The sequence below is a fragment of the Heliomarina baculiformis genome, from assembly GCF_019966545.1.
GTDB lineage: Bacteria > Pseudomonadota > Alphaproteobacteria > Rhodobacterales > Rhodobacteraceae > Heliomarina > Heliomarina baculiformis.
In genome coordinates this window covers 115,343-343,993 of record NZ_JAIMIC010000005.1, presented here as the reverse complement: position 1 = coordinate 343,993, position 228,651 = coordinate 115,343, and the positions used below count along the sequence as shown (strand labels likewise).

Here is a 228,651-nt window from a genome sequence, read left to right as displayed (position 1 = left end):
GGCGTGGCGGCCCGGCCGGGCTGCGAAGATGGCGCGGATGATCGATCAGGTCCTCGCGCTGTTTCCCTTTGAGCCGCAATATATGGAAGCGGCGGGGATGGATTGCGATTTCGTGGGACACCCGGTGGTGGCCGAACCGCAGGCTACGGATGAGGAAATCGCGGAATTCCGTCAGGAGATGGGTCTTAAAGAGGGACGTTGGTTGCTTGTTTTGCCCGGCTCGCGTCGGTCCGAGGTGACCCGGTTGTCCGGTGTGTTCGGTGAGGCGCTGAAGGCGTTCATCGCGCGACATCCGGACATGCGTGTCGTTCTGCCTGCAGCGCGACCGGTTGCGGGGCTTGTCGCGGAACTGACGGCCGACTGGCCCGGAAACCCCGTGGTCATCGATCCGCGCCAGCTTGACCTTGAGACGGCGGCACGACGAAAGCGCGCGGCCTTTCGGGGCGCGACGATGGCGCTTGCAGCGTCGGGCACGGTGTCACTGGAACTGGCTGCCGCCGACACGCCAATGGTTATCGCTTATGACATGAGCTGGGCAAGTCGCCGGATCATTCAGCGGATGCTGCGTGTCGACACGGTGACATTGGTCAACCTCGTGGCAGAAAGCCGGACGGTGCCGGAATTCATCGGTGCGGCATGTCAGCCTTCAATGATTGCCGATGGCCTTGAGGATGTTTTCAACGCGCCGGACGCACAGCGCGAGGCGATGGCACTGACCATGGAGCGGTTGGGCAAAGAAGGTGAAGCCCCCGGTCTGCGTGCAGCCAAGGCTGTTCTGGCGCGGTTATAGCGCCCGGGTGCCGGGTGTTGCCGGTCTTGGCAAGGCGAGATAAATACTGTCGCACCATTCGCCGTTGATACGGATCGTGCCCCTTGCTTCGTGGGTTTTGCGAAATCCCATGCGGTTCAACAGGCTGAGACTAGCTGAGTTGCGCGGGTCCACGTCCGCGGTGATCTTTTCGAGTGACATCTGCTGGAAGAAATGCGGGATGAGCGCTGAGAGCGCTTCGGCCATCAAACCTTTCCCCCAGAAGCGGGGGTGAAGCAGAAATCCAAGCTCAGGCGCGTCCCAGATACCGGCCTTGCCGATCACCGTGCCCTTGTGATCCAACACGAATTCAAGGGTTTGACCCGGCAGGCCAGCAAGGGAGTTGCGTACCCAGGTTTCGGTTTCGGCAAGCTCCGGGTGCGGATCACTGAAGTAACGCATGGCCTGCGGGTTGGAAAATACTTTATGCAGGGCAGGCGCGTCTCTGGCCTCAAGCGGCCGAAGTATCAGTCGATGGGTGCGTATCCGCTCAGTAGCCACGCCAGATCCAGCCGCCGCCGAAAATTCGGCTGCCGCCTGTCTCGTAGAATACGCAGGCCTGTCCTGGAGATACGCCTTCTTCGGGGGAGAGCAGTTCGACCTCGGCCGTTGTATCGCTGAGCGGGCGCAGGATCGCTTCGCGCGGGGGGCGTGTCGAGCGTACCTTGACCGAGACCTGCCATTCCTTGCGGGACGTGAATGGTTCATCACCCAGCCAGTTGATTTCGCGAACCGGCACGGTCCGCGTGGCCAGCATGGCCTTTGGACCCACAACTACCTGGCATTTGTCCACGTCAAGCCGCACCACGTAAAGCGGATCGGTCAGACCCCCTATGCCCAAGCCCCGGCGCTGGCCGATGGTGTAGTGAATGACCCCGTTATGGGTGCCAAGCACGTTGCCTTCGGTATCGACGATATCGCCGGGTTGGCCTGCTCCGGGACGCAATTTCTCGATGACCGAAGCATAATCGCCATTTGGCACAAAGCAGATGTCCTGACTGTCCGGCTTGTCAGCAACCGACAGACCGTATTCCGCCGCCAGTGCGCGCGTCGCATCCTTGGAGGGCAGGTGGCCCAGCGGGAAGCGAAGGAAATCGAGCTGTTCAGGCGTGGTAGAGAACAGGAAATAAGACTGGTCGCGGCTGGCGTCTGCCGCCGAGTGCAACTCGGCGCCGTTATCGCCCAGCTTGCGCTGGATATAGTGGCCGGTGGCCATGCAATCGGCTTCGAGTTCCTTGGCCGTTTTCAGAAGATCCTTGAATTTCACTCGCTCGTTGCAACGAATGCAGGGCACAGGCGTTGCGCCCCCGAGGTAACTGTCGGCGAATTCGTCGATGACGGCGTCTTTAAAGATATTCTCGTAATCGAGAACATAATGCGGAAAGCCTCGTTCCTCGGCGACACGACGAGCATCGTGTATGTCGATCCCGGCACAGCATGCACCCTTCTTGGCGAGAGCTGCGCCATGATCGTAAAGCTGGAGCGTAACGCCCACCACGTCGTATCCCTGATCCGCGAGCAGAGCGGCAACAACGGAACTGTCCACGCCGCCGGACATTGCCACCACGACCCGCGTTTCAGACGGGGGCTTGGCAAAACCCAGAGAGTTCAGCGGTTGAGTGTTGTCGAGCGCCATTGGATTGCTTTCAGATATGCGGACAGGATTGGCAGAATATAGGAAAATCCTACACACTCACAAGGGCGGGTTTCATCGCTCGTTAAGTGTGATCCGGCAAATTCGGCATCCGATGAACAAGGACAAGCCGATGTTTCTGAAGAAAGTTGTTGGTCCGCGGGCGGTAACGCTCCCGGACGGGACTGTTATGACCCGTGCGGATTTGCCGCCTGCAACCACGCGCCGATGGGTCGCTTCGCGCAAGGCTGCTGTCGTTCGGGGCGTGATTTACGGTTTGATATCTCAGGAAGATGCTTTGAAAACATATGCTTTGAGCGAAGAGGAATTCATTGGCTGGGTATCTGCGGTGGCCGAACATGGGGAGCAAGCGTTAAAAGCGACGGCGTTGAAAAAATTCAGACAACCCTAGGTGATCCCGTTAATGTGAGTAAAAGTAACCTGTGATTAACTATTTCCGTTATAGTTAATATTGGAGAGGCAAATAACGACATAGGCGGAGATTAAGATCATGCGAGTACTGTTGGTCGAAGATGACCCTACAACTTCCAAAAGCATAGAATTGATGCTCACGCATGCGAATCTTAATGTCTACGCCACAGATCTTGGCGAGGAGGGTATCGACCTTGCCAAACTGTATGACTACGATCTCATTCTACTCGACCTGAACCTGCCCGACATGAATGGCCATGAGGTCCTGCGCCAGTTGCGCATGTCACGGATCGAAACGCCGACTCTTATCCTGTCCGGCGCCGACGATACGGAAAACAAGATCAAGGGGTTTGGGTTTGGCGCTGATGACTACCTTACCAAGCCTTTTCATCGCGAAGAGCTTGTCGCGAGAATTCACGCAATTATCCGTCGGTCGAAAGGACATTCGCAGTCGGTAATTCATACTGGGAAAATTTCGGTAAATCTGGACGCTAAAACCGTCGATGTAGACGGTGAACCTGTTCATCTGACCGGTAAAGAATATCAGATGCTCGAGCTGCTGAGTTTGAGAAAAGGAACGACTCTGACAAAAGAGATGTTCTTGAATCATCTTTATGGCGGGATGGACGAGCCTGAATTGAAAATCATCGACGTTTTCATTTGCAAGTTAAGGAAGAAATTAAGCAAGGCGACGGGCGGGGAAAATTACATCGAAACCGTCTGGGGCCGAGGCTATGTTCTGCGCGACCCTCAAACCGACCGCGCGGGCAACACGCGGCTGGCGGTGGGCGCGTAATCTCCGAAGCTTTCCAGGCGCGGTTGTTTTCTCACATGGACAAGAGCATCTGGACCTGAGCACGGACGAACCCTATCACTTGTGGCGAACAAGTGCGGGGTGAAAGCGGTGAATTCTGAAATCGATGTGGATAAGCTGAGCCCGGAGCAGGCGGCCGAAGAACTGGCGCGGCTGGCCGAGATACTCGGTGCCGCTAATCAGGCGTATCACGCCGATGATGCGCCGACGATTTCGGATGCCGAGTATGACCGCCTGAAGCGCCGCAATGCCGAGATCGAAGAACGCTTTGCTGATCTCAAACTCGATGAAAGCCCGACAGATCAGGTTGGCGCACGCCCTTCCGAGGGATTCTCAAAAGTCGTTCACGCCGTACGGATGCTGTCGCTTGGCAATGCCTTCGATGAAGAGGATGTCGTAGCTTTCGACGCAAGCGTTCGCAAGTATTTGAACATCCAACCCGGCCAAGCGCTTACTTATACGGCTGAACCAAAGATCGACGGTCTTTCCTTGTCGTTGCGCTATGAGGGCGGTCGGTTGGTTCAGGCGGCAACGCGCGGGGACGGAGCGGTTGGTGAATACGTGACGGCAAACGCGGTGACCATCAATGACATCCCGACCGAACTAAAAAATGCACCGGACATCCTTGAGGTTCGGGGAGAAGTCTACATGTCGCATGAGGATTTCGCGGCATTGAATGACAGGCAGGCGGCAGCTGGCGAAAAAACTTTTGCAAATCCGCGTAATGCTGCCGCCGGTTCCCTGAGGCAACTGGACTCCAATATCACGCGCAAGCGCCCGCTCAGATTCTTTGCCTATGCCTGGGGTGAGGTTTCGGAGCCGCTGGGGGCCACTCAATTCGAGGCGGTAAAGAAACTTAAGGATTTTGGCTTTTCGGTAAATCCATTGACCGAACTTTGCGATGGACCGTCGGAGATGCTGTCTCATTACGCTTCCATCGAAGAGCAACGTGCCACCTTGGGCTATGATATCGACGGGGTGGTCTACAAGGTTAATGATCTTGCACTTCAGCACCGGTTGGGTTTCCGATCGACGACCCCCCGTTGGGCGATTGCCCATAAATTTCCGGCTGAGCTTGCTTGGACCTATCTGGAAGCCATCGACATTCAGGTCGGCCGAACCGGAGCGCTAAGTCCGGTTGCCCGGCTTGCGCCGGTAACCGTTGGTGGCGTTGTCGTTTCGAATGCGACATTGCACAATGAAGATTACATAGCCGGACGCGATGCCAAGGGCGGCGATATTCGTGGCGGCAAAGATATTCGCGTCGGCGACTGGGTGCAGATTTACCGCGCGGGCGATGTCATCCCGAAAGTCGCGGATGTGGATGTATCCAAGCGCCCGGCAGATGCCGAACCGTTCGAGTTTCCGCATTCATGCCCCGAATGCGGCTCCGAAGCCATTCGCGAAGAGGGCGACGCGGTACGACGTTGCACCGGCGGGATGATTTGTCCGGCGCAAATTGTTGAAAAACTGAAGCATTTCGTTTCGAGAGGGGCTTTTGATATCGACGGGCTTGGCTCGAAACAGGTTGAACAGTTCTATCTCGACGGATGGATCAAGGAACCGGCCGATATTTTCTTGCTGCGGGCACGGTATGGTTCAGGAATTCAGCAATTGAAAAACAAGGACGGCTGGGGAGAGAAATCTGCCACTAACCTGTTTGATGCGATTGACGAAAAACGGAAAATCCCGCTCGCACGCGTGATCTTTGCCCTTGGTATCCGGCACCTCGGAGAGGCGGCTTCGAACCTTTTTGCCAGACATTTCCTGACTTGGGACGCTTTTGTGGAGGCGGTTCGAGATGCTGCGCCGCTCGAAGGACCGGCTTGGGAGGAGATACTGGGGATAGACGGCGTCGGGACGGTCATGGCGACCTCGCTGGTTACGACTTTTGCGCAGGATCACGAAAGGGAATCGATTGAACGCCTTGTTGCGCAACTCGACATTCAAGCGGCGGAACGTCCCGATGTGTCTGGCAGCCCGGTCGCGGGCAAGACGGTGGTTTTCACGGGAACATTGGAAAAAATGACCCGTCAAGAAGCAAAGGCCCGAGCGGAAGCGCTTGGCGCGAAAGTGGCCGGTTCGGTCAGCGCAAAAACTGATATGCTTGTCGCGGGGCCCGGAGCCGGATCAAAAGCCAAGAAAGCTGAGGAACTTTCTATCGAGGTTCTGGACGAAGACGCATGGTTGCAGCTGATCGGTGACGGATGAAGGGACGTCCCGAAAAACTCTTTCCCCTGTTCGCTGGGTTGGGAACGCTGGATGGAATTGGACCGAAGACTGCTAGTCTTCTTTCACAGATCAATTTAGAGACGCCGCGTGACCTGTTGTTTTCGCTACCTTATTCTTTGATTGATCGACGGAGGCGAACGACGATACGGGGCGTCAATTTCCCGGATGTCGTCACCGTGGAGGTGACGATCGGATCACACAAGCCGCCGCGAACGAGATCGGGCGCTTATCGTATCGACGTAACGGATGCGGAAACCGAATTCCAGCTGGTCTACTTCCACGCCAAAAGCGATTTCCTGAACCGTATCGCCCCGGTTGGAGCGCACAGGCTGGTTTCCGGTCGTATTGAGGTTTTCGACGGGATTGCCCAGATGGTGCATCCTCATCACCTTTTGGCAGTGGAAGACGCAAACCAGATTCCGGAATTCGAGCCCGTTTATCATCTGACGCAGGGCGTTTCCCAGAAGGTGATGTTCAAGGCGGCCAATTCCGCTTTGGAGCGGCTGCCGGAGCTTACGGAATGGATTGACGCGGCGCAGAAAAAGAAAGCGGACTGGCCGGATTGGGCCGAGGCGGTACAGCGCGCGCATCATCCCGAGAGCCTTGAAGCGATAAGCCCGGATACGCCCGACCGGGAGAGGCTGGCCTACGACGAATTGTTCGCGCACCAGCTGACGCTCGCACTGGCACGCCGTCGGGAGCGGCGCGGGAAGGGAGCGAGAAGTACCGGAACGGGCGAATTGCAGCGCAAGGTGCTGGCAAGTTTGCCCTATCGACCCACGGGTGCCCAAATGCGGGCGGTTGCCGAGATTACCGAAGATATGGACTTGCCGCAGCGGATGAACCGTTTGCTGCAAGGTGATGTAGGCGCAGGAAAAACGCTCGTCGCTTTCATGGCGATGCTCATCGCTGTCGAGGCTGGTGGACAGGGCGTGATGATGGCGCCGACCGAAATTCTAGCGCGTCAGCATCTGGAAGGTCTGCGTCCGCTGGCGGAAGAAGCGGGCGTGGTGCTCGAAATCCTGACGGGACGCGACAAAGGCGCTGAGCGCCGCCAGAAGCTTGCCGCGTTGGCGGAAGGGAAGATCCAGATCCTTGTCGGAACGCATGCCGTATTTCAACCCGACGTCCATTTTCGTGATCTGCGCCTTGCAATCGTGGACGAACAGCACCGGTTTGGCGTCAGGCAACGTATGGAGCTTGGGGCAAAGGGCGAGAAAGCCGATGTGCTTGTCATGACCGCTACGCCCATTCCCCGCAGCCTTGCGCTGGCTCAGTACGGCGACATGGACGTTTCAATTCTGGATGAAAAGCCGCCGGGGCGAAAGCCGATCAAGACAGCGGTCGTCAATACAGAACGGATGGGCGAGGTTGTGGGACATCTTCAGCGGGCCATTCAGGAAGGGCGGCAATGCTATTGGGTGTGTCCGCTGGTCGATGAATCCGAGTTGGTCGATCTGACCGCCGCCGAGGAGCGTTTCAAGCGCTTGCGCGCCGTGCTGGGTGACGAGAATGTGGGTCTGGTTCACGGTCAGATGCCACCTGCCGAAAAAGATGCCGCCATGCGCGATTTTCAGGACGGGAAGACCAAGGTTCTTGTCGCGACGACGGTCATCGAGGTTGGTGTCAACGTGCCGAATGCGTCGATCATGGTGATTGAACGGGCTGAAATTTTTGGTCTGGCGCAGTTGCATCAGCTGAGAGGGAGGGTTGGTCGCGGTGAAGCGGAGTCGACCTGTCTCCTCTTATATCAACCGCCCCTGTCTGAAACCGGTCGACGGCGGCTTGATGTTCTGCGCTCGACCGAAGACGGTTTCGTGATCGCGGAAACCGACCTTGAGATGCGGGGCGCGGGCGACATGATCGGAACGGCGCAATCCGGTCTGCCGAGGTTTCGAATCGCGGATCTAGAGCGTCAGGCTGGCCTTATGGCCATCGCGCAAAGTGATGCCCGGACACTTTTGGAAACGGATCCAGGACTGGAAAGCGAGCGCGGGCAGGCGGCCCGTGTTCTTTTATGGCTTATGAAGCAGGATGAAGCTGTCCGTTTGATTTCAGTAGGTTAGCACGAATATTCTTATAAAGTTCACAAATGTTCCCATAAAGTTCTTTACTTTTGGCTCTTCGAATGAGAACAAAAGGTCAACGCTAGGTTAAATCCTGTTGAAGATCGGAGCTACGCAATGCTGAACGAATTCAAGTCCACCCTGTCCCGCAGCCGTCACACGCTGATCACCGACGTGGTCGGGGCGTCTGCGCTTGTCGTTATGCTGGTCGTCGGTCTCCACCTGCCTACGCTTATCTGAGCGGATTCTGCCTGCGCTCTCATGCGGCGTGTACGCGGCCAAGTCTTCCTGTACTGGCTGAATCGGAAATCTGCCTGTCCCTTCCGAGTACATCGCTGATCCCACGTGAGAATCGCATTACCTGCCGCCGCCATCCGCCCGGGATGTGCGGCGGTTTTTTTATGTTCAAGGGGGTCGGATCAGGCGCAGTAGGCTTGTTCAGCCTGTGCTGCCGCTTCGGCCGCTGCGTCAAGCGCAAGAAGGATCGACGCGTGTCGGTTCTTGTACTCACGCGCCGGCAGCAGCACCTCGAGACCGTCAAAGGGGGCATATGGCGCAGGACCGTCTGTCTTGAGCATAGCGCGGAGCTGGTCGCGGGCGGTTTCGATCTGTTCCCGTGTCGTGCCCACGATTGCGGCGCCGACAACCGAAGCCGAAGCCTGCCCAAGCGCGCAAGCCTTCACGTCCTGTCCGAACTTGGTAACCTTGCCCTGATCCATGCAAAGATCGACAGTCACGGTAGAGCCGCAAAGCGGCGAGCGCTTTTTGACACTGGCGTCCGGCGCATCAAGTCGTTCGGAATGCGGAATGTCAGCGGCTAGCGACAGTATCCTGGCAGAGTAGAGTTTGATCAGGTCGGTTTCGCCGGACATGGCTTTTCCTTCTTGGCTGTCCCCCATACATAGGCAGCGAAATCACCAATGCAAAAGGTTTTTGCCCATGCCCTTTGATCCAAACTCGCTCACCTATGATGAAAAAGGGTTGATTCCAGCGATCGCTCAGGATCCGGACGGCGAAATCCTGATGATGGCCTGGATGAATGCGGAGTCCGTTGCGGCGACGCTTGAAACCGGACGCGTTACATACTGGTCGCGGTCCCGGCAATCCTTTTGGATCAAGGGCGAAACCTCGGGCCACACGCAAGAACTTATTGAAATGCGGGTCGATTGCGACCGTGATTGCCTTTTGTTGATCGTGCGGCAGACGGGTCCGGCATGTCACACAAATCGGCGCAGTTGTTTCTACACGGCCGTTCGCGGCGGTGAAGAAGTCGAGCTGATGAAACCGGAAAGTTAAAGCCCGATCATTTCGCGTATGCCTGCCGGTGTCACGCCTTCTGACCGGTATTTTGAAAGCGCACGCGCATCATCGCGTTTGGCCAGACGTTTACCGTTCTCGTCGCGGATCAGAGAATGGTGGTGGTAGACGGGCGTCGGCAAACCCATAAGGTGCTGTAGTAATACATGGATTTTTGTGGCCTCGAAGAGGTCGAGGCCACGGGTCACATGAGTGATGTCCTGTGCGGAGTCATCTACGGTCACCGCCAGGTGGTAGGAGGTCAGCATGTCGCGGCGCGCCACCACGATATCGCCAACTTCGGTTACAAGTTCGGCGCCAGCGAATTGTATCGTTTCGCAATGCGTTGCGCCGGTCTCTTCGAACTCGAAAGTTGTTGGATGAGAGAGAGCCTGCAGGGCAAGCCGCATGTTCAACCGAAGATTTGCAGCCTTTGGCCTTGGTCCGGTTGGCGCATGAACCGGCCGGCAGGTGCCGGGATAAACGGGACCGTCCGGGCCAATGGATAAAATACCTTCCTGCGGCGCGGATATTGCATCCTGAATGTCACGGCGGCTACAGGTGCAGGGATAAAGCAGTCCTCGGTCCCAGAGATCGTCGAGAGCTTTGTCATAGGTAGCGAGTCGGTCGGACTGTCGCAGAACGGGCAGGGGCCATTCGAGCCCCAGCCAGTGCAGGTCATCATAGATTTGCTGTTCCCATTCAGGACGGGCGCGTGACCTGTCTATGTCTTCGATCCGCAGAAGGAACGTGCCGGAAAGTTCCTTTGCGAGGTCATAAGCGATAATTGCGGAATAGGCATGACCCAGATGAAGCGGGCCGGTCGGCGAAGGCGCAAAACGGCACCGCATAAGGGTTAGTCGCGGCGGGAAAAGTTGCGCAGCTTCCGATCCTGCCGGGCCTGATAGATCAAAATCCACGCGAGAACGATAAACATCGGATGGGTCAACCCGCCCGAAAAGATGATCGCCGGGATCCAGATGATGAAAACGATTATCGCAACGAACAGGCGTCCGGTCAGAAGGATCGACAGTGGCGGGAGGAAAAGTGCGAGAACATAGTTCATGAAGTTGCCGTCATTTCTGCATTTTCGAATTGGGAGAGCCAGTTCTGCCAGTCGGCCTTGGCCCGGTCCGTGTATGCCTTGTATCGGTCCTTGCGCCCGCGACGCCCGCCCCTGAGTCCATCGACTGGGGGGAACAGGCCAAAGTTGACGTTCATCGGCTGAAAGGTTTTTGCATCCGCACCGCCGGTGATGTGTGTAATCAAGGCGCCCATGGCGGTTGTGGGAGCCGGAGTTTTGACAGGACGTCCAAGGATCTCGCCTGCAGCCATGCGGCCTGCAAGCAGACCCATCGCAGCGCTTTCGACGTAACCTTCGACGCCCGTGATCTGACCGGCAAAGCGAAGATTGGGCTTTGACTTCAGGCGCATCTGGGAATCGAGCAGGGTCGGCGAGTTCAGGAAAGTGTTCCGGTGGATGCCGCCAAGTCGTGCGAAGCTTGCATTCTCTAACCCCGGAATCATCCGGAAAACATCAGTTTGCGCGCCATACTTCATCTTAGTCTGGAACCCGACGATGTTGTAAAGCGTGCCGAGCGCATTGTCGCGACGGAGCTGCACCACCGCGTGGGCTTTGACGTCGGGCTGATGCGGATTGGTGAGGCCTACGGGTTTCATCGGCCCGTGGCGCAGCGTTTCGCGGCCGCGTTCGGCCATCACCTCGATCGGCAGGCACCCGTCGAAATATCCGGCTGTCTCGCCTTCGTGGAATTCGGCCTTGTCAGCCGCCACCAAGGCGTCGATGAACGCCTCATACTGCTGGCGGTCCATGGGGCAGTTCAGGTAGGCGGTACGTTCCTCTTCGGTTTCGCCCTTGTCATAGCGCGACTGCATCCATGCGCGGGACATATCGATGCTTTCGAAATAGACGATAGGGGCGATGGCGTCGAAAAATGCCAGCGCCTCGGACCCTGTTTCGGACTGGATCGCTCGGCCAAGCGACGTAGATGTCAGCGGGCCGGTTGCAAAAATCCAGTTGCCGCTGTCGGGCAGGGAAGCGATTTCTTCGTAGCTGACGGAAATGCGCGGATGTGACATCAGGGTTTGAGTCACTGTCTCGGCAAAAGGGTCGCGGTCAACCGCCAAGGCGCCACCGGCGGGCAGACGGTGTTTGTCAGCGGTTGACATGATCAGGCCATTCGCCGCGCGCATTTCCCAGTGCAGCAGGCCGACCGCATTCTGTTCACTGTCATCCGAGCGGAAGGAATTGGAGCATACCATTTCCCCCAGGTTGCCGGTCTTGTGCGCAAAGGTTTCGACTTTGGGTCGCATTTCGTGGATGACGACATCAACGCCCATTTCGGCCGCCTGCCATGCAGCTTCGGACCCGGCCATGCCGCCGCCAACGATATGTAAGATCTTGCTCATGCGATGCCATGTAAGGCAGCAGGTACGTCAGAGCAATGGGGATGGCAAAAAGGTTATCCCTGGGGTCGCCGTGTCGGAACTGTCAACCGGAAAGACCCGGTCTGGAGGGACCGTCAGACGGTGGCGACCCGTAAAGGAATAAACAATTAACTTGTTCTCTTTTGCCATAAACCTTCCGAAATGGAAAGCTTATAGATGGAAACAATTGCCCGAAATGGCAGAAACTATTGGTTCCAAGAGGGGGGGCGCTTTTCCAGAAACGCAGCAATACCTTGTTCCGTGTCGGGATTGAGCATGTTTTCCACCATGACATTGCCTGTGAATTCATAGGCCTGCGATACAGACATCTGAATTTGCTCGTAGAAAGCTCTTTTCCCGATTTTGACGGCTGTTCCCAGTTTGGACGCAATTATTCCGGCCAGTTCATCTGTTTCATCGGCAAGTCGATCAAGAGGCACGGATTTATTGATCAGCCCTGCAGATTCTGCCGCATCGGCATTGAGAAAAGTGCCTGTGCTCAGCAACTCGAAAGCTTTCTTACGCGATATGTTGCGTGACAGCGCGACCATCGGTGTCGAGCAGAAAAGCCCAATATTCACGCCATTTACGCCGAACTTTGTATCTTGTGCTGCAATTGCCATGTCGCAGGTCGCAACAAGCTGGCATCCCGCCGCGGTTGCAATTCCATGAACCTGTGCGATGACGGGCTGGGGTAGGGTCGGTATTGTTTGCATGACCCGAGAGCAGCGTTCAAATAGATCCTTGAAATAGGCCGCCCCCCCGTCCTCGGACTGACGGCCTGCGGTCATTTCCTTGAGGTCGTGACCCGCGCAAAAGGCCTTGCCCGCGCCCGACAGAATGACAGCTCGAATGGATTTGTCTTCCCTCAACTCGTCGAGCGTATATTGAAGCGCTGCGAGCATTTCATCCGACAATGCGTTCAGACGCTCGGGCGCGTTCATCCGCAGGTGCGCGACCGCATCGATATCGTTACGTTCAAGAATTGCCATCTTGCCCTCTCCCCTTGTTCTGGCCAACTCTAGCTCGAAGCGAGGGAGAGGAAAAGAATGGCGCTGATCTTGAACAAGACGGAAGTGATGGAATTTCTGGATGAGGTCTTCCCTCAGGTCCGTAACAGTTTTTTTATCGATGAACTCGAAGAGAAATCGATCAAGATGCGTCTTCTGGTGAATGACTCTCACCTTCGGCCCGGCGGCACGGTTTCGGGGCCGTCCATGTTCAGTCTTGCAGACGTATCGGTCTATGCCATGGTGCTTGGCATGATCGGGCGGCAGGCGCTGACCGTCACAACCAACTGCTCTATCGATTTCATGCGGAAACCTAAGGCAGGAAAGGATCTGATTGCCACGGGAAAGTTGCTCAAACTCGGCAGGTTGCTGGCGGTAGGTGATGTATTGCTACAATCGGAGGGTGAAGAGGAAGTCGTTGCGCGGGCTACGCTGACTTACGCAATACCGTTGAAATAAAAAAAGGGCCGGGAGCATGTCCCGGCCAGTTCCGTTTTGAGCCAAAACGGGGAGATCATACCTGGTAGAAGCGCTTTCGCTGTTCTTTCAGCGCTTGGGACTCGGTGATGCCGATATCCTCCAGAAGATGTTTGTCCAAATGTTTGAGTTGCTGTCGGGTTCGGCTGCGACGGTCCCATTCGGTAACGACACTGGCTGCACGAATGAACACTGCTGCGATCAGCGGAAGGCGGTCCGCTGTGCTGAGCATGTACAGGTTATCTGCCGGTATCGTTCGTGCCATGGGATATTCCTTTCGAATTGTATTGACACAATCTAAATTGTAAGTAGTTATTTTGGTACAAAGGGTTCTGAGCCCTGTCCAAGGAAGAATTGTATTGAGTACAATTAAAGCCGAAAAGCTGCCGGCTAAGGGTCCGAAATACCTGTCCGTCGCCGATATAATCGCTGAATCGATACGGTCTGGGGATCTGGCCGCTGATAGCAAACTGCCGCCTGTGCGCGATCTCGCCTATCAGCTGGGCATCACGCCCGGGACAGTTGCGAGGGCGTACACGGTGCTGACGAATAAGGGACTTTTGCGGGCCGAAGTGGGACGCGGTACATTTGTTGCGCGCAACGACCAGCCTGAAATGCCTGACGATGGCGTTCCATTCGGACAAAACAGTCCTGTTTCGCCTATTGAGATTGATGTCGTGCCTCACGGCAATCATGGTACAATTGCTGAAAGCTGGCCCGTCAGCCTGTTTTCTCCGGGGCTTCCTAATCTTGGGCAGGCCGGGATCATTCGGAAACTTTTGGCCGAAGTGGCGCAGGATCCACCCTCTGGCCTGATGCACTACCCTTCCCACGCGTCTTCCGAGCAGGCCCGGATAGCCGTTTTGAACTGGCTGGATAATGTCAGGCTGGGACGTGTCGATGAGAATGACATCGTCCTGGCAAACGGCGGACAGAACGCAATTCTGATCATCCTACAGTCGATCCTGCGTGGGCCTCGGCCAAGTGTGCTTGTCGAAGAGCTGTCTTATCCCGGGTTTCGGCGAGCGGCTGATCTCTTGCGAGCACCCGTCGTTCCCGTGACAATGGACAAGGACGGATTGATCCCCGAGGCTTTGGAGGAAACGGCCAGAACGCATGGCGCACAAGTTATCTGCACCTCGCCAGACGTACAGAACCCCACCGGTATATTCACGCCAATTGAGCGGCGCGAAGCGATTGTTGAGGTTGCGCGCAGGTTGGATCTCCAGATTGTGGAGGATGCGTGCTATCAATCGTCGGGCATACCCGTACCAAGCTATCGCATGCTGGCGCCTGAACGCGGCTGGTATTTGTCCTCGCTATCAAAAACAATCACGCCTGGATTGCGAGTGGGTTATGCCGTAGCGCCCGAGGCTCAGTCGGCGAACCTGCGCCGTGCTGCGGACCACAGCTTTTTTGGACTTTCCGCTCCGCTTGTCGATCTGACCGCCAAACTTCTCGTACATCCCGAAACGATTGCACTTGAAGGCAAGGTTCGCAATGTTTTCGATCAGTACATTCGCTCAGCAGTTAACCATCTTGGCATTTACGAGCTTACATGGCGAGAGTCGGTCCCTTTCCTGTGGTTGGGGCTGCCAAAAGGATGGCGCGCTGCCTCGTTCTGTCAGGCTGCCGAGGCGCAAGGGGTTCAGATAAGATCGGCTGAGGAATTCGTTGCACGTGAAGCGCGGGCACCGCATGCAGTTCGAATTGCTGTCAACGCGATGATCCCGTTGGCTATCTTTGATGAAGCGATGTTAAGGCTGCGTCGGCTGCTGGACAATCCTCCGGAGCGGATCAGTGTGTAATTTGTGGGGTATTTTGATACCTATTTTTTAAGAGTCTGATTTTCCTGCATTTTATGGTGATTGCTGTGCTTGACTGACGTGCAATAGCTTATTAAACCCCGTCCATCGAATTCAGGCGCACGCCTCGAGTGTGCGCCCTTCATGTCAAACGGGACAAAGCTGATGAAAACTTTTTCTGCCACCCCAGCAGAGATCGACAAGAAGTGGATCCTCATCGATGCCGAAGGCGTCGTGCTGGGCCGTCTTGCATCGATCGTCGCCTCGCGTCTGCGTGGCAAGCACAAGGCAACTTTCACGCCGCATATGGACATGGGTGACAATGTCATCGTGATCAACGCGGACAAGATCCAGATGACCGGCAAGAAGCGCGAAGAGCACTTCTATTGGCACACCGGCCACCCCGGTGGGATCAAATCGCGTACCAAGCAGCAGATTCTCGACGGTGCTCACCCTGAGCGTGTCGTGTTCCAGGCTGTGAAGCGCATGCTTCCCGGCAACCGTCTGTCGCGTCAGCAAATGACCAACCTGCGCATCTATGCAGGTGGCGATCACCCTCACGAGGCGCAAAGCCCCGAAGTTCTGGATGTCAAATCCATGAACAAGAAAAACACCCGGAGCTGAATGAATGGCTGACCAGATCAATTCCCTCGAAGACCTCAAGGACGTCGTGACCGAGAATGTCGGCGCCGTTCAAGGGACCGAAACTGACCTTGCGCCGCGCGAACCCGTTCGCGACGAGCTGGGCCGTGCGTATGCCACCGGCAAACGTAAAGACGCCGTTGCGCGCGTCTGGATCAAGCCGGGCTCCGGCAAGGTGACCGTCAACGGTAAAGCGATCAACGAATACTTCGCTCGTCCCGTTCTGCAGATGATCCTTCGCCAGCCCTTCACCGTTTCGGGCACCGAAGATCAGTTCGACGTTGTTGCGACGGTAAAAGGCGGTGGCCTTTCGGGTCAGGCGGGCGCGGTCAAGCACGGTGTTTCCAAAGCACTGCAGCTGTACGATCCCTCGCTGCGTGGCGCACTGAAAGCCGCTGGCTTCCTGACCCGCGACAGCCGTGTTGTCGAACGTAAGAAGTACGGTAAGGCCAAAGCGCGTAAGAGCTTCCAGTTCTCCAAGCGCTAATACGACCCTACAAAAACGGAGAAAGGCCGCTCGTTGGAGCGGCCTTTTTTGCGTTTGTGAGGAGCAACTCTGATAACGGCGAAATGGTGTTAGCTCCTTATCTGAATTGAGTTTTTTCCTGTCTGATTGGTGTCGAAATTGCCCAAATCGGGTGGACTGTCACATCGAAAAAGCTAAATATTTCGCGTGTATAGAGTGCAAAGGGTGCTCGGTGACAACTTAGGGTGTAAACATGTTAAGAATTCTATCGACCGCAGGCGTGATTGCTATGCTTGCGGTTTCCTCCAGTGCTGCGACGCTGAAATATGAAACCGAACTGAGAGGGGCGAGCGTTGCGCCCGAAGCGGTTTCTACTGATGCACGCGGCAAGGCAAAGCTCAAGCTCAAGACCAAGAAGGAAATGATCAAGCTGAAGGTCCGTGTCCGAAATCTTGACTTGGATGATCTGCTTGACGATCCAGACCTTGGGCCAATTCAATTGTACGCAGGTGAGGCGGGCGAAGTCGGCGAAGTGATTGCACCGTTCTCGCTTGACGACTTCCGTTACAAAGAGACCAAGAAGGGTTTCAAACTTAAGATAAAAAAGATCGCTTTCGATGATATCAGCGTGGCTAGCGGGATGAGCTTTGACGATTTCGCGACGCTCGCGGCAGTTGGCGGTGTCTATGTTGATGTCGATACAAACGCGAATGAAAGTGGCGAATTGCGGGGGCAGTTCAACGGCAGCTCTAAGCCAATTTCGGCGGACCGGGTTCAGCCTGCGCCTGTGCCGCTGCCGGCGACCGGTTTGATGTTGATTGGGGGCCTCGGACTCTTGGTCGCTCGCCGTAAAACCAAAACAGCCTGAGCTGTCTCTTCTCGAAATCTGACGAAAGTGGCCGTGTTCGCAAGACATGGCCATTTTTTGATGTGTCGTCGCAGCATTGCTTGTGACGTAGAGACCAAGCGTGTAACTCCGTAGCAGATCGAAATATTCTGGCAGGTTTTTGGTGAAAACAGTAATTCTAGCCGGGGGGTTCGGGACGCGAATTAGCGAAGAATCCCATTTGCGGCCTAAACCCATGATTGAAGTCGGCGGCCGTCCGATGCTTTGGCATATCATGAAGCTGTACGGGGTTCACGGCATCACGGAATTCGTCGTATGCTGCGGCTATAAGGGCTATATGATCAAGGAGTATTTTGCCAATTACTTCCTTCATATGTCCGATGTGACCTTCGATCTGTCCAATAACAGCATGGAAGTGCACAATCAGAGCGCCGAGCCATGGAAGATTACTCTGGTAGATACAGGGGAAGCGACAATGACCGGCGGGCGTATCAAGCGCATTCGCGATTATGTCGATGGCACATTCTGTCTGACGTATGGGGACGGGGTGAGCGATGTCGACATAACCGGGCTTGTTGATTTCCATAAATCCGAAGGCTGCGAAGCGACGTTGACCGCAATTCTTCCCGCCGGGCGCTTTGGCGCATTGGGAATTGAAGGTAATCGCGTGACCCGCTTTCAGGAAAAGCCGAAAGGTGACAACCGCTGGGTGAATGGCGGTTTCATGGTTTGTGAGCCGTCGGTATTTGATCGGATCGAAGGGGATGATACGGTTTTCGAAACCGGGCCGTTGGAGGAGTTGGCGGATGACCGCCAGCTCGGTCTATGGAAACACGATGGGTTTTGGATGGCGATGGACACGATGCGTGACAAGGCCATGCTTGAGGAGATGTGGGCCTCCGGTTCTGCTCCGTGGCACACGTGGAAGTAAAATCGATGGCAGGATTCTGGCAGGGTAAATCGGTGTTGGTAACCGGTCATACTGGTTTCAAGGGAAGCTGGTTATCCCTTTGGTTGTCGGAGCTTGGCGCCAAGGTTTCAGGTATCGCTTTAGATCCTGAAACGGATCCGTCACTATTTGAACAATTGCATCTGGCCGACCGCGTGAACCACAAAATAGGCGATATTCGCAGTTATGAAACGGTTCGCCAGACGGTCATTGAGGCTGAACCGGACCTTCTCTTTCATCTGGCTGCCCAGCCGCTCGTTCTTGCGTCTTACGAAGACCCCCTGACCAACTGGGATACGAATGTAATGGGGACGGCGCATGTTTTGCAAGCGCTGCGTGAGGTTGCAAAACCCTGCGCCGCAGTAATGATCACCACCGATAAAGTGTATGAAAATCGCGAATGGATCTATCCATATCGCGAAGAAGATCGGCTTGGTGGCCACGATCCTTACAGTGCCAGTAAAGCGGCTTGTGAGTTGCTGATTGCAAGTTGGCGGAAATCCTTCTTTGGGGATCTAAAAGTACGTGTCGCTACGGCTCGGGCTGGTAATGTGATTGGCGGGGGGGATTGGGCCGCGAACAGAATTCTGCCCGACCTTGCTCGGGCGCTGTCTGAGGGGAAAACCCTAACGGTCCGAAACCCTGGATCATCCAGACCTTGGCAACACGTTCTGGAGCCGCTGTCCGGGTACATGCTGCTTGCCGAAGCGTTGTATGAAGGTGTCAAACTCTCCGACAGCTATAATTTCGGGCCGGAGTCGAGCGATGTACGCCCGGTGAGGGAATTGGTGAATACGGCTCTCGGTTCGTGGCCTGGAAACTGGGAAGATGCATCCCAATCAGGAGCCCCTCACGAAGCCGGACTTTTGAGCCTTGGAATTGAAAGAGCGCGCGACGAACTTGGTTATGCGCCACGCTGGAATTTCGAGAGGAGTGTTCGGGAAACCATGCTATGGTACAAAGCCGCTTCTGAGGGTCGCGATGTTCTACCGGTAACCTTAGCGCAAATCCGTGACTTCGAGATGTCAGGATGAAGTTCATTCCTCTCTCATTGTCAGGCGCTTATGAGGTACAGTTAGAACCGCGATCGGACGAGCGAGGGTTTTTTGCCCGCATGTATTGCGACGATGAGTTTGCTGCAAATGGTCTCAACACGAACTGGGCGCAGATCAACACGTCGCATAGCGTCGAGGTGGGAACTTTGCGGGGGATGCACTTTCAGCGGTCTCCGCATCGAGAAGTGAAGCTGGTACGATGCCTGCGTGGAACTGTTGCTGACGTTATAGTAGATTTGCGTTCAGAATCCGATACTTACGGCAAACATGTAACCATCGAATTGAGCGGTGATCTGCGAAATGCAATTTATATTCCTGAAGGTTTCGCCCACGGTTTCCAAACGTTGAAGTCGAATTCAGAGCTCCAGTATTTTCATTCCTCGCCTTACACTCCTTCATCGGAAGGTGGGGTTAATCCTCTAGATCCTGCGCTTGCAATTGACTGGCCGCTAGAGCCGCGCAATCTGTCTGAGCGCGATACCACACTTCCTAGATTAAAGGACGTACCTCCGCTGTGACCAATGAATGCCGCCACTGTAAGAGAGAGCTTACGCTCAAGTTTCTCGATCTCGGTCACGCACCGCCGTCGAACGCTTATTTGACCGATGAGGATTTATCCCGACCGGAGGTAACCTTTCCGTTGCGGCTCTGGGTTTGCTCATCGTGCCGGCTTGTACAGACGGAAGATTTTGCTGAAGCTGATCAATTGTTTACTGAGGACTACGCATATTTTTCCTCGACCTCGAAGAGCTGGCTGGCGCATGCGGCGGAATATGTCGACATGATAGTGGAACGTCTGTCCTTGAATTCCGAAAGTCATGTCATCGAGGTGGCGTCCAATGATGGCTACCTCCTGAAAAACTTCTTGGAGAGAGACATTCCCTGTCTGGGTGTTGAGCCCACAAAAAGCACAGCTGAAGCTGCCGAAGCGCTCGGAATTTCTGTGCTCCAAGAATTCTTTGGCGAGGAAATGGCAAAGGCACTGCCGCAAGCCGACTTGATCCTTGGTAATAATGTCTACGCGCATGTGCCTGATATTAATGATTTTACCTTGGGTCTTGCTGCTGCCTTGAAACCGCAAGGCGTGGTTACGCTGGAATTTCCGCATCTGATGCGATTGGTTGAATTCAACCAGTTCGACACAGTTTATCACGAACACTTTTCCTATCTGTCGCTGCTCAGCGTAACCAAGATCATGGCTTCTGCCGGCCTGAGAGTTTTCGACGTCGAAGAGCTGCCGACCCATGGGGGATCGCTGAGAGTTTACGCTTGCCTCGAGCAAGCCGATCATGCGTCCCGGTCCAGTGTCGCAGAACTACTGGCGGAGGAGCGTCGGCGCGGTATGGAGGAAGATAATTTTTATTCCGAGTTTCAGTCGAAGGCCGAAAGCGTCCGAAATGAGTTTCTGCGGTTCCTGCTAGACGCGCGTCGCGATGGGAAATCTGTGGCGGCATATGGCGCGGCGGCAAAAGGCAATACCCTGGCGAATTTCGCGGGAATAAAACCCGATCTTATCCCTTTTGTATGTGACGCAGCAGCGTCGAAGCAGGGCAAGTACTTGCCTGGAAGCCACATTCCAATTCGACCGCCTTCCGTGCTTGACTTGGAAAGGCCGGACTATCTTGTCGTATTTCCTTGGAACATCATGCCCGAAGTCAGAACCCAGCTTACTGAACTCTCGGGACTTGGCACGAAATTTGTCACTGCTGTACCAAGGATGAAAATCTCATGAGCCGCATTGCCTATACGCGTCCTTCAATAACCGATCTCGAAGTTGAATATGCGACGGACGCGGCCCGAAATGGGTGGGGGGCAAAGTGCTACGACTATATTCACCGGTTCGAGGCGGGGTTTCGCGAGTATCTGGGAGTAGATTACGCGATTGCCACCTCCAGCTGCACGGGCGCCATGCATATGGGGCTTGCGGCGCTTGGCGTATCCAGCGGTGACGAAGTAATCCTTGCCGACACGAACTGGATCGCCACTGCTGCGCCTATTGTGCATTTGGGCGCCACTCCGGTCTTTGTGGATGTGGATCCCGTATCCTGGTGCATCGATCCGGATAAAGTGGTCGCCGCCATCACGCCGAAAACGAAGGCAATTGTGGCTACTCATATCTACGGTAACCTTTGCGATATGGCAGCGTTGCAGGATATTGCGGAACGCCATGGACTAACGTTGATCGAGGACGCTGCGGAGGCATTGGGATCGCAATATCGGGGTCAGAGAGCAGGCTCCATGGGAAGATTTGGTACGTTTTCCTTCCACGGTACCAAGACGATGACTACGGGCGAAGGCGGGATGTTCGTTACCAGCGACCCAGGTCTATACGAAACAGTCCTTACGCTAAGCAACCACGGGCGGTCGCGGCACCAGACGAGACAGTTCTGGCCGGACATGGTTGGGTTCAAATACAAGATTTCGAACCTTCAGGCGGCCATTGGCTGTGCTCAAGTGGAACGGGCGGAAGAGCTTGCCTCGCGCAAGCGGGAGATTCTTGCCGCCTACAAGCAACGTCTCTTGCCAAGCAATAGTATCGCGATGAACCCCGAACCAGACCACGTGGTTAACGGAGCCTGGATGCCGACAATTGTCTTTGACAAGAAGACCGGCGTCACCAGAGACAAGGCAATTGCAGCGTTTCAATCGGCAGATATCGACGCACGCGTGTTCTTTAGCCCATTGTCCGAATTGGATTTCTTCGAAAACCGCTTTGCGACCCCAGTAGCCGAAGACATAGCAGAACGTGCGCTCAACCTGCCAAGCTATCATGATATGACCGATGACGACATTGACCGGGTGTGCGCGGTGATCCGAGGTCTTTTGGATGGATGAACGCCGTTTCGTTGTCTGGGGCAGCTCGGGACACGCCCGCGTTCTGCGAGATATGCTTGGACCAAACGACAGAATCGTTGGGTTGATCGATAATGATCGAAATGCTCGGACGATTCAGAACGGCGTTTCTCTTGTAGTTGGCATTAAAGGTTTCAGAGCTTTAATGGAGGAGTTTCGGGCAGAAAGTCTTAGCGGTCTGGTCGCGATCGGTGGAGGACGCGGCGCTGATCGGTTGGAGATCCTTGATCTTTTCGTGGCAAGCGGGCTCGAGACGCCCGAACTGATCCATCCCTTGGCATATTGTGCACCGTCTTCGACCGTCGGCAAAGGATCGCATGTAATGGCGCAGTCTGTGCTGGCCGCTGACGCACGGATCGGGCGTGGCGTAATTATCAATCACGGTGCAGTTGTCGACCACGAATGCATCCTTGCTGATGGCGTACATATTGCGCCCGGAGCAACGCTATGTGGTTGCGTGCATGTCGGCGAAAATGCGTTCATCGGGGCGGGAGCAACAGTGCTGCCGCGGCTTCACATCGGGGCAGGCTCTGTGGTAGGCGCAGGGGCGACAGTTACCTGCGACGTTCCAGAAAATACCGTCGTTACAGGCATCCCGGCACGACCGGTTTCAACGTGAAAAGAGAGAATTGACATGGATCCGATCAAGGAATTCGAGCAGGAACGGCAAGAGATCATCCGCGAGCTTGGTAAGGATCAGGATATCGCCGCCGCTTCCAATGAATGGATGCGGCTGGTTAATGCCAAGAAATATTCTTACACCTTCACCTCGCTTGGTCGTCCGATCATCCAGTACCCACAGGACATGGTCGCGATGCAGGAACTGATCTGGCAGATAAAGCCCGATCTCATCATCGAAACCGGTATTGCCCATGGGGGCTCTCTTATCATGTCTGCGGCCGCTCTTGCGATGCTCGACATGTGTGAAGCAATTGAAGCCGGTAAGAACATCGATCCATCGAAATCCGAACGGAAAGTTTTGGGAGTCGATATCGATATCCGAGCGCATAACAAGGCCGCTATCGAAGCGCATCCGATGGCCAGTCGTATTGAGATGATCCAGGGATCAAGCGTCGACAGCGAGATCATCGAAAAAGTCAAAATGATCGCAGGCAGGTATAAGCGTGTTCTAGTCTGCCTTGATAGCAATCACACACATGCACATGTGCTTGCGGAGCTTGAAGCTTATGCGCCGCTTGTTAGCAAAGACAGCTATTGCGTGGTTTTCGATACGGTCATTGAGGATCTTCCCGCAGATATGTTCGGCGATCGACCCTGGGCTCCCGGAGATAATCCGAAAACGGCGTTACACGCATATCTGAAGTCGCATCCTGAATTCGAAATTGACAAAAGCATCGACCATAAGTTGCTTGTTTCCGTGGCGCCAGATGGTTTTCTGAAACGCATCGGATAAAGGATATGCGCGTCAGCATCATTATCCCTACGCGTGAGCGTGCATTTTATCTCCGCCATTGTCTGCAGACAGTGCTGGACATTGATGATGACGATATCGAGATCATCGTCAGCAATAATGCGAGCACTGACGACACAGAAGAAGTTCTGGCCGAGATAAACGATCCGCGTCTCAAGGTTATCAACACCGGCACGCGTATCTCGATGCGGCAGAATTTCGAATTTTCACTGTCACATGCGACGGGCGATTACGTTATCTATATTGGAGACGATGACGCGTTTATTCCCCAACAGTTCTCGGTATTCAGGGAAGTTGTTGAACATTTTCAACCGGACTCGCTGAGCTGGTCTATCCCTACTTTTGGTTGGGTGACCGACAACTACTCGGGCAAGAACGGCGGCGTTCGGTTTGAAAAGAAGTTCCTTTTCGGTGCGCTCGAGCAAATTGATATGAAGTTAATGAAATCCAAACTGCTGCAGGCGGATTACGAGGATTTCCGTGCGCCGACGATTTACCACGGGGCGGCGTCCCGTGCTTTCATGGAAAAAAATCGCGCGCCCAACGGCGTTTTCTTCAACGGGACCAGTCCGGATCTTTATTTTACTGATCTTGCAATATTTCAGAATGCCCGGCACTTTGACCTGCGGCATCCGATTACGATAAGCGGCAAGAGCGCCGCCAGTACCGGCGCGGCCCACAATTCAAAGTCCATAAAGAAAGATGCCAGCAATCCGGCTGCAAGATTTGCCGCCGAAAATAATGCTGATCAAATGCGCGATGTAGCTGACTTCGGAACCAGCGTACGGGGTGCATTCTTTCAGGTCATGGAAACGGTTCGGCATATTCTGGAAGTCGAAGAGAAGCCCGACTATGGGGCTTGGTTTCGATTTGTACTGGCCGACCATAAAGGTCATGGGGTGGACGAACAGCAGGATGTTATTCAGCGTCTTCGTGAATATGCGGCCTTGAAGGGCGAAAGCGAAACCCTCGAGAAGTTGATTTCCGAAGGTGTTTCGAATGTCAGCCGAAAGCGTCTGGCTGCCCGCTGGGAAAAGGCGAAATCAAAGCTGCAAAGTTTTCGGATCAAAACCGAGTTGGAGGGTGAAAACACCGTTCTTACTGCGGCGAGGGTCGCCGATATTGTCCTTGGGAATGACTATTTCGCCACGGCTCAGAATGATCGGGATCGCTTGTGGAAAGAGGCCGTGAAACGGTCGAAACCGTTTCCGCGACAATTCTAGGTCCTCAGATACCAATCGTCGAAACGGGACACCTCGGGATAAACGTGGGTGTATCCCTTGGACTTGAGCAACTCCTGAATTTGTTCCCGCTGTGGTTCGAAGTTGTGTTCAACTGTCATGACGCGAAACGACCACCGGTCGAAATCAAGGGCATTCAGAATGTCGAATTCACTGCCTTCGGTATCGATCGAGATGTAGTCAATTTCTCCCGGTGCGTCGTGGCTTTCCAGAAGGTCGTTCAATGAGACCGTTTCGACCGTATAACTGTGTCCGCGCATCTTGCGGGAGGTTTTAACAAAGGTCGAAATGGACGAATTGATTGCGCTGGCGGTCTCGGTGAACTGAACTTCGTGCCCGCTTTCCTTCCAGACACAGCGTGTATCTATCTCAGCTTTGCGGTTTTGCCTCAGCGCGCTGTGCCAACCCTGCGCAGGTTCTGCGAGAATGCCGGACCAGCCAAACTCCTGCTCCATCAGGAGGGAATTCGAGAGTTCGACACCGTTGGTCGCTCCGAATTCGACAAAGAAGCCGTTCTTTTTGAAATCGAGCGCTGAAAGCGCGAATAGGTCCTGGCGCACTTGAGAATGCGATCGGTCCAGCATGTCGAGGCAGGCGCTGCGTGCAGTGTTGGGCAGGCATTTCAGGAATTGCAGGTCGTGATAGGCTCGCTCGCGATCCTTGAGCTCCCTCAGTCTGGAGCGGCGGATTAGGGTCGTGTCAGATAGTATTGGAGACAATGCAGCGGGCCTTCAAAAATACTGGGTGTTTCGCTGGATTTTATGATTTGCGCTGATACGGCGCAAGGCGGTTCAACCGTCTGGGTCGATCAAACCAAGACCTCGGAGGTAAACACCAATACCGGTTTCAAGGAGCTCATCAGCTGGAAACGGACTTTGAGTACCCGGAGAGTTGCGTGCAAATAGTTCGACGACGCCGTGGCTCAACGCCCAGATATGGGCCGAAAACATTGCCGCAGGAGGGCGTTTTTCCGGCGGAATCTTTTTGCTTAGATCGGTCGCGGCCCGTTCAAGCACCGATCGCGCCTTTTGAGAAATGACAGCGAGTTCTGGTGTCCGGTTTACCGAGATTCCGCTTTCGAACATCGCGATGTAATGCCCGGGATATTTTCGCGCGAAAGCCAGATAGGCGCGACCGGTGGCTTCGAACGCGGACAATGCTGAAGGCTGGCCCTTGTCATAGGCATATTGCATTAGTTCAGCGAAGATTTCGTATCCCTGTCGCGCCGCTTCTGCGATGAGATCTTCGCGCCCCTCGAAATGGCGATAGACGGCTGCAGGTGTTACGCCAGCCTGTTTGGCCGCTTCGGAAAGGGTGAATCCGGTCGGGCCTTTCTCCCGGATCAACTCAAGTGCGGAGTCGACGAGAGCCTGGCGCAGATTGCCGTGATGGTATCCGCGTTTAGGCATCCCAGATTTCCGGTGAACCGCAGATGTTATCGTCGATCTTTCCGATGGCTTTTTTGTCCTTGCCTGCATAGTCCACGCCATGCAGGACCGTACGAATTGCATTTAACCGGGCACGGCGCTTGTCGTCGGAACGGATGACTGTCCACGGGGTTATTTGGTTATGTGTGCGGTCAAGGGTTTCAGCAATCGCAGCTGAATACTCGTCCCATTTCCGAAGCCCTTCGACATCGATCTTGCTGAGTTTCCATTGCTTTAATGGATCCGATTCACGTTTCAGAAACCGCCGCAATTGCTCGGCTCGACCCACGTTCAGCCAGAATTTGAAAAGGTGAATGCCATCGCCGGCCAAAGCCGCTTCCAAGGGAGTTACCTGACGAAAAAACCGCTCCCGTTCTTCGTCTGTACAAAAGCCAAATACCTTTTCAACGACGCCGCGGTTGTACCAGCTTCTGTCGTAGAAACACATTTCACCGCTGGTTGGCAGATGAGAGATGTATCGCTGAAAATACCATTGGCCTTGTTCCGCTTCACTCGGTTTAGGAAGAGCAACAACACGGGCCGTGCGGGGATTAAGGTTTTCGCGAAACCTTTTGATCGTACCACCTTTACCAGCCGCATCGCGACCCTCGAAAAGAATGGCGATGCGTTGCCCGCTGCTTTGCATCGAAGCCTGCATCTTGGCGAGTTCGATTTGAAGTTTATCAAGATCTTTCTCGTAAGTCTTTCGGGACATCCGCTCGGAATGGGGATAGGCGGGATTGAGGATCTCATCCTTGTCGGCGCGTTTGATAGCCTTCCGAACCTCGTCGGGGGCTTCGTCGCTCAGAAATGCGCTGATCGCACCGTCAAAAGGCAGATCCATGATGGAGAATCCTTCTCGCTGTGGTCTGTGCAATATGGAATGTTAAAAGGCTTAACGCAAACCCGTGCATGACGTGCTGCGGCTTTCCAGGCTGGGAGCGAAGTACCTCAGGAATTTCCTATGTCGTTGATGTCGAACGGTGTCGACTGGTAGATCTGATTGATCCAGTTCCCGTAGAGCAGATGCGCATGGCTACGCCATCTGTTTTTAGGCGGCTGAGATGGATCATCGTCCGGGTAATAGTTAACGGGAACGTTGATCGCCGTGCCGGTTTCGACATCGCGGTCGTATTCCTGTTTCAACGTGTCCCGATCATATTCGAAATGATTGAATATATAGATCGCGCGATGGGCAGGATCCTCGACAAGACAGGGTCCGACTTCGTCGCTGCCCAAGAGCGTCGTCAGACCATCGACGGCAGCGATTTCATCCTGTTTCATCTCTGTCCAACGGCTGACAGGAATGATGAAATCGTCCGAGAAACCTCGGAGGTAGGGCGAGGCAGGCGCGAGGTTTCTATGCCGGAAACACCCGAATGCTTTGTGCTCGAGGATGTGTTTTTTGACGCCGTGCATATAGTTGATCATCGCCATCCCCCCCCAGCAGACGCCAAAGGTTGAATGCACGTTCGTCTGCGTCCAGTCAAAAACCTGCGTGATTTCGTCCCAATAGGTCACGTCCCCGAAATCGAGATGTTCGATCGGCGCGCCAGTGATGATCAAGCCATCAAACTTTTCGTCCCGGACATCGCTGAACGGGCGATAAAAGCTCTCCATATGCTCGGCCGCCGTGTTCCTGGTCTGATGTTCGCTCATCCGGATCAGGGACAGTTCGATCTGAAGCGGCGTCGCACCGATCAACCGGGCGAACTGGTTTTCCGTTTGGATCTTTTTGGGCATCAGGTTCAGGAGACCGATCCGAAGTGGTCGAATGTCCTGGCGGGCCGCCTGATCTTCGTCCATCACCATGACGCCCTCGCGGGTAAGTACGTCATAGGCGGGCAGACTGGCCGGGATTTTGATAGGCATATCGAAACTTTCGGATTTGGTGCGGCGATTAGATATGGGAGGGTTTTGCAATTGCCAAGACGCTAGCAAAACAGCTTTGCCCGGATGTTAATCCTTCGCCTCTATGGCTGCGGCGATCAGGTTCTCAAAATCCTGCTCGGTTTTGACCTGAGACACCTGATCGGCAGTCACAGTTACACCCCATTTTGCCATCACTTCATAGCGGGGCTGCCGGTGTGCCAAGGCCTTGGAATATGTCCACCTGATGAATGCATCGGGGTCGACCTCGTCAGGCGCGGCACTCTTTTCCCGTAGGTACTCTTCCCAAACCGAGGACAGAAACTCGGGTTGATAAGCCATCGGCTTGGGCGCTTTGTCGAAACGACGTATCAGCTCTTGGGTGTGAGCCTCGTCGCCTTTGATCCAGACCATCAGTGTCTGGCGGTTGAGTTCCTTGAGAATCAGATCGTTCGGGTCTTCGGCATCGACCCACTCGCAGATCGACCCGCCCGTATCGCAGATGAAATGCGGGTAGTTGTAAAGCCGACCGGCGCGTTCGATAAAATATTGGGTATCCATGAGCGCATGGATTTCCGACTGCCTGAACTGTTCCTGCCTTCTGCGATATTCATCCATCTCGAGCCCGCCTTTTGATGGATCGCCTGGCTTGCCAAGATAGGCGGAGACTGGTTTGAGATTTTCAAAGGTCAGGTTCGAACCGATGTAGATCGAATCCGAGAGCAGCATTTCCTTCAGGAAAGGCACCTTCATCGCTTCGGCTTTGGCGTTGTCAGCGATGTATTCGCCCATATAGCGCGTACCGATGCGGTAATCGATGGAGTAGTGAAACCAGTCTCCGGCGCTGCGCAGCATGTTCGACAGGAATGTCTTGCCGAGACCCGACATTCCGAAGAACAAGACACGTTTATGCGCCGCCGCGCGCCATTCGCTGGCTGTTGAGTACAGCATGGGTGACCCGATCCATTGTTTTGCCCTAGCTACTTAGGCGCGCCGGTGGGGTCAATCTTGAGCATGCGGGGAAGTTTCAATGTCTTGTTTAGGATAAGAAGGCCAAGCGCTAGAATCGCAAAACCGACATAGGCGCTGGGGCGCAGCTCTTCGCCAAGAACGATCGCACCCAGAACGATTGCGATGGGCGGCACGATCAGGGTGACTAGCATAAGGTTGCCGCTGCCCGCCATCCCAAGGATGCGATAGTAGAGAAGAAAAGCCCCAGCAGTCCCAAGGAGTGAGTAGTATGCGATGGCACCCCATGTGATGGGCATCAGCGAGAACTGAATCGGGCCATCGAAAATCAAGGCAAGAGGCAGCAGAACCAATGTTGAACCCGTCAACATCCCGGCGGCGGCTATTTGAGGGGGCAGGTGGCTCAGTCTCGCGCGGGCCCAGCAGCTTGCCAGACCGTAGCTGAGCGTTGCGCCGAGTACGGCCAACTGTGCGATGGAACGCAAATCAAAGCTGGCCAGAGACTCGATCCCGAGGGCAAAGGCGACCCCGATGAATCCGAGTAGTACGCCGATCACTCGATTTGCCGTAAGTCTTTCGTCCGCGAAAAAAATCGCCGCTAGAATGATGCCAAAGATAGCGGTGGTACCATTAAGGATCGATGCTAGGCCGGTCTCGATATGCAACTGACCCCAGGCCAAAAGCGCGAATGGGATGACATTATTCACTACGCCCATGACCAGAAAGGCCCACCACGTTCGAAGGTCACGCGGTAATGGCAAGCGCATGACAAAGACGACGCCCCAAAGCACAAGCATTGCCCAGCCTACGCGGTGAAGCACGAGCGTAAACACCGGAATTTCGTTGAGGGCGAGGCGTATGGAGAGGAAACTTGCGCCCCAGATCAGCCCGAGAAGGGCCATTTCCGCCCACGCACGTCCGGATATGTTCTTTTGCTCTATCATGCCCGTATCTGGCAGCAGAGCGACATATCAGGCGACCCGATTCCTGCGGGTTTCGTTCAGGATGTTCATGTAATTGGCGCCAAAGATCATTGCTGCACCGACAAGAACCCAGATATCGAGCGCCTCGTTGTAGAAAACCATTCCGACGATCGCGATCGTCGGCAGTCGCGCAAAGTCGAAAGGAATCACAACCGACGCCGGCGCGATGGACAGCGCATTTGTCAGGCAGAAATGCGCGGTGAGGCCACCGATTGCGATAACGATGACCATGGGAAGTTCGGCAAGGCCCGGTAGAGCAATCTCGCCATCATAGCCTGCCGCGACCAGTCCCATGACTAATTGCATCGCGGTCAGCCAAAGCATGATGCTTCCGGTCGTTTCGGTTCGAGTCAGACGCTTGGTCACGATGTTTGTCGTCGCAAAGAAAAGTGCGGCGGCGGCGGCGGCCAGAACACCTGGGTTGATCGTTTCCGGGCTGGGCCGCGCCACGACGAGAATTCCGAGAAACCCTACGAGGGCACACAGGCTGCGCATGCGTGTCAGTCTCTCGCCAAGCACCAGCGGCGACAGGACCAAGACCCAGAGCGGTGATGTGAACTCGAGTGCAAAAACCTGTGCAAGCGGAATGGCTGTTACCGCGAATAGCCACAGGTTCTGACCGGAAAAATGGGCGAGGTTCCGGATAAGGTGAGTCCCAAGCTTGTCCCGCTTGACCACGTGCCAGTTGGAAGTTGCTGTTAATACTAGGCAAACGACGATTAAGCCAATTAGGCTGCGATACATCATGATCTCGAATGTATCGAGCGCGTAAGCCACTTCGCGTCCGGCCACCGCCATTGAGGAAAAAGATACGATGGCGCCGATCATCCAAAGAGCGGCTTTGGTGGTACTGCTCATCGTATCTTTCCGGTCATTTCCTGTTTTGGTGGATCGATATCGAGCGGCTCACTCCCACTCGATCGTTCCGGGCGGTTTCGAGGTGATATCGTAGGTGCAGCGGTTTATGCCCTTTACCTCGTTGATGATACGAGTGGCCGTTTCACCAAGAAATTCATGACTGAAGGGATAATAATCCGCTGTCATGCCATCGACAGAAGTCACGGCTCGCAGTGCGCAAGCGTAATCATAGGTGCGCCCGTCGCCCATGACGCCGACGGTACGTACCGGCAGAATCGCTACGAACGCCTGCCAGATTTCGTCATACAGACCATGCTTTCGGATCTGGTCTATATAGACAGCGTCCGCCTTTCGCAGAATTTCCAACTTGTCGCGCGTGATTTCTCCGGGGCAACGGATCGCGAGACCGGGACCGGGGAAGGGATGGCGGCCGATAAAGCTGGTGGGGAGCCCCAACTCGCGGCCCAGTTCGCGAACTTCGTCCTTGAACAGTTCCCGCAGCGGTTCGACCAGTTTGAGCCCCATCTTTTCGGGCAGGCCGCCCACGTTGTGATGGCTTTTGATCGTAACCGAGGGGCCGCCAGAGAATGAAACGGATTCAATGACATCAGGATAAAGCGTACCCTGAGCCAGGTAACCCGCGCCTTCGATTTGGTCCGCGTATTTCTGGAAAACATCGATAAAGAGTTTGCCGATGATCTTGCGCTTGGTTTCCGGGTCGGACACGCCCTCCAGTTCACCTAGGAAAAGGTCCTGTTCCTGCGCGTGTATCACCTTGAGGTTCATGTGATCGCGGAACATGCCGACAACCTCGTCGGCTTCATTCAGACGCAGCAACCCATGATCGACAAAAACGCAGGTCAACTGCTCGCCAATGGCTTCGTGGATCAGAGCTGCAGCTACAGAGCTGTCTACGCCTCCCGACAAGGCGCAAATAACGTGTGAATCACCGACCTGCGCCCTGATCTTCTTGACCATTTCTTCGCGATAGGCGTCCATCGTCCAGTCACCTGAGAATCCAGCGTCGCGGACGAAGTTTTCGTAGATCGTCTTGCCGTTCGGCGTGTGGTGAACCTCGGGGTGGAATTGCACCGCGTAGAAGCGTCTTTCGAGATCGGCGGTAATTGCAAATGGGGCGCCGGGAGAAGTGCCATAAACCGCGAAGCCAGGAGCGATTTCACTCACATGGTCGCCATGACTCATCCAGACCTGTTCGCGTTCTTCCAGGAACCACCCAGCAAGAATATCGATTCTTTCTTCTGTAGGCTTTACGTAGGCGCGTCCGAACTCTGCGGTGTGACTTTCACCGGCTTCGACCTTGCCGCCAAGATCCTGCATCATGACTTGCTGACCGTAACAGATCCCAAGGATCGGCACCCCAAGATCGTAGACGGATTTCGGGGGGCGTGGCGAACCTTCGCGAACCACCGAGTCGGGACCCCCGGAAAAAATCACGGCTTTAGGTGCGAGTTCCTTGAGGAAGGCATCCGTGACATTCTGATACGGGTGGATTTCGCAATAGACATTCAGTTCGCGCAGGCGTCGCGCGATCAGCTGCGTCACCTGGCTGCCAAAGTCGATGATGAGAAGGCGTTCATGGGAAATCTGGCTCATGTTTGCTGATTAGGCGGCGCGGGGAGGAGAGGCAAGAGGCTTGCATAACCAACCCGGATTTCCTGTGCAGGCAGACCTTGGCAATGAAAGCCCTGCTTTACGATCATTTTGACTTGCTTCTGAATGCGAATGTCGCTTTTTCACTTCAAGCGACGCAATTCTGATCAGTTCTCTTAGTGGGCTACGGTATGGAAGCGTTCAAATTTCTTCATGGCGGAGGCCCGGCAAATGACAGAAGCAAGCGCAAGACGCAGAGGACGCGGCGGTGGCGGCGCGGCGCGCCGGGCAGAAAGAACTGCTGTTGTGATCGAAACCGCCAAGTACATCGAGCGGAATATTCCTAACTTCGAGATACTGTCCGAGGAAGCCCTTGAGGTGATCGAGACCAACGCTGAGACCGTTTTGGCGGAAATCGGCGTCAATTTTGTGAATAACCCGGCAGCTTTGGATCGTTGGCGCGATGCCGGTGCCGAAGTTGAAGGCGAAAGGGTGCGTATCCCGCGTGGTTTGGCGCGCAAACTGATATCGACCGCACCGTCCCAATTCACGCAACATGCGCGCAACAGCGAGAAAAGCGTTGTGATTGGCGGCAAGAATCTGGTGTGCGCGCCGGTCTACGGTCCTCCTTTTGTTCGCGACGCCAACGGCGGGCGCCGTTATGCGACGATGGATGATTTCCGGAAATTCGTGAAGCTTGGACACATGTCCAAATGGCTGCACCATTCCGGCGGTACGGTTTGCGAGCCTACCGACGTACCTGTGAACAAACGCCATCTGGATATGATCCATGCGCATATGACCCTGACGGACAAGCCGTTCATGGGCTCTGTCACCGATCCCAGCAGAGCGCAGGATTCCGTGGACATGTGCGGTATTCTGTTCGGTCAGGATTTCGTCCAAGAAAACACCGTGATGACTTCCTTGATCAACGTGAACTCTCCGTTGACCTTCGATGACGTCATGATGGGCGCGATGGAGGTCTACGCGGCGAATAACCAAGCCTGCATCCTGTCACCGTTCATCGTAGGCGGTGCCATGGCGCCAGTTTCGGTCGCCGGGACCCTGACGCAGGTTCTGGCCGAGGTTTTGGCGGGGGTTGCCTATAACCAGTTGGTTCGCCCGGGGGCTCCGGTTATCTTTGGCGCTTTCGTGACCTCAATCGATATGAATTCCGGTGCGCCGACCTTTGGAACACCGGAAGCTTCGCAGATTTTGTATGGCGCTGGCCAACTTGCGCGGCGTCTCAACCTCCCGTTCCGTTCGGGTGGCGGTCTTTGCGCATCCAAGCTGCCAGATGCTCAGGCTGCATATGAAACCGCGCATACGCTTAACGCGGCGTTGCTTGGCGGCGTCAACTTCATGCTCCATGCCTGTGGGTGGCTCGAAGGTGGTCTGGTATCCAGCTACGAAAAGTTCGTCATGGATGCCGATCAATTGGGCGTCCTTCATAAACTGGCTCAGGGTGTTAATGTAACTGAGGACGATCAGGCGATGGGGGCCATTGCAGAAGTCGGACCCGGCGGTCATTACCTCGGATGTGCTCATACACAGGCCAACTTCAAGACGGCGTTCTGGCGGACGAACCTGCTGGACTACAGGCCATTCGAAACTTGGCAGGAACAAGGCGCTCCGGATACGCAGGCACTCGCAACTGCTCGAGTTGCGCACCTTTTGGATACCTATCAGCAACCGTCACTGGACCCTGCGATTGAAGAAGCATTGAACAGTTACATCGCTGAAAAGAAAAGCAGTATGCCCGACGCATTCATGTAACCGTCAGTTGCGTTTGGATTTCGGCCCCGTTAACAGCCGGGCCGAAATCATTCCTGAGAAGCGTCGCTTCGACTGCACGACATCAACCGCGCTTCTCCCATTATCGCGATCAGAAAATCGATATGTTTCGGCAGCGAATACCCGGCGTCATCCAACCGCCGCTGGTCATCGAGGATCCTTTCCGCCTCAATCAACTGTATCAACACTGACGAGGCACGCGGTAAGGTATGATATCCCAATAATCGTTTGAGATGACGATCTCGATTGTATTCCTGTGCCCCCAAACGAGCGGCACGGACAAGTAGTCGCGGCCGGTGAAGCTGCTTTAGCATGCTTAGAATGTCTTGCATTCAAGTTCCTCCTGAGTCGATCGCGTACTTTGCGAGGAACCATTTCTTGCATGAGTTCAGTTGGTGTTGCTGAAAAGGTCAGTTGTGCGCACGGAGGTTTCACCGTTGTTTATGAAACAGTTACTCTAATGAGGTCATCCAATGTATTAACTAACATGTAACCATTTCCACCCAGAGTTGTGGTTAACAATCCGTGAAAACTCGCGAGCAATTACCATGATCTCAGGAACCGGGATATGACTAAGGACTTTCCCGAATTATCGCTCCCGCGATGGGTTCCGGATTATGCGGCACGATATCTCCAACATACAGAGAATGGGAAATCGATCCGGGATATTGCACGAGAGGAAGGCTGCCATGCTTCGACAATTCTTCGCCAGATACGGAGAACGGAGAGTCGCCGAGATGATCCTCTTGTGGATTCAGCCCTGTCATTGCTTGCGAGCACATACTGTTGCTCGGCGCCGGTCGCATCGACCGCTGGTGAATGGTGCGGATCAAGAACGAGGAATACGATCAAAATGCAAGCCAATCCAGTCAGTGCCACGAGTTTGCCAGATACGCGCAAACTACAAACAGAAGCGGTTCGTATCTTACGTCGCCTATGCGAAAGCGGTGCCGTTCTTGCGGTGGCGGAGAATATGGAAAAAGCGGTGGTCGTCCGAGATGATGACAGCGGCTCAAGTACGCGGACAGCTGTGGTGGATAATGGAATTGCTCAGGCCATGGCACTCAAGGACTGGATTGCGTGCGCTGCCCCAGGTCGGATCAGCCGATACTATATCACCGCCACAGGAAGGACAGCATTAAGCCAGATGTTGGCAGAGCAGGAAAACAGGGTACGGAGTGCGAGGGAGCTCGGTTTCCAGGACGAGCAACGACCATTTTCATATCGCGGGAGCCAATGGGACGAAACAGACGAAGAGGACAGCACCGGCCAACGACCCAAACGGGTTCGATACAATATGACGGAAAGCCCGCTTGTGGCGCTTGCGAGACGGCGGGACAGGAATGGAAAGCCATTCTTGAACGACAGTTTAGTGCGGGCAGGGGAAAGACTTCGTGAAGATTTTGAACTGGCTCAGATGGGACCAAAGCTGGGGCAGAACTGGGATAGTTTTCTTACCGGTGGCGCGAAGTCAGAGCTGATGGATAGTGGTGAGAGCTCAATGAGTACTGCATTGGCGCGCGAGCGCGTGGTTAAGGCGCTTTCCGATCTGGGTCCTGGACTGAGTGACGTCGCACTGCGTTGCTGCTGCTATCTGGAAGGCTTGGAAACAGCGGAGAAACGGCTTGGTTGGTCGGCAAGGTCGGGGAAGATCGTGCTACGGATCGCATTACAGAGACTACGTCGGCATTATGAAACGCAAAGCGGTCCGGATCAGATGATTGGGTAAGGCTATAAGGCAATCTTGCGCACCTTTCCGATATTGATTAGGTGAGATTATGGCTTTTACAATTCGTCAACTTACCTATTTCAAGGCACTGGCCGAGCAGCGCAACTTTGGTCGGGCTGCCGAGGCGTGCAATATTTCTCAACCTGCGCTCTCGGTTCAGATCAAGGCGCTCGAAAGCGAAATGGGCGGGGAGCTGGTCGAAAGGCGGGCTCGCGATGTTTTCTTGACACCTCTGGGCCGCGAAGTTCTCGCGTTAAGTCTGGAAGTTCTCGGAGCTACCGAGCAGTTGGAACGTATGTCCCGGGAGCGGAGCGGAAGCCGCCGATCCTTGTCGCTCGGTCTAATACCGACCATCGCGCCTTATTTGCTCCCCGGCGTGCTCGCCGCCTTGCGGGCGGGAGATCTTTCTTTGGCAGTTCAGGTTCGCGAAACTCGTACAGAACAACTTTTGATGTCTTTAATTGCGGGGGAGCTCGACGTTGCCGTTGTTGCTTTGCCGGTTGAAACGAGTGGGTTGATCGAAACGCCGCTGTTCCAAGACAGGTTCTTGCTAGCCGGTTCCCAGGCGCGGCTCTCACGTTTTGAAACAGACAGCCCTATGCTTAAACCGGAAACACTGGAGCCGTCTCAGCTGATGTTGTTGGAAGACGGTCATTGTCTGACGGATCAAGCGCTCGAAGTTTGCGGTAAGGATCGAAATAGCGCCGGGATCAACATGGGTGCTTCCTCCCTTGGCACCTTGTCCCGACTGGTCGCGGCAGGGTTTGGTTACACGTTAATGCCGGAACTTGCAGCGCGGGATGAATGTATCGCTGCGCCCGGCCTTTGCCTGCGGCGTTTCCCCGAAGATGAACCTTCTCGCACGATAGGACTCGTTCGTAGAGATTCGATGCCGGTAGACAGCTGGTTCGATGAACTCGCGGAACTTATTCGCGCCGAAGGAAATAAAATCGTCAACTCAAGCCGGCAATCGGAAAACGCGAGAATGGCAGTTTAGCCCTTTTCTGCTGCTTTAACGGCGGCAGTGGCCTTTTTCTTAACTTTCTCGACTTCAAGCTTAAATGCATTGATTGATTTTATCGTGTCTTCGATGTCTTTTTTGTTGGGAGACTTGTCAATTTCCTTGAACTGCTTCTTCTGCGCGTTCTGGAAATCATTGTTAAGTTTCGACAGGCTCGCAAGCATGGCGTCACCCTTGTCCATGTCAGTTCTCGCGAACTCAACATTGATCTTCGAGTCTTTTATTGCTTCTTCAAATGCGTTCATTGCGCTCCTATGAAGCGCTTTCGCATCCTTTGCCCCTTTCTTTCGGCCCGCATCTTCAAGAATTTTGGGAAGCACTGCAGGCGCGTTTTTCCCTGCTTCCTTCTTGATGATGACTTCCATGGTTTTTTCCTCTTTCGAGGCATAGAATAGCTCGGGCAATTTGAGCGTGCCGTAAATTGCGTTGATCTGCTCTAGCATCTTCATGTGATGCTGAGCATCACTCATTGCCGATTTTATATTCTTTTTTGCGGCTTCGGGTTCTTTGCTTTGTTTGACGCTTTTAGCGACAGCACCATACTGCTTCTTCAGATCTTCACAGTGTTTCATGGCACTGTCGGAATAGTTTTTAAGGGCTTTGACCCGGTCTTTATGCGCTGTCGTTGCTTTGACCCAACTTTTGTAAGCGGTCGAGAAATCTGGATCTTTCAACAGACTAGACAGTTTGTCGGCCTTGGCGCCGTTCTGCTGAGCTTTCTTGATGGCCTTGCGAACCAGTGTTTCCTCATCCCAAGCCTTGTTGAGATCCGCGATCAACTGTTTCTTTAGCTTTTCGCCCTCGGAAGGTTTAAGGGATTTCGTGCTTTGCTGGATTTTCTTGAAGCTCTTCTGGAAATCGTCCCATTCCTTGGCCATCAGTCGCCCTTCCATACAAAAATCGTCGCGCCCCGGCGACCAGATTACAGAATTTCCGCCATGCTCCTAGCATCTTTGTCTTAAAGTGACTGTGAAACAGGTCACTTATCGATTGTTGACCGCCGTGGGCACTGGCACTTCAAGCGATGGGGGACTATGTTGCAGTGAGATATTGGACTGAAACCCGAAGGAATTCGTTCCGTGCGCGATCTCAAGATACCTGCCCAGCGTCACCCGGAAAAAGCGCGTCGTCCCGATAACGCTCAGCCAAAGAAACCCAGCTGGATTCGTGTGAAGGCACCCGGCGGGAAGGGCTATGCGGATACCGCTCGAATCATGCGTGAAAACAAGCTGGTAACGGTTTGCGAAGAAGCGGGTTGCCCGAATGTCGGGGAATGCTGGTCGCAGGGCCATGCCACGATGATGATTATGGGCGAGGTCTGCACAAGAGCTTGTACCTTCTGCAACATCGCCACTGGCAAGCCGCCGGAAGATCTTGATGCGTTCGAGCCGGGCAGGGTCGCTCATGCCGTTGAGAAACTTGGGTTGAACCACGTCGTGATAACCTCGGTTGACCGTGACGACATCGAGGACGGCGGGGCAGAACATTTTGCCCAAACGATACGCGCTGTACGTCATCGCAGCCCGTCAACCACGATAGAAATTTTGACGCCTGACTTCATTCGTTGCGATGCGTCCGCGCTTGAAAAGGTCGTCGAAGCCCGACCAGATGTGTTCAATCACAATCTGGAAACTGTGCCGGGCCTGTACCCAGAGGTGCGGCCAGGCGCCCGCTACTTTCATTCACTGCGTTTGTTGCAGCGGGTCAAAGAACTGGACCCATCAATGTTTACCAAATCTGGTATCATGGTCGGCTTGGGGGAAGAAAAACAGGCTGTCATGCAGGTCATGGACGATATGCGCGCCGCGGATATCGATTTCTTGACGATCGGTCAGTACCTTCAACCTACGCCCAAACACCATGGCATTGATCGTTTCGTGACACCTGAAGAGTTCTCCGCATATGAAAAGGCGGCGATCGGCAAAGGATTTCTCATGGTGTCTGCGACGCCGCTGACGCGATCCAGCTACCATGCCGGCGAGGACTTTGCGCGACTGCGTGCGGCCCGAGAGGTTAAACTCGGACTAGCCTGAGGCCCGTTCGATGTTTCAGGGGATTGCCTTGATGTAAGCTGCAATCGCGGCGCGGTCCTCTTGTGAAAGTTGAGAGGTGTTCGCAATTACAGCCGCCATTTCGCCGCCGGCGCTGTCGTAGTCCGGGGTGAAACCGGTTTCGAGGTAATAGGCGATGTCGTCGGCTCCCCAATTTAGCTGGCCGGGCGCGAGACCGGGAATGCGCCCTTCGCCGGATGGATTTTCCGCGCCCTCGAGCCAGCGCGTATCATCCAACGCGCCGAAAATGTTCCGTGGTGTGTGACATTCTCCGCAGTGGCCAAGTGCCTCGACCAGGTAACGGCCTCGCTCCATTTGCTCGCCTTCGACCGAGACAATCCAGTCATCCGTCAAAAATAGGCGTTTCCATAAGCCGACAGAGCGACGTATCGTGACTGGAAACGGCAATTCATGAGGCTGGCTCTGGGTTTCAGATGAGGGCAGTGTGTCCAGAAAGGCCTTCAGGTCAACTACATCCTGCAAGGACATCTTAGTGTAATTCGCATATGGAAACGACGGATAATAATGGCTGCCAACCGGCGATAGCCCCCGGATAAGTGCGTTGGCCAGATCCAGATTCGACCAGCCGCCGATGCCATTCGCCGATGGTGAAATATTCGGAGAGATAAAAGTCCCGAACGGGCTGTTGATACGGTAGCCGCCTGCGAGCACCAGCTTTTCTTCGCCTTTGCTGTTTGGCGCCGCATGGCATGAAGAACACCCTCCGGCCCAGAATACATTCTCTCCTCGTGCCGGATCGCCGGTAAGTCCCGCGACGGCGTCAGCATTCAAGGGTTCAGTTCGGGATAGGAACCATGCGACTGCAGCAGCGATAACTGCAAAAAATACGAAGAAACGAAGCAATTTTCGCATGGTAACCTCTTACAGGAATGCCCGGGCAATCTGATTGCTGCTCGGGCAAAGTTTTTATTGATGCGGGTGTTCAGTCTTTCTGGCGATATAATTCATGGCAGCCGCCACACGCTTTGCCTACAGGTTGCATAGCTCCGCGCAATTCTTCGATTCCCGAGCCAGCGGCCGATTCCATTGCGGCAGTCGCGTCCACCAGTTCCTTGGCATGATCCATGACCTTGCTGTCAGCTTCCCAAATTGCGGGCAGGGCATCTGTTTCATCTCCAAGCGCATCGCGTCCGCTGCCCGGAATCCACATAGCCATCTGGTTCATCGAAGCGAGTGTGTGGAGATTCGTTGCTGCAGCTTGCGCAGATTCCGCATCATATTCGACTGCGCCTTTGGCCATCCCGCCAAGCAGACCAAGGTTGAAAGCGTATAGTTCCATAAGAGATTGACGGGCTTCAGCGGCTTTTTCTGCTGCTTCGTCAGCGTGAAGGACGCTTGAGGAAGCAATCATCGTTGCACCTGCAATACCGGCAATAAGAAAGTTTTTGAAAGTCATTCGGGGTCTCCTAAGCTTGATCACCTTGCGGGAGTATACACGCTTGTTCCGACGTTGAAATTGCACAGTCCTGTCAACGGGGTGCATTAACAACGCCCACCCAGTAAATCGACGTTATATGCGTTTTCTGAAATGTGACGGTAAGCTTGAGCTGCTTCCGGTATGGCCACCAAATAGGCGTTTGATCGCGAAACTTGAGTGACAAGTCGCTGAATAGTAGGGCTTTCACGTGAGTTACGGTCACGAGTTCTCGCGAAAGTGTGAAGGGAGCACCACAAGCGAGTTGGTCCTCATGACAATCATCATCCTGGCGTAAAGCTACTCGGTGAAGCGGACCTTACCGATATAAGGCAAATTCCTGTTCCGTTGAGCAAAGTCGATACCGTATCCGACGACGAACTCATCCGGTATTTCGAATCCGATCCAGTCGGCACGAAAATCAACCTCCCGACGGCTGGGCTTATCCAGGAGTGCGATAGATCTCAAATGCGCCGGTTTGCGGCTTTTGAGCAGGGCGATCACATGGTTGAGCGTGTGGCCGGTGTCAACGATATCCTCGACCACGAGTACATCGCGTCCTTCGATCGCGGCTCGCAAGTCTTTCAGGATGCGAACTTCCCGACTCGATTCCATCCCGTCGCCATATGAAGAGGCTTCGAGAAAGTCGACTTCAATGGGCAGATCGAGTTCCCGAACAAGGTCAGCAATAAAGATGAAGCTGCCGCGCAAGAGGCCGACAACAACAAGCTTATCCGTATTTCGGAACTCCCGGCGGATATCCCGGCAGAGGGATTCGATTCGAGCGGCGATGGCCTTGGCAGAGATCAACTCGTCGATGACATATGTCTTGTCCGGCATCGGTTTTTCCTTCGTGGTTCTGAACAATCTGCCAAAATGGTCCAGACTGTCATGCCAAATGAATTGGTTGCCAGCAACGTCGATTGAAAATTTGCAATTGTTACGGAATTGTGGCGTTGTTGCTGTATAAATGCCGTAATTGAACTAACTTTTTAACGCTATCCTTCAAAAGGTCAGATTCGTGACGCAAATCGCTGCAAACAATCTTGGTATCGATCCTTGGCGAGCCGTACTTGCCAGCGCTCCGGTACATGGTGCTGTACTTCAGCATGGCTCAGCTGAGATCACTGAACGGGCTTCGCGCGTAGCAGCACTTTCGGAAACTTCGCCAGATCATTCGGCTACCAAAAAGGTGTTAGCGATATCTCGGCCCACTCCCTTGGAGCGCACCGAAAACAACCGGCAAGCGCTTCGTGAAGCAGGCCGTGAAGAAGATGGTTACACGTTCAGCGACAAAGCTCTGGCACGTGACCTTGCGCTTTCCATTGACGGCCATATGCCGCTGCTGATGTTGCTTAGCGGAATGCGCGATTTTGCCGTCAAGCCACTTCTTCCGACGCCCACGGCCAGTCAGTGGCAAACAAAAGACAACGGCACCGAAGGCACTGTTTCGCCTGTTGGTCGTTTGGATCTACTCACCTGATTGTAACCTGATTTACCGCGACTGACTGATGCTTGGGTTGATCTTGGGCCTGTTTCATAGGAGAGACGGGAAAGTTCCGGAATACAGATCAAAGATAACATGCCCAGCCACGCCGAGACACGATTTCTCCCATATTCCAGCCAGCAGATGTACGATCTGGTCGCTGATGTGGGCCAGTACCCCGAGTTTCTACCTTGGTGCGCGGCTGCGCGTATCCGCGAAACGATACCAAAAGACGAAGCCACGATTCTTGAGGCCGACCTTGTTATCAGCTTCAAGGTCTTCCGCGAGAAGTTCGGAAGCCGCGTGACGTTGTGGCACGACAAGCGAAAGATCGATACGGAATATTTGGACGGGCCTTTTCGGTATCTCAAATCCGAGTGGCGGTTTGAAGACGTCGAGGGCGGTTGCAACGTTCACTTCAACGTGGATTTCGAGTTCAAGAACGCGATCCTGCAACGCGTCATTGGGCTCGTTTTCAACGAAGCCATGCAAAGGATCGTGCGCGCTTTCGAAAATCGCGCTGACGCCTTGTATGGGTGATATCGGCAGCTTTTGGCGCGTAAACCTTTAGTAATATCTGTGGTTCTAACGCTTCTTCGCTAGAGCGAGTTCTGTAAGTCGAGAATAGCTTTTTGCAGCAGTTCCAACGCATGATCTCGGGCTGCTTCTCTTACATTCGTTCGCCCCAATGCGCCAAACTCGACCGTTTCTGTGGAAGTCGTGTGGCCATCGACGGCCAGCCCAAAGCAGACGCGGCCCTCTGGTTTGTGCTCGGAGCCTCCAGGCCCGGCGATACCTGTGATTGATACGGATAGTTGTGCTTGAGAGGCTCTCAAAGCGCCGTCTGCCATTTCCCGCGCGACTTCTTGCGAGACCGCGCCGAATTGTTCGATTGTACTACCGCTAACTTGGAGCATATCCGCTTTGGCAGCATTCGAATACGTCACAAAACCCCGGTCGAATACCTCCGACGATCCGGGAAGATCTGTCAAGGCGGCCGCAACCAAACCGCCGGTACAGCTTTCCGCAGTAGCGATCATGATGTTTGACCGCCGCGCCAACTTTAGAACCTCCGCTGCGCTCATACACCGATCACTCCGTGTGCCAGACCAGCCAAAATTACAACACCTATGGCAGCGAGGATCCCGGCGATGACATCATCAAGCATGACGCCGAGAGGGTCATGGCGTCGGTCCGCCCAGCCAACCGGGCCCGGCTTCCAAATGTCGAAGAGACGGAACAACAGAAACGCGGCGATCCAGCCGGGCCACAAGGCCATGATCGGGATACCCATGGAACTGGCCGAGTAGGACAGCGGTAGCAGCGCGATCGCCTGTCCGACGAGTTCATCAATCACAACCTCTGAAGGGTCTGCATTATCCTGCGCCTCTGTGATCTGACGGGTCGCCCATAGTCCAATAACAAAAGATATGAGAATGCAGGCCAAAATGAGCGGAAAGCCACCAATCATGTGAAGAAGCCAGACCAACAAGAGAGTGAAAGCCGAGCCCCAAGTCCCGGGTGCGGGTTTCAGGTATCCAACACCAAAGACGGTGCCTATTGTTTGCGCAAGCTTGTTCATTTTGCCACCAGTGTTGCCGTTGCCATCGCGGCGATGCCTTCACCTCGACCTGTAAAGCCAAGCTGTTCCGACGTTGTCGCCTTGACCGACACGACATCTAGCGAAGTGTCCATGATCCGCGCCAGCGCATTGCGCATATCTTCGGCATGCGGGCCGATCTTTGGCTGCTCGCAGATAAGCGTGCAGTCAACGTTTCCTATTGCCCAGCCCAATTTGCCAGCAAGCTCAACCGCATGGCGAAGGAAAATGTCGCTGGAGGCACCTTTCCATTGCGGGTCACTTGGCGGGAAATGTTGGCCGATGTCGCCTTTCGCGAGCGCGCCATAGATCGCATCGGTAATGGCATGCATGCCAACATCAGCGTCCGAATGGCCCTGCAAGGAACGGTCGTGAGGAACACGCACACCACACAAGGTTACATGATCGCCGGGACCGAACCGATGTACGTCAAATCCGTTTCCTAACCTGACCATCCGCTGTGCTCCCAATATTCTTGCCGCTTTTTCGAAATCCTCCGGCATCGTCACTTTCAGATTGTCATCGTCGCCAGCAACTATCGCCACGTCGATATTTTCTGCCCGCGCCACGGTGACGTCATCCGGTGCCGTGCCATCGCCATGTGACTTATGCGCTTCGAGAATTCTGCAAAAGGAAAATCCCTGCGGCGTTTGCGCGCGATAAAGATCAGTTCGGTCTCGGGTCCCAGACACCAAACCCTCTTGCCCCGTCCAGAGGGCGTCAATGACTGGCAGGGCAGGCGCAGCACCTTCGTGCGTTTCGAGCGCATAGATAACACGGTCTATCAGCACGGATGACACACAAGGCCGGGCGGCATCGTGGATAAGCACCTTGTCAGGTTCAAAGGAGGTCAGTGCCTCAAGCCCGTTCCTGACCGAGATTGAACGCTCCGAACCACCCATTGCGACGATATATCCGGCATTTCTGTACCGTTCCGCCTTTTCGGTCTCTCCAGGGCTCAAGACCAATGCAATTCGGTCAATTTTAGGGTTCGCGTCAAACGCCTTCAAAGTGTGATCCAAAACCGATATCCCGGCGATCATCTGCCATTGCTTTGCGACTGAACCGCCAGCTCGCGTTCCGCGACCAGCGGCGACGATAAGAGCGGCAATGCGCATGAGATAACTCCGGATTTCCAAGAATATTCGTCAGACTATATGGTGTTTATGTCGGGATGCCACACGGCGCAATTGCCCGACGTCTTTTGATTAAAAAATAGGCGAACACGGAGCCGATCTCACTAAGATCGAGCGGTTTCGTTGTTCAACTGCAGTGATCTCGATAGAAACGGTCCAAGTGCACAAGGTTTAGGCATGTGACGTTCAAACTCGCAAATAAAACGCTTTCTTCTCCGGTCCTTCTGGCGCCTATGGCTGGAATCACCGACCGACCGTTCCGTGATTTGGTTACGAAATTCGGGGCCGGGATGGTGGTCAGTGAAATGGTGGCAAGCCAGGAAATGGTTCAATCCAAACCCGGTGTTCGCGAACGCGCCGAGCTGAGCGCGGACATCGAAAACACCGCTGTGCAACTTGCAGGTCGTGAGACCTATTGGATGGCAGAAGCTGCTCGGCAGGTGGCTGGTTTCGGCGCTAAAGTGATCGATATCAATATGGGCTGTCCCGCCAAGAAGGTTACCAGCGGTGAATCCGGTTCGGCATTGATGAAAACCCCGGACCATGCATTGCGGTTGATCGAAGCCGTCGTCGAAGCGGTGGATGTCCCCGTGACTTTAAAGACCCGACTTGGTTGGGATTCAAGTTCCCTGAACGCGGCGCATATTGCCAAACGGGCGCAGGATGCCGGCGTTGCCATGATCACGATACATGGCAGAACGAGGTGCCAGTTCTACAAGGGTACAGCCGACTGGACCGCTATACGTGACGTTGTGAATGCAGTGGATGTGCCTGTTGTTGCGAATGGAGATATCGTCGATTTCGGTTCAGCCAGAACGGCCTTGGCGAAATCCGGCGCGGATGGTGTGATGATCGGGAGGGGGGCGCAGGGCCGACCTTGGGTTCTGGCCGAAGTTACACATGCGCTTGGTAAGACCGCCGGCCCCGTGATTCCGACGGGAACAGATTTGGTCGATCTCGTTTCGGATCACTACCAATCCATGATGGGTTTCTACGGTCGCACCCTCGGTGTTCGCGTGGCAAGAAAGCATCTCGGCTGGTATATGGACCACGCTGGAACACGCACCGATCTGCGGCGAATGGTTCTGACCGAGCAGGATCCGGAGAGTGTCGTGAACTTGCTGGGCGATGCTCTGACAACACCAGCCAAGGTAGCTGCATGATACCGGAAAATGCGATCTGGGCCTCCTTGCCGGTGCCTGCCTTTGTTATCGATCAGAACAACAATATCCAGGATGTAAACAGCGCCGGAGAGGGGTTTCTTAACGCCTCGTCCAAAACCGTGACGGGGCAGTCAGTTTGGAGCCAGATAAGGGTTGATACCCCGATTGAAGAGGCGTTTGACAAGGCGCGTGATAAGAGCACCGCTCTTTTCGTGAATGATGTCGATGTAGGCTGCGGAAGCCGGGCGCCACTTCAATGTGCGCTGCAAATTGCGCCGCTGATTGGGCAAGAAGGGTGTATGATACTTATGATCACCCCGCGGGAACTTGCAGGACGGATGACACAAAGCCATTCGGTAAAGTCCGCCGCGCAATCGGCAATCGGGATGGCTGAGATGCTCGCGCATGAAATAAAGAACCCCTTGGCAGGCATTACCGGAGCTGCGCAGCTGCTCAGCATGAACTTGTCTTCGGAAGATCTTGAACTCACAGATCTTATCGTCGCAGAAAGCCGCAGGATCGTGAAACTGCTCGAGCAAGTTGAGCAGTTCGGCAATCTAAGCGAACCTGACCGAAAGCCGGTCAATATCCACGACGTTCTGGACCGTGCACGACGTTCCGCATTGCTCGGGTTCGGTGCGCATATGAAGATCATAGAAGATTACGATCCGTCCTTGCCGCTGGCCTATGGCGATCCGGATCAATTGCTGCAGGTTGTTCTGAACCTCCTGAAAAACGCGTCTGAAGCCGCCGATCCCAAAGGTGGGACTATCAGGATCCACTCTTATTTCGAGCACTCCTTTCGATTGCGGCGTAGCGATGGAAGCGGACAGTCGCTGCCGCTTCAGGTGGAAATTATCGATGATGGGCCCGGATTGCCGGAAAAGATCAAAGACGACGTCTTCGATCCTTTCGTATCCGGGCGCGAAAACGGCACCGGACTCGGTCTGGCGCTCGTCAGCAAAATCATATCGGACCACAATGGCTGGATCTCGGTGACGTCAGTCCCGGGACGCACTGTGTTCCGTCTTTCTCTCCCGCGCGTGCCGCGGGGAGCGTCAAACTAGGAGAGTAACCAATGGATGGCACAGTACTGGTAGCCGACGATGACCGCACGATCCGTACGGTTCTTACTCAGGCACTGACGCGGGCGGGATGCAAGGTCCACGCCACCAGTTCACTGACGACGCTTATGCGTTGGGTAGGCGAAGGCAAAGGCGACGTTGTTATTTCCGATGTGGTCATGCCCGACGGCAACGGTTTGGAAATGCTCCCCAAGATCGCGATAGACCGTCCCGGTCTGCCGGTAATTGTCATCTCCGCGCAGAATACGATTATGACAGCGATTCAGGCTGCCGAAGCGGAAGCATACGATTACCTGCCAAAGCCGTTCGACCTTCCTGACCTGATGAAACGGACGGCGCGCGCGCTTGAGCTCAAGAGGCATTCGGGTAGCAGCGCCATTCAAGCGCCGGAAGATGATCGGCCGGACGACCTGCCGTTGGTGGGACGTACAAAGGTAATGCAAGCCTTGTACCGGCTGGTCGCGCGCGTAATGAATACGGATCTACCGGTTCTCATCTCTGGTGAAAGCGGCACCGGAAAATCGCTTATCGCGCGGGCGATACATGATTTCTCGGATCGTCGCACTCTGCCGTTCATCACGATAACGGGCGCGGACCTGCAGGATATCGAGGGGCCGGCCCGTGTGCTCGCACGGGTCAAGGGCGGGACACTTCTGATCGACGAGATCGCCGATATAGACGATGAAATTCAGGCGCGGATCGTGCGTATGATGGATGCGCCGGGCGACCACCTTCCAAGGTTCATGGCAACCAGTCAGAACAACCTTAATTCTGCGATGGAAGCCGGTCAGGTACGTCAGGATCTTTATTATCGGTTGAGTGGGGCGACGATTCACGTGCCAAGTCTTCGCGAGCGTGTCGATGACGTTCCTTTGCTCGCTCAACATTTTCTCGCGCGCGCCGAACGGGAAGGTGCGCAGAAACGCTGGCTTTCGGCCGAATCCGAAGAATTGTTCCGCGCTTACAGCTGGCCGGGTAACGTGCGACAGCTTGAAAATGCGATTCGCCGACTGGTTCTGACAAGCCGCTCTGATGAGATTGCCCGGCAGGAAGTTGAACAGGTTCTCGGAAGCCAACCGGAAATGGAACCTGTGCTTGGTGGAGGAGATACCGAAAAACTGGCTTCCTCGGTTGCACGGCACCTCCGTCGTTATTTTGACCTGCACGGAAATATGCTTCCACCTCCGGGGCTTTACACGCGGATCCTAAAGGAAGTTGAGACGCCTCTGATCGAGATTGCTCTGGAGGCGACTGGCGGAAATCAGGCGAAATGTGCCGATTTGCTTGGCATCAACCGCAATACCCTGCGAAAGAAAATATCTGATTTAGATATACAGGTGACACGGCGCCGCAAATTGATGTAAAATCGTCACAGAAGCGTGGCATCCCGGTATATGCGCCGGGCGAGACTACGACATTTGGCGGTTCGTTGCGAAAGCGACACATCAGGTGAGGGCAGCGGGTGGTATCCCGGTCACAAAGATCTCCTTTAATGGCGCTCAACAGATGGCGTCGGACCAAGCGTGCCCAGAACATTGCCACGCTGGGCCTTGTTGTTCTTGGCCCGCTTCTTGCGTTTGTAACTTCGCTATCATTGGGGTCGATCGATCGCGGGCCGACGAATGATGCGCTGCGCGCGATTCTGCTGGCGGACCTCATCTATATTCTGGTCGTGGCCGCGCTTGTCCTTGGCCAGGTTGGGCGCATCATCGCAGCCCGTCGGGCAAAATCCGCGGGGTCGCGCCTTCATCTGAGATTGATCGGGGTGTTTGCGCTTCTCGCTCTGATTCCCACGGTTACTGTTGCTGTCTTTGCCGCGTTGACGATCAACATGGGGCTGGAAGGCTGGTTTTCCGACCGCGTGAGCCGCGTTGTCGGTTCGTCGCTTGCTGCCGCCCAAGCCTATGAGGAAGAGCAACGCGAAGATCTTCAACAGGACGCGCAGGCCTTGGGGCGCTTCCTGGATAACAGCCGCCGTCTGACAGTTTTCATGAGTGATGCGGAACTGCGACAGGTCCTAAGTCAGGCGCAGCCGCAGATTCAAAGGGGTCTGAAAGAGGCCTATGTCGTCGATGGAACCGGCGAAATACGTTCCCGGGGCGAAGGTTCGTATCTATTCAATTTCGAACAACCGACGGAAGAAGACATTCAGCAGGCGCGGGATACCGGGCTCAAGATTATTCAGGACTGGGACAACAACGAATTCCGGGCGCTCGTACGGTTGAACGGTTTTGTCGACCGTTTCCTCTATGTCAGCAGGGACGTCGACGGGCAGATTCTCAATTTATTGGATGAGACCAAGGAAACGATCAGGCTATATCAGCAACTCGAAAGCGAACGCGGCCGCGTGGTTTTCGAGTTCGGCGTCCTTTACCTTGGCTTTGCGGTCATCCTTATTCTTGCGGCCATTTGGCTTGGCCTATGGTTTGCAGAACGGCTTTCTCGCCCGGTCGGTCGTCTTACTATGGCAGCTCAACAGGTTGGGGCAGGGGATCTCGATATTCGCGTGATCGAAGACGAAAGCGATGACGAGATTGGAATGCTTGGCCGCTACTTCAATCAGATGACACGGCAGTTGAAAGGTCAGCGCGATACGCTTCTCGATAACAACCGGCAGATCGAACGGCGGAGAAGGCTGTTCGATTCAGTCCTATCCTCGGTGACTTCCGGTGTGGTTGGTCTGGACCCTGAGGGCCGAGTTACTTTTGTGAACCGGTCCGCAGAAAGGCTACTGGCATGGTCCGGTGAAGAACAGCTCGTCGCTCTCTCGGTCGGTGTGCCCGAATTTGGCGAGCTCTTTGATGCCCTCATCCAAAGCGGCCAGGAGGTCGTTCAGGGCGAGGTCAAAGTTTCGCGCGGCGGCCGCCTTGAAAACCTCCTTGTTCGCATGTCTACGCGGCGCAAGGATGATGGCAGCCTCGAAGGCTACGTGGTCGCGTTTGACGATGTAACGGATCTGGTGAGCGCCCAGAGGATGGCAGCCTGGGGCGACGTTGCCCGGCGCATTGCACATGAAATCAAAAATCCGCTGACGCCCATCCAACTGTCTGCCGAGCGCATTAAACGCAAGTTCTCGCCGCTGGTCGGGGACGATAGTGAGCGGCTCGAAGCGATGACGGACGTTATCGTTCGGCAGACTGGCGATTTGCGCCGCATCGTCGATGAATTCTCAAAATTCGCAAGGATGCCCGAACCGGAACGCAGGGCCGAGGATTTGACCGCCCTCGTCAGAGATGCAGTGTTGCTTCAGCATACAGGGCAACCAGACGTCAAGATCGACGCTGATCTTCCGTCGCAGCCTCTGATGGCGGAGATAGATTCTACGATGCTGTCGCAGGCGTTGACTAATCTTATCAAGAACGCGGGCGAAGCAATTGAAACCCGTATCGAAAAAATGGGTTCAGAAGGCATCGAGCCTGAGATACGGGTTGCGTTGTCTCAGGATGACCGCGGGATAGAAATTTCGGTGGCTGACAATGGTATTGGCTTGCCGGAGGACCGGGCCAAGCTCTTCGAACCCTACGTGACGACCCGGGATGCCGGGACCGGCCTTGGGTTGCCAATCGTCAAGAAGATCATCGAGGAGCACGGCGGCACACTTGCCTTGCAAGATGCCCCGGTTTTCGAGGGCCAGAACCATTACGGAGCAATGGCCGTTATCAGGCTGCCCAAGGGGGTAGTTGGAAATGAGGCGAATTCACCCGGTGCGCCGGGTGGGGCGGTAAATTAGAAAAAGAAGCAGGAATGACATGACAGATATTCTGATTGTTGACGACGAGCGCGATATTCGCGAACTGGTGTCGGATATTCTAGAAGACGAAGGATACGTGACGCGTCTGGCAGGCAACTCCGACGACTGTATGAACGCGATCAATACAGAACCGCCCGCACTTCTCATCCTCGATATCTGGCTGAAAGACAGCCGCATGGACGGGATCGATATTCTCAAGACCGTCAAACGGGACAATCCGGACGTGCCCGTGGTAATCATCTCCGGGCACGGCAATATCGAAATTGCGGTCGCCGCCATCAAGCAGGGCGCTTACGACTTTATCGAAAAGCCTTTCAACATCGATCAGTTGATGGTCGTCATCCGTCGGGCAATGGAAGCCTCGCGTCTCCGGCGCGAAAACAGTTCGCTGAAACGTCGCGAAGTGACCAACGCCGAAATGATCGGTCAAAGCGCGGCTTTCCGGACATTGATCAGCCAGTTGGACAAGGTCACAAAATCGAACGGGCGGGTGATGTTGACCGGTCCTGCCGGGGCGGGCAAGGAAATCGCCGCACGGTACGTTCACGCGCAATCAAACCGCGCGAACGGCCCGTTTGTCACGGTTAACTGTGCAGGCGTTGAACCTGATCGCGTGGAGGAAGTTCTTTTCGGTCGCGAGACGCCCGAGCGCGGCATCGAACCCGGCTTGCTCGAGGAAGCGCACGGCGGGGTGGTATATTTCGACGAAGTTAGCGACATGCCTGTTGGGACTCAGTCAAAGATCCTTCGGGTTCTGGTAGAACAACAGTTTCAGCGCGTGGGCGGCTCGGACAAGGTGCGCGTAGACCTTCGCGTGATTTCGAGCACGAACAAGGATCTGGAAGCCGAAATTCAGGCGGGCCGGTTCCGGCAGGAATTGTATCATCGTCTGAATGTTGTTCCGATAGCGGTCCCTTCACTGGCAGAGCGACGCGAAGACATCCCTGTATTGGCTGAGCACTTTATTGCAAATTGCAACGCGACACAGGGCTTGCCGTTACGACCTCTGACTGAAGAGTCGGTTGCGCTAATGCAGACGATGACGTGGCCGGGCAATGTGCGGCAGCTCAAAAACCTGATTGAACGCGTCTTGATCCTCGGCGAAGGCAGTGGTCCGATCGAAGCGCGCGAGCTGCCCAGCGAAGAGGAAAAAGGTGATGACGAAGGGCGCGTTGTGCTTTCAGGCTCTCTCGCCACCCTGCCATTGCGTGAAGCGAGGGAAGCTTTCGAACGTGAATATCTACTGACTCAGATTAACCGGTTCGGTGGAAACATCAGTCGAACCGCGTCGTTCGTTGGCATGGAACGGAGTGCGTTACACAGAAAACTGAAGTCGCTGGGCGTGGTCACGTCGAACAAGTCCGGGGCGCGTTTCGCTCACGTCGATGAAAACAGTGTTGAGGCTGCTGAATAGCAGCCTCACCTATTCCTGCCGAGAGGATATGGGCGTGACGATCTGAAACTGATCGTCATTGTACCGGATCATGCAACTGGCCTCGGTCAAGGCGGGCAGGCTCCTTGTGGCAGCCGGAGGTGTAGCATTCTGAACCGCCTGCGAGCAGCGGGGAATGCTGACCTGCTGGTAGCCCTTCCGTTGCATACATTGATCCAGAACTCGTTGCCGAAGTCCTGCGTTCACATCGACTGTATAGATATCACCACGCACCCAATAGCCAGGCCGTGTGTAACAACTGCCTGCCGAGTTGCAGTAACTTCTGGACGGAATGAATATCGGCGGATCACGCCGGATCTGATTGGCAACCGGGGCATCGCGAAGGGCGGAAACCTCGCAATTCGTGTGATCCGTATCCAACCGTGAAACGGCCACGCCCGGTTGGTAATACATTGAAACAGGACCGCATCCCGATAACACTGCACAGGCAGCTACCACTTTGAGCACATTCTTCATGTGTCTATAATGCCTCTCAAATTCATGTGTGACAATTGAATTGACCGTGTTTGGACCTTCTGTCATGCAAAGGTTTCTGTGACTGACCGGGCCAAAGGGCGATAGGGTATGAAAGTCATCATATGCGGGGCAGGGCAGGTTGGCTGGCAGATTGCGCGCCACCTCTCGGGCGAGCGCAACGATGTTACCGTTGTAGACAATAACCCGGATCTGGTCCGAAGAGCGACCGACACGCTTGATGTTCAGGGCATCGCAGGCTTTGCTAGCTACCCGGATGTCCTTGAACGGGCAGGGGCGCGGGATGCCGACATGATTATTGCGGCAACTCACTCTGACGAAGTCAACATGGTGACCTGCCAGGTTGCTCATTCGGTGTTTTCAATAAACCGAAAGATCGCTCGGCTTCGGGCGCAATCCTATCTCACAGCCATCTATTCCGATCTATACCGGCGGGACCACCTGCCCATTGATGTCGTGATTTCGCCGGAACGCGAAGTCGCGGCCGCCGCGATGCAACGACTGTCAGCACCGGCTGCGTTTGATACCGAAACCTTTATGGACGGAAAGGCGCAGCTTCTCGGGATTTCGATTCAGGAGGATTGCCCGGTCGTCAACACACCGCTGCGTCAGTTGACCGACCTTTTCTCAACCCTGCGCGCCATTGTCGTCGGCATTCGCCGTGACAAGCGGCTCTTTGCACCCGAGCCGAATGATCAGCTGTTTGTGGGGGATGAATGCTATGTCTTCGCCCAGGTAGACGATGTCTCTCGTACTCTGGAAGTGTTCGGCAAGAGTCAGAAGAAACAAGATCGTATCGTGATTGTAGGAGGCGGTAACGTCGGGCTTACTGTCGCGCGTGCGATGGAGGACAGGCAAGGTCGCGTACGCGCCAAGATGATTGAGAAGAACCGCGCAAATGCTGAACGCGCGGCCGAATCCTTGGAACGGACTATCGTTTTGCACGGCGATGGCATGGACCGGGCATTGCTAAGCGAAGCCGGGATCTCGAGGGCCGATGCTATGTTGGCCATTACCGACGACGACCGAACCAACATGCTTGCTGCTGTGCGCGCCAAAGCCGAAGGGTGTCCGTTCGTCATCGCATTGATCAACGACCCCACTCTTGTGCCATTGATGGGACCATTGGGTATTGATGCGTATATCAACCCGCGGGCCACGACGGTTAGCTCAATCCTCAGACATATTCGGCATGGCCGCGTGCGGCAGGTCTATTCCATCGGAGATGCCGAAGCCGAGGTCATCGAAGCCGAGGTCATGTCAACCTCTCCCATGGCTGGTCAGGCGATCCGGGACATCGATTTCCCGGAGGGCGTTCTATTGGGGGCCGTTTTGCGTGATGGCGAGTTGCGTCGCCCGACTGGCAATCTCCGCATCGAGGCGGGAGATGTCGTTTCGATTTTCGCCATGACCGCGGACGTGCCCGAAGTCGAGAGACTGCTTCAGGTCTCAATCGACTTCTTCTAGACGATGCGCACCCAGGCCGCCCCGAACGTTCTGTTGCGTCTGCCTCTATTCCTGCTGATCTGGGGAATCGCAGCCATTGCAATGTTCATCCCTGCCTCGCACGCGGTCGTGATGGACAATCATCCCGCATCGCGATCCTTCTTCTACGCGGGGCTACTTGGTCTGATTGCAGTCACTTTGATCGGTCTGGCCGTAGGCGGGAAAGAATCCCGTCACAGCCCGATTAGCCAGTTGTTGTCCTTGCTTGCGACTTTTGTACTGCTCCCGATCTATCTGGCAGTTCCGATGCATGATGCCCTCGGAACGGTAAGCTTCCTCGACGCCTACATGGACATGGTCAGTGCGCTGACGACGACGGGCGCGGAAATGTTCAACAGCCCCTTTGACCGTCTACCGTTTTCCGTTCATCTCTGGCGTGCCGAAGTCGGCTGGCTCGGAGGGCTACTTATGTGGATCGCGGCATCGGCGATCCTTGCTCCGCTCAGCCTTGGCGGATTCGAAGTGACTGCCCAAGGGGAGCCCGGCCGAGGTATCGGCCAGCGCGAGGTTTTGAGAGCAGAGCCCCGGCAACGTCTCGTAAGGGTGACACTGACCCTCGCCCCGATTTACGCTGGTTTGACGGCAGCCATATGGATTTTGTTGCTCACCTTGGGGGAAAGGTCACTGCCAGCCCTGTGTCACGCAATGTCCATAATGGCGACATCGGGTATTTCGCCGGTCGGTGGCATGGAAGGTGCACAGGCTGGCATCGCGGGCGAAATGATCCTTTTTCTGTTCATGTTCTTTGCTCTGTCGCGATTGACCTTTTCGGCTGATACGGTGCTTCGAGGATATGCCCGTCTGGACCGTGACCCGGAATTTCGTGTAGGCATGTTGATCGTGTTGGTCGTGCCGGTTCTGCTGTTTCTGCGTCACTGGTGGGGGGCGTTCGACAGCAACGCGGGGGAAGATACGGTCTCGGCTCTTGCCGCGTTCTGGGGCGCAATGTTCACCGTCATGAGTTACCTCACGACTACAGGGTTTGAATCGGCGAACTGGGAAGGTGCAAGAGCGTGGTCCGGACTTCCAACCCCGGGCTTGATTCTCATGGGGCTGGCCTTGGTCGGTGGCGGTGTCGCGACGACAGCTGGCGGCGTCAAACTGCTTAGAGTTTATGCACTCTATCTCAACGGTCTTCGCGAAATGGAACGTCTCGTTCACCCTCATTCAATCAGTCGCGAAAGGGGAAGCAGCAAGCGCATCCAGAAGGACGGCGCCTTCATTGCGTGGATTTTCTTCATGCTCTTTGCTTTGTCCTTCTCACTGATTCTCGTGATTTTGGCGGGGCTCGGGGTCGAATTTGAACAGGCTTTGGTGCTCAGCATCGCAACGCTTTCGACCACAGGTCCCTTGATTCAAAGTGCATCAGACGTGCCGATCAGCCTTATCAACTTGAATAACGGTGCAAAAGGCGTGCTTTGTGCGGCGATGGTCCTAGGTCGATTGGAAACGCTGGCAATCGTGGCGCTCCTGACCCCGGATTTGTGGCGCCGCTGAGCGCGACTTCGTAAGCAACTGACTTTTTGGGTGGAAACTCCCTTCGGCACCCTTCATAATTGAGCGAACGACGGGCGGGCCGATACGCAGCGCGCGATAAGAACAAGGGCGAGATTAACTTAATGGCTTCGGACAGACAGAACCTTCAGGATGCATTTCTGAACCACGTTCGCAAAACCAAGGTGCCAGTGACGATTTTTCTGATCAATGGCGTAAAACTTCAGGGGGTTATCACTTGGTTTGACAACTTCTGTGTCCTGCTGCGCCGGGATGGACAGTCGCAACTCGTCTATAAACATGCGATTTCAACCATCATGCCGGCCCAGCCGATCAGTCTTTACGAGGGCGAAGACGCCTCTTGATGGAGCATGATCGTGTCAGTACCCGTGCGTGGGTATTGCACCCGGATATAAAGTCCGATCCCGATCGCAGAGAGGCTCAACCTGCTCTCGACGAAGCCGTAGGTTTGGCCGTTGCACTTCCCGATCTCGAAGTTATCGGCAGCGAAGTTGTGCCTTTGCCAAAGGCGCACGCTGGTCTGCTGTTCGGTTCCGGAAAGATTGAAGAGCTGCGCCTGCGGTTCAGTGAAAACGAGATTGAACTGGTTCTAATCGACGGACCCGTCACGCCAGTCCAACAGCGCAATCTTGAGCGAAAGTGGAAGGTGAAAATTCTTGATCGCACAGGATTGATCCTTGAGATTTTTTCCGATCGAGCAAGAACACGTGAAGGCGTTCTGCAAGTTGAAATGGCGGCGCTCAGCTATCAACGAACGCGGCTGGTGCGAGCGTGGACGCACCTCGAACGTCAGCGTGGTGGGCTGGGGTTTGTCGGCGGACCGGGGGAAACTCAGATCGAAGCTGACCGTCGTGCCATCGATACTCAGATGGTGCGCCTGAAGAGACAACTGGACAAAGTCGTAAAGACACGCAGTCTACACCGGGCAGCGCGTGCAAAGGTGCCATACCCGATTGTTGCGCTGGTCGGTTACACAAACGCCGGAAAGTCGACGCTTTTCAATCACTTGACCGGCGCCAGTGTCATGGCCAAGGACATGCTTTTCGCAACGCTTGATCCGACGATGCGTAGGGTCGTGCTATCGAATGGCCTTGAAGTCATTTTGTCGGACACGGTTGGGTTTATCTCCGATCTGCCGACGGAACTGGTCGCGGCCTTCCGGGCGACGCTCGAAGAAGTCCTCGGCGCTGATCTCATCGTACATGTACGCGATATTGCGCATCCGGGCAGCGAAGAGCAGGCAAGGGACGTTCTGTCCATCTTGTCCACTCTTGGCGTCAGTTCTGAGCGGCCTTTGCTCGAGGTGTGGAACAAGATCGATCAGTTTGACGGCGATGAAAGAGACGCTTTGAGAGCGCGCGCCGCACGTGATGAAAAAATCTTTGCTGTTTCGGCGCTGACCGGGGAAGGCATCTCCGACCTTCTGGATCAGATCGCCGATCAGTTACAGAACGCCAGAACCGAAACTGTGTTGCATCTCAACTTTGAGGATGGACGTCGCCGGGCGTGGCTGTTTGAGCAAGACGTGGTTCAAGAAGAATCACAGACCGAGAACGGGTTCGAAATTCGGGTTCTGTGGTCGGATGTGCAAAAGGCCAGATACGACGCTCTTTGATCGGCGTTGGTTAAAACGATCTGCCTTACTGGCGGAGCAATGCCTCAAAGCCCAGCCATGAGAAACCGAGAGAAAAAGCTTTAAAAAGCGGTGCATCTTTGGAGCACAAAACTCTGCGTCGCTGCTGATCTTATCTGCTCATCGCGCCTGACTTAGCGGACGCAATTTGGTGTCCAAACATTTACGCATGGTCAGCAATAGCTTCGCCCCGGGCCATGATCGGAGCTTAGGCGACGCTTTGTCATGGTAACTAAGCTCAACGCAGATGTCCGTTCTCTAAACGCGTATCGTGGCCATAGAAATGTCTCACTGCTCAATGTCATCCTTGTACCGTGAGACGTTATCCAGCTCGACACCGTTCAGGTGGATCGACAGGAACGGCGCTTCTGAACTGAAGCGGCAGCCTTAGTCCTTGCTCAGAAAGGCGGCGAAGCCTTTGCAATATTCGACATACGGTTCGCATCCAACGCCGGGAGTAACGCGGATTTTCGCATGCTCGATGCTCAGGGAGGTTCCTCTGTCGCCAAAACGCTGGGTGATCTGGCTTGCCTCTTGGACCTGCCAATCGAAAACCTAGAGGAGACTATAGTTGCTATTCCAACATCAGGTCAGAACGTGGGCAGTCGGGACTTCTCTACCAAATGGCTTAAGCCTTTGTAATAGGGAACCCGGCTTACGGCCATTCTTCTCCTCACTCGGGAAGGGTTGCGCATCAAAGCCAAAGGCAGAGTGTTCCACAAAGACGGAATGCTCTTCGACAATCTATTTGCCTAGGGCGGTCCAGCCGTCAGCGTATCTTGAGCTGACGCCTCAGGATAGCTTACCGACCACGGGTTTCTGAGCACATACGCTCTCGGTTACGCCGCAGTGGCAAGTATAGGCGCTTGCACCTTGTTCTCTCTCCTGCCAGTTTTCGCCGGAAGTTTCATTCGTTGGGAAGTAACCTTTCATGTCCAAGCTGATCTATGTCCTGAACGGCCCGAACCTCAACCTGTTGGGTAAACGTCAGCCCGAAATCTATGGGACTGAAACGCTTGCTGACGTCGAACAGAATTGCAAAAGTCTTTTAGCGGATAATTACGAGATTTTCATCGGGCAGTCGAACCACGAAGGCCAGCTTATCGATTGGATACATGAGGCCAGGGACAAGGCCTGCGGTATCGTTATCAACCCGGCTGCGTTTACCCATACCTCCGTGGCAATTCTCGACGCGTTAAACGCGTTCGAAGGCCCGGTGATCGAGGTCCACATTTCTAATGTTCATAAGCGTGAAAGTTTCCGGCATCATTCCTACGTGTCGCTTCGCGCCGATGGTGTGATTGCCGGATTGGGGACCGAGGGCTACGAGGCAGCCCTGCGCAGGATCATTAGTTTAACAAGATCGTAACTCGGCCGCACTCATCCCGGCGCAAACGGACTTGCCTGGCAAGACAACCCTTGCCGAACAATTCAGCAAGTCGCCGTCTTAGGCGCCCCAGCTGCGAACGGTACCACAGTCCATGTGGACAAAGTTGGACCGCGAATAACGGCCAACCCCGCCAGCCCGACAGGCCAGAGCGGCTTTTGCCATTTGGTTCACCGAACGCGACGCAAGACGCAGATCAGCGGCCTGACCTTTCATGTGGAGAGAATTTTTCGCAACGCCGCGCGACCGCGACCGCAACATGGCGTTCGTCTGGGGACTGCGGTAGCCCGACAGCAACATGTAGGGTTCGTTCACATCGAGAAGATTATGCGCTGCTGCGATGATGTCCACGGTCCGCAGGTCCATTCCGACGGTCTGATCGTTGCGCCAGTCACGCATGAAGTGGTTGATTTCGCGGCATGCATCTTTGATGTAGTCGCCGTCGATCCAGTACACCATATCCATACGTTCACCGGTGCGGCCCGAATACATCCGAACCCGGCGAATATCGCCGCCGCCACGAAGGAATCCCGCCGCTTTGGAGTAGGTTGGTGCTGCTACTAGAGTGGTTGCCGCGAACGCGCCGAGCAAGGCACGTCGGGTCAACCCCGATTGGTTTTCCTCAGTCATTTTACTGCTATGTCCCGTACGTTAGTCTGCCTGTGCACGATGTTACGTGCCTGTTTAAGTCATCCACCCCAGATGATGAGTGATTTATTGCACAGGTGTTCTTATCCGCCAACTCCGGAATAACGCGAAGTTTATACAGAGATGGTTTTCGGCGAATTCTTGCCCATGCCGCCTTTTGTTTGGAACCTGTTGGATAAATGATGCACTGCTGCACCGCCGGACCGAGATTTTAATGACCTGTTGAGAATGTGAATAGACAATTACCGGATGCTTTTGTCCTGTCATGTGCGGGAAACGATGCTAATTGAGACCTACAAGATATTGAGGACTATGAGAATGATCACTACTTGCCCTGCTAAATCATGTGGCGGCTTCGCGGTTCTTGCCGGTGCGGTCGCACTGTCGCTTGGTTTGCTGGTATCGCCCGTTAATGCTCAAGTTACAGCGTTCAAGCAGGCGGTAGCAGAAGCAGCTTATGATCAGTCCACGATCGCAAGTTTCTACCGTGAAGCGAATTATGCGCCGCTTTGGACTGGCGAGGGTGATGTCTTTGTTGAGCGTCGATCGGCTCTTTTCCAAGCGCTGACCAGCGTAGAAAACCATGGTCTGCCAGCCAGTCGCTACGACGTTGCGGGGCTTGTGCAGCAGATGAAAGATGCCCGAACCACCCGCGACATCGGTCTCGTCGAAGTGGCGTTGACCAACATGTTCCTTAAGTATGCGCGCGATGTTCAGACAGGCATTCTTGTTCCGTCGCGGATCGACAGCGGCATCGTGCGCCAAGTTCAGTACCGGGATCCCAAAACTCTGCTCGCGACCTTCTCCAATACGCAGCCCCGCGCCTTTTTGAATTCGCTGCCCCCCTCGACTGCAGAATACCGCAACCTTATGAAAGCGAAGATCCAGCTTGAAAGTGTGATCGCGGAAGGGTCCTGGGGTGCTAAGGTTTCCGCCGGCAAACTCGAACCCGGCGATCGTGGTCCTCAGGTCGTGGCCCTCCGCAATCGGCTGATTGCCATGGGGTATATGGAGCGCACCGCTTCAATGTCCTACGATGCCAAGCTTCAGCAAGCTGTCATCGTCTTTCAGTCAGCGCATGGACTTGCAGAAGACGGGGTGGCCGGTGCCGGAACCCTTGATGAAATCAATACCTCTGCCGAAGCACGTCTTCAGTCGGTCCTTGTCGCTCTGGAGCGTGAACGATGGACCAACATGGAACGTGGCGAGCGTCATGTACTGGTCAACCTCACCGACTTCTCAGCAAAAATCGTCGACCAAGGCGAAGTTGTGTTCAAAACAAAATCCGTAATCGGGCAGAATTCGAGCGATCGTCGCAGCCCGGAGTTTTCGGATGTGATGGAGCACATGATCGTCAACCCAAGCTGGCACGTCCCGCGGTCGATAATGACCAAGGAATACCTGCCTCAACTGCAGAAGAACCCGAACGCTGCTAGGCATCTCATTATCACCGACCGGCGCGGTCAGCGCGTCAATCGCGAAGCGATGGACTTCACCCAGTTCACAGCACGCAACTTCCCGTTTGATATGCGGCAGCCGCCGAGCAACAGCAACGCACTGGGGCTCGTGAAGTTTATGTTTCCCAATAGGTACAACATCTATCTCCATGATACGCCTCAGAAAAGCCTGTTCAAGCGCGAGACACGCGCGTTCTCTCATGGCTGTATCCGCCTAGCCGATCCGTTCGATTTCGCCTATGCTCTTCTGTCGCTTCAGGAAGACGACCCAAGAGGCTATTTTCAAAACGTTCTTCGCTCAGGAACCGAAACCAAAATCAATCTGGAAAAGCCTCTTCCGGTTCATTTGATCTATAGAACGGCAGTCATCTCCGACAAAGGTCGTGTGGAGTTTCGTCGGGATGTCTATGGGCGGGACGCGCGGATATGGGACGCGCTGAGCGAGGCGGGGGTAGCCTTGTCTTCTGTTCAGGGATAATGAACGGACCTGATTGCATCTGCAAAAAGGTCCGCAAATGTACACGGTCCAAGAAATCGCAGCGTCGCTCGGGGTTAATGCCGCAGGCGACGTCTCCCTCAAGGTAAAAGGCGCCGCAGAACCGGCTCTCGCAACCACCGATGACCTCGCTATGGCGATGTCTCCCGCATATGCGGAGCAGTTGAGTAAAGGTAGCGCTCGCGCGGCGGTGCTGTGGGAAGGGGCGGATTGGCAAGGACTTGGTCTAGACGCCGCCATCTTGGTCAGTCGACCGCGAATGGCGATGGCAGGGATCACGCGGATGCTGGATCCGGGACAGGGATTTCCGCCGGGTATTCATCCGACCGCCGTCGTAGATGAAACTGCTGAACTGGGCCGCGACGTAAACGTAGGTGCTTTCACGGTCATCGGTCCGCGGGTCGTCATCGGTGATGGCTCGGTTATTGGCCCTCAGTGCTTTATCGGGGCTGACACCAAGCTGGGGCGGAACGCTTTTCTTCGGGAAATGGTCAGCATCGGAGCGCGGGCCCAGATCGGCTCGGATTTCATCGCGCAACCGGGCGTCCGGATTGGCGGGGACGGTTTTTCATTTGTTACCCCCGAAATCTCTGGCGTCGAAAACGCTCGCAAATCACTTGGCGATCAAGGTGACGCACAACCCCAAGCTTGGCAGCGAATCCACTCACTAGGATCCGTAACCATTGGTGACAATGTCGAAATCGGGTCGAACTCGACTGTTGACAACGGGACGGTCCGAAACACAGAGATCGGTTCAGGCACCAAGCTCGATAGCCTTGTTCAGGTGGGGCACAATGTTCGTATAGGCCGCGACTGTCTGCTCTGTGCACAAGCGGGCGTCGCCGGTTCGGTGATCATCGGCGACAACGTCGTTCTTGGGGGCCAGAGCGGCGTCGCGGATAATATCACAGTGGGCGACAGAGTCGTTGCGGCTGGTGGAACCAAGCTCTTGTCCAACGTACCTGCCGGACGTGTGATGATGGGTTACCCAGCCGTAAAAATGGAAAGCTTTACAGAGCTTTACAAGGCACAGCGACGGCTGCCGCGGTTTCTTTCCGACCTTGCGGAACTTAAAAAGGCGGTTTTCAAAAGCGAGTCGAGCAAGTAAGTCAGCTAGGGATACATCAAGCCAGGAGCTCTCTTATGAGTATTCAGGATAGAGTCATCGAGATCATTGCGGAACAAGCCGTACTGGAACCCTCCGACGTTACGCCCGACAGTACACTCGAAGATCTTGGTATCGATAGTCTTGGTCTGGTCGAATGCATTTTCGCGATCGAGGAAGAATTCGATATTTCGGTTCCCTTCAACGCGAATGAACCGACAAAAAGCGATTTCGATATTTCCAACGTGAAATCCATCGTCAATGGCATCAAAGAATTGATGGTCGAAAAGACGTGACCCAAGGCGAAATGATCCCATGAAACGCGTGGTCATAACTGGCGCGGGTACGATCAATGCGCTTGGTCATTCCGTAGCCGAAACCATGCAGGCTATGAAAGACGGTCATTGCGGGATCGGGCCGTTGGATTTCAGAGACGTTGATCGCCTGTCGATCAAGATCGGCGGGCAGGTTATCGGGTTTGAGACCGAAGGGCTATTCAATCGCCAGCAGATGGCCCTTTATGACCGTTTCACGCAGTTTACGCTGATGGCAGCGAAAGAGGCCATTGATCAGGCTGGCATTGTCTTTTCTGGCGAACTTGCGGCCAGATCCGGGGTCGTTCTTGGGACTGCAGGTGGCGGCGTCAGCACCTGGGACGATAATTATCGTAGCGTTTACGAAGACGGCAAGAACAGGGTTCACCCATTTGTCGTACCGAAACTGATGAACAACGCAGCGGCAAGCCATGTATCGATGGAGTACAACCTGAAGGGGCCAAGCTTTACCGTGTCGACCGCCTGTGCGTCTTCAAACCATGCCATGGCCCAGGCTTTTACGATGGTGCAGTCAGGCATGGCACCCGCAATGGTTACGGGTGGTTCGGAATCCATGCTTTGCTTTGGTGGCGTCAAAGCTTGGGAAGGTCTTCGCGTCATGTCCAAAGACGCATGCAGGCCTTTCAGCCTCGGGCGCAACGGCATGGTGCAGGGCGAGGGCGCTGGCATCTTCGTCTTCGAGGAGTTTGAGCACGCCAAGAAACGTGGTGCGGAAATCCTGTGCGAAGTGATCGGATACGCGATGTCATCCGATGCTTCCGACATTGTCATGCCATCCAAGCAAGGGGCGGAACGTGCGATTGCCGGGGCCCTGCGCAACGCAAAGCTCAACTCCGACGAAGTGGGCTATATCAATGCCCACGGCACTGGTACCGCTGCGAATGACAAGACGGAATGTGCTGCGGTTGCGGGCGTTTTTGGGCCTCACGCTGACCGTCTGATGATCTCGTCGACCAAATCCATGCATGGCCATCTGATCGGCGGCACCGGTGCCGTCGAACTGCTGGCCTGCATCATGGCTGTCCGCGATGGCGTCATTGCGCCAACTATTGGGTACGAAGAGCCCGATCCCGAATGTGCGCTGGATGTCGTTCCGAACGAAGCGCGAGACGCAGACGTTTCCGTGGCCCTCAGCAATGCTTTCGCGTTTGGCGGTCTGAACGCCGTATTGGCAATTCGCAGGATATAAAAAATGGGCGCGCCGTTCGGCGCGCCCATTCGTGTCTACGATCCAGGGCGTTTACTGGGAAACCACGTCTACCGCATCATAACCGGCGGTAAAGCCTTTCAGAGACATTTCCAGTTCGACCACCTGATCCGGTGCAGGCGCCGGGCGCAGCGAAATTTTCGCGGTGCTGCCACGGCGGAACGCATCGACATCGGCCTGAGTCAGGCCGATTTGCGCAACGCACCCGATCGGATTGCAGAAGGAATAGTTGTACCGCTTACCCGGGTTGCTATCGACGGCAATGGTCAGCTGCGCCGGGAGCAGGGTTTCCAGCGGTACGATGACTGTCGCACCGGCGACGGCTTGCGACCCATTGCTGATCCGAAAAAGTGAAAACTCGGCCACTGGATTGCCGTTGTCATCTTCGAGGATCTGCAAGAGCGAACAGGGGTCCTTGTCCGCTTCGATTTTGATGCAGGCGAGCTCGAAGTCGTCGAAAGTCTCCTTTGAATAGCGCTGGCCCAGCTCGGGTTCGCCGGTCACCGTTTGCCCAAGGTCAAGCTGAGCTTCGCCAGACGTGGCGGGGCTTGTTCCGGTTTCGGATTGGGCTGGCTCTTCTTGCGCTTGCTCTGTCGGTGTCGTGGTCGTTTCACTCTGTTGCGCCCAAAGCGGCGTCGCGACGAGCGCCGTCATGGTAACAAGGGTGAGAGAAGAGAGATTTTTGAACATGGTGAACCTGTGTTTAAACTGCCTGACTGCCATTAGCATGTCTTCGCGCCACTGTCAGGGCCATAGGTCGCGCAAATGCCGCATTTCGGCTCTAGACTGGCGGGAGGTTCTAGGCTGACCCTCAAAAGAAATAAGGAGACCCGAAAGGATCTCCTTACTATTTGTGCTCCCCGTCGGACTGGCCGACTTAGTTATTGTCGGAACGTTACGAGAAGGCTTTGTTCCGGTCAACAGCCCAAGCTAAAAAACTATGTGATGCAGGGCCGTGTTACGATCACATGGCCCCATATGCTAAAAACCGGGCTTATGTCTTCCCAAAGGGGCTTTATGCCTTCTCCTGACAATCGCTCCGTGTGCTAACTCAAACAATTTCCGCTATCGCCCTAAGGAGTTAACTCTGTATGTTCCTGTGAAACGTGACGCGCATCAGAGACGGTGACTACCAATGGCAGAACAGATTTTCGTGGGCGGCGGCGGGATCGACTACGCCGAGCATCAAGGATTGGCGCTCAAATACGCCAACCGCCACGGGCTCGTGGCCGGGGCGACAGGAACTGGCAAGACGGTCACTTTGCAAATTCTGGCGGAAGGCTTCAGTGCCAAAGGAGTTCCCGTATTCCTCTCAGATGTAAAGGGGGACCTGTCCGGTCTCTCCAAGCCAGGATCCGCCGAAAGCAAGCTACACAAAGCTTTCATCAAACGAGCCGAAACGATTGGCTTTCAGGAATTTGGCTACAACGCCGTGCCGGTCACGTTCTGGGACCTCTATGGAGAAATGGGACATCCAGTCAGAACGACTGTCGCTGAAATGGGGCCTTTGTTGCTGGCCCGGCTGCTCGATCTGACCGAGGCGCAGGAGGGTATTCTGAACATCGCGTTCCGGGTGGCCGACGAAGACGGCCTGCCGCTGCTCGATCTTAAGGACCTTCAGGCGCTTCTGGTCTGGATCGGAGAAAACCGGGACAAACTTTCGCTGCGTTATGGGAATGTCTCCGTTTCGTCGATTGGCGCCATTCAACGTCGCCTGCTCGTGCTCGAAAACCAGGGCGGCACGAAACTCTTCGGCGAACCGGCTCTTGAACTGTCCGACCTTATGCGCTGCGACGCGTCGGGCAGGGGGATCGTAAATATCCTCGCCGCTGACAAACTGATGGCCGCCCCGGGCCTCTATGCCACCTTTCTCCTTTGGCTACTAAGCGAATTGTTCGAGGAATTGCCCGAAGTCGGCGACCCGGACAAACCCAAGCTGGTCTTTTTCTTCGACGAAGCGCACCTGTTGTTCGATGGAGCCCCAAAGGCGCTCGTCGACAAGGTGGAGCAGGTTGCCCGCCTGATCCGCTCCAAAGGCGTCGGAGTTTATTTCGTCACTCAAAGTCCTGCCGATATTCCGGAGGATATTCTTGGCCAACTTGGAAACCGCATTCAGCACGCCCTCCGGGCTTTCACGGCGCGCGACCAAAAGAACCTTCGCCTCGCAGCGGAAACCTATCGGTCAAATCCACGCTTCTCCACCGAGCAAGCTATTCGCGAAGTTGGTGTCGGCGAAGCCGTAACATCCATGCTCATGGACAAGGGCGTTCCCGGAATAGTCGAACGCACTTTGATCCGGCCACCGGGGTCTCAACTCGGTCCGATCAGCGACAGGGAACGCCGCGAAATACTTGCCGCTTCGGACATGGCGGGCAAATACGACACAACGCTCGACCGTCGGTCAGCTTTTGAAATGCTGGCTGCTCGCTCGGAAAAAGCGGCACAAGCCGCCGAGGAAGCCGAGCAGAAGGCAGAACAGGCCGAGCCCGCCGTCCGCGAATACAACGCCGGTCGCCGGTATAGCGGCACGCGAGTGACGCGATCCACGTCGCGCCGCAGCGGTGGGGATACCTTCGGATCCGCGATGACCGAGGCCGTCATCAAGGAACTCAAAGGGTCAACCGGTCGACGGATCGTACGTGGGATACTGGGTGGCTTGTTCAGGGGCCGTTAAGGGACATTAACGTCACGCCAGAAACTGGCCGGATCGTATGGAAGCTGCCCGACATAACCCTGAAACCGCTCGACAAGGTTGACGTTGTAATCTGAAAATATCTCGGCCGGTAGTTGGCCACCGGCGACGTTGCGCATCAGTTTCCCCTCCGGCGGTCCAACCCAGACCGCGGTGACGATTCCTTGGTCGGTGAAGCCGACAAACCACGCGTCGCGATTTTCCTGGCTCGTGCCTGTCTTGCCATAAGCCCGTCCGCCTTCGAACTGTGCGGTATCACCCGTCGCGCCGTCCGCCGTAACACCGGCCAAAAGCTGTTTCATCCGTTCTGCGGTGACCAGTGTCATCACGCGTTCGGGGGCCGTTGAATCGCGGTAAAGCACCTTGCCATACTGCCCCAACACCGCGCGTAGCACATGTGGTTCGTAGTGCTCTCCGCCATTGGACACTGCAAGATAAGCACCTGCGTTTCGGGCAAGGGTCGTTTCGGCAGCGCCCAGAACAATTGCCGATCCCGGCATCCGCGTTTGTGTAATCCCGATCCGCTCTGCCACCTCTGCCACGGCGTCGAACCCGACTTGTTCGGCAAGCCACATGGTGCAGACATTCCGGCTCTGGCTAATGCAATCACGCAATGGGATGTCCCCGACATAGCGCCGGTCCACGTTTCGGGGAACGAAATTAGCCTCGATGTCATCCGGGTTGTCTTTCAGCGTCGCATCGGGCCCCCAGCCAGATTCTATCGCGGCCACGTAAGTCGCGATCTTGGCTGTCGACGCGGCCTGACGCTCTGCCTGCAAAGCGAGGTTCCAGTTCGAGGCGCGGTAATCAAGCCCGCCGAGCATCGCCAGAACGCGACCTTTGCTGTCGACGGAAATCAGCCCGGCACGGGCGACTCCCTGATTGCGATAACCTTGTATATCCCGGGCAACCACACGCCGCGCCTGCTCCTGCGCAATTGGATCGATTGTCGTGATCGCGAAATGGAGCCCGTCGGGCAGAGACTCTGCAAGGTCGCGCAACTCTCGCATGACCTGATCTTCCAGATACCGGTCGCGACGGGGCAAACGCCCGATAGATCGGGGCAGGGCGGCGGCAAGTTTCACCGCCTCGGCATTATCGACAAAGCCTTCGGTCTCCATGCGCCGCAGGACGAGTTCGGCGCGTTGGGTCGAGGACTTCGGATTGTTGATAGGGTTATACAAGCTCGGTGCATTGATCATGCCGACAAGTATAGCCGCCTGGGCGACGTTCAGCCGTTCGGGCGCTATGTTGAAATAGGCATAGGCCGCGTCTCGCAACCCAAATATCGGCACTCCGTTCAACCGTCCGAAGTTCACCCGACTCAGGTAAAGGCGCAATATATCCTTTTTCTTGTAAGAAAGACTGATCCGGGTTGCGAAGAACAATTCGGCGTACTTACGCAGCGCACTGGGGGATGCCCCGTTCAGCGTGTTCTTCGCCAACTGCATCTCAAGCGTCGAACCACCCCGATTGCCGCCACTAAGCACGGCTTTACCGAAGCTTAGGAAATCGATGCCGAAATGTTGATAGAACCTGCGGTCTTCGGTTGCGATCAGGGCGTTGGCGACGCTGTCGGGTACTTCGTCAGGACGCAAGGTCGATCCGCAAATGCAAGAAATGAACTGCAATTGATCATCGGTCTTGCGGAAATTCACCAGCGGCTGCGTCAGAGCGGCTTTGAATACGCGTTTTTCCACGGGGAAGAGCACGAACAACCACCCGAGGATCAAAGCAAATACGACCGTCGCGATACCAACCCGGAAAAGCCGCTTCAGGCTTCGCCAGAAACCTGAGCGCCGTTCTTCCGGGGTAATCGACTGGATCGGACTTTCAGGCTCAGAAGACAATAAACAACTCTGACTGGACGGGCGACATCCTCCTGATTGACGTGTTTCCCGCGTAAATGTCAAACGGGTGCCGCGCCCGGCACTGATCCCCTATTTTTCGGGGATCAGTCCTCTTGGGCTAAATCGTAGGACCAGCAACAGAACCAGTCCCATCGTAAACAGCCGCATATGCGCTGCGCTCCCCATCAGGTGAGACTTGAGCGCAGAGCCTTCCGCCATTCCCGAAGTGATGGTCTGCATCAGGTAGACACCGATCGGTTCGACTTCTACCCACAGAAACCAGATCAGGAAACCGCCGAGTACGGCGCCAAAGTTGTTGCCCGATCCACCGACGATCACCATGACCCAGACCAGAAAGGTAAAGCGGAGCGGTTGGTATGTGCCGGGCGTTAGCTGCCCGTCCAGCGTTGTCAGCATGGCACCGGCAAGCCCGCAGACGGCACTGCCAAGCACAAAGATTTGCAGATGCCTACGGGTCACGTCCTTGCCCATTGCTTCGGCCGCGACTTCGTTGTCGCGGATAGCCCGCATCATACGGCCCCAAGGGCTCTTCAGAGCCATCTGCGCCATCCACAGGATAACCAGCAGGACGACAAGAAACAGCCCGGCGTAGGCCAGTTTGACGTAAAGCGTCGATGCTTCGACCGGGTCCAGCCCCCAATTGGCCGCGCTGGATACAAAGTCAGGATCGTTTTGCAGATCGATCTCGTAAGGCACGGGCCGTGGAATGCCGACCACGTTCTTCACACCCCGGCTCAGCCAATCCTCGTTCTTCAGCACGGCGATGATGATCTCGGCGATGCCCAGCGTCGCAATTGCAAGGTAATCTGACCGCAGGCCAAGCGCCGTCTTGCCAATAAGCCAGGCGACACCTCCGGCCAGTAAACCGCCAATGGGCCAAGAGAGGATAACAGGAAGCCCTAACCCGCCGAGGTAGCCGGACAGGGCAGGGTTCACGCTCTCAACGGCATCGACGCCCGGGTCCAGAACGCCACGAAAAATGAAAAATCCCCCGACAAGGATCGCAATTATGCCCACCGCCCGCAGCGGACCCTTCTTGACGCGGGAATAGACAAGGACCGCGCCAATGATCGTGGCAGCCCCAAGTGCGAGCCCGAGGAGCACACGCACCCCGCCGGCCTGCCAGGCATCCGGGTCAGGGGGCATGGAAACGAGAACAGCCGCCAGCCCGCCAAGCGCAACGAAACCCATCACGCCGACATTGAAAAGGCCGGCAAAGCCCCATTGCAGATTGACACCAATTGCCATGATGGCAGACACCAGACCCATGTTGAGGATCAGCAGCGCGGTGTTCCAGCTTTGCATGAAACCGGCAATGGCGATCAGCACGGCGACCACCAGGAAAAGCAGGGTGTTCTTGACGGGTTCGCTCATACCGATTTCCCCTTGAACAGGCCGGTTGGTTTGAAAAGCAGCACGATCAACAAGATGACAAAGGACACGGCGAACTTGTAATCGGTGCTCAGAAGCTGCACCAAACCGTCCGGTTCCAGCCCTTCGGGCATCAGGTAACCAAGTACCTTTTTCCAAGCATAGGTGATCGTGACTTCTGAAAAGGCGATCACAAAACCGCCGGCGATCGCCCCCACCGGGCTGCCGAGGCCGCCGACGATGGCAGCGGCAAAGATCGGCAAGAGAAGCTGGAAATAGGTGAACGGTTTGAATGACTTGTCCAGCCCATAAAGCACCCCTGCCACGGTCGTCAGGGCAGCGATGATCAGCCATGTATAGGTTACCACCCGTTCTGGATTGATCCCAGACAGCAGCGCAAGATCTTCGTTGTCTGAATAGGCCCGCATCGATTTCCCGGTCCGCGTCTTGTTAAGAAACCAGAAAAGCGCGACGACCACCACGACAGCGGTAATGACGGTGATCCCCTGCGACGTGCGCAAGGCCAGCCCTTCGTCCAGCCCTGACCATGCCTTGAAATCCCGGGCCGAAATGATGAACCGTTCTCCATCGGCAAAGTTCTGATCGTCAGGACCGATGATGAAACGCACGATCCCGTTCATGATGAACATCACGCCAAGGGAAACAATGACAAGGATCACCGGTTTCGCTTTTTGCTGCCTGTAGAACCGATAGACGACCCGGTCAGTCACCACCAGCAACACCATGGTCCCCAGGATCCCGAAAGGCAGCGCCAAAAGCGCTGTTGGCAGGACGCCAAAACTGATCCCCTGCGCCTGCATCCACCATGTCACAAGGATGGTGACCATGGCGCCAAAGGCCATCGTATCCCCATGGGCAAAATTTGAGAACCGGAGAATACCGTAGATCAGAGTCACCCCCAGCGCCCCAAGCGCCAGCTGACTTCCATAGGCGATACCGGGGATCAACACGTAGTTGGAAAGGGCGACGAACGCGTTCAGAAAATCCATGTCAGCACCCGTTTCCCTTGATCAACCGATCTTTTTCATGCGATTCCAATACGGGCTTCGCCACAGCGTGAACGATCTCGATTTTCATATCCGTATCACCCGCCCAGAAAACTTTTACGGACTTCCGGATCATCCAGCAGATCGCGGCCCGTACCGCTATAGGCATTGCGCCCCTGCACCAGGACAAATCCCTTGTCCGCGATCTCCAGCGCCTGACGCGCGTTCTGTTCGACCATCAGAATGGGAATACCGGTTCGCGCAACCTCGATGATCCTGTCAAAAAGCTCATCCATCACGATGGGGCTGACACCGGCGGTCGGTTCATCCAGCATCAAAACCTTCGGCTTCGTCATCAAAGCACGCCCGACGGCGACCTGCTGTCGCTGCCCACCCGATAGTTCCCCGGCCGGTTGGCGACGTTTCTCCTTGAGGATCGGGAAAAGATCATACACCTGCGCCATCGTCTCGCGAAAATCGTCGCGGCGTATGAATGCGCCCATCTCGAGGTTCTCCTCGACCGTCATCGAGGTGAATATATTGTTGGTCTGCGGCACGAACCCCATGCCCTGAACCACACGATCTTGCGGGCTGAGATCGCTAATATCCTGCCCGTCCAGCCGGACCGATCCCTTGCGCAGATCAAGCATGCCGAACACGGCTTTCATCGCCGTCGATTTCCCCGCGCCATTAGGCCCGACAATCACGGCAATCTCGCCTTGATTCACGGCGATAGTACAGTCGTGAAGAATATCGGGGCCCTTGCCATACCCGCCGGTCATCGCATCGCCGATCAGAAAGGCACCTCCGGTTTCAGACGGGCGGGCCTTACCGCTCTTACGATGCACGATTTCACCCCCGCCCTGCGGGTTGGCGATAGAGCGGTCCTTGTTTCCACGATCGTCCTGATAAGGATTACCGGCCACCGGCATACCCCCTTTTCCTTTTGCCGAAAATACTCCGGGGGGAGGTCATCGCCTCGGCGATGGCCCGGGGGGCTGGCCCCCCGTCTGCCGAGGCAAAATCTGCGCACACGCGATAGATGGTTTCCCGCTTCATCACGCGCCAACCTTGTTCTTGTTCTTCAGTCCGGTTCCCAGATAGGCTTCGATGACCTGCTCATTCGCCTTGATCTCATCCAGGGTGCCCTCTGCCAGCACCCGGCCTTCTGCCATGCAGATCACCGGATCGCAAAGACGTCCGATAAAATCCATATCATGTTCGATGACGACAAAGGTGTATCCGCGTTCATTGTTCAGTCGCAGAATTGCGTCGCCAATGGTATTGAGCAGCGTCCGGTTCACACCTGCGCCAACTTCGTCGAGAAAGACGATCCGCGCGTCGACCATCATCGTGCGTCCCAATTCCAGCAGTTTTTTCTGACCACCGGAAATCTGGCCGGCTTTCTGCTCGGCGAGGTGTTCGATTGTCAGGAACTCCAGTACCTCATCCGCTTTAGCCGCCAGCGCGCGTTCTTCATTTGCAATGCGCTTGCGCCCGAACCAGGTGTTCCAAAGCGACTCTCCCGACTGTCCTCCGGGCACCATCATGAGGTTCTCGCGACAGCTCATCGACGAAAATTCATGCGCAATCTGGAAGGTGCGCAACAGACCCATGTGGAATAAATCGTGCGGCGGCAGGCCGGTGATGTCTTCACCCCCCATCGTCACCTTGCCCGATGTCGGCGTCAGCACGCCTGCAATCACGTTGAAGAGGGTGGTTTTCCCGGCCCCGTTCGGACCGATCAGCCCAGTGATCGAGCCTTCCGCGATGGTCAGCGAGGCACCGTCGACCGCGTGAAAGCCCCCAAAATGCTTGTGCACGTCTTCTACGACGATCATTGGACCCCCCGAACCGCTTTGCCGCGGTCCCGTTGTTAGCGAACCGCTCTCTGGCGGTTCTTTTGTTAATTGGGTAACCCGGCCGAAGCCGGCCGGGCGCCAGTGTCACGTCACTTGATCAGCGGAATTTCACGGTAGTGTTCTCGCCACCCTGAACTTCGATCTCGCGATAGCTGCCCGCGCTCTCGCCCGGTCCAATCAGTTCGACAGCCGATGCACCGACGTAATCAACGTCACCGCCCTCTGCGATGATCTTAAGACCCTTGGCGAGATCGCCGGGATAGATTTTCTCGCCGGGCGCGTTTGCGACTTCCATGATCTTCGGACCATACTCTGCCGGATCGGTCGAACCTGCCGCCTGCATGGCGAACATGAACAGGGCCGCAGCGTCGTAGCTTTCCGGTGTATAGGGCGAGGTCGCGTCGAAATCATCGCCCGCCATGGATTTCAGCTTTTCGATCCCTTCGCCGCCCGAACCGGCAATCTGGCCGAATGAGCCATCAAGATCAGAACCAACGTTCTTGGGCAGGCTGTCACCGATCATACCGCCGGGCAGGCCAAATGTATCAAATGCACCCGAGTCGAGCGACGAGCGGATGATGCCCAGACCGCCCTGATCGAGGTAGCCGGCAACCACAAGGATGTCTCCCCCAGCCGAGGCAAGCGCGCCGACTTCAGCCGAGTAGTCAGCCTTGCCGTCTTCATGCGCGGTGACGATTGTTACTTCGCCGCCAGCCTTTTTGAACTCGCTCTCGATCGCGTCGGCCAGACCCTTGCCATAGTCGTTGTTGGTATAGGTAAGCGCGATGGACTCGATGCCGCGATCCATGAGGATTTCGGCCATGACCTGACCTTCACGCGCATCCGAGGGGGCCGTGCGGAAGAACAGATCGTTGTCTTCGACGGTCGACAGGCCCGGAGACGTTGCCGAAGGTGAGATCATGACCATGCCGTTCGGAATGGCCACGTTCTGCAGAACGGCGCCGGTCACACCGGAGCAGTCCGCACCGATCAGGGCGCTGATACCGTCGGCCAGCAGACGTTCGGCGTTGGACGTTGCCAGACCGTTGTCGATACAACCGGAATCAGCCCGCATCGGTGTGACCGTCGAACCGTCCATAAAGGCGCCGCTGTCGGAAACTTCCTTCATCGCAAGTTCGGCACCCTTGGCCATCGGTTCTGCCAGCGATTCAATCGGACCGGTAAAGCCGACCAGAATGCCGATCTTCACGTCTTCAGCGTATACGCCGCTCGCCGTCAGAATCGAGGCAGCGCTCGCCAAAAGCAGCTTTTTCATATTTAACTCCCTTGTTGGAACATGATGTTCACGAAAGACCCTAGGCAAGGCGAAATAAAAAGAAAAGTCTCTTGGCGCAGCGTCATCCGAAACGATTTGTTCCGGGATGCATGACCTTGCAAATGCGGATCAAAACAGCAATTAGCGCCACGATATTCTCAGATCGACAAGCGGGCCGCGTGGCTGCCACGTTCGCGGTAAGGCGTTGTATCGTAATGCGCACGGTAGCATTTGGAGAAATGCGACGGCGATGCAAAGCCACAGGCAAGCGCCACGTTGATCACACTCATATCCGTCTGCATCAACAAGTTGCGTGCCTTCTGTAGCCGTAACTCCATGTAATAGCGTTTGGGTGAGCGGTTCAGATAGCGTCGGAACAGCCGCTCAAGCTGACGTGTCGACATGCCGACTTCCTTGGCCAGCAGGGATGGGCTGATCGGTTCCTCGATATTGGCTTCCATCATCTGGATGACCTGGCTCAGTTTCGGATGGCGCACACCGATCCGCGTCGGCACCGAAAGACGCTGGGTATCCTGATCGGTCCGTATCGAGGAATAAATCAACTGATCGGCAACGGCATTGGCGAGATCCTCGCCGTGTTCGTCCGCAATAAGTTTTAGCATTAAGTCGATCGAAGATGTGCCGCCTGCCGTGGTCATCCGGTTGCCATCGATGACAAATACCGACTTGGTCAGGTTCACCTCGTCGAACTCCTCGGCAAAGCTGTCGGCGTTCTCCCAGTGAATCGTGGCCCGTTTCGAATCCAGCAAACCCGCCTTAGCAAGCGAAAAGGCGGCTGTGCACAGCCCGCCGACCATGCTGCCACGGCGCGACTCGCGCCGAATCCACCCAAGCAGACGTTTGGTTGTGGCGGCTTGAATATCCATACCACCGCACAGCAGGATCACCGCATCGCGTGTTAGATCGCCAAGATCGCCATCGACGTTGAACTCTGTATTCGACGAACTTTTGACCGGTCCGCCGGTCTCGCTTAAAAGCGTCCAGGTATAAAGCGGCTTGTCGGCCATCCTGTTGGCAATACGCAAACTTTCAATCGCTGAGGCAAAGCTCAGCATGGAAAATTTCTCCAGCAGCACGAATACAAACTGGCGGGGTTCGGTGTTCTCTGAGAGCACCTCGACAACTTGACGTTGTTCTTGCATGGCGCGGGTCCTTTGTTCGCTAGCGTCCGCTTGCCCAACAGCGACGAAACATCACAATGGGCAGAGCATAAAGCCAACGTCAAGAGGACGAAATTCATATATGGCCACCGGAGGTGTGGTTTTGTATATAGCCCGCCTAAGGATTGAGATGGGAGACCCGGATCATGGGCGATTGGCATAAAACGAACTGGCGCGCGAAACCGCGGGTACAGATGCCCGATTATACCGACGCGGCCGCGCTGTCCGCAACCGAGACCCAGCTTTCTAAATATCCACCGCTGGTCTTTGCCGGTGAAGCACGCCGTCTCAAGGCGCAGCTTGGCGAAGCTGCCAAAGGCAACGCATTTCTATTGCAGGGCGGCGATTGCGCCGAAAGCTTTGAACAATTCAGCGCGGACGGCATCCGCGACACGTTCAAGGTCATGCTGCAGATGGCAATGGTACTGACATACGGAGCCAAGGTGCCGGTGATCAAGCTCGGCCGCATGGCAGGCCAGTTCGCCAAACCGCGCAGCGCGCCGACTGAACAGGTGGATGGCGTCGAACTTCCAAGCTATCGCGGCGACATCATCAACGATCTCGCATTCACGGCAGAGAGCCGGATTCCCGATCCGCGCCGGATGCTGCAGGCCTATACCCAGGCTGCGGCGACCCTGAATCTCTTGCGCGCTTTTTCGACCGGTGGTTATGCCGACGTTCATCAGGTCCATTCCTGGACGCTTGGCTTTACCGAAGGGCGCAAGGCTGAGCGCTATCGCGAGATGGCGAACCGCATCACCGACACGCTCGATTTCATGAAAGCCGCTGGCGTCAATCAGGATACGGCGCACACCCTGCAATCGGTGGACTTCTACACCAGCCACGAAGGTCTGCTGCTGGAATACGAAGAGGCGCTGACCCGGCTCGATTCTACCTCTGGCAACTGGCTTGCAGGTTCGGGCCATATGCTCTGGATCGGTGACCGCACCCGTCAGCCTGACGGCGCACACGTGGAATTTCTGCGCGGCGTGTTGAACCCCATCGGTCTCAAATGCGGCCCGAGCATGACCAGCGAAGACCTCAAGCTGCTCCTCGCCAAGCTGAACCCTAACAACGAAGCGGGCCGTCTGACGCTGATTTCCCGCTTTGGTGCCGGGAAGGTTTCCGAGCATCTTCCGCGTCTGATCAAGACCGTGAAAGAAGTCGGAGCGAATGTTGTCTGGGTCTGCGACCCGATGCACGGCAACACGGTCAAATCGTCAAGCGGCTATAAGACGCGGCCGTTCGAATCCGTTCTGAGCGAAGTGCGAGAGTTCTTTTCTGTTCATGCCAGCGAAAACACCGTTCCGGGTGGGGTGCATTTTGAAATGACCGGTCAGGACGTGACCGAATGCACCGGCGGGGTCCATGCGGTTACCGACGAAAACCTTCAGGATCGCTATCACACGGCCTGCGATCCACGCCTGAATGCAAGCCAGTCGCTTGAGCTGGCATTCCTTGTGGCGGAAGAGCTGACAAATCTTCGCAACAGCCGGCTCAAGCAAGCCGTAGGCTGATCAGACAAAGGCGCGGAACGCTGGTTTCGCGCCTTTTCTCATTCACTCACCAACCGAAAACGTGACAGTCGTTTCGCTCTGTCGCTTCTTGGAATCACTTACCGTGAAACGCATCGCGTGCTGGCCAACCGGCAAAAGCGCGCCCGGCACGCTAACTCTCGAACCTTCAATATCGCCCTGCTTCAGCATCTTACGCGTGACATCCAGCCAGTTGTCACCAAGCCGATAGGCGATCCGGAATGTCGCCATGTCCACTGGTGCAGCGTCGCGCGGTGTAATGTCGATCTCAAAATTCAAAGGCGAGTTCAGCCGGTATCCAACAGGCGCTTTTACATCGATGTACGGACCTTCTTCAGTGACCATCTCCAGGTCACGCAACTTGTTTTGCGGCACCTCGAGATACAATTTTATCTGGTCATCAGTCAGCAGAGAGAATTCGCTGTAGTCGATCTTTGGGTAAAAGATGCCAACCATCACGCTGGTCAAGGCGACCAACGCAAGAATCCACAGCATTGCTATTTGCTTGGACATGCGACGATGATTCCAAATTCCTCCATCGTTGACAGGTTAACAGCTAGCGCCGCTGTGACGACTCTTTATTGACGTAACGTAAAGCTACACGTCACTTGTGATGTGTTTGTTTGGTTCTGCTGTCCGTCTTGACCAAACGCAGATAGGGAATCCGGCCTTTCATCGGCTCGGCAGGTTCGTTGAAACCGGGATTGGGTTTGGGCTCTGACCCGTTCCCATAGGAGTTTGAATTTTTCGCTGACAAATTGTCTTTTGAAACAGACGTGGCGGCTGGCTCGATGCCCGATGGCTCAACATGCGAAACCGCGCGAAAATTCGTGCCTGTTACGTCAAAGCGGATCGTATCCGAAACGTCGGTGGCATCGGAGACCATAACGCCAAGCGCGCGGCTGACGTCGCCGTAATCACTCATCAATGGCAAAAGGATCATCTGCGCGGAAAAAGTCGGCCCGCCAAAGCGATCTTCGCTGTGCAGCGTCAGATCGACGATAGACGGTGTATCGAAAACCTGCTCAAGCGCGGCGCCGACATTCGGACGGGAACGCGATGTGAACAGTGCCGACATGGGCATGCCGCGCACCTCCATCCCGATCAATTGTGTCAAATGTTGGCCGGCTAGTCGGAACCGCGCAATGCCCGGCGCGATTCTTTCGATGATAAACGCATATTCCAGCAGGTTCTCAAGGCCACGCGGATCGATCTGCGTCCGTCTCGGGATGCTGTTTCCGTCCCGAAGCGCCGTCCAATAAGCTTCGGCCTGGCGCAGGGCAGGCGCGCTTTTTACGCTCCGAAACCGTTGGAAGTTAATCACTTTGTCAGAGTTGCTCCGCTTTGCATTCTGGTCGGAAATCACAGGCCTCATCTCCAGGGACGGAGGTGTGGGTGCCACCTGAGAGGTCTGAGAGCACAACACACCGATTAATAATGAAGTAATAGTTACTAGAACCTTAACATGCCACACATATGCTACATTTTGGACATATTCCTTGCCGCTTGGTTAACAGACCGTGCTCTGGACCCGGGGCTCAAGAGCCGGTCTTCGGGGTTGTGCAAGAGGGCCCTATGGCTTTAGGTCACGGAAACTTTTGACATAGCGCCCGGAGGAACATGGCCAAGTCTTTGCATTCGATGACCGGGTTTTCCTCAGCACGGGGAGAGATGGCGCCATTCAGCTGGGCGTGGGAGCTGCGCAGCGTCAATGCCAAGGGATTAAGCCTTAACCTGAGGATACCGGACTGGCTGGAAGGGCTCGAAGCCGGCCTGCGCACAGAGCTTGGCAAGGTACTCACGCGCGGTTCGGTGACGCTGAGTCTGCGGATCGGCAGGGACGAGGAAAAAACCGCGCTGGTCCTTAACAAAAGCGCAATGAACAACGTGCTGGACGCTCTCGTCACTCTCGAAAACGAAGCGTTGGAGCGTGGCGTCACGCTCGCTCCCTCCCGCGCCAGTGACCTTCTGGCCCTGCGCGGTGTCATGGAAACGGGGGCAGGGGATCGTGATCCGGCTCCGCTGGTGGCAAAGCTCAAGCAGGACTTTCCGTCTTTGCTCGACGGTTTCCTAGACATGCGCCGCAACGAAGGGGCGCAGCTTGTTTCGGTTCTCTCGGCTCAACTCGACGAAATCGAAAAACTCACAGCCCGGGCATCGCAACTGGCCGGGGAAAGGCGCGAAGCGGTTGCCCGCGCTCTTTCCGAGAACCTCGCGCGTGTCATGGAACATGCCCGCGAGGCCGATCCCGACAGGGTTGCGCAGGAATTGGCCTTGATCGCGGTCAAGGCCGATGTGACGGAAGAAATCGACAGGCTGGGCGCGCACATAAAAGCAAGCCGGGATCTGATTGCCGCGGGCGGACCTGTGGGGCGTAAACTCGATTTCCTGACGCAGGAATTCAATCGCGAGGTCAATACCATCTGTTCAAAGTCGCAGTCAGTGGATCTGACCACCGTCGGTCTCGACATGAAAGCGGTGATTGACCAGCTGCGCGAGCAAGTCCAGAACGTCGAATAAATCATAAGGAAGATTTGCGTCATGGCGGACCGTCGCGGCCTCTTGATCATTCTCAGCTCACCCTCGGGGGCGGGCAAATCAACGCTGGCCCGGCGTATGCGTGACTGGGATCCCGGAATCGCATTCTCGGTCAGCTCGACGACCCGCGCCCCGCGCCCCGGCGAAGTTGACGGCAAGGATTACCATTTCGTCACTGAACCCGAGTTCAAGGCGCAGGTGTCCAGTGGCGACATGCTGGAACACGCCCATGTCTTCGGAAACTTTTACGGCTCGCCTCGTGGCCCGGTTCAGCACGCCATCGATCAGGGTCGCGATGTGCTCTTTGACATCGACTGGCAGGGAGCCCAGCAAATCCGCAATTCGGCGCTCGGTCAGCATACGCTCTCGATCTTCCTGCTGCCGCCTTCTATCCCCGAGCTGCGCAAGCGGCTTGAGGGGCGTGGTCAGGATGATGCCGCGACGATTGCACGCCGGATGCAACGCAGCTGGGACGAAATCAGCCATTGGGACGGGTATGACTTCGTTCTGGTCAATGATGATCTGGATGCAACCGAAACGCAGATCAAGACCATCGTTGCGGCCACCCGCCTGCGGCGGTTGCAGCAGCCCGAACTGACGGAACATGTTCGAAAACTTCAATCGGAATTCGAGGAACTGGCATGACAATTTACGCGCTCGGTGATCTCACGCCGCAAATCCACCCGGATACATGGGTAGCCCCAGACGCCAACCTGATCGGGCAAGTCGTGATGGAAGAGGGCTCTTCCGTCTGGTTCGGCACCACGATCCGCGCTGACCACGAGATCATCCTGATTGGCGAGGGCAGCAATGTGCAGGAAAACTGCGTCATGCATATCGACGCCGGTTTCCCGCTCACCATAGGCAAGAACTGCACGATCGGTCATAAGGTGATGCTGCATGGCTGTACCATCGGGGACAATACGCTGGTTGGCATGAATGCGACGATCCTGAATGGCGCCAGGATCGGCAAAAACTGCCTCATCGGGGCAGGGGCGCTGATCACCGAGAACAAGGAGATCCCCGACAATTCACTGGTGATGGGATCGCCGGGCAAGGTCGTGCGCGAAATCGACGAAAAAGCACGCCAGCGAATGATCGCCGGCACCATGCACTACCAGGACAACATGCGTCGTTTCCGCGACGAACTCAGGGTCATCACCACATGAAGAACTTCCGAGGATCGCTGATCCGCCCCGTAGGCTTGCCAGACAGCGCCAGCCACCCTGTCGTGACCCCGTTGTCGCCCTCTGTTGTCTACGCCAGCGAAACCCCGGATGCGCTGGACGACCAGTACGAAGGACGCGTGCACGGCTATACTTATTCGCGCGAAGGCCACCCCAATGCGGATGTGATCGCCAAACGGCTCGACGCGATGGAAGGTGCCTCGGGAGGAATCGTGACAGGCTCGGGCATGGGCGTGGTCAGTGCGGTGCTTCTGGGACTGCTCAACACCGGCGACCATGTCGTCGGCGGCAATCAGTTGTACGGGCGATCCCTGCGCATGATGAAAGAGGACCTGCCGCGCCTTGGCATTACGACCTCGCTGGCCGATCCCTGCGATATCGACTTTATGCGCGCGGCGATCCGGCCCGAAACAAGGATGATTTTGGTCGAGGTCGTCTCGAACCCGACGCTGCGTGTCGCCGATATCAAGGGCATTGCAGAGCTCTGCCGCGAAAAAGGGCTGCTCTTCGTCGTCGACAACACCTTTACCACGCCGCGTGGTTTTAAACCTTTCGACCATGGCGCCGATATCGTCATCCATTCGATCACCAAGCTGCTGGCCGGTCATTCGGACGTCATGCTGGGCTACGTGGTCGCCCGTGATCCGGCGCTCAACGAAAAACTCCGCGTGTTTTCCATCACCACTGGCATGACTCCCAGCCCCTTCGATTGCTGGCTGGCCGAACGCGGTCTTCTGACATTTGAGCTTCGGTTCGACAGAGCGCAGGAAACCGCGAAACGTCTGGCGGACAAGCTTGCGGAATTGCCCGGCGTCGCGCGTGTTCTCTATCCGCTGCAATCCGGTCATCCTGACCTGACTCGCGCCAAGAATCTGCTCGGCGTGCAGGGCTGCAACATGGTCAGTTTTGAGTTGAAAGGTGGCAGGGCCGCGGCCAATGCCTTTACCCGGGCGGCAGCACAGCTCAATTTCGCGCCGACCCTTGGCGATGTCGGCACCACCCTCTCACATCCCGCGTCGTCGTCGCACCGCGCCCTCACGCCCGAAGAACGGGCCGCGCTCGGCCTTTCCGAAGGGTTCTTCCGCGTGTCTGTCGGCCTAGAAGACCCGGAGGCACTCCTGTCGATCTTTACCGACGCGGTGGCCCAGGCCGTGCCAGACGCAATCTAGCCCGACCGGAAGGCGCTGGACTATGCAGGACACGACCATCGCCAACCTGATGTCGGCCATCCCGCTGCCTGCATTGGTCGTTGATCGAAATGAACGCATCGCCACGGCCAACGCCGATGCGCTGACGCTGCTTGGCCAACAGATCATCGGACGACATTTCACGACGATCCTGCGCCAGCCGGACCTTGCAGAAGCCATCGAAAACACCCTGCGCGACAGGCGCCCGCGAACGGTGCGCTACCTCTCCAACGACGGGGCACAGGACACAAGTTTTGACGTGATGTGTCGCAACATCGAACAGACGCCCAACGTGATGCTGACCTTTCAGGACGTCACTCATCTCGAACAGGCCGGACAGATGCGCCGGGATTTCGTCGCCAATGTCAGCCACGAATTGCGCACACCGCTGACAGCCCTGATGGGATTCATCGAAACCTTGCGCGGCGCGGCAAGCGATGACCCAGTCGCACGTGACCGTTTCCTCGCGATCATGGAGGACGAGGCCGGACGCATGAACCGCCTCGTGGGCGATCTGCTTTCGCTCAGCCGTGTCGAAAGCGAAGAGCGCATGCGCCCTCGCGAACAGGTCGATTTGTCAGCCCAGATTTCCTCGGTCCTGAACTCGCTGCGCCCGCTTGGCGATTCCGCCAATGTCGCTTTCAGCTATGCACCGCCCGATACTGCGATCCTTGTGCCGGGCGATCCCGACCAGCTCCGGCAGGTCTTTACCAACCTGATCGAGAATGCGGTAAAATACGGCGGTTCCGGCGGAGAGGTGCAGATAACGCTCGCAACATCGTCGCGTGACCCGGCCTTGCGGGCGCCGGCCGTCCGGATCCAGGTCATCGACAAGGGATCGGGCATCGACCCGATGCATCTGCCGCGCCTGACCGAACGCTTCTACCGGGCCGACAGCCATCGCAGCCGCATGCTCGGCGGCACCGGTCTCGGGCTGGCAATCGTGAAGCATATCGTGAACCGGCACCGGGGACGTCTTCGCGTCGAAAGCGAACTGGGCAAAGGGTCGACTTTCACGGTGATTCTGCCCCTCTGAGCCTTCTTTTCGTTACAAATACGGAAATCCCGCTTGGCCAAGCTGTGGCCGGTTTCTTCTGTTCCGAAACGCCCGTCCGATCTAACCGCCTGAAGGCCCGCGTAAAATTGACCGGCAGCGACTCTCTTTACCCGACGTTCCGCCCCAATTCTTTCGAAAACTTCGTCATTGTCATATAGCTGTTACATAGCTGTCACAAAAGCATCGCGCGCAGCCGATAGCTGCACGGCAAGATCATCATGGGGGTGATCAGACATTCCTAACCAGGAGAAATCCATGTCGTTTGCAAAAATGACCGTATCCGGGCTGGCCATCGTAGCGATGTCGGCGACTGTAGCTGCCGCACGTGATCAGGTTCAGGTTGCCGGTTCCAGCACCGTGCTTCCCTACGCTTCGATCGTTGCCGAAGCCTTTGGCGAAAACTTCGACTTCCCGACACCGGTCGTGGAATCGGGTGGCTCGTCGGCCGGTCTCAAGCGCTTCTGCGAAGGCGTCGGTGAAAACACCATCGATATCGCGAACGCGTCGCGCAAGATCAAGGACTCGGAAATCGAAGCCTGCGCCGCTGCTGGCGTTACCGACATCATCGAAGTCCGCATCGGCTATGACGGCATCGTCTTTGCCTCAGACATCAACGGCAACGTATTCGCCTTTACCCCGGTTCAGTGGTACAAAGCTCTGTCCGACAAGGTTGTTGTTGACGGCGAACTCGTTGCCAACCCCTACAACACCTGGGCCGAAGTCGACTCGAGCCTGCCCGATCAGCCGATCCAGGCCTTTATCCCGGGCACCAAGCACGGCACCCGCGAAGTCTTTGAAGACAACGTGATCCTCGCCGGTTGCGAAGAATCCGGTGACTTCGAAGTCATCAAGGCAGCCAATGGCGACGACAAGAAAGCCGCCGAAAAAGCCTGCATCAGCCTGCGCACCGACGGCAAGTCGGTCGACATCGATGGTGACTACACCGAGACACTGGCGCGTATCGAAAGCAACAGGGACGGCATCGGCGTCTTTGGTCTGGCGTTCTACGAGAACAACACCGACAAGCTTCAGGTTGCAACCATGTCCGGCATCGAGCCCACGACGGAAACCATCTCGACCGGCGAATACCCTGTTTCGCGCCCGCTGTTCTTCTATGTGAAGAAAGCGCACATCGGCGTGATCCCGGGTCTGAAGGAATACGCCGAATTCTTCGTCGCTGACGAAGTTGCAGGCCCCGACGGCCCGCTCGCCGAGTACGGCCTCGTTGCAGACCCGGAACTGGCAACCACACAGGAAGCCGTTGCAAACGAAGAAACCATGGGCAGCAATTCCTGATTGCTGACTTCGAACCGGGGCGCTTCGGCGTCCCGGTTTCACCTCCCGGCACTACATTCCTGACGGAGCATCTGCCATGCCTGTCCTCTGGCTTTTCCTAATAATTGTTGCCCTTTCCGCGTTTGGCTTCATCGCCGGCCGGGCCCGGGCCTACCAATCGGCCGGAGGAGATGTACGCAATCTTCATTCCCTGCCGGGCTATTACGGCTATAACGTCGCGCTGACCGCACTGGTGCCCGCGCTTGCCGTTCTGGCTGTCTGGCTGCTCGCGCAACCGATGCTGATCGAAAACTCCGTATCCAAGATGATCCCGGATGAGATCATCGCCGAAGGCTCCAACCGCAGCCTCGTGATGAGCGACGTTCGCCGCGTCGCCAACGGTCTTGATCTCGCCGTCAGTAGCGGCGCCATGACGAATGACGAGGTCAACGCGCTCTCAACCGATACTTCCGACATCCGCGCGACACTTGGCAGCATCGGCGTCGCCCTTGGGTCCGACGTTTCGCCCGAAGTACTGGCCGCGGCCCAGTCTTACCGCAGCAAGAGCTACACCGGTACGCTGGTAATGACCGTGGTGGTCCTGCTTCTCGCCATTGGCGGCCTCGCGCTTGCCTATACCCGGACCCACAAGGATTTCCGCGCCCGTAACGTGGTCGAACGCGGCGTCCTTGGTCTGCTGATCATCGCCGCCAGCCTCGCCATTCTCACGACAATCGGCATCGTTCTTTCGATGCTGTTCGAGACGATGAACTTCTTTCGGCTGCATCCCTGGACGGATTTCTTCTTTGGCGGCACGTGGTCTCCGAACTTCCGGGGCGACAGCGACCTGTCGATCCTGCCACTCCTCTGGGGGACGCTGTACATTTCGTTCATCGCCCTACTGGTGGCCGTACCCATCGGGCTATTCGCTGCAATCTACCTCTCGGAATATGCCAGCAATGCGGTGCGCTCCATCGCCAAGCCGCTGCTTGAAATCCTCGCGGGCATCCCGACTATCGTTTACGGTCTCTTTGCATTGCTTACCGTCGGGCCCATGCTGGTCAACGTCTTTGGACGCGGCGATCAGGGCCTGCTGGGCGTCGAATGGATGAGTGGCGCGACATCGGTTCTGACCGCGGGTGTCGTCATGGGCATCATGCTCATTCCATTCGTCTCCTCACTCTCCGATGACATCATCAACTCGGTGCCGCAAGCGATGCGCGACGGCTCGCTCGGTCTTGGCGCAACCAAGTCCGAAACCGTCCGTCAGGTCATCATGCCCGCCGCGCTGCCGGGGATCGTCGGTGCCATCCTTCTTGCCGCCTCACGCGCCATCGGCGAGACCATGATCGTGGTCATGGGGGCAGGGGCGATTGCCAAGTTCTCGCTCAACCCGCTTGAATCGATGACGACCATCACGACCCGGATCGTCAGCCAGCTGACCGGTGACACCGATTTCGCAAGTCCAGAGACGCTCGTCGCCTTCGCCCTTGGCCTGACGCTCTTCGTCCTGACGCTCGGCCTGAATATCCTGGCACTCTACATCGTGCGCAAATACCGGGAGCAGTACGAATGACTGACCTCACCAATTCACCTGCGGCCGGCGTACCTCGCCCGAAACACGGGACCTTGCTCACGCAGGACGCCCGTACCGCCAAGCGTAACGCGGCCGAGAAACGGTTTCAGATGTACGGCATGATAGCCATCGGCATCGGCCTGCTCATGCTGCTGGTTCTCGTTTTCACCATCGTGCGCAACGGCGCTGGCGCGTTTCAGCAAACCTTCATCACGCTCGATGTACAGCTCCTCGAAGACAAGCTCGACAAGAACGGTAACCGTGATATCGAAGAGATTTCCAAGGTCTCTACCTTCGGATACTCACCACTGATCTCGCAGGCTCTGGAAGACAAGATCGCCTCGGCCAACGTTCAGACCGAACTGTCGGGCAAGCAACTGGGCGACATCCTCTCCAAGAGTGCGGCCGCAACCCTGCGTGACTTTGTGCTGCAGAACCCTGAACTGATCGGAACATCGGTCAGCTTTGAATTTCTCGCCAGCAGCCGGGTCGACGGTTATCTCAAGGGCCGCGTAACGCGCGACTCTATCGCCAATGACAAGAACATCTCGGTCGAACAGCTCGACGTGGTCGATCAGCTTGTCGAAAGCGGGTCCATCAAGAAAACGTTCAACCTCAGCTTCATCACCGGCGCGGATGCGTCCGACCAAAGACCGGAATCTGCCGGGATCGGCGTGGCAATGGTGGGGTCTCTCTTCATGATGCTGGTGGTGCTGGCGCTGGCGCTGCCCATCGGTGTCGCGGCCTCGATCTATCTCGAGGAATTTGCGCCGAAGAACTGGATCACCGATATCATCGAAGTGAATATCTCGAACCTCGCCGCTGTTCCGTCCATCGTCTTCGGCATTCTCGGTCTCGCCGTGTTCATCAACTACATGCACCTGCCTATGTCCGCACCGCTTGTCGGCGGACTTGTGTTAACCCTGATGACACTGCCGACCATCATCATTTCGACACGGGCCTCGCTCAAAGCAGTGCCGCCGTCGATCCGTGACGCAGCGCTTGGCGTTGGTGCGTCGAAAATGCAGTCGGTGTTTCACCACGTACTGCCGCTCGCAGCACCTGGCATCCTGACGGGCACCATCATCGGACTGGCGCAGGCACTTGGCGAAACGGCCCCGCTGCTGCTGATCGGTATGGTGGGCTTTATCGCCTCGAACGCGCCCGACAGCGTCGCAAGCGGCCTGCTGTCGCCGAACTCGGCCATGCCTGCGCAGATCTACGAATGGGCGAAACGCGCAGACCCGGCCTTTTATGAACGCGCCTGGGGTGGCATCATCATCCTGCTGCTGTTCCTGATTACAATGAATACAGTGGCCGTGATCCTGCGCCGCCGCTTTGAACGCCGCTGGTAAGGGGAGAAAACACCATGAACCAGATGACCTCTGTGGAGAAAAACGTGAACACCCAGGATATTAAGATCTCGGCCAGCGGGGTTCAGGTCTACTACGGCGACACTCACGCGATCAAGGATGTGGATGTCGAGATCGAGGACAAGACCGTCACGGCGTTTATCGGACCGTCCGGTTGTGGCAAGTCGACTTTCCTGCGCTGCCTGAACCGGATGAACGACACCATCGATGTCTGCCGGGTCGAAGGCACGATCCTTCTCGACAACGAAGACATCTATGATCGCAAGGTCGATCCGGTGCAGCTTCGCGCCAAGGTGGGGATGGTATTCCAGAAACCGAACCCGTTCCCGAAATCGATCTATGACAACGTCGCTTATGGCCCGCGGATTCACGGCCTGTTCAAGAACAAGGCGGATCTGGACAATATCGTGGAAAGCGCCCTGCGTCGCGCCGCGATCTGGAACGAGGTCAAGGATCGCCTGAACGCGCCAGGCACCGGTCTGTCAGGCGGTCAGCAGCAACGTCTTTGCATTGCGCGCGCCGTTGCGACCGAACCCGAAGTGCTGCTCATGGACGAACCCTGTTCCGCGCTCGACCCGATCGCCACGGCCCAGGTCGAGGAACTGATCGACGAACTGCGTACCAACTATTCGGTAGTCATCGTGACCCACTCGATGCAGCAGGCCGCCCGCGTCAGCCAGAAAACCGCCTTTTTCCACCTCGGTAATCTCGTCGAATTCGGCGAGACGGGTCAAATCTTTACCAATCCCGAAGATCCGCGCACGGAAAGCTACATTACCGGCCGTATCGGCTGAAAAGGAGTCCTGTATCATGCAAGACCAACACATCGCCTCCGCCTTCGACCGCGACCTCGAAGCCATTCAGGCGCGGATCATGAAAATGGGTGGCATGGTCGAAGCCGCCATCCGCAATTCGGCGCTCTCCCTCGAAACCCGGGATGAGGAACTGGCCGAGCAGGTGCGCCTTGGCGACAAGGCCATCGACGGCCTCGAGGAACTGATCAACGAAGACACCGCACGCCTTATCGCCCTGCGCGCCCCCACGGCCGTTGACCTTCGGGTGGTTCTCTCGGTGCTCAAGATCAGCGGCAACCTCGAACGTGTTGGGGACTACGCCAAGAACATCGCCAAGCGTACAGGTATCCTGACGCAGATGCCGTCGGTGACGGGTAGCCCTGCCGCTCTGCGCCGCATGGCCCGCGAAGTCGAGATGATGCTCAAGAACGCGCTCGATGCCTACATCCACCGCGACGCCGAAGTGGCCGCCGACGTGATCCAGCAAGACCGCGAAGTCGACCAGATGTATAACGCGCTGTTCCGAGAATTCCTGACCTTCATGATGGAAGACCCGCGCAACATCACGCCCTGCATGCACCTGCACTTCATCGCCAAGAACATCGAGCGGATGGGGGACCATGCGACATCCATTGCCGAGCAGGTTGTTTACCTGGTTTCCGGCGAACGGCCCGAGGAAGACCGCCCCAAGGCGGACACGACGTCGGAAACCGCAATTTAGGAACCGTAAGCCATGACTGCCAACCAACCCACAGTTCTGGTCGTCGAGGACGAACCTGCGCAGCGCGAAGTGCTGGCCTACAATCTCGAAGCTGAAGGGTTCCGGGTGATACGGGCCGCCAGTGGCGATGAGGCGCTGCTGCTTGTCGACGAGGACATGCCCGACATCATTGTGCTGGACTGGATGATGCCAACGCTCAGCGGCATCGAAGTCTGCCGCCGGCTCAAAATTCGTCCGGAAACCCGCGGTATTCCGGTCATCATGCTCTCGGCCCGTTCCGAAGAGGTCGACCGCGTGCGGGGGCTCGAAACCGGTGCCGACGATTACGTGGTGAAACCCTATTCCGTGATCGAGCTGATGGCGCGGGTCCGCTCGCAGCTGCGCCGTGTTCGCCCCGCGACCGTCGGACTGCGGCTCGAGTTCGACGACATCGTACTCGACGCCGAGACCCACAAGGTCAGCCGTTCGGAAAAACCGCTCAAGCTTGGCCCAACTGAGTTTCGCCTTCTCTCTACCTTCATGGAAAAGCCGGGCCGCGTCTGGAGCCGCGAACAACTGCTGGACCGTGTCTGGGGTCGCGACATTTACGTCGATACCCGCACCGTCGACGTGCACATCGGCCGTCTTCGCAAATCACTGACCCAGCATGGCGGTCCGGACCCGGTCCGCACCGTACGCGGGGCAGGTTACGCCCTTGGCTGAAGAATCAATTGGCAGTTCAATAAAACGAAAGACGTGGCCACAAACGGCCACGTCTTTTTGCTTGGATCATTCGGGCGAACTGTGATGAATGCCGTCACACGCGCCGACAATCTCGTAATGCTGGCCGGCAGCAACGCGTAAGGTCAGGTTCCAACGCCCTGCTTGACGGTGAGACGTTCACGGCCCCTCAATTCGTTATGGTGTCCTACCCACCTCGGACAACTGCCCGACAAGATCCGCGATACTGGCTGCCACGTTTTCCTGCTGTCGTGCCGCTGCCGAGATCCTTCCGAGCGCATCGCTTGTCTTATCCACGCCTTCAAGGATCGCTTCGAAAGCGGTCTTTGCGGCTTGCGAATGGTCGGTGCCTGTCTGCACCCGCTCTGCGGATCCTGAGATCAACCTCGTGATGTCTTGGGCCGCAGTGGAACTGCGCTCGGCCAGTTTGCGAACTTCGTCGGCGACAACCGAAAATCCGATCCCGTGCTCGCCCGCGCGCGCGGCTTCTATGGCGGCGTTGAAGGCCAGAAGATTGGTCTGGTTGGCAATCTCGGAAATAGTCGACACGATGTCCGAGATCTCGCTTGAGGATCGCTGGATCAGCTCGATCGACGCAATCGCGTTGGTCAAGGCATCAAGTCCCGTATCAGCACTGTTCCGCGCGTCTTTGGTCAGATCAAATGCGTCGGAGGTCGATGTTGCCATCTGGTCGTTGAACTGACCCAGTTCGCCGAACATCTCGCCCAGTTTTGAGGCCTTCGCCGTAATCTTCTGTTCCAACTCGACCTGGTCGGTCACGTCATAGCCGAACATCACGATGCCGACCGGTTCACCGTCATGATTCAGTATCGGTGCATAGACCGACTGCAGATAAACATCGTGACCGAATTTACCGGCATAGTGACCCTTCTCGAATTGGAATTTTCCGGCTCGAAGTTCAATCCAGAAATCTCGATATGCCTGTGAACGGACGCGGTCAGCCGGGCACAGGATCGAATGGTGCTGGCCGATCAGTTCTACCTGCGAATGTCCCGTTACGCGCTCGAAATTGGTGTTCACACTCAATACCTTGCCCGTCAGGTCAAGGCGGGCCATCACCTCGGCCCGGTCAATGGCGGCCAGTTGGCTGGCTTGGTCCGCCGCCAGTGCTGTCTCTGCGGAGATATCGGACACGATTGCCAAGATCTTCTCGAGCCTGCCTTTCAAGTCCAGCACGGGAATATGCACGGCCCGTGTCAGAATTTCCTCGCCGCCCTTGGCCTGGATCCGAATTTCGCCATTTTCCACCGGACCCTGTCTCAGGCAAGACCACGATTCGATACTGTTTCTGTCCTTGGACTCAGCTTGTAGATAACTCTTACCGACCGCGCTCGCCTGATCCGGGTAGCCTGTAAGTTCCAAATACCGCTCGTTAGCGGCCGTCACAATGCCCTCCGGGTCCACCTCGGCGACGGCATGAACCCGCTTCAGTCCTTCGTTGATGCATTCAAAGGCGATAGCCGATCTCTGCAGGCAGGTCTTATCGATCACAATCACTCTGACCGACGAAACGGCGCCAGCCGCATCCAGTCTAGGAAGGAAGATTGCGTCCACCCAGAACAATGTCCCGCCGTCACCTGTCAGAAAAAAACTGCGCGAAAATACCTTACCCCGCAGGATATCCTCATTTGCGGTTGCCAGATCTTTTTGCGTATTCTCTGCAAACAGATCGTCCAGTGACAGGCACGTCGCACCTGCCTCATTATATCCTGTCAGCGCGAGGAATTGCTCATTCGCGCTCAATACTCGCATTTCTTGATCCAGCTGTACCGTAGGGAACGCGTCGCCAAATGCTGAAATCTCGCCTGTCAGGTCTTCGACAAGGGAACGCGTCGCTGTAACATCGGTCGCACAGCATAGCACGCTCTCGGGTTCTCCATTCGCTCCGACAATCGGCACAAAAGACGCCCGCAGCCAGATCACCTCACCGTCGCGACGGACATGCAGGTATTCACCGGATTTCGACTGACCCGAAGCAAGATCCAACCAGAACTGGCGATACTCCTTCGTCTTTGTTAGCGTCTTGTCGCACAACAGCCTATGCGATTGGCCAAGGATATCGTCGATATCGTAATCGATCAGATCCAGAAAACGGCTATTGGCGTGGATAACCCGGCCCTTGAGGTCGTATTCAATCTGCGGGCAGCAAAGGTCCAAAGCTTTCAACCGGCGAGCCTGTCGCTCCGCTTTGCCGGTGTCATCCATCGCAGAAATGCAGAGCAACACCCGGTCTGAATGCAATTCTCCACCATTCAGCCGCCGGTAAAAAGCCTCGGCCTGCCTTGTTTCGCCATCAGGGGATGACATGGCGAGAACGGATTTCGCGGAACCGGTCCGGGACAGCTCCGCCCACGTCTTGCGACACTGCGTACCGGTATCCGGGTCATTGGCCCAAAGCGCTTCATGCGAAGCTCCGATCAACTCATCGTGGTCGCGCCCCGCAAGCAGGCAAAGCGGGCCATTAGCCTCGATAATCCTCCCATCCACGTCCAGTTCCGCAATGGCCCGACCATGTTCCAGCGCCGCGATCCGCTGCTGCGCAAGCGGCGAGCCAGTCGGTTCCTCTTGCGCGACCAATATCAGATTGCCCAGCGGATCCTTGTGCAGCACTCCCGTAAGAACACGGGTCGGATCATCGACGAGGGGCAGGCGGACCTTGACCACAGAATCCTGCGTCATCACGGCCAGTGTTTTTTCCCAAGCGCCTTCCGGGCCGATGAGATCCATCACCATCGCCCCTTCCGCACGTCCGGTCGGTGCAAGGGTGTCGGCCATCGCGTTACATTCCAGAATGCAGCCGCTCTTTGGGTCAATACGAAGGAGGTACATCTGGTCCGAAATCGCCCCGACCAGAGCGATGGTGTCGTCAGGCGATAGGGTGATCGGCATAAACTGGGCGGTCCTTCTGGATGGCACGACTTCGTTTGCGCGCGTCTCTGGCTGGATACCCAAACGTCGTTAACGAATACTTTCCATTGGCCCCCAAGAAGCGACGATCAGACCATCGCAAAAAAAACGCGCTTCTTTCGAAGCGCGTTTCCTGGCACTCTTTCACGCCAGAGAATTCAGGCGGTGCTGGCTTTTTCTTTCCGTCTGGAGCCCATCGAAGCGATGCGGCTGACCACCACGAAAAAGACCGGCACGAACAGGATGTTCAGCACGGTACCGGTAATCGTACCGCCAAGAACGCCGGTACCGATCGCGGTCCGCCCGCCTGCACCGGCCCCCGAGCTGAGTACCAGCGGCAGTACCCCAAGCGAGAAAGCCATGGAGGTCATGATGATCGGGCGGAAACGCAGCCTTGCCGCATGGGTCGCTGCATCCCAGAAGTTTTCGCCGCTCTCGTAACGGTCACGGGCGAATTCCACGATCATGATGGCGTTCTTGCCGGTAAGACCGATCACCGTCAGCAACCCGACTTGAAAGAACACACCGTTGTCGAAACCGCCAAGCCAAGCGCTGCCGACCGCACCAAGCACGCCGATCGGCATCGCAAGCATGACCGCCACGGGAATGGCCCAGCTTTCGTAAAGCGCGGCGAGGGCGAGGAACACGGCCGCCAGAGCAAGCGCATAAAGGAACGGAGCCTGCGAACCGGATTCGCGTTCTTCCAGCGACAAGCCGGTCCAGGCGACGGCGTAGCCGGGGGGCAGTTGCTGGGCGAGGCGCTCGATCTCGGCCATGGCTTCGCCCGAGCTCACGCCGGGTGCAGGAGATCCCTGGAGCTGCATCGAAGGAACGCCGTTGTAGCGGATCACACCCTGTGGGCCGTAGGTCCAGTTGCCGGTCGCAAAGTTTGAAAAGGGCACAAGACTGCCACTTGCGTTGCGTACCCGCCATTTCGCGATGTCCGAGGGCGCGGTCCGTGAATCCGCCTGACCCTGAACATAAACTTTCTTGATCCGTCCCCGGTCGAGGAAGTCATTCACATAACTTCCGGCCCAGGCAATATTCAGCAAATTGCCAACACTGGTTGCGGAAACCCCCATTGCACCGGCTTTGCGCCAGTCGATATCAAGATTGTACTGTGCCGCATCCTCAAGGCCGTTCGGCCGCATAGATGCAATCAGCGGGCTTTGCGCCGCCATGCCGAGCATCTGGTTGCGCGCCGTCAGCAATTGTTCATGCGTCTGACCGCCCCGCGCCTGAAGGTAAAAGTCAAAGCCCGAAACGTTGCCAAGTTCGATCACCGAAGGCGGCACGATCGGGAACACCATGGCATCCCGGATACCCTGAAAGGCACCAAATGCACGACCTGCGACCGACTGGACGCTCAACGACGGATCTTCCCGTTCGCTCCAGTCTTTTAGCCGGACGAATGCGAGCCCCATGTTCTGCCCTTGCCCGGCAAAGCTGAAACCGACCACGCCGAACATGGATTCGACCGCATCGCCCTCCTGATCGAGGAAATAGTCCTCAGCCTGTTTGACGACATCCAGCGTGCGTTCCGCGGTCGCGCCGGTCGGACCCTGTACTAGCGTGAACAGGATGCCTTGATCCTCGTCAGGCAGGAACCCGGTCGGCGTGCGCATGAAAAGAAAGACCACCGCAGCGCCCAGCATCAGGTAAATCACGCCCACGCGGAACGGGCGCCGGACCAGCCAGCCCACGGATCCGCTATAGCCTCGTGTCAGCCAATCAAAGAACCGGTTGAACGGGCGGAAAAGACGTCCAGAACCATGCGCCTTGGGCTTGAGGATCGCGGCACAGAGTGCGGGGGTTAGCGTGAGTGCAACGAACACCGATAGCGCCATCGCCGAAACGATGGTGATCGCGAATTGCTTGTAGATCACGCCGGTCGAACCGCCAAAAAAGGCCATCGGCACGAAAACGGCTGAAACCACCACGGCGATGCCGATCAACGCGCCGGTGATCTGGTCCATCGACTTGCGCGTTGCTTCCAGCGGTGACAGCCCTTCCTCTTCCATGATCCGTTCGACGTTTTCGACAACGACGATGGCATCATCAACAAGCAGACCAATCGCCAGCACCATCGCCAGCATGGTCAGCGTGTTGATGCTGAACCCCAAGACAGCCATGATACCAAGCGTCCCCAAAAGAACGACGGGAACGGCGAGTGTCGGGATAAGCGTCGCGCGGAAGTTCTGAAGGAACAGGAACATTACTAGGAATACGAGCACGATCGCTTCGATCAACGTATGCAGCACGGCCTCGATCGAAATTTCGATGAACGGCGTGGTGTCGAAAGGAATGACGTAATCCATGCCTTCCGGGAAGAACTGCGAGAATTCCTCGACCCGTTCCTTGATCATTTCCGCCGTATCAAGCGCGTTTGCGCCGGGGGCAAGGTTGATCGCCATCCCTGAAGCCGGTCCGCGATTGTAGCGCGCGATGGTCGCATAGTTTTCGGCGCCAATCTCAACCTCAGCCACGTCCTGAAGCAGCACGAGTCCGCCGTCAGTTTCGGCCCGCAGGACAATCTGGCGGAAGTCTTCCGGTGTCTGCAGCAGCGACTGCGCGGTGATGGTTGCGTTAAGTTGTTGGCCATCGACTGTCGGCAAGGTGCCGAATGCGCCAGCCGAGATCTGCGCATTCTCCGCCGAAACGGCTGCAACCACGTCAGACGGGGTAAGTTCGTAGGCCGCCAGCTTGGAGGGGTCGAGCCAGATCCGCATGGCGTATTGGGCGCCAAAAACCTGTACATTGCCAACGCCTTCGATCCGGCTCAGGTCGTCGACCATGGTCGAGACGAGATAGTCCGAGAGGTCTTCCTGCTGGAACGTTCCATCGGGCGAAATAAGCCCGATCACCATCAGGAAGCCTGACGACGACTTGCTGACCGAAACCCCCAGACGCTGCACCTGTTCGGGCAGCGAAGAGGTGGCCTGCGCCATCTTGTTTTGAACCTGAACCTGCGCGATATCGGCATCGGTTCCGGTTTCAAAGGTCAGCGTGATCGTCGCGGTCCCGGCAGAGGTCGAGCTCGAAGAAATGTAGCGAAGCCCATCCAGCCCCGTCATCTGCTGTTCGATCACCTGCGTGACCGTGTTGGCGACGGTTTCCGCCGAAGCACCGGGATAATTCGCGTTGATCGACACCGAAGGGGGCGCGATCTCGGGATACTGTGCGACCGGGAGTGTCACCATCGACAAGAGACCAATCCCCATGACGATGATCGAAAGGACCCAAGCAAAAATCGGGCGGTCTATGAAAAAGCGGGCCATGGTGGTCTCCGGTCAGTCAGGCAACAGGTGGGATCAGTGATTGTCGGCTGATGCCCGTTCAATTTTTGTTATTCTGTTTCCGCAGGGGTTTCGCGCTCTTCGGCATTGACCGTTGCACCCGGTGCCACGATCTGCAGGCCTTCGACGATCACGCGGTCGCCGGTTTCCAGACCCGAAGCGACAACCCAGTCAGAGCCCCGATCTTGCAGGATTTCGAGATTGCGCAGCTCGACCACGTTTTCGCTGTTGACCACAAGCGCCGTCGGACGACCGCGGCGATCCCGACTGACCGCTTCCTGTGGGGTCAGTATGACATCCCGGGCAACGGTCGTGGGCATGTTAACCTGGACGTACATGCCTGGAAGCAAAAGCTTGTCAGGATTCGCAAAGCTCATGCGCAGCAGAACGACGCCGGTCTGCTCGTCCACATGCGGCTCGGCAGCGGTGAGGCGTCCGGCGTGTTCGTACTCCGTCCCATCGGCAAGGATCAGGGTGACATCTGCTGCGCCACTGGACTCCGTCACTTCGCTCTTTTGTTGACGCCGCCAGGCCAGCAGATCGGCAGCGGACTGGGTCACGTCGACGAACACCGGGTCGATCACCCGGATAACGGTCAAGGGATCGGCCTGCCCATTGGTCACCAGCGCGCCCCGGCTTGTCATCGACAGCCCGATTTCGCCTGAGAGGCGCGCGTGGATCGTCGTCTTGTCCAGTTCGATCTGCGAACTCTGAAGCTGCGCGCGGGCGACTTCCAGTTGGGCACGAGCGGAATCGCGGGCCGTGATGGAGTCGTCAAGCGCCTGCTGGCTGCTGACGTTCCGCGCTGCCAGCGCTTCGATCCGCTGCTCGTCACGCTCGGCCGCATCAAGCTGTGCCTGTGCCGCATTGACCGACGCCTTGGCCTGCGCAACCGCAGCCTCGTAGGTGGCCGGGTCAATCTTGTAGAGAGGGTCACCCGCTTCGACGGTTTCGCCTTCTTTGAAGAGTTGTTCTGTGATGATACCCACGACCTGCGGTCTGACTTCGGATTGCTCGGACGCCTTGACGCGACCGGGCAGGGTGGTCGTCAAAGTCACGTCTTCAGTCGTAAGGGTCACCACGGTCACGGTCGGCGCGGCATTCTGGGCCAGTGCATCGCCGGCGGCCAGAAGGCTGCCAAGCGCGAAAGACGCAGCCAAGGCCCTAAAGGTCGTATTTCTGATCATAAGGAAAAAGCCTCTGAAACGGTGTACAGATCGTGCATACATTGTGCATCGATGGTGCACTGCGATTTTTGGTATTCTTTCAGCAATACAGCAAAGTCAACACTTGCATCCTGATAGATATTATTGCTCAAATTTGCACAGGGCCTCGATGCCGAAAATTGCGGCAGATGACCCTAAGAATTTCCGGCGAACATGGATGGGTTTGACCGGTTGACATAACGATCCTTTGTGGTCATAAGCGCCGAACTTGGCCGAACCGTTCGCGCCGGGTTTGTTATTCATTCGCCCATTCATAGGGCGCGCTGTCCGAGGTGATCGCTGATTTCCATCAGGGATCGAAAACACCCTAGCGGGGACCACAGGATGCGGCAACGAAAAGGAAAGACGCATGTTTGCGGTCATCAAGACCGGCGGCAAGCAGTACAAGGTTCAGGCGGGTGATATGCTCCGCGTTGAACGTCTGGCTGCAGACGCTGGCGAAAAAGTCCAGTTCAACGAAATACTGATGCTGGGCGGTGACAGCCCCGTTGTCGGTTCTCCGCTCGTCGCGGATGCCGGTGTACAGGCTGAGATCATCGATCAGATCAAGGGTGACAAGGTCATCCACTTTGTAAAGCGCCGTCGTAAGCATTCGTCCAAGCGCACCAAAGGCCACCGTCAGAAGCTGACTCTCGTCAAGATCACTGACATCCTGGCATCGGGCGCGGAAAAATCGGACGTCAAAGCTGCCATCGGCACCGGTTCCGTAAGCGTTTCGGCTCCTGCCGCTGCACCGGCTCCTAAAAAGGAAAAGGCCAAGCCCGCGAAAGCAGCTGCAAAATCCGGCGCAGACGACTTGAAAAAGCTCTCCGGTGTTGGACCGGCGCTTGAAAAAAAGCTGCTCGAAGCTGGCATCACGACCTTTGCACAGATTGCTGCATGGACGGACGCAGATGTAGCTGATATGGACGAGAAACTGTCGTTCAAAGGCCGTATCGAGCGTGAAGGCTGGATCGAACAGGCCAAAGAACTGGCTAAAGGCTAAGGAGCGAAAGCATGGCACATAAAAAAGCAGGCGGTTCCTCCCGTAACGGTCGCGACTCTGCCGGTCGCCGCCTTGGTGTGAAACTCTACGGTGGCCAGTCGGCTATCGCAGGCAACATCATCGTGCGTCAGCGCGGCACCAAGTTCTGGCCGGGCGAGGGTGTTGGTCTGGGCAAGGATCACACGATCTTTGCAACGACTGACGGCGCTGTGACCTTTCACAAGGGTCTCAAGGGACGCACCTTTATTTCGGTTCTCCCAGTGGCGGAGGCCGCTGAGTAAGCCGTACCCCGAATTGGGAAAATTCAAGGGATCGGCGAAAACGCCGGTCCCTTTTCCCGTTTTAATCCGGCGGTGTAATAGGGGGAAAGATTTGTTACGCGGCCGCGATATGTGACCCGGAGGAGGATCACAAAATGAAATTGGATCAGATAATAAATCAACCGGTTATTGAAACGGAACGGTTCGACCTGCGCCCGCTGCGCCGCTCAGATCAGGGTCTCATCGAACTCTATGCAAGCGACAAGCGTATCGCGACGATGACCACGTCGATCCCGCATCCTCTGCCGCCGGGCAGTACCGAGGCTTTCGTAGCGCGTGGCATGGCGGATAACCGGGACGAGGATATCTGGGCCATGGACGCGACCAAATCCGGCGGGGCCGAGGTGATGGGTCTGATCGCGCTGAAACGGATGGACCGCAACCAGTCAGAAGTCGGCTACTGGGTCGCGCCGATCTACTGGAATACCGGTCTGGCCTCTGAAGCCGTGCAGGCGCTGATCGAGGCGAATCCAATGCAGAATTCGACCATGTTCGCCAGCGTGTTTCAGGACAATCCGGCTTCGGCTCAGGTCCTGACCCATTGCGGGTTCAAGTATCTCGGCGATGCCGAAAGTTATTCCGTGTCCCGGGGCGCGACCGTCGCGACCTGGACCTATAGCCGAACCCTGAAAGGATAGACCGGGCAGCGGGATAGACGTCGCATGCCGGTCCTGCAAAAACGGATAAATGGTCTGCCCCCTCAGCACAGCTTGAGTACGGCAGGCCGATCCGATAAATCCGCCTCGAACGCGGAAGAAATGGACGATACGCGATGAAATTTCTTGATCTCGCAAAGGTCTATATCCGCTCTGGTGGCGGCGGGGGCGGTTGCGTCAGCTTTCGCCGCGAAAAGTACATCGAATATGGCGGCCCCGATGGCGGCGATGGCGGCAAGGGCGGTTCGGTGTGGGCCGAATCGGTCGACGGCCTCAATACGCTGATCGATTTCCGCTACCAGCAGCATTTTTTCGCCAAATCAGGTCAACCCGGCATGGGACGGCAGCGCACCGGCAAGGACGGCGACGACATCGTGCTGCGCGTTCCGGTTGGCACGGAAATTCTTGACGAAGACGAAGAAACCGTCATCGCCGACCTGACCGAGGTCGGTCAGCGTGTCGAACTGGCGCGCGGCGGTAACGGTGGCTGGGGCAATCTCCATTTCAAATCCTCGACCAACCAGGCTCCGCGCCGCGCTAATCCCGGGCAGGAAGGTGTCGAGCGTACCCTGTGGCTGCGCCTGAAACTGATCGCCGATGTCGGTTTGCTCGGTCTTCCGAATGCCGGCAAATCGACTTTCCTTGCGGCAACGTCCAACGCCAAGCCCAAGATCGCGGATTACCCCTTTACCACGCTGCACCCCAATCTCGGCGTTGTCGGCGTGGACAATGTCGAATTCGTGGTGGCGGATATCCCGGGGCTGATTGCCGGTGCGCACGAAGGCCGCGGCATTGGTGACCGCTTTCTCGGCCACGTGGAACGCTGTTCGGTGCTGTTGCATCTTGTCGATGGAACATCCGAGGATATCGCGGGCGATTACCAGACGATCATCGACGAACTCGAAGCCTATGGCGGTGACCTGGCCTACAAGCCGCGCATCACCGCGCTTAACAAGATTGACTCGCTGGACGACGAAGAGCGCATAGCCGCGCGCGACGCACTGGCAGCGGCCTGCGGTTCAACGCCGATGATGATGTCGGGTGTCAGTCGCGAAGGCGTCACCGAAGTCCTGCGCGCCCTTCGTGCGGAAATTGACGAGGACCGCTTGCGCCAGAACCCCGAACCGGAGGAAACCGAGTGGCGTCCCTGATCCCGGCGACGCGCGTAGTCGTCAAGATAGGCTCCGCCCTTTTGGTTGACCGTGCGAGTGGTGATTTGCGTTCCGACTGGTTGCATGCGCTTGCCGATGACGTGGCATGGCTGCGCGGGCAGGGTGTGGATGTCTTGATCGTCTCCTCAGGTTCCATTGCTCTGGGACGCGGCGTGCTGAAACTCGGTCTCAACACGCTGGCACTGGAACAGTCACAGGCCGCTGCCGCCGTCGGACAGATCCGGCTTGCGCGCGCCTACGAAGAGGCGCTCACACCTCATGGAATCACTGCGGCCCAGGTGCTCGTTACTCTCGAGGACAGCGCAGACAGACGCCGCTATCTCAACACACGGGCCACGCTGGGCACGCTTCTGGGTCTGAACGTCGTTCCCATCGTCAATGAAAATGACACCATAGCAACGGATGAAATCCGCTACGGCGACAATGACAGGCTGGCAGCGCAGGTTGCCGTAACGGTCGGTGCCGATAGGTTGGTTCTTCTCTCCGATGTCGACGGTTTCTATTCGGCCAATCCGCTTCAGGATCCCGATGCAAAGCGCTTTGACCGGATCGACAAGATCACCCCCGAAATCGAGGCGATGGCGGGCGACGCCGGCTCGGGCCTCTCCAAGGGCGGCATGAAGACCAAGATCATGGCAGCCAAGGTGGCAACAGCGGGTGGCTGCGATATGGCCATTACCAATGGCTTCGCGCGCAATCCGCTGCGCCTGCTGCAGGACGGGGCGCCCTCGACCTGGTTCGCAGCGCAGGATGACCCGCGCACTGCGCGCAAACGCTGGATCGCGGCGATGAAACCGCGCGGCGAAATCGTGATCGATGCTGGCGCAGGCAAAGCGCTGGACGAAGGAAAAAGCCTGCTGCCTGCTGGCGTGACCGGCGTTTCCGGCAGGTTTGGACGCGGCGACCCGGTTCTTATCCTCGATGCGTCGCGTCAGCCCCTCGGTCAGGGACTGGCACGCTATACCAATGTCGAAGCCGACCGTATCAAGGGTTGCCGTTCCGCGGATATCGAGGAATTGCTTGGTTATCCCGCCCGCGCGGCGCTGATTCACCGCGATGATATGGCGCTATGACCCTTCTTTGGGTTAAAAATATCCCCGCCGGAGGCATGAAATCCTTCCCAGACAAAACCATGAGGCCCGCACCATGAAAGATCTTGAAAACATCTCAGCCCTCATGCGGGACATCGGGCGTCGCGCCAAGGCCGCGTCACAAGAACTGGCGTTCGCCTCGGCGGAACAAAAATCCACAGCGCTTGAAATGGCGGCCGATGCGATCTGGTCCCGGCGTGCCAAGATCATCGACGCCAATGCCAAGGACATGGCTTTCGGAGAGGAACGAAGCCTCTCTGCGGCCATGATGGATCGGCTCATGTTGGACGAGCCGCGCATCAAGGCCATGGCCGACGGTCTGCGCTCCGTCGCCGCCCAAAAAGATCCGGTAGGGTCGGTTCTGAGCGAATGGGACATGCCTTCCGGGCTTCACATCCAGCGTGTGAGAACACCTCTGGGGGTGATCGGTGTCATATACGAAAGCCGTCCCAACGTGACGGCGGATGCCGGCGCGCTTTGCCTTAAGTCCGGCAATGCCGCGATCCTGCGCGGAGGGTCGGAAAGCTTTCATTCGGCGCAAGCGATCTACGGCTGTCTTGTCGAGGGGCTGAAACACGCCGGATTGCCCGTTGACGCGATCCAACTTGTCCCCACGCGGGACCGGGCGGCCGTATCCGAAATGCTCACTATGACCGATACGATCGACGTCATCGTCCCCAGGGGCGGCAAGGGACTTGTCGGGCTCGTGCAGCGCGAGGCGCGGGTGCCGGTCTTTGCCCATCTCGAAGGGATCGTTCACATATACATCGACAAGTCAGCGGATCCGGTGAAAGCCGTTGAGATCGTTTTGAATGCCAAGACGCGGCGCACCGGGATTTGCGGCGCAGCTGAATGCCTGCTGGTGCACCGTGATGTCGTCGATACCATTGGCAAGGACGTAATCTCCGCGCTGATCGCCAAGGGTGTCGAGGTTCATGCCGAAGGTGAGCTGGGAAAAGCCGCCGGGGCAATCCCTGCAAGCGACGAAGATTGGGGCAAGGAATACCTCGACATGACTATCGCGGCCCGTGCCGTCGATGACGTGGATGGGGCCATCGCTCATATCCGGAAATACGGCTCGAACCATACGGATTGCATCATCGCCGAAGACGCGGATACGGTCGCGCGCTTTTTCCAACGGCTCGACAGTGCGATCCTGATGCATAACGCATCCACGCAATTCGCGGATGGAGGAGAGTTCGGCATGGGCGCCGAGATCGGAATCGCCACCGGCAAGATGCATGCCCGTGGGCCGGTTGGCGCGGAGCAGCTGACCAGCTTCAAATACCTTGTGACCGGAAACGGAACGCTGCGCGCCTGAGGATTAATACTGGATTTCGACACGCTCCGAATCGTGAACAAATTCGACCTTGCGGCCAAGTTTTGTCGCCATCTCGGCGAGCAGGGGAAATTGAACCGTTGCAGATGATGCGTTTCCGGAAACGGGTGCCTCGCCAAGCGTATTCCACAGGACGGGGTCCAGACTGACCGTGCTACCTGTACCAATGATTTTCCATTGGTCGTCTTCCTGATCGACCCGGATAGCCCCGCCCTGCGGCAGGGCGGTTTCGCAGCAAAGCAGGGCGAGAAAGGCAAGACGAACCATCGGGCGAGGATGCGGATCGGATGGCACCCAGGACATTTCGATGCGACCAGTCTTGCTGAAATCCTTGAGGACCGACATGATCTCGGTCCGTCCCATCAACTGTTCACCCGCCGCCCCGAAGGCGATGCGAAAGAACCTAATGCGGGCATTGGCATTACGGACGCTGGTGGATATCAGCTCCATTTCCGGACCGGGCGTCGCACCGGTCAATTCGAGCAGCTCAAGCCCGTTCGCAATCGCACCGATTGGACTGATCAGGTCATGGCAGATACGTGATCCGACAAGAACCGATATATCCAGGTTGTGATCGGTCATAGAGTCACCTACTTATCAGTCACACCATGTCAGACATGAACGCCATACTCGCGCCAGGTATGCTGGTCCGCCACCCTGACCAACCCGATTGGGGCATCGGGCAGGTGCAATCAAACATCGGCGGGAAAATCACAGTCAATTTCCAGAACCATGGCAAGGTCGTCATCGATGGGTACAACATTGAACTCGTACCGATATTTGATGCGTGAAACTGGTTTAATATTCCTTAACACAACTTGGGCGGGCTGTAGAGAGCATTGTATTTGAATGCCAAAGCAGGGTATCTGCCTTCCGACTTAACCGGCGAGAGAGTCCATGCCTGACAGCGGACCTTCTTTTTCTGTCTTCCTCGCAGAGAGCGAACGCGACTTGCTGGAAGCGCAGTCTTTGCGTTACGAGGTGTTCGTGCGTGAACTGGGCGCGACGGGCGAAGGCGTGGATCACCAGGCGCGGATCGAGAAGGACCGGTTCGATCAATTTTCCGACCACCTGCTTCTGCGCGACGATACAAAGGGAATGGTGGTCGGTGTCTATCGTCTTTTGCGCGAGGACCAAGCCGAACGGGCAGGGTGCTTTTACACAGAGAGCGAATTCGATTTGAGCAAGCTCAAGGTAGGCGGTCGACGGCTGCTGGAACTGGGCCGGTCCTGCCTTCATCGCGACTACAGAGGTGGGATCGCGATGTTTCACCTCTGGAACGCGCTGACGGACTATGTCACGTCGCACGGGATCGAGGTGCTTTTTGGAACGGCCTCATTTCACGGAACGGACGCGGAGAAGTTGGCCGAACCGTTATCGATGCTCTACCACAACCATCTCGCGCCCGAAGCGCTGCGCGTGCACGCGCTTTCCGACCACTACCAGACGATGTCTCTGCGCTGTCCGGAAGATATCGACCGGAAATCAGCGATGAAACAAGTCCCGGCGCTGATCAAAGCTTATCTGCGCCTTGGCGGCACCGTCGGCGATGGCGCCTATGTCGATCACGCTTTCAACACGACCGATGTGTGCCTGATCCTTGATACCCGCGCGATCAGCGCGCGACAGCAACGCATGTATTCAGGTCTGCGCCAGACATGACCACGTGGAAAAGTGACGCCAATCCCGACCCGGTGCATGTGTCGCCATTGGGCTGGATGCTGGTCATCCTGCGAGGCTTGCCGCTTGGTCTGCTCGTTTTCGGGGGGCTTCTGGTACTGCTGACGATCCGGCTGGTCGAGCGTCCTCTCTTTGGGCTCCATCGGCCTGTCACGCCCTACATTACGCAGTTCGTGTGCCGCAACGCGCTCCGCATCATGGGCATTGGATTTTACGTGCATGGCGACCTGATGAAAAGACAGGGGGCAGTTGTCGCCAATCATGTTTCATGGCTCGACATTTTCTCATTGAACGCGCGAAAACGAGTCTACTTCGTTTCCAAGGCTGAAGTGGCCGGATGGCCGGGAATTGGCTGGCTCGCACAGGCCACTGGCACCGTTTTCATCGAAAGAGACCGTCGCAAGGCGCGCGATCACACCCGGTTGTTCGAAGATCGTCTGTCTGCCGGTCACAAGCTATTGTTCTTTCCAGAAGGAACATCGACCGACGGGCTAAGGCTCCTGCCGTTCAAGACGACCTTGTTTGAACCCTTCTTTTCCGAACGGCTGCACGATGCGATGCAGATTCAGCCTGTTTCCGTTGTCTATCACGCGCCCCTGGGTATGCCAGACCGGTTTTACGGTTGGTGGGGCGACATGGATTTCGGCAGTCACCTACTCAAGACGCTCTCAAACCCGCGGCAAGGGCGGGTCGAACTGTTTTACCACCCCCCCTTGAAAGTGGCGCATTTCGCCAATCGCAAGGCGCTTGCTGCGGCTTGCGAAAAAGCCGTGCGCAACGGATTGGAGAGCGGACTGGCTATTGCGCCAAATGGGCTATAGCGGCCTCCAGGCGGTCGTCTCCCCAGAATAATTCATCGCCTGCAATAAAGCTTGGCGCCCCGAAGATACCAAGCGACATGGCCCTTTCGACGTTATCCTTGAGCGCCTGTTTGGATTGTGGTTCCGAGGCTTTCTCTACCAGATCATCCGGCAGCCCGCTTTCCACTAGTATCTCACGCAGTCCGTCAGGGTTCGAGATGCCTTTGCCTTCGCCGAATTCAGACCTGTATATCGCCCGGCAGAATTCAGGGCCCTTGTCGCTCTCAAGAGCAAGGATAGCTGTACGCGCCGCGAGTACGCTATTTTGCGGAAAGGGATCCGGGCGAGCAAAGGGCAGGCCGCGCGCGGCACAAAGCCGCTCCATGTCGCGCCACATATACTGTCCTTTGACCGGGTAAAGATTGAAAGGTGAACTGTCCCAGCCCTGTGCTTTGAATATCGGTCCGAGCCAGAAGGGATGCCAGGATACCGCCACGCCGGCCTTGTCTGCCATTTCTTCGATCCGCATCGCAGAGAGGTAGGAGTAGGTCGAAGCGAATTCGAACCAGAACTGAAGCACCGGACGTGTCATGACTAATATGCCTTTGCAGATCAAAATCCCGCAAACCTTGCATCGGGCACAGCTTCTGTCAAACAGGACTTGCACCCATCACCCGCATGGCCTATACGCGCGCCATTCAAAACCCGCAGGCGGGGTTTGGGCCGATGGGGGAGACATCCCCAAAGGTCCGCCGGTTGGAGCACACGCTCTCAATACCCCCGCCGAGGCGAAACCGGAAAGGTAAACAAGCATGGCTCTTCCTGAGTTCACCATGCGTCAGCTGCTCGAAGCTGGCGTTCACTTTGGTCACCAGACACAGCGCTGGAACCCCCGCATGGCGCCGTACATCTACGGTGACCGCAACGGCATCCACATCATGGACCTCACGCAGACTGTTCCGATGCTGGACCAGGCGCTGCAAGTCATCCGTGAAACCGTTGCGAAAAACGGCCGGATCCTTTTTGTCGGCACTAAGCGTCAGGCGCAAAAGCCGATCGCAGATGCTGCCGAGAAATCCGCACAGTATTATATGAACCACCGCTGGCTGGGTGGCACGCTCACCAACTGGAAAACCGTTTCCCAGTCGATCAACCGCCTGAAGCAGATCGACGAGCAGATGGAAACAGGTTTCGAAGGCCTGACCAAGAAAGAACGTCTTGGCATGGAACGCGACCAAGCCAAGCTGACCGCTTCGCTGGGTGGTATCCGCGAAATGGGCGGCACGCCCGACCTGCTTTTCGTGATTGACGTCAAGAAAGAGCAACTTGCGATCGCAGAAGCCAACAAACTGGGCATCCCGGTTGTTGCTGTTGTCGACACTAACTGCTCGCCCGACGGCATCGATTACGTGATCCCCGGCAACGATGACGCGGCTCGCGCAATCGCTCTCTACTGCGATCTGGTTTCCCGCGCAGCTCTCGACGGCATGAGCGCACAGCTCGGCGCAGCCGGTGTTGACATCGGTTCGTTTGAAGAAGCACCTGAGGAAGAAACCCTTGCCGATGGCGGCGTCGAAATCGGCAACGTCTCCTCCGAGACCGTGCATAACGACGCGATGAGCAAGGACGCTCCGCTGGACATCGAATCCAAGCAGGAGACTGTCGAGAAAGCCAACGGCTGATCGCATCTGTCACGACACTGACATACGGGGCAGGCTAGACCTGCCCCGATCCCGGCATGATTTGAGGAGAGCCCGAAATGGCAATCACAGCAGCAATGGTTAAAGAACTGCGCGAAAGCACCGGCGCAGGCATGATGGACGCGAAAAAAGCGCTGACCGAAAATGACGGTGACATGGAAGCCGCCGTAGACTGGCTGCGCACAAAGGGCCTCGCGAAAGCGGCCAAGAAATCCGGTCGTACCGCAGCCGAAGGGCTCGTCGGTGTGGTTGTCGAAGGTGGCAAAGGCGTTGCCGTTGAAGTCAACTCCGAGACCGATTTCGTTGCCAAGAACAGCGAATTCCAGGAAATGGTGAGCGGTATCGCTCAGGCGGCAATGGGTGTTTCGGACGTCGAAGCGCTCAAGAAGGCCGATCTGAACGGAAAGCCGGTCGAAACAGTTCTGACCGACGCCATCGCCAAGATTGGTGAAAACATGAGCCTGCGTCGCATGGCCAGCATCGAAGGCGGCAGCGTCGTTTCCTACGTGCACAACGCGGCAGCGCCCGGTATGGGCAAAATCGGCGTTCTGGTCGCGATGGACGGCGGTGACGAAGCATTCGGCAAGCAGGTCGCAATGCATATCGCAGCCGTGAACCCGGCCTCGCTCAGCGAAGCGGATCTTGATCCGGCCGTTGTCGAAAAAGAGAAGAACGTCCAGATGGATATTGCCCGTGAAAGCGGCAAGCCCGAGCAGGTCATCGAAAAAATGATTGTCGGCCGCATGAAAAAATTCATGGCGGAAGTCACGCTGCTCAACCAGCAGTTCGTGGTCAACCCCGACCTGACCGTTGGTGCGGCTGCTGAAGAAGCTGGCGCGACCATTACCGGTTTCATTCGCCTCGAAGTTGGCGAAGGCATCGAGAAAAAAGAAGAAGACTTTGCAGCAGAAGTTGCAAAAACGGCAGCCGGCGGCTGAACCTGCTTTCTTTGCAAGACAGATGAGGCGGGGGGGACCCCGCCTTTTTCTTTGCCTGCGTGCAAGGCGGGCAGGGACTGTAAGCAGTTTTTCGGGAAATAACCGAAACCGGGGGAAAACTCCCCGGTTTCGGCCCTTCCAGACGGTCCATTTGGGGATGGGCGGGACCGTTCAAGAGAGCTCCGGCCCTGGCGTGGAAGAATACACGTTCGGACCGGACAGGTCAGAGAGCCTTGTAATTGCAAGGTTCATTTCCCGATGTTCCCAGGCTAAAGCCACCACTCACGGAACATGGATAGATTGCGTCTTATTCGAACTTAACGAAAGTCATGTATTCCTTACCTTAGGTAAGGACATGACGTTTTCTTGACGCTATCCGCCATTAACTGTTTGGAAAGGGGCGTTTTTCCGGAATAACCTTGCTGTCGGAAGTTTATCAGGCTTCCAGAACGAACATCTGGTTGTGCAATGCCGCCTTCAACACGGCCTGCGCTGTTGTTTCAACAGAAAGCGACTCGCGTGCGAGCCGGAGATGTTTTTCGACCGTCGCCGAGGTAAGCCCCATCAAGAGCGCGATGTCCTGCGTCGTCTTGCCATCACCGACCCATTCCAATGCTTCACGCTGCCGCTTTGTCAGTCCGCGATTGGGCGGCGAATAGGGCAGGGTAAGGATTTTTAGATGAGCAAAGTTGTTCATTAAGTGGATATCACGTCCGTGCTCTTCCCACACCGCATCTACATCCTCCTGGGTCATGCCGACCTTGGCCGCCAAGGATATTGCGCCTTTTGAACGCGCAGAAACCGACTTGAAACTGATCGTATAGCCGGCGGTGACCTGCATCTTTAGATTGAACTCGATAACCTTGAGCTCTTCAGGTGTCAGTTCGCCGACATTGAACTTTTCGCCAAGATGGCGCCAGCTTCCTGCGCCTTCGTTCTTCAGCGCCCAATGCAGCATCGGGGCATGAAAATAGAGCCCCTGAGTCATGAAACCTTCGACGTATTCCGGCGAATGGTTTGTCAGAACGACAAAATCTTCAGGATCGCCAAGAGAGTTTTCCGTACGAAATCGGGTGAAGCCGTAAAGCAGCCGGTCAAACCCATAAGAGGCCATCTGCGTTGTATGCGCCGACCACAGATCCTCGAGCGTTTGAACGTTAGACAGGTGGTACAGATACTGTCGTAGTTTCATTGCGGAAAAGCCCTACAAACATTGGCGTATCTTACGGATAGGCCGCCAATATAACTGATAAGGTGTCCGCAGCAAGACCTTGGATACGTCAATGAGGCCGTGCCCCGACAAGCGGGGCACAGAAATTTCCTAAAGCACGGTAAACCGACGGTCAGTTCGCCTCGAATACTGCCAGCCCCAACCATTCAGCGACAAGAGCAGGCGTCTCCTGACCATCGATTTCGATGGTCAGCATGGTTGTTCGGAGCAGGTCTGTTTCCGAGCGTTTCTTGACTTCGTGCATGACAAATCGTCCGCGAACACGCGCACCCGCCTTTACAGGGGACAGAAAGCGAAGCTTGTTAAACCCGTAGTTGATTCCCATCACCTGACCATCATACCGACCGAGGCATTCATACCCGAACTTGCTGGCCAGCGAGAGGGTCAAAAATCCATGAGCGATCGTCCCACCAAATGGCGTTTCCTTCGCGGCCCTTTCAGGGTCAATGTGGATCCATTGATGATCATATGTGGTTTCGGCAAACGCATCGATTGTCGCCTGATCAATCGTCACCCATTCGGAAACCCCGATTTCCGATCCAACCTGTGAATTTGCTTCGGCGAATGCCGCATCGATAGCTTTCATTTTCAATCCTCGACCTTCTATTGTACGCCTTCCGGATCCGGTCCGACACGAACCATCCGTTTGCCCTTGTTTTCGCCGGCCAAGAGACCGATCAGCGCAGAGGGGGCGTTTTCCAGCCCCTCGACGATATCTTCGAATACCTTGATCTGACCATTTTCGACCCAAGTTTGCAGCGCTCTGAGCGCGGTCGCATCGCGATCTGCAAAATCCATCACGATGAACCCTTCCATGCGCAGCCGTTTGACGACGACCAGACCCGGCAGGTTGCGCGGTCCCGAAGGTGCATCTGTCGTGTCATATTGGCTGACGGCGCCGCAGCAAACGACGCGTCCTTTGGTATTCATAGCAAAAAGGGCAGCTTCGAGAACCTTACCGCCGACATTATCGAAATAGACGTCAACTCCGTTAGGGCAGGCCTGACGAAGCGCCTTGCCCATGCCAGGCTCGCGGTAATCGATACAGGCATCAAACCCAAGCTCATCGGTCACCCATTTGCATTTTTGCGCGCCCCCGGCGATGCCAACAACATGGCATCCCAACGCTTTTGCAATCTGCCCTACTATTGAGCCGACAGAACCAGCAGCAGCAGACACCAGGACCGTTTCGCCCGTGACGGGCTGTCCTACGCCGATCAGGCCGTGAAACGCCGTCTTTCCGGCAATGCCATAAACAGACATCAGGTTCGACAGCGGCCGCATGGTGGGAAGCTTTACGCATTTATGCGCCGGACGAACCACATACTCTGACCAAACCGATTCACAGGCTACCACGTCACCTGTTGCGAGGCGCGGGCTTTTGCTCTCGACCACTTCGCTGATTGCATAGGTCGGCATCGGGTCACCCGCATGAACCGCATCTCGATAGGTTGCCCCTTGCATCCAGCTTCGATTGGCCGCGTCTATCGACATAAGAACGGTGCGGAGGAGAACGTCACCGTCGCTTGGGCTGGGTATCTCCGTCTCATTCAGTTTGAAATGATCCGGCGTCAGGTTGCCCGTTGGCAATTCTGCAATCGTAATCTGTCGGTTTGTCATGTTCATGTCCCTTGATTTCGGTTTCGCTGTCCGCGCGTGTCTGCGATCCGGCGTGTTGTCATCGGTGAGCCGATATGGGTAGGTGGGCGCAATTCATCACGGCAGACGGCAAGGAGAGCACTTCATGACGAAAGAATATCATCAGAGCGATTACCTGCCGCCCCAAGGTGCTGCCGATCTTCTCTTGATCCGGCATGGCCGAACGGAGGCCTCGCGGCCCGGTGAAAGTTTTCCCATGATCGATGGTCATGGCGATCCGGCACTTCATCCAATGGGTGAAGAGCAAGCCATACTTGTTGGCGAACGTCTTAAAGATGACGCAATTTCCGCAATTTACGTGACCACGTTGAGACGAACGCATCAGACCGCCGCGCCTTTGGCGCGCCACTTGAAACTGACACCACAAGTCGAACCGGACCTGAGAGAAATCAGGCTTGGTGACTGGGATGGCGGCGAATATCGCATCAAGGCCGCCGAAAAGGCGCCGGAGTTCATGCGCGCGATCGAGCGCGAGGAATGGGGTGAAATTCCGAATGCGGAAACGACGCAGCAGCTTCATGACCGGGTGCGTGCGGGACTTTTGCGGATCGCTGCTGCGCATGCCGACGAACGGGTCGCCGTAGTCGTTCATGGCGGCGTGATTGGTGCCGCCATGTCCATTGCCAGCGGTGCCCGCCCGTTTCATTTCAACGGGGCGAACAATGGTTCCATCAGCCGACTTGTGATCCTCGGCGAAACCATGTGGGTAAAAGGCTTTAACGACTGTACGCATCTGGGGTGATCCCGGGCGTCAGTCCGTCGTCACCACCACTTTTCCCATGACCTTTCGATCCTGCATCATCGTGAGCGCATCGGCTGCTTTTTCCAGCGGGAACGACGCAGAGATGCGGGGCTTGATCTTGCCCTTGGAATACATGTCGAACAATTCGGCGACATTCTCTGCATGTCCCTTGGGGTCGCGTCTGGTGGAATCGCCCCAGAACACGCCAACGATCTGGCACCCTTTGAGCAAGGCAAGGTTCAACGGAATCTTGGGAATGCCAGCAGGGAAGCCAACGACAAGAAAACGCCCTTCCCACGCCAGCGCACGAATGGCTGGTTCAGCATAGGCACCGCCAACCGCATCATAGACGATATCGACGCCGTCCTTGCCGACGATATCCTTGATCTGGGCGGAAAACGCTTTCTGGCCTTCTTTTTCAAGCGCGCGGTCATAAACGATGGCCTCATCCGCACCGAGTTCCTTGCAGAAATCGGCCTTTTCCTGAGAAGAGACAGCTGCGATCACCTTGGCGCCAGCTGCCTTCCCGAGTTCGATTGCCGCTGCACCAACACCGCCCGCAGCCCCGAGGATCAGCAGGGAATCGCCTGCCTTGATATGCGCGCGGTCCTTCAGCGCGTGATGCGATGTACCATAAGTGAAAATGAAGCAGGCCGCGTCTTCGAAAGGCATGTCATCGGGGATTTTGATAATGCGGGCAGCTTCGGCGATTGTATGGGTCGCGAAACCACCGTGACCGGTGAGCGCAAGAACGCGATCACCGGGCGCGACATCCGTCACACCTTCTCCGACCGTTTCGACCGTACCGGCAATTTCACCGCCGGGTGCAAATGGACGCTCCGGTTTGAATTGGTAAAGATCACGGATCATCAAGGTATCGGGAAAGTTGACCCCCGAGGCGCGTGTTCGAATCAAAACCTGCCCTTTTCCAGGCGTCGGTGTTTCGATTTCTTTAAGCTCCAGGCTCTCCGGTCCGCCAACGGCGGTGCTCAACAAGGCTTTCATGGTGTTCCTCCCCACGCAAATGCAAGTGTTGTCCTCGGCAACACGTTGGGTCAGACTCTTGGTGTGCGATCCGGTGTTGTCAATCCGTTTTTGAAATGCAATTCTGCACAGCGAAACAGAAGCGCAATGGGGAGGAGACATGGCGCAGATGGCACAGGACCAGTCCGCGTTCCGTATGGAACTGCGTTCTTGGCTGGAGGCGAATTGCCCAGCCGAGATGCGTGATGGAAATTCAAGCAGAGACCATACCTGCTGGGGCGGCCGCAATTGGGTTTTCGAATCCGAAGCTCAGGAGACATGGCTGAACCGTTGTATTGAAAAGGGATTTACGGTTCCGACATGGCCAAAGGCCTATGGCGGCGCGGGCATGAACCGCGCCGAAGAGAAGATCTGGCACGAAGAGCTCGCTCGGATTGAAGCGCGTCGGCCGCTCGACAGCTTTGGCATCTGGATGCTTGGCCCGGCGCTTTTGCATTTCGGCACCGAGGAGCAAAAGAAAAAATATCTGCTGCCGATCGCTCGCGGCGAAATTCGCTGGTGCCAAGGATATTCCGAGCCCGGCGCAGGTTCCGATCTCGCCAGCGTACAGACAAAATGCGAGGACAAAGGCGACCACTGGTTGGTGAATGGTCAGAAGATCTGGACCTCTTACGCGGACAAGGCAGATGCGATTTTCGCGCTGGTCAGATCGGATCGTGAGGCCAAGAAACACCTCGGGATTACGTTCCTTCTGATCGATATGGAAACGCCAGGCGTATCGACGCGTCCGATCAAACTGATCTCGGGAATGTCGCCATTTTGCGAAACCTTCTTCGATAATGTTGAAGTGCCGAAAGAAGATGAAGACGGTATTTCTTCCGTAGTCGGTACCATCAACCGCGGGTGGGACGTCGCCAAATACCTGCTAACGCATGAACGTTCCATGATCTCGGCCATCGGGTCGGGAACTGGCGGCATGCGACCGCTGGCACAGGTTTTGACGGATGACGGCGCCGAGCTTGATCCGATCCTGCGCGCCGCCGCCATCAAGGCTGAGATCGACTCGCTGGCAACAGGGCTGACGCTCGAACGCTACAAGGACATGGCCGAAGCCGGGCAGGGCGTCGGCGATGCCTCTGCGATGCTCAAATACGTTGGCACCGAGCTGAACAAGGACCGCCACGAATTGATGATGGCCGCAAGTGGCAGCGACGCGCTCGAATGGGACGGGCCATACGGATCGCGCCCGGCGGACTGGCTTCGCACCAAAGCAAATTCCATCGAAGGCGGAACCTCCGAGGTGATGCTGAGCATCGTTTCGCGCCGGGTTCTGGGACTTCCGGGGTAAGACAATGACGACATTGGTAATGACTGAAGAAGAAACCATGCTGGCGGATTCCGCACGCGGGTTTCTAGATGAGAACGCGCCGGTGAAACAGCTTCGCGACTTGCGCGACGCGGGAAAAACGTTTGATAGGGCGCTCTGGCAGGAAATGGCCAAGATGGGTTGGGCTGGCATTCTAGTGCCCGAAGATCATGGCGGATCCGATATGGGCCACGCAGCTGCGGGCATCCTTGCGCGCGAGATGGGAAAGACGCTGGTCGCCAGCCCGTTTCTTTCCAGCGCCGTTATAGCCGCGACAGCACTGCGTCAGGTATCGGACAGCCGCGCCCAAGAAGCGCTGAGCGCGATTGCGTCCGGTGAAGTGACATATGCGCTGGCTGTTGATGAGGGGCCAAAGTTTTCACCGGAAAAAACCGAGATGTCGGCGACGCGCGACGGCAACAGCTTTCGTCTGAACGGCGAAAAGACGTTTGTGGTCGACGGGGCGCTGGCTGACCGGCTGCTGGTTCTTGCAAAGACGGATGCTGGACTGACCCTGTTCGATCTGCCGGCCGGTCGGAACGGCATCACCCGGAATCATAAAGGAATGATCGACAGTCGTGACGCCGCCAGAATCACGTTCGACAATGTTGAGGCGACCGGCGAAGACGTGCTTGGAAATGTCGATCAGGCGATGAAAGTGCTGCAACCGGCGCTCGAAGCCGGGCAGGCCGCGCTGGCCGCCGAAATGAGCGGCGTGGCAGCCGGGGCCTTTGGTATGACCGTGGGATACCTGAAAGAACGAAAGCAGTTTGGCGTATTGATCGGACAGTTTCAGGCGCTTCAGCACCGTGCCGCCGATCTTTGGTGTCACACGGAAGTTACGGCTTCGGCGGTTGCACATGCGGGGCGGATGCTGGACGAAGATCCGGAAAATGCCAGCCTCGCCGTTTCGCTGGCCAAAGCGCGTGCAACAGACACCGCCAAGCGCGCCGTGATCGAAGGAGTCCAGATGCATGGCGGCATCGGCATGACCGACGATTTCGACATGGGTTTTTACATGAAACGGGCCCGCGTCGCCGCCGAATGGCTTGGCGACTACGGATATCATGCTGAAAAGATTGCAAAGATCAGGGGGCTTTGATGGATTTAACAAGCTTGTTTGGGTTGTCCGGCAAGACGGCCTTGGTGACCGGTGGGGCGACCGGTATCGGACGCATGGCGGCAGAAGCACTGGTACAGGCTGGTGCGCGAGTCTTGATCGCCTCGCGCAAAGGCGATGCCTGCGAAGCCGTCGCCGCCCAGTTGAACGACATGGGTGCGCCAGGTTCCGCAGAGGGTTTCGCCGGTGACGTCAGTACCGAAGAGGGCGTGATGGCCCTGGTGCAAGAGGTCAAGAACCGCACCGACAAACTTGATATCCTGATGAACAATGCCGGGAGAAGCTGGGGCGCACCGCTTGATGAATTCCCATATGATGCGTGGGACAAGGTGATGACCCTTAACGTGACGGGTTTGTTTCACCTGACACAACAACTCCTTCCGATGCTGCGGGAATCCGCGACCGAGGATGATCCGGCCCGCGTGGTAAACGTCGGCTCTGTCATGGGCGAGGTGCCGATGGGCGACGGCGCCTACAGCTATTCCGCGTCCAAAGCGGCCGTCATACACCTAACCAAGATCATGGCCAAGGAACTGGCTGGCGATTTCATTACCGTCAACGCGCTGGCACCGGGACCGTTCGTGTCCAAGATGACTGCCTTCGCGACCGCTGACGAAGAAATGCGCGAAAAGGTCGGTAAAGACGTGCCGCTCAAACGCGTCGGGCGTGAGGAAGACATTGCCGGCTGCATGCTGTTCCTCTGCGGACGCGGCGGCGCTTACATCACTGGCGGGGTGCTGCCAGTGTCCGGTGGGATCAACGTCGTGACCTCCGGAAATATCTTCGAACAGGCATCGCATTAGACGGGAAAGTTGACCCATGACGATAAGATTTGATGATCGGGTTGCCATCGTGACTGGCGCAGGCGCAGGACTTGGCCGAAGCCATGCGTTGCAGCTTGCAAATCGCGGCGCAAAGGTGGTGGTAAACGATCTCGGCGCTTCGGTCGATGGTTCCGGCGCATCCGAAAGCGCGGCGCAGAAGGTCGTAGACGAGATCACCGCAGCAGGCGGCGAGGCCATGGCGCATGGCGCGGATGTTTCCAACGAGGAACAGGTTGCAGACCTTGTATCGCGCACGATGGATAAATGGGGCCGCATCGACATTCTCGTCAACAATGCCGGTATCCTGCGGGACAAGACGTTTGCCAAGATGACCATGGCCGATTTCCGCAAGGTAGTCGATGTGCACCTGTTGGGAACCGCCTGCATGACGCACGCGGTCTGGCCGATCATGCGCGAAGCAAAATACGGTCGGATCGTTCTGACCTCTTCCGCGTCGGGACTCTACGGCAATTTCGGCCAAGCCAACTACGGCGCGGCCAAGGCTGCGATGATGGGTCTGATGAACGTGCTGCATCTGGAGGGCGCACGCGACGACATTCGCGTCAACACGCTGGCACCCACTGCCGCCACCCGGATGACCGAAGAGCTGATCCCTGAGGATGCTCTTGCGCTTTTGAAACCAGAAACCATCACCCCCGGTCTGTTGTATCTTGTCAGCGAGGATGCCCCGAGCCGGGTGATCCTTGGCGCTGGGGCCGGATCCTTTGCCGTCACTAAAGTATATGAAACACAAGGCGTTACCCTTGTTGATGATGATCTCACGCCCGAGGGCGTGGCATCCGCCTTTGACCGGATCAGCGACACCGAGGGTCAGGAAGAACTGACTCAAGCTTTTCACCAGACCGGCAAATACGCGGAAAATGCAGCCAAGGCCCGAGGCATCGATCTCGGCCAGTCAAAGAAGTAATCTCGAGAGGAACTACCATGCGCGACGCAGTAATCGTATCCACGGCACGGACGCCGATCGGCAAAGCCTATCGCGGTGCCTTTAACGCTACCACGCCTCAGCATCTATCTGGCCATGCCATTTCCAACGCGGTCAGCCGCGCGGGCATCGATCCGGCCGAGGTGGCCGATGTTGTCTGGGGCGCCGCCCTGCAACAGGGCTTTCAGGCGGGCAACATCGCGCGTCAGGCGGCGATGCGGGCCGGGCTGCCGGTGACAACCGCTGGCATGTCGCTGGATCGTCAATGTGCCAGCGGCATGATGGCGATTGCCACGGCTGCCAAACAGGTTGTTCATGACGGCATGGATGTCGTTGTTGGGGGCGGGGTCGACAGTATCTCTACCGTTCAGACCCAAGAGATGCGCGTGAACCGCGACCCTTGGCTCAAGGAAAACCTTCCCGCGATTTACATGAGTATGCTGGAAACGGCAGAAACCGTTTCCGAACGCTATGGCATCAGCCGCGAAGCACAGGACGAGTATTCCGCGCGCAGCCAGGCCCGGACTCATGCCGCCCAGCAAGCGGGCAAATTCGATGATGAAATCGTGCCTCTCACGACCATCATGAAGATGCAGGACAAGGAAACCAAGGCGATCTCGGAACACGAGGTCACGCTGGAAAAAGACGAAGGCAACCGGCCCTCGACGACGGCCGAAAGCCTTGCGGGGCTGAAACCTGTCTTCAAGGACGGGTTGGTGATTTCCGAAGGGAAATACATCACTGCCGGTAACGCCAGCCAGCTTTCCGACGGTGCATCGGGTTCGGTCATCATGGAAGCCAAGGTTGCAGAGAAAAAGGGGCTTGAACCGCTCGGCCGTTATGTCGGCGTTATGGCTGCAGGTTGTGAACCGGACGAGATGGGCATTGGTCCCGTTTTCGCGGTTCCGAAACTGCTTGAGGCGCACGGTCTGAAAATGGACGACATCGGCCTTTGGGAATTGAACGAAGCGTTCGCCTGTCAGGTGATCTATTCGCGCGACAAGCTTGGAATCCCTGACGAATTGCTGAACGTTAACGGCGGCGCAATCTCGATCGGGCACCCCTATGGCATGTCCGGTGCGCGGATGGTCGGCCACGCATTGATCGAAGGCAAGCGTCGCGGCGCCAAGTATGTCGTCTGCACCATGTGTGTCGGCGGCGGCATGGGCGCAGCCGGCCTCTTCGAGGTTCTGTAAGCACTTCTATGGCAGAGCTTTTTGTCGTTCGTCATGGTCAGGCGTCTTTCGGGGCGGATGATTATGACATCCTCTCAGAGGTGGGACATGAACAGTCCCGCCTCGCAGGCGAAGCGCTGCGGAACATGGGGTGGACCCCAGATCGTTGCATCACAGGTACGCTCAGACGTCAGAAAGAAACGCTGGATGCGATGGGGTTCGATCAACCACGCGAAGAGCATCCCGGTTTCAACGAATACGACTTTCACAACCTGCTGCATCACCGGTTTGACGGCGCAGTGCCGGCTGCGGTCAGGGGAGAGAGAAAGACGCATTTCCGCACGCTCAAGGATACCATTCTGCAATGGCAGACCGATGGAATCGTTGGCGCCGCTGAAAGCTGGCAGGATTTCGAAAACAGAACTTCGGACGCGCTGCGCTTTGCGACGGATACCAAGGCTCGCCGCGTTCTTGTCGTGAGTTCCGGCGGCGTTATCGGACAGCTGGTTGCCCGCGCGCTGCAGGCCCCGGAAGCGATGATGATGGAGGTCAACCTGCAGGTCAAAAACACGGCGATCAACAAGTTCGTCTTTTCTGGCCCGCGCTTCTTCCTGCATGAATTCAATTCGACGCCACATCTCTCCGGCCCTGACCGGAAAAATCTTCTGACCTACAGCTGAGGACTCGACATGGCTGATACCCAAACGCTGGATCTTGCGGCTGTGACCGCCTATCTTAAAGAAAACCTGAAAGGTTTCGAAGGACCGATAGAGGCGGAGAAATTCGATATTGGTCAGTCGAATCCGACATTTCTGCTGAAAACGCCAAGCAAGAAATACGTTCTGCGACGTAAACCCCCGGGCGTATTGCTGAAATCAGCCCATGCGGTCGACCGTGAATTCCGCGTTCAAAGCGCGCTTGCCGATACAAAGGTTCCCGTCGCCAAGATGCATCTGCTCTGCGAGGATGACTCGGTGATCGGGTCGGCCTTTTACATCATGGACCACGTCGACGGGCGAAATTTTAGACAGCCCACGATGGAAGGTGAGGGCCTGTCCAACGCTGAACGCGGCGCCGTAATCGACGACATGAACCGGGTGCTGGCGGAACTGCACATGGTGAATATCGACGCTGTCGGACTTTCTGACTATGGCCCGCCGGGCAACTATTTCGAACGTCAGGTCGGGCGCTGGTCAAAACAGTACCGGGCATCGGAAACCACCAAGATTCCGGCCATGGACAAGCTCATGGAGGAACTTCAGCGGCAGATGCCCGAAGACGACGGGCAGAGAACGCTGGTCCATGGCGATTACCGCATCGACAACATGATGTTCGAGAAGAATGGCACCAATTGCCTTGCTGTGCTGGACTGGGAATTGTCGACCATTGGTCATCCCTATGCCGACTTGGCGTCTGTCATCATGCAGTGGCAGATGCCCGCCGGGTCCGAAGGCCGCGGCCTCGCCGGTGTCGACCGCAAGGCGCTGGGTCTGCCATCGGACGAGGAATTCATCGCAAGCTATTGCGAGCGACGCGGTTTGCCGGAAATTGAGAACTTTGGCTTCTACCTTTCGTTCTGTTTTTTCCGTATGGCCGGTATCATTCAAGGCGTTTTGAAACGGGCGCTGGATGGCAACGCCTCGAACCCGGAACGCGCCATGAAAGTTGGGGAGCATGTGCCAGCTTTCGCTGAAAAAGGCCTGGAAGCCTTGCAGAACTGATGCAAAACGCTTGAAAGGTCGCTCTTATGGCGGATGCTGAATTCACCCCTCATTCCGAAGATCCCAAAGATCGCAATTTCGTAACCGCTCTTGCCCGTGGACTGGACGTTCTGCGCTGCTTTGGCCCGAATGAAACAGAGTTGACCAACACGGACTTTGCCGAGCGTACCGGGCTGCCGAAACCGACGGTATCGCGGCTCACGTACACGCTGTGCAAGCTCGACTATCTTATCGCAGATCCGCGTAAGGGAACGTACCGGTTGGGGGCAGGGGTCCTGCATCTTGGCTTTGGCGTGCTGGCTGGCATGGAGGTGAGCGAACGCGCAACCGAAGTCATGCGCGACCTGCGAGACGGCCCAAATTCTTACATCACGGTCGCGCTTGGCGAAAGGCACCGGCTTGAAGTCGTTTATCTTGCGGTCCAAAGCTCACGCGAAAACGTGTCCTTGACCATGCACGTCGGATCTCGCTTGCCTCTCTTCTTTTCGGCCATCGGGCGCGCCATTCTCGTGGGCATGGGACAGTGGGAACGGGAGGCCGTCTTTGACCTCGTCCGGCAGGAAACCCCTGACCAGCTGGAAGCCTATACGGAAAGCCTCAACCGGGCTCTGGAAGAATACCGGGACTGTGGCTATTGCCGCGGGTACGGTGAATGGCGTGGTGATGTGAATGGTATCGCCGTTCCCGTCACATCTCTGAACGGCGCACGGGTTTATGGCCTGAACACCGGCGGGCCTTCCTTTCACGTTCACAAGGAAGAACTCGAAGGCCAATATGCTGATCGTCTGAAGAATGCTGCCCAAGTACTAGGGTTTCACTCGAAAAGCACTTAGCGCAACTTTATTGCGCGAAAGAATCACATTTCGCTGTGGAAGGGTTTTTTGCTCTGCGGAATGGCCGATAACGGAAAATCCGGACTGTGACCGCGAACTACTAGTATTTGGACGATTGAAATATACCGTCAAAATACCTCGCTCAACAAACAATTTTGAAGCGAACCTGTTCAGATTTTTGGTGGATAATGTTTGTAATCGGGCCGCAGCCATTTCTTACATTAATGCGTGGTATCATTTTTTTAATATATTCTTTTCAGTGCCTTACAACTCAAACCTCATTCGAAGAAGCAATACTGTAGGGCCGCAAAAGTTGCACCCATCCCGTCGGCTGGATTTTTTATTTGCCATCGAAGTATCACGTGGCCAGAGCCCCCAGTTTCTCCGGTAACATTTGGTAAGGTTCGGATGCTTGACTTTGAACGGCGATATGCAAGGCTCTTTATGCGGGACCGAATAATCGCCTCGAAAGCGACCGGTCTCATGTTAGGGAGGAAAACTAATGCGCATACCTACTAAGTTCGGCGTCACCGCCGCGCTTGCACTGTCTGTCAGTGCAACAGCCGCTTTCGCGGAGAATATCAAGATTGCATTCATCGATCCGCTGTCGGGGCCGTTTGCCACGACAGGGACCAACGGTCTGGCCGAATTCCAGTTCGCAGCGGAGGAGCTCGTGAACAAGAAGGGTGGCGTGCTGGACGGTGACATGTTCGAAGTCATCGGTCTCGACAACAAAATGGACGGGAAGGAGTCGCTCATCAACCTTCAGGTCGCGATCGACCAGGGTGCCCATTACGTAGTGCAGGGGAACTCGTCGGGGATTGCGCATGCTCTCACCGAAGCGGTTAACAAGCACAATCGCCGCAATCCCGATAGCCAGGTCCTGTTTCTGAACTATTCGGCAGTTGATCCGGCGCTGACCAATGAAAAATGCAACTTCTGGCATTTCCGCTTCGATGCGAACGCCGACATCAAGATGGATGCGTTGACTGATGCCATCGTTCAAAACGATGAGATCAGTAAGGTTTACTTGATCGGTCAGGACTACTCCTTCGGCAAGGCCGTGGCCGAGGCGGCTCAGCGCGATCTGGGTGCCAAGAAGGACAGCATCGAAATCGTCGGGAACGAGCTTCACCCGATCGGCAAGGTCAAGGACTTTACGCCCTATGCACGCAAAATCGTGTCTTCGGGCGCGGATGCCGTCATCACCGGTAACTGGGGCTCCGATATGGTTGGACTTGGTAAGGCAATCATCGAAGCAGGGTTTACAGGACCGATTTATACCTACTATGCGGCATCCAATGGTATCACCCGTACCTTTGGCGAAGCTGGGGTGGGCAAGATCAACCTTGTTGGCGAAGGTGCACTGAACCCGGCCGGCTCGCCCGAAGTCGATGAATATGTCGATGCTTTCGAAGCGAAGTATCCTGACCATGACATCTCCCAGCCGCGTATCGCTAACGTGGTCCGCATGCTGGCCATGGCCATTGAAGAAGCTGGAACAGCCACCGACGTGGTCGAGGTCGCCAAGGCCTTGGAAGGCATGGAAACCGATAATTTCTGGGGCGGCAAAATCAAGATGCGCGCCGAAGATCACCAAGCGATCCAAGACGTCTACGTGATGGAACAGGCCAGCGGCCTCAAGCATTTGCTGGACAACTCTGACTATGGTCTCGAGACAGCGGTCAAGGTCGAAATGGCCTCGGCTGATATTCCCACCACCTGCGAAATGGAACGCCCCGAGTAATCGGCGACTTTTCCGCGAGGCTGCCCCGCGCCAAAGCGTACGGGGCAGCCCCTTCGCAAAAACTGCAACAAGACCTGAATTTCGACCAAGGAGTGGTGGCCGATGGATTTGGTTATTATCAACCTTATCGACGGGCTGTTTTATGGATTGCTGTTGTTCATGCTTTCCAGCGGACTGACCCTGATCTTCTCGATGATGGGCGTTCTGAACTTTGCGCATGCCAGCTTTTACATGCTTGGCGCGTATTTCGCCTATCAGATCAGTATGTACCTCGGATTCTGGATGGGGCTGCTGATCGCACCTCTTCTCGTGGGTGTTGTCGGCGCGCTCGTCGAACGCTACGGGTTGCGTCGCGTACACCAATACGGCCATGTACCCGAACTGATCTTTACCTTTGGGCTGGCGCTTCTGATCGAGGAAGTCATCAAGTTCTTCTGGGGCAACAACCTGATGGCCTATCAGGAACCCGAGATTTTGAAGTTCGCGCTTTTCTCCATCGGAAACAACGCGGTACCTGCCTACAAGGTCTTCATGATCTTTACCTCGGTGGCGATCTTTATCGGCCTTCTTTACATCCTCACACGCACACGCATCGGTATGATAATTCAGGCCGCGCTGTCCTATCCGCGTACGGTCGAAGCGCTGGGGCATAACGTGCCGCTGATCTTCATGGGCGTATTTGGTGTGGGCACCGCATTGGCGGGCGTTGCAGGTGTGCTGGCAGGACCTGTCCTTGGTACATTCCCGGGTATGGCCTTCGTGCTCGGATCGATCGTCTTCGTGACCATCGTGATCGGCGGACTCGGGTCACTCTGGGGCGCACTGGTGGCGTCGCTGCTTCTGGGATGGCTTACAACCTTCGCCGCATCTTCGAGCTTTCCCTTTGCGTCGATCCTTGAATCCTTTGGCATGCAACGGCCGGAATCGCTGAGCGACAGCTACCTACGGGATCTCTGGACACTTACCTTGCCGCAGATCGGACCGATCCTGCCTTACATCCTGATGGTCCTGATCCTTGTCTTCCGTCCGCACGGACTCTTTGGAAAGCGTGACGTATGACCGATGCATCTCAAAAAACCGCAACGATAACCCGCGCCCCGGCACTCAGCCTTGGGCAGGTCCTGCCTTGGGTGATCAGCGTGATATTTCTTGTAGCGATGCCGACGATCTTTCAGTCAAACAGCGCGATCACCATCATGAACCAGATGATGATCACCATCGTCTTTGCCCTGAGCTACAACATGCTCTTGGGGCAGGGCGGTATGCTGAGCTTTGGCCACGCCGTTTACATGGGTGTCGGCGGATTTTTCTGCATGCACCTGATGAACATCGTGGAGACGAACGAGTTGCCGATTCCGCTGCCGGTCCTGCCGATCTTTGGCGGTCTCTTCGGGTTGGGTCTGGCCACGATCGTCGGTTCTTTCTCAACAAGAAAAGCAGGCACCGTTTTTGCCATGATTTCGCTGGGCATTGGCGAACTCATTGCGGCCTGTTCCGTCATCATCACCGCTTTCTTCGGCGGTGAAGAAGGCATGCCGGGTGATCGCACATATTTCATGCCGTTCTTTGGCATCGAATTCCTGCAACAGATCGAGGTCTACTATCTCATCGCTTTCTGGACAGTCCTGTCGACGCTGTTGATGTACCTGTTCTCTCGCACGCCTGTGGGCCGGATGGCTAATGCCGTCAGAGACAATCCCGAAAGAGCAGAATTCCTCGGTTATTCAGCGCGTTGGGTTCGGTTCTTCTCCTTCTCCGCGGCTGGATTCTTTGCCGGGATCGCGGGCGCGCTTTTCGCGATCAACTACGAAATCCTCACCGAAACCAACCTTTCGACCACCCAGTCCGGCGTGATCCTTCTGATCGCGTTCCTTGGCGGCGTCGGGTTCTTTTTCGGGCCGATAATCGGGGCGATCGTCTTTACCCTTCTGCAATCGGTTCTCAGCCTGCAGAGCGAAATCTGGCAGCTCTACGTAGGTGCATTGTTCTTGGCGACGGTGATGTATTTCCCCGGCGGTCTAGCCGGTGTCCTGATGATGCATGTGCCGGCGGCTAAGTTCGGAAAACTAGGCACTCTGGTCGTGCCCTACATCAAAACCTTGGTTCCGGCGATCATCGCCATCTTTGGCCTTGCCGCGCTGATGGAACTGCTCTTCCACGTCCGCCATGCCTCGGCCGGTGATGATGAAATGACGCTCTTCTGGACGACTTTTGATAGCCATAGCGTGCTGCCATGGATCATCGCATGTGTTGCGACGGTTGGCGGTTTCTGGCTGGCGCGCCTGTCCGCGCCTTCACTCAGGGAAGCTTGGCATCGGGCCAATACACCAAAAGGGAGACCCGCATGATGGCCGCTCTTGAAATCACCGACCTGAAGAAGAGTTTCGGAAAAGCCGAAATCATCCGTGGTGTGAACCTGTCAATCGCCAAAGGGGAACGCCATGCGATCATCGGGCCAAACGGGGCGGGAAAGTCCACGCTGTTCAACCTGATTACCGGACGGTTTCCCCAGACAAGCGGGTCAATCAAGCTTCACGGGCATGACCTGCGCGGCAAGGCTCCGTTCGAAATCAATCGCATGGGGCTCAGCCGTTCGTTCCAGATCACCAACATCTTTCCGAAGATGACGGTGTTCGAAAACGTGCGCTGTTCGCTGCTCTGGTCGCATGGATACAAGTACTCGTTCTGGAACATGGTGAGCCGGTCGCAGGACCTTACTGATGGCGCTTTGGAAATACTTGATCAGATCAACCTCTTGCAGCGCGCCGAATTGCCTGCGGGCCTCCTGTCTTACGCGGAACAGCGTGCGCTTGAGATCGGGATCACGATTGCCGGCGGTGCTGATGTTATCATGCTGGATGAACCGACCGCAGGCATGAGCCATTCGGAAACCGATTACATCGTCGAGCTGATCCGCAAGGTCACGCAGAACAAGACTTTGGTGATGGTAGAGCATGACATGGGCGTGGTCTTCGGCCTCGCGGACCAGATTTCCGTTCTGGTCTATGGCGAGATCATCGCCACGGGACATCCCGAAGACGTCCGTTCCAACCCCAAAGTTCAAGAAGCTTATCTGGGCGCTGCATTGGAGGCAGAGCATTAAGATGCTGGAAGTCAGAGACATGCATGCCTACTACGGCAAATCCCATATTCTTCAGGGGGTGAACCTCAACATCCAAGAGGGCGAGATCGTCGCGCTATTGGGCCGCAACGGGGTTGGACGGTCGACAACCTGCAAGGCCGTTATGGGGGAGGTGTCGCCTGTCGGGTCGGTCGTGTTCAAGGGACAGGAGATTGCCGGGAAAAAAGCGTTTGAGATCGCCAACCTTGGCGTCGGCTACGTGCCTGAAAACCGGGATATCTTTCCCGGGCTAACCACCCGGCAGAACCTGATCCTTGGTCTTAAGCCCGGACAAAAGGATGGCGCCGGACGCTGGTCGATGCAGGACATGTTCAACCTGTTTTCGAACCTCGACAATCGGGCCGATGTCGAAGCCTCAGTGCTCTCCGGCGGCGAACAGCAGATGCTGACCATGTGCCGGACGCTCATGGGCGATCCAGATCTTGTCATGATCGACGAACCGACCGAAGGGCTTTCGCCCCAGATGGTTCAGCGAGTGGCCGAACTTTTGCAGGAAATCGCCAAACGCGGGATCTCGACCCTGCTGGTGGAACAGAAACTTTCCATCGCGCTGGACATCGCTCACCGGGTCTATGTGATGGGCCATGGCAAAGTCGTTTTCGAAGGCACGCCGCAGGAATTGAAAGCCCGCGAGGATGTGCGCAAGGAATGGCTCGAAGTCTGAGCCTTAGCAAAACGAAAGGCCCCGAATTCCGGGGCCTTTTCATTTCAAAGCGATGCGGCCTTTTGAAAGGCGGGACGCGCCTTGAGACGGTCGATATACGGCTTGAGATTAGGCTTGTCCGAAAGGTCGGCCCCAAGACGGTCAGAAACGATGACGGCCTGACCGCACATGATATCCGCGCCCGAGAATTCACCCGCCAGATACTCTTTGCCTTCAAGCGCTGCATCAACGGCTTTCAGCATGTTGTTCAAAAGCTTGGTCGCCCGTTTGACGTTAGTCTCGTTGCGACGTTCGGGCGGAAGGAACACAGTTTCCACCATGATCACGTTGATCTGCGGCATAATCATGCCCTCGGCATAGTGCAGCCATTGCAGATACTCGGCGAATTCCGGGCTCTCCTGCGCAGGGATGAGCCGCCCATTCCCATATCGCGCAAGGACGTATTCGACGATGGCGCCGGATTCGTGAATCGTCACATCGCCATCGACGATGGTTGGCACACGACCGTTCGGATTGACCGCAAGGTAATCCGGTTCGCGCATGGACTTGTCGCCCAATGTGAACGGGACGAGTTCATAGTCCATTCCAAGCTCTTCGAAAAGCCAGGCAATCCGGATCGCCCGCGTATTTGCGGCAAAGTATAGTTTCATAAATCCCCCTGTTTTCGCTTTAACCCGAGTGGCTTGCATGGCAAGTTCAGCTCGTGCACGGTGCTCGTGATATGTACCGTTAACATGTAAAGCCGTCAATTCCGGACCACTATGCGCCCGATGCGCAACGCACGGAAATGCCCGGCCGAGGGGAGTGTAACATGCAAACTGCCGGGTTCGACAAAGAACGTCTGGATCGTATCGCCGACTGGATGGAACGCTATGTTTCGGAACGCAAGTTTCCGGGCAGTTCGGTCCTGATAAAGCGGCATGGCGAAGAGGTTTACTTTAACGCCGCCGGCAAAAGAAACGTCGAGGACGATCTACCGTTCGAACGGGATACGGTGGCGCGCATCTATTCGATGACCAAGCCGATCACCTCTGTCGCAATTATGATGCTCGCCGAGAAAGGGCTGTTTCATCTTGATGCGCCCGTTTCGGAATTCATCCCTGCATTCAGTGGCATGCAAGCGCTGGTTGAAGGCGCGAAAACACTTGAACAGACCGAACCCTCGCCCAGCCCGACACTGCACCATCTACTGACCCACACCAGCGGGCTGAGCTATCCGTTCAACCCGGGCTTGCTGGGTAAGGCGATGGATGAACACAAGATCCTATTCCGGGCGAATGATAGCAGCCTAGAGGAAATGACGGATCGAACAGCGGCACTACCACTTGCGTTCAAGCCCGGACGCCATTGGGAATACTCGGTTTCCATCGATATCCTGGGCCGGGTGGTCGAGGTCGTTTCCGGCAAGTCGCTCGATGCGTTCTTTAAAACCGAAATTTTCGACCTGCTCGGCATGAACGAAACCGCTTTCACTGTTCCCGCTCATGTCGGCGATCGTTTCGCGTCTCTCTATACCCCGCTCGAAGGCAACGGTATGGCGCTCAACGCGGCAAAGGGCGAAGGTAATACGCTGCGTCGGGTTGACCGCGCAGGCAAATCGCCGTTTGAAAGCACCACCTGTTTCTCCGGCGGTGGCGGTCTGGTCGGAACACTCGACGACTACATGGCATTCATCGAAATGCTTCGTCGCGGAGGCAGTTGCGAGGGTGGTCGCCTGCTCAGCCCGCATACCTTGTCGTTCATGATGCGCAACCATCTGCCCGGCGACATCGCCTCGATGGGCCCGAAGAGCTTTGCCGAACAGCCGATGGAAGGCATGGGCTTCGGTCTCGGCGGATCGGTTGTCCTTGATCCCGGCCGGGTCCGCGTTCCAGGCAATGTCGGTGACTTCAGCTGGGGCGGCATGGCCTCGACCATGTTCTGGGTCGATCCGGTCCTTGATCTCAGCTGCGTCTTCTTCACCCAGCTGACGCCTTCCAGCTCTTATCCCTGTCGGGCAGAATTGAAAGCGCTGGTCCATGGAGCGATCACGGAATGACCACCGAACGTCCAATCCTCTGGACCCCTTCGCCCGAGCGCGCCGAGGCCAGCACGATGGCCCATTTCATCCGCTGGATCGAACAGGAATATGGCCTGACATTCGATGATTACGATGCACTTTGGCGATGGAGCACGAGCGATCTCGACAATTTCTGGCGCGCGATCTGGACCTATTTCGAAATCGGAAGCGCCGATGAAGTGGATGAGGTCATCACCGATCGCAAAATGCCCGGGGCCAAGTGGTTTCCCGGCGTCAAAACGAACTTTGCCGAAGTAACACTCCGGCAGGCCCGGAAAACGCCGGACAAACCCGCCCTGATCGTTCATTCGGAAACCTTCGAGCGTAAGGAGTTAAGCTGGAAAGAACTCGAGCGGCAGGTCGCCAGCGTTGCAAAGCATCTGTCAGATATGGGGGTCGGGCAGGGCGACCGGGTGGTTGCCGTCCTCCCCAATACCGAAACCGCGATCATTGCCTGTCTTGCCACTGTCAGCCTTGGAGGCATCTGGTCGCTCTGTGCGCCCGATATGGGTGGCGTCGCTATTCTGGACCGGTTCCGGCAGATCGAGCCGAAAGTCCTCATCGCGCAGGACGGTTATGTTCATAACAACAAGCGTATCGACCGGGGAGAGCTGATCGCCACGACAGCCAAGGGCCTGCCAACCTTGGAACATCTGGTGATGCTTCCGGTGATTGGCGACCTTCCAGAAGGCGCGATTTCCTGGGGCACTCTGACCGGGGAAGATGTTGAATTTTCTCCCGTTCCGGTCGATTTCGAACATCCGCTCTGGGTAGTCTATTCCTCCGGGACAACAGGCAATCCAAAGCCGATCGTACACGGCCACGGCGGCATACTGCTCGAGTCGTCCAAGCAAAGCCTGCATCAGGACCTAAGTGACAAAGACAGGTTCTGCTGGCTGACTTCTTCTGGCTGGATCATGTGGAATTCGCAGTTCACCGCCCTTGGTCTTGGCGCGACGGTAGCTCTGTTTGATGCAGCGCCGAATAACCCTGATATGCTGGCGCTCTGGCGTTTCGCGGCAGAGGAAGATCTTACCTATCTTGGCGCAGGGGCCGCGTTTTATGCAGGCTGTCTTAAGGCGGGAATCCGGCCAAGGGACAGCGTCGACCTGAGCGCGCTGCGCTCGCTGGGCTCAACGGGCTCACCACTGTCCGATGACGCCTATCGCTGGATCTACGACGCGGTGAAGCCGGATGTCTGGCTGGCGCCAATCTCGGGCGGCACCGACCTTGCCGGTGCCTTTGTCGGGGGCAATCCGATGATGCCCGTCCGGATGGGTGAAATGCAATGCCGTCTGCTTGGCAACGCCGTCCGCGCATTCGATGAAAGCGGCGATGAAATCAACGGACAGGTAGGCGAACTTGTCTGCACGGAACCGCTCCCTTCGATGCCACTGTTCTTTTGGGGGGATACGGACGGCTCGCGTCTGCATGAAAGTTACTTCGATACCTATCCGGGGGTCTGGCGTCACGGCGACTGGATCGAGTTCACCGATACCGGTGGATCGGTGATTTACGGCCGCTCTGACGCTACAATCAATCGGCGCGGTCTGCGCATGGGCAGCGCGGAAATCTATCAGGCCGTCGAAGGCCTCCCCGAAGTGATGGACTCGCTGGTCGTCGATCTTGAATTCCTCGGTCGCGACAGCTTTATGCCGCTGTTTGTCGTCCCCGCGGAGGGTGTCACGCTAGATGACGCCCTGAAAACTAAGATCGGCGATGCCATTCGTGCCGCCGTATCCGCACGGTTCGTCCCAAACGAAATGATCGAAATTGCCGAAGTTCCGCGCACTCTTTCGGGCAAGAAGCTGGAAGTTCCGGTGAAGAAGCTTCTGCTTGGCGGCGACCCGGATAAAATCGTCAATCGGGATTCGATGGCCAACCCGGAAAGTTTCGACACCTTTATCGTTTATGCGAAAACTTTGAACGACAACATGAAGAAAGAAAACTAGATGTCTGATCCCTCAGCGGAAATACAGAACCTGCTCGATATTGAACGACTGGAAGTCGATCTGTTTCGCGGCATCGGCTCGGGGGGAGAGACCGAAATCCGCATCTTTGGCGGGCACGTTATCGCACAGGCACTGATGGCCGCCTATCTGACAGTGCCCGACCGGACCTGCCATTCGCTTCACGCCTATTTCATCCGGCCCGGCGATCCGAAAATACCCGTTATCTACGAAGTCGATCGGGCACGCGACGGCGGCAGCTTTACCACCCGACGCGTCATCGCCATTCAGCATGGCAAGCAAATCCTGAACCTCTCGGCCTCGTTCCACGAACCGGAAGAGGGCTGGGAATATCAGCACAAGATGCCCGATGTACCCGCTCCCGACGGGCTGCCCAGCATGGCAGAGCTTCGCGCCAAGGATGCCGAGAAACTCGACCCAAAACAGGCCAAGTTCTTTGCGCGCCCGCGTCCCATCGAAGTACGCGAAGTCAATCCGCAGAACATGCTGGAACCAGCGCCGATGGACGATGAAAACTGCATGTGGTTCCGGATGCCGGCGGCAGAAGGGCACGATGCCAAGCTTCAGCATTGCTATCTCGCCTATGCCTCCGACATGAACTTGCTTGGGTCGTCTTTGCGTCCTCACGGACTAAGCTGGCTCAAGGGCGGCGTCGTCCCGGCAAGCCTTGACCACGCCATGTGGTTTCACGCGCCGATCCATTTCGACCAATGGCACCTTTATGCGATGGATGCGCCCTTTACCGGTGGCGGTCGCGGCTTTAACCGCGGCAAGATATTCGATCAGAACGGCAAGCTGGTCGCCAGCGTAGCTCAGGAAGGGCTGGTGCGCCGGTACAAGCCAGCGGAAGCGCGCAAGTGAACGCGGGCGGGCGCTATCCCGGATGGCGCCCGGGAATCGAACTGCGTGACGAGTGGCTCGCACTGACGCGGGAAGAGATCATCGATCCGGATCGCCAAATCGTCGATCCGCATCATCATCTCTGGGTGCACGGGACAAAGGATAATCCGGCGGTTTATGAAACTGAACAGCTGCTCCGTGATACCAGTGCAGGACATAACGTTGTTCAAACCGTCTATATCGAATGCCGCTCTTACTGGGACGTCACCGCGCCGGAGCATCTGCAATCGGTGGCTGAAACCGCGAACGTCGCACGGATGGCGTCCGAGATGCCACAAGGAGGAGCACAGATCGCGGGTATCGTCGCGCATGTCGATCTGACCTTGCCGACAGAGAAACTGGACGAGGCACTGGATGCGCATGAAAAGGCCGGGCAGGGGCTCTTGAAAGGCATCCGCCATTCCGGCGCCCGCGACGAAGATCGCGCCAGCCTGATGATCCCGGGGAGAGGCGCAAAGGGTCAGTACAGCGATCCCGCCTTTCGGCGCGGCCTGTCGCATCTGGGCAAACGCGGCCTGACCTACGATACGTGGCACTACCATCATCAGAACCGCGACTTCCTCGATATGGTCCGCGCGGTACCCGAGACGACGATCATCCTCGACCATTTTGGCACGCCATTGGGTGTAGGTCGCTTCACCGGCAAGCACGACGAGATTTTCGATCTGTGGCAGGAAGATATGGCCGAACTTGCAGATTGCCCGAACCTGCGCGCAAAACTCGGCGGGCTGGCGATGCCCGACAACGGGTTTGGCTTTATGGACCGTACCAAGCCCCCCGGATCCGATGAATTGCTCGACCTGCAAGGGCGGTGGTACCGACACATGATCGCTGATTTCGGCCCAGAACGCTGCATGTTTGAAAGCAATTTCCCGGTCGACCGCGTATCAGTCAGCTATGCTGTACTGTGGAATTTTTTCAAGAAACTGGCGGCTGAGCTTGATGCAGAGTCTCAGGATTTACTATTTGCCGGGACAGCCCGCGCCACATATGGCCTGCCGCCCGCCTGAAGCGGACGGCCGATAGGTCATTTCAGCTTGCCGTACTGACGGTTCAGCTTGCGCATCCCGCCGATCCAACGGTCGTAGTTCTCGGTTTTCTTGCGCATATAGGCCAGAACTTCCTGATGAGGCAGAACAAGGAATGTCTCCTCGCGGATGGTCCGCACGCAGGCTTCGGCCACGGGCTCCGGCTCCAGCATGCCATCCATTGAGGCCACGCCGTCTTCTCGGCCACGGGTCATTTCGCTCCGGACCGCCTGCGGGCAGAGCACCGAAACCTTGATCCCGTTATCGCCGTGGGTCAGCGCAAGCCATTCCGCAAGGCCCACAGCCGCGTGCTTGGTCACACCATAGGGGGCCGAGCCGACCTGGTTCAGCAGACCCGCGGCCGATGCCGTATTCAGCAAGTAACCGCCGCCGCGCTCGATCATCCTAGGGACAAGATGACGTGCGGCCCAGACATGCGCCATCACGTTCACCTCCCAGATCCGCTGCCAGTCTTCGTTGGCAACTTCCATACCGCCGACGGTAAGGATGCCCGCGTTGGAACAGAACAGGTCGATGGGGCCGATCTCGGCTTCGACCTTTTCAATCAGGCCCGAGATTTCTGCCTCGCGCGCCACGTTGACCTCAAAAGCGATGCCGTTGATTTCACTGGCTGTTGCCTCGGCACCGGCAAGATTGAGATCGGCGCAGATTACCTGCTTTGCGCCCTCGGCGGCAAAGCGGATGGCCATCGCCTTGCCGATTCCGCTGGCGGCCCCGGTGACGACGATAATTTTATCTTTTAGTTCCATTGCTTAAGTCCACATGTTAGAGCCGCCACAAACGGTGAGCGCCTGACCGGTCATATAACGACTGGCATCCGACGCGAGGTAGACCGCGATACCCGCGAAATCCTCTGGCTCACCCAGCCGGCGCAGCGGAATGCTCTTGTTTATACGGGCCTCGACCTCGGGATTATCCCAGAGTTCGCGGGCAAAATCAGTTTTCACCAGCCCCGGACAGATTGCGTTGAACCGGATGCCGTCGGGGCCAAACTCTGCCGCGAGGTTCCTCACAAGCCCTATCAGCGCCAGTTTCGACATGCCATAGGTGCCCAGCGTTTCCGACGGTTTGAACGCCCCGATGGAAGAGGTGAACATCATCGACCCAGTGCCTTTGGACACCATGTCCGACACCACCATCTTGGCCAGCCAAAGATTGGCCTGTACATTGGCGCGCATTGTTTTTTCATACGCTTCATCAGGTATTTCCGAGGTTTTCCCGTAGTAAGGGTTCACCCCGGCATTCCCAACGACGATGTCAATCGGGCCAGCCTTTTCCCGCGCCCCGGCAACCAGCGCTTCAAGCTGCTCTTTGTAGCCAACGTTACAGGCGATCCCGACGGCGCGATCCGCGCCGACGGTTTCGTTGATCCTGGCGGCAGCCTCGTCAAGCTGGTCCTGCTTGCGCGCAGAGATCACCACCTTGGCGCCGTGATCGGCAAGGGCCGTCGCCATGACAAGCCCCATGCCCTTGGACGCGCCCGTCAACAGCGCGACGCGTCCCGTAAGATCGAAAAGTTCGCGCATTTCTTACGGCCCCTCGAACATGCGGCCACCGACCGAGCGCGCGACACGGGCCTTGCGGTCGTTGGAATCCTGATAACCCTGCACTTCGGCACGGGCGACGACGTGGTGGTGCACCTCGTCCGGACCATCGGCAAAACGCAGCGTCCGCTGGCCGACATACATCTCGGACAGAGGGAACCATTGCGACAGACCTGCGGCACCATGCACCTGCATCGCCTGATCGATGATCTGACAGGCTTTCTCAGGCACCAGCGCCTTGACCGCCGAAACCCAGATTCGGGCTTCCTTGTTGCCCAGCACGTCCATCGCCTTGGCGCCTTTCAGAACCATCATCCGCATCGCCTCGATATCGATACGCGCGCGAGAAATAGTTTCCATGTTCTTGCCAAGATCGACGATGCGCTTGCCAAACGCCTTCCGGTTCAGCGACCGATCCAGCATCATGTCCAGCGCCTTTTCCGCCGATCCGATCGAGCGCATGCAGTGGTGAATCCGTCCCGGCCCAAGGCGTAGCTGGGAAATCTCGAAACCGCGCCCTTCACCCAACAGGATGTTATCCTTGGGAACACGCACGTTTTCGAACTTGATATGCATATGGCCATGTGGCGCATCGTCATGGCCAAACACGCGCATCGGACCAACGATGGTTACGCCGGGCGTATCGATGGGCACGAGGATCTGACTTTGCTGCTTGAAGGTTTCCGCCTCGGGCGAGGTTTTCACCATAGTTATCATGATCTTGCAGCGCGGATCTCCGGCACCGGAGATATAGAATTTCTCGCCGTTGATAACCCATTCATCGCCCTCAAGCACCGCGCTCGTCGCGATATTCTTGGCGTCCGAAGAAGCCACATCCGGTTCCGTCATCGCATAGGCAGAGCGGATTTCACCGGCGAGCAGGGGCTTCAGCCACTTTTCCTTCTGCTCGGGCGTGCCAACACGTTCCAGCACTTCCATGTTGCCGGTGTCAGGCGCAGAACAGTTCAGCGTCTCCGAGGCCAGCGGGTTTTTACCCAATTCCGCCGCGATGTAAGCATAGTCGAGATTGCTCAGGCCTTCGCCGGTTTCCGAATTCGGCAGGAAGAAATTCCAAAGACCGCTTTCCCGTGCTTTCTTCTTGGCTGTTTCGAGCAGCTCGAGCTGGCCCGGCGCATAAGACCAGCGATCTTCACGCCCCTCACCCAGACGATAGAATTCCTCGGTAATCGGATCGACGTTTTCGGCGATATGCTTGATGACCGCCTCAAGCAGCGGGCGCGCCTTTTCGGACATGCGCAGGTCGTTCATCTCCGGGGGATGTTTTGCCAATGACATACTGAATTGTTCCTTTCGCTGACTTAGCGGTTTTTCCATTCGGGTTTGCGTTTTTCGACAAAGGCCTGGACGCCTTCCTTGAAGTCTTCGGTCTTGGCCAGATCGGCCTGAACCTCACGCGAATATTGCAGGCTTTCGGGAAGACCATCGGCCACGGCCATGCTGTTCAGGATACGCTTGGTCGCCTTGATCGAAGACGGCGACACGGTGCAAAGCTGTTCGGCAACTTCCATCGCGCGCTCCATCACCCTTTCATGGGCCACAACCTCGTTGCAGCATCCAAGCTTAAGCGCTTCTTGCGCGTCGATTGTGCGGCCGGTAAACATCATCTCCTGCGCGGCAAGGCGCCCGATATAGCGCGACAAACGCTGAACTCCCGAGGCGGAGGCAAAGAAGCCGACTTTGACTTCGGGCAGGGCGAACTTGGCGTTTTCCGAGGCCACGATAATATCGCAGGAAAGCGCGGTTTCGAAACCGCCGCCCATGGCGAACCCGTTGACCGCTGCTACCAAGGGTTTCTCAAGATCAAAGCGCGAGGACAAACCGGCGAAACCGCTGTCGGGCAGACCTTTCTTACTTCCGCCCTCATTGGTCGCCTTGAGATCGTTACCGGCGGTAAAGGCCTTGTCGCCTGCGCCGGTCAGAACCGCGACCCAAAGGTCTTCATCCGCCGCAAATTCATCCCAGCAATCCGACATCTCGTGATGCATCTCGGAGTGGACGGCATTGTAAACCTCGGGTCGGTTCATGGTCACGACTAGAATGTGACCTTTCTTCTCGGTCTTGATGAATTCATATGCCATGGATTTATGCCCCCTTGTCGGTTTTCAGACCGCCTGTATCGATATCGGTGAACTTGCCACCTTCGGCGGCCAGCTTCTTGAGTGTTTCCGCCGGCGCGAATTCCGGATCATCGGCGGCGAGCTTTTCCATTCGGTCCAGAACGGCCTGCGCGCCGACCATATCGCCGTAAAACATCGGGCCGCCCTTGTCGGCGGGCCAGCCATAGCCATTCAGCCAGACAACATCGATATCCGATGGCCGCTGCGCCTTGTTCTCTTCAAGGATCTTCACGGCCTCGTTGATCATCGGATAGATGCAGATTTCTATGATCTCATCCTGCGCCATTGTGCTGGGCTCGGCCCCGGTGATGTCATGGATGATCTTGGCGGTCACATCCGACGGGATCGGCGTGCGCGCGTCATCATAATCGTAATAACCCGCCTTGGTCTTTTGCCCGCGGCGATCCATCTCGCACAGTGCGTCCCGGATCGGGTTCGCAGTCTTGGCGCCCTTCGACCAACCGATATCCAGTCCCGCCAGATCCGACATCTGGAAAGGCCCCATGCGGAACCCGAACGCGTTCAGCGCGGCATCCACGTCCCAAGGCATGACGCCCTGATACACCAGCTTGTTCGCCTGCTTCTGCCGTGCAAAGAGAATGCGGTTTCCAACGAACCCCGGGCATACACCGACCAGAACGGCGATCTTGTTGATCGTCTTCGCCAGATCCATACAAGTGGCGACCACGTCATCCGCAGTTTTCTCGGCACGAACGATTTCCAGCAATTTCATAACGTTAGCGGGCGAAAAGAAGTGCAGCCCAATAACGTCTTCGGGCCGCTTCGTCATCCCGGCGATCTCGTCGATATCCAGCGCCGAGGTGTTCGTGGCAAGGATCGCGCCGGGCTTCATCACTCGGTCAAGCTCAGTAAAGATCTTGCGCTTGAGCTCCATGTCCTCGAACACAGCCTCGATGACCAGATCGCAATCAGCTAGCGCTTCGATCGACAGTTTCCCGTCAAAACGGGCCATACGGGTGTCGACCTCATCTTGCGGAAACCGGCCCTTGTCTGCACTGCGCTGATAGTTTGCGTGCACGACACTTAATCCGCGATCCAACGCTTCCTGCTTGGTTTCCACAATCGTAACGTCAAAGCCCGCCGTCGCGAAATTCATCGAAATGCCGCCGCCCATGGTCCCGGCGCCGATGACACCGACAGTGCGGATTTCACGCCGCGGCGTCGAGGCATCGATACCCGGCACGTTCCAGGCAGCTTTTCCAGCTTCGGCAGTATAGCTTCCGATCTCTTCCTGTGTTGGTTCGTTCATGCAAGCTCCGTTTTTTCATTGAGTTCGTTTAGGCAGATCCGACGCAATTCGCGCCGATCCAGCTTATCCGTCGTGCCGCGGGGCAGGGCGGTGTCAAAGGTCCATATCCTCTCGGGTATCTTGAACTTTGAAATATGCGGGGCAAGAAAGGCGGCTAGTTCGCCAATTTCTAATCGAGCCCCAGGGCGCAAACGCAACCCGGCGCCGACCACCTCACCCAGCCGTTCATCCGGTATCGAGAACGCGCAGGCTTCGACCACGTCGGGATGCCTGTGCAATGCGCCCTCTACGTCGAGGCAGGCGATATTCTCGCCCCCGCGTATGATGATGTTTTTCTTTCTATCTACGATGGTTATGATGCCATCTTCATCCATCATACCCAGATCGCCGGACTTCAGCCATCCTTCCGTGAGGATTTCAGCGGTCGCTTCGGGTTTGTTCAGATAGCACCGCATGTTACAGGGGCTTTTGACAGTGATTTCCCCGACTTCGCCTTGCGGAACCTCATTGCCCAGATCGTCGAGCAGTTTCATATCCTGGACAGGTGGATAAAGACGACCCGTCGCGCCGGGATGAGACAGGTATTCTTCTCCGGCAAAACCGACTCCGTTTGCATTTGTTTCGGTCATGCCCCAGCCGGTAGCAATCTGAGCCTCGGGAAATGCCTCGGCCAGCCCGTCGACCTGTGCCGCAGGACGCTTTGCGCCGCCAGCGCCCAGATATTGGAGCGTCGGAAAAGACAGACCCTCACGCCGTGCAACGGCAAGAAGATCCGCCGATTGCGTGGGAACCCCCAGAAAACGCGTAACTTTTTCCGAAACTATAAGCTCGGCGGCTTTCTCGGCGTTCCATTTCTCCATCAGGATGACACGGCCACCGGCGGCAAGACTGAGCAAAAACATCGGATGCGTAGCGGTCACGTGGAACAAGGGCGTCACGATAAGGGCGCATGGGCGAGGGGGCTCATCCACCGGCTCCAGAGGTGGCGTCAAGATCGCTGCGATTTCGGGCTGCATCAGCCACGTATATACTGCGTTAAGTGCGCCCCGATGCGTCTGCACCACGCCTTTGGGCTGACCAGTCGTCCCCGAGGAATACATGATCGCCATGTCATCGTCGGTATCGATTTCCCGTTCGGACCAATCCGCCGACCCAACGCCATCCTTCAGCGCCGCATAGCTTTTCTCATCGCCGGCATCGCCATCGCGAACGCCAACCAGAGTGAGATCAAACTTATCCAGCAAAGGTCTGATACGATTACATCTTTCACCGTCGGCAAAGACAATTTTTGCACCGCTGTCCTCAATCGCATAGGAAAGTTCTTCGGTCGTCCACCAGCCATTGAGGAAAACGATGACACCGCCGACAGAGGTAATCGCCATCATAAGGATCAGCATCTCGGGGCAATTACGCATGGCAACGGCAACCGGCTGTCCTTTGGCTATCTTGATGTCCTTTTCCAGAACCAGTGCCATCGCCTTGATGTCATTACAGAACTCATCAAAGGTCCAGGTTTCGCCGTTAAACGTGATATAGTTGGCCGAGCCATCGTCGAACAGCGGCCGCACGCGTTGCAGAAAATCGCGCATGTGCCGCGGAATGGATTTGAATACCCGGTAGGTGACGCCACGGATCTCGGCTTCTTCAACCGCGTACTGCGGGTTGTTTGTCACGACCTGACGTGCAGCTTCCTGAAAACTCAAAGCTGAAGTCATAAGGCGTTTTCGCTGCGACACTCGGCAGCGAGCGCGACATCTGCTAGCATTCGATTTCCTCCCATGCGCAGCGCAATCAATCACTCGGGGGATTGCAGGCTGCGACTCTCCTCGAAAAAATGGTAACCATCTTTTCAGAGACTGCAATACCGCTTGTCGGAATTGTATTCCGCAATACGTACACCCGCGGTTTACATAACACCAATTATACGATGTACTGGTGGGGATGCGCGTTGGCCTTCTCCCGGAATAAATGCCCCCCAAAGAAAACAAAGGCCGGTGCATCACACCGGCCTTCGCAAATATCGATCCCTGTTTCGATAGGATCAGAAGAATGCCTGCAATCCGGTCTGAGCTCGCCCAAGGATCAAGGCATGGACATCATGCGTCCCCTCATAGGTGTTCACGGTCTCAAGGTTCATCATGTGCCGGATAACCTGGAACTCGAGGCTGATGCCGTTGCCGCCGTGCATGTCACGCGACATGCGCGCAATATCCAGCGCCTTGCCGCAGTTGTTGCGCTTGACGATCGAAATCATTTCCGGCGCGGCATTCGCCTCGTCCATCAGACGTCCCACCCGCAGCGATGATTGCAGGCCCAGCGAAATCTCGGTCATCATGTCTGCCAGCTTGCGCTGGAAAAGCTGCGTCTGCGCCAGCGGACGGTTAAACTGGTGACGGTCCAGACCGTACTGCCGCGCCGCATGCCAGCAAGCTTCGGCCGCGCCCATCGCGCCCCAGCTGATCCCGTAACGCGCGCGGTTCAGACAGCCGAACGGTCCTTTCAGACCCTCCACATGCGGCAGCAGCGCATCTTCGCCGACTTCAACATTGTCGAGCACGATCTCGCCGGTCACCGACGCCCGCAGCGACATCTTGTTCTCGATCTTCGGCGCCGACAGCCCCTTCATACCTTTTTCAAGGACAAAGCCACGGATTTTACCGCCGTGGGCTTCGGATTTTGCCCAGACAACAAAGACATCCGCGATCGGCGCGTTCGAGATCCACATCTTGGAGCCGTTAAGCCGATAACCCGAGTCGGTCTTGACGGCGCGGGTTTTCATACCCGCCGGGTCGCTGCCTGCGTCGGGTTCGGTCAAACCGAAACAGCCGATGTATTCACCGCTGGACAGTTTCGGCAGATACTTCTCACGCTGCTCTTCCGACCCATAAGCATAGATCGGGTACATGACGAGCGAGGACTGAACCGACATCATGGATCGATAACCGGAATCGACCCGCTCAACTTCGCGCGCGACAAGACCGTAACTCACATAGCCCGCGCCGATACCGCCATATTGCTCGGGCACTGTAACGCCCAGCAGCCCCATTTCGCCCATTTCGCGAAAGATTTCCGGCTCAACGGTTTCGTTTTCATAGGCGGCGGTCACACGCGGTTGCAGCTTTTCCTGCGCATAAGCGCGCGCGCTGGCCGCGATCATCCGCTCGTCTTCGGTCAGCTGGTCTTCAAGCCGCAGAGGATCGGTCCAGTCGAACCGACCAAGATCGGGCGCGTCTTTTGGTTTCAGCGATGGCGTCGGCGCGTTCATGTGCTTTCCTTCCGAAATCTGGTTTTGCGCATCATAAGTGTTTCATCACCGGAAAAACAGCAAGACTTCCGCATGTAAGTATGAATAAAATGAATACATGCTGACACCCCGACGTTTCCTGCCTTCCATTTCTTCCCTGCGTGCACTTGAAGCGCTTGATCGCCTTGGCAGCGCCTCTGCAGTCGCACAGGAGCTTTCTCTTACCCAAAGCGCGGTAAGCCGGCAGTTGCAGGCTTTGGAAAAACAGATGGGCACGGAAATGGTCCAGCGGGATCAGAAACGGCTTACCTTGACGGCCGCTGCCAAGGATTATGCGGCCGAGATCCGGCAGGCCCTCACGCAGATAACTAGTGCCTCGATGCGGCTTCAAGTCCAGCCAACCGGCGGCACGCTCAATCTCGCAATATTGCCAACGTTCGGTATGCGATGGCTGATGCCCCGCCTGCCCGAGTTCGCGCGCCTGCACCCCGACGTCACTCTGAACATGGCGACGCGACTTGAACCGTTCAATTTCGCAACGGAACCTCTTGATGCGGCGATATATTTCGGTACAGATGATTGGCCCGGCACAGACCGGCTCCTGTTAAAGCATGAATCCGTCATCGCCGTTGCCGCGCCCTCACTCGTGCCCGATGGTGCACTGGCAAATCCGCAGGACATTCTTGCCCTGCCCCTCCTGCACATCAAAACGCGCCCCAAGGCCTGGGCAGAATGGTTCAACGCCCAAGGCGCACCCCTTGGCAAAGCGGTGCCGGGAATGATCTATGACCAATTCTCAACCATTACCCAAGCCGCGCTTCATGGTATCGGCGTGGCTTTGATGCCCGATTACCTTGTCGAACAGGAAATCGCGACGGGCAAGCTTGTCCCGGTGTACGGCGGCCCGGTGGAAATGCGGGGGGCCTATTACCTCGTCTGGCCACGCGCGCGCGCCAACAATCCGGCGGTCGTTGCATTTCGGGAATGGTTGACGGGTAAAGCGGAACCCGAAGATCCCCTGCCCCGATAAGCCCCAGACACCACGGTTAACTTCCGGTTAGGACCTGCGCGTTTAACAAGGGCCCTCGAAGTCCCGCTCTGGTCCTTCGCGAGAGCACCGGTATGACCGACGATCAGAAAGATCACGAAGCCAGCCACGCATACGGCATTCTGCGTGTCGGAGGCACGCTCGTCGCTTTGTCCTCAGATTTCCTGCGCGAAGTCGTGCCTCGACCGGCGCATCTCAGCCAACTCCCCTATGGCGGATCTGGTCTTATGGGGACTATGATCCTGCGCGACGACACCATTCCCTTAGTCGATCTGCGCCTTGTTCTGGGGCTAAATCAGAACGACACGCCGCAAGATGATGTCGCGGTCATTATCTCTCACGAGGATCGGCTTGTTGCACTGCTCGTCGATTCCATCCACGGGATCGCCAATGTCTATCCATCGGACATGCGGGCGTGCAAAAACGCGCCGCATGTCGACGAGAAAATGGTGTTTACCTTCGACAATTCAGTCGTTTCGCTGCTGTCGCCGAACGATCTGTTCGGCGCACTGGGCCTGCCCTCCATCAGCGTCCCACCAAGAGAGCAGATGGCCGAGAGACAAAAAAGCCATGAGACGTATCTGCTGTGCAGTTGCGCAGGTCATGACCTTGCCTTTCGCGCCGACGAGGTCGAGGCGACGCATCCGCGATCGGTCTTGTCGCCCTCGCCGGTCGCGGTCGGATTTTGCGACGGGGTTGTCCATTATCACGGGCGTGATGTGCCCATGATTGATACGCTCAGCGCCCTTGGGCTTGGACGCCGCATGTCTCCCCAACAATCCGCCGGTGTCATTATCCGCTTTCCCGATGACGGGTTCATCGCCTTCGAAATTGAAACGTTTCACAACGTGGTCAAACTCGGAAGCGACCAGATTACCGATTGCCCATCCGTGATCTCTGGCAAGCCGCAGTTCTTTGAAAGAGCTCATATCGATGAAACGGGTCGCTCATTCCTGATTGTCGATGTCAAGGCCTGCCGCAAAGACCCCGCCCTTCTCAACCTTTCCCGAACAGCAATCGCGGAGAGTGCCGTTGCCCGGACAGACAGCGCGGGAACCAGTGCCCAACAGCTTTACCTCGTGTTCTTCGCCGGGATGAGAACCTGTTGTCCTATCCTGCAAGCCTCTGAAATCATTAGAATACCCGAAAATATCCTTTCGTCATCCCCGTCGCATAGCGGATACATGGGAACAATCACGAGGCACGGCCAAATCGTACCCATCTATTGCGCGGCCCGGCTTTTCGGTCGCGAAGGACATATGCTGGCCAAGGACTCTGCCATACTCATCGTGCGTCGCGGCCCGGGCATGTTCGGTTTCACCATCGAAAGATGCGAGGAAATCGCCAAGGCCCACGTGGTCGAAAGTAACGATCAGGGTCAGGCTCTGGTAGCCCGACGCCGACGCGATGGCACCCTCCTCCCGATCACCGACTTCGCCCGGATGATCGAAGGTATTGATCCCGGGCCAAAGCGCTCAACCGATCAGGAAAACTGCACGCCAGATGCGCGGGAGCAGCAGGACATGTTCGCCATGTGAAGCGAGCCATTCGATCACAAGCGCTTGACCCAGCCATCGCGATCCAAATCAATCCGCCCCGACGACTGACCTTTCACAGGCAATTCTCACCGGTCGATTGGCTGGAATTCTCTTCTGCCACTAAACTTGACTATTTTTATCAATATTACTAGGCAGGGCGAAAATCGCACCGTAGCATGAGCGAAACCGTGGGCAAACGCGCCGCAACAGCAGAACGCCCCGCTCACCGCAACCGCTGTCAAGAAGGGATGCTGGCACCGTGAAAACCCGATTTGTGAGAGGCCCCGCCCTGCTTGTCTTCCTGATCTCTCTGTCGCCCCTGTCGGCGATGGCGCAGTCAACGGCGCCCGAGGTCACGACCGAGACGCCCGGCCTGCAAAGCCCGGCACCGGCAGACAATGTTCAGCGTCCGCAAACCGGAGGAACAGTCACCGCACCGCCGTCGCTTGATGCAACCACAGATCCAGTTACCATGGAATCGCAAGCGGCCAGCGAACATTCCACAGCCACTCCCTCGATAGAAACGGCTGGCGCAGACGAAGCCGTGGCCACGCCGCAGGCGGACACACTTGTCGGTGCAGTCGATCGTGCGCGCAGCTTTCTGATAGATGGCGGGCCGTCGATTTGGGCAATTGCCGCGCTGTCAGTGATTACTGTCGCGCTTATCCTATGGAAAATCTGGCGGTTTATCCTCGCCGGTGCGTGGTCCAGGCGCATGTCGAACCGCGCAGTAACCGCCTGGGAATCCGGCGATACCCGCATCGCTCTCGACATCATCCGCACGCGTCGCGGCATCCGCAGCCGCCTTGCCCGCGCGGCGATGCAGGCGCGGATCCATCACGAAGACTCCGCCGCCCGCGAGGATGTGGCCCGTGTTGCCAAGAACCTGATCGCGAAACAGGAAAACGGTCTGCGCGCGCTGGAACTCATCGCGACGATTGCCCCCCTGCTCGGGCTCCTCGGCACGGTCATGGGCATGATCTCGGCTTTCCAAGCGCTACAGGAAGCGGGCAGTTCCGCCGATCCCTCGCTTCTGGCAGGTGGTATCTGGGAGGCACTCCTGACCACGGCTGCCGGTATGGCCGTTGCAATCCCCGCCTCTGCCGCGCTCACATGGTGCGAGGCAACCATCGACAGCATCCGTCGTGATATCGAGGATCTCGCGGCCCGCATCTTTATCGCCCCCCTGCCCGTCACCGTCGCTGAATCGAGCCGGAAGCTCGCCGCTGAATGACCCTCTCGCTTGCCAAGAGCCGTCCAAGGCGCAAGCCCAGCCTGACGCCGATGATCGACGTCGTGTTCCTGTTGCTGGTGTTCTTCATGCTTGCCTCTCGGTTTGGCGTCGATCAGGTGCTGCCCCTGCCGCTGGCCTCCGGCGGATCGGGCTATTCCGGGCCGCCACGCCTTGTCAATATCCAGCCCGACGCCCTTCAACTGAACGGGCGCGAGGTTTCCGTCCAATTGTTGATCGCGGCGCTGAAGGACATGACCAAAAGACCTGACGACCTGATCATCCTGCGCGGCGGTGACGAAACCGATCTGCAACGGCTTGTCACCATTGCGGCACAGCTGAGGAGCGCCGGGTTTTCCCGGCTGACGCTGGTCGAATGAGCTTTGATCTCGGCCCTGCCCCAAGACGTCCGCGTGCGGAATCCATCGTGCCGATGATCAATGTGGTGTTTCTTTTGCTGGTGTTCTTCCTGATGACCTCGCGGCTCAGCCAGCCCGAACCGTTCCCGGTGACCCCGCCGACGGCCGAACAGGGCAGCGACACAGAAACAAGCCCGATCATGTACTTGTCGGCCGAAGGTGAGATAGCGTTTCAAGAGTTGCGCGGCGAGGAAGCCATCGATGCGCTTTCGCAAGCCTCAGAGGATGGTATGCCCGCCCCGCAACTTCGTGCCGATGCCGGGGCCAAGGCAAGCGATGTCGCCCGGCTCCTTCGCAATCTCTCCGCCGCCGGGCTGCGGGATGTGTCGCTGGTGGTCGCTCAGCCATGACGCGGTATTTTGAGATCACCGGTTTCGTCGCCTTGTCCGTCGCCTTGCACCTCGTGCTCGTGATGGAAATCGACGAGCAGGATGGCGCCAATGCCAGTGGCGAAGGCGGGGCCGAGATGGTCAGCCTTGTCGCGGCCAACGCCAGCGTTGAAACCATGGTCGAGCAGTGGGAGGCCCAGCCGCCCGTGGTCACGCAGGTGGCTCAACCCAGTCCCGAAAACGTCGAACCGGACGTCACCCCTGACCGGCCACAGACTCAGTTCGACCTTGCGCCCGATCGCAGCGCCGCAATCAGCCTGCCCTCGGCGGAGCAGGACCTCCCTGATATGCCGCAGGTCGACATGAACTCACCGGAGCCGCCAAGGCCATCAGAGCCCAAGCCGGAGGTCGCGGAGCCCGAACCTGTACCGGAACCGGTGGAAGAGATTGCCGAGCCAGAACCGCAGGAGCCGGCGGAGGTCGTCGAAGAGCCGGATATCGAAGAACGACCTCCCGAAACCGCCACGGCAACCAGCCGTAGACCCAAGCAACGGCCAGAAAATATCGAGCAGGCGCAGCCGGAACCGAAACCTAGCAAGGCCGCCAAACCCGCGCCCGTCGCAAAACCGGAATCGGCGGGATCGAATGCCCAGAAATCCGCCGGTACAGGTGGAACCAGTCAGGCGGGTAATTCCGGTAGTGCCAAGGTTGCGACGCTCAGCAATGCACAGAAAGCCAGTCTTGAGGCGACATGGGGCGGGCAAATCCGCACCCGAATTGAGCGGCGGAAAAGATCGCCGCGCGGCGCGCGGGGCGAAGGCCGTGTGGTGCTCAACATCACCGTCGCGCGGTCAGGGCAGGTTCTGCGAGTGGCCGTCGCCCGTTCCTCGGGCAACCCGCTTTTCGATCAGGCCGCGCTGCAGGCCGTGTCGCGATCCGGCAAGATGCCCTCTGCTCCGGCCGGGCTGACCAATGCCAGCTACGGGTTCATGCTGCCGATGGATTTCCGTTGAATTCCGGTTGCCCGCCAGCAGACCTCAAAGTTAAACTTCAATTGCCCCGGCCAACCTCAAGGGCTGTCCGGGGTTTTATCAAAACGTCTTCGACACGGTGAATTTCAGGTTCCGCCCCATGGCCGTCCGGGTTGCCAGCGCCGGGGTGTATTCCCGGTCGAAAAGATTCTCGATACCGACACGAAATTCCGTACCTTTAAGCACCCCCGAGTCGGGCCGGTAAGTGGCGCGCAGATTATGCACGCCGTAGCCCGTTGAAGGCGTCGCACTTCGATCCATGCCACGGTCCGCCACCACCTCCCAGCTCAGGTCCAGCCAACGGTCCCATTTTCTGCCAAGCGTCAGCCGGATTTCATCGGCCGGCGTTCCCTCCCAGTATGAGGTCGATCCCGGCGTGGTGTTCTCCGAGCGGGCGATATTGGCATTCATATCGACGTAATATCCCGCCATTGTCGAATAGGCCGCCTCGAGTTCCAACCCCTCATGTTCGACATCGGTCAGGTTGATGTAAGAGGTGATATCCCAGACTCGCGTCTGGTATACGACGGCTTTGATCGCCAGCGCATCTCCATCGGCGAAAATGTCGTAACTGTTATGGCTTACGCCAAGTTCATAAGTTACGGCCTTTTCTGGCTGGGTCATGTACAGCGGTGTACCGAGATCATCGATGATCGGCATGCTTTCACCGTAAAACGCGCCTCCGAATACGGCAATTCCCGAGGCAAATTCGTACCGCGCGGAAATCCCCCCCATCAGTGCCGTGTTGTCATAGAACCCATAAAGGTCGCCGCCGATTTCCTGAGATTCAAACCTGACCTGCGGCGTTATGGTCAGGGCGTCATTCAGGTCGATATCGTCCACCGCAAACAGCGCAATCCGGCGATCCGTTCCGCCGGGCGCCGAGGACGCATCCAGTCGCTCACGCTCTGACAGGTCGAGACCAAAGCGCAGGTCATGCTGCAGATCGCCCGTGGCGAAGAAGGCGTTGTTCTTGATCAAAAGTTTCACCGTTTCATATCGGTGGTCCGCATTTACGGTCGAAACCAGCAACGGAAAGCTCGACGTGCCCTCCAGCGGAGAAGACCCGGGCACATATTCCTGATCGATCTGTTGATCGGAATAGGACAGATCCACCTCAAGATTGATCCATTCGGTGTTTGGCGCATCAAACCGGTAACGCAGCACTGCCGTCTTGTCGTCGGTTTGCCGGTCCACGTTGCCGAAACTGTCAGCCGTCACCCCGAAACTGTCATAGGGCACATCCTTTTCGTCGGTCTGTGTACGCGACAGCAGCAGGCCGATGGAATGCTGGCGCGCGTCGCCAAACGTATAGCGGGTGTTGACCAGCCAGGACGGTAGTTCATACCCCTCGTCCGAACGCGGATTGCCTGCCCCGTCCTCGGTCACCCCTTCTTCGCGCCAGACATAGTTGAACAGAACCTCAATATCCTCGTTCACCTGCCACGCGCCAATTGTCGAACTCGTCAGCCCATCCCCGTTCGAGGAGAACTGGAGCGTCTGCCGCAACCTCAACCCCGGCTCGCCTAGGGTGAAATCGCTGGCCTGCAACGGCTCGAGCCGGATTAAGCCGCCAAAATAGCCCGATCCATATTCAAACGTGCCGCCCATACCGCGCAACACGACCGCTTCGCGGTACAGCGCGGGGTCCGTAAAAAGCTGGGTGCCGACACGGTAAATCTCCTCGCTGCCTTTACTGGCGCCACCGATCTGAATGCCGACTTTCTGATCTGTCCCAAAGGTTCCATTGGCACCGAAACCGCGAATATTGATCCCCGAGCCCACCGGCGAGCCACCGTTGACAAGGTTCACCCCCGGCACACTGTCGACCAGTTCAGCGATCGTGCCTGCTTGCCGATCCTCGATCTCTTCGTAATCAACGGTGGTTTCCGAGGTCGCCTTGTCCGTGGCCACATCGCGTTTGCTCTCCACTTCAATCGGCGCCAGTTCGATAAGATTCTGCGCAAATACGGAACTGCCGTGAACGAAGGCCACTGTGCCCAGCAATAATGCCCGGACGGTTGGTTTCATCACCATTACTTTCCTGTCCATTCTCTTTTCTCAAGCTGGCAAGAAAGCTGGCTGCATCACCTTGGCATCGAAAATTGAGTTTTTTTCAATGCCTCGCGGCAACCGGTTAAATTACCCTAGTAATTCTGTCAAGAATGCGTTAACCGCCGGGTGTCACGATCCAGCAGAGCCTGCCTCCCTCGGTTTCAAGGTCAGCAAGACATGTGGCTTTTCTTCATATCGAAAGGATCAAGAATGGCCGACAGCCCGTCCACTGACATTGCCGAAAGACCCAGCCCCGAAGCCATTCGCGACGCGGTGAAGGGTGCAACCCTGCGCGCGCGCGATCTAGCCGACAGCCTCAACGTGAGCGAGGCACAGCTCCTTGCAGCGCAGTCGGGTCAGGGCGTGACCCGGATTGACCCGAACCCTGACCGTCTGATTGCGGCAATTCCCGAACTTGGACGGGTCATGGCGCTTACCCGCAATGAAAGCGTCGTAAGCGAACGCCATGGCACCTATCGGGATTATCGCGGTGGCGAGCACGCCTCGATGGTACTGGGGCCCGAGATCGATTTGCGCATCTTTCCCCAATACTGGCAGCACGGATTCGCCGTCGAGGCTGAGACCAAGACAGGTATCCGCCGGTCCTTTCAAATCTTCGACTCCGCCGGAGATGCGGTTCACAAGATCTACCTGCCTGAGGATGCCGACTCTTCGAGCTGGAACGCGCTGCGCGATACATTGACCGTACAGAACCAGTCCGACTCCATGCAGGTAAGCGCCCGAGAACCGGTAGAGGATGCCATCGTCAAACCGGAACGCGCCAGCCGTCTGCGTGAGGAATGGGACAAGATGACCGACACCCATCAGTTCCTGATGATGGTCCGTCGGCTCAAGATCAACCGGCTGGGGGCGAACCGCATGGCAGGCGCGCCCTATGCCCGTCCGCTGGCACCGGGTGCCGTGGCATCCATGCTCGACGCGCTCGCCGAACGTCAGATTTCACACATGATGTTCGTCGGCAATCGCGGTTGTATCCAGATCCAGTCCGGAAGGATTTCGCCGATCAAACCGGTTGGGCCGTGGCTCAACGTGCTGGACCCGGATTTCAATTTGCACCTGCGCGGTGACCACATCGCCGAAGTTTGGGCAGTAAACAAGCCGACCCGCCGTGGTCCGGCGATTTCCGTAGAAGCCTTTGACAGCCAGGGCGGTCTCATCATGCAGTTCTTTGGCCATCGGAGCGAAACCGAAGATCATTATCCCGAATGGACAGAAGTCGTCGACAGCCTGCCCGAGCTGGAGCCTGCCCTATGATCCGCCTGTCGCTTGGCTCCATTTTCAGCCTGTTCGCCATCTTCCTCGCCGCGCCCCACGCGGATGAGCAACCGTCGCGTATTGTATCGCTTGGCGGCAGCGTGACAGAGATCGTTTATGCGCTCGGCCAAGAGGATCGGCTCGTGGCGCGCGATACAACCTCGAACTACCCGCCAGAGGCGAATGACCTGCCGGATGTCGGTTATATCCGCCGCCTCTCGGCCGAGGGTGTGCTCTCGGTCAGTCCCGACCTGATCCTTGCCGAAGAAGGCGCGGGCCCGCCCGAAGTCGTCGCGCAGCTGCATCAGGCAGGCGTTCCGATGGTCGATGTGGTTGAGACGCCAACCGTTGAAGCGATCCGCCAAAAGATCCTGACCGTCGGCAAGGCGCTGGGCACCGAACCGGCTGCCAAAGCCCTTGCCGATAAGGTCATGCAAGACCTTGAGAGGGCGCTTGAAACCCCTGTTTCGACAGAGAAGAGCGTGCTCTTCATCCTGTCGATGCAGGGCGGACGTATCATGGCCTCGGGTCTGGATACCGCGGCCGATGGCATGATCAGGCTGGTCGGGGCGACCAATGCGATGGAGGGGTTTTCCGGCTACAAGACGGTAACCGGAGAAGCCGTGATCGCGGCCGCGCCCGACGTGATCCTGATGATGGACCGCAGTGGCGATCACGCGATGGCAGATGACGATCTGTTTGCCCACCCGGCCATTGCCACGACCCCCGCCGGGCAAAACCGAGCGGTGATCCGGATGGACGGCATGCGCCTGCTGGGTTTTTCGGTGCGCACCCCCGAGGCCGCGCAGGAACTTATTGCAGCGCTGAACGGGCTCGGCTCCTGATCCATGGTGGCGATGTCGGAGATCAGGGCTGTTTCGCCAATGGACCGACCGGGCGACCGCAGCAACCGGGCCCGCGTCCTAGGACTCTGTCTGGCGGTCTTGCTGGCACTGGTCGTGGTGTTCAGCCTGACGACAGGCGCCTCCGGCATCGATACGGCTGAGATTATCGCGGGCTGGCTGCGCGGTGAACCGATGGCAAGTCGTGACGCTGTCATCCTCTGGCATATCCGTGTCCCACGCACCCTGACCGGCATCGCCGTGGGCGCATCGCTGGCGGTGTCCGGGGCGTTGATGCAGGGGTTGTTCCGCAACCCTCTGGCCGATCCGGGCATCATCGGTGTCAGCGCCGGTGCAGGTCTTGGCGCGATCGGTGCCATCGTGCTTGGTGGCATGCTGCCAGTATTGCTGCGCGATGCAGCCAGCATCTATCTTGTTCCGATCGCAGCCTTTTTCGGCGCGTGGCTCAGCATGCTGCTGCTCTATCGCATTGCGACCCGGCAGGGCCGGACCTCGGTCGCGATGATGCTTTTGGCCGGTATTGCGCTGGCAGCGCTAGCCGGTGCCTTTTCGGGCATGATGATCTTTATCGCTGATGATGCGCAGCTGCGCGACCTCACCTTTTGGGGGCTTGGCTCGCTCGGCGGTGCCACATGGCCCAAGGTCGCCACGGCTTACGTCATCATGACCCCTGCCCTCGTCTGCGCCCTGTTTCTGACCCGCGGGTTAAACGGCCTTGCGCTGGGCGAAGCCGGCGCGTTTCACATCGGCATCCCTGTGCAACGGGTTAAAATCCTTGCCATTCTCTGCGTCGGCGCGGCCACCGGGGCCGCCGTTGCCGTTTCCGGCGGGATCGGATTTGTCGGGATCGTGGTGCCGCATCTTTTGCGGCTAATAAGCGGCCCGGATCATCGGTTTCTGATCCCCAATGCCGCGCTTCTTGGGGCGTCATTACTGCTGGTCGCGGATGTGATCTCCCGGGTCATCATGGCCCCGGCTGAACTGCCGATCGGGATAATCACGGCAGTGCTTGGCGGGCCGTTCTTCCTCTGGATCCTGCTGCGCCAGCGCGGCGTGTTGGATATGTAAGCGATGATAAAAGCACGCAATATCACCGTCCACCTTGGCAAGCGACAGATCCTGAAAGAGATCGGTTTCATTGCCAGACCCGGTCAGGTCTCCTCGGTGGTCGGGCCGAACGGATCGGGGAAAACAACGCTTCTCCGGGCGCTTACAGGTGAAATCGAATGCAATGGAGAAATAACCGTTAACGGGCGCGTATTGCGCCAGATCCCGCATTGGCAACTGGCGGGCATGCGTGCCGTGCTCCCGCAATCCACCGCACTTGCTTTTCCCTTCAACGTGATCGAGGTGATCCATCTGGGGCTGCCAGCCAGGCGATCCTATCCGCTCGCGCTCGAGGCGCTTTCACGTGTCGGGTTGGCGGGCTACGAACAACGTCCCTATCAGGAACTGTCGGGCGGTGAAAAACAGCGGGTGCAGCTGGCCCGTGTGCTCGCGCAGATCTCCGGTCCGACGGATCAGACCGGGCCGCGTTGGCTGTTCCTTGATGAACCGGTCTCGGCGCTTGATATCGGGCACCAATTACAGATCATGCGACTGGCGCGGGAGTTCGCGAACGCAGGGGGCGGTGTGGTTGCCATCATGCATGACCTGAACCTGACGGCGATGTTCTCGGACCAGATCACCCTGCTCAAGGATGGGGCCGTTCTGGGGTCGGGACGCCCCGAAGACACGCTGACCGACAGCTTGCTGAGTCGCGCTTATGATTGTCCGCTACGGGTTGGTTTCACGCCGCCACAGGTCCCTTTCGTGCTGCCCCAGAGTGCCGGAAAAAGCCTCTGAACGGTGTGCACAACCCGTACACCCCCTGTACACCCCCCGTACATCAGCCGGGCACCATTCTGGCAAAATTCACCTTCAAGCGGGACATGCTGCGCCGAATTTCCTGATTTTCGGTTAATCGGACAGAGACGGTCAGTCGACGGCGGGCGGCAGCAGGTCACTGCCGTCATTTTGGCCCAGCAGCTCGGATCGCATGGTCTGGAGCCCCAGCGAGTCGGGGTTTCGAGCGATGGCCTCGTCGAGGATATCGAGCGCCTCGCGTTGCTGACCCTGAACCGCGGCGATACGGGCGCGCATACTCCAGGCGTCGACCAGTTGCGGATCGAGCGTGGTCGCGGCGGCAAAGGCGCCGGACGCCGCTGAAAGGTTCCGTCGGACAAGAGCGAGACCGGCGATTTGCAGATGCGTTTCAGGATAGTCCAGACGATTGCCCACTGAAGAGCGCCACTCAGCAGCGACAGATTGCATCCGTTTTGCATATTTGTCCGGAAGATGAGCGATTTTCGTGTTCGATAGCTCCATAAATGCCGCCATACGGACGGATTTCGATGGATCGTTCAGCATTTCAATCAGGCGGATGCCCCTGTCCGTCATCGGCGCCATGCGCTGGACACGAACGGCCGCGGCACGTACCAGCGGGTCGGGATCGTCCAGCGTGGCGGCGACAGCATCGGCCGGTCCGCCTTCGCCGGTCTGGGCAAGCAGCCAGAGCGCGGTGGCGCGGACGAGGCCCGGCTCGGCCCGGTTCAGCGACAGGGTAACGAGATCTTGCGCCGCACCTGCGGGATCACGTCGTCCATGGGCAAGGATCTCCCCGTAGTGCGGACCGCGATGGCTGCTGTCGGGAAACCACTCGGCGATCTGACCTGCTGCCCATTCGGGTTTGCGCCCTTCGTGACAGGTAGTGCAGGCATCGGGCGCACCGGTTGTTTCCGCAAGATCGGGCCGGGGAATGCGGAAGGAATGATCGGCGCGCCAGTCGTTGCCCATATAGACGCGTTCGACCATGTGACAGTTCTTGCACTGGGCGCCGGGGGTTCCGGGTTCATGTCGGTGATGCTCCGGACTGTCGTAGTTCGCCTTCACAAGCGTCGGAAATACCGGATTACCCGCCGGGTTGTGACACTGAGTGCAGACGGCGTTGCCCTCGGCAACGAGATCGGCTTCGTGCGGCAAGTGACAGTTCGAGCAGGAGACACCCTTGGCGTACATCTTCGACTGCAGGAAGGAACCATAGACATAGACCTCATCCAATATCTGGCCGTCGGCTTCGTAGAGACCGGGCCGCAGGATCGCGAGATTATAGGCATCGTCGAAATCTGTGCCCGGCATCGGGTTCCCATCGAAAAACGCCTCGCGTCGGGAATGGCATCCGGCACATTGCTGGATCGCGTCTTCGGCGTCGGAGAAATCGACCGTGAACCCGTAATTCTTTGGTGGGGTCTGGGTGGTTTCCATGGCCTCGGCCCAGCTGACGTGATCGGAACCCGGACCATGACAGGCCTCGCAGCCGACGCCGATTTCGACCTGCGTCGAGGCAAAGCTTTGCGCAACTGAATCGTAATTGGTGGCATAGCCGGTCGCGTGACAGGTGGCGCAACGGCTGTTCCAGGTTTTGTAAGGACCACTCCAGTGCAGCCCGTTATCCGGTGCGTAATCGCTGTCGGGATAAAGATGAAACCAGTCGCCCTGTTCCGTATCCCAGACCACGTCAAAACTTTGCAGGCGTCCGGGTTCGGTTTCGAGTAGGTATTGCTGGAGCGGTTCGATGCCGACAACGGAATGCACCGGATAATCGGTGGTCTCGCCATCTTTTTCCGTGACTTCGATGCGGGGATTGCCATTCTCGTCGCGGTGGAACAGTACGTTGAAATCGCCTTGGGCAAAGCGTGTGTCATTGAAATCGGCAAGGATGTTGGTGTCTTCTGCCGGGGTCCATGCCAGCGCGTGATGCGACCCCTCCCATGCCTCGAACGCGTCCTGATGGCAGGCGGTGCAGCGGTCCGAGCCGATGTAATCCTGCGCCGAGACGGGCGCGGCAATCAGAAAAGCGAAAGCGATCAGCCAGCGCATGGCACGCCCTTGTCGACTTGCCCTGTCGAAGGGCTTGAACCGGGGCGGATCAAAGACGTATGGCGGTAAAACGGCACGAAAATCACCCAAAGAAGCTAATAATATGGGCGCTTACCCCCTGCTGATCTTTACGGATCAAAAAAGGTTAATCAATTAAAAGTTGAAAAATATTCGTGATGCTGTCGCCAGAGTGCGCGTCGGCCGTTGCGGCGCCGTCCCGCCGGGCGCAGCCGGCGGGACGGAAAAGGATCGCAATCAGAGGTCGATTTCGCGCGCGTTGATCGTATAGGCGAAGCTGGCGTGGTCGAGCGCGTCAAGCGGCGCACCGTCGATTTCCGCCTCGGGGTACATGAGGAAGCTGACCGGACCGGAGGCCGCGCCGGGCAAGGCGAGGTCATGGGCGAAATTATAGGCGACCCAGTTGCCTTCCCATGCGCCAAACAGACCGGCACGAACATCAGCAACCTTGGGATCATCGAGCGAGAGGTTCTTTGGCGGTTCTTCAAGCATGACCTTGCGCACGTCGGCCGGGTCGACCGCTGTCCAGCCGATACCGTCAAGGAAAACCTCTGCCCGGCAGTGCTGCGCCTTGGTCACATCGCTCGATCCGGCACCGAGGCTTTTGTAGCCAAAGCGGGACGGTGCGACGCGCAGCCCGTAAACATCGCGCGCGGGCAGACCGGCGGCACGGGCCAGACCGACGAAAAGCGTGTTCAGGTCGGCGCATTTGCCAGTGAGATCGTTCATTTCCAGCATGGAGGCCACGTCGCCCAGGCCGCAGCCACGGGTTTCGGGATTACGGGTGGTGTTCAGCACGATCCAGTCGTAGATCAGTCGCGCCTTTTCCAGATCGCCGGTCGCGTCGCCGATGATGGAGTCGGCGGTTTCCTTGACGATCCCGTCGGTCGGCACGAGCGCTGTGGGTGCCGTGTAATAGGCCCGGTCCTCTGCCGACAGCGGGGCCGCGCCGGTATCGGAAAGATCGGCGTTGCGGTCCTGTGCTTCTGCCGTCGCGACGAGTTCGAGCTTGGCCGGGGCGTTGCCTGCGTCCCAGGCCGCATGCAGGAAACGCGCCCCGTTTTCCGGATCGGTCACAAGCTCGGCCCGGTCGGCGTTGGTAGTCCAGTCCGCCTGCCCTGCCCGCGCCCAGTTCTCTTCGGTGACGGCTGGAACCGGCACCCAGAGGTCGACCGGCGCGCCATCGCGGGCGATCTCGACACTGGTGGTCAGCTCGAACCGCCGCCAACCCGAGGGCATCGGCGCGAAACCCGCCGAAGCGCCCCGCGGCAGAAGGGAAATGGCGGCGCTGGCACTGAGGGCTTGCATGAAAGTACGTCTGTCGAAGGTCATGAAAGGGTTCCTGAATAGAGGGTGTCGGCGGGATATGCCGGGCTTCCCGCAAGGGCAAGCGGGTTGTCATTTGCGCAGGCCACGAAGAGACCCAGAGGATGGCGCGGCTAACCGTATAAAAGCCCTGAGTTGTCTCTACGTCACCCATTCAACTCAGGGGTGCTTTGCGCTAACAGCGCGCCTACTCACAAACGCCAAGTAAAGGCGCCTCTCCACCACTCACGACCGACATTCGGCAGAGGCCGCCACCGTCCCGACCGGACGCGAGAATTAGCTCGCGCGACCGGTCGGGCAAGTTTAACCGCTACAATCGCTGAACTGCTGACGTGAGGCTGGAAGGTGGCTTTCACACTGGGCATTTTAATTTTTCTTACAGGGTGTTGAGCCAGAAAGGCGGGCCGGCAGCGGGCCCTATCTGCGTTCAACCACCGATAGCGTTTCCGTCTGCCTGACGCGGCTTTGTATTGCCGCGCGGCCGCAGGGTGATGCGGGTCAGTTCGGACGGAACGCCAAGGCGCAGGGCGAATCCCGGCCAGAGCGCGGTACCATTGCTGACATAGAGATGCATGTCATCGACCGCGTAATGCCCTGAGATGAAGCCTTCGTTAAATCGGGCAATCAGTGAGGCGAGCCCCACGACCATACCGCCATGGGTATGCCCGGAAAGGTGCAGGTCGACCCCCGCTGCAGCCATCATCCGCGCCTGTATGGGCTGGTGATTGAGGAGAACCACCGGCGCATCTTGGGGCGCGCCGTCCAGCGCCCGGCGGATATCCGGCGCGGGAAAGCCGAACCGCGTGGCCGCGAGATCGGTCAGTCCCGCGACCACTACAGTTCCCCCTGCCCGCTCGATCCGTGCATGGGCATTGGCAAGCGGACGCATCCCGAGGTCCTTATAAACCGCCCACCATGTGTCGTAATCGAAGTAGTATTCGTGGTTGCCGGGACTGACATAAACCCCATCCCGCGCCGAAAGCGCCGCCAGAGGCGCCACATCGTCACGCCGCGCATCAAGATACCCATCTATCAGGTCACCGCTGATCAGGATGATGTCGGGGTCAAGCGCATTCACCCGCGCCACAAGCGTTTCCGCAAAGGGACGCTGAAACAACCGGCTGAGGTGAAGGTCAGTCAAGTGGACAATGGAATATCCATCGAACCCGGCAGGCAGGCCTTCGATGTCAAAGGCGATGTCTTTCTGCGCGGGCTGGCGAATGGCGTTGACCACGCCAAGGCTGGAAAACGCGATGCCGAGGGCCAGCGCCGCAAAGCTCCAGCCCGGGGCAAGCGGTCGCCATTGCCAGATTACCAGCGAGCGCAGGAGCATGAAGATATCAAGTAACGCGTAGAGAGCGGCGGTAATGATGATGGCCCCGAAACCGAGGTTTACCGCGATCACGACAGCGCGCGGCAACTCCAGCGAGAACATGTTGCCATAGGCCAGTTTGGTCAGAAGATGGTTCTGTGCCAGTAGGAAGATCACGAGGGCGACCAGAATCTTGCACCAAAGCGGCATGCCCAGCGGAACAAGCGTGCGCAGCGCGACATAGGCACCAACGATCCCGACGATAATGGCAAACATGAAATGGCTCTCCTGCTCGTGGACCGGCCTGTGCGGTCACCGCAAGCTAGTTGGCGGCAGCTGGAATGTCGCGCGCGTTCTGCTGAAAAAACTTGTGAACGAGAGACATAAATAGCCTCTGTACGCTTTGTTGTCAGGTTAAGTTCGAATTTCAGGTTTTGTTCGGGTTTTATGCACCGAGAGCAGCGCTTTCAGAATGGCACGAACTGAACCTTACCAACGGAGGTTGAATATCCGTGCTTCAGGCAAAGCTTGATAAGTCTTGCCTGAGCGCCGATCGATCAAAGCTTAGCAGGTGTTCGCCCGGTCATCGAAAGCTGACCTGCGGTGCATGAGGGAGCCAGACCGCCTCTGGTCTCACGCCTGCGACAATCAGGGTAATGCGCCCCGAAAGATATTGGTACCCAAGGCCGGACTCGAACCGGCACGTCCGTTAGGACGGGGGATTTTGAATTCGGTCGAAACCAATTTATCTCAAATAGTTGAGCCGATTTACGTCAGAGCGACAAAACGTGAACAAAAGGTGACTGTGTGAGCGGTTGGTCTGACCTACCGCCCGGCCAACTTATCGGCCTTTACGGCACCTCTTGCGCCCATAGGCATAGGCGCTCCGGTTGTCGTATCGATACGGGTTTGAGCCTCAGCTTCAGAATTGATTTCAGCACCAGTCAGGATCAGAACGGAAGAAATCCAAAGCCACATGAGCAAAATTATCACTCCTGCCAGCGCTCCAAAGGTTTCCTGGTAACTTCCGAAGTTTTTGACATAGAGCGCGAAGCTCGCTGAAGCCGCTATCCACAGGACCGTCGCGATGAGTGCACCCGGGATGAGCCAGCGATAACGGGCGGGCTGGCGACATGGCGCCACCCTGTAAAGAAGGCTGATGCCTAAGACAGTGAGCACGGTGAGCGTGATCCAGCGAAAAATGCCTATCAGGAATTCAGTTGTTGGACCGAGCGCGAGCAATTGAAGTATCGATGGAAGAACTATCGTTGCAAAGAGACCGCCGATCATCCCAACTATCAGTACCAGCGTCAAAGCCAACCTGGTCAAGTACAGCCGGATCATGCCACGTTCTTCGGTCTCGTCATAGGCAACGTTAATGCCTTCAATCAAACTGCCAACCCCGGCCGAGGCTGACCAGAGCGCGAGGGCAAAACCAACAACCGCTGCAACTCCAAGCCCGCCGTTTTGACTTCCGGCAACAGCGGCCGCCTGTCCTATGATGATATCTGCAGCAGCCTGCGGCACAAACGCAGTAAGGTTATTAATTTGATCCGTGACCTGACTTGGTTCAAGTACCAGTCCGGCAACGGCCATAAGGGCTGTGATCCCCGGGAAAAGCGCGAGAAGCCCGTAAAATGCCACGCCTGCTGAGATAAGCATGACGTGGTCTTTTGAAATCTGCCCGACGACACGCTTGAGAATAGCCAACCACCCGCGCCAAGAAATCTGGCGCGGGAGAGCGGCCATATGGCCTAGATTTTCGGGTTCGCTCACGAGCTTGAACTACCGAGTTTTTGCTTCTCGGCTTCCTCTCGGCTTGCGTCTGCAACTTTCGAGACGCCAGTGCGAACCTCATCTGCGATATGTTCGGCCGCAGACTTGTCACCCGGCGCCTGATCGTCGATTTTTGCGCGCTCTTCCTCAAGAACCTCCTGAGCAGTTTCAGCAGCGCGATCGGCGACTTTCAGAGCCTTCTGGCGCTCGTCCGCCAACATCCGCTCTGCCTTGTCATAGTATCTGTCCGACCGCTCGCCGAACCAATCGTCTTCCTGTCTCGTGCGGGGCAGTGTTCCGGCAAGTATAGCACCGGCGGCAAGTGCAAGCCCCCCGACGACAAGAGGATTCTGTTCAAAAAAGCGCTGAGCCTGATCGGTGCCCGTCTGAGCACGTCGAGCAACGGATCTGCGTGCCCGTACAGCCGCCCATCTCGCCGAAATCACGCGCTCCCGCGCTTCTTCGCTCAGCGTATCTGTCCCATGGGAAAGGCGCCGGCGAATGCGTTTCGCACGTGCGGAAACGGAATCTCTGGCACTGGCCACACTGTCCGCAGCACTCTGCCCTGCAGAGCGGACGCTGTCGCCAGTCTTCTGAGCTTTGTCCCGGGCGCTATCGGCGGCACGGGACGCGCCGTCCGAGACGCGGTCATAGAGCCCGGGACCATCATCATGATCGTCCTGATCGTAGTCATCCCAGAAATCATCATCGTCGGCATAGAGCCAATCCTGAGCGACACGCCGGTTGCCATGAGCACTAGCGAGGCCAGCCTCACCGAGGGAATGGGTTGCGGGACCAGTAGGCGCGGTTCGATGATCGCCTTGCGAGGCGCGGGGTTCTGTACCAGAGCCGCTATAATCGAGCCGGGATTTTGCCGGTGTCGCGCGGTCGCTTTTGGAAGAATCCGGAACCAGACGTTCCTTATCTTTTTCCCACGACCGACCGCTGACCAGCCATGCCAAACCTATTCCGGTTAAAGCCAGTGCAACAGGATTACGTTTGACTGATTGGGTAATTGCCTCGCCAATGTCCTGTCCATGATCGGATAATCCGCGACCCACTTCTCGCAGGATGCCCTCGGGTGAAAGCCGGTTCTGCAGTTCGTCGACTTTACTGCCGAGCTGGGACCTCTCTCGCTCGATATCACGTTCGATTTCGTCCGGTGTGCGATTGTCAGCCATTGGTCCGACCTCCTTGAATTGCATTCGCGTCGCGCTTGATGTTTTCAACAGTTCTGGTCGGCGCAAGGCTCGAAAGCTTTAGATCCTTGCTCCCCTTGGCAATCAACGCTGCGGCGATCAATCCAAGCACGACACCAACGATGAGCGCGGCCCATACTGCGTCTACTCCGGCTTCGGTGAGCCCCGTTACAACGGCAGCTGCCATGACATTCAATGCCACGAGTGCCGCGACTACTGCTGCAACCAGCATGCCAATAGCGGACAGAGCCCGCCGCAGGTTTTGGTCGACTTCGGCCCGGGCCAGATCAACTTCGCTACGGACGAGGGAAGATACGTGCGTGATCGCTTCGCTGAAGAGCGAACCCGTGCTTTCGGTGCGGTCATGATCGGTCGAGGTCATAGTTCTTCTCCTTTAACGGCCGGATTAGTCCCAACAGGCGCCGCTTTCGCTTTGAGATCTGCTGCCTCAGCTGGGGTGCCCGGCCGTCGTGTGATTTCGTGGCCTAAGAGGTCGTCATCATCGTCGCTTCCGAGTACCTCAGAGAGATCGACGGAGCGCTCGCGATGCCGTTCGGAGGCGCGTGCGATACGCGTGCCTGCAAATCCCAAAAGGGCGGCGCCGCCCAGAAATGCTAGCGGATTACTACGGGCGAACTGCGAAAGGTTGCCGGCCATTTCACCGAAGTCCTTGTCGCGCACGCTGTCAGACACGTCCGCAAGAGCTGACGCCATCTGCCCGAATGTCCGTTCTTGTGGCGAGCCACCTCTGAGTTCGTCCGCTGCGCGGCGCAGTGCGTCGCCCATATTCGAAATCTCGTCGGCGACACCGTCCTTGACGGCATCGCCGCGCTTCGAGGCTTCTTCCGTAGCCCGGTTCTTCAAGTTGTCTGCAGCCTCTCTGGCTTCAGCGCCCAACTCTTTCACTGTATCTCCGGCAGTCTCGGTGCTATCCCGTGTCTGCGTTGGGATTTGTCGTTGTGGCATAATCGTTCCTTTCTGAGCGTTCGCAGCGGTCAGGCGACGGCATTCAGGAAGGCGACGATAATCGGAAGCCCGAGCAAATGGCCTATGCTGCACATCTGAATTCCCCCCGCGGCATTACTGAACCGCATCAATGTGTTGAAATGACGCATTGCGACAGAATTGGTTCCATTGCGTATTTTATGAACCTGAGAATGTTATTGCCGCCCTTGCGCTATCGACGCCCGACGGGCTTGTTCAATTTGCCACTTCGGGCGGAGCGGTTCCAAAGGCACCATATCTGTCGGGGTGCTCATTCTGCTTTGAGACTCGGAAAATGTCGGACCAATGATTGCCAGCCCAAGTTCCGGGCATCTCTAAAGCTCTCAGTAGCGTGCGAACCCAACCCAGCAATCAAGGAGGGTTGCCTATCTTACCGCAAACGACAGAAATGCGGGGCAAAGCAGACAGTGACTTTTCACAAGCCGATGTCCGCTATCGACTTATTCAGGTTATTTGAGTTTAAGCGCCGGACGAAACCTGTGAAACGCGGGCACAATATTATACCGCTCCGAGAATTCTGACTACGCTCATCTGGAGACTCTTGTTGACTTCAAATATCCTGACTTTCGCCGCGATCTCAGTCAGTATCTACTTTGCTATTGCCCTAGCTCTTATAGTCTCCCAACGTCCCAAAGCACTCCAATCGCGTGATGGGCTGAATTTCACCGAAGTCATCGCGTCAGGTGCTTTTGTCCCACCGGAAACACCCGAATTCACCCGCAAGACCTATCACGCGCGTGATGGCGCGGAGCTTTCATATACCCACGTAAAGGCGGGAGGCAGCGAAAGCTTACCTCTGATCATTATGGTTCATGGCTCAGGATGGTTTGGCGGACAATTTGACCGACTGGCATGGGCGCTCAGGGATGTCGCCGAGGTCAAGGCAGTCACGCTTCGAGGCCACGGTGACAGACCTGTGCGACGTGGTGATGTGGATTACATCGGACAATTCGAGGACGATATCACAGACCTGATGGCAGACGATCCGCGCGAGCCTATCCTGCTGGGCCACTCTTCCGGTGGCGGGATCGTGGTGCGTTTTGCAGGAGGCGAAAATAGCGGAAAACTCGGTGGCACCATTCTTCTGGCGCCGTTTCTCAAGCACAATGCCCCTACGACAAGGCCCAATTCAGGGGGCTGGGCGCATGTATTGACCCGCCGCATTATCGGATTGTCGATGCTCAACAACGTTGGCATCCATTGGCTTGACCAACTCGACATGATCCAGTTCAACATGCCTAAAGCAATTTTGGATGGTCCACTTGGCCACTACGCGACCACGTCTTATAGCTGGCGGCTCAACACATCCTTCGCACCTCGAAGTAAATACCTTGCGGATGTCGCCGAACTCCCGCCGTTTCTCTTGATCGCAGGCGCACAGGACGAAGCGATGGTTGCGGAAGCATACGAATCCCTTTTGAGCGATGTGACAGACAAGGGACGTTACCATGTCGTGGAGGGCGCCGGGCATCTTGATATCGTCGATGCCCCTGAAACCGAAGCGTTGATACGAGACTACTTGGGTAAGTTCTGAAAGGCACCGGCCGGAACCGACATCCGATATTCCTCTCGAAACCGTATCCGACTAAAATCTGACGTCGAACCGCACGTGTATCTTCGATTCCCCAGCGGCACGCGAAAAGCTTTCATCTAAATGTATTGCAGCATTAATCGAATTGGGCTCGAACCTTACCTTCACCGCGCATAGCGCGAAGGTCGGGTGTGCAGACAAAGCCACCGAAGCGTTGCGATCAAGAACGGCGGATCGTAGAGGTTGCGACCCCCATTGCCACAAGTGCACCGCCTCCCAGCCTAGTCAAAAATGGAAGCACGGACGGACGAACGATTTTCTGGCGCAGCTTGTCAGCGAGCAGGGCATAGGCAAGTGCATTGATCGCTGCGAAGCCAACGAAGGTAGCAACAAGCAGCCCGAACTGCGGTGCCAAAGCTGTGTTCGGATTGATGAACTGCGGGACGAAAGCGATGAAGAAAACAATGGATGAGGGCCGTGACCGCAGCAGTATGAGCACAGACCTTGCGGGGGGACGTGGCGGGCGCATCGTCCAGCATCTCCAAGGAAGCATCTGGGGCGCTCCGAAACAACTTAATCCCGAGATACACGAGATAGATGGCCCCGATCCACTTCAAAAGAATAAACAGCTTGGAAGAAGCCAGAACCAGCGCGCCTAGTCCTGCCAAAGACGCTGACATGGCAACCAGATCGCCTAGCGCGACGCCCGCAACCGTCGCCAGTGCAACCCGACGGCCTTGGCTAATGGCATAGCTCAAAATCAAAAGCACGGTCGGCCCCGGTATCAACAGCAGAGCGATTGAAGCGGACGCGAACGCGAGCCAGACGTGAAATTCCATAATTTTACCTTCTAACAAATTCGTGCCCGTCGAGCCGGCTATAGATACCAGATCAAGTAAAGTGCTTTTTTTCAGGAAGTGGCATGCCAGCACATGCACCACTGAAACCCACGAACCCTTGGCTGGTAATCGCCACAATAGCTGGGGCGATCATCATCTTGTATATAATCGCCGGCTGGATTGCCTAAACAGTCAATATCGGTGCTTTGAAACACTCCAATTGCAAAGTCACCGGCGCGTTCATTTTTGAAGCGTGCTTCTATTTTCAGCGCCACCTACGATGTCCCGCCAGAAACGGTGCCATCGCCGTCAGCGATCTGCACGGTCAACGTCGTTGCGGTGATCGAAACCGTGATATCCTTGGCGCTGTTTCCCGCCGCAGTCACAGCGTCAAATGCGCCTGAGATACTATCAACATTCATTTTGACGTAGGTGCCGTTTGCAACTCCGGTGATGTCCAGATGCAGCGTGCCGCCGTTGATCACGACCGCGCTAGGCAAATCAGGCTCGATGACTTTATCTGTTTTGAAGTCGTCAAAACCTTTGATGCCGGTGACGACTTCGGAAACAGAACCATCGAACCAGACTTCAGGCGCGTGCTCGCCATAGTCCAGGCGCGCGTAATCAGTCTTTTCGCCCTGATCATCGTCGAGACCTCGGATCACGACCCCCGACACGTTTTCAGCATTCGCCGGGACATATTGAATATCATCAAGGATAGCCATGAAATCATCTTCGATCCGTGGCTGGAATTCGCGAACAGTTCCGATCGTCCCGCCGCTGCCGGTCATTTCATGGCCCGGCTTTGGCAAGAAATAACTGGGCCCGTTTTCCTGACACCAGATCCGAAGCGTCGGCTTGAATGAAACGGTCGATCCCGGTTGGATTGTGAGCGTCCGCGTCGTCGCGCTGACCCCATCGAAACCAACATTCGACATCCCATAGATGGTCAGACTGTTCCCGCTCGACAGGGTGAAATCACCGTCATCCATGACCAGGGCAACATCGCTATTTGCCCGCGCCGTGATATCGACATTCCCCTGAACGTCGCCGGTGTTCATGAACATGCCGTCATAGCAATCAACGGCGAGCTTGTCCGATCCGCTATAGCCACCAATCCCAAAGATGGTGCCCATAGAAGGATTGACCCGGCTATCGCCAATGACCGTCACCGGATCGGACGCAATAAGTGCGCCCTGCGTGACCTCCATCAGGATCCGCCGAAGCGTCAGGCCCTCAAAGTCAAACTTCGGATCGAGGTTCCAGTTCATGTAGGGCGCGCCGTAGGTGTCGACGCTGTCGCCCTCGACGTCACCGGGGAGGCCCTCTAGGCCGTCAGCCGACCAATCGAGCTCGATGCACGACATGAAGCCCGGCGTGTATTGCCAGGCGTTCGGCTTGAACTGCATGGTTTTGGGTGTGGTTCTGCGCGTGACGTTATTGCCCATGCGACCCCGGAACCAATCTGAGATCTCCCGGCGCTCTTCCCACGGCGCCTCAGAGGCGCGCATGCGATTGTGGAAATCGTAATGCGTTTTGCCAGAGGAACCCGTCTTCTGATCCTCGTAAGCCTCGAGCGTGGTGCCGTCCTTGATCAGCTGCGAAATGCCATCAACCCGGTAATCAGGTGTCGCCGCATCCCAATTGCAGAACTGAACATCGTATTGCTCCGGGTCCGGTTGCTGGTTGTTGTCGACCTGATCCAAGATAGCCGTGGTCTGGCTGAACGCCCGCGTGTTCGACCCATAGCCGGGGATGTACTCGACACACGGCCCAATGGTTTCCGGGCCGGTTAGATCCACGAGACCGGGTCGGTTCGGATCGTGATCGATCACAAGGACATGGCGCAGCCCGACGTAGAGATCCTGCAAGCTGATGCCATAGCAGAGATGCTGGTCGCGGTTAGGACCGGCCGGAATGAGATTGCCTTGGGTGTCGTAGGACGCATCCCGCCAATGCCGGTGGAACCCGCCTTTCATAACCACGGCGTCATAGACCAGCGACCACGTATTTGCGTTCCCCAGAGCGAAGCCACTGCTTTGCCCCGGATAATTTGGCATCCCCAAGTCGTCGCTTGGGTTCCTGACGTACTCACCGTTCCCGATCGAAAATCCGGAATTCGCCTCGATGACCAGCAACCCAAGAACAATACCGCCCGCACGGAATTGCGCGCCACTCATCGAAGAGCGGGAAAGCAACATGTTCCTGAACATCGCGTTCTTGTAGTTGCCCTGCGCATAAATCAAGTGGCTGAAGACTGTCGGTGTTTGGAGAAAATATAGCCCTGAGTCGGGATCGAATTAGGTGAAGTCCGCCCGGTAGCCTTCCGCATAACCGGCAGTATCCATGTAGATATCTTCGAGCAGCAGGCCATCAACAGCCGAGAAATAGCTTGTCCCGGTTCGATCCTTCCGGTCCGTGTCCCATCCGTTCGGACCGTTGTTCCCGCCAGGGCGCGGCGCATGTTCATAACCATCGGTAATATGAAGCCGGCGCATCGCGATTTTGCCGAGCCGTTGGAGAGCTCTCAAGCTTGATCGTGTCAGCGATGCCATTCCCACGGATACCGTCGAGGATCATGTTTGACGCGCCAGCATCCCACGGGATGATTTCCTCAATAGTCGCGTCCTGCCAGATGATGTTTCGAGCAACGCGGCCAATGAACGGGATGTTCGTGAAGTTCGGTTTTCCTGAACCCCAGGCGCTGATCAGCATCGGGTGACTGGCGCTGTGCGCTCTTAGCCAGATCCATTTCGAGTTCGGGCTGGCAACGTCCGCGTTATAGTCTTGACCGCCGGCGAACATCAGATGTGGCGCGTGCTCATTTTCTTCGGGCTTGAAATAATACCCGTAGAGAGACAGGGCGAGATCAAGCTTTATGGGCTTGTCCCTATGTTCCCCATATTTGACGTAGATCTGACCGCCACCGCCATCCGAAACAGGAATGCTGGACTCATTGTTCAGGATTCAATTCAGGACTTGCCCCGTGCTCGAAACCCCCGGCTCTTTCGACACGATACTGCCGTAGCCGTCACCATTTTCTTCATCGATGAAAATGCGCTTGGTGTTGCGGCGCGGCCGAGCGATCAGGCGGTTTTGAGAGTCCGCTCTTGGCCGGTAAAAGATACCGCTTCCCCAGCCGCCTTTCTTGCGAGCGTTTGCAACATCCACCGCCGCATCGACCAGTGTGATGACGCCGCCCTTGGTTTTTGGATACTGAAAGGCGACCTCTCCCGCCGGATCGTATTCACGCAGATCGAGCGTGATCGTGCCGTCCGGACGTACCGCCGCCTTGCCGACCGCCGGCTGCTGCGTGATCTCGATGCTCTCCGGTTCTTCGGCATCTATAAATCGGCCGATGTTTCAGGACCGAAACTTCCATGATGGCATCAGAGATGCCGAGCTTGAGGAGCTAGACGCGCTGCAAACCCGCCGCGCCGGCAACTTCACTGACGCGCAGCGCGAAACCAGCGGGATCTTCGTGCTGGTCGATCACAATGGTAGCCTCAAAATCGAAGGCGCCTATCGAGAAAGGGAAACCTCCGAGAAAGAAACCAGCTCGCACGGTCCCGGCAACAACGCGGCACCAGCCAAGCCGGATCTGACGCAATCCGGCAAAGAGGACCTGCACCGCATTGCCCTGCTCGCGCTGCAAACCGCGATGATCGAGAAAACCGAGCTGCTGCTGGATCTGGACCAAGACGACGAGCCCCGCGCGACTTTTACGAAGTTGAAGAAAGGCCAGAAAGCGAAAGAACTCGAAGGCCTGTTTGCCGATGCATCGGTGCAGGAAGCGCTTGGTCTGAGCCGTGCTCAGATCGCAAAGATCGACGCGTGGCTGCCGCCGGAGATCCGCGCGACTGAAGCGCAGAACCGCTGATTTAAACAGCGATCATATCTGTTGCGACAAGCACACCGATGGTGAGGAGAACTGCAATGAGGCTCAGCAGAATTGAAAATCTTAGCATTCAGTACTCACTAAGCTTGTTGATTAAGTTCGCGGCGGGCGATCGGTAGCACATCTGACCTAAGCGTCAACTTGAAAACTTAGAGTTCTCACTTTCCGAAGCGAAATGGACAAACATTGAAGCATTTCTCACCCATATGCGTTCGCGCCACCAGCGCGGCTCATATGCTCGACTTGAGCAGCAGGGAGTTCCGCGACCTAGTTGCGCAAGGGGCGTTGCCGCCCCCTGTACGCGTGGGCGAGCATGATCGCTGGCGGGTGAAAGACCTTGAGGCTATCGTAAGCGGTCTTGCCGCACTCGGAAACGAGCACATCGAGATTTGAAGCCTCCCAAACCACGGATAGCTAAACCTCGTCTGGTCTGGAAATACGACCAACGGAAAGGCGTCTGGGAGCCGTATCATCGGATCAGCTGGCGGGATGGAAGCAGACAGCGTCAGAAAACCGTCAAGCTCAACTGGAAAGGTGACCCGGCCCGGTTGGACGAACTCTATTGGCAGTGTCAAAGCGGCAGCCACGAACGTCAGCAAGTGCCATCGAAGTATAGCTGGGGCGAACTAATCATCGTTTGGAGGTCAGATCCGCGTATTCAAGGAAGACTGGCCGACAGCACCAAGCGCTCTTATCGCCGCACGATGGACGCGATCATGGAAAGGAACCTGAAAAAGGATGTCCGCAAGACCACGCGCCAGGGCGTCCGTGCAATTCACGACAGCTTGGCTGAGACGCCCCGGAAAGCGGATTGGTATGTCCAGACCATCAGCCTGTTATGGAACTACGCGAAGAACAAACGCGACTGGCCGCTTGGAGAGAATCCGGCGTCAGGAATCGACCTGTTCGGGAAACAGCGCGAGTTCTTGCCATGGCCAGAGTGGTTAGTGAACAAGCTCGACACTGCCCTTGAGAATGTTCGCGCAGATGCTGAATTGATCCGTGCGACCGGACAGAGACCGAACGCCGCCATTAGGATGTGGTTCGATCATTTTCATTGTGAGACAATGATGGTGCTGGATGAGAAGGCAGGCGAGATGATCGAAGTCTTTTGTCCGATAGAGCTGCGCCAGTTCATCGCAGATCGGTCACGCGTCGGCGCGCATGTATTGGCGAAGAATCTGACCGAACCCTTGGGTTACGACGCGATCGAAAAGGCCTTTAGAGCGTGGCGCAAGGGACTTGGCGAGAAAGCCCAACAGTTCACTTTGCACGGCTTGCGCAAGCTTGCCATCGTTCAATTAGCTGAAGCTGGATGCACAGGTGCAGAGATCCAAGCGGTTACAAATCAATCAGCCGAAATGGTCGCTTATTACCGTTCCAGAGCAAATCGCGTGCGCCTATCAAAGGCCGCTCAGGAGCAGAGAACATGAACAGAACAAGAACAGACGGTGTGAGTCACGGGTGTGAGTCGCACCAGATCTGAATATTGTTACACTCAGCTAAGCCCTTGGTACCCAAGGCCGGACTCGAACCGGCACGTCCGTTAGGACGGGGGATTTTGAATCCCCTGCGTCTACCATTCCGCCACTTGGGCCTACGCGGGCAGACATAACCGCGGCATTCGGCGACGTCCAGTATGAAAAGTGTCGTGATCGCGCTTGTCGGCAGTTGACGGAATTTCCGCTGCATGGTTAGCCGGTTAACAAAGGTTCGCAGCGGCGGACACATGGGATTGTCGGATCATGCTGCAAGGCCTTTATGAACGTACCATGCAACTGGCTGACCACCGCCATGCCCTCTGGTGGCTGGCGGCGGTGTCTTTCATTGAAAGCTCCTTCTTTCCGATCCCGCCCGATGTGCTGATGATCCCGATGATTCTGGCGCGGCCCTCGCGGGCTTGGCTGATCGCGCTTGTCGCGCTTGTGGCCTCGGTCCTTGGCGGGCTTTTGGGTTATGCGATAGGGGCCTTTGCGTTTGAAAGCATCGGTCAGCCGATCCTGATGTCGATGGGCAAGGCCGATGCGATGGCCGAGTTCAACACCCGCTTTAACGATTTCGGGTTCTGGGCGGTGCTGGTCGCGGGGGTCACACCTTTTCCCTACAAGGTCATCACCATCATGTCCGGCTGGACCTCGATGCCGCTGGGTACATTTGTCGCGACCTCGATCCTTGCCCGCGCGCTGCGCTTCTTTATCGTGGCGGCGCTATTGTGGAAGTTCGGACCGCCCGTGCGTGAGTTCATCGAAAAGCGGCTGGGCCTCATGTTCACCCTGTTCATGATCTTCCTGATCGGCGGTTTTGTGGTGGTTAAATATCTCTGATGCGTAGAATTCTTGTTTTGATTGCCGCCGGCGGGTCCGCCGCGCTGTTGCTGGGCGCCTTTGGGTCGCAGTATCTGGGCGGGCTCGCGCCCTGCAAGCTGTGCCTCTGGCAGCGCTGGCCGCATGGGGCGGCGGTGGTTATCGGCGTGCTGGCGTTTTTTGTGCCGGCTCCTGCCCTGATCTGGCTTGGCGCACTGGCCGCAGCGACGACATCGGGAATTGGATTCTATCATGCCGGGGTTGAACAGGGCTGGTGGGAAGGTCCGACAACCTGCACCTCGGGCCCCATCGGGGGCTTGAGTTCCGAACAACTCATGGAGCAGATCATGAACGCGCCGCTGGTGCGTTGCGACGACATTCCGTGGGAGCTTTTCAATATCTCGATGGCCGGCTGGAACGCGCTTATTTCGCTGGCACTGGCGCTGATGTGGGTCGCGGCGGCACGGGCGAAATCGTAAGCCGCGCTTGACGCGACATGGGGTTTGGCTAGCGTTCGACGGTCACCATTAAAGGCCCGTCACGATGCGCAATCTCGATCCCGTCAACTATACCTCTGCCGATATTCACGCCCGCGATGTGAAGTCGATCTTTTCTACTACATGGCAGCTGATCGGACCGGCGTCGCGTCTGGAAAAACGCGGCGATTACATCGCGGTGGAGATCGCTGGACAGAAGGTTTTCGTGGTGCGCGCAAAGGACGGGCTGCGCGCCTTTCGCAACGTCTGCCGGCATCGCGGGGCACGGCTGCTGCCGGAGGGGACCGGGCGGTGCAGTACGATACGTTGTCCCTATCACCAATGGGTCTGGGGCGAGGACGGATCGCTTTTGAACGTGCCTTGGTGGGGTGAAGATCCGGATTTCGAAAAGAGCGACTGGGAACTGGACAAGGTGTCGTTCGACATTTGGCGCGGGCTGCTCTTTGTCGCCATCGCGCCATCGTCCCCGCTTGAGGCGCAGCTGGGCGGGCTGATCAATGAGGTCGCGGATGAGCCGGTCGAGCGCTACACGTGGATGCAGGAAGAGCGTCTGGTCTTTGACGCCAACTGGAAGATCTACACGGACAATTTTGTCGAAGGCTATCATATCCCCGGCATTCACCCGGCCTTTCATCAGGCGATTGAATTCGACCGTTTTGAAACGGTTGCGCTGGACCAGATGGTGCGGATGACAGCGCCGCCGCGTGAGGGGTTGTTCTATCGCGGGAAATGGATGTGGATGTGGCCGAACTGGACGCTGTCGCTGTTCAATGGCGGCATGAATACGTCACGTATCAACCCGATTGACCATCGCCGGACCGAATTGATTTACAACTTTTACTTTGAGGATACCTCACCCGGGATGGAAGCGGCGCGGCAGAAGACGATCGCCGATAATCTGCAGGTGGTGCGCGAGGATTTTGAGGTCTGTCTGGAAACGCAGAAGAACTATGAAAGCGGCGGGTACCGGGCCGGGCCGCTGTCGCCCCGTCATGAACAGGGCGTGGCCTATTTCCAGAAGAAACTGACGGCAGCGTTGGACGCCTAGCGCGCCGCCTTTTTCGTGTTGAGCAGCAGGTTGGTTTCGGAATGGGCGATGCCGTCGAACCGGCGGATCTGCGCCAGCACCGTATCGAATTCCTCGAGCGTCTCGGCGCCAATCGCGACGATCAGGTCCCAGCGGCCATTGGTTGAGTGAACCGCGCGCACCTGAGGAAGGGCGATCAGCTGGCGGGTGATACGGTCGGTGCCCCTGCCCTCGATCCCGATCATCATGAGGCCGCGCACCGGCTGGCTGGCCACGTCGCGTTTCAACACGACGCTAAAGCCGAGAATGTCACCGCTGGCTTGTAACCGTTCCATCCGGGTGCGCACGGTTGCGCGCGAGAGATTGAGCGACGCGGCCAAGTCCGAGATCGACGCACGGCCGTCTTCTTTCAGCGCGGCAATCAGGCGTTCGTCCGTTTTGTCCATTCAGCTTGGCCATATTGATCAATTTAGGACCAATTTGAGCAAAATTTACACTGGCTTGCAACGCGTTTTGGCGGATATTGGGAGAAATTCGAAAAGGAGCGGATGAGATGACACAGTATAGCTGCATATTGCTGGGCTGCCCGGTAGATAGCGGGAAACGGCGGACCGGGTGCCTTATGGGACCGGATGCCTATCGCACTGCCGGTCTGGGCGAGGCGTTGCAGGCGCTGGGTCACAAGGTTGAAGATCGCGGCAACCTGTCACCTGCCCCCTTTGAGCCTGCACAGCCGGGTGGCAAGTTGCATGCGCTGGGCGAAACCATTGCCTGGACACAATCGCTGGCGGAGGCCGCGGAACGGGCGATGCAGGACGGTTTGCCGATATTTCTCGGCGGCGATCACAGCCTGTCGCTTGGAACGGTTGCCGGTGTCGCGGCCCATGCGGCAGCGCAGGACCGCCCGCAATTCGTGCTGTGGCTGGATGCACATAGCGATTACCACACGCCCCAGACCTCGGATTCCGGCAATCTGCACGGCACGCCGCTGGGTTACGTCACGGGCCGAGATGGGTTTGAAGGCTTTCCCACGGTTGCGCACCCAGTGCCGCAGGAAAACATCTGCATCATCGGGCTGCGTTCGGTCGATGCGGCGGAACGTGCCGCACTTGAGGAAACCGAAATTCACCGCCATGACATGCGCGAAATCGACGAAACCGGCATCGCCAAGCCACTTGCCGCCTTCCTTGAACGGGTCGAAGCGGCCAACGGAATGCTGCATGTCTCGCTCGACGTGGATTTCCTTGACCCGAGCATCGCGCCTGCGGTCGGCACCACCGTTCCGGGGGGCGCGACATTTCGCGAGGGGCATCTGGTTATGGAGATGATCAGTGACAGCGGGCTTTTGACCTCGCTCGACCTTGTGGAACTGAACCCGTTTCTCGATGAGCGCGGCCGAACGGCACAGGTGATGGTCGATCTGGCAGCCTCGGCGCTGGGCCGTCGCGTATTCGACCGCCCGACCCGCGCGCATTCGTAAAGGAGCCGATGATGAGCAAACCTTCTGACAAGGCGCTGGTGCCTTTCGTTTCCGTCGACAACATGATGCGGCTGATCCACCATATCGGCGTCGAAAAGATGCTGCGCGGATTGGCCGATTACGTCGAGGCGGATTTCAAACGCTGGGAATTGTTCGACAAGACGCCGCGCGTGGCCTCTCATTCCGCCGAAGGGGTAATCGAACTCATGCCGACCTCGGATGGCGAGGTCTACGGGTTCAAATACGTGAACGGCCACCCCAAGAATACCCGCGACGGCTTGCAGACGGTAACCGCCTTTGGCTTACTGGCAGATGTAGGCACCGGCTATCCAGTCCTGTTGTCGGAAATGACGGTGCTGACGGCGATGCGTACGGCTGCGACCTCGGCCATGGTGGCCAAGCACCTCGCCCCGAAAAACGCCAAGGTCATGGCGATGATCGGCAATGGCGCGCAGTCGGAATTCCAGAGCCTTGCGATGAAAGCGATCTGTGGCATCGACACCGTTCGGCTTTATGATACCGACAGTGCGGCCACAGAGAAATGCGCTCGCAACCTTGCCGGGAGCGGGTTGAAGATTGTGAAATGCAATTCGCCCGAAGAAAGCATCGAAGGCGCGCAGATCATCACAACCTGCACCGCAGACAAGCAATATGCCACGATCCTGACGGATAACATGGTTGGCAGCGGTGTGCATATCAACGCGATCGGCGGTGACTGCCCCGGCAAGACAGAGCTGGCCCCGGCGATTCTGAACCGATCGGACATCTTCGTGGAATTCCCCGAGCAGACACGGATTGAAGGGGAAATCCAGCAATTGGACCCAGATCACCCGGTGACGGAACTGTGGCAGGTCATCGCCGGAACTACCCCCGGGCGAACGTCGGACGATCAGATCACCCTGTTCGACAGCGTGGGTTTTGCGATCGAGGATTTCAGCGCCCTGCGCTATGTGCGCGACCGGCTTTCCGGCAGCGATCTGTATCTCGATCTGGACCTGTTAGCCGACCCAGATGATCCGCGCGATCTGTTCGGCATGTTATTGCGCGCCGCGAGCGACACAGCCTAAGCGGGAACGATTCCGGTTTCCTCGCGTTAATCTTTCAAATACAGGTGCGCTCAATGTATATATCTAGCTTTGGAAAAGTGATGGATTTCGATCCCACAGAACGTGATGACGTGACCGCTCTGTATAATCAGGCGCTGTACGACGCGTATATGGTCGAAATGCAGGGTGTGCAGTTTTTTGAAGATCTGGCGGCCCGTTCCTCTTCTCCTGCTCTTCAGGATCTTTTGTACGCTTCGATCGACGAACGTCGTCAGAACATTGACCGGCTGGTTGATGTTATCTCCAGAATTGACGTTGACCCTTCGCGTGCCGATAGCCAACTTTCAGCAGACGCAACGTCTCCACTCGTGCTTCCGCGCGCTTTCAAAAGCAGCCGGGTCGCCGATATCGCCGTTATAATAGCCGTACGAGAGTTTCTTATCGGTCAGCATGTGCGTTTGCTGGCGATGAAGGATCTAGGGACGGGTCTTGGCAAGAAAGTGTGTCTTGCCAAGGCAATCAAAGAGATCGAGGAACTCGACGCCAAGTTGATTAAGCTTCAGGCAAGTGTCTGACCGATGAGCACCGATCTTGGCTGTTACGCCTCAAGCTCAGCATCCCAATAAAGAAAATCCATCCAGCTTTCATGCAGGTGATTGGGCGGGAACTTACGACCCATGTTGCGCAGCTCTTCGGCCCCGGGCTGGCGCGGTGGCTTGCGCAGTGACATACCTGCGCGGTGCAGCGGCTTGGACCCTTTCTTGAGATTGCAGGGCGAACAGGCCGCAACCACGTTCTGCCAGCTGGTCACGCCGCCGCTGGCCCTGGGGACCACATGATCGAAAGTCAGCTCTCCCTTGGCGCCGCAATACTGGCAGCGGAATTCGTCCCTCAGAAATAAATTAAAGCGCGTGAAGGCCACGCGCTTTTGAGGTTTTACATAGTCTTTCAGGACAACCACCGACGGGATCCTGATTTCGGTACTCGGGCTTCGGACGACCTCGTCATATTCGGCCACGATGTCCACCCTGTCGAGCCAAGCGGCCTTGATCGCATCTTGCCAAGGCCACAGGGAAAGGGGGTAGTAGGACAAGGGCCGATAATCCGCGTTCAACACCAAAGCGGGATGTTGTCGCAAGGCGCCGGGGGAGCGCACGAACTCCGTTCTGAAATCACCGTCCATTCGTAAACTCACCCTTCCCGGTTCCAACCCCTGGGCCTGAGAGCAACTGATTCCGCCGCCGCTCTGGCCCGGTTTCGAAATGACTATATATCGTGTTTGACAACTGACAAGCCTGTATCATCCACAACATGTCGCCGGTGAGGTAACCTGATTACGTGACAAGCAGATGACGTTATCCACAAGCGTGACACAATGCGACCGCTTGGCAACCCGGGCTTTCCATTTCCGACTGCTTTGGCTAGCACCGGCCCATGTCCACGCTGATCCGTTTCAACAAACCTTATGACGTGCTGCCACAGTTCACCGATCCGTCGGGGCGGTCGGTTCTGACCGATTACATCGACTTGAAAGGGGTCTATCCGGCTGGACGTCTGGACCGGGACAGCGAAGGTCTGATGCTGCTGACCGATGATGGTCGGCAACAGGCGCGGATCGCCGATCCAAAGTACAAGATGGCCAAGATCTACTGGGTCCAGGTCGAGGGAATTCCGGATGCAGCCGCACTTGCCCGGCTGGCCAAGGGTGTCGAGCTGAAGGATGGTATGACGCGACCGGCTAAAGCCCGCCGGATCGACGAACCAGCGGCCCTCTGGCCGAGGGTGCCACCGATCCGGGTGCGCAAGACGGTGCCCGACTGCTGGATCGAGCTGACCATCCGCGAGGGTCGCAACCGCCAGGTGCGCCGCATGACGGCGGCGGTTGGTCATCCGACCCTGCGGCTGATACGTTATGGGATCGGGCAATGGACGTTGGACGGGCTCCCCAGCGGCGCATGGGACCGCATCACCTGACATTTGGCGTTGGGGCACTAGAGTCCGTGGTATGAACGATCTACCCCAAGCCCCTGCCCCGCGTGCGCTGCTCGAAGCGGCGCTTTACATGCAAGACCTCGACGCAGCCGAGGCGTTTTATGGTGACTTACTGGGCTTACGGGTATTTCAGCGGGTCAAAGGACGGCATGTGTTCTTCGATCTGGGCTCAGCAGTGCTGCTGGTATTCAACCCTGAAGCCACCGAAAACGCAAGCAAGACCGGACGGATTCCGGTGCCGCCGCATGGGGCGCGCGGGTCGGGACATGTCTGCTTTGCGATGCCCCGGGATGAGATCGACGCCATGCGAAGCCGTCTGCTGGCCGCGGGCGTCGAGGTAGACAGCGAGTTCGACTGGCCCAACGGGGCGCGCTCGCTTTACGTGCGCGACCCGGGTGGCAATTCGGTGGAATTTGCCGAACCCTGGCTTTGGGATGAGCTGAAGGCCGAAGCCAAGTAGTCAGAGTTTGGTGAACGGGCCCGGTTCGAACAAGTTGATATCGCGCGCGATAACCCCGATCTCTTTCAGCTTCTCCCGATAAGTCGCCATGTGGTCGGATTCTGCATGGGATTTCAGGTAGTCCATATCCTGCCATTCCTCGTAAACGCGGAATTCGGATGGATCTTCGACGTTCTGCCAGAAGGCGTATGTAATGCAGCCCCGCTCTTTGCGGGTTTCGCGCGACATGGTTTCTGCGGCGGTCTTCATGGCGTCAATGCCCGACTCTTCGACTTTCATGGTGCCAGATACGATCAGCATTTCTTGTTCTCCGATCCGGGTCACGATGGCCCGGCAAGGTTTCCGGCTCTGCACCCCCGCGCAAGCCACATACAGGCAAATAGTTGGCGGAACCTTTCCCGCAATATCTTTTCAGAGATTCAGCTTGTCGCGCATGAAGGCAAGCGCGACGCTCAGCCCGTCTGGCGCGATCCCGTGGGCGGTGCCCTTCATGATATGGGCAAAGACGTCCTGAAAACCGGCCTCTTGCAGCGCTTCGGCGGCGGCGGGCAGCGATTGCGGCGGCACCACGTCGTCCTGATCGCCATGAACCAAAAGGACTGGCGGGCGCACGACGACTTCGTCCGCTAGGGTTTCGGGGCTGAGCAACCGGCCGGAGAAGGCCACGACGCCCGCCACAGCGTCTTCGCGGCGCGGGGCCACGTGGAGCGCCATCATGCTGCCTTGGGAAAAGCCAAAGAGAACGACCTGTTCGGGCAGCACATCCTCATCCACCATGAGTGCGTCGAGAAAGGCGTTCAGATCGTCGATCGCCGCGGCCATGCCACGTTCGGCGGCCTCTTCGCTCGACCCGTCAATCCAGGGGATCGGGAACCACTGGTAGCCGTTCGGCATGCCGGGAATCGTCTCGGGCGCGTCGGGAGCGACAAAGAGTGTATCGGGCAGGTGGTCGCCCAGCGGATCGGCAAGGCCCAGCAGATCGGCGCCATTCGCGCCGTAGCCGTGCAAAAACACCACGACAGACCGGGTCTCCCCCGATTTCGGTTCGACCCGACCTGCTTGCAAAACCCGTGTCATGAAATTCCTTCCCTGTTCTTTTCAACGCGGTAATAGGCCCAGAGCAGGCGCGCCGCAACCGATCGCCACGGAGCCCAGCTTTCGGCCATTTGCCGGAATGCCTTTTCCTTGGGGCGGTCCGGCAGATCAAACAGCACGCGGGCGGATTCTTGCAAGGCCAGATCGCCCGGCGCAAAGACATCGGCCCGTCCAAGCGAAAACATCGCGTAGATTTCCGCCGTCCAGATGCCGATGCCGGGTACCCGTGTTAGGGTCTTTATGACGTCGTCCGTCGTCGCGGTCCGCAAGGCGTCGTAATCGATCCCGGCTTCGGCCAGCGCGTAGGAATACCGGATTTTTTGGCGCGAAAGACCGATTGCGCGCAGTTCGTCTTCGCGGGCCTCGAGGATATTCTCGGGGCGGTCGAGCCCCGCTGCGATCATGCGCGCCCAGATCGCCCGTGCCGAGGCGACACTGACCTGCTGGCTGACGATGGCGCTGAGCAGCTCCGCGAAACCGTCGGCACGCAGACGCAGCGGCAAAGGGCCGGTCAGGGTCAGAGCCTGGGCAAAACGCGGATCATGTTCGGCCAGCCACGCCGCCCCCTCGGCCACGCAGGCATCGCCGATGATAATCCGTCCCGTGCTCATAGCGCGTCTATCCAATCCAACGCGGCGGCAACATCGGGCAGAAGCGTCGCTTCGGGCTGGGAGGGGCGGTCGATCAGGATAACCGGCAGGCCAAGCGCCCGCGCGGCATCAAGCTTGGTTCGGCTGACCGCGCCGCCACTGTTCTTTGCGACCAGGACGTCAATCGAGAGACTTTTGAAAGTCGCGATTTCCTGTTCGACCGAGAACGGCCCCTGCCCACGGATAAATTCTACATTGCGGTATTGCCGGGATGGCGCCCTGTCCGTCAGCTTGCGCACCTTGAATTCCGCAAGACTATCCCCAACGAGCGCGCCTAAGCTTGCCTGACCGGTGGTGGCAAAGACCTTTTGGCCAGGCAGGAGCATGGTCGAGGCTTCGGCCTCATCCCTCGCGAAACGCCAGTTGTCGCCCGGTTCCGAAGTCCATTCCGGGCGCAGCAGCCGGGCATGCGGCAGCGACAGTTCATGGCAGATCCGTGCGGTACGCGCGGCGATGCGTGTGGAAAACGGATGGGTCGCATCCAGAACCGCGCCGATCCCCTCCACGGCCAGAAAGACCCGGAATCCGTCATCTCCGCCGAAACCGCCGAAACGGGTTGGCACCGGCAGATCGGGGTGCACGCGCGCGGGATAAAGCAATGAGGCCGTCACGCGCATTGCGCTTTTCTCGGCCAGGGCCGCCGCGATGTGGCGCGCCTCGCCCGAGCCGCCGAGTAGCAAAAGATGCGTCGCAGAGATGCCGAGATCATTCATCGCCGGAACCATATGCTGCAATTGCGGCGACGCAAGGTGCTTGTGCCGCCGACGGTTCAGAACTACCAAGCTGCACATGACAAGTATTTCCGAAATCGAGTCTCAGTCCGACGATCATCAGCGTGCAAAGCGCAATGTCGTGGTTCTGGTTCTGGCGCAGGCGCTGCTGGGCGCCCAGATGCCGATGATCTTTACCATTGGCGGTCTGGCGGGGCAGTCGCTTGCAACGAACCCCTGCCTTGCGACCCTGCCGATTTCCATGATCGTCCTGGGCTCGATGCTGACGGCCACACCGCTATCAGCGGTAATGCAGAAATACGGACGCCGCGCCGGATTCTTTGTAGGCGCTGCTGGCGGTACGCTTGGTGGTGTCATCGGCGCCTATGGCCTGTTCACCGGGTCTTTTGCGCTTTTCCTTCTGGGCAGCCTTTTCACCGGTATTTATATGAGCGCGCACGGGTTTTACCGGTTCGCCGCTGCCGATACCGCATCGGATGCGTTCCGCCCCAAGGCTATTTCCTACGTGATGGCGGGTGGTCTTGCCTCGGCCATTATCGGGCCGCAGGTGGTCAAGCTGACCGCAGATGCCTATGTGATCCCCTTTATTGGCACCTACGCCGCGGTGATCGCCGTGAACGTGATCGGGGCCGCCCTGTTCCTGTTCCTGGATATTCCAAAACCTCCGCCGCCCGCCGAGGGTGCCAGCAAGGGCCGCAGCCGCTGGGAGCTGATCACGACGCCGAAAATTGCCGTGGCCGTGATTTGCGCGACCGTGTCCTACGGACTTATGAACCTCGTGATGACCTCGACACCGCTGGCCGTGGTCGGCTGTGGGTTCACCCGCAATTCGGCCGCCGATGTAGTGACGGCGCATGTGCTGGCCATGTTTATCCCTTCGTTTTTCACCGGTCACCTGATCGCGCGGTTCGGCGTGGAAAAGATCATGGGCACCGGGCTGGCCATTCTTGCCGGGGCTGGGCTTGTCGCGCTTCAGGGCGTGGAGCTGGGCAATTTCTTTATCGCGCTGGTGCTGCTTGGGATTGGCTGGAACTTTGGCTTCATCGGGGCGACCTCGATGCTTGCCGGGGCGCATGAGCCTTCCGAACGTGGGCGGATGCAGGGCCTGAACGACCTGATCGTGTTCGGCGGCGTCACGATTGCCTCGCTTTCATCGGGCGGTCTGATGAACTGCTCGGGCGGCACCGCGACCGAAGGCTGGACGGCCGTGAACCTTGCAATGGCACCGGCGCTGGTTCTGGCGGGCAGTGCGCTGATCTGGCTGGTGATGCAATCGCGTGGTTCGGCGAGGAGCTGAATCACCAGCGCCCGCGCGCGACCCGCAGCATGAGCGCCAGCCGATCGCGCGTATCGATTCCGCCAAGCCGCCCCTCAACCACACGGGACGGGTCCGCGATGACCTGACGCAACAGACGCGACGCTTGCCAGCCGCTGAACAGCGCCTGCCGCGCCTCGGGCGAGATTTTTGCCCGCTGCGACCGCGCTTTTTGCAGCCGTTCGAGCGCTTTCTGCGCCAGATTACGTACACCTTCGCCGGTCCCGTCAATGAGCGGCACACGGCGGCGCGCCTCAAGCTCGGGCACGGCGCAAAGCCAATTCGCGATCCCGACCCCATAGGCGAAATCTCGCAGCACCGTTTCATCAGCCTGGCCCAGCGATAGCGCCGCAGCCGAGACCACATGGCCCGAAGTGGCATCGATGTAGCGCTCGAAATGCGCCTCATCCTCGAACGGGTCTCGGTAGATGTCCCAGCGCCGCGCCGCCACCATTTCATCCAACCGCGCGGCCAACGCCGGCGCCAGCACCTGCGAAAGCGGCGTCACCACCTCATGCCGCCGCACGATCCCCCCGGCAGAAATCTCCGACAGCGCATCGCGCCACCATTGCAGCCGCATCTCGGCAATCATGCTTTCCTCGGTCACCCAAGGGGCGCGGGCCACCTCGATATTCAACGCAAATATCGGGAACAGCACGCGGCGCGCAGGCACGGGCACCGCCATCACCGCAAGAAATCGTGCCGGATCGGCCTTTTCCACAAGGGCCGCGCAGGCCGTCAGATCGGTATCGAATGCCACGTCAGCCCGTCACGCCTTACCGTCGCGCACAAGCTTCCACCGGATCGCATCCAGCAGCGCCTCGAAACTGGCATCCACTATATTCGGCGACACACCCACCGTTGACCAACGCCGTTTCTGCGCATCCTGAAAATCGATGATTACACGTGTCACGGCCTCGGTTCCGCCATTGGTGATACGCACCTTGAAATCGGTCAGACGCATGTCGTCGATCCTGTCCTGATAGGGCCCAAGATCGGTCTTCAGCGCCTGCCAGAGCGCGTTGACCGGCCCGTCATCATGCAGATCCTGCGGATGTTCGTTCTTGAAATACCCGGTGCGCTTGGACCCGTCACGGAATTGTACCGTCACCACCGCTTCGGATTCGACGACCACCTGCCCCTTGGCGTTGCGGCGACGCTCGGAAATCACACGGTAGCGTTCGACGTCGAAAAAGCTCTCCATCCGGCCAAGCGCCTCGCGCGCGACCAGCTCGAAACTGGCCTGCGCCGTGTCATAGGAATAGCCCGCGTCCTCGCGTTCCTTGATCGTGTTCAGGATAGTGCCAAGCGCCTGATCGTCCTTTTCGACCTCAAGCCCCGCTTCGGACAGACGGCGACGCAGGTTCGATTGCCCTGCCTGGTTCGACATCGGGATGATGCGTTCGTTACCCACCAGTTCCGGATCAATATGTTCGTAGGTGTCCGGATTCTTCAGGATCGCGCTGGCATGCAGCCCCGCCTTGTGGGCAAAGGCCGAAGCGCCGACATAAGGCGCCTGACGCATCGGCACCCGGTTCAGGATATCGTCCAGCATCCGGCTGATCCGTGTCATGCCCACCAGCGCCTCGCGGCTGATCCCGGTATCAAATTGGCTGGCAAAGGGCTCTTTCAGCAAAAGCGTCGGGATGATCGAAACCAGATTGGCATTGCCACAGCGTTCGCCCAGCCCGTTCAGCGTGCCCTGTATCTGGCGCGCCCCGGCCAGAACCGCCGCCAGCGATCCAGCTACTGCCGCCTCGGTATCGTTATGGGTATGAATGCCAAGGTGATCCCCGGAAATGCCCGCCGCGATGACCTCGGTCACGATGCGCGCGATCTCCTCCGGCAATGTCCCGCCGTTCGTATCACAGAGAACGATCCAGCGCGCCCCGGCATCATAGGCGGCCCGGCAGGCTTCAAGCGCATAGCCCGGGTTGGCCTTGTAACCGTCAAAGAAATGCTCGGCATCGAAAAGCGCCTCGCGCCCCTGCGCCACGATATGCGCGACGGACGCCCGGATATTCTCGATATTTTCCTCAAGCGTGATCCCAAGCGCCGCTTCCACATGGTAATCATGGCTCTTGCCAACCAGACAAACCGAACCGGTGCCCGCATTCATCACCGCCGCCAGCACATCGTCATTCTCGGCCGAGCGTCCCGCCCGCTTGGTCATGCCAAAGGCCACCATCTGCGCCCGTGTCTTCGGTGCCGCCTCGAAAAAAGCCGAATCCGTCGGGTTCGCCCCGGGCCAGCCGCCCTCGATGTAATCGATGCCAAGCCCGTCCAGCGCTGTCGCGATCTGCACCTTGTCGGCGGTCGAAAACTGCACCCCTTGCGTCTGTTGCCCGTCCCGCAGGGTGGTGTCGTAAAGATAAAGCCGTTCTGTCATAGCACCGCTCCCCCTTCAGAAACCACAAGCTTCTTTGGGTCAAAAATATCCTCGGGGGGAGTCCCGGACCACGTCCGGGACGGGGGGCAGACAGCCCCCTTCACCGCTTCAAACGCGCATGTCGCACTCATTTCAGCCCCTCCAGTTTTTCCGCGTCAAAGCCCGGCCCCGGCAGCAATTCCACCCCCGCTTTGCTCATCCGAACCTCGACACCCGCCGCCGTCAGCGCGGATTTCATCGCATCGACCGATGAGAAATCCTTGATTTCCATGGCGGCCTGCCGCAGATCGGCAAGACGATCCGCGTAGGGAGAAAGGTCCACAGACGGTGCCGCGGCCCACTCAGGCACGGCTTCTCCGACCAAACCGAGAAACTGCATGGAGGCGCGCAGGCCGCCCCCTTCATCCGCATGCGAAAGCTGATGCAATACGGTCAACGCCCCGGCCGTGTTCAGATCGTCCGCCAGCGCATTGATCAAAGCGTGGGGGACATCACCGTCTTCACTTGCCGCGTCGATCTGGCCGTACCATTTCCGAAGGGTTTTCTCCGCTTCCACGGCCTTGGCCTCGGTCCAGTCCATCGGTTTGCGATAGTGCGTGCTCAGGAACACGAAACGGATCACGTCACCCGGGATGCCCTGATCCAGCAGATCGCGCACGGTAAAGAAATTGCCCAGCGACTTGGACATCTTCTTGCCTTCGATCTGCAGCATCTCGTTATGCATCCAGACATGGGCGAAATCGCCTTCTGGATGGGCGCAGCAGCTCTGGGCGATCTCGTTTTCATGATGCGGGAACATCAAGTCATTGCCGCCGCCGTGGATGTCGAAGCTTTCTCCCAGCAGCTCAAAGGCCATGGCCGAGCATTCGATATGCCAGCCCGGGCGGCCCCGACCCCAGGGGCTCTCCCAGCCCGGCAAATCCGCGTCGGACGGCTTCCACAGAACGAAATCCATCGGGTTCTTCTTGTAGGGCGCGACCTCGACCCTTGCCCCGGCGATCATGTCATCCACGCTGCGCCCGGACAGCTGGCCGTATTTCTCTTTCCAGCTGTCAACGGCGAAAAGCACGTGGCCTTCCGCCTCATAGGCGTGCCCCTTGGCGATCAGCTCTTCGATCATCGCCACCATCTGCGGGATGTACTGGGTCGCGCGCGGCATATGGTCCGGCTCCAACGCGCCAAGCGCCGCCATGTCATCGAGGAACCATTGCGTGGTTTCGGCGGTGATCTCGGAGATGTCGCGCCCGCTTTCGGCAGCGCGGGCGTTAATCTTGTCGTCGACGTCGGTGAAATTGCGCACGTAGGTCACGTGATCCGCGCCGTAGACATGGCGCAGAAGCCGGTTCAACACATCGAACACCACAACAGGCCGCGCATTGCCAAGATGCGCCCGGTCATAGACCGTCGGGCCGCAGACATACATCCGTACGTTGTCAGGGTCGATCGGCGTGAAATCCTCTTTCGCGCGCATCTTGGTGTTGTGCAGCCTGATCTTTGTCATCTCGTCGCGTCCTCACGTGGGGTGAGACAAAATGCCAAACGGGCACAGTGCCTCCGGCGCGGGCATGGCAACTTGGTTCAGGGATGTAAACGAAGAAAACCGGCCCGCTTTCGTATCAGCAGGTAATAATGCAGCAGATAATGATGCAATTCCGGTTCATGGCGGTTTAATACCCGGCTCACGCGGCGGGATCAAGAGCCATGCAACGCAGATATGCCCGGACTACGATTGACAATCCGGCCCGGCTCTGCCCCAAACGGCGCGAAGATATTACGGAGTCTGCTTATGAAACTGTCGCATCGGATCACCCATATCAACGAAGGCGGTTCAGACGGCTGGGAGGTCTTTGACCGCGCCAAGCGCATGATCGCGGACGGGATCGCGGTGACCCAGCTGACCATCGGCGAGCATGACATCCGCACCGACCCGACGATCCTTGCCGCGATGAATGCCTCGGCAACCGGCGGGCATACAGGCTATGCCTCTGTCCCCGGCATCCCATCCTTGCGCGACGCGGTCGCGGCGCGGCTCAGCGAGAGAACCGGTGTCCCGACGCGGCGTGAAAACGTGCTGATCACCCCCGGCGGACAGGCGGGGCTGTTCATGGCCCATAACGCGGTCTGCAATCCCGGAGATGTGGCTCTTTTCGTCGACCCTTATTACGCGACCTATCCCGGCACGATCCGTGCCGCTGGTGCGGTTGCGCGCCCGCTGCGCACCCATGCGAAAGACGCGTTTTTGCCGCAGGCGCAGGAGCTTGAACAGTTGGCCGAGGGTGCGGTCTCGCTCTTGATCAATTCACCGAACAACCCCACCGGCGTGGTCTATGGCCGCGAAACGCTGGAGGGCATCGCCGGGGTCTGCCGCGAACAGGATCTCTGGCTGATCTCGGACGAGGTTTATGACACGCAGGTCTGGAAAGGCGACCATATCTCGCCGCGCGCCCTGCCCGGCATGGCCGAGCGCACGCTGGTCATTGGCTCCATGTCGAAAAGCCACGCGATGACCGGGTCGCGCTGCGGCTGGATCGTCGGCCCCGAAGAGGCGATTGCCGCGCTTGCCGATCTGGCCGTCACCACCACCTATGGCGTTGCCGGTTTCGTTCAGGACGCCGCCCTTTTCGCGCTGAACGCTGGGAAGGAATTCGAGGAACAGATCGCAGCCCCCTTCCGCCGCCGCCGCCTACTGGCACAGAAAGTGCTTGGCAATCAGCAAGTTGTTGGTCTTCTGCCCTCGGATGGCGCAATGTACCTGATGCTGGACATCCGCAGCACCGGGATGAGCGGCGAAGCTTTTGCCCATGCCCTGCTGGAAGAAGAACACATTGCGGTCATGCCCGGCGAAAGTTTTGGCATCGCCGCCGCCGGTCATATCCGCGTCGCCATGACCATCGCTGATGCGGAGTTCGAACAGGCGCTGAAGCGGCTCTGCGATTTCGCCGCCGCGATCTCGGGGCGCGAAAGCAAGCGCGCCTGATTTTGGATGATAAAAGCGGTATGAAAAAGGGAGCCCCATTTCCATTTCGTGCGGGGGCTTGGAAAGGCTGCTAGAGCCAATTTGAGACACTCAGGGCAAAGTGGCGAACGGCAGCAGGTGCCGTTTGGGCCGACTATCGGTGCGCGCAAAAATCAAGATTTATGCACGTCTTTCCAAACTACGCGCCAAGCTTCAGGGGTTTCTGTGCGAGCCTTGTCCCTCGTAGCGAAGCGTGTCGGGTGTTCTTGGCTGAACTCCCGTAGACAAATACGCACCAACTCGGACAATGAACGTCCATACATCTTTGCACTGGCTTGAAGCCATTCGTCGATGTCAGGATCGACCGTGATAGTAATCCTGTGCTTACTCATCGCTTGTGCGCCTTAGATCACTTATTGCGGCAGCCGCAACTGCGATCCCAAAAACGATTCCCATCTCGGCCACTGTGCTGCCACCAAGTGGTAGAAAGTGGAATAGGTCTGGGAAGAGACCTTTGACGACTGCAAGCAAGAGCAGTGCGACACCACCAAGAGTAATGAACTTCATAAACGCCTCCATCTGACCGCCCTTGATGATAGCAGGTAAACCTTAAGAAAAAGTTGCTACTGCATCACATTGAGCCACTGAATGGTCGTCCTGTCTGGGCATCAACTATCGCACGCGACTGATGCTCGTCTTTAGCTGTTGAACTGATTAGTAGCTTTAAAGCGTGCAAAAATCACGATTTCTGTTCGGCTACCCCGGAAGCGGCCAATGGGTGAAGGTCCGAAACGTCCGCGCAACCGACCAACGTCCAGCTCGAACACACACAAGAAAAAACGGAGCGCCGAAGCGCTCCGTATAAGTTTCGCCGTTCAGGCTCATCTAGTTTACCGCCCGGTGTTTTTTGCCTGCGGCCTGAACGTCGTCAGGGGCGAGCGCACCCGCCCCGTGGAAAGGTGGGCAAGGACAATAGTCCGCCCCCACCCTATGTCGTCGGGCCAGAAGTGAGGCCCGTCCGTGAGCTGAAGCTGCCCTCTGCAAAGGCCGCTTCGGTGGTTTCGTCGGGGTCCGGTCAGCGAGTGGCAGCCCGCAACCCCTGCGCGCCTGTTGGGGCGCGGTTCTTTTAGCCTTTAGGAGGGTAAGGATCGTTTCCATATGTATTCCTATCTCGAATACGTCCATCCCGTCCCTTAAGGATTGCTTCGCCATCATTTTGCTTGGCAAAATTCTTGGAAGCATCCCAAGCTTCGGCTTGAGTAGCAGTCACTTTTGATGCGCGTTCAGCTCCTTCTCGCTTTGATTCCCAACGCCCATCAGGCCTTTTTTGAGTCCAATAGTTGTCTTTGTTTGGCATCGCGATGCCCTCCTAAGTGCCAGAGCACCCAATTTCATGAGGTTAAGTCTTGGGATAAACTCTGTATTACTCAGCACGCTATTGATCCCCAAATCGTCCTTTGTCATTCCTTTCGTCACGACCCTTCGAGGGCCGATTGGTTTCTCCCGCAGCATGCTTAGCTCTTGCGGGATGAGCCTGGGGTTGGCGTTGCACCGCTGACCCCAACCTCTGAATTCCTTCAGCTACACCCCGACGTCCCGCCGCAGGTGTTGCATTTCATGCAGGTGCCGTTACGCACCAGCGTGTAGTTGCCGCATTCACCACAGGGGTCGCCCTCGTAGCCCTGCATCTTGGCCTTGACCCGCGCGTCCATCGACACGGTGCCGCTTGCGACGGCGGTGGTGGTCGATGTTGCGATTGTGGTGGTATCGGAGGTCATTGCCGCCATCGGTGCTGACGGTTCTGCAAAGCCCGCCAACGCGCCGGGCATCTGGCCGCCGTTCAGCACGACAAGTTCCTGCGGCAGACGCTTGCGCAGATAGCCGGTGGAGCTGATCTGTTTCAGCACTTCCAGAGAGCGGCTGGCAGCGTTCTCGCTCATCTCCGAGATATTCGACACGCCTTCTTCCTCGCCGCGACCAACATCGTCAAAGGAAGCGCCCTGCGGTTTCACATGGGCCAGATCGGTCCGGTCGAGGTAAGACACGGCCAGTTCGCGGAACACGTAATCGAGGATCGAGGTCGCGTTCTTGATGCTGTCGTTGCCCTGCACCATCCCGGCGGGTTCGAATTTCGTAAAGGTAAAGGCGTCTACGAATTCCTCGAGCGGTACCCCGTATTGCAGGCCGACCGACACGGCGATGGCAAAGTTGTTCATCATCGCCCGGAAGCCAGCGCCTTCCTTGTGCATGTCGATGAAGATCTCGCCAAGGTTGCCGTCTTCGTATTCGCCGGTGCGCAGATAGACCTTGTGCCCGCCAACAACCGCCTTTTGGGTGTAGCCCTTGCGGCGCTGGGGCATCTTTTCGCGGTGCGAGCGGATGATTTCCTTGACCACGACCTTTTCGACGATCTTTTCGGCCAGAACGGCGGCTTTTTCCTGCTGCGAGCCGGATTCAAGCACTTCGGCGGCGTCTTCGTCGTCTTCGACCAGCGCCGAGGCGAGCGGCTGGGACAGTTTCGAGCCGTCGCGGTACAGCGCGTTGGCCTTGACGCCAAGCGACCAGGACAGTTCGTAGGCCTTCTGGCAATCTTCGATCGTAGCATCGTTCGGCATGTTGATCGTCTTGGAGATCGCGCCCGAGATGAAGGACTGCGCAGCGGCCATCATGTGGATGTGGCTGTCGACGCTCAGGTAGCGGGTGCCTTTCTTGCCGCAGGGATTGGCACAGTCAAAGATCGCGTAATGCTCTTCCTTGAGGTGCGGTGCGCCCTCTAAGGTCATGGTGCCGCAGACATGGTCATTGGCAGCCTCAATGTCCTTGCGGGAATAGCCCAGGTGGCGCAGAAGATCGAAAGACGGATCGTTCAGTTTCGCGGCGGGAATGCCGAGCACATTGGTGCAGAACTCTTCGCCCAGCGTCCACTGGTTGAAGACAAAGCGGATGTCGAAAGCACTGGCAAGGGAGGCCTCGACCTTGGCGAGCTCGTTCTCACCGAAACCATGACCAGCCAGCGACGTGTGATTGATCGCGGGCGCATTGCCTATGGAGCCGTGGCCAACCGCGTAAGAGATGATCTCTTCGATCTCGGCCGAGCCGTAGCCCAGCTTTTCAAGCGCGGCCGGAACCGAGCGGTTGATGATCTTGAAGTAGCCGCCACCGGCAAGCTTCTTGAACTTGACCAGTGCGAAATCAGGTTCGATGCCGGTGGTGTCGCAGTCCATGACAAGGCCGATGGTGCCGGTGGGCGCGATCACGGTGGCCTGCGCATTGCGGTAGCCGTGCTTTTCACCCAGCGCCAGCGCCTCGTCCCAGACCGTGTGGGCCAGTTCAAGCAGCTTGGTATCGGGGCAGTTCTTGTGATCGAGTGCGACCGGCGTGACCGCGAGGTCTTCGTAGCCGGTGGTCTTGCCATAGGCAGCATTGCGGTGGTTGCGGATCACGCGGAGCATGTGGTTGGCGTTGCGCTCATATCCGGCAAAGGCGCCGAGCTCCGAGGCGATTTCCGCCGAGGTCGCATAGGCCACGCCGGTCATGATCGCGGTCAGCGCACCGCAGAGCGCGCGGCCTTCGTCGCTGTCATAGCTGTGGCCCATGTTCATCAGCAAACCGCCGATATTGGCATAGCCCAGACCCAGCGTGCGGAAGTCGTAGGACAGCTGCGCGATCTCTTTCGACGGAAACTGGGCCATCATTACCGAGACTTCGAGCGTCAGGGTCCAGAGACGCGAGGCGTGCATGTAATCCGCCGCCTGGAATTCGCCGTCCTTGAGGAACGTCAGCAGGTTCATCGAGGCAAGGTTACAGGCCGTGTCGTCGAGGAACATGTATTCCGAACAGGGGTTTGAGCCTCGGATCTCACCGTCTTCCGGGCAGGTGTGCCATTCGTTAACCGTGTCGTGGTACTGGATGCCCGGATCGGCGCAGGCCCATGCGGCATGGCCGACCTGTTCCCACAGATCGCGCGCCTTGACGGTCTTGGAAACGGAGCCGTCGGTGCGGTTGATCAGCTCCCAGTCGGCGTCTTTCTTGACTGCGGTCAGGAAGGCGTTGGTGACGCGGATCGAGTTGTTCGAGTTCTGGCCGGAAACAGAGTTATAGGCCTCGGAATCCCAGTCCGTGTCATAGGTCGGGAATTCGATGCCGGTATGGCCCTGCTTGGCGTAATCCAGGACGCGCTTGATATACGTTTCAGGGATCGCGACTTTCTTGGCCTCACGGATCGCTTCTTTCAACGTGTTGTTGACCTTGGGATCATAGGCTTCTTCTTCGAGCCCGTCCCATGTGCCAATGGCCGCGAAAATACCGTTCAGCTTGGCCTCGTGCATCTTGGAGCCAGCCACGATGCTCGCGACCTTTTGTTCTTCGAGCACCTTCCAGTTGATAAAATCCTCGATATCCGGGTGATCCGCATCGACGATGACCATCTTGGCCGCGCGGCGGGTGGTGCCACCGGATTTGATCGCACCGGCTGCGCGATCGCCGATCTTGAGAAAGCCCATCAGGCCCGAGGACTTGCCACCACCAGAGAGCTTTTCGCCCTCGCCACGCAGATGGCTGAAGTTGGTGCCAGTGCCAGAGCCGTATTTGAACAGGCGCGCTTCACGCACCCAAAGATCCATGATGCCGCCGTCGTTCACCAAATCGTCCTGCACGCCCTGAATAAAGCAGGCATGCGGCTGCGGGTGTTCATAGGAGGATTGCGATTTGGTCAGCTTGCCGGTCTTGTGGTCGACATAATAGTGGCCCTGCGCGGGACCGTCGATGCCATAGGCCCAGTGCAGGCCGGTGTTGAACCACTGAGGGCTGTTAGGCGCGGCCTTTTGCGTGGCCAGCATATAGCGCATCTCGTCGTAGTAGGCGCGCGCGTCTTCCTCGGTTGTGAAGTAACCGCCCTTCCAGCCCCAGTAGGTCCATGCCCCGGCGAGACGGTCGAAAACTTGCTTTGACGAGGATTCTCCGCCCATTTCAGCGCCCTCTTCGGGGACCGAGCGCCAGAGGAATTCGGGAACGCCCTTTTCCTTGACCTTTTTCAGCGCCGAGGGAACGCCGGCCTTGCGGAAGTATTTCTGTGCGATGACATCGCTGGCAACCTGGCTCCAGCTTGCGGGAATCTCGATATCATCCTGACGAAAGACGGTCGTACCGTCCGGGTTGCGAATTTCAGACGTGGCGTGAATGAAATCGAGGCTCGCGTAGGCGTCCTGACCGGCTTTGGTAAATCGTCTTTCAATTTTCATATCGCTGCCTCTGTTCTCAGCTTTGCCCCAATATCAAAGGCCGGTAATCGGCCCCGCAAACGCCCTGTCGTTGCAGGCCGCCCGCATGCCACGGAGGGGAACGGCAAAATCTTTCCATGCTGCCGCAGCAGTTACTTTTCGGCGCGAAGCCAGATTAGAAAGAATTTCAATTTGTCCCTTCCTGAGCAGCGACCCTCTGGTTATTGCCACCAGATTTAGTGGTCACCGCCCCGGCCAGCACAACTTGACGTAGGTTCCCGGCTAAAGCAAACGATTTTTGATTCTTTTTTGCCTTGACGCAGATCGATACAAGCGTCCTTTTGCACGGTCCGTGATTCATGCACAGGGCGGGCCGAATCTGATTGGTTAAAGGCGGATAAAACCCTGCCGGTTTTTGCCAGCAATTCAGTAGGTTTCGGCAGGATTCCAAACCAGCACCTAAATTTATCCACAACTTATCCGGTAGATTATCCCACGACTCTTGCGCGTGATGAGCTTAGGCTGATTTCGCGGATTCGCGGCAAATCCACAGCGGGAAATTTCTTATGCGCCCTTGGAACTTACTAACTGTAGTATTTTTAAGCGCCTGTGCCACACAAGATGTAGCGCAAATCTCACATCGCGCGCGGTTCGCGGAGTATCCGGAGAATCTTTTGGAATCAGTCGAATCCGCCTGTTCGGAGCCATCGGACAGTTTCAGCCGCCCCGATGATCAGACAATCGAGTGCCGGACTTTCCTCAATCCGCAAGAAACGGCCGTCGCCATAATGACCTATGAAGGGATTCTGGACGATCTTCCCCGGCTGGTTCTGCAATTCCATGTCGAGCCGGACGAACCGGGTTACCTCGTGCAGTTCGACAGCTATTTGAACGTTCCGCAGAAAACAGGTGCGCCGCTTCGGGTGTTTTACCGGAATCCGACGGTAACAAAGACAGTCAACAAGATCATGCGCGTGGCGGGCGGGAAACCCGAGCCTATTCCTGTGCCGGGCAATGCGGCCGGAAAACCGGCCGAGTGACCAGAAAATACTGATTTTTGGAAAATGGTCGGGGCGAGAAGATTCGAACTTCCGACCCCCTGTACCCAAAACAGGTGCGCTACCAGGCTGCGCCACGCCCCGAACCATGCGGCTGTCTAGACGGGACTGAAGGAATTGAAAACCCCTAACAGGGCCATACGGGGTTTGCAGAGGAAAAAACCGGATGTTGCATCTGGCTGCCCGGCTCGATTCCATAGCGTTCGGCAAGTCCGCCGTTGATTTCGAGCACGACGCGGACGTTTTCGCCCCCGTCAATCGCGGTCAGATCTCCGGGAATCGCTTCGTGATGCACATGAGTTACCAACCCGTCAGAATCGACAAAGATCATATCGAGCGGAATCAGCGTGTTCTTCATCCAGAAGGTCGCCCGGATCGGATCGGGATAGATAAAGAGCATCCCCTTGTTCCGGCCCATCCGTTCAACGAACATCAGCCCCTTGGCGCGTTCGGCATTGTCATCGGCGATGTCGACGGTAAATGAAAGCTCACCCCAGTCGCCTCGCAGGGCAACGCGATCTTCACGACATTCCGCGTGGAGCGACGACGCCAGCGTGCAGGCCAGAACCAGCCCGCCCCAAAGTCGAGGCATCCTAGTCTCCGGTCTTTGGATTTGCGACTTCCCAGGCGTGGACCTCGGCGGCCATGCGGCCCCTTTTGCCATCGATCACTCGGATGGCGAGAGCCTCGCCCGGTTGCAGATCGGACAGGCCCGACTGGCGCAGAACTTCTATGTGCAGAAAGATATCCTCGGGGTGACCGAAGATGTTCGCAAAGCCAAACCCCTTGCCCTTGTCGAACCATTTTACGCGGGCGGGCTCCAGCGGCCGTTGCTTCAGATCCTGCGGATCCATGTTCACAAAGTCGGTCAGAACCGGGGTGTCGTCCCGTTCGGGCGGTGTGATCGAAATGATCTCGACAGCCTGAACCCCGCGTTCGGTGCGGTGGGTAACCACCTCGATCCGTGCGCCGTCCGCGACCGAGCTTTGCCCGAAATTTCGCAAGACGTTGACATGCAATAGGATATCGGGCCCGCCCTCGTCCGACACGACAAAGCCGAATCCTTTGGTGGGGTCAAACCACTTCACCTGCCCGCGCACGTGATACATGCTGTTCAAGTCTTCCGCCAAAGGGGTCCTGCCATCTACACTATCACATTGCATTAAACACCTAACTGTCGGTTTTTGACAGAATTATTCAAGATAAAAAAAGTCATTTATCTAAAAGTTCCAATATTTATATCATAAAGTCATCATGGGTTCAGCCGATTTATCACCCAATCTGCCTCAGGATCACTGCGACGCCAGCAAAAACGGTCATGAAGGCGGAATTGACCATCAGCCCAGAATTCAATTTCTACGGGAACAAGCCTGTATCCGCCCCAGAATGGCGGACGCGAAGGATTCGGTCCCTGCTGTGCAGTGACCTTAGCGACCTCGGCCATGAGGGTCGCGCGGCTTGCCAGCGGACGCGACTGGCGCGACGCCCAAGCGCCAAGGCGGCTCTTGAGCGAGCGCGATTTATAATAGGCGTCGGCCTGCGGACCGTCCTCGCGTGTGATCGTCCCGCGCACCCGGACTTGCCGGCGCAGCGATTTCCAGTGCATCACGAAAGCGGCCTTGCCAGCGCTGTCCAGCTCCTGCGCCTTCTGGCTTTCGTAATTGGTGTAAAAAACGAAAGCGCCGGGCTCGACATCCTTGAGAAGAACCATACGCGCATTGGGCAGACCGTCACTATCGACTGTGGATAGCGCGATGGCGTTATGGTCGTTGATCTCGCTTTCCTCGGCCTCTGCCATCCAGCGTTTCACGATCTCGAACGGGTCGTCACCCGCAAAGATTCCGTCGCGATCACTCATCCTTATCCACCCTTTCCCCGGCACAGTGCTGATGGTGCCTCAGGGGCACCCGACTGTTTCATGTACTCTTGAAGCCTGTTTCGCCTTCGCCTAAAGGTCAGTCAATTGCGAAAATCAGGATGGAGTTCCTCATGTCAAATCAATTGATGGTCGGCAAGCGCGGCCTGATCATGGGGCTCGCCAACGACAAGTCGATCGCCTGGGGAATTGCCAAGGCGCTGGCCGATGCCGGGGCCGAGCTTGCGTTTTCCTACCAGGGCGATGCGCTGAAAAAGCGTGTCGATCCGCTTGCTGAAAAAGTGGGCAGCAAGATTGTCCTGCCCTGCGATGTCAGCAGCGAAGAGTCCATCGACGCGCTGTTTGCCGGTCTGGCCGAGCATTGGGACAACATCGATTTCGTCGTTCACGCCATCGGTTTTTCCGACAAGAACGAGCTGCGCGGTCGCTATGTCGACACCTCGCGCGCCAATTTCCAGATGAGCATGGATATCTCGGTCTTCAGTTTTACCGCCGTCGTGAACCGCGCGGAAAAGATGATGAACGAAGGTGGTTCCTGCCTGACGCTGACTTATTACGGTGCCGAAAAGGTCATGCCGCATTACAATGTGATGGGTGTCGCCAAGGCAGCGCTCGAAGCTTCGGTGCGTTACCTAGCCGAGGATCTTGGCAAGGACGGCATCCGCGTCAACGCGATTTCTGCGGGGCCGATCAAGACGCTCGCCGCCAGCGGTATCGGCGATTTCCGCTATATCATGAAATGGAACGAGTATAACTCGCCGCTGCGTCGCAACGTGACCATCGACGATGTCGGGGGCTCGGCGCTTTACCTGCTCTCGGATCTCGGGGCCGGTGTCAGCGGCGAAGTTCTGCATGTGGATGCGGGCTATCACGCGGTCGGGATGAAAGCCGTCGATGCGCCGGATATTTCGACCGTCTGATCCTTGGGGGTTAATTCAGTCGCGCGCGGACCTGATCAAGTTCACCCGTGAGACCGGCCAGCCCCTTCTCCATCGCCCAGCGATGACCCTCTACGACCGTCGGCCACATAAGCGGTGCGATTCTGCCGAGGATGGGTCGGTTCAACGATATGTCCGACTCAATCCGCACGTCCGCGATGGCACCGTTTTGCTTAAGGCTCCACTCAACTTTGCCATTGATATCACCGCTGGCCTTGATCTGGCAGCTGCAGGGAGAGTTGACCTTTATTATCTCGGCCTCCCACAGGAACGTCAGGGGCAACCGGCTACGAGTCAGAAAACGCGCGCGACGTCCAACGCCGCTTTTATCCCCTTTTTCAATAACTTGAGCATCTAGAAACACCGTACCCCACCATTCGGGCAAGCGATCAAACGCAATGATCACCTCTGCCACATGCTCGATCCGAGCGGACAGTTTCCAATTGGTTATGAGCAGGCGTGGCTTCATTGATATCACGGGTTACTCGTCAGAACAGCTGGCTTTAATTGAACGTGATGCTGGGCTATCAAGTTCCGCACAAAGAAGGAGCGCGAGATGAACGACCAGTTGCCGCATGAAAAAGGGTTCCATGTCAGCTGGGACCAGATACACCGTGATTCCCGCGCCCTTGCATGGCGCCTTGACGGCAAAGGCCCCGAGAACGGCAGCTGGCGCGCAGTCGTCGCCATTACCCGCGGAGGCATGGCCCCGGCGATGATCGTCTCGCGCGAGCTGGATATCCGAACGGTCGACACGATCAGCGTCAAATCCTATGACCACCAGTCGCGCTCTGAAGCCAAGGTGCTGAAGCACCCGGATGCCGAGATGATGGGCGATGGCGACGGCATCCTGATCGTCGATGACCTTGTCGACAGCGGCAAGACGCTGGAACTGGTCCGCGAGCTTTATCCCAAAGCGCATTTCGCTACAGTGTACGCCAAACCCTCGGGCGAGCCGATGGTCGATACTTTCGTCACTGGCGTCAGTCAGGATACCTGGATCTTCTTTCCGTGGGATATGGCCCTGCAATATGTCGAGCCTTATCGCGGCAAGGACTGATATCGCCCGACTTATCCCAAGATGACCGCCCGGCCCCGTTCGCGTAGATGCACGGGGACCGTTCAGGAGTACCCCCAGATGACAATCACCCGGACCCGCGCCACTTTTGCGCCCCCAATTACCGAAGCGCGCCGCTGGCTGGACGGGAAGAGCTTTCCACCAGAGCGCCCGCTGATCAATGTGAGCCAGGCCGCCCCGGTGGCCGCGCCGCCCATGGAACTGCGCCAGCATATGGCGGATCTGGCGCTCAACAACGACGAGGTGCATCTTTACGGTCCCGACCTTGGACTGCCCGCCCTGCGCGAGGAACTGGCCCGAAAATGGTCGCTGTCCTATGGTGGTGAGATTTCAACCGAACAGGTTGCGATTACCTCGGGCTGCAACCAGGCATTTGCCGCAGCCATCGCCGCTCTGACCGGCGAAGAGGACGAGGTGATCCTGCCGACCCCATGGTATTTCAATCACAAGATGTGGCTGGATCAGAGCGGCGTCAAAACTGTGCCGCTTGCGGTAGGTGACGACATGCTGCCCGATCCCGAGGCAGCGGCGCAGCTGATCACCGACAGGACCCGCGCCATCGCGCTGGTGTCGCCGAACAACCCTGCCGGGGTGGAATATCCGGCCAAGCTGCTGCGGGCGTTTTTCGAGCTGGCGCGCGACCATGACATCGCGCTGATACTTGACGAAACCTATCGCGATTTCGACAGCCGCAGCGGCGCGCCGCATGATCTCTTTGCAGATCCCGAATGGGACAAGACACTGATTCACCTCTATTCTTTTTCCAAGGCCTTCCGGCTGACCGGGCATCGCATCGGCGCGCTGATGAGTTCACGCGAGATGATGGGAGAGATCGAGAAGTTTGTCGATACGGTCACCATCTGCCCCAACCAGATCGGCCAGCACGCCGCGTTATACGGGCTGAAGAACCTCGATCAATGGCTGGCGGGTGAGCGGGATGAAATCCTTGATCGCCGGGCCGCCATTGTCGATGGGTTCGCTGCGCTGGCCGACAAGGGCTGGCAATTGAAAGGCGTCGGGGCCTATTTCGCATATGTCGCCCATCCGTTCGGAATGCCCGCCGACGAACTGGCCAAGGCCCTGGTCGGCGAGGCCGGAGTTTTGCTGCTACCCGCGACCATGTTCGTCCCCGAGGGCGACGCAAGCGGCGCCAGCCACCTTCGCATCGCTTTTGCCAATCTGGACCGCAGCGGAATCGGACAGATGTTCAAGCGGCTGGCCTCAGTTTCCTTCTGACCTTGCCCCTGTCTGGCACCCACAGTAGACAGAGCCGCAAGGAAAAGCAGACCCACGCCGTCAGGGAGGCATCATGGCCGTACGCGTCAAGAACTTGTCAAAGACTTTCGTCTGGATCATCGTCGGCCTATTGCTGATTGGTCTGATGGGCTTTGGCGCGACGAATTTCAGCGGCACTGTTCGCACCATCGGCAGCGTCGGCGACCAGAACATCAGTGTCGACGCCTTTGCCCGCGAATTGCAGCGTGAAATGCGTGCCATTCAGGCCCAGACCGGCCAGCCGATGACCATCGCGGATGCGCGGTCTTACGGTCTGGATCAATCGGTCGTGGCTCGGCTGACCCAGCTTGCCGCGCTCGACCACGAAGCCGAGCAGCTTGGCCTGTCGGTTGGCGATGAAAATCTGCAGCGTGAAATCGTCCGCATCCCGGCATTTCAGGGGATCGATGGCAAGTTCGACCGGGAAACCTATCGCTTTGCGCTGGAACAGGCGAACTTGAACGAGACCGTGTTCGAAGACGATCTGCGCGCCGAAAGCGCTCGGACGCTGGTGCAATCCGCCATCGTTTCCGGGGTCGAGATGCCAGATACGATGGCCGATACGCTGACGGATTACATCGCCGCGCGGCGCAGCTTTACTTGGGCTTCGCTGGGCGAAGACTCCCTGTCCGAACCGCTGCCCGAGCCGACCGAGGCCGAATTGCAGGCCTATTACGACGAGAATGGCGCGGCCTTTACCCTGCCCGAAACCAAAAAGATTACCTATGTCCTGCTGACTCCGGCGGATGTGCTGGATGACGTTGCCGTGGATGAAGATTCAGTGCGCCGACTGTACGACGAACGGATCAGCGAATTTTCCCAGCCCGAGCGACGTCTTGTCGAGCGTCTGGTCTACCCGAACGAGGAAGCGGCCAGCAACGCGCTTGCGCAGATCGAGGTCGGCGGCGCGACCTTTGAATCGCTCGTGCAGGATCGTGGTCTTGAACTTGACGATATCGACATGGGCGACGTGATCGCCAGCGATCTGGGCGATGCGGCAGACGAGGTCTTTTCCGCCGATGTGGGCGATGTTGTCGGCCCCCTGCCCTCGGATCTTGGCCCCGCGCTGTTCCGCGTGAACGGCAAGCTCGATGCCCGCACAACCACCTTTGAGGATGTCGAGGACCAGCTGCGTGATGAGCTCGCCGGCGATCAGGCCCGTCGCCAGATCGAAGCCCGCGCGGAACCGATCGAGGATATCCTTGCCGGTGGCGCAACGCTTGAAGAAGCGGCAGAGGAAACCGAACTTACCATCGGGACGCTGCAATGGACACCCGACAGTGCCGAAGGCCCCGCCGCCTATGCGACGTTCAACGAGGCCGCCGCGAATGTGACCAGCGAAGATTTCCCCCAGATCGACTTCCTTGATGATGGCGGTATTTTCGCGCTGAGACTGGATGAAACCCTTCCCGAACGCCCGGAGCCTTTTGATTCTGCCCGGGACAAGGTGGCGGAAGCCTGGCGTCAGGACGCGCTGGTTGCGGCGCTGGCGGCCCGTGCCGAGGAATTTGTGGCAACCCTGAACGAAAGCGGCGATTTCGCCGAAACCGGGCTGTCCTTCAAGGTCGAGAACGGCCTGACCCGCACGGCCTATATCGATCAGACACCCGCCGATTTCATGAACCAGGTGTTCGAGATGGAAACCGGTGAATACCGCGTTATCACTGGTGAGGCCGGCGTCATCATCGTACGTCTGGAAGAAGTCCTGCCACCTGCCGATACAGCCGATGTGCGCGATCTGCGCCAGTCCCTGACCACCCAGCTTGATCAGTCGCTCTCACAGGCGCTGTTCGCGGCCTACGCCCGCGATGCCCAGCTGCGTGCCCGGGCCCGGATCGACCAACGCTCGGTCGAAGCCGTTCTTGGCAGCTTCAACTAAAAGGCAAAATCAATGGCCTTGACGCCCGACTATCAAACCTTCGCCCGTGCCTACGAAGCGGGTGAAAACCAGGTGGTATATACTCGGCTTGCCGCGGATCTGGACACGCCCGTCTCGCTGATGCTCAAGCTCACGGGGGCGCAGAAAGACGCGTTCATGCTCGAATCCGTGACCGGCGGCGAAGTACGCGGGCGTTATTCTATCATCGGCATGAAGCCCGACCTGATCTGGCGGTGTCGGGGCGAAACATCCGAACTCAACCGCGAGGCGCGCTATGACGCCGACGCCTTCGAGGCTCAGGAAGGCAATCCGCTGGACAACCTCCGTAGCCTGATCGCCGAGAGCCGGATCGAACTGCCCAACGATCTGCCGCAAGCGGCGTCGGGTCTGTTCGGATATCTTGGCTATGACATGGTTCGCCTTGTCGAACACCTGCCCAACATTAACCCCGACCCAATCGGAGCACCGGATGCCGTGATGCTGCGCCCCTCGGTGGTGGCGGTGCTGGACGGGGTCAAGGGCGAGGTCACCGTGGTATCGCCCGCCTGGGTCAGTGCGGGGCAATCGGCGCGTGCGGCCTATGCGCAGGCGGCTGAACGGGTGATGGATGCAGTCCGTGATCTGGATCGCGCGATGCCCGCCGAAACGCGCCATCTGGGCGATGAAGAAGAGATCGGGCCACCCCAATCCAACTTTACCGCCGAGGCCTATCGTTCAGCCGTTGAAAAGGCCAAGGAATACATCCGCGCAGGCGACATCTTTCAGGTGGTGCCTTCACAGCGCTGGACTCAGGACTTTCGCGATCCGCCATTCGCGCTTTATCGAAGCCTGCGGCGCACGAACCCGTCGCCATTCATGTTCTACTTTAACTTTGGCGAATTTCAGGTGATCGGCGCATCGCCCGAGATCTTGGTGCGCGTTTTTGGGCGTGAGGTGACCATCAGGCCAATCGCCGGGACACGCCCCCGTGGGGCGACGCCCGAACAGGATCGCGCGCTTGAGGCGGACCTGCTGGCCGATGAAAAGGAACTGGCAGAACACCTGATGCTGCTGGACCTTGGTCGCAACGATACCGGGCGCGTGTCCAAGATCGGGACGGTTCGGCCGACTGAAAAATTCATCATCGAACGCTATAGCCACGTCATGCATCTTGTGTCGAACGTCGTCGGCGAACTGGCCGAGGACAAGGACGCGCTGGATGCGTTTTTTGCCGGCATGCCCGCCGGTACGGTTTCTGGTGCTCCCAAGGTGCGCGCGATGGAGATCATCGACGAGCTAGAGCCGGAAAAGCGCGGGCTTTACGGTGGCGGCGTCGGCTATTTCAGCGCCGGTGGCGACATGGACATGTGTATCGCCCTGCGCTCGGCCGTTGTGCAGAACGGCAAGCTTTACATTCAGGCAGGCGGCGGCGTGGTCTATGACAGCGATCCCGAGGCTGAGTTTCAGGAAACTGTCCACAAATCCAATGCGATACGCCGTGCTGCGGCCGATGCGGCGCGGTTCCGGGGCAATGGTAATCAATAGGTGATGACCTGCTCTTGCTAAGGGTTTGTTAATCCTGTTGCGCGAGTCACTGCGATACGCCTTAATGGCGGGAACACTCCGGCAACAGGAGATCGAGCAGTGCAGCCTCTAATGAGTATTTCCCGCGTTACAGCCGTCGCGGCCCTTTTGTTCGGACTGGTCGGATGCGGGTCGCGTCCCGAACCGACGACACAGGTCGTTGTGCCCAACAGCATGGCCTTCATGGCCTCACCAAGGTTCGATGATCTCGACCCGCATGACTGGGTCGACACCCATCCGGTGAACTACCCGGTGCATGGCATCGACGTGGCCCGGTATCAGGGCGAAATCGATTGGCACCAAGCACGCGCGTCAGGTGTGGCTTTCGCCTATATCAAGGCGACCGAAGGCGGTGATTACGTCGATCCGATGTTCGAGAACCATCGCAAGGGCGCGCGTCGCGCCGGGGTTCGTCAGGGCGCCTATCACTATTACTATTTCTGCCGTCCCGCCGAGGAACAGGCGCGGTGGTTCATCGAGAACGTACCGCGGGAGTGGAACTCTCTGCCGCATGTGCTTGATATGGAATGGAATCACCGTTCGCCGACCTGCCGGTTGCGTCCCGATGGTCGCACAGTTCGTTCCGAGGCGTCCAAATTCCTCCGCATCCTCGAAAATCACTACGGCAAGCGTCCGATCGTTTACACGACGCCGGATTTTTACCGGGATACGGATATCGGATGGTTGTCTGGCACGCAGTTCTGGCTGCGGTCGGTCGCCGGTCATCCGCGAGAGGTCTACCCCGGCCAGCGATGGGCGTTCTGGCAGTATACCGGCACCGGTGTCGTGCCGGGCATCAGCGGTCCCGTGGATATCAACGTTTTTGCAGGAAGCGTCGATGCCTGGCACAGCTGGGCGAACTGACCCCCACCTTTCCTATTGGGCGGTGTGCGTCGCGGCCTTCAGCACCGCTGACACCGGTACGAGAGAAACGCTGCTGGCGCGATCCTGCAGCGCCCAGATCAGCAGCGCCGAGATCGTATCGGGCCGGACACGGCCCAACATGATTACGCCACCTTCCTGCCGGGCGCGAAACGCGGCCTGATCGAGGAACCGACGCATGACGGTCGGCGTCTGACCGCTACTGTCGAAATCGCGGAAAACCGGCAGAGCGGGCACACCATCGCGCAGCGCCAGCTTTTGCATTGTATTCAATCCGTCGCCCTGGGTTATAAGACCGCGCCCGGTGGTCGCGATAAAGTCCGTCACCTGACTGGACAGCGGACGATTGCCCTGAACGCCCTCACCAGTTCCCTCAAGAAGCGCGACAGTCTGGTCCAGCCGATCAAAACTGGCCGAGAGCATCACCTCGGCATCGCGGGCCGTTGCAGCGCCCGGTAAATCGACCATGGCCACGACTTCGAAACCGGCAGCACGGTGGCGCAACATCTTTTCGACGGCCCCCGGCGAAGTCGGATCTATGGCGAACGTCAACGGGTAAGGGAAATCCTGCAATGCTTCGACTCCGACCGACTGCGCGTCGTCGATCAGGACAATGGCCATCAGCGGCTTGTCCTCCTCGATCTCCGCCGCTTCGGAATAGAGATCAAGCGGCCTGCCGGTTTCCGCTGTCATGGGGTCAGCCTGCCCGTCGCGATCAACAAGGTTGCCCGCGCTTCTTCTTTCGGTCAGAGGCGCGACCCGTTCACCGATCCTTGGGCTGAGCGCAGCCTGTTCGCGGGTTTCCGGAGCGTCGTCAGAGGGTCGCGCCTCTGCAATCTCGTCAGCAGGCTCTGTGGAAGGGGTTTCGATGAAAGGCAGCGGCGGCCGCTGCAACGGGACAGCAGGTGAATCATTAGATGTCAGATCATTAGGGATCTTATTTTGGGCATCGCTTGAAGTCGTTAAAGCATCACTTGAGGTGTCATCCGTAGAGGGTGTTTGGTCCGGCGCAGGTTCAGGCAAGCTTGCCACGGCACCGACGCCTTCCGGCGCAACGTCCTGAGAACTATCGATTTCCGGAGTTTCATCGACACTGGTTTCCGGTTGCAGCAGTTCGTTTTCGGTTACCTGCGGTACCGGGCGCTCCGCAGTTGGGGACGCTGCCGGCGCGGTATCATTTGTCAGCGGCGCCGCGGGTTGCGGAAGGATTTCAGGTGTCTCCACAGGCTGTTCTGGCGCGATCGGGTCAGCTTCGGGGATCTCTGCCTCTGCGACCGAAGGTGTCTCTGGCGTGCCACTTTCGACATCGGGACGACGCGCGACATCGGTTGAGAACGCATCGGGATCAGCCCCTCCATCGCCCGGCTCAGTCAGTTCTTTCGGCTGCTGCGGCGGCGTTGTAGCCGGGGAATCTTGGCCCAACGGCGCCGCTACAGGTTCAGCCACGGACTCCACAGGCGCATCTGGAACGTCGGGCTGTCCTGCAACAGGTGGCTCTTGCGTCGGTTCTGGATCGATCTGGGCCACGTCGTCCTGATCCGAGACTTCCGGCGGGTTCACCGGCGCCGGATCGGCCACGACCGTGTCATTTTCGCCCGCAGCGACAATCGGAGGATTGCCTTCGACAGGTGGTTGAGGCTGTGACGACGTTGTCTCGCTTTCGACTACAGGGGCCGGTGCTGGTGGCGGGTTCAGAACGGCAAGCCCCGCAAGGCCAAGCACGGCTACTCCGGTGCCCCAGACAATACCGCCGATGAATCCACGCATAGCTGCTCTGCCTTCTCTTACTGCGTGCCCGGGTCCCTTCTTGACGGGGACAGGTGCAACCGGAAAACTCGGCCAACCGCCCTTGACGCTGACCCGCTTCCCTGAACATGTTGTCGCCGACTCCTATAACCGGAAGGGGCGGCGTGCCTCTACCCATTATCGACCGAATACCTGTATGCTGCTGCTGATCGACAACTATGACAGTTTTACCTACAACCTCGTTCACTTTCTAGGGGAATTGGGCGCCGAGGTTGTGGTCAAGCGCAACGATGCGCTCGATGTGCAGAGCGCGATGGCGATGCGTCCCGAGGCGATCCTGCTGTCACCCGGCCCCTGTGATCCGGATCAGGCCGGCATCTGCCTTGCGCTGACCGAAGCAGCGGCCGAAACCCGCATCCCCCTTATGGGTGTCTGTCTTGGCCATCAGACCATCGGTCAGGCATTCGGTGGCAAGGTCGTTCGGGCAGATCAGATCGTTCACGGCAAAATGGGCGAAATCCATCACGAAAACAAAGGCGTATTTGCCGGTCTTCCGTCGCCTTTCGCGGCCACGCGGTACCATTCGCTTGTAGTCGAACGCGAGAGCCTGCCCGATTGTCTCGAAGTAACCGCCGCGCTGGATGACGGGACGATCATGGGCCTGGCCCATCGCGAGCTTCCCATCCAAGGCGTTCAGTTTCACCCCGAGTCGATTGCCTCGGAACACGGGCACGCGCTGCTGCAGAATTTCCTGAATATGATGAAAGTCCCCGCATGAGCGACGAACTCAAGCCCTTGATCGGCGCCGCGGCGGATCGCGCCCTGACACGTGAGGAAGCGGAACAAGCCTTTGGCATTCTCTTCGCAGGGGAAGCAACGCCCAGCCAGATCGGCGGGCTGCTGATGGCTCTGCGCACGCGCGGGGAAACAGTGGATGAATACGCCGCTGCCGCCGCCGTAATGCGTGCAAAATGCAACCCGGTTTCCGCCCCGGCGGGCGCGATGGACATTGTTGGCACCGGCGGCGATGGCAAAGGCACCCTGAACATTTCGACCGCGACGGCCTTTGTCGTTGCAGGTGCCGGCGTTGTTGTCGCCAAGCACGGCAACCGCAACCTGTCGTCCAAATCAGGTTCTGCCGATGCGCTGAGCGAGATGGGCATCAAGGTGATGATCGGCCCGCAGCTGATTGAAAAGTCTCTGAAAGAGGCCGGTATAGGATTTATGATGGCACCGATGCACCATCCGGCGATGGCTCATGTCGGACCGGTTCGCGCGGAGCTTGGCACGCGCACCATGTTCAACATCCTTGGCCCGCTGACAAATCCGGCCGGTGTCAAACGACAGCTGACCGGAACCTTCTCACGCGACCTGATCCGCCCGATGGCCGAAGTTCTGGGACAGCTGGGGTCCGAAAAGGCGTGGCTGGTCCACGGCTCGGACGGTACAGATGAACTAAGCATCGCCGGTGTGAGTTGGGTTGCACAGCTTGACGATGGCGCCATCACCGAGATCGAACTGCACCCCGAGGATGCCGGGCTTCCCGAGCATGATTTCAATGATATTATCGGCGGCACGCCTGCCGAGAATGCTACCGCGCTGCGCGACCTGCTGGATGGCGCGCCCTCGGCCTATCGCGACGCCGTGCTTCTTAACTCGGCCGCCGCACTGGTGGTTGCGGATGCGGTCGGCGATCTGAAAGAAGGGGTGGAAAAGGCCGCCGAGAGCATCGACAGCGGTGCTGCCAAGGCCAAAATCGCGGCTGTGGCCCGCATTACCCAAGGTTAAGAATATGCCAACCATCCTCGACAAGATCAAAGCCTACAAACTGGAGGAAATCGCCGCTGACAAAGCAGAGACGCCTCTGGAAGAAGTAGAGGCGCTGGCGCGGTCCGCCGATCCGGTGCGTCCCTTTGCCGACGCGCTGAGCCAGGCGATCAACGAATCCTACGGTTTGATCGCCGAGATCAAGAAGGCCAGCCCGTCCAAAGGGTTGATCCGCCCCGACTTCGATCCCGCCGCACTTGCTCAAGCCTATGAAAATGGCGGCGCCACCTGTCTTTCCGTCCTGACCGACACGCCTTCCTTTCAAGGCGACAAGAGCTTTCTCACGCAGGCCCGCAGCGCCTGCTCCCTGCCCGTCCTGCGCAAGGACTTCCTGTACGACCCCTATCAGGTGGTCGAAGCGCGCAGCCTTGGGGCGGATTGCATCCTGATCATCATGGCAAGTGTAAGCGACGCACAAGCGCTTGAGCTTGAGAAGACTGCCTTGGAATGGGGTATGGACGTGCTCATCGAAGTGCATGACGCCAAAGAGCTTGAACGCGCCGCCCTGTTGGAAAGCCGGATGATCGGCATAAACAACCGCGACCTGAACACCTTCGAGACCTCGCTTGACGTAACGCGTAAACTTGCCAAACACGTGCCTGCCGACAGGATGATCGTGAGCGAAAGCGGACTGAATACGCCCGACGATCTTGCAGAAATGGCGCGCTACGGCGTTCGGACCTTCCTGATCGGCGAGAGCCTGATGCGTCAGGAGGACGTCGAAGTCGCGACAACCGCCCTGCTTGCCAACCCGCTCACTGCCGGGGCGTTCTGATGTCCCTGACCCATTTCGACGCCAAGGGCGACGCGCATATGGTCGATGTGTCGGATAAACCGTCGACCGCGCGTGTCGCGACGGCCGAAGGATGGGTGAAAATGGCCCGCGAAACCTTTGAAATCATCTCCGAAGGTCGGGCCAAGAAAGGCGATGTTCTGGGCGTCGCCCGGCTCGCGGGTATTATGGGGGCGAAGAAGACACCCGAGCTTGTTCCGCTTTGCCACCCTCTGCCGATCACCAAGGTCAGTATCGACCTTGAACTGGATGCGGATCTGCCGGGTGTGCGCATAACCGCCACTGTCAAAACAACCGGCCAGACCGGTGTGGAAATGGAGGCGTTGACGGCGGTCAGCACCTCTGCCCTCACCGTCTATGACATGGCCAAAGCCGTGGACAAGGCAATGGAAATCGGCGGCATCCGTGTGGTGCTGAAGGACGGCGGCAAATCAGGGCGTTACGAAGCCAAATGATCTCGGTCGAAGAAGCCCGGTCGCTGCTGTTCAAACTGGTTTCTCCGCTGGATGTCGAAGACATTCCCTTGTCCCGGGCCAACGGCCGCGTCCTTGCCCGCGAGATCGTGGCGCGCCGCAATCAGCCGCCTTTCGATGCGTCATCGATGGATGGCTATGCGGTCAGAGCGGACGAGGTTGAACGTCACGCGATGTTTCAGGTCATTGGAGAAGCCGCCGCCGGTCATGCCTTTGACGGCAGCGTCGGCCCGGGCCAGGCCGTGCGCATCTTCACCGGCGCGCCGGTCCCTGAGGGAGCCGATTTCGTCGTGATTCAAGAAGATGTCAGCGCCAAGGATCGGCTGATCACCATCACCGACGACCCCGGCACCAAGACCAACATCCGCCCGCAAGGTGCTGATTTCTCCACCGGAACGACGATAGAAGCGCCGCGCCGCCTGCGCCCGCAAGAAATCGCTCTACTGGCGTCGATGAATGTGCCGGTTGTCCCGGTTACCCGCCGCCCCATTGTCGCGCTGATCTCTACTGGCGATGAACTTGTCATGCCCGGCGAAGAGCCGACGGCGGATCAGATCATTGTTTCAAATACCTTTGGCCTCAGGGCGATGCTTCAAGAACTGGGGGCCGAGGTACGTGTCCTGCCGATTGCCAGCGATACGCCGGCCTCGTTAAAGACTACATTCGGCCTGGCCCGCGACGCGGATCTCGTGGTGACCATCGGCGGTGCCTCATTCGGTGATCACGATCTCGTCGCGCAGGTGGCGGCAGAGCTTGGTATGGACCGGTCATTTTACAAGATCGCGATGCGGCCTGGCAAACCCCTGATGGCCGGACGGCTTGGCAAGGCGGCGATGGTCGGCCTTCCCGGCAACCCGGTCTCTGCGATGGTCTGCGGCTATCTGTTTGTCGCGCCGATGATCCGAGCCATGCTTGGCTTGGGCATCGAGATGCCCCGCACGCTGCGCGCGCGGATCGCTGAATCGATCGGGCCGAACGGCCCTCGCGAACATTACATGCGAGCCGTTGTCGAGAGCGGTGAAATCACGGCTTTTGACAATCAGGACAGTTCCTTACTCACCGTTCTTGCAGCAGCGAATGCATTGTTGCTCCGTCCTCCGCACGACCCTGCCCGCGCCGCTGGTGAAGAGATCGCCTACCTCCCCCTCTGATGACCTATTGATCCTTGTAGTCGCGCAAATCGTTGACACAAAACAAGAACAAGGATAGAACAAACGTAAACAAATGGTGTAGAGGGCGTACGATGCTAACAAAAAAGCAATTGGATTTGCTCGAATTTATCCACAAACGGATGCAAAAAGATGGCGTTCCGCCAAGCTTTGACGAGATGAAGCTGGCGCTTGATCTGCGATCCAAATCCGGCATCCACCGCCTGATCACGGCGCTTGAGGAACGTGGCTTTATCCGGCGGCTGGCGCATCGGGCCCGCGCGATCGAGATCGTGAAGCTGCCGGAAAGCCTTGGCGGCGAAAGCAGCTCTGGCTTTACCCCGAGGGTCATTGACGGGGACAAACCTGACGTGTCACGCCCAGCCAATGCGGAACCCGTGATAGCCAGCGCGACAGACCTGCCTGTGATGGGCCGTATTGCCGCGGGTGTACCTATCGCCGCGATCAGCGAAGTATCGCATCAGGTATCTGTGCCAAATTCGATGCTGGCTTCTTCGGGCGAACACTATGCTCTTGAAGTCAAAGGCGATTCCATGATCGAGGCCGGGATCAACGATGGCGACGTGGTCGTTATCCGCGAAACGTCCTCGGCCGATAATGGCGATATCGTCGTTGCCCTGATCGAGGATCAGGAAGCGACCCTGAAACGGTTCAAGCGCAGCGGCCGCTCCATCGCACTCGAAGCGGCAAACCCGGCTTACGAAACCCGCGTCTACCCGGAAGACATGGTCAAGGTTCAAGGAAAGCTTGTCGGTCTGATCCGCACCTATTGAGCTATCGCGAAGCGGGAGGCGTGTTCCAGATGCGCCTTCCGCTGACCTCACGCGCCGAGGTGATCTTGTTGCCGCTTATGGCGAGGCTGCCTGTTTCTTCGAGATGATCCGGGTCGTAAATCCTGCACCCACCGTCGATCTGCAGCTTTACCGAGGAAATCACGATCTGATCCGGGCGGCACGACTTGAACTCGGCCGCCGCTCTTTTGCCGTTCACATGGACGATTTCACCGTTCTGGAAAGCGATGGATCGAACCCAACTATCCTGCACCGGCCATCGTTCGGCGGCCTTTGCCTGATCCGCGCCATCACCATCATTCTCAAGCCAGTTCAAAGCGATGAATCCCGACCCGCGCGGCTTGCTAAGCGCGCGGCCCTCGCTTGTCATCACCCCCACGATTGATCCCGTATCGGCAACCAGAACAGCCGGGCGCTCGGCCTGCCCCCAGATCATCAATGCCAGGCCGGCCGGCGCAAACCCCACAAGCCGCAATCGCCCTTGCCAAAGGATCACGAAAAGCAGACCAAGCACCAGCATCGGTAGAACAACCGGGTCCGGGCGCGGCACAAAGCTTTGCGCTCCGGACAGCGCCGATACCCAATGCGCGACGCCAAGAATCCAATCGAGGCCGACCCCCATCACCCATAGCCCGATCCAGTCGAGGCCAAGAGGCGTTAGAAGAAATGCGAGAACCGCTGCCGGAACGACAAGCGCCCCCATCACCGGAACCGAGACCAGATTGGCGATAAGCCCATAATGCGAGAGGCTGTTGAAATGCGCAGCCCCGATTGGCGCGGTCGCGGCACCGGCAATGGCGGATGACAGCATCACGCCGATCACGGGCCGCGCCCAAGTTGGCAAGCGAGGCAGATTGGCGTCTCGGATCGCGCCAAAGACCCCGACCAGCGCAGTGGTGGCTGCGAAGGACATCTGGAAACCGGGCCCCAAGAGCGCCTCTGGACGCAGCGTAAGCACGATCAACGCGGCCAGAGCCACCGCGCGCAGGGAAAAAGCGCGCCGGTCAACAAGCACCGCAAACAGGATGACCGCCGCCATCACATAAGCGCGTTCCGTGGCAACATTGCCCCCCGAGAGTGCCAGATATCCGGTCGCCGCAATCAGCGCGCCAATAGCCGCGATCTTGCGGACAGGCCAGCGCAGGGCAAGCGGAGGTATCGCTGCAAGCCCAAGCCGCAAGCTGCCGAAAACAAAGCCCGAGAGCAGCCCCATATGAAGACCGGAAATCGCCAGAAGATGCGCAAGGTTGCTGGTCCGCAGGGCATCGAGGGTGGCTTGATGTACGCCGCTGCGGTCGCCGGTCGTGACCGCCGCCGCAAAGCCACCGGTATCGCCCGCCAATACCTGTCGGACATGGCTGGAAATGGCCATGCGCAACGCAAAGATCCGAAGCCCCGCGATCCCTTCCTCGGGCGGCGCGATGGTCAGAACCGGCACACGGGTATAGCCGACCCCACCCAGACGCTGAAACCACGCATGACGCCTGAAATCGAAACCGCCGGGTTCCACCGGGCCTTGTGGCGGAGACATATGTGCCGTCGTCATGATCCGCAGACCCGGCCGCAAATCGGCATCTGGACCGTGCAGCGAAAGCCGCAGACGTTCCGGTAGGGCTTTAATCGGAAAATTCTCAAGCCGAACGTCGTCAAGCGTGACCCGAACCGCATCTGACGCCGACCGGTCCAGCGCCACGACGCGGCCCTCGACCGCGCCGTAATAGCGCCATTTCATGACCGGTGCTGAAACCATGTGCGCACGCGCACCTGCGATGCAGAACCCCAGCGCGATCAGGCAGATGCCCCAGCCGAAAGGCGACCAGCTGCCCGGAAAGCGCCACGTGAGAGACCCGATAAACACCGTGAGCATGCCGATGATCGGATAGCTTGCCAGCGCGGGTTCGCTTTGCAATCCAAAATAGGTGCCGATGCCAATTGCCATTGCCACCGGGACCCAGGGGAACAGATGGCCGCGTTGCTTGAAGAGAGCGGTATCGATCCGGACCAGCGCCCGCATCAAGGTGCGCATGCTTGCCCCCCGCCTTTCTGGCCGCTAGACAGGCGCCAACAGTAGAACTCCCTTGCTTACCAAAAGGTAAATCCTCCTTATGTCCGACACGGTTGTCACCCGTTTTGCCCCTTCTCCTACAGGCTTTCTGCATATCGGCGGCGCCCGCACGGCGCTTTTCAACTGGCTTTATGCCCGTGGACGTGGCGGCAAGTTCCTCTTGAGGATCGAAGATACAGACCGGGCGCGTTCGACACCCGAAGCGACGGCTGCGATCCTTCAGGGCATGGCTTGGCTCGGACTCGATCATGATGGCGAGGTGGTCAGCCAGTTCGAACAGGCCGGTCGCCATGCCGAGGTCGCGCTTCAGCTTCTGGATCAAGGCAAGGCCTACAAGTGCTTTTCCACGCAGGAAGAAATCGCAGAATTCCGCGAAAGCGCCAAGGCCAAGGGCCGTTCGACCCTGTTCCGGTCGCCCTGGCGCGACGCGTCACCCGATACGCACCCTGAGGCGCCATACGTCGTGCGGATCAAGGCGCCGCTCGACGGGACAACCGTCATCAGGGACGAAGTTCAGGGCGATGTCACGATCCGTAACGACCAGCTTGACGACATGGTGCTTTTGCGCAGCGATGGAACGCCTGTCTATATGCTCGCCGTGGTGGTGGACGACCATGACATGGGTGTGACCCATGTAATCCGGGGCGACGACCACCTCAACAATGCCGCGCGCCAGATGATGATTTACCAAGCGATGGGATGGGAGCCACCAGTCTGGGCGCATATCCCGCTGATCCACGGCCCGGACGGCAAGAAACTGTCCAAACGACACGGCGCCCTCGGCGCGCAGGAATACCAGGCCATGGGCTACCCGGCCTCGGGCATGCGCAACTACCTTGCGCGGCTTGGCTGGAGCCATGGCGACGACGAATTCTTTACCGATGAACAGGCAAAAGAGTGGTTCGATCTGGGCGGCATCGGCAAGAGCCCGGCCCGTTTCGACGTCAAGAAACTGGAAAATCTCTGCGGCCAGCATATTGCCATCGAAGAGGATGCCGCACTGCGGCAGGAAATCCAAGAATACCTCGCGGCCGCCGAGCTTTCGCCGCTAACTGACGCGCAGGCAGACGGGCTTGAGCGCGCCATGTACTGCCTGAAAGACCGTGCCAAAACCTTTCCGGAACTTCTTGAAAAGGCTCATTTTGTTCTCGCTTCCCGGCCGCTGGAGATGGATGACAAGGCGCAAAAGGCGCTGGCAGGCGCGCCCGAGGGCATGCTGACAGAATTGACGCCGCAATTGCAAAGTGTTAGCTGGGAGCGTGACGATTTAGAGGCGGTGCTGAACAGCTTTGCAGAGGCGCGGGAGACCAAATTCGGGAAACTCGCCGGACCGCTTCGGGCGGCGCTTGCAGGCCGGGCCGTTACGCCCTCTGTCTTCGACATGATGCTGGTTCTGGGCCGGGACGAGGTGCTCGCCAGATTTAGCGACGCGGCCGCCGACGCCTGATGTTCACACTTGGGTAACACGCCGCAGATACGAACTGAGCCGATTGCAGCGCTCAGCAATGTCCGGGCAGGCCGCATATGCGGTTCTGCATACGTAAGAGGAAGTTAGAAAACATGACCGACCAAAAGAAAACTGCCCAGCTGAGTCTGAATGGTCAGACTTACGATCTGCCAATTTTGTCGCCAACGGCCGGCCCCGACGTTCTGGACATCCGTAAGCTTTATTCCCAAGCCGGTGTATTCACCTACGATCCCGGTTTCACCTCGACCGCCAGCTGCGACAGCACCATCACCTTCATCGATGGCGACAAGGGCGAGCTGCTTCACCGTGGCTATCCCATCGACCAGCTGGCCGAGAAATCCCATTACCTCGAGGTCTGCTACCTGCTGCTTTACGGTGAACTGCCCTCGCCCGCCGCGTTGGAAGATTTCGAACAGCGCGTGACCATGCACACGATGCTGCACGAGCAGATGCATTACCTGTTCCGTGGTTTCCGTCGTGACGCGCACCCGATGGCGATCATGGTCGGCGTTGTCGGTGCGATGTCCGCCTTCTATCACGACAGTACCGACATCAACGATCCGTGGCAGCGCGAGGTCGCCTCGATCCGCATGATCGCCAAGATGCCGACAATCGCTGCGATGGCCTACAAGTATACGATCGGTCAGCCCTTTGTGTCGCCGCGCAACGACATCGACTATGCGTCGAACTTCCTGCGCATGTGCTTTGCCGTTCCTGCCGAGGAATACGAAGTCAATCCGATCCTTTCCCGCGCGATGGACCGGATCTTTACCCTGCATGCCGATCACGAGCAGAACGCCTCCACCTCGACCGTGCGTCTGGCTTCGTCCTCGGGCGCAAACCCGTTCGCCTGTATCGCTGCCGGTATCGCCTGTCTCTGGGGCCCGGCCCATGGTGGGGCAAACCAGGCCGCGCTGGAAAGCCTCAAGGAAATCGGCACCCCGGACCGCATCCCCGAGTTCCTCGCCCGTGCCAAGGACAAGGACGATCCGTTCCGCCTGATGGGCTTTGGCCACCGCGTCTATAAGAACTTCGACCCGCGTGCGAAGGTGATGAAGCAGTCTGCGGACGAAGTGCTCGACCTCTTGGGCGTTGAAAACAACCCGATCCTCGCCGTCGCGAAAGAGCTCGAGAAGCAGGCGCTGGCAGACGACTACTTTGTCGACCGCAAACTCTTCCCGAACGTCGATTTCTACTCCGGGATCATCCTCGAAGCGATGGGTTTCCCGACCTCGATGTTCACGCCGATCTTTGCGCTGTCGCGCACCGTGGGCTGGATTTCCCAGTGGAAGGAAATGATCGGCGATCCCCAAAACAAGATCGGTCGCCCGCGCCAGCTGTACCTGGGCGAGACCGAGCGGAACTACACCGATATCGAAAGCCGCTGATCCACAGCCTTTCCAAGACAAAGCCCCGCAGCCAAACTGCGGGGCTTTTTTCCGTCCGGACTCTGCCCGTTAACCATTTCACAATGTTTAACTTCCCGGATTGGTTAAAATGCCGTTAACCTGAAAGGATATTTCTTACCAGTTTTCGGAAAGTTGTGATGATTGAACTAATCCTACTAGGCGGTACCGGGCTTATCGGCCTTTGCGCCATTCACTGCGGCTTCGGGCGACAAGAACCTCTTGACCCCGCAAGGAAAAAATTCGGACCTTGCGCCCTGATCGCCTGGATACGCGCGAAAAGAGCGACACGTTCCGAATAGATGCCTTTGGCGATCCTCTGAAATTCCCGCGCAACTGACTGGAAAGCGCTGCGCTTTTGCCAGACGTAAACGGATGCGACAATGACGATCCCGCTTTTCAAGACACCGACGGTATCGATGCCCTGAACTTCGGTAGCTCTGTTACCGGCCTTCGAACTTTGCGGGGCGTTTTTCCATAAAGGCGACGACGCCTTCCTGAAAATCACGGCTCTTGCCACATTGCCCCTGAAGATGCGCTTCGGTGGCAAGCTGATCGGGCAGATCGCTTTCAAAGCTGCCCCGGATCGCCTGTTTAACGGCGCGGTAGGCCTGCGTCGGTCCGTTCGCCAGATGCGCAGCCCGCTTGCGCCAATGCGCGTCGAACTCCTCATCGGCGACCGCCTCCCAGATCATGCCCCAGTCGTCGGCTTGGCGGGCAGAAATCTTGTCGGCAAACAAGGCCGCGCCCATTGCCTTGGCCATACCCATCTGGCGCGGCATAAACCACGTGCCCCCCGCATCTGGCAACAAGCCGATCCGCGTAAAGGCCTGAAGGAAATAGGCGCTTTCCGTCGCAATCACCACGTCGGCTGTCAGTGCGAGACTCGCACCAGCCCCCGCTGCCGGTCCGTTAACGGCGGCAATCGTTGGCAGTTTGCAATCGTAGATCGCCTCGAGCATCGGGCCGTATTCATCCCGCAGTGTCCGTTCCAGATCCAGATTGGTTGCATCGCCGGTATCGCCAAGGTCCTGCCCAGTGCAAAAGGCACGTCCCGAACCGGTGATCACGATGACCCGCGCGTTCTCTTCGGCGGCCTTGATCGCATGGGGCAGTTCAGCCCGCATCTGGCCGTTCATCGCGTTCATCTTGTCCGGCCGGTTCAGCGAGATGATGGCAACGCCATCGGTCGTTTCAACTGTGATTGTCTGATAGTCCATGCGGCTCCCCTTTTCGCGTCAGTCGCGTCGCCAGTAAACTGCCGTAAGGTCCCGGCAGAGAAAAGCGAAACCGCGCGTTACTTGTCGAGAATTTCGCGCAGACGCGCTTCTTCACTGGCGGTCAGGGCGTTGTCCGGCGCTTCGATTTTTGCCCGGCCTCTCAGGTAGACAACCGCGACACCGCCCGCGAGGATCAGCATCAGCGGCCCCGCCGCCCATAGCAGCCAGTTGGAGCCGTTGACCGTCGGCTGCAAGAGCACGTATTCTCCGAACCTGTCGACGATGTAATCGATGGCCTCGGCGTCGGAATCGCCTGCAACAAGCCGTTCGCGAAGCAACAGGCGCAGGTCGCGGGCAAGGTCTGCGTTGCTTTCATCGATACTTTCATTGCGGCAGACAAGGCATCGCAGCCCCTTAGACAATTCCCGGGCGCGCGCCTCGAGCGCCGGATCGTCGAGCACCTCGTCCGGCTGTACCGCTGCCACCGGCAGCGCCATCAGCATGGCGAGAGCCGCACCGGCGATTATGCGCGCGAGCCGTCTCATTCAGCCGCCACCGCACGTGCCTGACGCCGCGCGCCCGCCGCGACCCTGAAACGTCTGTCGGTCAGCGAAAGGAAGCCGCCAAAGCCCATCATCAGAATGCCGCCCCAGATCCAGTTGGCGAAGGGCTTGATATAGGTACGGATCACCCACCCACCGTTATCCTGCTGATCACCGATAACGACATAGACGTCGCGCAGAAAACGGTAATCGATCGCGGCTTCGGTGGTGGGCATCTGCGCCACCGGGTAGACCCGTTTTTCCGGGTGCAATTCCGCAAGCAGCCGCCCGTTTTGCGAAAGATCGACTGTGCCTTGCGTCGTAAAGTAGTTCGGCCCGCGGCCTTCCTCGACCTTTTGCAGCGTCAACTGGAAGGCACCGACATCGAAACTGTCGCCAAGCTGGGCCACGCGGATGTCTTCCTGTTCCCACGCTATAAGACCAGCGATGGCAAAGATGGTGACGCCAAGCCCCGCATGCGCGACGCCCCGGCCCCAGTCAGCCCGCGGCAGGCGCAAAAGACGCGCTGGGGTGCGACCGGCCCGGATCCAGAGATCGACCAAAGCGCCCCCTACAACCCAAGCCCCGAGGAAAAGCCCGATTGGACCCAGCAGCGACCGTCCGCTTTGCAGCGTCCAGACCAGCCCGGCCAGCAGGACCGCGGCCGCGAAGACATAGCGCAAGGAATACAATGTCCGCTTGATCCGCGCGCGCTTCCACGGAAGCAGCGCGCCAACCGGCAAAATCAGGCCAAGCACCACCATGAAGGGCGTGAAGGCCAATTCGAAAAACGGCGGCCCGACCGAGAGTTTACGGTCGAACAGCATCTCGGCCACCATCGGCCAGAGTGTCCCGACAAACACCACGAAACAGCCGACTGCCAGCATGATGTTATTCGCGACCAGTGCGCTTTCCCGGCTGAGCATGGCGAATACGCCCTTGGCCTCCATCGCGTTGGCACGCGCCGCAAAGAGCGTCAGCGCACCGCCCGTAAAGAAGGCCAGGATGATCAGGATAAAGACGCCACGTTCAGGGTCATTGGCAAAAGCATGAACGCTGGTCAGCAGCCCGGAGCGAACGATAAAGGTGCCGATCAAGGAAAAGCCAAAGGCAAGGATCGCCAAGAGGATCGTCCAGCTTTTCAGGCTTTCCCGTTTCTCGACAACGATGGCGGAATGCAGCAGCGCAGCGGCAAGCAGCCACGGCATGAAAGAAGCATTCTCCACCGGGTCCCAGAACCAGAAACCGCCCCAGCCGAGTTCGTAATAGGCCCACCAGGATCCAAGGCCGATCCCGATGGTCAGGAAGATCCACGCCGCCAGCGTCCATGGCCGCACCCAGCGGGCCCATGCCGCATCGACCCGGCCTTCGATCAGCGCAGCCACGGCAAAGGAATAGGCCATGCTCAGCCCGACATAGCCGAGGTAGAGGAAGGGGGGATGAAAGGCGAGCCCCGGGTCCTGCAACAGCGGGTTCAGATCCTGACCGTCGAACGGCGGCACCGCCAAGCGGATGAACGGGTTCGACGTGAAGAGGATAAAGGCAAAGAAGGCAACCGCGATGGCCGCCTGAATGGAAAGCACCCGCGCGCGCAGAGTTGGCGGCAGGTTGCCCCCGAACCACGCCGCCGTGGCGCCGAACAGCGTGACGATCAGCACCCAGAGCAGCATCGAACCTTCGTGGTTCCCCCATGTACCGCTGATCTTGTAGATCATCGGTTTGGCGGAATGGCTGTTCTCGACCACCAGCCGGAGTGAAAAGTCCGAGGTGATAAAGGCATGCATCAGCGCGCCAAAGGCAAAGGCGGTCATCAGGAACTGGATATTCGCCGCCGGTTCGGCCACGGCCATCCACCCGGACCAGCGCCGCTGCGCACCGATCATCGGAACCACCATCTGCACGATGGCAACAACAAAGGCGAGGATCAGGGCAAAGTGCCCGAGTTCAGTAACCATGCCCCTCTATAATCCCGCGACCGGGCGCGGCCAATGGTTAACCGTCGCCCAAGCGGATCACATTGTCGCGGCCCTTGGTTCCCTTCAGGTCTGTCGCAGGGCGCGCCAGCTTTCCAAGGCGGGGTTGTCTCCCGGGTGAACCGACGCGATCGACAGCTGCGCATCAGACCCGGTATCCGCAACGCCGGGCGTTTCGGCCCGCATTTCCTTCAGTTCGGCGATATTGCGCATGACGTCGGGCACACGGGCCATGGTCACGGCTATTTCACGCTGGAAACTCTGGTTCTTCACCTGGTGCCGGGCACCGAAATAGAATGAAACGATCACCCCCAGAAGCCACCACATAGGTTCAGGCACCAGGGCGATTCCCTGCATTCTGGCCGCGAACCAAAGCGGATCAACCATAGCGACGACAAAAAGCCCCAGCGTACCAAGGGCAAGCGCCGGGCGCGGGATGCGATTGACCCCGTCCATGAACCGGTCGAACCCGCCGCTGTTTGGCCGGGCGAATTCGGCACCGAATTCGGCCATCGCCTGTTCCTGTATCCCGGCACTGCGGATCGCGCGGGCCTCGGCATTTTCACGGAACACTTCAACCGTGTCCCGCACCGCATTGCTGCCGCCGCCGAAAAGCAGGTTGGTCAGCCCGTTGATTAAGCCCATGCCGAGATCCTTTCGCTGAATTCACTGTCGCTCATGTGGTAGCAGGCCGAGATGAATTCCTCGGCCCGCTTGATCCAGCCGCCCTTGCCGCCCGCGCGGGTGCGGGCGTATTTGCGGCTGGCCACGCGCGCATCGGCGAGACGGAAGTAATAGTTGCGACGCGCCACCCCATAGGCATCGCGAAGCACGATCGCATCCGGGCTTGCCGCGTGCAGAACGGCGGCAAGCGTCTGCGGACCAATCGCCCCGTCGACAGTGACCTGATAGCCCATATCCCTCAGCAGCCGTTGCAGGATTTTCACCGCATTCGCTCCGGCATTCACGTACATGTCGAAAAGACTGGGCTGCAGTTCGACCGGCATTTCGGCGATGCGCGGTCGCTCAAAGTAATGCTTGATAAAGATGTCGACCGCCTGATCGCGAGTGAGCGCACGCACATCCTGCACACCGACGATCCCATCCCCGGTCAGGTCAAGGCCAAGCCTGCGCATCGTATGGATCGTGACACCGTGGTTGGTCGCCCCGCCGGGATCGTCCGGATCGTTCACGAATCCGCCTTCCCGGTCGACAATAGCCTCGGCAATTTCTCGGACTGTCTGCATGGCGTTTCCCTCGCAAATTCAGCGGGGAAACTGCGCGCGATCTGGTTAACAGCCGCAAACCAGATCGCGCGTTCCATTTTCACGGGAAGCCTTAGCCGTCGTTCGGATCCTTGTAGACGCCCTGCTCTTTAAGTGCGTCGACAACCTCTTTGGGCATGTAGGTTTCATCGTGTTTGGCAAGAATCTCAGAGGCTTCAAAGATACCATTGACGTAACGTCCGGTACCCACCATGCCTTGGTTCTCGGCAAAAAGGTCCGGCAGTACACCGGCAAAGACCACTGGCACCGAGGCACCGCCATCGGTCACGACAAAGCGGATCTCTTCACCCTGCCCGCGCTGGATCGAGCCTTCTTCGACAAGCCCGCCAATCCGGAAAACTTCGCCCGGTTCGGGCGGTTCGGCGATCACCTGACTCGGCGCGCGGAAAAAGTTGATGCCGTCGCGCATCGCATAGCCGATCAGCCCCGTGCTCAACACCAGGGCCACCGCCGCCACGGCGATGACCTGAATCCGACGCTGTTTCTTGAGGCTTTTCATGCGCTTCTCACGGGAAAAGCGGCGCCATCATCAGCCCCGCTGTCTCCTCTTCACCTAACATCAGATTGGCGTTTTGCAACGCCTGACCGCTGCTACCTTTTGTCAGGTTATCCAGCGCCACAATCACCATGGCGCGGCCTTCGATCCGGTCACCGGTCACACCGATATGAACAAAGTTCGAGCCGCGCACGTGATGGGTGCTGGGCGCTGTCCCAAAGGGCAGCATTTCGATAAAGGGTTCATCCGCATAGGCCTCGCTCAGCGCTTTGTAGATCGCCTGTGCATCGCCCTTGACGTAAGTTGTCGCAAGGATACCCCGGTTCGCGGGCATAAGGTGCGGTGTGAACTGAACCTGCACGGGCCGTCCGGCGATCTTGGAGAACTCCTGATCGAATTCCCCCTGATGCCGGTGTGTGCCGCCGATGGCATAGGCGTTATAACCTTCGCTCAGCTCGGCATGGAGCAGGTTTTCCTTGAGCGACCGCCCTGCGCCGGAAACCGCGCATTTCATGTCGAGGATGATCTCGTCGAGGTCGATAACACCGGCGGAAATGAGGGGCCTCAGCGCGAACTGGCCCGTTGCCGCGTTACACCCGGTGCCCGCGACCAGCCGTGCCCCTTTGATCTCATCGCGATAGAACTCGGACAGCCCGTAGACCGCCTCGCCCTGTTGCTCCAAGGCGGCGTGATCGTTGCCATACCACTTCTTGTAGGCTTCGGGATCACGCAGCCGGAAATCCGCTGAAAGATCAACGATCTTAAGCGTTTTAGGGAGGTCCCGGATCACTTCCTGACTGGTCTTGTGCGGCAGGGCGCAGAAGCAGAAATCAACATTCGAAAAATCGATTTCCTCGATCTTGCAAAGAACGGGAAGATCCATGTGGCGGAGGTGCGGAAACACCTCGGCCATGTCCATGCCGGCCTTACGCTCGCCCGACAGCGCAACGATTTCCATGTTGGGATGACCGGCGATCAGCCGGATCAGTTCGGCACCGGTGTATCCGGACGCCCCGAGAATTGCGATTTTATGGGTCATGTCAGACCTTTTCATTCTATAGTTCAACTGGGTTCGGCGTCACCGCCGGAAAGACGCTGGCGGTCAGGCCGCCTCAAACCGGATCTGTCGTCGGAGAAACTGTGTCGCCCGATCGCTCACCTTTGTCGGCTTCCCGGTCGTCACGAACCCCGGCGCACCGCTTCCCAGCATGTCGGGATGGCGGGTCAGGTAATCGGCAAGGCTTTCGGCCACCAGATTGGCCTGACTGTAGACTGCCACATCCTCGCCAAGAGCTTTTTGGAACACCGATTGCAGCAAGGGGTAATGGGTGCAGCCCAGAACCGCCGCTTCGGGCCTCGGCATCTTGCGTTTCAACGCGTCAACATGGCTGCGCACCAGCGCCTCGGCAAGGATCATGTCACCATCTTCAATGGCATCCACGACGCCGCCGCAAGCCTGCGCCTCGACGTCGACACCGATGGCCCGAAAAGCGAGTTCACGCTGGAAAGCCCGGCTTGCAACGGTCGCAGGGGTCGCGAACAGCGCCACGTGCTGCACTGCGACTTCGCGCGGGGGCGAATTATCGCCCCACTGGCGCTCTGTCATCGCCTCGATCAGCGGCACGAACACGCCAAGCACCCTTTTGCCCGGCGGCAGACCACCCTCCTGCATCCGGCGCAGCGCCGCCGCACTCGCCGTATTACAGGCGAGAATCACAAGATCGCAGCCAAGCGCCCACATGCGTTCGACTGCGGCGACCGTCAGGTTGTAGATATCGTCAGATTCCCGCACCCCGTATGGCGCGTTGGCACTGTCCGCATAATAAAGGAAATCAACGTCCGGCAGTCGCTTCTGCACGGCGTCAAAGACGGTAAGACCGCCCAGTCCGGAATCAAAAATGCCAATTGCCATCTATGCGCGGGCGCGATGCCGTTCCTCGAACTCGAATCCAATTTCATCCGCTCTCAGCGGCGTTGGAGACAGGTCATACGTGGCTTTTCGAAGGAAATCCATCATCGCTTTTGAATCACGCGCAAGCGGGTCCAGAACGTCACGGTCGATGGGGTCGCCGATCACGATGTTTACAGGCGTATCGACGCGTTTCCTGAATTCTTTGATGAGCAAACCCATGCGCAAGGTCACGTGCAGATGGCTTGCGATCTGGAACAGGCGCGACGTGTGACCGTCGAAAAATACCGGCACGACTACCGCGTCCGACTTGGCAACCATGCGGGCTGTAAAACTGCGCCAGCCCGGGTCCATCGGTTTGGAAAACGGTTTGGCACTGGTGCTGACGGTCCCGCCGGGAAAGATGCCAATGGCGCCGCCGCGCCCCAGATAGCTTAGCGCGTCTTTGCGGGTCTCGATATTCTGCGCGGTGCCTTCCTTGGTGCCGTCGAAATTGATCGGAAGAATGACGCGGTTCAGATCCTCGGCCTTGCGGAACACCTGATGCGCCAGAATTCGAAAATCGCCGCGCGTCTCGCTTAAGATATGGCCCATCATCAGACCGTCGAGGATGCCGTAGGGATGGTTCGCGATCAGGATCAGCGGCCGATCCCGGGGAATCGCGGCGAGAGAGCCGCGGATAACGTTCAGCGTGAGACCGTAGCGCTCGGCCATCACCGACCAGAAACTGCGGCCAGCTGCCACATCCCGTTCATATCCGTTCGCGCGGCGGATCAGTTTGATCCGCCCGGTGGAGTTTTCCATCAATCTTATCAATACCCTGCCGCTCTTACTTTCAGCGGAGTGGGCATAGCTGATGTCACGGGCGATATGGCGGGTCTGCTGCATCTGAAACTCCGGCAAAAGACCAAAGCAACGGCCTTTGCGGTGTTTTGCATCAGTTCTGTTACGGGCGTGTGACAGTTATTCGGCCGCCCGCGAAAGATTTTTGCCCCCCTGCTTGATCGCGATCAGCAATTCCTCACGCCGTTTTGCGGCCTTGGCTTCGTTGGCCATTTTCACCGGGCCAAAGCCGCGGATATCAAGCGGCAAACGCGCCAGCGCAACCAGCGCATCCATGGTTTCCGGATCTTCGTGACGCAGGAAATCTTTCATATCCGCTTCGTATTGACGGATCAGGGCGCGTTCCATGCGCCGCTCGCCGGAATAGCCAAAGATATCCAGCGGCGTACCGCGCAGGCCCTTGAACTTGGTCATCACTTTCAACGGGAAACGCATCCATTCGCCAAATTCGCGTTTCTTGGGACGGCCATTCGCATCCTTCCCGCCAAGGATCGGCGGGGCAAGGTGATACGTCATCTTGAAATCGCCGTCGAATTCCTGCCGCGCCTTGTCATCGCTTTCAAGCAGCAGCCGTGCGACCTCGTATTCATCCTTGTAAGACAATAGCTTGTGATAGCCGAGCGCGACCGCCTCTTTCAGCTTGGGATCATTGATTCCTTCAAGCAGCTTGAGATAGCGTTTCGCCAGACGTTTGCCCTGATACTGAGTCAGGTACTCTGCGCGGAAGGCGATCCGGTCTTCAACGGTTTTCGGCATCTCGACCACGTTCGGCGTAAGCAAACGTTCAACCTCTTCCGGGAAGAGCACAGCCCAGCGACCGATTTCAAAGGCCCGCAGGTTCCGCTCGACCGCCGCGCCGTTCAGTTCGATCGCGCCCTTGATCGACTCGTAGCTCAACGGAATAAGCCCCATCTGCCAGGCCCCGCCAAAGACCATCATGTTCGAGAATATCGAATCTCCAAGGGTGGTTTTTGCCAGATCCGAGGCATCGAACAGAGCCAAACGATCCTTCATCCGCGCCTGAAGAGCGAGCGACAAACGGTCGGAGGGCAAGGCAAATTCGGTGTTGCGGGTAAAGTCGCCGGTGATGATTTCATGGCTGTTGACTACTGCGCCGGTTTGCCCCGACTTGGTGAGCCCAAGGGTTTTGGGCCCGGCCGAGACCACCAGATCACCACCGATGAGCGCATGCGCCTCGCCCGTTGCCACGCGGATCGCGCTGATATCCTCGGGCCGTTCGGCGATCCGGCAATGGATATGCACGGCACCTCCCTTTTGAGCGAGGCCCGCCATCTCCATCATGCCCGCGCCCTTGCCGTCGATCTGCGCGGCCTGTGCCAGCACCGCGCCGATGGTCACGACGCCCGTGCCGCCAACGCCGGTAATCACGACATTATGCGTGCCGTCGATCGCGGGCAGATCCGGCTCCGGCAGATCGGGCAGCTTGAGTTCAGTCGTTGCCTCTTTCTTTACCTTTGCCCCTTCCAGCGTCACGAAAGACGGGCAAAACCCTTTCAGACATGAGAAATCTTTGTTGCAGGAGGACTGGTCAATCATCCGCTTGCGGCCAAGCTCGGTCTCTTTCGGCACGATCGAGACGCAGTTCGACTGCACCCCGCAATCGCCGCAGCCTTCGCAGACATCGGTGTTGATGAACACGCGCTTGTCCGGATCGGGGAATTGCCCGCGCTTGCGACGGCGGCGTTTCTCGGCGGCACAGGTCTGGACATAGATGATGGCGGAAACACCTTCGATCTCGCGGAATTCCTTTTGCACCTTGTCCATTTCGGCGCGTTCGTGCCATTCGAGATTCTTCGGGAAACCGTCGCGCGCCGGTTCTTCCTTTTCATCATAAACGACGGCTACCCTTTTGATTCCCATCGCTTTCAGCTCTTGCGCGATGCGCGGCGCGTCAAGATCGCCCTCGTTATGCTGGCCGCCCGTCATGGCCACCGCGTCATTATAGAGGATCTTGTAGGTGATATTGGTTTTCGCGGCGATGGCGGCCCGGATCGCCTGCACACCAGAGTGGTTATAGGTGCCGTCGCCAAGGTTCTGAAACACGTGGTTCGTTTTCGAAAACGGCGCCTCGCCAATCCAGTTCGCACCTTCACCGCCCATATGGGTGAAGCCGGTGGTCGAGCGGTCCATCCACTGCGCCATGTAGTGACAGCCAATCCCGGCATAGGCACGAGACCCTTCGGGCACCTTGGTCGAGGTGTTATGCGGACAGCCCGAGCAGAAATAGGGCAGACGCGCCGCGATATCCTCGGCATTGTCGTTGCGACGCGCGTCAGATAGGTTCTGCATACCCGCCTTGATCGCATCGGTATCGCGACCTTCCTCGATCAGGATGCCGCCCAGTTTTTCCGCGATCATGATCGGATCGAGCGCGCCGCGCGTGGGGAACAGCTCGTCCCGGTGCATCCCGCCAGCGCCACCCTTGTACCAGCCATAGACCCGGCGGCCGCGCCGTTCGTCAAAGAGCGCTTCCTTGATCTGGACCTCGATCAGCTTGCGCTTTTCCTCGACGACCACAATCAAATCAAGACCTTCGGCCCATTCATTGAAGCTGGTCATATCCAGTGGGAAGGTCTGGCCGATCTTGTAGGTCGTGATCCCCAGCCGTTCGGCATCATCCTCGGTTATGTTCAAGAGCGACATGGCATGGACCAGATCCAGCCAGTTCTTGCCCGCCGCGACGAACCCGATCTTGGCACCGGGTTTGCCCCACATTCGCTTGTCGATACGGTTTGCACGAGCGAACGCCTCGGCCGCGAAACGCTTGTGATCGATAACACGTTCTTCCTGAAGATGCGGCGTGTCGACCAGACGGATGTTCAGCCCGCCTTCGGGCATCGGGAAATCCGGCGTGACAAGCTGCATCCGGTCTGGGCGGCCATCGACGACAGACGTCGCCTCGACCGTGTCCTTCATCGTTTTCAGTCCGACCCAGAGCCCGCAGAACCGCGACAAAGCGTAGCCATAAATCCCGTAATCGAGGATTTCCTGCACCCCGGCGGGCGAGACGATAGGCATATAGGCATCCATCAGCGCCCATTCCGACTGGTGCAGCACGGTCGAGGATTCACCGGTGTGATCGTCGCCCATCGCCATCAGCACACCGCCAAGCGCGCTGGCGCCGGCCATATTCGCGTGGCGCACGACGTCGCCGGACCGGTCCACGCCCGGCCCCTTGCCATACCAGAGCCCGAACACACCATCGAACTTGCCTTCGCCGCGCAATTCGGCCTGCTGTGCGCCCCAAAGCGCCGTTGCCGCGAGGTCTTCGTTCAGGCCCCATTGAAAGGTGATGTCATTTTCCGCCAGTGGCTTGGCGGCCTTGTTCATCTGCATGTCGACCGCGCCCAAGGGCGACCCGCGATAGCCGGTGACCAGACCCGCTGTGTTATGTCCCGCTTCCCGGTCGCGCTCCTTCTGCATCAGTATCAGGCGCACCAGCGCCTGAGTGCCATTGAGCAGCACCGGGCTTTTGCTCAGGTCGAAACGATCATTTAGCGAGATGTTCTGAACTGTCATTCGGCGCCTCCCGACGTCGGTACTGCTCAAGTTCTGGTCAATATTAGGTCACAATTTATGACCTGTATAGACGAAAACCCGGATTTCCGTAAACGCAACAACAATTGCTGTATGTTTTGTTAGTTCTCAATATATAGGCGCGTGAGCATAGAATGACAGCCTTGTAAGAAGTGGTCGGATCGTCAATGGATTGGGATAAACTCAGAATTTTTCACGCGGTAGCCGACGCGGGAAGCCTGACTCATGCGGGCGACCGCCTCAATCTTTCGCAATCCGCGGTCAGCCGACAGATTCGCGGTCTCGAAGAAGCGTTGAACACAACCCTGTTTCATCGGCATGCCCGCGGGCTGATCCTTACCGAACAGGGTGAGTTGCTGTTCGACGCGACGCGCTCAATGAGCAAGCGGCTCGACGCGGCCTCGGCCCGCATTCGCGACAGCGAGGACGAGGTCTTTGGCGAACTCCGCGTCACCACCACATTCGGCTTCGGCACGCTCTGGCTGGTGCCGCGCCTGCCCAAGCTATACGAACGCTACCCCGGTCTGAAGATCGACCTGATGCTCGAAGAGCGGGTGCTTGACCTGCCCATGCGTGAGGCCGATGTCGCCATACGCATGAAAGAACCCAGCCAGGCCGACCTGATCCGCAAGCGTCTGATGACCGTTCAGATGCTCCTTTACGCATCGAAAGAATACATCGACCGCAACGGCATGCCCACCGAACCCGAGGATATCTCGAACCACCGTCTGATCTGCCAGCACGCAGGATCGGCGCAGGTGGCTGCGGGGGCGTGGCTGGTGCAGCACCTGATGTCGATGAACCCCGGATCGCTTTTGACGGTGAATAACTACTTCGGCGTTCTTCAGGGCGTTCTCAACAATCTGGGTATCGGAATCCTGCCGGATTACCTTGTCGAAGAGTTCCCCGAGCTGGTCCGTGTGCTGCCCAACATCGAATCGGCGGATGTACCTGTTTTCCTCGCCTATCCCGAGGAGCTGCGACAATCGCAAAGGATCTCTGTTTTCCGCGATTTCGTGCAAGAGGAAATTATTGCACATCGCAAGCATCTGAGGCAGATGGGAAAAATATAGCTATGCCGAAATTGCATAGCAGGAATGCCGGAGACCCCCTATCTTCGCCCTTGATCGGACAAAGTGTGGCGCATAAATGGACATCAGAAGATGAAGGCGCCTAGTTGCGCGTCATTTTCTACCTCCCTGTTGGACTTTGGCCGAGCTTAGTGCTCGGCCTTTTTTTTGGCGTAACCGCGCCGCGCGCTAATGATGCGTATCGCGGGAAATCAGCCCGCAAAATCGGATCCGGCCATACAACAAGGGGCTTTGCCCTTTTCCCGAACGCGGCCATGCCCTACAAGCGCATCGAAACGAGCTCCGAGGGAATTCACTAAAGATGCAAGACCCAGCCATCACGCCTGAACTTATAGCCGCTCATGGTCTGAAACCGGATGAATACGACCGGATTCTCGAAATCATCGGGCGCGAGCCGAGCTTTACGGAGCTGGGTATCTTTTCAGCCATGTGGAACGAGCATTGTTCCTACAAATCCTCGAAAAAATGGCTGCGCACCCTGCCGACCGAAGGCCCGCAAGTGATCTGCGGTCCGGGTGAAAACGCGGGCGTGGTGGATATTGGCGACGGGCAGGCCGTGGTCTTCAAGATGGAGAGCCACAACCACCCCTCTTACATTGAACCCTATCAGGGCGCGGCGACGGGCGTGGGTGGCATTCTGCGCGACGTGTTCACCATGGGCGCGCGTCCCATTGCGGCAATGAACTCGCTGTCTTTCGGTGAACCAAGCCATCCCAAGACAAAACAGCTCGTGAACGGCGTGGTGGCCGGTGTCGGCGGGTATGGCAACTGTTTCGGCGTGCCGACCGTGGGCGGCGAAGTGCGTTTCCACGCGGCCTATAATGGCAATTGTCTCGTCAATGCCTTTGCCGCCGGTCTGGCCGATGCGGACAAGATCTTTTACTCGGCCGCGTCAGGCTTGGGCATGCCGGTTGTCTACCTTGGGGCCAAGACGGGTCGCGACGGGGTTGGCGGTGCGACCATGGCCTCGGCCGAGTTCGACGACACGATTGAAGAAAAGCGCCCCACTGTTCAGGTTGGCGACCCCTTTACCGAGAAGCGCCTGATGGAGGCCACGCTCGAGCTGATGCAGACCGGGGCGGTGATCTCGATTCAGGATATGGGGGCTGCTGGCCTCACCTGTTCCGCCGTGGAAATGGGCGACAAGGGCGGTCTTGGCGTGCGGCTCGATCTGGAAAAGGTTCCGGTGCGCGAAGAGAACATGACCGCCTATGAAATGATGCTCTCTGAATCGCAGGAACGTATGCTGATGGTGCTGCGTCCCGAGAAAGAAGCCGAAGCCAAGGCCGTGTTCGACAAGTGGGATCTGGATTTTGCCATCGTTGGTGAGACCATTGCAGAAGACCGTTTCCTCATCATGCTGGATGGCGAGGTCAAAGCCGATCTGCCGCTTTCGAAACTATCGAGCACCGCGCCCGAATACGACCGCCCCTGGGTTGAGACCCCGGCAGCGGAACCGCTGGCGGATGTGCCGCAGGTCGATCCCATCGATGCGCTCAAGATCCTGCTGGAATCCCCGAATTACGCGGCGAAGAACTGGGTTTACGAGCAGTATGATACGATGGTCATGGCCGACAGCGCCCGCACGCCGGGTCTTGGCGCCGGGATCATCCGGGTGCATGGCACGGACAAGGCGCTGGCCTTTACCAGCGACGTGACCCCGCGCTACGTCAAGGCCAACCCGGTTGAGGGCGGCAAACAGGCGGTGGCCGAAGCCTATCGCAATCTCACAGCCGTGGGCGCCAAGCCTTTGGCAACAACCGACAACATGAACTTTGGCAACCCGGAAAAACCCGAGATCATGGGCCAGTTCGTCGGCGCGATCAAAGGCATCGGCGCGGCCTGTCTGGCCCTTGATATGCCAATCGTCTCAGGCAACGTCTCGCTTTACAATGAAACCGATGGCACCGGCATTCTGCCGACCCCGACCATCGGCGCGGTGGGCATTATCAACTCTCCAAACGACATCATCGGCTGCGAGGTGCGTGACGGCCATGTGGCGCTGCTGATCGGCGAGAGTGCCGGTCATCTTGGTCAGTCCGCGCTGCTGGCCGAAGTGTTTTCCCGCGAGGAAGGCGATGCGCCTGCGGTCGATCTGGATGCCGAGAAGAAGAACGGCGATTTCATCCGCGCAAACCGGGAACACATCAAAGCCTGCACCGACCTGTCGGACGGCGGGCTGGCGATGGCCGCGTTCGAACTGGCCGAACGGGCCGGCGTTGGCGTGCATCTCGACAGTGATCAGACGCCCGACTTGTTCGGCGAGGATCAGGCGCGCTATCTGATCGCCTGCAATTTCGATCAGGCCGAATGGTTGATGACCGAGGCGGGCAAGGCCGGTGTCACCATCACGACGGTGGGCAAGTTCACCGGCGATACGGTGCGGTTCGGGTCGAGCGAAGCAAGCCTTGAAGAGCTGACCTCGCTCTATCACACGGGCTTTGCCGCTGCAGTGGCCTGAGGCCAGTCAGAACGCGAAAATTGAAACGCCCGGTAGCCGCAAACCGCCGGGCGTTTTTACGTCTGACAGGGGGATGATTTCCGTACATAAGCTGTACACCCCCTGTACAGCGGCACCGTGCGCCCGGCATGACCGGCGTTAACCGGCCATGCAATAGACGCAGATCATCCTAAATATAATCTGAACGCTGGAGACCGTATTTCGCCATCTTCTCGTTCAGGGTGCGGCGCGGCAGGCAGAGTTCGTCCATCACGCTGGCGATGGATCCACGGTGACGCCGCATGGTGTTATCGATCAGCATCCGCTCGAACGCCTCGACGTATTCCTTGAGCGGCTTGCCTTCGGTCGTCATCACCGGCTGCATGTCCTCGTGATCGGACATCAGAAGCGAGGCAATGGTGCCAGAGCCTCGACGCGATTGCAGAACGGCGCGTTCCGCGATGTTGATGAGCTGGCGCACGTTGCCCGGCCAAGGGGCCTGCAAGAGCTGTGCAGCCTCCTGCGCAGAGACCTGCGGCGCTTCGCAGCCGTATTCCTCGGCGAATTGCTCAGAAAGGCGGGTGAAGAGGGTCAGTATATCTTCGCCCCGTGTCCGCAGTGGCGGCAGGGTGATGCGCAGCGCGGCCAAGCGGTAAAACAGGTCCGAGCGCAGCGCGTCTTCGCAGGTGCGACCGGCTTCCTGAAGGTTCGAGATCGCGATGATGCGGGTTTCGGCGGGCGTGCCCTGTTCGTTGATGACGCTCAGCAGACGGGCCTGCATCGTATCGGTCAGCGCCTCGATATCCTCGAGCACGAGCGTCCCGCCGCGCGCCTCTTCAATCGCCGGGAGCTGGCCATCCTCGGGCAACATCGGGCCAAAGAGCCGCTTCGACAGCGCTTCTTCCTCGAAGGCGTTACAGCTCACGAGAACGAATTTCTTGCCCGCCCGGCTGCCGACTGCGTGCAGCGCGTGTGCGACCAGCGTCTTGCCGGTGCCGGTTTCGCCGTCGATCAGAACATGGCCATCTGCCTGACCGAGATCGAGAATGTCCTCTTTCAGGCGCATCATGACGGGGCTGGCACCGATCAGCTTGTTCATCAGCTGCGAGCCATCGCTCAGCTCTCGGCGCAGGGCGCGGCTGTCCATCACCAGACGGCGGGCGCCGGTGGCACGTTTCGCCAGATCCGACATCCGGTCGGGGTTGAAGGGCTTTTCAAGGAAATCAAAGGCCCCGACGCGCATCGCCTCGACCGCCATCGGCACATCGCCATGGCCGGTGATCATGATGACCGGCAGCGCGCTGTCATTGCCCATCAGCTTCTTGAGAAACTGCATGCCGTCCATGCCGGGCATCTTGATGTCCGAGATCACGATACCGGGATATTCGGGGCCCAGCACCCGCAGCGCATCCTCGGCGCTGGAAAAGGTTTCGGTGTCATATCCCGAGAGTGCCAGCCATTGGCTGATCGACTGGCGCATGTCCTGTTCATCGTCGACAATCGCAATCTTCATCGCCTGAGCCATATTCATCATCACCTTGTTCTGAGCGGGGATCGCATCAGTAGCTTAAGTTAATTTCTTCGTTACGTGTTACAACGTTTTCAGCGCGGGTTATTCGGCCGCTTCCAGATCGTCATTCAGGATCGGCAGTTGCATCTCGAAGACCGCGCCGCCTTTGCGACCGTTGCGGGCCGTGAGCCTGCCGCCGAGGTCGTTCACGATCCCCGAGGAAATGGCAAGCCCCAGCCCGACACCGTCGCCGGGCTGCTTGGTCGTGTAGAAGGGTTCGAACAGTGAATCCAGATCCTTGATCCCGTAGCCATTGTCGCGCACCGTAAGCGTCGCGGTTTCCCCTGCGGCAA

216 protein-coding genes, 2 tRNA genes and 1 pseudogene (2 of these 219 only partly in view) are annotated in these 228,651 nt (G+C 57.6%); 123 read left to right on the top strand and 96 right to left on the bottom strand.

Going from position 1 to position 228,651, the window contains the following annotated elements:
• Positions 1-790: the 3' portion of a lipid-A-disaccharide synthase gene (gene lpxB, locus MF268_RS13745; RefSeq protein ID WP_238371432.1), read on the top strand. It extends 362 nt beyond the left edge of the window; only the last 790 of its 1,152 coding nucleotides appear in the window; the start codon falls outside the window, past its left edge; the stop codon is at positions 788-790.
• On the opposite strand, the gene MF268_RS13740 is transcribed toward lpxB, so the two are convergent.
• Together MF268_RS13740 and mnmA are read right to left on the bottom strand one after the other, a co-directional pair.
• Positions 785-1,309, bottom strand: coding sequence for a GNAT family N-acetyltransferase (locus MF268_RS13740; protein WP_238371431.1), 525 nt, complete (start codon positions 1,307-1,309; stop codon positions 785-787). The genes lpxB and MF268_RS13740 overlap by 6 nt on opposite strands.
• Positions 1,299-2,444, bottom strand: a complete 1,146-nt coding sequence (gene mnmA, locus MF268_RS13735; protein ID WP_238371430.1) for a tRNA 2-thiouridine(34) synthase MnmA — start codon at positions 2,442-2,444, stop codon at positions 1,299-1,301. Before mnmA ends, MF268_RS13740 begins: the two co-directional genes overlap by 11 nt.
• Before the next feature lie 130 nt (positions 2,445-2,574).
• On the opposite strand from mnmA, the gene sciP reads away from it, so the two are divergent.
• From sciP to MF268_RS25225, 5 genes are all read left to right on the top strand, one after another.
• Positions 2,575-2,853, top strand: coding sequence for a CtrA inhibitor SciP (gene sciP, locus MF268_RS13730; protein ID WP_238371429.1), 279 nt, complete (start codon positions 2,575-2,577; stop codon positions 2,851-2,853).
• A gap of 99 nt (positions 2,854-2,952) precedes the next feature.
• On the top strand, positions 2,953-3,669 hold the full coding sequence (gene ctrA, locus MF268_RS13725) for a response regulator transcription factor CtrA (protein ID WP_238371428.1): 717 nt from the start codon (positions 2,953-2,955) through the stop codon (positions 3,667-3,669).
• Positions 3,670-3,777: 108 nt separating this feature from the next.
• Positions 3,778-5,898 carry an NAD-dependent DNA ligase LigA gene (gene ligA / locus MF268_RS13720; RefSeq protein ID WP_238371427.1) on the top strand — a complete coding sequence of 707 codons (2,121 nt, stop codon included), beginning with the start codon at positions 3,778-3,780 and terminating at the stop codon, positions 5,896-5,898.
• Positions 5,895-7,985 carry an ATP-dependent DNA helicase RecG gene (recG, locus tag MF268_RS13715; protein WP_238371426.1) on the top strand — a complete coding sequence of 697 codons (2,091 nt, stop codon included), beginning with the start codon at positions 5,895-5,897 and terminating at the stop codon, positions 7,983-7,985. The genes ligA and recG overlap by 4 nt, the downstream gene beginning before the upstream one ends.
• A 117-nt stretch (positions 7,986-8,102) precedes the next feature.
• On the top strand, positions 8,103-8,225 hold the full coding sequence (locus MF268_RS25225) for a hypothetical protein (RefSeq protein ID WP_255406496.1): 123 nt from the start codon (positions 8,103-8,105) through the stop codon (positions 8,223-8,225).
• Positions 8,226-8,404: 179 nt separating this feature from the next.
• Here the strand turns inward: MF268_RS25225 and MF268_RS13710 are convergent, their stop codons facing one another.
• On the bottom strand, positions 8,405-8,857 hold the full coding sequence (locus MF268_RS13710; RefSeq protein ID WP_238371425.1) for an iron-sulfur cluster assembly scaffold protein: 453 nt from the start codon (positions 8,855-8,857) through the stop codon (positions 8,405-8,407).
• Between the two features lie 67 nt (positions 8,858-8,924).
• Between MF268_RS13710 and hisI the strand changes: the two genes are divergently transcribed.
• Entirely contained in the window at positions 8,925-9,281 is a 357-nt protein-coding gene (gene hisI / locus MF268_RS13705) for a phosphoribosyl-AMP cyclohydrolase (protein ID WP_238371424.1), read from the top strand.
• Here the strand turns inward: hisI and gluQRS are convergent.
• The 4 genes from gluQRS to MF268_RS13685 all read right to left on the bottom strand — a co-directional run bounded on the left by gluQRS (position 9,278) and on the right by MF268_RS13685 (position 12,721).
• Positions 9,278-10,132, bottom strand: coding sequence for a tRNA glutamyl-Q(34) synthetase GluQRS (gene gluQRS / locus MF268_RS13700; RefSeq protein ID WP_238371423.1), 855 nt, complete (start codon positions 10,130-10,132; stop codon positions 9,278-9,280). The two genes, hisI and gluQRS, sit on opposite strands and share 4 nt — an antisense overlap.
• A 5-nt stretch (positions 10,133-10,137) precedes the next feature.
• Complete coding sequence (locus tag MF268_RS13695; protein WP_238371422.1) at positions 10,138-10,347, bottom strand: hypothetical protein; 210 nt, start codon at positions 10,345-10,347, stop codon at positions 10,138-10,140.
• Positions 10,344-11,711, bottom strand: a complete 1,368-nt coding sequence (gene trmFO / locus MF268_RS13690; RefSeq protein WP_238371421.1) for a methylenetetrahydrofolate--tRNA-(uracil(54)-C(5))-methyltransferase (FADH(2)-oxidizing) TrmFO — start codon at positions 11,709-11,711, stop codon at positions 10,344-10,346. Before trmFO ends, MF268_RS13695 begins: the two co-directional genes overlap by 4 nt.
• Before the next feature lie 224 nt (positions 11,712-11,935).
• Positions 11,936-12,721: an enoyl-CoA hydratase gene (locus tag MF268_RS13685; protein WP_238371420.1), complete on the bottom strand. Its 786-nt coding sequence runs from the start codon at positions 12,719-12,721 to the stop codon at positions 11,936-11,938.
• Positions 12,722-12,778: 57 nt separating this feature from the next.
• On the opposite strand from MF268_RS13685, the gene MF268_RS13680 reads away from it, so the two are divergent.
• Complete coding sequence (locus MF268_RS13680) at positions 12,779-13,198, top strand: PaaI family thioesterase (protein WP_238371419.1); 420 nt, start codon at positions 12,779-12,781, stop codon at positions 13,196-13,198.
• A gap of 55 nt (positions 13,199-13,253) precedes the next feature.
• Here MF268_RS13680 and MF268_RS13675 read toward each other — a convergent pair whose 3' ends face one another.
• On the bottom strand, positions 13,254-13,481 hold the full coding sequence (locus MF268_RS13675; protein WP_238371418.1) for a DUF1127 domain-containing protein: 228 nt from the start codon (positions 13,479-13,481) through the stop codon (positions 13,254-13,256).
• Positions 13,482-13,575: 94 nt separating this feature from the next.
• Between MF268_RS13675 and MF268_RS13670 the strand changes: the two genes are divergently transcribed.
• The 12 genes from MF268_RS13670 (at position 13,576) to MF268_RS13615 (ending at position 24,488) form a co-directional block, all read left to right on the top strand.
• The gene (locus MF268_RS13670; RefSeq protein WP_238371417.1) at positions 13,576-15,024 is read left to right on the top strand and encodes an aminotransferase-like domain-containing protein; all 1,449 of its coding nucleotides are present in this window, start codon (positions 13,576-13,578) and stop codon (positions 15,022-15,024) included.
• A 162-nt stretch (positions 15,025-15,186) separates the two neighbouring features.
• Positions 15,187-15,645 carry a 50S ribosomal protein L13 gene (gene rplM, locus MF268_RS13665; protein WP_238371416.1) on the top strand — a complete coding sequence of 153 codons (459 nt, stop codon included), beginning with the start codon at positions 15,187-15,189 and terminating at the stop codon, positions 15,643-15,645.
• A gap of 4 nt (positions 15,646-15,649) precedes the next feature.
• Positions 15,650-16,150, top strand: a complete 501-nt coding sequence (rpsI, locus tag MF268_RS13660) for a 30S ribosomal protein S9 (RefSeq protein WP_088634567.1) — start codon at positions 15,650-15,652, stop codon at positions 16,148-16,150.
• Between the two features lie 232 nt (positions 16,151-16,382).
• Entirely contained in the window at positions 16,383-16,997 is a 615-nt protein-coding gene (locus MF268_RS13655) for a CHRD domain-containing protein (RefSeq protein WP_238371415.1), read from the top strand.
• A gap of 142 nt (positions 16,998-17,139) precedes the next feature.
• Positions 17,140-17,907 carry a glucose-1-phosphate cytidylyltransferase gene (rfbF, locus tag MF268_RS13650; protein ID WP_088634683.1) on the top strand — a complete coding sequence of 256 codons (768 nt, stop codon included), beginning with the start codon at positions 17,140-17,142 and terminating at the stop codon, positions 17,905-17,907.
• Positions 17,908-17,912: 5 nt separating this feature from the next.
• Positions 17,913-18,959 carry a CDP-glucose 4,6-dehydratase gene (rfbG, locus tag MF268_RS13645; protein ID WP_238371414.1) on the top strand — a complete coding sequence of 349 codons (1,047 nt, stop codon included), beginning with the start codon at positions 17,913-17,915 and terminating at the stop codon, positions 18,957-18,959.
• Positions 18,956-19,498, top strand: a complete 543-nt coding sequence (locus MF268_RS13640; RefSeq protein ID WP_238371413.1) for a dTDP-4-dehydrorhamnose 3,5-epimerase family protein — start codon at positions 18,956-18,958, stop codon at positions 19,496-19,498. The genes rfbG and MF268_RS13640 overlap by 4 nt, the downstream gene beginning before the upstream one ends.
• Positions 19,495-20,712 (top strand): class I SAM-dependent methyltransferase, encoded by a 1,218-nt coding sequence (locus MF268_RS25390; protein ID WP_238371412.1) that lies wholly within the window; start codon positions 19,495-19,497, stop codon positions 20,710-20,712. Before MF268_RS13640 ends, MF268_RS25390 begins: the two co-directional genes overlap by 4 nt.
• Positions 20,709-21,815 carry a DegT/DnrJ/EryC1/StrS family aminotransferase gene (locus MF268_RS13630; protein ID WP_238371411.1) on the top strand — a complete coding sequence of 369 codons (1,107 nt, stop codon included), beginning with the start codon at positions 20,709-20,711 and terminating at the stop codon, positions 21,813-21,815. The genes MF268_RS25390 and MF268_RS13630 overlap by 4 nt, the downstream gene beginning before the upstream one ends.
• Complete coding sequence (locus MF268_RS13625) at positions 21,808-22,452, top strand: acetyltransferase (protein ID WP_238371410.1); 645 nt, start codon at positions 21,808-21,810, stop codon at positions 22,450-22,452. Before MF268_RS13630 ends, MF268_RS13625 begins: the two co-directional genes overlap by 8 nt.
• 15 nt (positions 22,453-22,467) lie before the next feature.
• Positions 22,468-23,247, top strand: a complete 780-nt coding sequence (locus MF268_RS13620; protein WP_238371409.1) for a cephalosporin hydroxylase family protein — start codon at positions 22,468-22,470, stop codon at positions 23,245-23,247.
• A 5-nt stretch (positions 23,248-23,252) separates the two neighbouring features.
• Positions 23,253-24,488: a glycosyltransferase family 2 protein gene (locus tag MF268_RS13615; protein ID WP_238371408.1), complete on the top strand. Its 1,236-nt coding sequence runs from the start codon at positions 23,253-23,255 to the stop codon at positions 24,486-24,488.
• On the opposite strand, the gene MF268_RS13610 is transcribed toward MF268_RS13615, so the two are convergent.
• The 8 genes from MF268_RS13610 to guaA form a co-directional block, all read right to left on the bottom strand.
• A complete protein-coding gene (locus MF268_RS13610) occupies positions 24,485-25,225 on the bottom strand; it encodes an FkbM family methyltransferase (protein WP_238371407.1) in 741 nt (246 codons plus the stop codon). The two genes, MF268_RS13615 and MF268_RS13610, sit on opposite strands and share 4 nt — an antisense overlap.
• Before the next feature lie 72 nt (positions 25,226-25,297).
• A complete protein-coding gene (locus tag MF268_RS13605) occupies positions 25,298-25,915 on the bottom strand; it encodes a TetR/AcrR family transcriptional regulator (protein WP_238371406.1) in 618 nt (205 codons plus the stop codon).
• Positions 25,908-26,777 (bottom strand): polyphosphate kinase 2, encoded by an 870-nt coding sequence (gene ppk2 / locus MF268_RS13600; RefSeq protein WP_238371405.1) that lies wholly within the window; start codon positions 26,775-26,777, stop codon positions 25,908-25,910. The genes MF268_RS13605 and ppk2 overlap by 8 nt, the downstream gene beginning before the upstream one ends.
• Positions 26,778-26,884: 107 nt before the next feature.
• Positions 26,885-27,805, bottom strand: a complete 921-nt coding sequence (gene metA / locus MF268_RS13595; RefSeq protein WP_238371404.1) for a homoserine O-acetyltransferase MetA — start codon at positions 27,803-27,805, stop codon at positions 26,885-26,887.
• Between the two features lie 87 nt (positions 27,806-27,892).
• The gene (locus MF268_RS13590; protein WP_238371403.1) at positions 27,893-28,753 is read right to left on the bottom strand and encodes an ATPase; all 861 of its coding nucleotides are present in this window, start codon (positions 28,751-28,753) and stop codon (positions 27,893-27,895) included.
• A gap of 29 nt (positions 28,754-28,782) precedes the next feature.
• A complete protein-coding gene (locus MF268_RS13585; protein ID WP_238371402.1) occupies positions 28,783-29,715 on the bottom strand; it encodes a DMT family transporter in 933 nt (310 codons plus the stop codon).
• A 27-nt stretch (positions 29,716-29,742) separates the two neighbouring features.
• Complete coding sequence (locus MF268_RS13580) at positions 29,743-30,612, bottom strand: DMT family transporter (protein ID WP_238371401.1); 870 nt, start codon at positions 30,610-30,612, stop codon at positions 29,743-29,745.
• 48 nt (positions 30,613-30,660) lie between these two features.
• On the bottom strand, positions 30,661-32,226 hold the full coding sequence (gene guaA / locus MF268_RS13575; protein WP_238371400.1) for a glutamine-hydrolyzing GMP synthase: 1,566 nt from the start codon (positions 32,224-32,226) through the stop codon (positions 30,661-30,663).
• 228 nt (positions 32,227-32,454) lie between these two features.
• On the opposite strand from guaA, the gene MF268_RS13570 reads away from it, so the two are divergent.
• On the top strand, positions 32,455-33,999 hold the full coding sequence (locus MF268_RS13570; protein ID WP_238371399.1) for a trimethylamine methyltransferase family protein: 1,545 nt from the start codon (positions 32,455-32,457) through the stop codon (positions 33,997-33,999).
• 47 nt (positions 34,000-34,046) lie between these two features.
• Here MF268_RS13570 and MF268_RS13565 read toward each other — a convergent pair whose 3' ends face one another.
• Positions 34,047-34,349, bottom strand: coding sequence for a DUF6477 family protein (locus MF268_RS13565; protein ID WP_238371398.1), 303 nt, complete (start codon positions 34,347-34,349; stop codon positions 34,047-34,049).
• Positions 34,350-34,585: 236 nt separating this feature from the next.
• Between MF268_RS13565 and MF268_RS13560 the strand changes: the two genes are divergently transcribed.
• Positions 34,586-35,746: a DUF6456 domain-containing protein gene (locus MF268_RS13560; RefSeq protein WP_238371397.1), complete on the top strand. Its 1,161-nt coding sequence runs from the start codon at positions 34,586-34,588 to the stop codon at positions 35,744-35,746.
• A 49-nt stretch (positions 35,747-35,795) separates the two neighbouring features.
• A complete protein-coding gene (locus MF268_RS13555) occupies positions 35,796-36,743 on the top strand; it encodes a LysR substrate-binding domain-containing protein (protein ID WP_238371396.1) in 948 nt (315 codons plus the stop codon).
• Here MF268_RS13555 and MF268_RS13550 read toward each other — a convergent pair.
• The gene (locus MF268_RS13550; RefSeq protein ID WP_238371395.1) at positions 36,740-37,645 is read right to left on the bottom strand and encodes a hypothetical protein; all 906 of its coding nucleotides are present in this window, start codon (positions 37,643-37,645) and stop codon (positions 36,740-36,742) included. The genes MF268_RS13555 and MF268_RS13550 overlap by 4 nt on opposite strands.
• 201 nt (positions 37,646-37,846) lie before the next feature.
• Between MF268_RS13550 and lipA the strand changes: the two genes are divergently transcribed.
• The gene (gene lipA / locus MF268_RS13545) at positions 37,847-38,800 is read left to right on the top strand and encodes a lipoyl synthase (protein WP_238371394.1); all 954 of its coding nucleotides are present in this window, start codon (positions 37,847-37,849) and stop codon (positions 38,798-38,800) included.
• A 15-nt stretch (positions 38,801-38,815) separates the two neighbouring features.
• Here lipA and MF268_RS13540 read toward each other — a convergent pair whose 3' ends face one another.
• The 3 genes from MF268_RS13540 to hpt all read right to left on the bottom strand — a co-directional run bounded on the left by MF268_RS13540 (position 38,816) and on the right by hpt (position 41,093).
• Positions 38,816-39,691 carry a cytochrome c gene (locus tag MF268_RS13540; RefSeq protein ID WP_238371393.1) on the bottom strand — a complete coding sequence of 292 codons (876 nt, stop codon included), beginning with the start codon at positions 39,689-39,691 and terminating at the stop codon, positions 38,816-38,818.
• Positions 39,692-39,761: 70 nt separating this feature from the next.
• Complete coding sequence (locus MF268_RS13535) at positions 39,762-40,235, bottom strand: c-type cytochrome (protein ID WP_238371392.1); 474 nt, start codon at positions 40,233-40,235, stop codon at positions 39,762-39,764.
• Between the two features lie 318 nt (positions 40,236-40,553).
• Complete coding sequence (gene hpt, locus MF268_RS13530) at positions 40,554-41,093, bottom strand: hypoxanthine phosphoribosyltransferase (RefSeq protein WP_238371391.1); 540 nt, start codon at positions 41,091-41,093, stop codon at positions 40,554-40,556.
• Between the two features lie 181 nt (positions 41,094-41,274).
• Here hpt and MF268_RS13525 point away from each other — a divergent pair, with 181 nt between their 5' ends.
• Entirely contained in the window at positions 41,275-41,736 is a 462-nt protein-coding gene (locus tag MF268_RS13525) for a hypothetical protein (protein ID WP_238371390.1), read from the top strand.
• 99 nt (positions 41,737-41,835) lie between these two features.
• Positions 41,836-42,279 carry a type II toxin-antitoxin system RatA family toxin gene (locus tag MF268_RS13520; RefSeq protein WP_238371389.1) on the top strand — a complete coding sequence of 148 codons (444 nt, stop codon included), beginning with the start codon at positions 41,836-41,838 and terminating at the stop codon, positions 42,277-42,279.
• Between the two features lie 59 nt (positions 42,280-42,338).
• Here MF268_RS13520 and MF268_RS13515 read toward each other — a convergent pair whose 3' ends face one another.
• The 3 genes from MF268_RS13515 to MF268_RS13505 are packed head-to-tail and all read right to left on the bottom strand — an operon-like array spanning position 42,339 to position 44,457.
• Positions 42,339-42,824: a CinA family protein gene (locus MF268_RS13515; RefSeq protein WP_238371388.1), complete on the bottom strand. Its 486-nt coding sequence runs from the start codon at positions 42,822-42,824 to the stop codon at positions 42,339-42,341.
• Positions 42,821-43,321: a phosphatidylglycerophosphatase A family protein gene (locus MF268_RS13510; protein ID WP_238371387.1), complete on the bottom strand. Its 501-nt coding sequence runs from the start codon at positions 43,319-43,321 to the stop codon at positions 42,821-42,823. Before MF268_RS13510 ends, MF268_RS13515 begins: the two co-directional genes overlap by 4 nt.
• The gene (locus MF268_RS13505; protein ID WP_238371386.1) at positions 43,318-44,457 is read right to left on the bottom strand and encodes a bifunctional 2-C-methyl-D-erythritol 4-phosphate cytidylyltransferase/2-C-methyl-D-erythritol 2,4-cyclodiphosphate synthase; all 1,140 of its coding nucleotides are present in this window, start codon (positions 44,455-44,457) and stop codon (positions 43,318-43,320) included. Before MF268_RS13505 ends, MF268_RS13510 begins: the two co-directional genes overlap by 4 nt.
• Before the next feature lie 251 nt (positions 44,458-44,708).
• Between MF268_RS13505 and dusB the strand changes: the two genes are divergently transcribed.
• The 10 genes from dusB to aroQ all read left to right on the top strand — a co-directional run bounded on the left by dusB (position 44,709) and on the right by aroQ (position 58,424).
• A complete protein-coding gene (gene dusB / locus MF268_RS13500; RefSeq protein ID WP_273545035.1) occupies positions 44,709-45,638 on the top strand; it encodes a tRNA dihydrouridine synthase DusB in 930 nt (309 codons plus the stop codon).
• Positions 45,635-46,705: a two-component system sensor histidine kinase NtrB gene (locus tag MF268_RS13495; RefSeq protein ID WP_238371384.1), complete on the top strand. Its 1,071-nt coding sequence runs from the start codon at positions 45,635-45,637 to the stop codon at positions 46,703-46,705. The genes dusB and MF268_RS13495 overlap by 4 nt, the downstream gene beginning before the upstream one ends.
• 11 nt (positions 46,706-46,716) lie before the next feature.
• Positions 46,717-48,087, top strand: a complete 1,371-nt coding sequence (locus tag MF268_RS13490; protein WP_238371383.1) for a response regulator — start codon at positions 46,717-46,719, stop codon at positions 48,085-48,087.
• A gap of 128 nt (positions 48,088-48,215) precedes the next feature.
• Complete coding sequence (locus MF268_RS13485) at positions 48,216-50,453, top strand: sensor histidine kinase NtrY-like (protein ID WP_238371382.1); 2,238 nt, start codon at positions 48,216-48,218, stop codon at positions 50,451-50,453.
• A 19-nt stretch (positions 50,454-50,472) separates the two neighbouring features.
• The gene (gene ntrX, locus MF268_RS13480; protein WP_238371381.1) at positions 50,473-51,888 is read left to right on the top strand and encodes a nitrogen assimilation response regulator NtrX; all 1,416 of its coding nucleotides are present in this window, start codon (positions 50,473-50,475) and stop codon (positions 51,886-51,888) included.
• A 603-nt stretch (positions 51,889-52,491) separates the two neighbouring features.
• Positions 52,492-53,868 (top strand): Trk system potassium transporter TrkA, encoded by a 1,377-nt coding sequence (trkA, locus tag MF268_RS13475; protein ID WP_238371380.1) that lies wholly within the window; start codon positions 52,492-52,494, stop codon positions 53,866-53,868.
• A 3-nt stretch (positions 53,869-53,871) separates the two neighbouring features.
• Positions 53,872-55,404 (top strand): TrkH family potassium uptake protein, encoded by a 1,533-nt coding sequence (locus MF268_RS13470; protein WP_238371379.1) that lies wholly within the window; start codon positions 53,872-53,874, stop codon positions 55,402-55,404.
• Between the two features lie 122 nt (positions 55,405-55,526).
• Positions 55,527-55,766, top strand: coding sequence for an RNA chaperone Hfq (gene hfq / locus MF268_RS13465; RefSeq protein WP_008204623.1), 240 nt, complete (start codon positions 55,527-55,529; stop codon positions 55,764-55,766).
• Entirely contained in the window at positions 55,766-57,037 is a 1,272-nt protein-coding gene (gene hflX, locus MF268_RS13460) for a GTPase HflX (RefSeq protein WP_238371378.1), read from the top strand. The genes hfq and hflX overlap by 1 nt, the downstream gene beginning before the upstream one ends.
• 949 nt (positions 57,038-57,986) lie before the next feature.
• On the top strand, positions 57,987-58,424 hold the full coding sequence (aroQ, locus tag MF268_RS13455) for a type II 3-dehydroquinate dehydratase (protein WP_238371377.1): 438 nt from the start codon (positions 57,987-57,989) through the stop codon (positions 58,422-58,424).
• 78 nt (positions 58,425-58,502) lie between these two features.
• Here the strand turns inward: aroQ and mepK are convergent, their stop codons facing one another.
• Positions 58,503-59,072, bottom strand: coding sequence for a peptidoglycan L,D-endopeptidase MepK (gene mepK, locus MF268_RS13450; protein WP_238371376.1), 570 nt, complete (start codon positions 59,070-59,072; stop codon positions 58,503-58,505).
• Between the two features lie 330 nt (positions 59,073-59,402).
• Here mepK and MF268_RS13445 point away from each other — a divergent pair, with 330 nt between their 5' ends.
• From MF268_RS13445 to MF268_RS13430, 4 genes are read left to right on the top strand one after another with little or no spacing between them, the layout of a single operon-like run.
• Positions 59,403-61,025: a L,D-transpeptidase family protein gene (locus MF268_RS13445; protein WP_420485436.1), complete on the top strand. Its 1,623-nt coding sequence runs from the start codon at positions 59,403-59,405 to the stop codon at positions 61,023-61,025.
• Positions 61,026-61,062: 37 nt separating this feature from the next.
• Positions 61,063-62,151, top strand: a complete 1,089-nt coding sequence (gene lpxD, locus MF268_RS13440; RefSeq protein WP_238371551.1) for a UDP-3-O-(3-hydroxymyristoyl)glucosamine N-acyltransferase — start codon at positions 61,063-61,065, stop codon at positions 62,149-62,151.
• A gap of 35 nt (positions 62,152-62,186) precedes the next feature.
• On the top strand, positions 62,187-62,444 hold the full coding sequence (locus MF268_RS13435) for an acyl carrier protein (protein WP_238371374.1): 258 nt from the start codon (positions 62,187-62,189) through the stop codon (positions 62,442-62,444).
• Between the two features lie 19 nt (positions 62,445-62,463).
• Positions 62,464-63,672: a beta-ketoacyl-[acyl-carrier-protein] synthase family protein gene (locus MF268_RS13430; RefSeq protein WP_238371373.1), complete on the top strand. Its 1,209-nt coding sequence runs from the start codon at positions 62,464-62,466 to the stop codon at positions 63,670-63,672.
• 51 nt (positions 63,673-63,723) lie between these two features.
• Here MF268_RS13430 and MF268_RS13425 read toward each other — a convergent pair whose 3' ends face one another.
• Positions 63,724-64,380 carry an invasion associated locus B family protein gene (locus MF268_RS13425; protein WP_238371372.1) on the bottom strand — a complete coding sequence of 219 codons (657 nt, stop codon included), beginning with the start codon at positions 64,378-64,380 and terminating at the stop codon, positions 63,724-63,726.
• Positions 64,381-64,825: 445 nt separating this feature from the next.
• Between MF268_RS13425 and MF268_RS13420 the strand changes: the two genes are divergently transcribed.
• Positions 64,826-66,364 (top strand): helicase HerA-like domain-containing protein, encoded by a 1,539-nt coding sequence (locus MF268_RS13420; protein ID WP_238371371.1) that lies wholly within the window; start codon positions 64,826-64,828, stop codon positions 66,362-66,364.
• Here MF268_RS13420 and MF268_RS13415 read toward each other — a convergent pair.
• The 7 genes from MF268_RS13415 to MF268_RS13385 all read right to left on the bottom strand — a co-directional run bounded on the left by MF268_RS13415 (position 66,361) and on the right by MF268_RS13385 (position 74,932).
• Positions 66,361-68,232, bottom strand: coding sequence for a transglycosylase domain-containing protein (locus tag MF268_RS13415; RefSeq protein ID WP_238371370.1), 1,872 nt, complete (start codon positions 68,230-68,232; stop codon positions 66,361-66,363). The two genes, MF268_RS13420 and MF268_RS13415, sit on opposite strands and share 4 nt — an antisense overlap.
• A 90-nt stretch (positions 68,233-68,322) precedes the next feature.
• Positions 68,323-69,627, bottom strand: a complete 1,305-nt coding sequence (locus MF268_RS13410; protein WP_238371369.1) for a branched-chain amino acid ABC transporter permease — start codon at positions 69,625-69,627, stop codon at positions 68,323-68,325.
• Entirely contained in the window at positions 69,624-70,634 is a 1,011-nt protein-coding gene (locus MF268_RS13405; RefSeq protein ID WP_238371368.1) for a branched-chain amino acid ABC transporter permease, read from the bottom strand. Before MF268_RS13405 ends, MF268_RS13410 begins: the two co-directional genes overlap by 4 nt.
• Before the next feature lie 95 nt (positions 70,635-70,729).
• A complete protein-coding gene (locus tag MF268_RS13400) occupies positions 70,730-71,557 on the bottom strand; it encodes an ABC transporter ATP-binding protein (protein ID WP_238371550.1) in 828 nt (275 codons plus the stop codon).
• A 132-nt stretch (positions 71,558-71,689) separates the two neighbouring features.
• Entirely contained in the window at positions 71,690-72,472 is a 783-nt protein-coding gene (locus MF268_RS13395) for an ABC transporter ATP-binding protein (RefSeq protein WP_238371367.1), read from the bottom strand.
• Between the two features lie 118 nt (positions 72,473-72,590).
• Positions 72,591-73,769 (bottom strand): ABC transporter substrate-binding protein, encoded by a 1,179-nt coding sequence (locus MF268_RS13390; RefSeq protein ID WP_238371366.1) that lies wholly within the window; start codon positions 73,767-73,769, stop codon positions 72,591-72,593.
• Positions 73,770-73,927: 158 nt separating this feature from the next.
• Positions 73,928-74,932: a GlxA family transcriptional regulator gene (locus MF268_RS13385; protein WP_238371365.1), complete on the bottom strand. Its 1,005-nt coding sequence runs from the start codon at positions 74,930-74,932 to the stop codon at positions 73,928-73,930.
• Positions 74,933-75,096: 164 nt separating this feature from the next.
• Between MF268_RS13385 and MF268_RS13380 the strand changes: the two genes are divergently transcribed.
• Positions 75,097-76,467 (top strand): class II 3-deoxy-7-phosphoheptulonate synthase, encoded by a 1,371-nt coding sequence (locus MF268_RS13380; RefSeq protein ID WP_238371364.1) that lies wholly within the window; start codon positions 75,097-75,099, stop codon positions 76,465-76,467.
• A 42-nt stretch (positions 76,468-76,509) separates the two neighbouring features.
• Here MF268_RS13380 and MF268_RS13375 read toward each other — a convergent pair whose 3' ends face one another.
• Positions 76,510-76,980 (bottom strand): hypothetical protein, encoded by a 471-nt coding sequence (locus tag MF268_RS13375; protein WP_238371363.1) that lies wholly within the window; start codon positions 76,978-76,980, stop codon positions 76,510-76,512.
• 109 nt (positions 76,981-77,089) lie between these two features.
• Positions 77,090-77,959, bottom strand: coding sequence for a PAS domain-containing protein (locus MF268_RS13370; protein ID WP_238371362.1), 870 nt, complete (start codon positions 77,957-77,959; stop codon positions 77,090-77,092).
• A 146-nt stretch (positions 77,960-78,105) separates the two neighbouring features.
• On the opposite strand from MF268_RS13370, the gene MF268_RS13365 reads away from it, so the two are divergent.
• The 11 genes from MF268_RS13365 (at position 78,106) to phoB (ending at position 88,895) form a co-directional block, all read left to right on the top strand.
• On the top strand, positions 78,106-79,005 hold the full coding sequence (locus MF268_RS13365; protein ID WP_238371361.1) for a YicC/YloC family endoribonuclease: 900 nt from the start codon (positions 78,106-78,108) through the stop codon (positions 79,003-79,005).
• A gap of 21 nt (positions 79,006-79,026) precedes the next feature.
• The gene (gmk, locus tag MF268_RS13360; RefSeq protein ID WP_238371360.1) at positions 79,027-79,668 is read left to right on the top strand and encodes a guanylate kinase; all 642 of its coding nucleotides are present in this window, start codon (positions 79,027-79,029) and stop codon (positions 79,666-79,668) included.
• The gene (locus MF268_RS13355) at positions 79,665-80,192 is read left to right on the top strand and encodes a gamma carbonic anhydrase family protein (RefSeq protein WP_238371359.1); all 528 of its coding nucleotides are present in this window, start codon (positions 79,665-79,667) and stop codon (positions 80,190-80,192) included. Before gmk ends, MF268_RS13355 begins: the two co-directional genes overlap by 4 nt.
• Entirely contained in the window at positions 80,189-81,379 is a 1,191-nt protein-coding gene (locus MF268_RS13350) for a trans-sulfuration enzyme family protein (RefSeq protein WP_238371358.1), read from the top strand. Before MF268_RS13355 ends, MF268_RS13350 begins: the two co-directional genes overlap by 4 nt.
• Before the next feature lie 22 nt (positions 81,380-81,401).
• On the top strand, positions 81,402-82,433 hold the full coding sequence (locus MF268_RS13345) for an ATP-binding protein (protein ID WP_238371357.1): 1,032 nt from the start codon (positions 81,402-81,404) through the stop codon (positions 82,431-82,433).
• A 276-nt stretch (positions 82,434-82,709) separates the two neighbouring features.
• The gene (locus tag MF268_RS13340) at positions 82,710-83,750 is read left to right on the top strand and encodes a substrate-binding domain-containing protein (protein WP_238371356.1); all 1,041 of its coding nucleotides are present in this window, start codon (positions 82,710-82,712) and stop codon (positions 83,748-83,750) included.
• Between the two features lie 76 nt (positions 83,751-83,826).
• Complete coding sequence (pstC, locus tag MF268_RS13335; RefSeq protein WP_238371355.1) at positions 83,827-85,305, top strand: phosphate ABC transporter permease subunit PstC; 1,479 nt, start codon at positions 83,827-83,829, stop codon at positions 85,303-85,305.
• Positions 85,302-86,660 carry a phosphate ABC transporter permease PstA gene (pstA, locus tag MF268_RS13330; protein WP_238371354.1) on the top strand — a complete coding sequence of 453 codons (1,359 nt, stop codon included), beginning with the start codon at positions 85,302-85,304 and terminating at the stop codon, positions 86,658-86,660. The genes pstC and pstA overlap by 4 nt, the downstream gene beginning before the upstream one ends.
• A gap of 14 nt (positions 86,661-86,674) precedes the next feature.
• On the top strand, positions 86,675-87,472 hold the full coding sequence (gene pstB / locus MF268_RS13325) for a phosphate ABC transporter ATP-binding protein PstB (RefSeq protein ID WP_273545017.1): 798 nt from the start codon (positions 86,675-86,677) through the stop codon (positions 87,470-87,472).
• Positions 87,473-87,488: 16 nt separating this feature from the next.
• Positions 87,489-88,193 carry a phosphate signaling complex protein PhoU gene (gene phoU, locus MF268_RS13320; RefSeq protein WP_238371353.1) on the top strand — a complete coding sequence of 235 codons (705 nt, stop codon included), beginning with the start codon at positions 87,489-87,491 and terminating at the stop codon, positions 88,191-88,193.
• A gap of 12 nt (positions 88,194-88,205) precedes the next feature.
• On the top strand, positions 88,206-88,895 hold the full coding sequence (gene phoB, locus MF268_RS13315) for a phosphate regulon transcriptional regulator PhoB (RefSeq protein WP_238371352.1): 690 nt from the start codon (positions 88,206-88,208) through the stop codon (positions 88,893-88,895).
• A gap of 195 nt (positions 88,896-89,090) precedes the next feature.
• Here the strand turns inward: phoB and MF268_RS13305 are convergent, their stop codons facing one another.
• The 3 genes from MF268_RS13305 to MF268_RS13295 all read right to left on the bottom strand — a co-directional run bounded on the left by MF268_RS13305 (position 89,091) and on the right by MF268_RS13295 (position 96,324).
• Complete coding sequence (locus MF268_RS13305; RefSeq protein WP_273545016.1) at positions 89,091-91,823, bottom strand: methyl-accepting chemotaxis protein; 2,733 nt, start codon at positions 91,821-91,823, stop codon at positions 89,091-89,093.
• A 176-nt stretch (positions 91,824-91,999) separates the two neighbouring features.
• Entirely contained in the window at positions 92,000-95,119 is a 3,120-nt protein-coding gene (locus MF268_RS13300) for an efflux RND transporter permease subunit (protein WP_238371351.1), read from the bottom strand.
• Positions 95,120-95,187: 68 nt separating this feature from the next.
• Positions 95,188-96,324, bottom strand: coding sequence for an efflux RND transporter periplasmic adaptor subunit (locus tag MF268_RS13295; RefSeq protein WP_238371350.1), 1,137 nt, complete (start codon positions 96,322-96,324; stop codon positions 95,188-95,190).
• 388 nt (positions 96,325-96,712) lie between these two features.
• Here MF268_RS13295 and MF268_RS13290 point away from each other — a divergent pair, with 388 nt between their 5' ends.
• The 6 genes from MF268_RS13290 to MF268_RS13265 all read left to right on the top strand — a co-directional run bounded on the left by MF268_RS13290 (position 96,713) and on the right by MF268_RS13265 (position 101,908).
• A complete protein-coding gene (locus tag MF268_RS13290) occupies positions 96,713-97,348 on the top strand; it encodes a 50S ribosomal protein L21 (protein ID WP_238371349.1) in 636 nt (211 codons plus the stop codon).
• An 11-nt stretch (positions 97,349-97,359) separates the two neighbouring features.
• Complete coding sequence (gene rpmA / locus MF268_RS13285) at positions 97,360-97,629, top strand: 50S ribosomal protein L27 (RefSeq protein ID WP_138864018.1); 270 nt, start codon at positions 97,360-97,362, stop codon at positions 97,627-97,629.
• A gap of 134 nt (positions 97,630-97,763) precedes the next feature.
• Positions 97,764-98,306 carry a GNAT family N-acetyltransferase gene (locus MF268_RS13280; RefSeq protein WP_238371348.1) on the top strand — a complete coding sequence of 181 codons (543 nt, stop codon included), beginning with the start codon at positions 97,764-97,766 and terminating at the stop codon, positions 98,304-98,306.
• A gap of 134 nt (positions 98,307-98,440) precedes the next feature.
• Positions 98,441-99,475, top strand: a complete 1,035-nt coding sequence (gene obgE, locus MF268_RS13275; RefSeq protein WP_238371347.1) for a GTPase ObgE — start codon at positions 98,441-98,443, stop codon at positions 99,473-99,475.
• The gene (gene proB, locus MF268_RS13270) at positions 99,463-100,569 is read left to right on the top strand and encodes a glutamate 5-kinase (protein WP_238371346.1); all 1,107 of its coding nucleotides are present in this window, start codon (positions 99,463-99,465) and stop codon (positions 100,567-100,569) included. Before obgE ends, proB begins: the two co-directional genes overlap by 13 nt.
• 73 nt (positions 100,570-100,642) lie before the next feature.
• Complete coding sequence (locus MF268_RS13265) at positions 100,643-101,908, top strand: glutamate-5-semialdehyde dehydrogenase (RefSeq protein WP_238371345.1); 1,266 nt, start codon at positions 100,643-100,645, stop codon at positions 101,906-101,908.
• A 3-nt stretch (positions 101,909-101,911) separates the two neighbouring features.
• On the opposite strand, the gene MF268_RS13260 is transcribed toward MF268_RS13265, so the two are convergent.
• A complete protein-coding gene (locus MF268_RS13260) occupies positions 101,912-102,508 on the bottom strand; it encodes a histidine phosphotransferase family protein (RefSeq protein WP_238371344.1) in 597 nt (198 codons plus the stop codon).
• 26 nt (positions 102,509-102,534) lie between these two features.
• Here MF268_RS13260 and MF268_RS13255 point away from each other — a divergent pair, with 26 nt between their 5' ends.
• The 3 genes from MF268_RS13255 to olsA all read left to right on the top strand — a co-directional run bounded on the left by MF268_RS13255 (position 102,535) and on the right by olsA (position 104,427).
• On the top strand, positions 102,535-102,717 hold the full coding sequence (locus tag MF268_RS13255; RefSeq protein WP_088634493.1) for a DUF3553 domain-containing protein: 183 nt from the start codon (positions 102,535-102,537) through the stop codon (positions 102,715-102,717).
• A 106-nt stretch (positions 102,718-102,823) separates the two neighbouring features.
• Entirely contained in the window at positions 102,824-103,588 is a 765-nt protein-coding gene (gene olsB, locus MF268_RS13250; RefSeq protein ID WP_238371343.1) for an L-ornithine N(alpha)-acyltransferase, read from the top strand.
• Positions 103,585-104,427 carry a lyso-ornithine lipid O-acyltransferase gene (olsA, locus tag MF268_RS13245; protein ID WP_238371342.1) on the top strand — a complete coding sequence of 281 codons (843 nt, stop codon included), beginning with the start codon at positions 103,585-103,587 and terminating at the stop codon, positions 104,425-104,427. Before olsB ends, olsA begins: the two co-directional genes overlap by 4 nt.
• Here olsA and MF268_RS13240 read toward each other — a convergent pair.
• A complete protein-coding gene (locus MF268_RS13240; RefSeq protein WP_238371341.1) occupies positions 104,405-104,998 on the bottom strand; it encodes a 2-hydroxychromene-2-carboxylate isomerase in 594 nt (197 codons plus the stop codon). The two genes, olsA and MF268_RS13240, sit on opposite strands and share 23 nt — an antisense overlap.
• A 220-nt stretch (positions 104,999-105,218) precedes the next feature.
• Here MF268_RS13240 and rpsB point away from each other — a divergent pair, with 220 nt between their 5' ends.
• Complete coding sequence (rpsB, locus tag MF268_RS13235; protein WP_238371340.1) at positions 105,219-106,088, top strand: 30S ribosomal protein S2; 870 nt, start codon at positions 105,219-105,221, stop codon at positions 106,086-106,088.
• A 77-nt stretch (positions 106,089-106,165) separates the two neighbouring features.
• Entirely contained in the window at positions 106,166-107,044 is an 879-nt protein-coding gene (tsf, locus tag MF268_RS13230; protein WP_238371339.1) for a translation elongation factor Ts, read from the top strand.
• A gap of 436 nt (positions 107,045-107,480) precedes the next feature.
• Here tsf and MF268_RS13225 read toward each other — a convergent pair whose 3' ends face one another.
• The 3 genes from MF268_RS13225 to MF268_RS13215 form a co-directional block, all read right to left on the bottom strand.
• Entirely contained in the window at positions 107,481-108,236 is a 756-nt protein-coding gene (locus MF268_RS13225) for a LuxR family transcriptional regulator (RefSeq protein WP_238371338.1), read from the bottom strand.
• Between the two features lie 151 nt (positions 108,237-108,387).
• Entirely contained in the window at positions 108,388-108,861 is a 474-nt protein-coding gene (locus MF268_RS13220) for a MaoC family dehydratase (protein WP_238371337.1), read from the bottom strand.
• A gap of 17 nt (positions 108,862-108,878) precedes the next feature.
• Positions 108,879-109,895 carry an NADP-dependent oxidoreductase gene (locus MF268_RS13215; RefSeq protein WP_238371336.1) on the bottom strand — a complete coding sequence of 339 codons (1,017 nt, stop codon included), beginning with the start codon at positions 109,893-109,895 and terminating at the stop codon, positions 108,879-108,881.
• A gap of 124 nt (positions 109,896-110,019) precedes the next feature.
• Between MF268_RS13215 and MF268_RS13210 the strand changes: the two genes are divergently transcribed.
• Positions 110,020-110,676 carry a histidine phosphatase family protein gene (locus tag MF268_RS13210; RefSeq protein ID WP_238371335.1) on the top strand — a complete coding sequence of 219 codons (657 nt, stop codon included), beginning with the start codon at positions 110,020-110,022 and terminating at the stop codon, positions 110,674-110,676.
• A 9-nt stretch (positions 110,677-110,685) separates the two neighbouring features.
• Here MF268_RS13210 and MF268_RS13205 read toward each other — a convergent pair whose 3' ends face one another.
• Positions 110,686-111,681, bottom strand: coding sequence for an NADPH:quinone oxidoreductase family protein (locus MF268_RS13205; RefSeq protein ID WP_238371334.1), 996 nt, complete (start codon positions 111,679-111,681; stop codon positions 110,686-110,688).
• Positions 111,682-111,820: 139 nt separating this feature from the next.
• Between MF268_RS13205 and MF268_RS13200 the strand changes: the two genes are divergently transcribed.
• From MF268_RS13200 to MF268_RS13140, 13 genes are all read left to right on the top strand, one after another.
• A complete protein-coding gene (locus MF268_RS13200; RefSeq protein WP_238371333.1) occupies positions 111,821-113,008 on the top strand; it encodes an acyl-CoA dehydrogenase family protein in 1,188 nt (395 codons plus the stop codon).
• Positions 113,009-113,012: 4 nt separating this feature from the next.
• Positions 113,013-114,128 (top strand): acyl-CoA dehydrogenase family protein, encoded by a 1,116-nt coding sequence (locus MF268_RS13195; protein WP_238371332.1) that lies wholly within the window; start codon positions 113,013-113,015, stop codon positions 114,126-114,128.
• On the top strand, positions 114,128-114,949 hold the full coding sequence (locus MF268_RS13190) for an SDR family oxidoreductase (RefSeq protein WP_238371331.1): 822 nt from the start codon (positions 114,128-114,130) through the stop codon (positions 114,947-114,949). The genes MF268_RS13195 and MF268_RS13190 overlap by 1 nt, the downstream gene beginning before the upstream one ends.
• Positions 114,950-114,965: 16 nt before the next feature.
• A complete protein-coding gene (locus tag MF268_RS13185) occupies positions 114,966-115,898 on the top strand; it encodes an SDR family NAD(P)-dependent oxidoreductase (protein WP_238371330.1) in 933 nt (310 codons plus the stop codon).
• Between the two features lie 17 nt (positions 115,899-115,915).
• On the top strand, positions 115,916-117,112 hold the full coding sequence (locus MF268_RS13180) for an acetyl-CoA C-acyltransferase (protein ID WP_238371329.1): 1,197 nt from the start codon (positions 115,916-115,918) through the stop codon (positions 117,110-117,112).
• 8 nt (positions 117,113-117,120) lie between these two features.
• Positions 117,121-117,771, top strand: coding sequence for a histidine phosphatase family protein (locus tag MF268_RS13175; protein WP_238371328.1), 651 nt, complete (start codon positions 117,121-117,123; stop codon positions 117,769-117,771).
• 9 nt (positions 117,772-117,780) lie between these two features.
• Positions 117,781-118,812, top strand: coding sequence for a phosphotransferase family protein (locus MF268_RS13170; protein ID WP_238371327.1), 1,032 nt, complete (start codon positions 117,781-117,783; stop codon positions 118,810-118,812).
• A 26-nt stretch (positions 118,813-118,838) separates the two neighbouring features.
• Complete coding sequence (locus MF268_RS13165) at positions 118,839-119,645, top strand: IclR family transcriptional regulator (RefSeq protein ID WP_238371326.1); 807 nt, start codon at positions 118,839-118,841, stop codon at positions 119,643-119,645.
• A gap of 502 nt (positions 119,646-120,147) precedes the next feature.
• Positions 120,148-121,392: a branched-chain amino acid ABC transporter substrate-binding protein gene (locus MF268_RS13160; RefSeq protein ID WP_238371325.1), complete on the top strand. Its 1,245-nt coding sequence runs from the start codon at positions 120,148-120,150 to the stop codon at positions 121,390-121,392.
• Between the two features lie 102 nt (positions 121,393-121,494).
• Positions 121,495-122,451 (top strand): branched-chain amino acid ABC transporter permease, encoded by a 957-nt coding sequence (locus MF268_RS13155; RefSeq protein ID WP_238371324.1) that lies wholly within the window; start codon positions 121,495-121,497, stop codon positions 122,449-122,451.
• Positions 122,448-123,740, top strand: coding sequence for a branched-chain amino acid ABC transporter permease (locus tag MF268_RS13150; RefSeq protein WP_238371323.1), 1,293 nt, complete (start codon positions 122,448-122,450; stop codon positions 123,738-123,740). The genes MF268_RS13155 and MF268_RS13150 overlap by 4 nt, the downstream gene beginning before the upstream one ends.
• Positions 123,737-124,495, top strand: a complete 759-nt coding sequence (locus tag MF268_RS13145; RefSeq protein ID WP_238371322.1) for an ABC transporter ATP-binding protein — start codon at positions 123,737-123,739, stop codon at positions 124,493-124,495. Before MF268_RS13150 ends, MF268_RS13145 begins: the two co-directional genes overlap by 4 nt.
• 1 nt (position 124,496) lies before the next feature.
• Positions 124,497-125,198: an ABC transporter ATP-binding protein gene (locus MF268_RS13140; RefSeq protein ID WP_238371321.1), complete on the top strand. Its 702-nt coding sequence runs from the start codon at positions 124,497-124,499 to the stop codon at positions 125,196-125,198.
• Between the two features lie 44 nt (positions 125,199-125,242).
• Here the strand turns inward: MF268_RS13140 and MF268_RS13135 are convergent, their stop codons facing one another.
• Entirely contained in the window at positions 125,243-125,848 is a 606-nt protein-coding gene (locus tag MF268_RS13135) for a glutathione S-transferase family protein (RefSeq protein WP_238371320.1), read from the bottom strand.
• 161 nt (positions 125,849-126,009) lie between these two features.
• On the opposite strand from MF268_RS13135, the gene MF268_RS13130 reads away from it, so the two are divergent.
• From MF268_RS13130 to MF268_RS13115, 4 genes are read left to right on the top strand one after another with little or no spacing between them, the layout of a single operon-like run.
• A complete protein-coding gene (locus MF268_RS13130; RefSeq protein ID WP_238371319.1) occupies positions 126,010-127,236 on the top strand; it encodes a serine hydrolase domain-containing protein in 1,227 nt (408 codons plus the stop codon).
• Positions 127,233-129,209 carry an acetoacetate--CoA ligase gene (locus MF268_RS13125; protein ID WP_238371318.1) on the top strand — a complete coding sequence of 659 codons (1,977 nt, stop codon included), beginning with the start codon at positions 127,233-127,235 and terminating at the stop codon, positions 129,207-129,209. The genes MF268_RS13130 and MF268_RS13125 overlap by 4 nt, the downstream gene beginning before the upstream one ends.
• The gene (locus MF268_RS13120; RefSeq protein ID WP_238371317.1) at positions 129,210-130,088 is read left to right on the top strand and encodes an acyl-CoA thioesterase; all 879 of its coding nucleotides are present in this window, start codon (positions 129,210-129,212) and stop codon (positions 130,086-130,088) included.
• On the top strand, positions 130,085-131,137 hold the full coding sequence (locus MF268_RS13115) for an amidohydrolase family protein (protein WP_238371316.1): 1,053 nt from the start codon (positions 130,085-130,087) through the stop codon (positions 131,135-131,137). Before MF268_RS13120 ends, MF268_RS13115 begins: the two co-directional genes overlap by 4 nt.
• A 17-nt stretch (positions 131,138-131,154) precedes the next feature.
• Here MF268_RS13115 and MF268_RS13110 read toward each other — a convergent pair whose 3' ends face one another.
• The 7 genes from MF268_RS13110 to MF268_RS13080 form a co-directional block, all read right to left on the bottom strand.
• Positions 131,155-131,925 carry an SDR family oxidoreductase gene (locus MF268_RS13110; RefSeq protein WP_238371315.1) on the bottom strand — a complete coding sequence of 257 codons (771 nt, stop codon included), beginning with the start codon at positions 131,923-131,925 and terminating at the stop codon, positions 131,155-131,157.
• A 3-nt stretch (positions 131,926-131,928) separates the two neighbouring features.
• Positions 131,929-132,702, bottom strand: coding sequence for an SDR family NAD(P)-dependent oxidoreductase (locus MF268_RS13105; RefSeq protein ID WP_238371314.1), 774 nt, complete (start codon positions 132,700-132,702; stop codon positions 131,929-131,931).
• A 3-nt stretch (positions 132,703-132,705) separates the two neighbouring features.
• Positions 132,706-133,989, bottom strand: a complete 1,284-nt coding sequence (locus MF268_RS13100) for an acyl-CoA dehydrogenase family protein (RefSeq protein WP_238371547.1) — start codon at positions 133,987-133,989, stop codon at positions 132,706-132,708.
• Positions 133,990-134,039: 50 nt separating this feature from the next.
• Complete coding sequence (locus MF268_RS13095; RefSeq protein ID WP_238371313.1) at positions 134,040-134,819, bottom strand: enoyl-CoA hydratase-related protein; 780 nt, start codon at positions 134,817-134,819, stop codon at positions 134,040-134,042.
• 4 nt (positions 134,820-134,823) lie between these two features.
• Positions 134,824-136,128 (bottom strand): 3-hydroxyacyl-CoA dehydrogenase, encoded by a 1,305-nt coding sequence (locus MF268_RS13090; RefSeq protein WP_238371312.1) that lies wholly within the window; start codon positions 136,126-136,128, stop codon positions 134,824-134,826.
• Positions 136,125-137,843 carry a class I adenylate-forming enzyme family protein gene (locus MF268_RS13085; protein ID WP_238371311.1) on the bottom strand — a complete coding sequence of 573 codons (1,719 nt, stop codon included), beginning with the start codon at positions 137,841-137,843 and terminating at the stop codon, positions 136,125-136,127. The genes MF268_RS13090 and MF268_RS13085 overlap by 4 nt, the downstream gene beginning before the upstream one ends.
• A 326-nt stretch (positions 137,844-138,169) precedes the next feature.
• Complete coding sequence (locus MF268_RS13080) at positions 138,170-139,393, bottom strand: acyl-CoA dehydrogenase (RefSeq protein ID WP_238371310.1); 1,224 nt, start codon at positions 139,391-139,393, stop codon at positions 138,170-138,172.
• A 97-nt stretch (positions 139,394-139,490) separates the two neighbouring features.
• On the opposite strand from MF268_RS13080, the gene MF268_RS13075 reads away from it, so the two are divergent.
• The 6 genes from MF268_RS13075 to tolA all read left to right on the top strand — a co-directional run bounded on the left by MF268_RS13075 (position 139,491) and on the right by tolA (position 144,950).
• Positions 139,491-140,402 carry a LysR family transcriptional regulator gene (locus MF268_RS13075; protein ID WP_238371309.1) on the top strand — a complete coding sequence of 304 codons (912 nt, stop codon included), beginning with the start codon at positions 139,491-139,493 and terminating at the stop codon, positions 140,400-140,402.
• Positions 140,403-140,494: 92 nt separating this feature from the next.
• Positions 140,495-141,958, top strand: a complete 1,464-nt coding sequence (locus MF268_RS13070) for a chemotaxis protein CheW (protein WP_238371308.1) — start codon at positions 140,495-140,497, stop codon at positions 141,956-141,958.
• Between the two features lie 259 nt (positions 141,959-142,217).
• Positions 142,218-143,192: a MotA/TolQ/ExbB proton channel family protein gene (locus MF268_RS13065; RefSeq protein WP_238371307.1), complete on the top strand. Its 975-nt coding sequence runs from the start codon at positions 142,218-142,220 to the stop codon at positions 143,190-143,192.
• Positions 143,189-143,569 (top strand): ExbD/TolR family protein, encoded by a 381-nt coding sequence (locus MF268_RS13060; protein WP_238371306.1) that lies wholly within the window; start codon positions 143,189-143,191, stop codon positions 143,567-143,569. Before MF268_RS13065 ends, MF268_RS13060 begins: the two co-directional genes overlap by 4 nt.
• On the top strand, positions 143,566-143,958 hold the full coding sequence (locus MF268_RS13055; RefSeq protein WP_238371305.1) for an ExbD/TolR family protein: 393 nt from the start codon (positions 143,566-143,568) through the stop codon (positions 143,956-143,958). The genes MF268_RS13060 and MF268_RS13055 overlap by 4 nt, the downstream gene beginning before the upstream one ends.
• On the top strand, positions 143,955-144,950 hold the full coding sequence (tolA, locus tag MF268_RS13050; protein ID WP_238371304.1) for a cell envelope integrity protein TolA: 996 nt from the start codon (positions 143,955-143,957) through the stop codon (positions 144,948-144,950). The genes MF268_RS13055 and tolA overlap by 4 nt, the downstream gene beginning before the upstream one ends.
• Before the next feature lie 78 nt (positions 144,951-145,028).
• On the opposite strand, the gene MF268_RS13045 is transcribed toward tolA, so the two are convergent.
• Positions 145,029-146,999 carry a TonB-dependent receptor domain-containing protein gene (locus MF268_RS13045; protein ID WP_238371303.1) on the bottom strand — a complete coding sequence of 657 codons (1,971 nt, stop codon included), beginning with the start codon at positions 146,997-146,999 and terminating at the stop codon, positions 145,029-145,031.
• A gap of 234 nt (positions 147,000-147,233) precedes the next feature.
• Between MF268_RS13045 and MF268_RS13040 the strand changes: the two genes are divergently transcribed.
• From MF268_RS13040 to MF268_RS13025, 4 genes are read left to right on the top strand one after another with little or no spacing between them, the layout of a single operon-like run.
• A complete protein-coding gene (locus tag MF268_RS13040) occupies positions 147,234-148,298 on the top strand; it encodes a hemin-degrading factor (RefSeq protein WP_238371302.1) in 1,065 nt (354 codons plus the stop codon).
• Positions 148,295-149,143, top strand: a complete 849-nt coding sequence (locus tag MF268_RS13035; protein WP_238371301.1) for a heme/hemin ABC transporter substrate-binding protein — start codon at positions 148,295-148,297, stop codon at positions 149,141-149,143. Before MF268_RS13040 ends, MF268_RS13035 begins: the two co-directional genes overlap by 4 nt.
• A gap of 3 nt (positions 149,144-149,146) precedes the next feature.
• Entirely contained in the window at positions 149,147-150,229 is a 1,083-nt protein-coding gene (locus MF268_RS13030; RefSeq protein ID WP_238371300.1) for a FecCD family ABC transporter permease, read from the top strand.
• Between the two features lie 3 nt (positions 150,230-150,232).
• Positions 150,233-151,006, top strand: coding sequence for a heme ABC transporter ATP-binding protein (locus MF268_RS13025; RefSeq protein ID WP_238371299.1), 774 nt, complete (start codon positions 150,233-150,235; stop codon positions 151,004-151,006).
• Between the two features lie 132 nt (positions 151,007-151,138).
• Here MF268_RS13025 and MF268_RS13020 read toward each other — a convergent pair whose 3' ends face one another.
• The 7 genes from MF268_RS13020 to MF268_RS12990 all read right to left on the bottom strand — a co-directional run bounded on the left by MF268_RS13020 (position 151,139) and on the right by MF268_RS12990 (position 159,616).
• Positions 151,139-153,079: a multiheme c-type cytochrome gene (locus MF268_RS13020; protein WP_238371298.1), complete on the bottom strand. Its 1,941-nt coding sequence runs from the start codon at positions 153,077-153,079 to the stop codon at positions 151,139-151,141.
• A gap of 255 nt (positions 153,080-153,334) precedes the next feature.
• Positions 153,335-154,429, bottom strand: coding sequence for a transglutaminase-like domain-containing protein (locus MF268_RS13015; protein WP_238371297.1), 1,095 nt, complete (start codon positions 154,427-154,429; stop codon positions 153,335-153,337).
• A gap of 421 nt (positions 154,430-154,850) precedes the next feature.
• Positions 154,851-156,011 carry a metallophosphoesterase gene (locus tag MF268_RS13010; RefSeq protein ID WP_238371296.1) on the bottom strand — a complete coding sequence of 387 codons (1,161 nt, stop codon included), beginning with the start codon at positions 156,009-156,011 and terminating at the stop codon, positions 154,851-154,853.
• 549 nt (positions 156,012-156,560) lie between these two features.
• A complete protein-coding gene (locus MF268_RS13005) occupies positions 156,561-157,445 on the bottom strand; it encodes a YihY/virulence factor BrkB family protein (protein ID WP_238371295.1) in 885 nt (294 codons plus the stop codon).
• 62 nt (positions 157,446-157,507) lie between these two features.
• Positions 157,508-158,692 (bottom strand): DUF3618 domain-containing protein, encoded by a 1,185-nt coding sequence (locus MF268_RS13000; RefSeq protein ID WP_238371294.1) that lies wholly within the window; start codon positions 158,690-158,692, stop codon positions 157,508-157,510.
• Complete coding sequence (locus MF268_RS12995; RefSeq protein ID WP_238371293.1) at positions 158,685-159,092, bottom strand: phage holin family protein; 408 nt, start codon at positions 159,090-159,092, stop codon at positions 158,685-158,687. The genes MF268_RS13000 and MF268_RS12995 overlap by 8 nt, the downstream gene beginning before the upstream one ends.
• Positions 159,089-159,616, bottom strand: coding sequence for a hypothetical protein (locus MF268_RS12990; protein ID WP_238371292.1), 528 nt, complete (start codon positions 159,614-159,616; stop codon positions 159,089-159,091). The genes MF268_RS12995 and MF268_RS12990 overlap by 4 nt, the downstream gene beginning before the upstream one ends.
• A gap of 643 nt (positions 159,617-160,259) precedes the next feature.
• On the opposite strand from MF268_RS12990, the gene MF268_RS12985 reads away from it, so the two are divergent.
• Positions 160,260-161,249 (top strand): alpha/beta fold hydrolase, encoded by a 990-nt coding sequence (locus MF268_RS12985; RefSeq protein ID WP_238371291.1) that lies wholly within the window; start codon positions 160,260-160,262, stop codon positions 161,247-161,249.
• A 217-nt stretch (positions 161,250-161,466) separates the two neighbouring features.
• Here the strand turns inward: MF268_RS12985 and MF268_RS12980 are convergent.
• The 4 genes and pseudogenes from MF268_RS12980 to MF268_RS12965 all read right to left on the bottom strand — a co-directional run bounded on the left by MF268_RS12980 (position 161,467) and on the right by MF268_RS12965 (position 164,890).
• Positions 161,467-162,085, bottom strand: a pseudogene (locus tag MF268_RS12980) (LysE family translocator).
• A 275-nt stretch (positions 162,086-162,360) separates the two neighbouring features.
• Entirely contained in the window at positions 162,361-164,331 is a 1,971-nt protein-coding gene (locus MF268_RS12975) for a hypothetical protein (RefSeq protein WP_238371290.1), read from the bottom strand.
• A 54-nt stretch (positions 164,332-164,385) separates the two neighbouring features.
• Positions 164,386-164,583 (bottom strand): hypothetical protein, encoded by a 198-nt coding sequence (locus MF268_RS12970; RefSeq protein WP_238371289.1) that lies wholly within the window; start codon positions 164,581-164,583, stop codon positions 164,386-164,388.
• Complete coding sequence (locus MF268_RS12965) at positions 164,552-164,890, bottom strand: hypothetical protein (protein WP_238371288.1); 339 nt, start codon at positions 164,888-164,890, stop codon at positions 164,552-164,554. The genes MF268_RS12970 and MF268_RS12965 overlap by 32 nt, the downstream gene beginning before the upstream one ends.
• A 3-nt stretch (positions 164,891-164,893) precedes the next feature.
• Here MF268_RS12965 and MF268_RS12960 point away from each other — a divergent pair, with 3 nt between their 5' ends.
• From MF268_RS12960 to MF268_RS12950, 3 genes are all read left to right on the top strand, one after another.
• A complete protein-coding gene (locus MF268_RS12960) occupies positions 164,894-165,469 on the top strand; it encodes a hypothetical protein (RefSeq protein WP_238371287.1) in 576 nt (191 codons plus the stop codon).
• A complete protein-coding gene (locus MF268_RS12955; protein WP_238371286.1) occupies positions 165,444-165,965 on the top strand; it encodes a hypothetical protein in 522 nt (173 codons plus the stop codon). The genes MF268_RS12960 and MF268_RS12955 overlap by 26 nt, the downstream gene beginning before the upstream one ends.
• Before the next feature lie 566 nt (positions 165,966-166,531).
• Positions 166,532-167,416, top strand: a complete 885-nt coding sequence (locus MF268_RS12950) for a tyrosine-type recombinase/integrase (protein WP_238371285.1) — start codon at positions 166,532-166,534, stop codon at positions 167,414-167,416.
• A gap of 78 nt (positions 167,417-167,494) precedes the next feature.
• Here the strand turns inward: MF268_RS12950 and MF268_RS12945 are convergent.
• Positions 167,495-167,580, bottom strand: a tRNA-Leu gene (locus tag MF268_RS12945).
• Positions 167,581-167,728: 148 nt separating this feature from the next.
• Between MF268_RS12945 and MF268_RS12940 the strand changes: the two genes are divergently transcribed.
• From MF268_RS12940 to MF268_RS12930, 3 genes are all read left to right on the top strand, one after another.
• Positions 167,729-168,307: a YqaA family protein gene (locus tag MF268_RS12940; RefSeq protein ID WP_238371284.1), complete on the top strand. Its 579-nt coding sequence runs from the start codon at positions 167,729-167,731 to the stop codon at positions 168,305-168,307.
• Entirely contained in the window at positions 168,307-168,765 is a 459-nt protein-coding gene (locus MF268_RS12935) for a disulfide bond formation protein B (protein ID WP_238371283.1), read from the top strand. Before MF268_RS12940 ends, MF268_RS12935 begins: the two co-directional genes overlap by 1 nt.
• A 64-nt stretch (positions 168,766-168,829) precedes the next feature.
• Positions 168,830-169,831, top strand: a complete 1,002-nt coding sequence (locus tag MF268_RS12930) for an aromatic ring-hydroxylating oxygenase subunit alpha (protein ID WP_238371282.1) — start codon at positions 168,830-168,832, stop codon at positions 169,829-169,831.
• Here MF268_RS12930 and MF268_RS12925 read toward each other — a convergent pair.
• A complete protein-coding gene (locus tag MF268_RS12925) occupies positions 169,828-170,256 on the bottom strand; it encodes an Lrp/AsnC family transcriptional regulator (protein WP_238371281.1) in 429 nt (142 codons plus the stop codon). The genes MF268_RS12930 and MF268_RS12925 overlap by 4 nt on opposite strands.
• A gap of 107 nt (positions 170,257-170,363) precedes the next feature.
• On the opposite strand from MF268_RS12925, the gene rocF reads away from it, so the two are divergent.
• The 3 genes from rocF to MF268_RS12910 all read left to right on the top strand — a co-directional run bounded on the left by rocF (position 170,364) and on the right by MF268_RS12910 (position 172,911).
• On the top strand, positions 170,364-171,290 hold the full coding sequence (gene rocF / locus MF268_RS12920; protein WP_238371280.1) for an arginase: 927 nt from the start codon (positions 170,364-170,366) through the stop codon (positions 171,288-171,290).
• Positions 171,291-171,301: 11 nt separating this feature from the next.
• Positions 171,302-172,357 (top strand): ornithine cyclodeaminase, encoded by a 1,056-nt coding sequence (locus tag MF268_RS12915; RefSeq protein ID WP_238371279.1) that lies wholly within the window; start codon positions 171,302-171,304, stop codon positions 172,355-172,357.
• A gap of 80 nt (positions 172,358-172,437) precedes the next feature.
• Complete coding sequence (locus MF268_RS12910; RefSeq protein WP_238371278.1) at positions 172,438-172,911, top strand: DUF892 family protein; 474 nt, start codon at positions 172,438-172,440, stop codon at positions 172,909-172,911.
• A 23-nt stretch (positions 172,912-172,934) separates the two neighbouring features.
• On the opposite strand, the gene MF268_RS12905 is transcribed toward MF268_RS12910, so the two are convergent.
• Positions 172,935-173,519 carry an HNH endonuclease gene (locus MF268_RS12905; protein WP_088635435.1) on the bottom strand — a complete coding sequence of 195 codons (585 nt, stop codon included), beginning with the start codon at positions 173,517-173,519 and terminating at the stop codon, positions 172,935-172,937.
• A 251-nt stretch (positions 173,520-173,770) separates the two neighbouring features.
• Here MF268_RS12905 and MF268_RS12900 point away from each other — a divergent pair, with 251 nt between their 5' ends.
• Both MF268_RS12900 and MF268_RS12895 read left to right on the top strand, forming a co-directional pair.
• Positions 173,771-174,310: a pseudouridine synthase gene (locus tag MF268_RS12900; protein ID WP_238371277.1), complete on the top strand. Its 540-nt coding sequence runs from the start codon at positions 173,771-173,773 to the stop codon at positions 174,308-174,310.
• Between the two features lie 31 nt (positions 174,311-174,341).
• Positions 174,342-174,788: a VOC family protein gene (locus MF268_RS12895; protein WP_238371276.1), complete on the top strand. Its 447-nt coding sequence runs from the start codon at positions 174,342-174,344 to the stop codon at positions 174,786-174,788.
• On the opposite strand, the gene MF268_RS12890 is transcribed toward MF268_RS12895, so the two are convergent.
• The 4 genes from MF268_RS12890 to MF268_RS12875 all read right to left on the bottom strand — a co-directional run bounded on the left by MF268_RS12890 (position 174,789) and on the right by MF268_RS12875 (position 177,324).
• Positions 174,789-175,088, bottom strand: a complete 300-nt coding sequence (locus tag MF268_RS12890; RefSeq protein ID WP_238371275.1) for a putative quinol monooxygenase — start codon at positions 175,086-175,088, stop codon at positions 174,789-174,791. It lies immediately after the preceding gene.
• 111 nt (positions 175,089-175,199) lie between these two features.
• Complete coding sequence (locus MF268_RS12885; RefSeq protein ID WP_238371274.1) at positions 175,200-175,865, bottom strand: alpha/beta hydrolase; 666 nt, start codon at positions 175,863-175,865, stop codon at positions 175,200-175,202.
• Positions 175,862-176,494 (bottom strand): DNA-3-methyladenine glycosylase family protein, encoded by a 633-nt coding sequence (locus tag MF268_RS12880; protein WP_238371273.1) that lies wholly within the window; start codon positions 176,492-176,494, stop codon positions 175,862-175,864. The genes MF268_RS12885 and MF268_RS12880 overlap by 4 nt, the downstream gene beginning before the upstream one ends.
• Positions 176,491-177,324 (bottom strand): precorrin-6A/cobalt-precorrin-6A reductase, encoded by an 834-nt coding sequence (locus MF268_RS12875; protein ID WP_238371272.1) that lies wholly within the window; start codon positions 177,322-177,324, stop codon positions 176,491-176,493. The genes MF268_RS12880 and MF268_RS12875 overlap by 4 nt, the downstream gene beginning before the upstream one ends.
• On the opposite strand from MF268_RS12875, the gene MF268_RS12870 reads away from it, so the two are divergent.
• Positions 177,323-178,561, top strand: a complete 1,239-nt coding sequence (locus MF268_RS12870) for an MFS transporter (RefSeq protein ID WP_238371271.1) — start codon at positions 177,323-177,325, stop codon at positions 178,559-178,561. The genes MF268_RS12875 and MF268_RS12870 overlap by 2 nt on opposite strands.
• 1 nt (position 178,562) lies before the next feature.
• Here MF268_RS12870 and MF268_RS12865 read toward each other — a convergent pair whose 3' ends face one another.
• The 3 genes from MF268_RS12865 to cysS form a co-directional block, all read right to left on the bottom strand.
• Positions 178,563-179,339, bottom strand: a complete 777-nt coding sequence (locus MF268_RS12865) for a squalene/phytoene synthase family protein (protein WP_238371270.1) — start codon at positions 179,337-179,339, stop codon at positions 178,563-178,565.
• A gap of 9 nt (positions 179,340-179,348) precedes the next feature.
• A complete protein-coding gene (cimA, locus tag MF268_RS12860; RefSeq protein WP_238371269.1) occupies positions 179,349-180,968 on the bottom strand; it encodes a citramalate synthase in 1,620 nt (539 codons plus the stop codon).
• A gap of 127 nt (positions 180,969-181,095) precedes the next feature.
• Positions 181,096-182,469 (bottom strand): cysteine--tRNA ligase, encoded by a 1,374-nt coding sequence (gene cysS / locus MF268_RS12855; protein ID WP_238371268.1) that lies wholly within the window; start codon positions 182,467-182,469, stop codon positions 181,096-181,098.
• Between the two features lie 285 nt (positions 182,470-182,754).
• Between cysS and MF268_RS12850 the strand changes: the two genes are divergently transcribed.
• Positions 182,755-183,945: a pyridoxal phosphate-dependent aminotransferase gene (locus MF268_RS12850; protein WP_238371267.1), complete on the top strand. Its 1,191-nt coding sequence runs from the start codon at positions 182,755-182,757 to the stop codon at positions 183,943-183,945.
• 152 nt (positions 183,946-184,097) lie between these two features.
• Here MF268_RS12850 and MF268_RS25485 read toward each other — a convergent pair whose 3' ends face one another.
• From MF268_RS25485 to MF268_RS12840, 3 genes are all read right to left on the bottom strand, one after another.
• Positions 184,098-184,316, bottom strand: coding sequence for a ribbon-helix-helix protein, CopG family (locus MF268_RS25485; protein ID WP_420485435.1), 219 nt, complete (start codon positions 184,314-184,316; stop codon positions 184,098-184,100).
• A 734-nt stretch (positions 184,317-185,050) separates the two neighbouring features.
• Entirely contained in the window at positions 185,051-185,281 is a 231-nt protein-coding gene (locus MF268_RS12845; RefSeq protein WP_238371266.1) for a DUF2188 domain-containing protein, read from the bottom strand.
• A 220-nt stretch (positions 185,282-185,501) separates the two neighbouring features.
• Positions 185,502-189,164, bottom strand: a complete 3,663-nt coding sequence (locus MF268_RS12840; protein WP_238371265.1) for a vitamin B12-dependent ribonucleotide reductase — start codon at positions 189,162-189,164, stop codon at positions 185,502-185,504.
• 545 nt (positions 189,165-189,709) lie between these two features.
• Between MF268_RS12840 and MF268_RS12835 the strand changes: the two genes are divergently transcribed.
• Complete coding sequence (locus MF268_RS12835; protein ID WP_238371264.1) at positions 189,710-190,183, top strand: hypothetical protein; 474 nt, start codon at positions 189,710-189,712, stop codon at positions 190,181-190,183.
• Positions 190,184-190,208: 25 nt separating this feature from the next.
• Here the strand turns inward: MF268_RS12835 and MF268_RS12830 are convergent.
• The 4 genes from MF268_RS12830 to pdxH form a co-directional block, all read right to left on the bottom strand.
• Positions 190,209-190,285 (bottom strand) — tRNA-Pro (locus MF268_RS12830).
• Positions 190,286-190,328: 43 nt separating this feature from the next.
• Positions 190,329-190,793, bottom strand: a complete 465-nt coding sequence (locus MF268_RS12825) for a DUF192 domain-containing protein (RefSeq protein WP_238371263.1) — start codon at positions 190,791-190,793, stop codon at positions 190,329-190,331.
• Between the two features lies 1 nt (position 190,794).
• Positions 190,795-191,331 (bottom strand): cold-shock protein, encoded by a 537-nt coding sequence (locus tag MF268_RS12820; RefSeq protein WP_088635451.1) that lies wholly within the window; start codon positions 191,329-191,331, stop codon positions 190,795-190,797.
• 122 nt (positions 191,332-191,453) lie between these two features.
• Positions 191,454-192,059 carry a pyridoxamine 5'-phosphate oxidase gene (pdxH, locus tag MF268_RS12815; protein WP_238371262.1) on the bottom strand — a complete coding sequence of 202 codons (606 nt, stop codon included), beginning with the start codon at positions 192,057-192,059 and terminating at the stop codon, positions 191,454-191,456.
• A 131-nt stretch (positions 192,060-192,190) separates the two neighbouring features.
• Between pdxH and fabI the strand changes: the two genes are divergently transcribed.
• Positions 192,191-192,997, top strand: a complete 807-nt coding sequence (fabI, locus tag MF268_RS12810) for an enoyl-ACP reductase FabI (RefSeq protein WP_088635507.1) — start codon at positions 192,191-192,193, stop codon at positions 192,995-192,997.
• Between the two features lie 10 nt (positions 192,998-193,007).
• Here fabI and MF268_RS12805 read toward each other — a convergent pair whose 3' ends face one another.
• A complete protein-coding gene (locus MF268_RS12805) occupies positions 193,008-193,430 on the bottom strand; it encodes an SRPBCC family protein (RefSeq protein ID WP_238371261.1) in 423 nt (140 codons plus the stop codon).
• Positions 193,431-193,571: 141 nt separating this feature from the next.
• On the opposite strand from MF268_RS12805, the gene gpt reads away from it, so the two are divergent.
• From gpt to MF268_RS12780, 5 genes are all read left to right on the top strand, one after another.
• Positions 193,572-194,075, top strand: coding sequence for a xanthine phosphoribosyltransferase (gene gpt / locus MF268_RS12800; RefSeq protein ID WP_238371260.1), 504 nt, complete (start codon positions 193,572-193,574; stop codon positions 194,073-194,075).
• A gap of 78 nt (positions 194,076-194,153) precedes the next feature.
• A complete protein-coding gene (locus MF268_RS12795; protein WP_238371259.1) occupies positions 194,154-195,329 on the top strand; it encodes an aminotransferase in 1,176 nt (391 codons plus the stop codon).
• A 73-nt stretch (positions 195,330-195,402) separates the two neighbouring features.
• A complete protein-coding gene (locus MF268_RS12790) occupies positions 195,403-197,247 on the top strand; it encodes a peptidyl-prolyl cis-trans isomerase (RefSeq protein ID WP_238371258.1) in 1,845 nt (614 codons plus the stop codon).
• Positions 197,248-197,259: 12 nt separating this feature from the next.
• Complete coding sequence (gene trpE / locus MF268_RS12785) at positions 197,260-198,771, top strand: anthranilate synthase component I (RefSeq protein WP_238371257.1); 1,512 nt, start codon at positions 197,260-197,262, stop codon at positions 198,769-198,771.
• Between the two features lie 111 nt (positions 198,772-198,882).
• Positions 198,883-199,674 (top strand): glycoside hydrolase family 25 protein, encoded by a 792-nt coding sequence (locus MF268_RS12780; RefSeq protein WP_238371256.1) that lies wholly within the window; start codon positions 198,883-198,885, stop codon positions 199,672-199,674.
• Between the two features lie 12 nt (positions 199,675-199,686).
• Here MF268_RS12780 and MF268_RS12775 read toward each other — a convergent pair whose 3' ends face one another.
• Positions 199,687-201,459 (bottom strand): divergent polysaccharide deacetylase family protein, encoded by a 1,773-nt coding sequence (locus MF268_RS12775; RefSeq protein ID WP_238371255.1) that lies wholly within the window; start codon positions 201,457-201,459, stop codon positions 199,687-199,689.
• 175 nt (positions 201,460-201,634) lie between these two features.
• Between MF268_RS12775 and MF268_RS12770 the strand changes: the two genes are divergently transcribed.
• The 6 genes from MF268_RS12770 to lexA all read left to right on the top strand — a co-directional run bounded on the left by MF268_RS12770 (position 201,635) and on the right by lexA (position 206,473).
• Entirely contained in the window at positions 201,635-202,216 is a 582-nt protein-coding gene (locus MF268_RS12770) for an anthranilate synthase component II (RefSeq protein WP_238371254.1), read from the top strand.
• A complete protein-coding gene (gene trpD / locus MF268_RS12765; RefSeq protein WP_238371253.1) occupies positions 202,213-203,226 on the top strand; it encodes an anthranilate phosphoribosyltransferase in 1,014 nt (337 codons plus the stop codon). The genes MF268_RS12770 and trpD overlap by 4 nt, the downstream gene beginning before the upstream one ends.
• Before the next feature lie 4 nt (positions 203,227-203,230).
• The gene (trpC, locus tag MF268_RS12760) at positions 203,231-204,040 is read left to right on the top strand and encodes an indole-3-glycerol phosphate synthase TrpC (protein WP_238371252.1); all 810 of its coding nucleotides are present in this window, start codon (positions 203,231-203,233) and stop codon (positions 204,038-204,040) included.
• A complete protein-coding gene (moaC, locus tag MF268_RS12755) occupies positions 204,040-204,513 on the top strand; it encodes a cyclic pyranopterin monophosphate synthase MoaC (RefSeq protein ID WP_238371251.1) in 474 nt (157 codons plus the stop codon). Before trpC ends, moaC begins: the two co-directional genes overlap by 1 nt.
• The gene (locus MF268_RS12750; RefSeq protein ID WP_238371250.1) at positions 204,510-205,682 is read left to right on the top strand and encodes a molybdopterin molybdotransferase MoeA; all 1,173 of its coding nucleotides are present in this window, start codon (positions 204,510-204,512) and stop codon (positions 205,680-205,682) included. Before moaC ends, MF268_RS12750 begins: the two co-directional genes overlap by 4 nt.
• Before the next feature lie 92 nt (positions 205,683-205,774).
• The gene (gene lexA, locus MF268_RS12745) at positions 205,775-206,473 is read left to right on the top strand and encodes a transcriptional repressor LexA (RefSeq protein WP_238371249.1); all 699 of its coding nucleotides are present in this window, start codon (positions 205,775-205,777) and stop codon (positions 206,471-206,473) included.
• Between the two features lies 1 nt (position 206,474).
• On the opposite strand, the gene MF268_RS12740 is transcribed toward lexA, so the two are convergent.
• On the bottom strand, positions 206,475-208,517 hold the full coding sequence (locus MF268_RS12740) for a ComEC/Rec2 family competence protein (RefSeq protein WP_238371248.1): 2,043 nt from the start codon (positions 208,515-208,517) through the stop codon (positions 206,475-206,477).
• A gap of 79 nt (positions 208,518-208,596) precedes the next feature.
• On the opposite strand from MF268_RS12740, the gene gltX reads away from it, so the two are divergent.
• On the top strand, positions 208,597-210,003 hold the full coding sequence (gene gltX, locus MF268_RS12735) for a glutamate--tRNA ligase (protein WP_238371247.1): 1,407 nt from the start codon (positions 208,597-208,599) through the stop codon (positions 210,001-210,003).
• Between the two features lie 113 nt (positions 210,004-210,116).
• Positions 210,117-211,412, top strand: coding sequence for a citrate synthase (gltA, locus tag MF268_RS12730; protein ID WP_238371246.1), 1,296 nt, complete (start codon positions 210,117-210,119; stop codon positions 211,410-211,412).
• 461 nt (positions 211,413-211,873) lie between these two features.
• Here the strand turns inward: gltA and MF268_RS12725 are convergent, their stop codons facing one another.
• From MF268_RS12725 to MF268_RS12680, 10 genes are all read right to left on the bottom strand, one after another.
• A complete protein-coding gene (locus MF268_RS12725; protein WP_238371245.1) occupies positions 211,874-212,650 on the bottom strand; it encodes an enoyl-CoA hydratase-related protein in 777 nt (258 codons plus the stop codon).
• Between the two features lie 77 nt (positions 212,651-212,727).
• On the bottom strand, positions 212,728-213,195 hold the full coding sequence (locus tag MF268_RS12720; RefSeq protein ID WP_420485434.1) for a cytochrome c-type biogenesis protein: 468 nt from the start codon (positions 213,193-213,195) through the stop codon (positions 212,728-212,730).
• Positions 213,192-215,147 carry a heme lyase CcmF/NrfE family subunit gene (locus MF268_RS12715; protein WP_238371244.1) on the bottom strand — a complete coding sequence of 652 codons (1,956 nt, stop codon included), beginning with the start codon at positions 215,145-215,147 and terminating at the stop codon, positions 213,192-213,194. Before MF268_RS12715 ends, MF268_RS12720 begins: the two co-directional genes overlap by 4 nt.
• An 84-nt stretch (positions 215,148-215,231) precedes the next feature.
• The gene (locus MF268_RS12710) at positions 215,232-215,810 is read right to left on the bottom strand and encodes a holin family protein (protein WP_238371243.1); all 579 of its coding nucleotides are present in this window, start codon (positions 215,808-215,810) and stop codon (positions 215,232-215,234) included.
• Positions 215,801-216,412 carry a holin-associated N-acetylmuramidase gene (locus MF268_RS12705; RefSeq protein ID WP_238371242.1) on the bottom strand — a complete coding sequence of 204 codons (612 nt, stop codon included), beginning with the start codon at positions 216,410-216,412 and terminating at the stop codon, positions 215,801-215,803. Before MF268_RS12705 ends, MF268_RS12710 begins: the two co-directional genes overlap by 10 nt.
• A gap of 91 nt (positions 216,413-216,503) precedes the next feature.
• A complete protein-coding gene (gene ccmE / locus MF268_RS12700; RefSeq protein WP_238371241.1) occupies positions 216,504-216,950 on the bottom strand; it encodes a cytochrome c maturation protein CcmE in 447 nt (148 codons plus the stop codon).
• A 7-nt stretch (positions 216,951-216,957) separates the two neighbouring features.
• Positions 216,958-217,986, bottom strand: coding sequence for an N-acetyl-gamma-glutamyl-phosphate reductase (gene argC, locus MF268_RS12695; protein WP_238371240.1), 1,029 nt, complete (start codon positions 217,984-217,986; stop codon positions 216,958-216,960).
• A 63-nt stretch (positions 217,987-218,049) separates the two neighbouring features.
• A complete protein-coding gene (murI, locus tag MF268_RS12690) occupies positions 218,050-218,859 on the bottom strand; it encodes a glutamate racemase (RefSeq protein ID WP_238371239.1) in 810 nt (269 codons plus the stop codon).
• Positions 218,860-219,744 (bottom strand): lysophospholipid acyltransferase family protein, encoded by an 885-nt coding sequence (locus tag MF268_RS12685; protein WP_238371238.1) that lies wholly within the window; start codon positions 219,742-219,744, stop codon positions 218,860-218,862.
• 75 nt (positions 219,745-219,819) lie between these two features.
• Positions 219,820-223,239, bottom strand: coding sequence for an indolepyruvate ferredoxin oxidoreductase family protein (locus MF268_RS12680; RefSeq protein WP_238371237.1), 3,420 nt, complete (start codon positions 223,237-223,239; stop codon positions 219,820-219,822).
• Between the two features lie 185 nt (positions 223,240-223,424).
• Here MF268_RS12680 and MF268_RS12675 point away from each other — a divergent pair, with 185 nt between their 5' ends.
• Both MF268_RS12675 and purL read left to right on the top strand, forming a co-directional pair.
• Positions 223,425-224,330, top strand: coding sequence for a LysR family transcriptional regulator (locus tag MF268_RS12675; protein ID WP_238371236.1), 906 nt, complete (start codon positions 223,425-223,427; stop codon positions 224,328-224,330).
• A gap of 319 nt (positions 224,331-224,649) precedes the next feature.
• Positions 224,650-226,809 (top strand): phosphoribosylformylglycinamidine synthase subunit PurL, encoded by a 2,160-nt coding sequence (purL, locus tag MF268_RS12670; protein ID WP_238371235.1) that lies wholly within the window; start codon positions 224,650-224,652, stop codon positions 226,807-226,809.
• 169 nt (positions 226,810-226,978) lie between these two features.
• Here purL and MF268_RS12665 read toward each other — a convergent pair whose 3' ends face one another.
• Both MF268_RS12665 and MF268_RS12660 read right to left on the bottom strand, forming a co-directional pair.
• Complete coding sequence (locus tag MF268_RS12665) at positions 226,979-228,313, bottom strand: sigma-54-dependent transcriptional regulator (RefSeq protein WP_238371545.1); 1,335 nt, start codon at positions 228,311-228,313, stop codon at positions 226,979-226,981.
• Between the two features lie 87 nt (positions 228,314-228,400).
• Positions 228,401-228,651, bottom strand: partial view of a sensor histidine kinase gene (locus MF268_RS12660; protein WP_238371234.1) — the end only. Its footprint extends 1,522 nt past the window's final position; the window shows 251 of its 1,773 coding nt (coding positions 1,523-1,773); its start codon lies off the right edge, out of view — the gene reads right to left on this strand; the stop codon is at positions 228,401-228,403.

What these genes read in the sequence shown, in the direction of transcription:
- MF268_RS12715 (WP_238371244.1), bottom strand. Translation starts at nt 215,147, where the DNA reads ATGGTTACTGAACTCGGGCACTTTGCCCTGATCCTCGCCTTTGTTGTT.
- MF268_RS12780 (WP_238371256.1), top strand. Translation starts at nt 198,883, where the DNA reads ATGAGTATTTCCCGCGTTACAGCCGTCGCGGCCCTTTTGTTCGGACTG.
- pstB (WP_273545017.1), top strand. Translation starts at nt 86,675, where the DNA reads ATGAACCAGATGACCTCTGTGGAGAAAAACGTGAACACCCAGGATATT.
- MF268_RS13490 (WP_238371383.1), top strand. Translation starts at nt 46,717, where the DNA reads ATGGATGGCACAGTACTGGTAGCCGACGATGACCGCACGATCCGTACG.
- ppk2 (WP_238371405.1), bottom strand. Translation starts at nt 26,777, where the DNA reads ATGGATCTGCCTTTTGACGGTGCGATCAGCGCATTTCTGAGCGACGAA.
- MF268_RS12710 (WP_238371243.1), bottom strand. Translation starts at nt 215,810, where the DNA reads ATGGGCTTAATCAACGGGCTGACCAACCTGCTTTTCGGCGGCGGCAGC.
- gmk (WP_238371360.1), top strand. Translation starts at nt 79,027, where the DNA reads ATGGCGGACCGTCGCGGCCTCTTGATCATTCTCAGCTCACCCTCGGGG.
- MF268_RS13565 (WP_238371398.1), bottom strand. Translation starts at nt 34,349, where the DNA reads ATGCAAGACATTCTAAGCATGCTAAAGCAGCTTCACCGGCCGCGACTA.
- moaC (WP_238371251.1), top strand. Translation starts at nt 204,040, where the DNA reads ATGTCCCTGACCCATTTCGACGCCAAGGGCGACGCGCATATGGTCGAT.
- MF268_RS12790 (WP_238371258.1), top strand. Translation starts at nt 195,403, where the DNA reads ATGGCCGTACGCGTCAAGAACTTGTCAAAGACTTTCGTCTGGATCATC.
- MF268_RS12915 (WP_238371279.1), top strand. Translation starts at nt 171,302, where the DNA reads ATGAGCAAACCTTCTGACAAGGCGCTGGTGCCTTTCGTTTCCGTCGAC.
- MF268_RS13185 (WP_238371330.1), top strand. Translation starts at nt 114,966, where the DNA reads ATGACGATAAGATTTGATGATCGGGTTGCCATCGTGACTGGCGCAGGC.
- aroQ (WP_238371377.1), top strand. Translation starts at nt 57,987, where the DNA reads ATGTCCAAGCTGATCTATGTCCTGAACGGCCCGAACCTCAACCTGTTG.
- hflX (WP_238371378.1), top strand. Translation starts at nt 55,766, where the DNA reads ATGGAGCATGATCGTGTCAGTACCCGTGCGTGGGTATTGCACCCGGAT.
- MF268_RS13300 (WP_238371351.1), bottom strand. Translation starts at nt 95,119, where the DNA reads ATGGCCCGCTTTTTCATAGACCGCCCGATTTTTGCTTGGGTCCTTTCG.
- MF268_RS13655 (WP_238371415.1), top strand. Translation starts at nt 16,383, where the DNA reads ATGTTAAGAATTCTATCGACCGCAGGCGTGATTGCTATGCTTGCGGTT.
- rfbG (WP_238371414.1), top strand. Translation starts at nt 17,913, where the DNA reads ATGGCAGGATTCTGGCAGGGTAAATCGGTGTTGGTAACCGGTCATACT.
- MF268_RS13025 (WP_238371299.1), top strand. Translation starts at nt 150,233, where the DNA reads ATGATAAAAGCACGCAATATCACCGTCCACCTTGGCAAGCGACAGATC.
- MF268_RS13080 (WP_238371310.1), bottom strand. Translation starts at nt 139,393, where the DNA reads ATGAACGCGCCGACGCCATCGCTGAAACCAAAAGACGCGCCCGATCTT.
- gltX (WP_238371247.1), top strand. Translation starts at nt 208,597, where the DNA reads ATGTCCGACACGGTTGTCACCCGTTTTGCCCCTTCTCCTACAGGCTTT.
- MF268_RS13210 (WP_238371335.1), top strand. Translation starts at nt 110,020, where the DNA reads ATGACGAAAGAATATCATCAGAGCGATTACCTGCCGCCCCAAGGTGCT.
- MF268_RS13560 (WP_238371397.1), top strand. Translation starts at nt 34,586, where the DNA reads ATGACTAAGGACTTTCCCGAATTATCGCTCCCGCGATGGGTTCCGGAT.
- MF268_RS12905 (WP_088635435.1), bottom strand. Translation starts at nt 173,519, where the DNA reads ATGGACGGTGATTTCAGAACGGAGTTCGTGCGCTCCCCCGGCGCCTTG.
- MF268_RS12775 (WP_238371255.1), bottom strand. Translation starts at nt 201,459, where the DNA reads ATGCGTGGATTCATCGGCGGTATTGTCTGGGGCACCGGAGTAGCCGTG.
- MF268_RS13485 (WP_238371382.1), top strand. Translation starts at nt 48,216, where the DNA reads ATGGCGCTCAACAGATGGCGTCGGACCAAGCGTGCCCAGAACATTGCC.
- MF268_RS13630 (WP_238371411.1), top strand. Translation starts at nt 20,709, where the DNA reads ATGAGCCGCATTGCCTATACGCGTCCTTCAATAACCGATCTCGAAGTT.
- mepK (WP_238371376.1), bottom strand. Translation starts at nt 59,072, where the DNA reads ATGACTGAGGAAAACCAATCGGGGTTGACCCGACGTGCCTTGCTCGGC.
- MF268_RS13215 (WP_238371336.1), bottom strand. Translation starts at nt 109,895, where the DNA reads ATGACAAACCGACAGATTACGATTGCAGAATTGCCAACGGGCAACCTG.
- murI (WP_238371239.1), bottom strand. Translation starts at nt 218,859, where the DNA reads ATGGCAATTGGCATTTTTGATTCCGGACTGGGCGGTCTTACCGTCTTT.
- MF268_RS12835 (WP_238371264.1), top strand. Translation starts at nt 189,710, where the DNA reads ATGCGCCCTTGGAACTTACTAACTGTAGTATTTTTAAGCGCCTGTGCC.
- MF268_RS13680 (WP_238371419.1), top strand. Translation starts at nt 12,779, where the DNA reads ATGGCGCTGATCTTGAACAAGACGGAAGTGATGGAATTTCTGGATGAG.
- MF268_RS12750 (WP_238371250.1), top strand. Translation starts at nt 204,510, where the DNA reads ATGATCTCGGTCGAAGAAGCCCGGTCGCTGCTGTTCAAACTGGTTTCT.
- MF268_RS13155 (WP_238371324.1), top strand. Translation starts at nt 121,495, where the DNA reads ATGGATTTGGTTATTATCAACCTTATCGACGGGCTGTTTTATGGATTG.
- MF268_RS13060 (WP_238371306.1), top strand. Translation starts at nt 143,189, where the DNA reads ATGACCCTCTCGCTTGCCAAGAGCCGTCCAAGGCGCAAGCCCAGCCTG.
- MF268_RS13345 (WP_238371357.1), top strand. Translation starts at nt 81,402, where the DNA reads ATGCAGGACACGACCATCGCCAACCTGATGTCGGCCATCCCGCTGCCT.
- MF268_RS13305 (WP_273545016.1), bottom strand. Translation starts at nt 91,823, where the DNA reads ATGCCGATCACCCTATCGCCTGACGACACCATCGCTCTGGTCGGGGCG.
- MF268_RS13290 (WP_238371349.1), top strand. Translation starts at nt 96,713, where the DNA reads ATGTTTGCGGTCATCAAGACCGGCGGCAAGCAGTACAAGGTTCAGGCG.
- guaA (WP_238371400.1), bottom strand. Translation starts at nt 32,226, where the DNA reads ATGAGCCAGATTTCCCATGAACGCCTTCTCATCATCGACTTTGGCAGC.
- MF268_RS12870 (WP_238371271.1), top strand. Translation starts at nt 177,323, where the DNA reads ATGACAAGTATTTCCGAAATCGAGTCTCAGTCCGACGATCATCAGCGT.
- MF268_RS13195 (WP_238371332.1), top strand. Translation starts at nt 113,013, where the DNA reads ATGACGACATTGGTAATGACTGAAGAAGAAACCATGCTGGCGGATTCC.
- MF268_RS13165 (WP_238371326.1), top strand. Translation starts at nt 118,839, where the DNA reads ATGGCGGATGCTGAATTCACCCCTCATTCCGAAGATCCCAAAGATCGC.
- MF268_RS13035 (WP_238371301.1), top strand. Translation starts at nt 148,295, where the DNA reads ATGATCCGCCTGTCGCTTGGCTCCATTTTCAGCCTGTTCGCCATCTTC.
- MF268_RS13410 (WP_238371369.1), bottom strand. Translation starts at nt 69,627, where the DNA reads ATGAGCGAACCCGTCAAGAACACCCTGCTTTTCCTGGTGGTCGCCGTG.
- MF268_RS12795 (WP_238371259.1), top strand. Translation starts at nt 194,154, where the DNA reads ATGACAATCACCCGGACCCGCGCCACTTTTGCGCCCCCAATTACCGAA.
- MF268_RS13170 (WP_238371327.1), top strand. Translation starts at nt 117,781, where the DNA reads ATGGCTGATACCCAAACGCTGGATCTTGCGGCTGTGACCGCCTATCTT.
- recG (WP_238371426.1), top strand. Translation starts at nt 5,895, where the DNA reads ATGAAGGGACGTCCCGAAAAACTCTTTCCCCTGTTCGCTGGGTTGGGA.
- MF268_RS13220 (WP_238371337.1), bottom strand. Translation starts at nt 108,861, where the DNA reads ATGAAAGCTATCGATGCGGCATTCGCCGAAGCAAATTCACAGGTTGGA.
- MF268_RS25485 (WP_420485435.1), bottom strand. Translation starts at nt 184,316, where the DNA reads ATGAGTAAGCACAGGATTACTATCACGGTCGATCCTGACATCGACGAA.
- MF268_RS13205 (WP_238371334.1), bottom strand. Translation starts at nt 111,681, where the DNA reads ATGAAAGCCTTGTTGAGCACCGCCGTTGGCGGACCGGAGAGCCTGGAG.
- MF268_RS13295 (WP_238371350.1), bottom strand. Translation starts at nt 96,324, where the DNA reads ATGATCAGAAATACGACCTTTAGGGCCTTGGCTGCGTCTTTCGCGCTT.
- MF268_RS13585 (WP_238371402.1), bottom strand. Translation starts at nt 29,715, where the DNA reads ATGATAGAGCAAAAGAACATATCCGGACGTGCGTGGGCGGAAATGGCC.
- tsf (WP_238371339.1), top strand. Translation starts at nt 106,166, where the DNA reads ATGGCAATCACAGCAGCAATGGTTAAAGAACTGCGCGAAAGCACCGGC.
- MF268_RS13340 (WP_238371356.1), top strand. Translation starts at nt 82,710, where the DNA reads ATGTCGTTTGCAAAAATGACCGTATCCGGGCTGGCCATCGTAGCGATG.
- MF268_RS13000 (WP_238371294.1), bottom strand. Translation starts at nt 158,692, where the DNA reads ATGGCTGACAATCGCACACCGGACGAAATCGAACGTGATATCGAGCGA.
- MF268_RS13405 (WP_238371368.1), bottom strand. Translation starts at nt 70,634, where the DNA reads ATGGATTTTCTGAACGCGTTCGTCGCCCTTTCCAACTACGTGTTGATC.
- MF268_RS12900 (WP_238371277.1), top strand. Translation starts at nt 173,771, where the DNA reads ATGTCCACGCTGATCCGTTTCAACAAACCTTATGACGTGCTGCCACAG.
- MF268_RS12995 (WP_238371293.1), bottom strand. Translation starts at nt 159,092, where the DNA reads ATGACCTCGACCGATCATGACCGCACCGAAAGCACGGGTTCGCTCTTC.
- trkA (WP_238371380.1), top strand. Translation starts at nt 52,492, where the DNA reads ATGAAAGTCATCATATGCGGGGCAGGGCAGGTTGGCTGGCAGATTGCG.
- trpE (WP_238371257.1), top strand. Translation starts at nt 197,260, where the DNA reads ATGGCCTTGACGCCCGACTATCAAACCTTCGCCCGTGCCTACGAAGCG.
- trpD (WP_238371253.1), top strand. Translation starts at nt 202,213, where the DNA reads ATGAGCGACGAACTCAAGCCCTTGATCGGCGCCGCGGCGGATCGCGCC.
- MF268_RS13395 (WP_238371367.1), bottom strand. Translation starts at nt 72,472, where the DNA reads ATGATCGTCGTAGAAGACGTGCACAAGCATTTTGGGGGCTTTCACGCG.
- gluQRS (WP_238371423.1), bottom strand. Translation starts at nt 10,132, where the DNA reads ATGCGGTGCCGTTTTGCGCCTTCGCCGACCGGCCCGCTTCATCTGGGT.
- MF268_RS13445 (WP_420485436.1), top strand. Translation starts at nt 59,403, where the DNA reads ATGAGAATGATCACTACTTGCCCTGCTAAATCATGTGGCGGCTTCGCG.
- gltA (WP_238371246.1), top strand. Translation starts at nt 210,117, where the DNA reads ATGACCGACCAAAAGAAAACTGCCCAGCTGAGTCTGAATGGTCAGACT.
- MF268_RS13590 (WP_238371403.1), bottom strand. Translation starts at nt 28,753, where the DNA reads ATGCTGTACTCAACAGCCAGCGAATGGCGCGCGGCGGCGCATAAACGT.
- MF268_RS12720 (WP_420485434.1), bottom strand. Translation starts at nt 213,195, where the DNA reads ATGAGACGGCTCGCGCGCATAATCGCCGGTGCGGCTCTCGCCATGCTG.
- lexA (WP_238371249.1), top strand. Translation starts at nt 205,775, where the DNA reads ATGCTAACAAAAAAGCAATTGGATTTGCTCGAATTTATCCACAAACGG.
- purL (WP_238371235.1), top strand. Translation starts at nt 224,650, where the DNA reads ATGCAAGACCCAGCCATCACGCCTGAACTTATAGCCGCTCATGGTCTG.
- MF268_RS13280 (WP_238371348.1), top strand. Translation starts at nt 97,764, where the DNA reads ATGAAATTGGATCAGATAATAAATCAACCGGTTATTGAAACGGAACGG.
- MF268_RS25225 (WP_255406496.1), top strand. Translation starts at nt 8,103, where the DNA reads ATGCTGAACGAATTCAAGTCCACCCTGTCCCGCAGCCGTCACACGCTG.
- MF268_RS12875 (WP_238371272.1), bottom strand. Translation starts at nt 177,324, where the DNA reads ATGTGCAGCTTGGTAGTTCTGAACCGTCGGCGGCACAAGCACCTTGCG.
- MF268_RS12675 (WP_238371236.1), top strand. Translation starts at nt 223,425, where the DNA reads ATGGATTGGGATAAACTCAGAATTTTTCACGCGGTAGCCGACGCGGGA.
- MF268_RS12725 (WP_238371245.1), bottom strand. Translation starts at nt 212,650, where the DNA reads ATGGACTATCAGACAATCACAGTTGAAACGACCGATGGCGTTGCCATC.
- MF268_RS13130 (WP_238371319.1), top strand. Translation starts at nt 126,010, where the DNA reads ATGCAAACTGCCGGGTTCGACAAAGAACGTCTGGATCGTATCGCCGAC.
- ccmE (WP_238371241.1), bottom strand. Translation starts at nt 216,950, where the DNA reads ATGAAAAGCCTCAAGAAACAGCGTCGGATTCAGGTCATCGCCGTGGCG.
- MF268_RS13555 (WP_238371396.1), top strand. Translation starts at nt 35,796, where the DNA reads ATGGCTTTTACAATTCGTCAACTTACCTATTTCAAGGCACTGGCCGAG.
- fabI (WP_088635507.1), top strand. Translation starts at nt 192,191, where the DNA reads ATGTCAAATCAATTGATGGTCGGCAAGCGCGGCCTGATCATGGGGCTC.
- MF268_RS13675 (WP_238371418.1), bottom strand. Translation starts at nt 13,481, where the DNA reads ATGGCACGAACGATACCGGCAGATAACCTGTACATGCTCAGCACAGCG.
- gpt (WP_238371260.1), top strand. Translation starts at nt 193,572, where the DNA reads ATGAACGACCAGTTGCCGCATGAAAAAGGGTTCCATGTCAGCTGGGAC.
- lpxD (WP_238371551.1), top strand. Translation starts at nt 61,063, where the DNA reads ATGTACACGGTCCAAGAAATCGCAGCGTCGCTCGGGGTTAATGCCGCA.
- MF268_RS13045 (WP_238371303.1), bottom strand. Translation starts at nt 146,999, where the DNA reads ATGAAACCAACCGTCCGGGCATTATTGCTGGGCACAGTGGCCTTCGTT.
- MF268_RS12895 (WP_238371276.1), top strand. Translation starts at nt 174,342, where the DNA reads ATGAACGATCTACCCCAAGCCCCTGCCCCGCGTGCGCTGCTCGAAGCG.
- hfq (WP_008204623.1), top strand. Translation starts at nt 55,527, where the DNA reads ATGGCTTCGGACAGACAGAACCTTCAGGATGCATTTCTGAACCACGTT.
- MF268_RS12825 (WP_238371263.1), bottom strand. Translation starts at nt 190,793, where the DNA reads ATGCCTCGACTTTGGGGCGGGCTGGTTCTGGCCTGCACGCTGGCGTCG.
- MF268_RS12705 (WP_238371242.1), bottom strand. Translation starts at nt 216,412, where the DNA reads ATGCAGACAGTCCGAGAAATTGCCGAGGCTATTGTCGACCGGGAAGGC.
- MF268_RS13255 (WP_088634493.1), top strand. Translation starts at nt 102,535, where the DNA reads ATGTCAGACATGAACGCCATACTCGCGCCAGGTATGCTGGTCCGCCAC.
- MF268_RS13085 (WP_238371311.1), bottom strand. Translation starts at nt 137,843, where the DNA reads ATGACTTCAGCTTTGAGTTTTCAGGAAGCTGCACGTCAGGTCGTGACA.
- MF268_RS13150 (WP_238371323.1), top strand. Translation starts at nt 122,448, where the DNA reads ATGACCGATGCATCTCAAAAAACCGCAACGATAACCCGCGCCCCGGCA.
- MF268_RS12740 (WP_238371248.1), bottom strand. Translation starts at nt 208,517, where the DNA reads ATGCGCACCTTGATGCGGGCGCTGGTCCGGATCGATACCGCTCTCTTC.
- MF268_RS12845 (WP_238371266.1), bottom strand. Translation starts at nt 185,281, where the DNA reads ATGCCAAACAAAGACAACTATTGGACTCAAAAAAGGCCTGATGGGCGT.
- ntrX (WP_238371381.1), top strand. Translation starts at nt 50,473, where the DNA reads ATGACAGATATTCTGATTGTTGACGACGAGCGCGATATTCGCGAACTG.
- MF268_RS13240 (WP_238371341.1), bottom strand. Translation starts at nt 104,998, where the DNA reads ATGACACGTCCGGTGCTTCAGTTCTGGTTCGAATTCGCTTCGACCTAC.
- MF268_RS13470 (WP_238371379.1), top strand. Translation starts at nt 53,872, where the DNA reads ATGCGCACCCAGGCCGCCCCGAACGTTCTGTTGCGTCTGCCTCTATTC.
- MF268_RS13605 (WP_238371406.1), bottom strand. Translation starts at nt 25,915, where the DNA reads ATGCCTAAACGCGGATACCATCACGGCAATCTGCGCCAGGCTCTCGTC.
- MF268_RS13430 (WP_238371373.1), top strand. Translation starts at nt 62,464, where the DNA reads ATGAAACGCGTGGTCATAACTGGCGCGGGTACGATCAATGCGCTTGGT.
- MF268_RS13140 (WP_238371321.1), top strand. Translation starts at nt 124,497, where the DNA reads ATGCTGGAAGTCAGAGACATGCATGCCTACTACGGCAAATCCCATATT.
- MF268_RS12965 (WP_238371288.1), bottom strand. Translation starts at nt 164,890, where the DNA reads ATGTTCGCCGGCGGTCAAGACTATAACGCGGACGTTGCCAGCCCGAAC.
- MF268_RS13375 (WP_238371363.1), bottom strand. Translation starts at nt 76,980, where the DNA reads ATGCTGTGGATTCTTGCGTTGGTCGCCTTGACCAGCGTGATGGTTGGC.
- metA (WP_238371404.1), bottom strand. Translation starts at nt 27,805, where the DNA reads ATGCCTATCAAAATCCCGGCCAGTCTGCCCGCCTATGACGTACTTACC.
- MF268_RS13180 (WP_238371329.1), top strand. Translation starts at nt 115,916, where the DNA reads ATGCGCGACGCAGTAATCGTATCCACGGCACGGACGCCGATCGGCAAA.
- MF268_RS12850 (WP_238371267.1), top strand. Translation starts at nt 182,755, where the DNA reads ATGAAACTGTCGCATCGGATCACCCATATCAACGAAGGCGGTTCAGAC.
- MF268_RS13075 (WP_238371309.1), top strand. Translation starts at nt 139,491, where the DNA reads ATGCTGACACCCCGACGTTTCCTGCCTTCCATTTCTTCCCTGCGTGCA.
- MF268_RS12925 (WP_238371281.1), bottom strand. Translation starts at nt 170,256, where the DNA reads ATGGACAAAACGGACGAACGCCTGATTGCCGCGCTGAAAGAAGACGGC.
- rplM (WP_238371416.1), top strand. Translation starts at nt 15,187, where the DNA reads ATGAAAACTTTTTCTGCCACCCCAGCAGAGATCGACAAGAAGTGGATC.
- obgE (WP_238371347.1), top strand. Translation starts at nt 98,441, where the DNA reads ATGAAATTTCTTGATCTCGCAAAGGTCTATATCCGCTCTGGTGGCGGC.
- MF268_RS12665 (WP_238371545.1), bottom strand. Translation starts at nt 228,313, where the DNA reads ATGGCTCAGGCGATGAAGATTGCGATTGTCGACGATGAACAGGACATG.
- MF268_RS13505 (WP_238371386.1), bottom strand. Translation starts at nt 44,457, where the DNA reads ATGCGCATTGCCGCTCTTATCGTCGCCGCTGGTCGCGGAACGCGAGCT.
- MF268_RS12935 (WP_238371283.1), top strand. Translation starts at nt 168,307, where the DNA reads ATGCGTAGAATTCTTGTTTTGATTGCCGCCGGCGGGTCCGCCGCGCTG.
- MF268_RS13685 (WP_238371420.1), bottom strand. Translation starts at nt 12,721, where the DNA reads ATGGCAATTCTTGAACGTAACGATATCGATGCGGTCGCGCACCTGCGG.
- MF268_RS13260 (WP_238371344.1), bottom strand. Translation starts at nt 102,508, where the DNA reads ATGACCGATCACAACCTGGATATATCGGTTCTTGTCGGATCACGTATC.
- hpt (WP_238371391.1), bottom strand. Translation starts at nt 41,093, where the DNA reads ATGCCGGACAAGACATATGTCATCGACGAGTTGATCTCTGCCAAGGCC.
- MF268_RS13105 (WP_238371314.1), bottom strand. Translation starts at nt 132,702, where the DNA reads ATGCGCGAACTTTTCGATCTTACGGGACGCGTCGCGCTGTTGACGGGC.
- pstA (WP_238371354.1), top strand. Translation starts at nt 85,302, where the DNA reads ATGACTGACCTCACCAATTCACCTGCGGCCGGCGTACCTCGCCCGAAA.
- MF268_RS13090 (WP_238371312.1), bottom strand. Translation starts at nt 136,128, where the DNA reads ATGAACGAACCAACACAGGAAGAGATCGGAAGCTATACTGCCGAAGCT.
- MF268_RS13570 (WP_238371399.1), top strand. Translation starts at nt 32,455, where the DNA reads ATGACAGAAGCAAGCGCAAGACGCAGAGGACGCGGCGGTGGCGGCGCG.
- pdxH (WP_238371262.1), bottom strand. Translation starts at nt 192,059, where the DNA reads ATGAGTGATCGCGACGGAATCTTTGCGGGTGACGACCCGTTCGAGATC.
- MF268_RS13190 (WP_238371331.1), top strand. Translation starts at nt 114,128, where the DNA reads ATGGATTTAACAAGCTTGTTTGGGTTGTCCGGCAAGACGGCCTTGGTG.
- MF268_RS13175 (WP_238371328.1), top strand. Translation starts at nt 117,121, where the DNA reads ATGGCAGAGCTTTTTGTCGTTCGTCATGGTCAGGCGTCTTTCGGGGCG.
- cimA (WP_238371269.1), bottom strand. Translation starts at nt 180,968, where the DNA reads ATGACAGAACGGCTTTATCTTTACGACACCACCCTGCGGGACGGGCAA.
- MF268_RS13015 (WP_238371297.1), bottom strand. Translation starts at nt 154,429, where the DNA reads ATGACCTTCGACAGACGTACTTTCATGCAAGCCCTCAGTGCCAGCGCC.
- MF268_RS13110 (WP_238371315.1), bottom strand. Translation starts at nt 131,925, where the DNA reads ATGGAACTAAAAGATAAAATTATCGTCGTCACCGGGGCCGCCAGCGGA.
- MF268_RS13055 (WP_238371305.1), top strand. Translation starts at nt 143,566, where the DNA reads ATGAGCTTTGATCTCGGCCCTGCCCCAAGACGTCCGCGTGCGGAATCC.
- MF268_RS12880 (WP_238371273.1), bottom strand. Translation starts at nt 176,494, where the DNA reads ATGAGCACGGGACGGATTATCATCGGCGATGCCTGCGTGGCCGAGGGG.
- MF268_RS13225 (WP_238371338.1), bottom strand. Translation starts at nt 108,236, where the DNA reads ATGAAACTACGACAGTATCTGTACCACCTGTCTAACGTTCAAACGCTC.
- MF268_RS13030 (WP_238371300.1), top strand. Translation starts at nt 149,147, where the DNA reads ATGGTGGCGATGTCGGAGATCAGGGCTGTTTCGCCAATGGACCGACCG.
- MF268_RS13625 (WP_238371410.1), top strand. Translation starts at nt 21,808, where the DNA reads ATGGATGAACGCCGTTTCGTTGTCTGGGGCAGCTCGGGACACGCCCGC.
- rpmA (WP_138864018.1), top strand. Translation starts at nt 97,360, where the DNA reads ATGGCACATAAAAAAGCAGGCGGTTCCTCCCGTAACGGTCGCGACTCT.
- MF268_RS13365 (WP_238371361.1), top strand. Translation starts at nt 78,106, where the DNA reads ATGGCCAAGTCTTTGCATTCGATGACCGGGTTTTCCTCAGCACGGGGA.
- dusB (WP_273545035.1), top strand. Translation starts at nt 44,709, where the DNA reads ATGGCTGGAATCACCGACCGACCGTTCCGTGATTTGGTTACGAAATTC.
- MF268_RS13385 (WP_238371365.1), bottom strand. Translation starts at nt 74,932, where the DNA reads ATGCAAGAACAACGTCAAGTTGTCGAGGTGCTCTCAGAGAACACCGAA.
- MF268_RS13010 (WP_238371296.1), bottom strand. Translation starts at nt 156,011, where the DNA reads ATGTTTGCCATTATCGTCGGGATCGTTGGTGCCTATGTCGCGCTGCGC.
- MF268_RS13495 (WP_238371384.1), top strand. Translation starts at nt 45,635, where the DNA reads ATGATACCGGAAAATGCGATCTGGGCCTCCTTGCCGGTGCCTGCCTTT.
- MF268_RS13095 (WP_238371313.1), bottom strand. Translation starts at nt 134,819, where the DNA reads ATGGCATATGAATTCATCAAGACCGAGAAGAAAGGTCACATTCTAGTC.
- MF268_RS13100 (WP_238371547.1), bottom strand. Translation starts at nt 133,989, where the DNA reads ATGAACGACCTGCGCATGTCCGAAAAGGCGCGCCCGCTGCTTGAGGCG.
- MF268_RS13550 (WP_238371395.1), bottom strand. Translation starts at nt 37,645, where the DNA reads ATGGCCAAGGAATGGGACGATTTCCAGAAGAGCTTCAAGAAAATCCAG.
- argC (WP_238371240.1), bottom strand. Translation starts at nt 217,986, where the DNA reads ATGACCCATAAAATCGCAATTCTCGGGGCGTCCGGATACACCGGTGCC.
- MF268_RS13620 (WP_238371409.1), top strand. Translation starts at nt 22,468, where the DNA reads ATGGATCCGATCAAGGAATTCGAGCAGGAACGGCAAGAGATCATCCGC.
- hisI (WP_238371424.1), top strand. Translation starts at nt 8,925, where the DNA reads ATGCCCTTTGATCCAAACTCGCTCACCTATGATGAAAAAGGGTTGATT.
- MF268_RS13380 (WP_238371364.1), top strand. Translation starts at nt 75,097, where the DNA reads ATGGGCGATTGGCATAAAACGAACTGGCGCGCGAAACCGCGGGTACAG.
- phoB (WP_238371352.1), top strand. Translation starts at nt 88,206, where the DNA reads ATGACTGCCAACCAACCCACAGTTCTGGTCGTCGAGGACGAACCTGCG.
- MF268_RS13070 (WP_238371308.1), top strand. Translation starts at nt 140,495, where the DNA reads ATGACCGACGATCAGAAAGATCACGAAGCCAGCCACGCATACGGCATT.
- MF268_RS13390 (WP_238371366.1), bottom strand. Translation starts at nt 73,769, where the DNA reads ATGAAAAAGCTGCTTTTGGCGAGCGCTGCCTCGATTCTGACGGCGAGC.
- MF268_RS12685 (WP_238371238.1), bottom strand. Translation starts at nt 219,744, where the DNA reads ATGCAGCAGACCCGCCATATCGCCCGTGACATCAGCTATGCCCACTCC.
- MF268_RS13350 (WP_238371358.1), top strand. Translation starts at nt 80,189, where the DNA reads ATGAAGAACTTCCGAGGATCGCTGATCCGCCCCGTAGGCTTGCCAGAC.
- cysS (WP_238371268.1), bottom strand. Translation starts at nt 182,469, where the DNA reads ATGACAAAGATCAGGCTGCACAACACCAAGATGCGCGCGAAAGAGGAT.
- trpC (WP_238371252.1), top strand. Translation starts at nt 203,231, where the DNA reads ATGCCAACCATCCTCGACAAGATCAAAGCCTACAAACTGGAGGAAATC.
- MF268_RS13040 (WP_238371302.1), top strand. Translation starts at nt 147,234, where the DNA reads ATGGCCGACAGCCCGTCCACTGACATTGCCGAAAGACCCAGCCCCGAA.
- rpsB (WP_238371340.1), top strand. Translation starts at nt 105,219, where the DNA reads ATGGCTCTTCCTGAGTTCACCATGCGTCAGCTGCTCGAAGCTGGCGTT.
- trmFO (WP_238371421.1), bottom strand. Translation starts at nt 11,711, where the DNA reads ATGAGCAAGATCTTACATATCGTTGGCGGCGGCATGGCCGGGTCCGAA.
- MF268_RS13145 (WP_238371322.1), top strand. Translation starts at nt 123,737, where the DNA reads ATGATGGCCGCTCTTGAAATCACCGACCTGAAGAAGAGTTTCGGAAAA.
- MF268_RS12910 (WP_238371278.1), top strand. Translation starts at nt 172,438, where the DNA reads ATGGATTTCGATCCCACAGAACGTGATGACGTGACCGCTCTGTATAAT.
- MF268_RS13615 (WP_238371408.1), top strand. Translation starts at nt 23,253, where the DNA reads ATGCGCGTCAGCATCATTATCCCTACGCGTGAGCGTGCATTTTATCTC.
- MF268_RS12960 (WP_238371287.1), top strand. Translation starts at nt 164,894, where the DNA reads ATGTGGCGCGTGCTCATTTTCTTCGGGCTTGAAATAATACCCGTAGAG.
- rocF (WP_238371280.1), top strand. Translation starts at nt 170,364, where the DNA reads ATGACACAGTATAGCTGCATATTGCTGGGCTGCCCGGTAGATAGCGGG.
- MF268_RS12890 (WP_238371275.1), bottom strand. Translation starts at nt 175,088, where the DNA reads ATGCTGATCGTATCTGGCACCATGAAAGTCGAAGAGTCGGGCATTGAC.
- MF268_RS12770 (WP_238371254.1), top strand. Translation starts at nt 201,635, where the DNA reads ATGCTGCTGCTGATCGACAACTATGACAGTTTTACCTACAACCTCGTT.
- ctrA (WP_238371428.1), top strand. Translation starts at nt 2,953, where the DNA reads ATGCGAGTACTGTTGGTCGAAGATGACCCTACAACTTCCAAAAGCATA.
- MF268_RS13710 (WP_238371425.1), bottom strand. Translation starts at nt 8,857, where the DNA reads ATGTCCGGCGAAACCGACCTGATCAAACTCTACTCTGCCAGGATACTG.
- olsA (WP_238371342.1), top strand. Translation starts at nt 103,585, where the DNA reads ATGACCACGTGGAAAAGTGACGCCAATCCCGACCCGGTGCATGTGTCG.
- MF268_RS13535 (WP_238371392.1), bottom strand. Translation starts at nt 40,235, where the DNA reads ATGACTTTCAAAAACTTTCTTATTGCCGGTATTGCAGGTGCAACGATG.
- MF268_RS12955 (WP_238371286.1), top strand. Translation starts at nt 165,444, where the DNA reads ATGTTTCAGGACCGAAACTTCCATGATGGCATCAGAGATGCCGAGCTT.
- MF268_RS12680 (WP_238371237.1), bottom strand. Translation starts at nt 223,239, where the DNA reads ATGACAGTTCAGAACATCTCGCTAAATGATCGTTTCGACCTGAGCAAA.
- MF268_RS13520 (WP_238371389.1), top strand. Translation starts at nt 41,836, where the DNA reads ATGCCCAGCCACGCCGAGACACGATTTCTCCCATATTCCAGCCAGCAG.
- MF268_RS13135 (WP_238371320.1), bottom strand. Translation starts at nt 125,848, where the DNA reads ATGAAACTATACTTTGCCGCAAATACGCGGGCGATCCGGATTGCCTGG.
- sciP (WP_238371429.1), top strand. Translation starts at nt 2,575, where the DNA reads ATGTTTCTGAAGAAAGTTGTTGGTCCGCGGGCGGTAACGCTCCCGGAC.
- MF268_RS12970 (WP_238371289.1), bottom strand. Translation starts at nt 164,583, where the DNA reads ATGCGCCGGCTTCATATTACCGATGGTTATGAACATGCGCCGCGCCCT.
- MF268_RS13200 (WP_238371333.1), top strand. Translation starts at nt 111,821, where the DNA reads ATGGCGCAGATGGCACAGGACCAGTCCGCGTTCCGTATGGAACTGCGT.
- mnmA (WP_238371430.1), bottom strand. Translation starts at nt 2,444, where the DNA reads ATGGCGCTCGACAACACTCAACCGCTGAACTCTCTGGGTTTTGCCAAG.
- MF268_RS12930 (WP_238371282.1), top strand. Translation starts at nt 168,830, where the DNA reads ATGCGCAATCTCGATCCCGTCAACTATACCTCTGCCGATATTCACGCC.
- MF268_RS13425 (WP_238371372.1), bottom strand. Translation starts at nt 64,380, where the DNA reads ATGTTCAAAAATCTCTCTTCTCTCACCCTTGTTACCATGACGGCGCTC.
- MF268_RS13580 (WP_238371401.1), bottom strand. Translation starts at nt 30,612, where the DNA reads ATGAGCAGTACCACCAAAGCCGCTCTTTGGATGATCGGCGCCATCGTA.
- olsB (WP_238371343.1), top strand. Translation starts at nt 102,824, where the DNA reads ATGCCTGACAGCGGACCTTCTTTTTCTGTCTTCCTCGCAGAGAGCGAA.
- tolA (WP_238371304.1), top strand. Translation starts at nt 143,955, where the DNA reads ATGACGCGGTATTTTGAGATCACCGGTTTCGTCGCCTTGTCCGTCGCC.
- MF268_RS13420 (WP_238371371.1), top strand. Translation starts at nt 64,826, where the DNA reads ATGGCAGAACAGATTTTCGTGGGCGGCGGCGGGATCGACTACGCCGAG.
- pstC (WP_238371355.1), top strand. Translation starts at nt 83,827, where the DNA reads ATGCCTGTCCTCTGGCTTTTCCTAATAATTGTTGCCCTTTCCGCGTTT.
- MF268_RS13640 (WP_238371413.1), top strand. Translation starts at nt 18,956, where the DNA reads ATGAAGTTCATTCCTCTCTCATTGTCAGGCGCTTATGAGGTACAGTTA.
- MF268_RS12940 (WP_238371284.1), top strand. Translation starts at nt 167,729, where the DNA reads ATGCTGCAAGGCCTTTATGAACGTACCATGCAACTGGCTGACCACCGC.
- MF268_RS13265 (WP_238371345.1), top strand. Translation starts at nt 100,643, where the DNA reads ATGAAAGATCTTGAAAACATCTCAGCCCTCATGCGGGACATCGGGCGT.
- MF268_RS13540 (WP_238371393.1), bottom strand. Translation starts at nt 39,691, where the DNA reads ATGCGAAAATTGCTTCGTTTCTTCGTATTTTTTGCAGTTATCGCTGCT.
- MF268_RS13695 (WP_238371422.1), bottom strand. Translation starts at nt 10,347, where the DNA reads ATGAACTATGTTCTCGCACTTTTCCTCCCGCCACTGTCGATCCTTCTG.
- MF268_RS12885 (WP_238371274.1), bottom strand. Translation starts at nt 175,865, where the DNA reads ATGACACGGGTTTTGCAAGCAGGTCGGGTCGAACCGAAATCGGGGGAG.
- MF268_RS12840 (WP_238371265.1), bottom strand. Translation starts at nt 189,164, where the DNA reads ATGAAAATTGAAAGACGATTTACCAAAGCCGGTCAGGACGCCTACGCG.
- MF268_RS13020 (WP_238371298.1), bottom strand. Translation starts at nt 153,079, where the DNA reads ATGCGCTGGCTGATCGCTTTCGCTTTTCTGATTGCCGCGCCCGTCTCG.
- MF268_RS13125 (WP_238371318.1), top strand. Translation starts at nt 127,233, where the DNA reads ATGACCACCGAACGTCCAATCCTCTGGACCCCTTCGCCCGAGCGCGCC.
- MF268_RS13355 (WP_238371359.1), top strand. Translation starts at nt 79,665, where the DNA reads ATGACAATTTACGCGCTCGGTGATCTCACGCCGCAAATCCACCCGGAT.
- phoU (WP_238371353.1), top strand. Translation starts at nt 87,489, where the DNA reads ATGCAAGACCAACACATCGCCTCCGCCTTCGACCGCGACCTCGAAGCC.
- MF268_RS13160 (WP_238371325.1), top strand. Translation starts at nt 120,148, where the DNA reads ATGCGCATACCTACTAAGTTCGGCGTCACCGCCGCGCTTGCACTGTCT.
- MF268_RS13120 (WP_238371317.1), top strand. Translation starts at nt 129,210, where the DNA reads ATGTCTGATCCCTCAGCGGAAATACAGAACCTGCTCGATATTGAACGA.
- MF268_RS13510 (WP_238371387.1), bottom strand. Translation starts at nt 43,321, where the DNA reads ATGAACAAGCTTGCGCAAACAATAGGCACCGTCTTTGGTGTTGGATAC.
- MF268_RS13515 (WP_238371388.1), bottom strand. Translation starts at nt 42,824, where the DNA reads ATGAGCGCAGCGGAGGTTCTAAAGTTGGCGCGGCGGTCAAACATCATG.
- rpsI (WP_088634567.1), top strand. Translation starts at nt 15,650, where the DNA reads ATGGCTGACCAGATCAATTCCCTCGAAGACCTCAAGGACGTCGTGACC.
- MF268_RS13435 (WP_238371374.1), top strand. Translation starts at nt 62,187, where the DNA reads ATGAGTATTCAGGATAGAGTCATCGAGATCATTGCGGAACAAGCCGTA.